This is a genomic window from Phyllobacterium sp. LjRoot231 (genome assembly GCF_964253365.1).
Taxonomy (GTDB): domain Bacteria; phylum Pseudomonadota; class Alphaproteobacteria; order Rhizobiales; family Rhizobiaceae; genus Phyllobacterium.
Map to the genome: position 1 here is coordinate 225364 of NZ_CAXUQT020000003.1, position 227229 is coordinate 452592.

At 57.1% G+C, this 227229-nt stretch carries 208 protein-coding genes and 39 pseudogenes (2 of these 247 cut by a window edge); 117 read left to right on the forward strand and 130 right to left on the reverse strand.

Annotated elements, in window-relative coordinates; genetic code table 11:
- Both ACSQ3H_RS27140 and ACSQ3H_RS27145 read left to right on the forward strand, forming a co-directional pair.
- Window positions 1–426, forward strand: partial view of a hypothetical protein gene (locus ACSQ3H_RS27140; protein WP_436120186.1) — the 3' portion only. It extends 114 nt beyond the left edge of the window; 426 of the gene's 540 nt are visible here — the last part of the coding sequence; the start codon falls outside the window, past its left edge; its stop codon occupies window positions 424–426.
- Between the two features lie 141 nt (window positions 427–567).
- Window positions 568–786: pseudogene (locus tag ACSQ3H_RS27145) on the forward strand (IS5/IS1182 family transposase); the annotation flags it as partial.
- Between the two features lie 17 nt (window positions 787–803).
- Here the strand turns inward: ACSQ3H_RS27145 and ACSQ3H_RS27150 are convergent.
- Entirely contained in the window at window positions 804–1517 is a 714-nt protein-coding gene (locus ACSQ3H_RS27150; protein WP_436120187.1) for an IS6 family transposase, read from the reverse strand.
- A gap of 50 nt (window positions 1518–1567) precedes the next feature.
- Here ACSQ3H_RS27150 and ACSQ3H_RS27155 point away from each other — a divergent pair.
- Window positions 1568–1750 (forward strand): annotated as a pseudogene (locus ACSQ3H_RS27155) (trimethylamine methyltransferase family protein); the annotation flags it as partial.
- Window positions 1751–1780: 30 nt separating this feature from the next.
- Here ACSQ3H_RS27155 and ACSQ3H_RS27160 read toward each other — a convergent pair.
- Window positions 1781–1897 (reverse strand): annotated as a pseudogene (locus ACSQ3H_RS27160) (helix-turn-helix domain-containing protein); the annotation flags it as partial.
- Between the two features lie 290 nt (window positions 1898–2187).
- Here ACSQ3H_RS27160 and ACSQ3H_RS27165 point away from each other — a divergent pair.
- The gene (locus ACSQ3H_RS27165; protein WP_436120188.1) at window positions 2188–2388 is read left to right on the forward strand and encodes a hypothetical protein; all 201 of its coding nucleotides are present in this window, start codon (window positions 2188–2190) and stop codon (window positions 2386–2388) included.
- 88 nt (window positions 2389–2476) lie between these two features.
- Here the strand turns inward: ACSQ3H_RS27165 and ACSQ3H_RS27170 are convergent, their stop codons facing one another.
- Together ACSQ3H_RS27170 and ACSQ3H_RS27175 are read right to left on the reverse strand one after the other, a co-directional pair.
- Window positions 2477–2737 (reverse strand): DUF982 domain-containing protein, encoded by a 261-nt coding sequence (locus ACSQ3H_RS27170; protein ID WP_436120189.1) that lies wholly within the window; start codon window positions 2735–2737, stop codon window positions 2477–2479.
- 62 nt (window positions 2738–2799) lie between these two features.
- Complete coding sequence (locus ACSQ3H_RS27175) at window positions 2800–3069, reverse strand: DUF982 domain-containing protein (protein ID WP_436120190.1); 270 nt, start codon at window positions 3067–3069, stop codon at window positions 2800–2802.
- A 413-nt stretch (window positions 3070–3482) separates the two neighbouring features.
- Here ACSQ3H_RS27175 and ACSQ3H_RS27180 point away from each other — a divergent pair, with 413 nt between their 5' ends.
- The 6 genes and pseudogenes from ACSQ3H_RS27180 to ACSQ3H_RS27205 form a co-directional block, all read left to right on the forward strand.
- Complete coding sequence (locus ACSQ3H_RS27180; protein WP_436120191.1) at window positions 3483–3875, forward strand: DUF190 domain-containing protein; 393 nt, start codon at window positions 3483–3485, stop codon at window positions 3873–3875.
- 41 nt (window positions 3876–3916) lie between these two features.
- A complete protein-coding gene (locus ACSQ3H_RS27185) occupies window positions 3917–4195 on the forward strand; it encodes a hypothetical protein (RefSeq protein WP_436120192.1) in 279 nt (92 codons plus the stop codon).
- A 28-nt stretch (window positions 4196–4223) separates the two neighbouring features.
- Entirely contained in the window at window positions 4224–4625 is a 402-nt protein-coding gene (gene crcB / locus ACSQ3H_RS27190) for a fluoride efflux transporter CrcB (protein WP_436120193.1), read from the forward strand.
- Entirely contained in the window at window positions 4601–5038 is a 438-nt protein-coding gene (gene crcB / locus ACSQ3H_RS27195; protein WP_436120194.1) for a fluoride efflux transporter CrcB, read from the forward strand. Before crcB (ACSQ3H_RS27190) ends, crcB (ACSQ3H_RS27195) begins: the two co-directional genes overlap by 25 nt.
- Before the next feature lie 12 nt (window positions 5039–5050).
- Window positions 5051–5389: a DUF190 domain-containing protein gene (locus ACSQ3H_RS27200; RefSeq protein ID WP_436120195.1), complete on the forward strand. Its 339-nt coding sequence runs from the start codon at window positions 5051–5053 to the stop codon at window positions 5387–5389.
- Window positions 5390–5473: 84 nt separating this feature from the next.
- Window positions 5474–5807: pseudogene (locus tag ACSQ3H_RS27205) on the forward strand (ISL3 family transposase); the annotation flags it as partial.
- Between the two features lie 119 nt (window positions 5808–5926).
- On the opposite strand, the gene ACSQ3H_RS27210 reads toward ACSQ3H_RS27205, so the two are convergent.
- A complete protein-coding gene (locus ACSQ3H_RS27210; protein ID WP_436120196.1) occupies window positions 5927–8134 on the reverse strand; it encodes a diguanylate cyclase in 2208 nt (735 codons plus the stop codon).
- A 703-nt stretch (window positions 8135–8837) separates the two neighbouring features.
- Between ACSQ3H_RS27210 and ACSQ3H_RS27215 the strand changes: the two genes are divergently transcribed.
- Window positions 8838–10057 (forward strand): IS3 family transposase gene (locus ACSQ3H_RS27215; protein ID WP_436115654.1). Its coding sequence is split into 2 segments (ribosomal slippage): window positions 8838–9177 and window positions 9177–10057, totalling 1221 coding nucleotides; the frame shifts between segments, so codons are not numbered across the junction.
- Between the two features lie 900 nt (window positions 10058–10957).
- Here ACSQ3H_RS27215 and ACSQ3H_RS27220 read toward each other — a convergent pair.
- The 6 genes from ACSQ3H_RS27220 to ACSQ3H_RS27245 form a co-directional block, all read right to left on the reverse strand.
- Window positions 10958–11197, reverse strand: coding sequence for a hypothetical protein (locus ACSQ3H_RS27220; protein ID WP_436120197.1), 240 nt, complete (start codon window positions 11195–11197; stop codon window positions 10958–10960).
- Between the two features lie 187 nt (window positions 11198–11384).
- Window positions 11385–11600 (reverse strand): hypothetical protein, encoded by a 216-nt coding sequence (locus tag ACSQ3H_RS27225; protein WP_436120198.1) that lies wholly within the window; start codon window positions 11598–11600, stop codon window positions 11385–11387.
- 350 nt (window positions 11601–11950) lie between these two features.
- Complete coding sequence (locus ACSQ3H_RS27230) at window positions 11951–12160, reverse strand: DUF982 domain-containing protein (protein ID WP_436120199.1); 210 nt, start codon at window positions 12158–12160, stop codon at window positions 11951–11953.
- 473 nt (window positions 12161–12633) lie between these two features.
- Entirely contained in the window at window positions 12634–12810 is a 177-nt protein-coding gene (locus tag ACSQ3H_RS27235) for a hypothetical protein (protein WP_436120200.1), read from the reverse strand.
- A 234-nt stretch (window positions 12811–13044) separates the two neighbouring features.
- A complete protein-coding gene (locus tag ACSQ3H_RS27240) occupies window positions 13045–13281 on the reverse strand; it encodes a hypothetical protein (RefSeq protein WP_436120201.1) in 237 nt (78 codons plus the stop codon).
- Window positions 13278–13640 carry a hypothetical protein gene (locus ACSQ3H_RS27245; RefSeq protein ID WP_436120202.1) on the reverse strand — a complete coding sequence of 121 codons (363 nt, stop codon included), beginning with the start codon at window positions 13638–13640 and terminating at the stop codon, window positions 13278–13280. The genes ACSQ3H_RS27240 and ACSQ3H_RS27245 overlap by 4 nt, the downstream gene beginning before the upstream one ends.
- A 663-nt stretch (window positions 13641–14303) precedes the next feature.
- On the opposite strand from ACSQ3H_RS27245, the gene ACSQ3H_RS27250 reads away from it, so the two are divergent.
- Window positions 14304–14498, forward strand: a complete 195-nt coding sequence (locus ACSQ3H_RS27250; protein ID WP_436120203.1) for a hypothetical protein — start codon at window positions 14304–14306, stop codon at window positions 14496–14498.
- Between the two features lie 249 nt (window positions 14499–14747).
- Here the strand turns inward: ACSQ3H_RS27250 and ACSQ3H_RS27255 are convergent, their stop codons facing one another.
- Window positions 14748–14939, reverse strand: coding sequence for a DUF3606 domain-containing protein (locus ACSQ3H_RS27255; protein WP_436120204.1), 192 nt, complete (start codon window positions 14937–14939; stop codon window positions 14748–14750).
- Between the two features lie 191 nt (window positions 14940–15130).
- On the opposite strand from ACSQ3H_RS27255, the gene ACSQ3H_RS27260 reads away from it, so the two are divergent.
- A complete protein-coding gene (locus tag ACSQ3H_RS27260; protein ID WP_436120205.1) occupies window positions 15131–15385 on the forward strand; it encodes a hypothetical protein in 255 nt (84 codons plus the stop codon).
- A gap of 1824 nt (window positions 15386–17209) precedes the next feature.
- On the opposite strand, the gene ACSQ3H_RS27265 is transcribed toward ACSQ3H_RS27260, so the two are convergent.
- The 3 genes and pseudogenes from ACSQ3H_RS27265 to ACSQ3H_RS27275 form a co-directional block, all read right to left on the reverse strand.
- Window positions 17210–18004, reverse strand: a complete 795-nt coding sequence (locus ACSQ3H_RS27265; RefSeq protein ID WP_436120206.1) for a DUF899 domain-containing protein — start codon at window positions 18002–18004, stop codon at window positions 17210–17212.
- Window positions 18005–18375: 371 nt separating this feature from the next.
- Window positions 18376–18459 (reverse strand): annotated as a pseudogene (locus tag ACSQ3H_RS27270) (hypothetical protein); the annotation flags it as partial.
- A 123-nt stretch (window positions 18460–18582) separates the two neighbouring features.
- Window positions 18583–18744: a hypothetical protein gene (locus tag ACSQ3H_RS27275; RefSeq protein ID WP_436120207.1), complete on the reverse strand. Its 162-nt coding sequence runs from the start codon at window positions 18742–18744 to the stop codon at window positions 18583–18585.
- 521 nt (window positions 18745–19265) lie between these two features.
- On the opposite strand from ACSQ3H_RS27275, the gene ACSQ3H_RS27280 reads away from it, so the two are divergent.
- Window positions 19266–19547 carry a hypothetical protein gene (locus ACSQ3H_RS27280; protein WP_436120208.1) on the forward strand — a complete coding sequence of 94 codons (282 nt, stop codon included), beginning with the start codon at window positions 19266–19268 and terminating at the stop codon, window positions 19545–19547.
- Window positions 19548–19562: 15 nt separating this feature from the next.
- Complete coding sequence (locus ACSQ3H_RS27285; RefSeq protein ID WP_436120209.1) at window positions 19563–21119, forward strand: S8 family serine peptidase; 1557 nt, start codon at window positions 19563–19565, stop codon at window positions 21117–21119.
- A 616-nt stretch (window positions 21120–21735) separates the two neighbouring features.
- On the opposite strand, the gene ACSQ3H_RS27290 is transcribed toward ACSQ3H_RS27285, so the two are convergent.
- The 4 genes from ACSQ3H_RS27290 to ACSQ3H_RS27305 all read right to left on the reverse strand — a co-directional run bounded on the left by ACSQ3H_RS27290 (window position 21736) and on the right by ACSQ3H_RS27305 (window position 24910).
- Window positions 21736–22077, reverse strand: coding sequence for a GNAT family N-acetyltransferase (locus ACSQ3H_RS27290; protein WP_436120210.1), 342 nt, complete (start codon window positions 22075–22077; stop codon window positions 21736–21738).
- Window positions 22078–22607: 530 nt separating this feature from the next.
- Window positions 22608–23597: an IS5 family transposase gene (locus ACSQ3H_RS27295; RefSeq protein WP_436120211.1), complete on the reverse strand. Its 990-nt coding sequence runs from the start codon at window positions 23595–23597 to the stop codon at window positions 22608–22610.
- Window positions 23598–23755: 158 nt separating this feature from the next.
- A complete protein-coding gene (locus tag ACSQ3H_RS27300) occupies window positions 23756–24133 on the reverse strand; it encodes a hypothetical protein (protein WP_436120212.1) in 378 nt (125 codons plus the stop codon).
- Between the two features lie 117 nt (window positions 24134–24250).
- The gene (locus tag ACSQ3H_RS27305) at window positions 24251–24910 is read right to left on the reverse strand and encodes a hypothetical protein (RefSeq protein ID WP_436120213.1); all 660 of its coding nucleotides are present in this window, start codon (window positions 24908–24910) and stop codon (window positions 24251–24253) included.
- 478 nt (window positions 24911–25388) lie between these two features.
- Between ACSQ3H_RS27305 and ACSQ3H_RS27310 the strand changes: the two genes are divergently transcribed.
- Entirely contained in the window at window positions 25389–26426 is a 1038-nt protein-coding gene (locus ACSQ3H_RS27310) for a methyltransferase (protein ID WP_436120214.1), read from the forward strand.
- A gap of 93 nt (window positions 26427–26519) precedes the next feature.
- Window positions 26520–26720: pseudogene (locus tag ACSQ3H_RS27315) on the forward strand (IS5/IS1182 family transposase); the annotation flags it as partial.
- Here the strand turns inward: ACSQ3H_RS27315 and ACSQ3H_RS27320 are convergent.
- The 7 genes and pseudogenes from ACSQ3H_RS27320 to ACSQ3H_RS27350 all read right to left on the reverse strand — a co-directional run.
- Window positions 26717–26980 (reverse strand): annotated as a pseudogene (locus tag ACSQ3H_RS27320) (multinuclear nonheme iron-dependent oxidase); the annotation flags it as partial. The pseudogenes ACSQ3H_RS27315 and ACSQ3H_RS27320 overlap by 4 nt on opposite strands.
- A 30-nt stretch (window positions 26981–27010) precedes the next feature.
- A pseudogene (locus tag ACSQ3H_RS27325) lies at window positions 27011–27334 on the reverse strand (BufA1 family periplasmic bufferin-type metallophore).
- A 143-nt stretch (window positions 27335–27477) separates the two neighbouring features.
- Window positions 27478–27681 carry a GDCCVxC domain-containing (seleno)protein gene (locus tag ACSQ3H_RS27330; RefSeq protein ID WP_436120215.1) on the reverse strand — a complete coding sequence of 68 codons (204 nt, stop codon included), beginning with the start codon at window positions 27679–27681 and terminating at the stop codon, window positions 27478–27480.
- Window positions 27682–27905: 224 nt separating this feature from the next.
- A complete protein-coding gene (locus ACSQ3H_RS27335; RefSeq protein ID WP_436120216.1) occupies window positions 27906–28337 on the reverse strand; it encodes a hypothetical protein in 432 nt (143 codons plus the stop codon).
- Window positions 28338–28630: 293 nt separating this feature from the next.
- A pseudogene (locus ACSQ3H_RS27340) lies at window positions 28631–28799 on the reverse strand (IS6 family transposase); the annotation flags it as partial.
- Window positions 28800–29022: 223 nt separating this feature from the next.
- Window positions 29023–29769 (reverse strand): annotated as a pseudogene (locus ACSQ3H_RS27345) (YoaK family protein); the annotation flags it as partial.
- A gap of 142 nt (window positions 29770–29911) precedes the next feature.
- Complete coding sequence (locus tag ACSQ3H_RS27350; protein ID WP_436120217.1) at window positions 29912–30175, reverse strand: helix-turn-helix domain-containing protein; 264 nt, start codon at window positions 30173–30175, stop codon at window positions 29912–29914.
- Window positions 30176–30248: 73 nt separating this feature from the next.
- Between ACSQ3H_RS27350 and ACSQ3H_RS27355 the strand changes: the two genes are divergently transcribed.
- Both ACSQ3H_RS27355 and ACSQ3H_RS27360 read left to right on the forward strand, forming a co-directional pair.
- The gene (locus tag ACSQ3H_RS27355) at window positions 30249–30500 is read left to right on the forward strand and encodes a hypothetical protein (RefSeq protein WP_436120218.1); all 252 of its coding nucleotides are present in this window, start codon (window positions 30249–30251) and stop codon (window positions 30498–30500) included.
- 68 nt (window positions 30501–30568) lie between these two features.
- Window positions 30569–30970 carry a hypothetical protein gene (locus ACSQ3H_RS27360; protein WP_436120219.1) on the forward strand — a complete coding sequence of 134 codons (402 nt, stop codon included), beginning with the start codon at window positions 30569–30571 and terminating at the stop codon, window positions 30968–30970.
- 420 nt (window positions 30971–31390) lie between these two features.
- Here the strand turns inward: ACSQ3H_RS27360 and ACSQ3H_RS27365 are convergent, their stop codons facing one another.
- The 11 genes and pseudogenes from ACSQ3H_RS27365 to ACSQ3H_RS27415 form a co-directional block, all read right to left on the reverse strand.
- Window positions 31391–31885: a hypothetical protein gene (locus ACSQ3H_RS27365; protein WP_436120220.1), complete on the reverse strand. Its 495-nt coding sequence runs from the start codon at window positions 31883–31885 to the stop codon at window positions 31391–31393.
- Window positions 31886–31896: 11 nt separating this feature from the next.
- The gene (locus ACSQ3H_RS27370) at window positions 31897–32430 is read right to left on the reverse strand and encodes an NADH-quinone oxidoreductase subunit B family protein (RefSeq protein ID WP_436120221.1); all 534 of its coding nucleotides are present in this window, start codon (window positions 32428–32430) and stop codon (window positions 31897–31899) included.
- A 12-nt stretch (window positions 32431–32442) separates the two neighbouring features.
- Entirely contained in the window at window positions 32443–33957 is a 1515-nt protein-coding gene (locus tag ACSQ3H_RS27375; RefSeq protein WP_436120222.1) for an NADH-quinone oxidoreductase subunit C, read from the reverse strand.
- A gap of 19 nt (window positions 33958–33976) precedes the next feature.
- Entirely contained in the window at window positions 33977–35428 is a 1452-nt protein-coding gene (locus ACSQ3H_RS27380; protein ID WP_436120223.1) for a hydrogenase 4 subunit F, read from the reverse strand.
- Entirely contained in the window at window positions 35425–36093 is a 669-nt protein-coding gene (locus tag ACSQ3H_RS27385; protein WP_436120224.1) for a hydrogenase-4 component E, read from the reverse strand. Before ACSQ3H_RS27385 ends, ACSQ3H_RS27380 begins: the two co-directional genes overlap by 4 nt.
- Window positions 36093–37049, reverse strand: a complete 957-nt coding sequence (locus ACSQ3H_RS27390; RefSeq protein WP_436120225.1) for a respiratory chain complex I subunit 1 family protein — start codon at window positions 37047–37049, stop codon at window positions 36093–36095. The genes ACSQ3H_RS27385 and ACSQ3H_RS27390 overlap by 1 nt, the downstream gene beginning before the upstream one ends.
- Window positions 37040–39058 carry a hydrogenase 4 subunit B gene (gene hyfB / locus ACSQ3H_RS27395; RefSeq protein WP_436120226.1) on the reverse strand — a complete coding sequence of 673 codons (2019 nt, stop codon included), beginning with the start codon at window positions 39056–39058 and terminating at the stop codon, window positions 37040–37042. The genes ACSQ3H_RS27390 and hyfB overlap by 10 nt, the downstream gene beginning before the upstream one ends.
- Window positions 39055–39375 (reverse strand): helix-turn-helix domain-containing protein, encoded by a 321-nt coding sequence (locus tag ACSQ3H_RS27400; RefSeq protein WP_436120227.1) that lies wholly within the window; start codon window positions 39373–39375, stop codon window positions 39055–39057. Before ACSQ3H_RS27400 ends, hyfB begins: the two co-directional genes overlap by 4 nt.
- Window positions 39376–39603: 228 nt before the next feature.
- Window positions 39604–39921: pseudogene (locus tag ACSQ3H_RS27405) on the reverse strand (Tn3 family transposase); the annotation flags it as partial.
- 54 nt (window positions 39922–39975) lie between these two features.
- On the reverse strand, window positions 39976–40680 hold the full coding sequence (locus tag ACSQ3H_RS27410; protein ID WP_436120228.1) for an IS6 family transposase: 705 nt from the start codon (window positions 40678–40680) through the stop codon (window positions 39976–39978).
- 170 nt (window positions 40681–40850) lie between these two features.
- Window positions 40851–41456, reverse strand: a pseudogene (locus ACSQ3H_RS27415) (IS6 family transposase); the annotation flags it as partial.
- A gap of 383 nt (window positions 41457–41839) precedes the next feature.
- On the opposite strand from ACSQ3H_RS27415, the gene ACSQ3H_RS27420 reads away from it, so the two are divergent.
- Complete coding sequence (locus ACSQ3H_RS27420) at window positions 41840–42232, forward strand: hypothetical protein (protein ID WP_436120229.1); 393 nt, start codon at window positions 41840–41842, stop codon at window positions 42230–42232.
- Window positions 42233–42518: 286 nt separating this feature from the next.
- Here ACSQ3H_RS27420 and ACSQ3H_RS27425 read toward each other — a convergent pair whose 3' ends face one another.
- The 3 genes from ACSQ3H_RS27425 to ACSQ3H_RS27435 form a co-directional block, all read right to left on the reverse strand.
- On the reverse strand, window positions 42519–43085 hold the full coding sequence (locus ACSQ3H_RS27425; RefSeq protein WP_436120230.1) for a hypothetical protein: 567 nt from the start codon (window positions 43083–43085) through the stop codon (window positions 42519–42521).
- Window positions 43086–43794: 709 nt separating this feature from the next.
- On the reverse strand, window positions 43795–46272 hold the full coding sequence (locus ACSQ3H_RS27430; RefSeq protein ID WP_436120231.1) for an SAM-dependent methyltransferase: 2478 nt from the start codon (window positions 46270–46272) through the stop codon (window positions 43795–43797).
- A complete protein-coding gene (locus ACSQ3H_RS27435; RefSeq protein ID WP_436120232.1) occupies window positions 46269–47021 on the reverse strand; it encodes a protein-L-isoaspartate(D-aspartate) O-methyltransferase in 753 nt (250 codons plus the stop codon). Before ACSQ3H_RS27435 ends, ACSQ3H_RS27430 begins: the two co-directional genes overlap by 4 nt.
- A gap of 333 nt (window positions 47022–47354) precedes the next feature.
- Between ACSQ3H_RS27435 and ACSQ3H_RS27440 the strand changes: the two genes are divergently transcribed.
- Window positions 47355–47825, forward strand: a complete 471-nt coding sequence (locus ACSQ3H_RS27440; RefSeq protein WP_436120233.1) for a cupin domain-containing protein — start codon at window positions 47355–47357, stop codon at window positions 47823–47825.
- Between the two features lie 276 nt (window positions 47826–48101).
- Here the strand turns inward: ACSQ3H_RS27440 and ACSQ3H_RS27445 are convergent, their stop codons facing one another.
- Window positions 48102–49622, reverse strand: a complete 1521-nt coding sequence (locus ACSQ3H_RS27445) for an FAD-dependent oxidoreductase (RefSeq protein WP_436120234.1) — start codon at window positions 49620–49622, stop codon at window positions 48102–48104.
- A 302-nt stretch (window positions 49623–49924) separates the two neighbouring features.
- Here ACSQ3H_RS27445 and ACSQ3H_RS27450 point away from each other — a divergent pair, with 302 nt between their 5' ends.
- The 3 genes from ACSQ3H_RS27450 (at window position 49925) to ACSQ3H_RS27460 (ending at window position 53393) form a co-directional block, all read left to right on the forward strand.
- A complete protein-coding gene (locus ACSQ3H_RS27450; RefSeq protein WP_436120235.1) occupies window positions 49925–50911 on the forward strand; it encodes a dienelactone hydrolase family protein in 987 nt (328 codons plus the stop codon).
- Between the two features lie 290 nt (window positions 50912–51201).
- Entirely contained in the window at window positions 51202–52068 is an 867-nt protein-coding gene (locus ACSQ3H_RS27455; RefSeq protein ID WP_436120236.1) for an SMP-30/gluconolactonase/LRE family protein, read from the forward strand.
- 146 nt (window positions 52069–52214) lie between these two features.
- Entirely contained in the window at window positions 52215–53393 is a 1179-nt protein-coding gene (locus tag ACSQ3H_RS27460; RefSeq protein ID WP_436120237.1) for an acyltransferase family protein, read from the forward strand.
- A gap of 73 nt (window positions 53394–53466) precedes the next feature.
- Here the strand turns inward: ACSQ3H_RS27460 and ACSQ3H_RS27465 are convergent, their stop codons facing one another.
- From ACSQ3H_RS27465 to ACSQ3H_RS27480, 4 genes are all read right to left on the reverse strand, one after another.
- Window positions 53467–54585: an LCP family protein gene (locus ACSQ3H_RS27465; protein WP_436120238.1), complete on the reverse strand. Its 1119-nt coding sequence runs from the start codon at window positions 54583–54585 to the stop codon at window positions 53467–53469.
- Between the two features lie 280 nt (window positions 54586–54865).
- Window positions 54866–55417, reverse strand: a complete 552-nt coding sequence (locus ACSQ3H_RS27470; RefSeq protein WP_436120239.1) for a cupin domain-containing protein — start codon at window positions 55415–55417, stop codon at window positions 54866–54868.
- A gap of 328 nt (window positions 55418–55745) precedes the next feature.
- On the reverse strand, window positions 55746–56033 hold the full coding sequence (locus ACSQ3H_RS27475) for an NAD-dependent epimerase/dehydratase family protein (RefSeq protein WP_436120240.1): 288 nt from the start codon (window positions 56031–56033) through the stop codon (window positions 55746–55748).
- A gap of 202 nt (window positions 56034–56235) precedes the next feature.
- Window positions 56236–56751 (reverse strand): hypothetical protein, encoded by a 516-nt coding sequence (locus ACSQ3H_RS27480; RefSeq protein ID WP_436120241.1) that lies wholly within the window; start codon window positions 56749–56751, stop codon window positions 56236–56238.
- Window positions 56752–57364: 613 nt separating this feature from the next.
- Between ACSQ3H_RS27480 and ACSQ3H_RS27485 the strand changes: the two genes are divergently transcribed.
- On the forward strand, window positions 57365–58330 hold the full coding sequence (locus tag ACSQ3H_RS27485; protein WP_436120242.1) for a phytanoyl-CoA dioxygenase family protein: 966 nt from the start codon (window positions 57365–57367) through the stop codon (window positions 58328–58330).
- Between the two features lie 85 nt (window positions 58331–58415).
- Here ACSQ3H_RS27485 and ACSQ3H_RS27490 read toward each other — a convergent pair whose 3' ends face one another.
- The 5 genes and pseudogenes from ACSQ3H_RS27490 to ACSQ3H_RS27510 all read right to left on the reverse strand — a co-directional run bounded on the left by ACSQ3H_RS27490 (window position 58416) and on the right by ACSQ3H_RS27510 (window position 64229).
- Entirely contained in the window at window positions 58416–59462 is a 1047-nt protein-coding gene (locus tag ACSQ3H_RS27490; protein WP_436120243.1) for an adenylate/guanylate cyclase domain-containing protein, read from the reverse strand.
- A complete protein-coding gene (locus tag ACSQ3H_RS27495; protein WP_436120244.1) occupies window positions 59459–59836 on the reverse strand; it encodes a response regulator in 378 nt (125 codons plus the stop codon). The genes ACSQ3H_RS27490 and ACSQ3H_RS27495 overlap by 4 nt, the downstream gene beginning before the upstream one ends.
- Window positions 59829–61037: a response regulator gene (locus tag ACSQ3H_RS27500; protein ID WP_436120421.1), complete on the reverse strand. Its 1209-nt coding sequence runs from the start codon at window positions 61035–61037 to the stop codon at window positions 59829–59831. The genes ACSQ3H_RS27495 and ACSQ3H_RS27500 overlap by 8 nt, the downstream gene beginning before the upstream one ends.
- A 141-nt stretch (window positions 61038–61178) precedes the next feature.
- Window positions 61179–63044: pseudogene (locus ACSQ3H_RS27505) on the reverse strand (PAS-domain containing protein); the annotation flags it as partial.
- An 87-nt stretch (window positions 63045–63131) separates the two neighbouring features.
- Window positions 63132–64229 carry a branched-chain amino acid ABC transporter substrate-binding protein gene (locus ACSQ3H_RS27510; protein WP_436120245.1) on the reverse strand — a complete coding sequence of 366 codons (1098 nt, stop codon included), beginning with the start codon at window positions 64227–64229 and terminating at the stop codon, window positions 63132–63134.
- Window positions 64230–65761: 1532 nt separating this feature from the next.
- Here ACSQ3H_RS27510 and ACSQ3H_RS27515 point away from each other — a divergent pair.
- The 4 genes from ACSQ3H_RS27515 to ACSQ3H_RS27530 all read left to right on the forward strand — a co-directional run bounded on the left by ACSQ3H_RS27515 (window position 65762) and on the right by ACSQ3H_RS27530 (window position 73174).
- On the forward strand, window positions 65762–69373 hold the full coding sequence (locus ACSQ3H_RS27515; protein ID WP_436120246.1) for a DUF5801 repeats-in-toxin domain-containing protein: 3612 nt from the start codon (window positions 65762–65764) through the stop codon (window positions 69371–69373).
- Between the two features lie 93 nt (window positions 69374–69466).
- The gene (locus ACSQ3H_RS27520; RefSeq protein ID WP_436120416.1) at window positions 69467–71197 is read left to right on the forward strand and encodes a type I secretion system permease/ATPase; all 1731 of its coding nucleotides are present in this window, start codon (window positions 69467–69469) and stop codon (window positions 71195–71197) included.
- The gene (locus ACSQ3H_RS27525; protein WP_436120247.1) at window positions 71194–72543 is read left to right on the forward strand and encodes an HlyD family type I secretion periplasmic adaptor subunit; all 1350 of its coding nucleotides are present in this window, start codon (window positions 71194–71196) and stop codon (window positions 72541–72543) included. The genes ACSQ3H_RS27520 and ACSQ3H_RS27525 overlap by 4 nt, the downstream gene beginning before the upstream one ends.
- A 64-nt stretch (window positions 72544–72607) precedes the next feature.
- Complete coding sequence (locus ACSQ3H_RS27530) at window positions 72608–73174, forward strand: hypothetical protein (RefSeq protein ID WP_436120248.1); 567 nt, start codon at window positions 72608–72610, stop codon at window positions 73172–73174.
- 234 nt (window positions 73175–73408) lie between these two features.
- Here ACSQ3H_RS27530 and ACSQ3H_RS27535 read toward each other — a convergent pair whose 3' ends face one another.
- The 4 genes and pseudogenes from ACSQ3H_RS27535 to ACSQ3H_RS27550 all read right to left on the reverse strand — a co-directional run bounded on the left by ACSQ3H_RS27535 (window position 73409) and on the right by ACSQ3H_RS27550 (window position 76734).
- Window positions 73409–73816 (reverse strand): hypothetical protein, encoded by a 408-nt coding sequence (locus ACSQ3H_RS27535; RefSeq protein WP_436120249.1) that lies wholly within the window; start codon window positions 73814–73816, stop codon window positions 73409–73411.
- A gap of 47 nt (window positions 73817–73863) precedes the next feature.
- A pseudogene (locus ACSQ3H_RS27540) lies at window positions 73864–74568 on the reverse strand (IS6 family transposase).
- Window positions 74569–74851: 283 nt separating this feature from the next.
- Entirely contained in the window at window positions 74852–76132 is a 1281-nt protein-coding gene (gene glnA, locus ACSQ3H_RS27545; protein WP_436120250.1) for a type I glutamate--ammonia ligase, read from the reverse strand.
- Between the two features lie 107 nt (window positions 76133–76239).
- Entirely contained in the window at window positions 76240–76734 is a 495-nt protein-coding gene (locus ACSQ3H_RS27550) for an aminoacyl-tRNA deacylase (protein WP_436120251.1), read from the reverse strand.
- Window positions 76735–77046: 312 nt separating this feature from the next.
- Here ACSQ3H_RS27550 and ACSQ3H_RS27555 point away from each other — a divergent pair.
- Window positions 77047–77487 (forward strand): annotated as a pseudogene (locus ACSQ3H_RS27555) (transposase); the annotation flags it as partial.
- Between the two features lie 315 nt (window positions 77488–77802).
- Here ACSQ3H_RS27555 and ACSQ3H_RS27560 read toward each other — a convergent pair.
- Window positions 77803–78870 (reverse strand): annotated as a pseudogene (locus tag ACSQ3H_RS27560) (IS110 family transposase); the annotation flags it as partial.
- 52 nt (window positions 78871–78922) lie between these two features.
- Window positions 78923–79627, reverse strand: coding sequence for an IS6 family transposase (locus ACSQ3H_RS27565; protein WP_436120252.1), 705 nt, complete (start codon window positions 79625–79627; stop codon window positions 78923–78925).
- A 271-nt stretch (window positions 79628–79898) separates the two neighbouring features.
- Between ACSQ3H_RS27565 and ACSQ3H_RS27570 the strand changes: the two genes are divergently transcribed.
- The 3 genes from ACSQ3H_RS27570 to ACSQ3H_RS27580 all read left to right on the forward strand — a co-directional run bounded on the left by ACSQ3H_RS27570 (window position 79899) and on the right by ACSQ3H_RS27580 (window position 81156).
- Window positions 79899–80252, forward strand: coding sequence for a type II toxin-antitoxin system prevent-host-death family antitoxin (locus tag ACSQ3H_RS27570; RefSeq protein WP_436120253.1), 354 nt, complete (start codon window positions 79899–79901; stop codon window positions 80250–80252).
- A complete protein-coding gene (locus ACSQ3H_RS27575) occupies window positions 80249–80875 on the forward strand; it encodes a hypothetical protein (RefSeq protein ID WP_436120254.1) in 627 nt (208 codons plus the stop codon). The genes ACSQ3H_RS27570 and ACSQ3H_RS27575 overlap by 4 nt, the downstream gene beginning before the upstream one ends.
- Before the next feature lie 71 nt (window positions 80876–80946).
- On the forward strand, window positions 80947–81156 hold the full coding sequence (locus ACSQ3H_RS27580) for a cold-shock protein (protein ID WP_436120255.1): 210 nt from the start codon (window positions 80947–80949) through the stop codon (window positions 81154–81156).
- A gap of 127 nt (window positions 81157–81283) precedes the next feature.
- Here the strand turns inward: ACSQ3H_RS27580 and ACSQ3H_RS27585 are convergent, their stop codons facing one another.
- Window positions 81284–82717, reverse strand: coding sequence for an ISNCY family transposase (locus ACSQ3H_RS27585; RefSeq protein ID WP_436120256.1), 1434 nt, complete (start codon window positions 82715–82717; stop codon window positions 81284–81286).
- A gap of 178 nt (window positions 82718–82895) precedes the next feature.
- Here ACSQ3H_RS27585 and ACSQ3H_RS27590 point away from each other — a divergent pair.
- Window positions 82896–83309 (forward strand): annotated as a pseudogene (locus ACSQ3H_RS27590) (RES family NAD+ phosphorylase); the annotation flags it as partial.
- Window positions 83310–83626: 317 nt separating this feature from the next.
- On the opposite strand, the gene ACSQ3H_RS27595 reads toward ACSQ3H_RS27590, so the two are convergent.
- The 8 genes from ACSQ3H_RS27595 to ACSQ3H_RS27630 all read right to left on the reverse strand — a co-directional run bounded on the left by ACSQ3H_RS27595 (window position 83627) and on the right by ACSQ3H_RS27630 (window position 91027).
- Window positions 83627–83953 (reverse strand): hypothetical protein, encoded by a 327-nt coding sequence (locus ACSQ3H_RS27595; RefSeq protein WP_436120257.1) that lies wholly within the window; start codon window positions 83951–83953, stop codon window positions 83627–83629.
- Between the two features lie 160 nt (window positions 83954–84113).
- Window positions 84114–84470 carry a hypothetical protein gene (locus ACSQ3H_RS27600; RefSeq protein ID WP_436120258.1) on the reverse strand — a complete coding sequence of 119 codons (357 nt, stop codon included), beginning with the start codon at window positions 84468–84470 and terminating at the stop codon, window positions 84114–84116.
- A 759-nt stretch (window positions 84471–85229) separates the two neighbouring features.
- Window positions 85230–86051 carry an ATP-dependent Zn protease gene (locus ACSQ3H_RS27605; RefSeq protein WP_436120259.1) on the reverse strand — a complete coding sequence of 274 codons (822 nt, stop codon included), beginning with the start codon at window positions 86049–86051 and terminating at the stop codon, window positions 85230–85232.
- 137 nt (window positions 86052–86188) lie between these two features.
- Window positions 86189–87700 (reverse strand): ATP-binding protein, encoded by a 1512-nt coding sequence (locus ACSQ3H_RS27610; protein ID WP_436120260.1) that lies wholly within the window; start codon window positions 87698–87700, stop codon window positions 86189–86191.
- A complete protein-coding gene (locus ACSQ3H_RS27615) occupies window positions 87700–88215 on the reverse strand; it encodes a hypothetical protein (RefSeq protein WP_436120261.1) in 516 nt (171 codons plus the stop codon). Before ACSQ3H_RS27615 ends, ACSQ3H_RS27610 begins: the two co-directional genes overlap by 1 nt.
- A gap of 115 nt (window positions 88216–88330) precedes the next feature.
- Window positions 88331–89236, reverse strand: a complete 906-nt coding sequence (locus tag ACSQ3H_RS27620) for a hypothetical protein (protein ID WP_436120262.1) — start codon at window positions 89234–89236, stop codon at window positions 88331–88333.
- 491 nt (window positions 89237–89727) lie between these two features.
- Window positions 89728–90228 carry a hypothetical protein gene (locus tag ACSQ3H_RS27625; protein WP_436120263.1) on the reverse strand — a complete coding sequence of 167 codons (501 nt, stop codon included), beginning with the start codon at window positions 90226–90228 and terminating at the stop codon, window positions 89728–89730.
- Between the two features lie 346 nt (window positions 90229–90574).
- Entirely contained in the window at window positions 90575–91027 is a 453-nt protein-coding gene (locus ACSQ3H_RS27630) for a hypothetical protein (RefSeq protein WP_436120264.1), read from the reverse strand.
- Between the two features lie 995 nt (window positions 91028–92022).
- On the opposite strand from ACSQ3H_RS27630, the gene ACSQ3H_RS27635 reads away from it, so the two are divergent.
- On the forward strand, window positions 92023–92334 hold the full coding sequence (locus tag ACSQ3H_RS27635) for a hypothetical protein (RefSeq protein WP_436120265.1): 312 nt from the start codon (window positions 92023–92025) through the stop codon (window positions 92332–92334).
- A 36-nt stretch (window positions 92335–92370) separates the two neighbouring features.
- Here ACSQ3H_RS27635 and ACSQ3H_RS27640 read toward each other — a convergent pair whose 3' ends face one another.
- The gene (locus tag ACSQ3H_RS27640; protein ID WP_436120266.1) at window positions 92371–92589 is read right to left on the reverse strand and encodes a hypothetical protein; all 219 of its coding nucleotides are present in this window, start codon (window positions 92587–92589) and stop codon (window positions 92371–92373) included.
- A gap of 514 nt (window positions 92590–93103) precedes the next feature.
- Between ACSQ3H_RS27640 and repA the strand changes: the two genes are divergently transcribed.
- From repA to repC, 3 genes are all read left to right on the forward strand, one after another.
- Window positions 93104–94303 carry a plasmid partitioning protein RepA gene (gene repA / locus ACSQ3H_RS27645; protein WP_436120267.1) on the forward strand — a complete coding sequence of 400 codons (1200 nt, stop codon included), beginning with the start codon at window positions 93104–93106 and terminating at the stop codon, window positions 94301–94303.
- 72 nt (window positions 94304–94375) lie between these two features.
- Window positions 94376–95380, forward strand: a complete 1005-nt coding sequence (repB, locus tag ACSQ3H_RS27650; RefSeq protein ID WP_436120268.1) for a plasmid partitioning protein RepB — start codon at window positions 94376–94378, stop codon at window positions 95378–95380.
- A gap of 158 nt (window positions 95381–95538) precedes the next feature.
- Window positions 95539–96750: a plasmid replication protein RepC gene (gene repC, locus ACSQ3H_RS27655; protein ID WP_436120269.1), complete on the forward strand. Its 1212-nt coding sequence runs from the start codon at window positions 95539–95541 to the stop codon at window positions 96748–96750.
- Window positions 96751–96802: 52 nt separating this feature from the next.
- Here the strand turns inward: repC and ACSQ3H_RS27660 are convergent.
- Window positions 96803–97701: pseudogene (locus ACSQ3H_RS27660) on the reverse strand (recombinase family protein).
- A 2277-nt stretch (window positions 97702–99978) separates the two neighbouring features.
- On the opposite strand from ACSQ3H_RS27660, the pseudogene ACSQ3H_RS27665 reads away from it, so the two are divergent.
- A pseudogene (locus tag ACSQ3H_RS27665) lies at window positions 99979–100434 on the forward strand (transposase); the annotation flags it as partial.
- A gap of 283 nt (window positions 100435–100717) precedes the next feature.
- Here ACSQ3H_RS27665 and ACSQ3H_RS27670 read toward each other — a convergent pair.
- Window positions 100718–101308 (reverse strand): annotated as a pseudogene (locus ACSQ3H_RS27670) (IS6 family transposase); the annotation flags it as partial.
- Window positions 101309–101376: 68 nt separating this feature from the next.
- Between ACSQ3H_RS27670 and ACSQ3H_RS27675 the strand changes: the two are divergent.
- From ACSQ3H_RS27675 to ACSQ3H_RS27705, 7 genes are all read left to right on the forward strand, one after another.
- Complete coding sequence (locus tag ACSQ3H_RS27675; protein WP_436120270.1) at window positions 101377–101628, forward strand: acyl-CoA thioesterase; 252 nt, start codon at window positions 101377–101379, stop codon at window positions 101626–101628.
- 119 nt (window positions 101629–101747) lie between these two features.
- Entirely contained in the window at window positions 101748–102227 is a 480-nt protein-coding gene (locus ACSQ3H_RS27680) for a GNAT family N-acetyltransferase (RefSeq protein WP_436120271.1), read from the forward strand.
- Window positions 102228–102309: 82 nt separating this feature from the next.
- On the forward strand, window positions 102310–103572 hold the full coding sequence (gene hemA, locus ACSQ3H_RS27685; RefSeq protein ID WP_436120272.1) for a 5-aminolevulinate synthase: 1263 nt from the start codon (window positions 102310–102312) through the stop codon (window positions 103570–103572).
- Between the two features lie 401 nt (window positions 103573–103973).
- Window positions 103974–104513, forward strand: a complete 540-nt coding sequence (tnpA, locus tag ACSQ3H_RS27690) for an IS66-like element accessory protein TnpA (protein WP_436117571.1) — start codon at window positions 103974–103976, stop codon at window positions 104511–104513.
- On the forward strand, window positions 104510–104863 hold the full coding sequence (gene tnpB, locus ACSQ3H_RS27695; RefSeq protein WP_436117572.1) for an IS66 family insertion sequence element accessory protein TnpB: 354 nt from the start codon (window positions 104510–104512) through the stop codon (window positions 104861–104863). The genes tnpA and tnpB overlap by 4 nt, the downstream gene beginning before the upstream one ends.
- A 74-nt stretch (window positions 104864–104937) precedes the next feature.
- Complete coding sequence (tnpC, locus tag ACSQ3H_RS27700) at window positions 104938–106539, forward strand: IS66 family transposase (RefSeq protein ID WP_436117573.1); 1602 nt, start codon at window positions 104938–104940, stop codon at window positions 106537–106539.
- A 148-nt stretch (window positions 106540–106687) separates the two neighbouring features.
- Window positions 106688–107497, forward strand: coding sequence for a class I SAM-dependent methyltransferase (locus ACSQ3H_RS27705; RefSeq protein ID WP_436117574.1), 810 nt, complete (start codon window positions 106688–106690; stop codon window positions 107495–107497).
- A 297-nt stretch (window positions 107498–107794) separates the two neighbouring features.
- Here ACSQ3H_RS27705 and ACSQ3H_RS27710 read toward each other — a convergent pair whose 3' ends face one another.
- The 3 genes from ACSQ3H_RS27710 to ACSQ3H_RS27720 all read right to left on the reverse strand — a co-directional run bounded on the left by ACSQ3H_RS27710 (window position 107795) and on the right by ACSQ3H_RS27720 (window position 109119).
- Entirely contained in the window at window positions 107795–108232 is a 438-nt protein-coding gene (locus ACSQ3H_RS27710; RefSeq protein WP_436120273.1) for a hypothetical protein, read from the reverse strand.
- A 120-nt stretch (window positions 108233–108352) separates the two neighbouring features.
- Complete coding sequence (locus ACSQ3H_RS27715) at window positions 108353–108652, reverse strand: type II toxin-antitoxin system RelE/ParE family toxin (RefSeq protein ID WP_436120274.1); 300 nt, start codon at window positions 108650–108652, stop codon at window positions 108353–108355.
- Window positions 108649–109119, reverse strand: a complete 471-nt coding sequence (locus ACSQ3H_RS27720; RefSeq protein ID WP_436120275.1) for a hypothetical protein — start codon at window positions 109117–109119, stop codon at window positions 108649–108651. The genes ACSQ3H_RS27715 and ACSQ3H_RS27720 overlap by 4 nt, the downstream gene beginning before the upstream one ends.
- A gap of 1078 nt (window positions 109120–110197) precedes the next feature.
- Between ACSQ3H_RS27720 and ACSQ3H_RS27725 the strand changes: the two genes are divergently transcribed.
- The 4 genes and pseudogenes from ACSQ3H_RS27725 (at window position 110198) to ACSQ3H_RS27740 (ending at window position 112632) form a co-directional block, all read left to right on the forward strand.
- Entirely contained in the window at window positions 110198–111187 is a 990-nt protein-coding gene (locus tag ACSQ3H_RS27725; protein ID WP_436120276.1) for an IS5 family transposase, read from the forward strand.
- Window positions 111188–111250: 63 nt separating this feature from the next.
- Window positions 111251–111628: pseudogene (locus tag ACSQ3H_RS27730) on the forward strand (transposase); the annotation flags it as partial.
- 304 nt (window positions 111629–111932) lie between these two features.
- Window positions 111933–112217, forward strand: a pseudogene (locus ACSQ3H_RS27735) (glycine betaine ABC transporter substrate-binding protein); the annotation flags it as partial.
- A 121-nt stretch (window positions 112218–112338) separates the two neighbouring features.
- Window positions 112339–112632 carry a GYD domain-containing protein gene (locus tag ACSQ3H_RS27740; protein WP_436120277.1) on the forward strand — a complete coding sequence of 98 codons (294 nt, stop codon included), beginning with the start codon at window positions 112339–112341 and terminating at the stop codon, window positions 112630–112632.
- Between the two features lie 308 nt (window positions 112633–112940).
- Here the strand turns inward: ACSQ3H_RS27740 and ACSQ3H_RS27745 are convergent, their stop codons facing one another.
- The 5 genes and pseudogenes from ACSQ3H_RS27745 to ACSQ3H_RS27765 form a co-directional block, all read right to left on the reverse strand.
- The gene (locus tag ACSQ3H_RS27745; protein ID WP_436120276.1) at window positions 112941–113930 is read right to left on the reverse strand and encodes an IS5 family transposase; all 990 of its coding nucleotides are present in this window, start codon (window positions 113928–113930) and stop codon (window positions 112941–112943) included.
- 76 nt (window positions 113931–114006) lie between these two features.
- Window positions 114007–114672, reverse strand: a pseudogene (locus ACSQ3H_RS27750) (IS110 family transposase); the annotation flags it as partial.
- A 340-nt stretch (window positions 114673–115012) separates the two neighbouring features.
- A complete protein-coding gene (locus ACSQ3H_RS27755; protein WP_436120278.1) occupies window positions 115013–116068 on the reverse strand; it encodes an IS110 family transposase in 1056 nt (351 codons plus the stop codon).
- Between the two features lie 172 nt (window positions 116069–116240).
- Window positions 116241–116928, reverse strand: a pseudogene (locus ACSQ3H_RS27760) (IS6 family transposase).
- A gap of 6 nt (window positions 116929–116934) precedes the next feature.
- Entirely contained in the window at window positions 116935–117609 is a 675-nt protein-coding gene (locus tag ACSQ3H_RS27765; RefSeq protein WP_436120279.1) for a protein-L-isoaspartate(D-aspartate) O-methyltransferase, read from the reverse strand.
- Between the two features lie 236 nt (window positions 117610–117845).
- Here ACSQ3H_RS27765 and ACSQ3H_RS27770 point away from each other — a divergent pair, with 236 nt between their 5' ends.
- Window positions 117846–118880 carry an IS110 family transposase gene (locus tag ACSQ3H_RS27770; protein WP_436120280.1) on the forward strand — a complete coding sequence of 345 codons (1035 nt, stop codon included), beginning with the start codon at window positions 117846–117848 and terminating at the stop codon, window positions 118878–118880.
- A gap of 430 nt (window positions 118881–119310) precedes the next feature.
- Here ACSQ3H_RS27770 and ACSQ3H_RS27775 read toward each other — a convergent pair.
- Window positions 119311–119586, reverse strand: a pseudogene (locus ACSQ3H_RS27775) (DNA polymerase IV); the annotation flags it as partial.
- A gap of 455 nt (window positions 119587–120041) precedes the next feature.
- Here ACSQ3H_RS27775 and ACSQ3H_RS27780 point away from each other — a divergent pair.
- A complete protein-coding gene (locus ACSQ3H_RS27780) occupies window positions 120042–120986 on the forward strand; it encodes a hypothetical protein (RefSeq protein WP_436120281.1) in 945 nt (314 codons plus the stop codon).
- A gap of 319 nt (window positions 120987–121305) precedes the next feature.
- Here the strand turns inward: ACSQ3H_RS27780 and ACSQ3H_RS27785 are convergent.
- The 4 genes and pseudogenes from ACSQ3H_RS27785 to ACSQ3H_RS27800 form a co-directional block, all read right to left on the reverse strand.
- Window positions 121306–122171: pseudogene (locus ACSQ3H_RS27785) on the reverse strand (transposase).
- 423 nt (window positions 122172–122594) lie between these two features.
- Complete coding sequence (locus ACSQ3H_RS27790) at window positions 122595–123530, reverse strand: RNA polymerase subunit sigma-70 (protein ID WP_436120282.1); 936 nt, start codon at window positions 123528–123530, stop codon at window positions 122595–122597.
- Between the two features lie 5 nt (window positions 123531–123535).
- The gene (locus tag ACSQ3H_RS27795; RefSeq protein WP_436120283.1) at window positions 123536–124279 is read right to left on the reverse strand and encodes an SDR family NAD(P)-dependent oxidoreductase; all 744 of its coding nucleotides are present in this window, start codon (window positions 124277–124279) and stop codon (window positions 123536–123538) included.
- Between the two features lie 890 nt (window positions 124280–125169).
- Window positions 125170–125463, reverse strand: a pseudogene (locus ACSQ3H_RS27800) (DDE-type integrase/transposase/recombinase); the annotation flags it as partial.
- 476 nt (window positions 125464–125939) lie between these two features.
- Between ACSQ3H_RS27800 and ACSQ3H_RS27805 the strand changes: the two are divergent.
- From ACSQ3H_RS27805 to ACSQ3H_RS27820, 4 genes are all read left to right on the forward strand, one after another.
- Window positions 125940–126149 (forward strand): hypothetical protein, encoded by a 210-nt coding sequence (locus ACSQ3H_RS27805; RefSeq protein ID WP_436120284.1) that lies wholly within the window; start codon window positions 125940–125942, stop codon window positions 126147–126149.
- Window positions 126150–126414: 265 nt separating this feature from the next.
- Window positions 126415–126600: a hypothetical protein gene (locus ACSQ3H_RS27810; RefSeq protein ID WP_436120285.1), complete on the forward strand. Its 186-nt coding sequence runs from the start codon at window positions 126415–126417 to the stop codon at window positions 126598–126600.
- A 364-nt stretch (window positions 126601–126964) separates the two neighbouring features.
- A complete protein-coding gene (locus ACSQ3H_RS27815; RefSeq protein ID WP_436120286.1) occupies window positions 126965–127612 on the forward strand; it encodes an SHOCT domain-containing protein in 648 nt (215 codons plus the stop codon).
- A gap of 526 nt (window positions 127613–128138) precedes the next feature.
- Window positions 128139–128717 carry a Holotricin-3 precursor gene (locus ACSQ3H_RS27820; RefSeq protein WP_436120287.1) on the forward strand — a complete coding sequence of 193 codons (579 nt, stop codon included), beginning with the start codon at window positions 128139–128141 and terminating at the stop codon, window positions 128715–128717.
- A 147-nt stretch (window positions 128718–128864) separates the two neighbouring features.
- Here ACSQ3H_RS27820 and ACSQ3H_RS27825 read toward each other — a convergent pair whose 3' ends face one another.
- From ACSQ3H_RS27825 to ACSQ3H_RS27875, 11 genes and pseudogenes are all read right to left on the reverse strand, one after another.
- Window positions 128865–129257 carry a hypothetical protein gene (locus tag ACSQ3H_RS27825; protein WP_436120288.1) on the reverse strand — a complete coding sequence of 131 codons (393 nt, stop codon included), beginning with the start codon at window positions 129255–129257 and terminating at the stop codon, window positions 128865–128867.
- 237 nt (window positions 129258–129494) lie between these two features.
- A complete protein-coding gene (locus ACSQ3H_RS27830) occupies window positions 129495–129641 on the reverse strand; it encodes a hypothetical protein (protein ID WP_436120289.1) in 147 nt (48 codons plus the stop codon).
- 77 nt (window positions 129642–129718) lie between these two features.
- Window positions 129719–130243 carry a class I SAM-dependent methyltransferase gene (locus tag ACSQ3H_RS27835; RefSeq protein ID WP_436120290.1) on the reverse strand — a complete coding sequence of 175 codons (525 nt, stop codon included), beginning with the start codon at window positions 130241–130243 and terminating at the stop codon, window positions 129719–129721.
- Between the two features lie 253 nt (window positions 130244–130496).
- Window positions 130497–130990, reverse strand: a pseudogene (locus tag ACSQ3H_RS27840) (non-homologous end-joining DNA ligase); the annotation flags it as partial.
- A gap of 189 nt (window positions 130991–131179) precedes the next feature.
- Complete coding sequence (locus ACSQ3H_RS27845) at window positions 131180–131533, reverse strand: cupin domain-containing protein (RefSeq protein ID WP_436120291.1); 354 nt, start codon at window positions 131531–131533, stop codon at window positions 131180–131182.
- Window positions 131526–132194, reverse strand: coding sequence for a cysteine hydrolase family protein (locus tag ACSQ3H_RS27850; protein ID WP_436120292.1), 669 nt, complete (start codon window positions 132192–132194; stop codon window positions 131526–131528). Before ACSQ3H_RS27850 ends, ACSQ3H_RS27845 begins: the two co-directional genes overlap by 8 nt.
- Window positions 132194–133744, reverse strand: coding sequence for an ABC transporter ATP-binding protein (locus ACSQ3H_RS27855; RefSeq protein ID WP_436120422.1), 1551 nt, complete (start codon window positions 133742–133744; stop codon window positions 132194–132196). Before ACSQ3H_RS27855 ends, ACSQ3H_RS27850 begins: the two co-directional genes overlap by 1 nt.
- Window positions 133744–134460, reverse strand: coding sequence for a biuret amidohydrolase (gene biuH / locus ACSQ3H_RS27860; protein WP_436120293.1), 717 nt, complete (start codon window positions 134458–134460; stop codon window positions 133744–133746). The genes ACSQ3H_RS27855 and biuH overlap by 1 nt, the downstream gene beginning before the upstream one ends.
- A 12-nt stretch (window positions 134461–134472) precedes the next feature.
- The gene (locus ACSQ3H_RS27865) at window positions 134473–135393 is read right to left on the reverse strand and encodes an ABC transporter permease (protein WP_436120294.1); all 921 of its coding nucleotides are present in this window, start codon (window positions 135391–135393) and stop codon (window positions 134473–134475) included.
- The gene (locus tag ACSQ3H_RS27870) at window positions 135393–136523 is read right to left on the reverse strand and encodes an ABC transporter permease (protein WP_436120295.1); all 1131 of its coding nucleotides are present in this window, start codon (window positions 136521–136523) and stop codon (window positions 135393–135395) included. Before ACSQ3H_RS27870 ends, ACSQ3H_RS27865 begins: the two co-directional genes overlap by 1 nt.
- A 19-nt stretch (window positions 136524–136542) precedes the next feature.
- A complete protein-coding gene (locus ACSQ3H_RS27875; protein ID WP_436120296.1) occupies window positions 136543–137673 on the reverse strand; it encodes a BMP family ABC transporter substrate-binding protein in 1131 nt (376 codons plus the stop codon).
- A gap of 307 nt (window positions 137674–137980) precedes the next feature.
- Here ACSQ3H_RS27875 and ACSQ3H_RS27880 point away from each other — a divergent pair, with 307 nt between their 5' ends.
- Entirely contained in the window at window positions 137981–138673 is a 693-nt protein-coding gene (locus tag ACSQ3H_RS27880) for a GntR family transcriptional regulator (RefSeq protein ID WP_436120297.1), read from the forward strand.
- Window positions 138674–138934: 261 nt separating this feature from the next.
- Here the strand turns inward: ACSQ3H_RS27880 and ACSQ3H_RS27885 are convergent, their stop codons facing one another.
- The 4 genes and pseudogenes from ACSQ3H_RS27885 to ACSQ3H_RS27900 all read right to left on the reverse strand — a co-directional run bounded on the left by ACSQ3H_RS27885 (window position 138935) and on the right by ACSQ3H_RS27900 (window position 142673).
- Window positions 138935–139843 carry a LysR family transcriptional regulator gene (locus ACSQ3H_RS27885; protein ID WP_436120298.1) on the reverse strand — a complete coding sequence of 303 codons (909 nt, stop codon included), beginning with the start codon at window positions 139841–139843 and terminating at the stop codon, window positions 138935–138937.
- Window positions 139844–140447: 604 nt separating this feature from the next.
- Window positions 140448–140899: pseudogene (locus tag ACSQ3H_RS27890) on the reverse strand (IS30 family transposase); the annotation flags it as partial.
- 687 nt (window positions 140900–141586) lie between these two features.
- Window positions 141587–142309 (reverse strand): annotated as a pseudogene (locus tag ACSQ3H_RS27895) (IS5 family transposase); the annotation flags it as partial.
- A 76-nt stretch (window positions 142310–142385) separates the two neighbouring features.
- Window positions 142386–142673 carry a WYL domain-containing protein gene (locus tag ACSQ3H_RS27900; protein WP_436120299.1) on the reverse strand — a complete coding sequence of 96 codons (288 nt, stop codon included), beginning with the start codon at window positions 142671–142673 and terminating at the stop codon, window positions 142386–142388.
- 88 nt (window positions 142674–142761) lie between these two features.
- On the opposite strand from ACSQ3H_RS27900, the gene ACSQ3H_RS27905 reads away from it, so the two are divergent.
- The gene (locus ACSQ3H_RS27905) at window positions 142762–143574 is read left to right on the forward strand and encodes a hypothetical protein (protein WP_436120300.1); all 813 of its coding nucleotides are present in this window, start codon (window positions 142762–142764) and stop codon (window positions 143572–143574) included.
- A 1108-nt stretch (window positions 143575–144682) separates the two neighbouring features.
- Here the strand turns inward: ACSQ3H_RS27905 and ACSQ3H_RS27910 are convergent.
- From ACSQ3H_RS27910 to ACSQ3H_RS27945, 8 genes and pseudogenes are all read right to left on the reverse strand, one after another.
- Window positions 144683–144827 (reverse strand): annotated as a pseudogene (locus ACSQ3H_RS27910) (IS6 family transposase); the annotation flags it as partial.
- 207 nt (window positions 144828–145034) lie between these two features.
- A complete protein-coding gene (locus ACSQ3H_RS27915; protein ID WP_436120301.1) occupies window positions 145035–146096 on the reverse strand; it encodes an RNA polymerase subunit sigma-70 in 1062 nt (353 codons plus the stop codon).
- 10 nt (window positions 146097–146106) lie between these two features.
- Window positions 146107–146565, reverse strand: coding sequence for a hypothetical protein (locus tag ACSQ3H_RS27920; protein WP_436120302.1), 459 nt, complete (start codon window positions 146563–146565; stop codon window positions 146107–146109).
- Window positions 146566–146657: 92 nt separating this feature from the next.
- Window positions 146658–146789 carry a hypothetical protein gene (locus ACSQ3H_RS27925; protein ID WP_436120303.1) on the reverse strand — a complete coding sequence of 44 codons (132 nt, stop codon included), beginning with the start codon at window positions 146787–146789 and terminating at the stop codon, window positions 146658–146660.
- A pseudogene (locus ACSQ3H_RS27930) lies at window positions 146790–146843 on the reverse strand (hypothetical protein); the annotation flags it as partial. It lies immediately after the preceding gene.
- Window positions 146840–147289, reverse strand: coding sequence for a glutathione S-transferase family protein (locus ACSQ3H_RS27935; protein ID WP_436120304.1), 450 nt, complete (start codon window positions 147287–147289; stop codon window positions 146840–146842). The gene ACSQ3H_RS27935 and the pseudogene ACSQ3H_RS27930, both read right to left, overlap by 4 nt.
- A 61-nt stretch (window positions 147290–147350) precedes the next feature.
- Window positions 147351–147791, reverse strand: coding sequence for a DUF3237 family protein (locus ACSQ3H_RS27940; RefSeq protein ID WP_436120305.1), 441 nt, complete (start codon window positions 147789–147791; stop codon window positions 147351–147353).
- Window positions 147792–147940: 149 nt separating this feature from the next.
- The gene (locus ACSQ3H_RS27945; protein ID WP_436120306.1) at window positions 147941–148735 is read right to left on the reverse strand and encodes an SDR family NAD(P)-dependent oxidoreductase; all 795 of its coding nucleotides are present in this window, start codon (window positions 148733–148735) and stop codon (window positions 147941–147943) included.
- 320 nt (window positions 148736–149055) lie between these two features.
- Here ACSQ3H_RS27945 and ACSQ3H_RS27950 point away from each other — a divergent pair.
- A protein-coding gene (locus ACSQ3H_RS27950; protein ID WP_436120307.1) for an IS6 family transposase occupies window positions 149056–149759 on the forward strand; the annotation gives its coding sequence in 2 pieces (ribosomal slippage) (window positions 149056–149614 and window positions 149614–149759; 705 coding nt in all).
- Window positions 149760–149817: 58 nt separating this feature from the next.
- Here ACSQ3H_RS27950 and ACSQ3H_RS27955 read toward each other — a convergent pair.
- Entirely contained in the window at window positions 149818–150138 is a 321-nt protein-coding gene (locus ACSQ3H_RS27955; RefSeq protein WP_436120308.1) for a hypothetical protein, read from the reverse strand.
- Window positions 150139–150141: 3 nt separating this feature from the next.
- On the opposite strand from ACSQ3H_RS27955, the gene ACSQ3H_RS27960 reads away from it, so the two are divergent.
- From ACSQ3H_RS27960 to ACSQ3H_RS27970, 3 genes are all read left to right on the forward strand, one after another.
- Window positions 150142–150315 carry a hypothetical protein gene (locus ACSQ3H_RS27960; RefSeq protein WP_436120309.1) on the forward strand — a complete coding sequence of 58 codons (174 nt, stop codon included), beginning with the start codon at window positions 150142–150144 and terminating at the stop codon, window positions 150313–150315.
- Window positions 150316–150942: 627 nt separating this feature from the next.
- A complete protein-coding gene (locus tag ACSQ3H_RS27965) occupies window positions 150943–151212 on the forward strand; it encodes a hypothetical protein (RefSeq protein ID WP_436120310.1) in 270 nt (89 codons plus the stop codon).
- A gap of 810 nt (window positions 151213–152022) precedes the next feature.
- Window positions 152023–152277 carry a hypothetical protein gene (locus ACSQ3H_RS27970; RefSeq protein ID WP_436120311.1) on the forward strand — a complete coding sequence of 85 codons (255 nt, stop codon included), beginning with the start codon at window positions 152023–152025 and terminating at the stop codon, window positions 152275–152277.
- 518 nt (window positions 152278–152795) lie between these two features.
- On the opposite strand, the gene ACSQ3H_RS27975 is transcribed toward ACSQ3H_RS27970, so the two are convergent.
- Window positions 152796–153818: an IS110 family transposase gene (locus ACSQ3H_RS27975; RefSeq protein ID WP_436120312.1), complete on the reverse strand. Its 1023-nt coding sequence runs from the start codon at window positions 153816–153818 to the stop codon at window positions 152796–152798.
- Between the two features lie 143 nt (window positions 153819–153961).
- On the opposite strand from ACSQ3H_RS27975, the pseudogene ACSQ3H_RS27980 reads away from it, so the two are divergent.
- Together ACSQ3H_RS27980 and ACSQ3H_RS27985 are read left to right on the forward strand one after the other, a co-directional pair.
- Window positions 153962–154456, forward strand: a pseudogene (locus ACSQ3H_RS27980) (transposase); the annotation flags it as partial.
- Window positions 154457–154713: 257 nt separating this feature from the next.
- Window positions 154714–155748, forward strand: a complete 1035-nt coding sequence (locus tag ACSQ3H_RS27985; RefSeq protein WP_436118896.1) for an IS110 family transposase — start codon at window positions 154714–154716, stop codon at window positions 155746–155748.
- Window positions 155749–156031: 283 nt separating this feature from the next.
- Here ACSQ3H_RS27985 and ACSQ3H_RS27990 read toward each other — a convergent pair.
- From ACSQ3H_RS27990 to ACSQ3H_RS28010, 5 genes and pseudogenes are all read right to left on the reverse strand, one after another.
- Window positions 156032–156622, reverse strand: a pseudogene (locus ACSQ3H_RS27990) (IS6 family transposase); the annotation flags it as partial.
- A gap of 352 nt (window positions 156623–156974) precedes the next feature.
- Window positions 156975–157640 (reverse strand): hypothetical protein, encoded by a 666-nt coding sequence (locus ACSQ3H_RS27995; protein WP_436120313.1) that lies wholly within the window; start codon window positions 157638–157640, stop codon window positions 156975–156977.
- Between the two features lie 70 nt (window positions 157641–157710).
- A complete protein-coding gene (locus tag ACSQ3H_RS28000) occupies window positions 157711–157935 on the reverse strand; it encodes an ester cyclase (protein ID WP_436120314.1) in 225 nt (74 codons plus the stop codon).
- Window positions 157932–158123, reverse strand: a complete 192-nt coding sequence (locus ACSQ3H_RS28005) for a hypothetical protein (RefSeq protein WP_436120315.1) — start codon at window positions 158121–158123, stop codon at window positions 157932–157934. Before ACSQ3H_RS28005 ends, ACSQ3H_RS28000 begins: the two co-directional genes overlap by 4 nt.
- Before the next feature lie 124 nt (window positions 158124–158247).
- Window positions 158248–160476, reverse strand: a complete 2229-nt coding sequence (locus tag ACSQ3H_RS28010; RefSeq protein WP_436120316.1) for a LuxR C-terminal-related transcriptional regulator — start codon at window positions 160474–160476, stop codon at window positions 158248–158250.
- A gap of 439 nt (window positions 160477–160915) precedes the next feature.
- Between ACSQ3H_RS28010 and ACSQ3H_RS28015 the strand changes: the two are divergent.
- The 3 genes and pseudogenes from ACSQ3H_RS28015 to ACSQ3H_RS28025 all read left to right on the forward strand — a co-directional run.
- Window positions 160916–161628 (forward strand): annotated as a pseudogene (locus ACSQ3H_RS28015) (IS6 family transposase).
- Between the two features lie 1621 nt (window positions 161629–163249).
- The gene (ybaL, locus tag ACSQ3H_RS28020; protein ID WP_436120317.1) at window positions 163250–164962 is read left to right on the forward strand and encodes a YbaL family putative K(+) efflux transporter; all 1713 of its coding nucleotides are present in this window, start codon (window positions 163250–163252) and stop codon (window positions 164960–164962) included.
- A 652-nt stretch (window positions 164963–165614) separates the two neighbouring features.
- Window positions 165615–165809, forward strand: a pseudogene (locus tag ACSQ3H_RS28025) (L,D-transpeptidase); the annotation flags it as partial.
- A gap of 524 nt (window positions 165810–166333) precedes the next feature.
- Here the strand turns inward: ACSQ3H_RS28025 and ACSQ3H_RS28030 are convergent.
- From ACSQ3H_RS28030 to istB, 4 genes are all read right to left on the reverse strand, one after another.
- On the reverse strand, window positions 166334–167413 hold the full coding sequence (locus ACSQ3H_RS28030; RefSeq protein WP_436120318.1) for a lipocalin-like domain-containing protein: 1080 nt from the start codon (window positions 167411–167413) through the stop codon (window positions 166334–166336).
- Complete coding sequence (locus ACSQ3H_RS28035) at window positions 167403–169814, reverse strand: ABC transporter permease (protein ID WP_436120319.1); 2412 nt, start codon at window positions 169812–169814, stop codon at window positions 167403–167405. The genes ACSQ3H_RS28030 and ACSQ3H_RS28035 overlap by 11 nt, the downstream gene beginning before the upstream one ends.
- Window positions 169814–170470, reverse strand: coding sequence for an ABC transporter ATP-binding protein (locus ACSQ3H_RS28040; RefSeq protein ID WP_436120320.1), 657 nt, complete (start codon window positions 170468–170470; stop codon window positions 169814–169816). The genes ACSQ3H_RS28035 and ACSQ3H_RS28040 overlap by 1 nt, the downstream gene beginning before the upstream one ends.
- Before the next feature lie 680 nt (window positions 170471–171150).
- A complete protein-coding gene (gene istB, locus ACSQ3H_RS28045) occupies window positions 171151–171939 on the reverse strand; it encodes an IS21-like element helper ATPase IstB (protein ID WP_436120321.1) in 789 nt (262 codons plus the stop codon).
- An 84-nt stretch (window positions 171940–172023) separates the two neighbouring features.
- On the opposite strand from istB, the gene ACSQ3H_RS28050 reads away from it, so the two are divergent.
- Window positions 172024–172149, forward strand: a complete 126-nt coding sequence (locus tag ACSQ3H_RS28050; protein WP_436120322.1) for a hypothetical protein — start codon at window positions 172024–172026, stop codon at window positions 172147–172149.
- A gap of 129 nt (window positions 172150–172278) precedes the next feature.
- Here ACSQ3H_RS28050 and ACSQ3H_RS28055 read toward each other — a convergent pair whose 3' ends face one another.
- The 3 genes and pseudogenes from ACSQ3H_RS28055 to ACSQ3H_RS28065 all read right to left on the reverse strand — a co-directional run.
- Window positions 172279–172542 (reverse strand): hypothetical protein, encoded by a 264-nt coding sequence (locus ACSQ3H_RS28055; protein ID WP_436120323.1) that lies wholly within the window; start codon window positions 172540–172542, stop codon window positions 172279–172281.
- A gap of 189 nt (window positions 172543–172731) precedes the next feature.
- Complete coding sequence (gene rho / locus ACSQ3H_RS28060) at window positions 172732–173997, reverse strand: transcription termination factor Rho (RefSeq protein ID WP_436120324.1); 1266 nt, start codon at window positions 173995–173997, stop codon at window positions 172732–172734.
- 250 nt (window positions 173998–174247) lie between these two features.
- A pseudogene (locus ACSQ3H_RS28065) lies at window positions 174248–174628 on the reverse strand (ISKra4 family transposase); the annotation flags it as partial.
- A gap of 659 nt (window positions 174629–175287) precedes the next feature.
- Between ACSQ3H_RS28065 and ACSQ3H_RS28070 the strand changes: the two are divergent.
- Window positions 175288–175509, forward strand: coding sequence for a helix-turn-helix transcriptional regulator (locus ACSQ3H_RS28070; RefSeq protein ID WP_436120325.1), 222 nt, complete (start codon window positions 175288–175290; stop codon window positions 175507–175509).
- Here ACSQ3H_RS28070 and ACSQ3H_RS28075 read toward each other — a convergent pair.
- Window positions 175506–175886: a hypothetical protein gene (locus ACSQ3H_RS28075; protein WP_436120326.1), complete on the reverse strand. Its 381-nt coding sequence runs from the start codon at window positions 175884–175886 to the stop codon at window positions 175506–175508. The two genes, ACSQ3H_RS28070 and ACSQ3H_RS28075, sit on opposite strands and share 4 nt — an antisense overlap.
- 40 nt (window positions 175887–175926) lie before the next feature.
- On the opposite strand from ACSQ3H_RS28075, the gene ACSQ3H_RS28080 reads away from it, so the two are divergent.
- The gene (locus tag ACSQ3H_RS28080; protein WP_436120327.1) at window positions 175927–176163 is read left to right on the forward strand and encodes a winged helix-turn-helix domain-containing protein; all 237 of its coding nucleotides are present in this window, start codon (window positions 175927–175929) and stop codon (window positions 176161–176163) included.
- 104 nt (window positions 176164–176267) lie between these two features.
- Here ACSQ3H_RS28080 and ACSQ3H_RS28085 read toward each other — a convergent pair whose 3' ends face one another.
- Window positions 176268–176597, reverse strand: a complete 330-nt coding sequence (locus tag ACSQ3H_RS28085) for a hypothetical protein (RefSeq protein WP_436120328.1) — start codon at window positions 176595–176597, stop codon at window positions 176268–176270.
- A 48-nt stretch (window positions 176598–176645) separates the two neighbouring features.
- Window positions 176646–177047 (reverse strand): HIRAN domain-containing protein, encoded by a 402-nt coding sequence (locus ACSQ3H_RS28090; protein ID WP_436120329.1) that lies wholly within the window; start codon window positions 177045–177047, stop codon window positions 176646–176648.
- A gap of 186 nt (window positions 177048–177233) precedes the next feature.
- On the opposite strand from ACSQ3H_RS28090, the gene ACSQ3H_RS28095 reads away from it, so the two are divergent.
- A complete protein-coding gene (locus tag ACSQ3H_RS28095) occupies window positions 177234–177614 on the forward strand; it encodes a hypothetical protein (RefSeq protein ID WP_436120330.1) in 381 nt (126 codons plus the stop codon).
- A gap of 524 nt (window positions 177615–178138) precedes the next feature.
- Here the strand turns inward: ACSQ3H_RS28095 and ACSQ3H_RS28100 are convergent.
- Window positions 178139–178465 (reverse strand): hypothetical protein, encoded by a 327-nt coding sequence (locus ACSQ3H_RS28100; protein WP_436120331.1) that lies wholly within the window; start codon window positions 178463–178465, stop codon window positions 178139–178141.
- 360 nt (window positions 178466–178825) lie between these two features.
- Window positions 178826–179539: an IS6 family transposase gene (locus ACSQ3H_RS28105; RefSeq protein WP_436120332.1), complete on the reverse strand. Its 714-nt coding sequence runs from the start codon at window positions 179537–179539 to the stop codon at window positions 178826–178828.
- A 50-nt stretch (window positions 179540–179589) separates the two neighbouring features.
- Between ACSQ3H_RS28105 and ACSQ3H_RS28110 the strand changes: the two are divergent.
- Window positions 179590–180306: pseudogene (locus ACSQ3H_RS28110) on the forward strand (IS110 family transposase); the annotation flags it as partial.
- A 752-nt stretch (window positions 180307–181058) separates the two neighbouring features.
- Here the strand turns inward: ACSQ3H_RS28110 and ACSQ3H_RS28115 are convergent.
- The gene (locus ACSQ3H_RS28115) at window positions 181059–181355 is read right to left on the reverse strand and encodes a type II toxin-antitoxin system RelE/ParE family toxin (protein WP_436120333.1); all 297 of its coding nucleotides are present in this window, start codon (window positions 181353–181355) and stop codon (window positions 181059–181061) included.
- Window positions 181345–181659: a type II toxin-antitoxin system RelB family antitoxin gene (relB, locus tag ACSQ3H_RS28120; protein WP_436120334.1), complete on the reverse strand. Its 315-nt coding sequence runs from the start codon at window positions 181657–181659 to the stop codon at window positions 181345–181347. The genes ACSQ3H_RS28115 and relB overlap by 11 nt, the downstream gene beginning before the upstream one ends.
- Before the next feature lie 488 nt (window positions 181660–182147).
- Between relB and ACSQ3H_RS28125 the strand changes: the two genes are divergently transcribed.
- The 16 genes from ACSQ3H_RS28125 to ACSQ3H_RS28200 all read left to right on the forward strand — a co-directional run bounded on the left by ACSQ3H_RS28125 (window position 182148) and on the right by ACSQ3H_RS28200 (window position 198852).
- Complete coding sequence (locus tag ACSQ3H_RS28125) at window positions 182148–182561, forward strand: EF-hand domain-containing protein (RefSeq protein WP_436120335.1); 414 nt, start codon at window positions 182148–182150, stop codon at window positions 182559–182561.
- 196 nt (window positions 182562–182757) lie between these two features.
- On the forward strand, window positions 182758–183195 hold the full coding sequence (locus ACSQ3H_RS28130) for a hypothetical protein (RefSeq protein WP_436120336.1): 438 nt from the start codon (window positions 182758–182760) through the stop codon (window positions 183193–183195).
- Between the two features lie 375 nt (window positions 183196–183570).
- Complete coding sequence (locus ACSQ3H_RS28135) at window positions 183571–184830, forward strand: ABC transporter substrate-binding protein (protein WP_436120423.1); 1260 nt, start codon at window positions 183571–183573, stop codon at window positions 184828–184830.
- Window positions 184831–184947: 117 nt separating this feature from the next.
- Entirely contained in the window at window positions 184948–185871 is a 924-nt protein-coding gene (locus tag ACSQ3H_RS28140) for a carbohydrate ABC transporter permease (protein ID WP_436120337.1), read from the forward strand.
- A 2-nt stretch (window positions 185872–185873) separates the two neighbouring features.
- On the forward strand, window positions 185874–186743 hold the full coding sequence (locus ACSQ3H_RS28145) for a carbohydrate ABC transporter permease (protein WP_436120338.1): 870 nt from the start codon (window positions 185874–185876) through the stop codon (window positions 186741–186743).
- 5 nt (window positions 186744–186748) lie between these two features.
- A complete protein-coding gene (locus tag ACSQ3H_RS28150; protein ID WP_436120339.1) occupies window positions 186749–187810 on the forward strand; it encodes an ABC transporter ATP-binding protein in 1062 nt (353 codons plus the stop codon).
- A gap of 16 nt (window positions 187811–187826) precedes the next feature.
- A complete protein-coding gene (locus ACSQ3H_RS28155) occupies window positions 187827–188567 on the forward strand; it encodes a formylglycine-generating enzyme family protein (RefSeq protein WP_436120340.1) in 741 nt (246 codons plus the stop codon).
- On the forward strand, window positions 188546–189559 hold the full coding sequence (locus tag ACSQ3H_RS28160; RefSeq protein ID WP_436120341.1) for a ScyD/ScyE family protein: 1014 nt from the start codon (window positions 188546–188548) through the stop codon (window positions 189557–189559). The genes ACSQ3H_RS28155 and ACSQ3H_RS28160 overlap by 22 nt, the downstream gene beginning before the upstream one ends.
- A 394-nt stretch (window positions 189560–189953) precedes the next feature.
- Complete coding sequence (locus ACSQ3H_RS28165) at window positions 189954–191048, forward strand: extracellular catalytic domain type 1 short-chain-length polyhydroxyalkanoate depolymerase (RefSeq protein WP_436120342.1); 1095 nt, start codon at window positions 189954–189956, stop codon at window positions 191046–191048.
- Between the two features lie 888 nt (window positions 191049–191936).
- Window positions 191937–192191 (forward strand): hypothetical protein, encoded by a 255-nt coding sequence (locus ACSQ3H_RS28170; protein WP_436120343.1) that lies wholly within the window; start codon window positions 191937–191939, stop codon window positions 192189–192191.
- A 337-nt stretch (window positions 192192–192528) separates the two neighbouring features.
- A complete protein-coding gene (locus ACSQ3H_RS28175; protein WP_436120344.1) occupies window positions 192529–192741 on the forward strand; it encodes a hypothetical protein in 213 nt (70 codons plus the stop codon).
- Between the two features lie 340 nt (window positions 192742–193081).
- Window positions 193082–194227 (forward strand): TRAP transporter substrate-binding protein, encoded by a 1146-nt coding sequence (locus ACSQ3H_RS28180; protein WP_436120345.1) that lies wholly within the window; start codon window positions 193082–193084, stop codon window positions 194225–194227.
- Between the two features lie 85 nt (window positions 194228–194312).
- Window positions 194313–194981, forward strand: a complete 669-nt coding sequence (locus ACSQ3H_RS28185; RefSeq protein WP_436119986.1) for a TRAP transporter small permease subunit — start codon at window positions 194313–194315, stop codon at window positions 194979–194981.
- Complete coding sequence (locus ACSQ3H_RS28190) at window positions 194978–196723, forward strand: TRAP transporter large permease (RefSeq protein ID WP_436119985.1); 1746 nt, start codon at window positions 194978–194980, stop codon at window positions 196721–196723. Before ACSQ3H_RS28185 ends, ACSQ3H_RS28190 begins: the two co-directional genes overlap by 4 nt.
- Window positions 196724–197205: 482 nt before the next feature.
- A complete protein-coding gene (locus ACSQ3H_RS28195) occupies window positions 197206–198456 on the forward strand; it encodes a PQQ-dependent sugar dehydrogenase (RefSeq protein WP_436120346.1) in 1251 nt (416 codons plus the stop codon).
- 81 nt (window positions 198457–198537) lie between these two features.
- Entirely contained in the window at window positions 198538–198852 is a 315-nt protein-coding gene (locus ACSQ3H_RS28200; protein ID WP_436120347.1) for a c-type cytochrome, read from the forward strand.
- A 533-nt stretch (window positions 198853–199385) separates the two neighbouring features.
- Here ACSQ3H_RS28200 and ACSQ3H_RS28205 read toward each other — a convergent pair.
- Window positions 199386–200372 carry an IS5 family transposase gene (locus tag ACSQ3H_RS28205; protein WP_436120348.1) on the reverse strand — a complete coding sequence of 329 codons (987 nt, stop codon included), beginning with the start codon at window positions 200370–200372 and terminating at the stop codon, window positions 199386–199388.
- A 417-nt stretch (window positions 200373–200789) separates the two neighbouring features.
- Here ACSQ3H_RS28205 and ACSQ3H_RS28210 point away from each other — a divergent pair, with 417 nt between their 5' ends.
- Complete coding sequence (locus ACSQ3H_RS28210; RefSeq protein WP_436120349.1) at window positions 200790–201245, forward strand: DUF2569 domain-containing protein; 456 nt, start codon at window positions 200790–200792, stop codon at window positions 201243–201245.
- A gap of 125 nt (window positions 201246–201370) precedes the next feature.
- Window positions 201371–202360, forward strand: a complete 990-nt coding sequence (locus ACSQ3H_RS28215) for an IS5 family transposase (protein ID WP_436120350.1) — start codon at window positions 201371–201373, stop codon at window positions 202358–202360.
- Here the strand turns inward: ACSQ3H_RS28215 and ACSQ3H_RS28220 are convergent.
- A complete protein-coding gene (locus tag ACSQ3H_RS28220) occupies window positions 202341–202811 on the reverse strand; it encodes a helix-turn-helix domain-containing protein (protein WP_436120351.1) in 471 nt (156 codons plus the stop codon). The genes ACSQ3H_RS28215 and ACSQ3H_RS28220 overlap by 20 nt on opposite strands.
- A complete protein-coding gene (locus tag ACSQ3H_RS28225) occupies window positions 202812–203858 on the reverse strand; it encodes a LacI family DNA-binding transcriptional regulator (protein ID WP_436120352.1) in 1047 nt (348 codons plus the stop codon).
- A gap of 262 nt (window positions 203859–204120) precedes the next feature.
- On the opposite strand from ACSQ3H_RS28225, the gene ACSQ3H_RS28230 reads away from it, so the two are divergent.
- The 14 genes from ACSQ3H_RS28230 to ACSQ3H_RS28295 all read left to right on the forward strand — a co-directional run bounded on the left by ACSQ3H_RS28230 (window position 204121) and on the right by ACSQ3H_RS28295 (window position 215648).
- Window positions 204121–205398, forward strand: a complete 1278-nt coding sequence (locus tag ACSQ3H_RS28230; protein WP_436120353.1) for an amino acid ABC transporter substrate-binding protein — start codon at window positions 204121–204123, stop codon at window positions 205396–205398.
- Window positions 205399–205480: 82 nt separating this feature from the next.
- Window positions 205481–206227 carry an ABC transporter ATP-binding protein gene (locus ACSQ3H_RS28235; RefSeq protein ID WP_436120354.1) on the forward strand — a complete coding sequence of 249 codons (747 nt, stop codon included), beginning with the start codon at window positions 205481–205483 and terminating at the stop codon, window positions 206225–206227.
- Window positions 206227–206955 carry an ABC transporter ATP-binding protein gene (locus ACSQ3H_RS28240; RefSeq protein WP_436120355.1) on the forward strand — a complete coding sequence of 243 codons (729 nt, stop codon included), beginning with the start codon at window positions 206227–206229 and terminating at the stop codon, window positions 206953–206955. The genes ACSQ3H_RS28235 and ACSQ3H_RS28240 overlap by 1 nt, the downstream gene beginning before the upstream one ends.
- A 14-nt stretch (window positions 206956–206969) precedes the next feature.
- Window positions 206970–207848, forward strand: coding sequence for a branched-chain amino acid ABC transporter permease (locus ACSQ3H_RS28245; RefSeq protein WP_436120356.1), 879 nt, complete (start codon window positions 206970–206972; stop codon window positions 207846–207848).
- A complete protein-coding gene (locus ACSQ3H_RS28250) occupies window positions 207845–208891 on the forward strand; it encodes a branched-chain amino acid ABC transporter permease (protein ID WP_436120357.1) in 1047 nt (348 codons plus the stop codon). Before ACSQ3H_RS28245 ends, ACSQ3H_RS28250 begins: the two co-directional genes overlap by 4 nt.
- 69 nt (window positions 208892–208960) lie before the next feature.
- Window positions 208961–209746: a glutathione S-transferase family protein gene (locus tag ACSQ3H_RS28255; protein ID WP_436120358.1), complete on the forward strand. Its 786-nt coding sequence runs from the start codon at window positions 208961–208963 to the stop codon at window positions 209744–209746.
- Window positions 209747–209771: 25 nt separating this feature from the next.
- The gene (locus ACSQ3H_RS28260; RefSeq protein ID WP_436120359.1) at window positions 209772–210698 is read left to right on the forward strand and encodes a dioxygenase; all 927 of its coding nucleotides are present in this window, start codon (window positions 209772–209774) and stop codon (window positions 210696–210698) included.
- A gap of 2 nt (window positions 210699–210700) precedes the next feature.
- Window positions 210701–211462, forward strand: a complete 762-nt coding sequence (locus ACSQ3H_RS28265; RefSeq protein ID WP_436120360.1) for an SDR family NAD(P)-dependent oxidoreductase — start codon at window positions 210701–210703, stop codon at window positions 211460–211462.
- A complete protein-coding gene (locus ACSQ3H_RS28270) occupies window positions 211462–212340 on the forward strand; it encodes a 3-keto-5-aminohexanoate cleavage protein (protein WP_436120361.1) in 879 nt (292 codons plus the stop codon). The genes ACSQ3H_RS28265 and ACSQ3H_RS28270 overlap by 1 nt, the downstream gene beginning before the upstream one ends.
- 40 nt (window positions 212341–212380) lie before the next feature.
- Window positions 212381–213385 carry a quinone oxidoreductase family protein gene (locus tag ACSQ3H_RS28275; RefSeq protein WP_436120362.1) on the forward strand — a complete coding sequence of 335 codons (1005 nt, stop codon included), beginning with the start codon at window positions 212381–212383 and terminating at the stop codon, window positions 213383–213385.
- A 10-nt stretch (window positions 213386–213395) separates the two neighbouring features.
- Window positions 213396–213767 (forward strand): cupin domain-containing protein, encoded by a 372-nt coding sequence (locus ACSQ3H_RS28280; protein ID WP_436120363.1) that lies wholly within the window; start codon window positions 213396–213398, stop codon window positions 213765–213767.
- Between the two features lie 59 nt (window positions 213768–213826).
- Window positions 213827–214015: an AraC family transcriptional regulator gene (locus ACSQ3H_RS28285; protein WP_436120364.1), complete on the forward strand. Its 189-nt coding sequence runs from the start codon at window positions 213827–213829 to the stop codon at window positions 214013–214015.
- Window positions 214016–214090: 75 nt separating this feature from the next.
- Window positions 214091–215023, forward strand: coding sequence for a VOC family protein (locus ACSQ3H_RS28290; RefSeq protein WP_436120365.1), 933 nt, complete (start codon window positions 214091–214093; stop codon window positions 215021–215023).
- A 16-nt stretch (window positions 215024–215039) separates the two neighbouring features.
- A complete protein-coding gene (locus tag ACSQ3H_RS28295) occupies window positions 215040–215648 on the forward strand; it encodes an alpha/beta hydrolase (protein ID WP_436120366.1) in 609 nt (202 codons plus the stop codon).
- 198 nt (window positions 215649–215846) lie between these two features.
- On the opposite strand, the pseudogene ACSQ3H_RS28300 reads toward ACSQ3H_RS28295, so the two are convergent.
- Window positions 215847–216306: pseudogene (locus tag ACSQ3H_RS28300) on the reverse strand (DUF4126 family protein).
- A 346-nt stretch (window positions 216307–216652) separates the two neighbouring features.
- Here ACSQ3H_RS28300 and ACSQ3H_RS28305 point away from each other — a divergent pair.
- From ACSQ3H_RS28305 to ACSQ3H_RS28325, 5 genes are all read left to right on the forward strand, one after another.
- On the forward strand, window positions 216653–216880 hold the full coding sequence (locus ACSQ3H_RS28305) for a hypothetical protein (protein WP_436120367.1): 228 nt from the start codon (window positions 216653–216655) through the stop codon (window positions 216878–216880).
- 146 nt (window positions 216881–217026) lie between these two features.
- Window positions 217027–217656: an ATP-dependent Clp protease proteolytic subunit gene (locus tag ACSQ3H_RS28310; protein WP_436120368.1), complete on the forward strand. Its 630-nt coding sequence runs from the start codon at window positions 217027–217029 to the stop codon at window positions 217654–217656.
- 88 nt (window positions 217657–217744) lie between these two features.
- Window positions 217745–217909 (forward strand): hypothetical protein, encoded by a 165-nt coding sequence (locus tag ACSQ3H_RS28315; RefSeq protein WP_436120369.1) that lies wholly within the window; start codon window positions 217745–217747, stop codon window positions 217907–217909.
- Between the two features lie 27 nt (window positions 217910–217936).
- The gene (locus tag ACSQ3H_RS28320) at window positions 217937–218083 is read left to right on the forward strand and encodes a BBE domain-containing protein (protein ID WP_436120424.1); all 147 of its coding nucleotides are present in this window, start codon (window positions 217937–217939) and stop codon (window positions 218081–218083) included.
- 206 nt (window positions 218084–218289) lie between these two features.
- The gene (locus ACSQ3H_RS28325; RefSeq protein ID WP_436120370.1) at window positions 218290–218505 is read left to right on the forward strand and encodes a DUF6904 family protein; all 216 of its coding nucleotides are present in this window, start codon (window positions 218290–218292) and stop codon (window positions 218503–218505) included.
- 214 nt (window positions 218506–218719) lie between these two features.
- Here the strand turns inward: ACSQ3H_RS28325 and ACSQ3H_RS28330 are convergent, their stop codons facing one another.
- Entirely contained in the window at window positions 218720–219670 is a 951-nt protein-coding gene (locus ACSQ3H_RS28330; protein ID WP_436120371.1) for a LysR family transcriptional regulator, read from the reverse strand.
- A gap of 95 nt (window positions 219671–219765) precedes the next feature.
- On the opposite strand from ACSQ3H_RS28330, the gene ACSQ3H_RS28335 reads away from it, so the two are divergent.
- The 8 genes in view from ACSQ3H_RS28335 to ACSQ3H_RS28370 are tightly spaced (at most 53 nt apart) and all read left to right on the forward strand, a layout consistent with a single transcriptional unit that may run on beyond the window.
- Window positions 219766–220638 (forward strand): dioxygenase, encoded by an 873-nt coding sequence (locus tag ACSQ3H_RS28335; RefSeq protein ID WP_436120372.1) that lies wholly within the window; start codon window positions 219766–219768, stop codon window positions 220636–220638.
- Window positions 220635–221693 (forward strand): maleylacetate reductase, encoded by a 1059-nt coding sequence (locus ACSQ3H_RS28340; protein ID WP_436120425.1) that lies wholly within the window; start codon window positions 220635–220637, stop codon window positions 221691–221693. Before ACSQ3H_RS28335 ends, ACSQ3H_RS28340 begins: the two co-directional genes overlap by 4 nt.
- Before the next feature lie 53 nt (window positions 221694–221746).
- Window positions 221747–223027 carry an ABC transporter substrate-binding protein gene (locus tag ACSQ3H_RS28345; protein ID WP_436120373.1) on the forward strand — a complete coding sequence of 427 codons (1281 nt, stop codon included), beginning with the start codon at window positions 221747–221749 and terminating at the stop codon, window positions 223025–223027.
- A 53-nt stretch (window positions 223028–223080) separates the two neighbouring features.
- Window positions 223081–223800, forward strand: coding sequence for an ABC transporter ATP-binding protein (locus tag ACSQ3H_RS28350; RefSeq protein ID WP_436120374.1), 720 nt, complete (start codon window positions 223081–223083; stop codon window positions 223798–223800).
- The gene (locus ACSQ3H_RS28355; RefSeq protein WP_436120375.1) at window positions 223800–224519 is read left to right on the forward strand and encodes an ABC transporter ATP-binding protein; all 720 of its coding nucleotides are present in this window, start codon (window positions 223800–223802) and stop codon (window positions 224517–224519) included. The genes ACSQ3H_RS28350 and ACSQ3H_RS28355 overlap by 1 nt, the downstream gene beginning before the upstream one ends.
- Window positions 224506–225369 carry a branched-chain amino acid ABC transporter permease gene (locus tag ACSQ3H_RS28360; protein ID WP_436120376.1) on the forward strand — a complete coding sequence of 288 codons (864 nt, stop codon included), beginning with the start codon at window positions 224506–224508 and terminating at the stop codon, window positions 225367–225369. Before ACSQ3H_RS28355 ends, ACSQ3H_RS28360 begins: the two co-directional genes overlap by 14 nt.
- Before the next feature lie 9 nt (window positions 225370–225378).
- A complete protein-coding gene (locus ACSQ3H_RS28365) occupies window positions 225379–226464 on the forward strand; it encodes a branched-chain amino acid ABC transporter permease (RefSeq protein WP_436120377.1) in 1086 nt (361 codons plus the stop codon).
- Window positions 226457–227229: the 5' end (the start) of an FAD-dependent monooxygenase gene (locus tag ACSQ3H_RS28370; protein ID WP_436120378.1), read on the forward strand. 982 nt of this gene lie beyond the right edge of the window; only the first 773 of its 1755 coding nucleotides appear in the window; its start codon is at window positions 226457–226459; its stop codon lies beyond the right edge, outside the window. Before ACSQ3H_RS28365 ends, ACSQ3H_RS28370 begins: the two co-directional genes overlap by 8 nt.

Here is a 227229-nt window from a genome sequence, read left to right on the forward strand (position 1 = left end):
TGGACCGATCGCGACTCCTCGGCGCCGCGCGACACACGCATCCCTGCGGATGCCTTCCCGAGAGTGGAGGGGTGGACCGACTTCGATCACCGCTACATCCCGATCGGCGGCATCCTGGCGCCGGTGCGCGCGGTGAAACGAGTCGTGATCCACACTTCGGTCGCTGACCGCCACGGTGCGTATGTCGTGTTCGGTAATCTCGTGCCGCCGCTGGCCGATGTGCCGCTTGCGATCGAGTTGACGCACGAGAGCGGCGCCGTGACACTCTTTCATACCCAAACCGACAGCCTCGGCAACTATTCAAAATCGATTGGCGTGTACGGCACAGTGAAACGCGGACGCTACAGCGTGCAGGCTCACACCGCGGGCGGCGGCAACGCGGCGGAAACCTCCGGTCCAATCGTCAGCCTGGACGTCATCAAGTAGCGAACGCCGACGACATCGTGTCGCTCATTCGCGTTGGCCCACATCGAGTCGATACAGTCCAACCCGGCATTGGTGCATCGATCCTTTGTCAACGGTTTGGCGATAGGCAAGCAAGATCGAAATCAGCTTGATCCGGGTGCCATGCCGTACAAACACAACGCAGATCGTCGTCATCACATCGGAAAGATGAAATTCAGGGTGACGAATTGGGCGGTTTATGATGCTGGTCTGCGCCGGCGTGGTAGCCTGACATTGTGGATCACGCCGGATGCATTGGCCGGGTGGCGCGCTCCTCGACGCAAGACCCGGGGAGGCCAAGCCCGGGGCACTGTCACGTTGCTGGGGTTGGCTGTGTCTCTCCCCGATTGGCGTAACCGTCATGCGGCTTCCCGGCTTCCGGCGACGTCCTGCCAGACGGTCATCGCTACGGTTCGAAGTTCCCGATAGTCGATTGCGGAGAGGCTGTGGCGGGGAAAGTGGAAGAGGTTGGCGATGGGGTCGTGAACCGAGACGAAGCGCTGGAGATGGCGGGCGGATTTGAACCGCTTCATGATGCGTTCTCGTCGTCTTATCGGTTGATGCGAATTTTCGGCCCGGTTGTTCAACCCCTTGTGCTGGCGATGCTCGAACGTCATGCCCATTTTCGTCCGTGCGGCACCATAGGAACGCAACTTGTCGGTGATCAGAACACGTGGCGCACGCGCCTGTTTACGGATGAGCTTGCGCAGCAGGCGCTCGGCGGCCCGCTTGTCGCGGCGGCTCTGTACCAGGGCGTCCAGTACAAAGCCGTCCTGGTCGACGGCACGCCACAGCCAGTGTTTTTTGCCATTTATGGAGACGACGACTTCATCCAGATGCCATTTGTCGCCAAGCTGCGGTGTGCGCCGCCGAAGGCTCTTGCCGAAATCCTGACCGAACTTCTCGGCCCAGCGTCGCACCGTTTCGTGGCTCACGACAATCCCGCGTGCCGCCAGAAGGTCCTCGACCATGCGCAGACTGAGCGGAAACCGGAAATACAACCAGACCGCATACGCGATCACCTCCGCCGGAAAGCGGTGGCCGCGATAACGGGAATGTCGAACCTTGCTCATGCCATCGAAACTGCACGAAATCCGGACCAGCCGTCAACGTGACAGTGCCCAACGAACCCTTCGAGAAGTGGAGCGAGGAAGGCGGGTCAACGGACATTGCGGCTCGCGCAAATCGCCAATGGAAGAAGATGCTGGAAGAATTTGAAGCGCCACCGCTCGACGTCGCCGTTGACGAAGCGTTTTGCGACTTCGTGGCAAGACGCAAGGCCTCCATGGCTGACGGCTGGTACTGAACAGGGCAGGATTGATTGGATGTCCCGTGCATGGCGATTTATGGCTGGCCGCGAAATGTTAAGTGCCTTAGCCGCCGCCGAGTAAGATCCGTGCTCGTCGATGGCGATAAGCGCGGAAATTTGAACGGAAGTGACGTTTCCTGGCATCGGGTCTCCGATACCTTTTGCCGTCCGACCTGTCTCGGCCACGGCCGCCAATGCACTTTCGATTCGCCGCAGCGCGCGCTCGACGCGAATGCGGAAGACCTCACCCTCGTGCGTAAGAAAGCTACCATTCCGGCGGCGCTGAAATAGCAAGACCTCCAACTGTTCTTCGAGATGAGCGATCGACTGACTGATGCCGCGTCGACAAGGTCCTGGCGTACCGCTTGTAGACTTGGCCGAGACATAAACATGCCACCAGAACAATTGAACAGGTCCGGCGGCTGGAGTAACAAATGTTCGTAATTGAGACACGGGTTCACGAGTCGATTGATGGCGAAACCTTCACACTGGAGTTCATCGGCGAGGACAACGAACTAATTGTGGCTACCCTCCGCAAGGGCATCATAGCCAATGTGTTTGGTGAAGAGACGGCTGTTGCGAAGGCTCAGGCAGTCTTGGGGCAGGTGGCCAATTTCGACCTGACAAAGGAATGACCGCCCATCTGCATCCCTGCTCCGGCGACGGGGCTGACAGTTCTGGTCGCTGTTAAGCACGGCTCCTAACGGGGGTCCTCCTCGAAACCTAGTGCTTGAGAATCTGCTGCCCGACATAAATATCCGCTTCCTTCGCAGCCTCGATAAATGCCGCTCGCGCTCGGGTACAAGTGATTTTGCCGTGCAGCGCATCAATACATGCCTGGCGGGCTGCCGAAAGCTTCTCGCCGTGTGCAAGCGGCCAGTGGTACAACAGAAATTCTGCGGCTTCGCCGATTGACAAAATGTTCCGCGTTTTTTTGGCATTGCCCGTAAGGACAGTCACGTAGGGGAATGGCAAATTACGCATGACCGAAAAAGCCGCGTCGAAGAGACCCGCTTTTGGAACACACTGGCGCTGAAATCCCCATGCTATGGATTGGCGGGTGTGGGCGTTCGTTCTCTGACGTAGATATCAGCCTCCTTTGCAGCCGCAACGAATGCCGACCTTGCATGCCTGGGTGTTACCCGACCATCCAGCGCCTCAACACAGATCTGACGGGCGGCTTTGTATTTTCGACCCTTCTCCTCTGGCCAATGTTGCATAAGGAATTCCGTCGCTTCTTCCACTGATGCAACATTCAGTATTTGACCGCCAGGTTGGGTCATGATTGTCACGTGGTGAAAGGGCAAAACACGCATACCCAGAAACGCGCGAAATCATTTGCAGTTCCAAATGACGAGCACACGTCGAGGAGTCTGGCTTTGTCTTTGGGAACGGACGTGGGACGAAACTGGACTGCAAACTCGAATCTAAAAACTGCCAAACTATCGATCTTACCCTCACCCGAGAAGTGACTCCGGCACGCCAATTCATTGCGGTTCATGCGGTGGATACATGGGGACATGGGTCGAACTGGATTTCATCGCACAAGGCGGCGAGGACGGTTTTTCGAAATGCACGACGATCAATTCATAACGGTATGCCAGCATTGCGACCGTAGCTTGGGGCGATCCGCCGGATGGGAAGAATCGCACCTAAAGCCAGCAAACATTTGTTTCTTCAGCGTACAACCAGGAGTAATATTGCAGCCCTATCTGCGAGGAAACCGAAGATGCAAATCCCGGTGAGGTCATCGCTTCTGCGTGTATTTATCGGTGAGGATGACCGGGCTAACGGCATCCCCCTTTACGAGGCCATTGTCTTGAAAGCGCGGGCTGCGCATTTGGCTGGAGCGACAGTCTTCCGTGGTCAGCTTGGTTTCGGGCGTTCAAGCAGGTTGCACACGGCGCACATGCTGCGGCTTTCGCAAGATTTGCCGTATGTCATCGAAATCATCGACACGGAAACGAAGATCGAAGCCTTTCTGCCAGCCCTTACCGCATTGACAAAGAGCTGCCTGATCACAGTGGAAAAGGTGAACGTTTTTCGCGACGATGACGAGGTTGGCATGCCTGCAGACAACGTGTCCAGCGACGGATGGCGGCAGCAGCGCAATGACGTGTAAATCGCCGTTGGACAATTGAACGCTAGAGGAAAGAATACACCATGGCCGCCGAAGACCCCTTCATCACTGCTCTCAAGATCCACAAGCGATGGGCCGACCGCTATTCGATTGTGTCGATCATACTGGTCGTTCTGTTGCTGAGCAGCGCGTCATTGCTCGCCGATATGACCGCGGCGGATGCTGCGACACGAACGGGTATGATGATTGTAATGGCATCGGTGATAATCGTGGTCTGCATCTGGCAGGCGGCCGGCATGATTGCAGCACGTGTTCATCAACTTCTGTTGCAGCAACCGGATAGAACGAATATCAGGTCCTGATCATTCCCCTGTTTCGGAAGCCGTCTCCATGAGTCTTGAAGCGTGTGTCCTTGTGCTGTTCGGCGGATTCTTCGGCGGGGTGGCCCGCTTCTTTCTTTCCGGCTTCGTCGGCAGACGCTTCGGCGAGACCTTTCCGTGGGGCACGTTCGTCATCAATGTCACCGGAGCTTTCGTCATCGGGCTTGTAGCTGGATTGGGCCGCTCGTCCGGCGGCCTGTTTACCGGGGCGATGTTTCGCGACTTTGTCGTTGTCGGTTTGCTGGGCGGCTATACGACGGTATCGTCCTTTTGCCTGCAAAGTCTCAATCTGGCCTTGGACGGTGAGCATCGCCAGGCCCTGTTCAATGTTGTCGCCTCGTCGGTCCTTTGCGTGATCGCGGTCGGTATGGGTTTCTGGATGGCCCAATGGATGGTGGAGCGGTGGTCGTGATCGGCAGCCGGCCCAGGGCCGAGGTGTGGCGACCGTATCTGGCGGTCGGATGCGGGGCCGCCATTGGATCGTTGCTGCGTTTTTTGTCAGGTTTCGTCATCGTCTCCGGGTTCGGCCAAAGCGCCCTTTGGGTAACTGCCTTCGTGAACGTGGTCGGGTCGTTTGTCATCATGTTGTTTGCGACTTTGACTGGTCCTGACGGACGCTGGCTGGTTGCTCCGGCGGGACGCCAGTTCATCATGGGTGGGATCTGCGGTGGCTTCACCACCTTTTCTGCGATGAGTCTCGATTCATTCATGCTGATGCTCCAGGGCGACATGTTTCGGGGTGCCCTTTATCTCGGAGCGGTCGTATCTTTCTCGCTCGCGGCTGCCTGGGCTGGGTACATGCTCGCTGTGCGCATCAACAGATAATTGGAGGATGATATGCAACTTCCCAAAGAATCGACGTTGCTTCGGATATTTTTCGGAGAGGAGGATACAACCGCTGATGGCACACCGCTCTACCAGGCGATCGTCGCCAAGGCACGGGAGATGCACATGGCCGGGGCAACCGTTTTGCGAGGGCCGCTCGGATTCGGGCGTTCGAGTGTTTTGCACACTGCAAAAATCCTGCGTCTGTCACAGGATCTTCCGATTGTGGTGGAGATCGTCGATTCCTCCGAGAAGGTCGAGAAGCTGATCCCCGAGATCATGGAGATGACGAAGAGCTGCCTCATTACGACCGAGAAAGTCCAGATCATACGCTACGGCGACGGTGACTAGGTATCAGTTTTCTCGCTAGTGTGGGGTCTTCCTCAAAGTGCGTGGTTGGGTTGATTGGCGGAAACGTTGTCACTATCCCCGCGCATGCAAACACAATCAACATGGTCGCCCGGTTCCCGGCGTGCGAGTCCTGGGTGCCGAACCCGTCAATGATGGCTGGATAGTTTCGGCTGTTGGACCAGCGTTTAGCGCCGGTCCTGATTGTGGGAAACGGTTCAGGCTTCGACATGGTTGGTACGACCGATGTCTTCAGGACCTGCCGGCCCAAGGGAAAGTCGTAACAGTCAGGCTCCGCCTGAGCCGCTGGCGCTGTCCGAACAAGAAGAAATGCGAGCGGCTAACATTCGCTGATCGACTGCCCGAAATTGCCTCCGCCTACGCGCGCCAGACGAAGTGGGTGGCCGAACTCGTTCGGCTTTTTTGCGGACCATATCATAGTCGGATATCGGAGCATGCGTTGTTAATGATATACAGTGACTGAACACGGGGGCTTTCTTGAGTGAATAAAAAGAAATGACCGTCCTCAGGGGCGCGAGTTCATATGGAGATCACTCCAGGGGAATTGCTCCGGCCAACGACCACACGGTCCCGGCCCTCGTTTTTGGCCTGGTAAAGGGCGCGATCCGCGGTATTGACGATGTCGGTCCATTCAACACCATTCTCAGGATATGCGGCCACACCGAATGATGCAGTGACGGTGCCCAGCGTGCGACCGCGATGCATGAGATGGATCTGCCTGATCGCCTGGCGCAGTGATTCGGCACGCTCTGCGCCGCTTGCCAAAGAAACCCCGGGCAAAATGAGAGCAAACTCCTCACCACCATAGCGTGATGCAACGTCGCTCTCACGCGCATGGTCAAGCAGCACGCCAGCGACATGCTTAAGGACAAGATCGCCGGCTTCATGGCCAAAAGTATCATTGAACTGCTTGAAATGGTCGACATCGAGCATGATCATCGCGAAAGGCTGCTCGGAGCGCTGCATGCGTCGCAACTCGCGGTTGCCAGTTTCCTCGATATAACGGCGATTAAAAAGCCCGGTATTTGGATCGCGGATCGATTGTTGCCGTAACGTTTCCCGCAGGCGCAGATTCGCAAGCGCGAGCGCCAACGTGTCAACGACCCCGCGCAGGATCTGATGCCGCTCAGCTAGCCACTGCGGCTTTATCGCCGCGTGTGGTTCGCACAGGTGCAAGATACCCAGCGTCTCACCCTGCGCAGCCAGAGGCATGCAGACATATCCGCAAGCTTCGCCATCGGCGATATGGCTGCAGCGTGGCGCGAGCAGGCCCGGGCCAGAGACATGCTCCTGGCCGCGCCTCAGCGCCCAGCAATCTTCCGGCGCAAATTGGGCTGCGCTTGAACGGATGTCGCCCCAATGTGCCATTTCTTCGACGAGATTGCGTGACGCGCTGGTCAGATGGACGGTTCCACTCAGATCGTTGAAGAAATCTGGCATGGCAGAGCCGACAACCGCAAACGCCTCTCGAAAAGTGACGCAGGCCTGGAGCAATTCGCCAAGCTTGACCAGGCGAGCAGTGGCCTCAGAGTTCTGCTGCAGTTCAAGGTTCAAAATTGCCAGTTCCTCGACGCGCTGGTTAACCGTGCGCTCCGCCCGTCGCAGTTCACTGACGTCACTGAAACTCAGCACCGTACCGCCGTCAGAGCGATTGAGTGGGCTGCAGCTCGCGATCACCAGCAGTTGCGAACCATCCGGCCTAACCAGGCGTATCTCGCTTTGGTGTCGACGGCCGGTGGCCAGAGTCATGTCGACAAGCGAAGTTCGCGGCGCGAACGTTTCTCCAGTCGTGCTTTGCATCTCGATGATCGATTGCCATTCTTGTCCTTCGATCCTGTCGTGTCGCCGCCCGAGGATTTCAGCTGCTGCGGGATTGACGGTTGCTATCTGTCCCTTGCCGTCGATGACTGTGATACCTTCAGCCACGGTCTGGACAATATCTTCGATGTAGGTTTTTTGATCGACAAGATGCGTGCGAGAAGATTCAAGCTCGACCGCCATGGTGTTGAATCCCTGTGCCAGTGGCCCGAACTCATCCTTGGAGGTGTGGTTTATGCGAGCCCCGACATCACCTCGCGCCAAGGATTGGATGCCTTGAGTGAGCCCGGCCAAGCCGGCGTTGAAGCCTCGTATCAGGAAGAAGGCGAAAGCTCCCGCGACCAGCACTGCAGCCGCGGTGCACAGGCCGATGAGCCACAGAATGTCGTTCGTGCGACGTTGCGCTTCGCGCAAGAGCGGCGTGTATTCGAGCAGTACGGCACCAATGATTTTATTCGGCGATTCCCCGACCGGCACCACAATGAGCTCAACCCCTTCGGGCGCATCATTACTAATTTCGGCAAACTCCCGCACAATGCCATCCTCGATCGTCCGGGTAACTTCGTTGCCGCGATCGTGATTGAAGAGTGTGCCAATGTTTTGCTCTTCGCCGCCGATGTCGGCCAAAATGACCTTGTGGCGATCAACCACGACGAAGTCGCGCCGCGAAAGACGATGTTGCGACGTCACGAATTCGCGCAGTGCATCGGGCCTTTCGAACAAAGAACGAGGCTCATCAGAGGCTTTGAAGACAATTGTTCCGGCCAATTGTCGCGCGACGTTTGTCGCCTCGGTCAGCGCGACAGATCGGGTCAATATTATCTGGGAATAAATCGCAATACCACCGACTAAACCGATCAAAACCGCGGCGAGTCCAACTGTAGTGATGATTTGGGTCTTGATATTCATTTGCTCAGCCTAGTGTGCCGGATGCGGTATTACGCGCTGAATTTATTCAATATGCTGAAAAAACCACAGTTATTTCTTACGACGTGCCGACAGGGGCGGCCGCTCATAGTATTCGACAACAGATTGGGGGAACTCCTCGCCTACAATGCCGAACGCTCCGCCCTGCGCCAAAATAAGCCGCGCGGTCTGGAACATAGACGGCATTTCGTAGATCGACGGAAAGCACCTTTGTGCGATCATTCAGAATGCTGATGACGGCATGTGTGGTCCCAGTCTTGGCCTAAGTGTCCATTCCTTGAACGTCGAAGTGTTGTCGACGCCAGCATTGGTCCTGGTATCGGGCGCGGTCTAGCGAATCCCGATTACCCTCTTTAATACCCCTATCGGGGATCCGCGTCTTCAGCGTCTACCGTTGGGTAGAGGCTGCTAATAGTGGTATCGCACAAGCTCTCACTTGCGATTTTGTATGCCAAGGGTTGGGGACATCCTGATCTCCGCGACGGTCAAGTCGTCGGTCAAGATGGCGGTCAAGGATGTCAACGTCGCCTGATTTTTGAGTGTCGTTGTCGCACTGCACTTAATCGTAAGAATGCCGCCGTTCACGCTTGACTGCTGCACTTAATTTGAGAATGACTGAAATAGCCCCCGAATTATCCGGACAGTCCCTCACACTTAATTAAGTGGTAGGAGTATTGTTAGGAATATGACCAGTCGCATGCCCCATATTGAGATTTTGAACGGACCGGAACGGCGCCGTCGTTGGACGACAGCCGAGAAGCTGGAAATGGTTCAGGAAACCTACGAGCCTGGCGCTACGGTCAGTCTCGTTGCCCGTCGCCGGGGTGTTGCGCCCAATCAGCTGTTTGGCTGGCGCAAGCTGGCAGCTCAGGGTGCCTTGATGGCAACGGGATCGGAAGAAGAAGTTGTGCCAGCTTCGCAATACCGCGCCCTTCAGAACCAGGTCCGTGAACTTCAGCGGCTTCTAGGCAAGAAAACCATGGAAACGGAAATCCTCAAGGATGCCCTTGAGGTCGCCACGGATTCAAAAAAACAGACATTGCGGTCCTTGTCGTGGCCGAAGGACGGCACCCGATGAACCCCATCTGCGATATCTTGAATGTTTCCCGCTCTAATATTGCCGAACGCTCATCCGGCAGACCGGCCATGCGGCGCGGCCGTCCGCCACAACCCGATGCTGATTTGGTCGAAGAGATCAAAGCCATTATTAGTGCCATGCCGACATACGGCTATCGCCGTGTTCATGCAGTTTTGCGCCGAAATGCCAAGGCGGAAAACCGTTCATGGCCCAATCACAAGCGGGTTCACCGGGTGATGAAGGTTCATGGCCTCTTGCTTCAGCGCCATACCGGCAATCACGAAAGCCGCAAGCATGACGGCCGTGTCAGCGTTGACCAATCCAATCTGCGGTGGTGTTCCGACGGCTTCGAGATCGGATGCGACAATGGCGAAAAAGTCCGTGTCGCCTTCGCTCTCGATTGCTGCGATCGGGAAGTGATCGGCCATGTCGCAACCACAGAAGGGATCAAGAGCGAAGACGTGCAGGACCTCGCCATCCTTGCTGTCGAAAGCCGCTTCGGCCAGGTCAATACATTGCCGCACTCCATTGAATGGCTGACGGACAATGGCTCCTGTTTCATTGCCAAAGACACCAAATCCCTGCTCAAGGACATTGGCATGGAAGCACGAACCACTCCGGTCAGAAGCCCGGAATCGAACGGCATGGCCGAAGCCCTCGTCAAAACCTTCAAGCGCGACTACGCCGACGTTAATCCAGCGCCAGACGCAAAAACCGTCATTAAATCCTTGCCTTTGTGGTTCGAGCACTACAATGCTCTTCACCCGCACAAAGCTCTCGGATATCGTTCACCCCGAGAGTTCATCGCTGACCAAATCAACCCGTGAAACTGTCCGATCTTTCGGGGGCATCTACAAATTTGAGAATGACGTCGCTTGGATTCTCAAATTAACTGCAATATTGAGACTTCAGACGCTGCGCGGTTCGTGAGGCTATCTACCTGAAATTGATGGAATATTTTGAAGAGTGAGACGCCTGAGCGCTCACACCTGTCAGCAACGAGCAAGAGCCAACGTTGTGAGGATCGTTTCTCAAATTAACTGCAGTGTTTAGCATCAAATTCTCAAATAAACTGCACGTTCTCAAATTAAGTACAAAGCCAATCCATTGAAATCATTGACTCGGCATTCTCATAATTAACTGCAGCGTGACACCGCTCTGAATATTCAGCGTGATAAGGTTGGCCGAAGATCCACAAGCCAGAAGGGTGAGGCCCGGCTGAGGAAAGGGGACGGGCCGAGCCTCCGTTGCAGTCGCTGCACATACAACGTGGGGAAGACTGTCGTTCGCGAGTGTCGCTGTCAAATCACATTGAGGCGAGAAAAGAGAGACGAAGTGAGGCCCAGGTTGGCCACCGTCGGTGCCGGGCCTCACTGTCAGGTAAGGTTATTCCGTCCCCTCCCGACAGCGGCACAGTGTCTTTCGATAAATCAGATGTCAACCGCTAAGCCCGGCACCCGCTATCTGCGTGGCGGGCTTTTGCATTTCCAGAGCCTGCTTCCCAGCCTCTGTGATTTGCCATTTCCAGCTTGTGGGGCCGCTCTGAATATACTCAGACCAACCTTGGCGCTCACAGGAAAGCTCGGTCTGGCCGTGTGGCCGATAGTGCCGATCAAACAGCGGATCGCTTTTGAGGCCTAAAATCCAGAAATGCTGAAGTTTCGTCAAAGTCATGGCTAGCTACCAAACCTTTCGAAGATTTGGCAATCATACATGTCATGCTGCAATCAATGATACGTGGCTTTGCGATCCAAGACGATTTCGCGATGGGCCGCAATGGACGCAATTATCTCAAAGTCGCGCACGCCCTCATCGAACAGTTTCATTATGGTGCGTGCCAAGCGATCCTCATTTTTGTAGGACACCGGCGGTTGGCCGAGAAGCTCACAAGCCTTAATGTGGGCGTCCTCCAAAATGCACCAATCTTCTTCGCTATAGGTGGGGTTTTCAAAATGATGCAGAGACATGATGGCCTCCTTCCACCAATTGGCGAGCTCTTTTGCGTCTCTCAATCGCTAGTGTGCCGTTGACAGACCCAGCGACCCGAATATTAAAAAACTCACTTGGACTGGCGTCAAGCCTATGTCTAATGGTGGACAATCACGCTAGGCACGCCGTCGCGGCTTGCTCTTGTTGTCGGCTTGCCTGTGGCTGTCAGGAACACGCTCGTTTTATTTCGAACAGCGCTTTGGCAATCGCAATGTCAGCCTCCGAGCCGGCGGTCTTAGCTGTTACATCAGCCAACCGATCACCCAGATTGGCCAAAGCAAGGGCGACTTCATATCTATCCCAACCAGCCTCCAACGCTGCTTCAGTCAGAGCTTGAAACTCAGTCTTCAAAGCAGCTTCGCATTCGTCGATGCGGTCCAAGTGCTCGACCGACCCTTGAGGCGATGGAACTCTCATGGGGGAAATTCTAGGCTTGGAACGACAATACACAACGCGACTTTTTGAGGTAACGCACCACTTCCGGAGTAGCCCCGGGGGCCTGAACCTTGTCGCGCTCTCTGTCGCTACTTTGTTTGACATTATTGCAGAAGGTGGCATCCTTCAAATTCGTAGGGGGGTACTGCCATGGAACATGTATCAGATAAGCTTGGAAACTTACTGGCACAGCTTTTGGAAGCTGACAGGAGATTTTCCGCATATCTGGCGAACCGATGGTCTGCGGTAAAGAGTGCTTTGGTAGCGGCCTACTGCGCGGTAGTTGACGCTTTATACTAGGGCCGACGCCACGCCTTAGCCGCCTTATGCCACTTCGGCTTGCTTCTAACGGGCTCATTCTCTGGCGGAGCAATATAAATTCTAGACTCGCGTGCCGCTTCTATGAACGCCACCCTTGCCACAGCAGCAGAGCATTCACCGGCAAGACACTTCGACAGGATAACCTTTGCGTTCGAGAGTTTGGGACCGCCTCTTTCTGGCGCCACCCCTCCATTATGAACTTCGCTGCGTCGTAAGCGGTGCCGATGCCGCGCATCTGGCCTGGCTGGCTCGTAAGGACTGTGACAGGCGCGAATGCTCTATAGTCTTCCATGCGGTCATTGCAGCACAATGACCTTGCCGATTCCACCCCATCGATTTCTTTAGGGAAAAAAGACGGCGAGGTTTCGCTCACCGTCTAGTTCATGAGCCCTGACAATTGGTAAGGGGGATGGTCAGGGACGCAGCCGAACTGGTCTCGGCAGGCAAACAACCCAACGAATGGAGCTTTGTTCCGCATTCGTCCGCCAGTGGACAATGAATCCATTGTTTTGTCTAAGTGATGCGATGCCGCCCGGGCTTGAACACCAACTTTCTCATTGCGCGGCTGATGCGTCTAAGGGGCCGCCCCAGACGCCGTCGGTGCTTCATTCTCAAATAATAGTGCAGCCTGCCACCATTCCTTGCCATATCGGCCCCGTCAGTTGTCAGCATCACCTTTGTGTTCGCCGCAATACCATTCCTGTCCATAGCGTTTTTCGAAGCCAAACGATCCCCAGGCATTGCAGCCTTCGTGCATGCAATCGTGTTCGAACAGCTTGGCTGGAGGCTTCTCCATATGGGAAGGATAGGCAGGCTTTTCAGGTGTTTCAGACATCGTTCACTAACCCTGTCCGCGACCTATTGCACTGGCGATTAGAGCGGTAGTGTTTGAACTGTGGCGGTTCAGAATTATACGGCACAACGTTCTTCCAGCAATCAGGACAAACAAAGATGTTCTTCGGTATCCGAAGAGCATCCTCGATCCGAATGCGATCCAGAGATTGATCAAACATTCGCCTAAAGGCGATGGTCATCGGCGGGGCGCTGCTTTTACTCGATGACTTGGCCATCAGGGCTTCTTCATCAATTTTCTCAGTTCTGTTTCAACTGACAACAGCACGTTTTGATGCATGGCCAGGTTTGTATTCTCGGCAACCTCGATCATTGCTGCCAGAACTTCTTCTTTTGTCCAACCGGCAACAAAGGCGTCGCCCAGGAGCTCGAGCATTCGATCCTCAACAGCCCTTTGACATTCGTTGAAGCGGTCGGGGTCGTTTCTAATGCGCGTCGGGCCGGGAATAGTCACTGCCTGAACTTCTCCAATGGGAATCTTTCCTTGTTGACCGGAGCGTGGCCAAAATTCTCGACACTATAAAGAGCAAGCACTTGCGGATCACCATCGTCGGGCATCCCAGAGAAAATGTACACCTCGCCCATCCCAGGATGCTGTCCATGAGTACCTACAAACGAGAATTCATCAGGATCGGCGGATTCGTGAAAAGTGATGTTTACGACCCGTTCGTCTTGCTCGTGGAAGATGATTTCTACGGAACCTGAAAGCTCGCGTTTGTCAGCCAACGCTTCACGGACTTCGTACTCAAACTCGGGATCAAAATACGGATCGAGCGCAAAGTCTTTGCCGCGAAACCTGACTTTCCATGTCATCGCTCAATCCTCCACAGCTTGAATAATAATTGACGTCCTATCGTTCACAAGCTCTAGTCTGCGGCATCTTTCATCTTGACGAAATGGGATTATGTTCTCTTTTTGTTCTCATGACAATAACAATCCGCAGATTGGGGCAGGCCGCAAAATATCGCATGTTTTTGCAGGTATGTTGCCGGAAATGCCGGAAGGAGACGACGTTTTTACGCGCCGGACCTTATCCACGTTTGCAATCCTGAATGTCCCTTGGAGCGCTTGCCTTTCCGCTGCGATCGATGCGGGGCTAGAGCGACTGACATTATGGCCTTCGAGGTCAACCGGGACAGGTCAAACAGGAAGCGGCTCGTCTGGCGCCCGGTGGAGATGTGACCGTGGAAGCTGATGGCGGCACAGTCGGTGACACGATCGACAGGGGGTATTCTCTTTGGGCGCATTGCTATGGGCGCGATTGTCATCACTCCAGCAAAATTGACTTAACCGAATTGGCCAGACGGCTGGGCCGCGATCACGGAACTATGCGCAATGACTTGGTGCCTAAACTTCGGTACTCCGCTTGTGGATCGAAGAACGTTGGTATCTCAGCGATGCCGTATTGAGGTGGTGTGACAGCGGAACCTTCCCTTGCGGTTAGCAGTTAAGAACCCATCACGAGGAGAAATTAATATGGGTGATCCGATACCTGGCCCAGAGCCAGAACCAGAGCCAGAACCGAACCCGCCGCTGCCGGGCGAACCGCCTATCCCCGACCCTAAGCCTGGACCAGTTCCGCCAGTAATGGAGCCACCGCCAATTCAATTGCCGGATGAGACGCCGTTGCCAAATCCCGACGAGGTGCGTGAACCGCCAAAACGTGTCTGAGTGGGCTAGGATCAATTTTACCTATTTCACGCGGGTTGCCTTTACGTTTGTTTGATTAATTGCGCTTGGAGGGCGCAATGTGGTCCAATGGTGAAAAGTATTCAGCCAAGGTTGTAGAGTTCAACGGTGTTGAACATCGACGGATGCTGCGTAGAAAACGCAAGGTCAGGCGCACCAGGCTCAACAAATGCCCATAAATGCGGGCTTTCGCCGAAACCTTCGATGCGCCCCCGGACCTGCTCTGCAACGTTAAGGTCGAGGTTTCCTCTTTGACACCTCCGCCTCTATTTTCTCCCGATTACCATTGTACTTCGCTATCAGCTGCTCGGCGTCGTCCCGGCCCAGTTTTAGCGACTGCATAAGATAATCGACTTCATACTTCTCGCCAGCGGCAACTGTCGCGCGGTCACGGGGACCCCGTTTTGATTTATCGTCAGCCATGACTTGCCTCCATGAAGAAACAGACCAATCGGTGTATGAGAACATCAACGCTAAGCTTTTGTTCCGTTGGTCGCCAAGGATTGATCATTGAAAATGACTCGATGCGTAGTGCCGGGTTGTCTCAATATTAATGTTCATTGACGGAGCACCGACCGCTCGTTACGAAGAAATTTGGAAGAGACCCGCGTCTGATGACAAAAGGCGATGATGCGAAGAAGGCTGACCGTAATGCCAATCCGCAGAGCCCTGACCAGAAGGCCAAGGCAGCAGAGAAGTCTCGGAAGTGGCGGCAAACGAACAAGCAGCGCTACGAGGCTTATCTGAAGGCGTGGCGCGAGGCTAATCGCGAACAATTCAACGCTCAGCAAAACACCTCCCAAAACGCGCGCCGACAAAAGGCCCGGGCCGCGAAAAAAGAGGAAAGCTCTTCAGGCGAGACGCGATAAGAGTCGTTCGTTGACGGTACTGCGAACGCCGCTCCCCGACCTCGGATCTGAGCATGACGTTTCTGTCCCTAAAATAGCGCACTTTGGGCCACATAATGCGCCACAAGAAAGGTGCGTTAAACGGAAACCTTCAATGTTAACAATGGTGCGGTGAAATGGATGGTGCGTCTCGACACGCACCGAACTTTTTAGTTCTCATCGCGCATGAAAAGTCGAATTCCGGTGGTCGTTATCTGTAGTGTATGGCTGACGTCCTCCCTGCGAGGTTACAAACCACACGAACACGCCAAGGCACAACGCAAGTCCTACCCATGATGCAGCTTGAATGATTTTGCTGAGCATGTCCGTCCCAGGGAAGTTGGGAAATGGAGAGAGGCGTTTATGTGCCGTCACTCGCCTCTCAATTAGGCTGACCGCTTACTTCGGAGATGTTGCGTCAAGGTTGGGGTCACCTTGCGGTCAGTATCAAGCAGAATATACCTGCTCCGGGTTGGGGTATGTGTGACAAAATAGACAAACCACCGAAGGGCTTTCCGAAAGAAGGCCGGAGACGAAGCACTCACGGGGGGAGGTTGTGGTGCGTTTTCGGCTGCTCCGGCCAAATTTCTGACCAGCAATCGGTTTGGAAAATTGCCCGTCAGCTAACCCACAATATACACCCGCTCCGGGCTGCGGTCTTTGCGGCAAAATGGTCAATCGCCTAAAGGCGTAGGATCGAAGTTCTGCGGCCCGATCTAGGGATCAGATACCCCCGTATGAGGCTACAAACCACAACAACAGCCCATAGCAGAGCACAATCCCGACACACGATGCGTCATCAATAATCTTGTAAAGCATTTAGCAAAACGCTCCTTACGTCGGGAGGGAGGATGCACGGGGGCAAGCAATCCTCCCTCCCATTAGGCCCGACTGCGACCAGACCGGGGTTGGCGGACATGATGTAGTCGGCGGGGCGCATCCTACATCTTGAGGACTAGATGTCTAATTATTTTGATGTACGTTGTTGGGCTCATTTTGGGCCTCCGCCCTCTTATGGGGCATTTGCTCAATCTTCTCAAATGGTTAGGCCTTATTTAATCTCCATTAGCTATCGCCGCGTAGCGGCCACGTACTTGGGTGGTTAGGATTGTTTGAGGCCAGATACATCCGGTGCTGGACGAAATGCGAGACCCGGCACCATAGATTGAAGAGATCGTTGACGTCGAGTCTCCGCTGGTCAGAAGGACTAACCAGCAAGCCAATAACCAGCCCGCGAGAATAACGTTCCATCGTAGGCTAGAGGCGAGGTCTGGCGCCGATCGGCGTGCTCTGATCGGCCAAGAACCGCTAAGCTTGATAAGCGAATACAGGGTGATTGGATTAATAGCTGCGTTGGATAAACAACGTTCCGGCACAGGACCACCGAAAAAGCCGAACACGCGGCGCCTTAATGTATCGGATGGTCTGGCTTCGCTGAAGTCTGCGGTTTCTCATCCTGAAATAGATGTCGAGCTTCTTGTCCTGCACGCGCATCGACCAGCCTTCCTGAGGGGCAGTGAGGCTCGGCCGTAAAAGTGTGCCATACACGCGACCGAGCACCACCTGCCGGATAAAAGTAACCCGAGGGCGGTCACGTTCGTTCGTGGCAGCGAGGTAGACGTCAATCGCCCGCCCGCCCCCATTCTAAATCTAATGGCAGTCGCGCCCGCGCTGCTAGTAGCTCATGTCGTGCTGGAGCGCCACACCCGACCTGCCAAAACGCAATACAAAGGCAGGCCGGGTTGCCGACGTGTTGGCAACTGTCAGCGGACCTTCGCGCTGCGGCCGATCGCGAACAGGCCTAGCTCATGGCGTCTTGCTCGCGTCTTGGTTCCGGAACGCCGCCTCTCCGGCGTCCGACACCTCGACCCACTTCTTGTCAGGCGCTGCGTCTGCGACGTAGCTGTCGTGCCAGTTCCACCACTTGTAGGTCGGGGTCTGAGGATAGCCCTCGGGCGAGTCTTCCCAGACCTCCTGCCGGCCCAGCGGCGTGATATCGAGGTAGTTCCACGTGCTCCCCATCTGCTCGTCGCCGCGGTTGTTGATGAAGTAGGTGCGGAACACGCGGTCGCCGTCGCGGTAGAACACGTTTGTGCCGTGCCAGTCGTCTACGCCGAAGTCGGCGTCGAAGCTGTCCGTGAGGGTGAACCACGGCATTTCCCAGCCCATTCGCGCCTTCAGCCGCGCGATGTCCGCCTGAGGCGCGCGCGAGACGAAGACGAGGGTGGTGTCACGGGCGTTCAGGTGGGTGACGTGGGCGACCTGGTCGGCCACCATGGAGCAGCCCCGGCAGGCGTGGTCGGGCCAGCCGAACACTCCCGGCTCGAAGAAGGCCCGGTAAACGATCAGCTGGCGCCGACCGTCGAACAGGTCGAGTAGGCTGGCCTTGCCCGCAGGCCCATCGAACGCATACGCCGTCTCCACGGCCATCCACGGCATTCGCCGGCGCTCGGCGGCCAGGGCGTCACGTACGCGGGTCTGGGCCTTTTCTTTCGCGAGCAGTTGCTCGCGGGCGGCCTCCCACGCCTGCGACGACACGACCGGTGGTGTGTGCATGGCAGGCTGTCCGCCTTTCCGTCCGTTCTCGGCTGATGTAGTCATGGCTTTTGAAACCTCCTGATTTGGGCAAATTCTCACGCCTCGTGGCTGAAGCGCGTTCCATTTGCTGCTCATCGCTCGTTGTTGGTCGTGAGATAGTTTGGCACCGGAAATCGTAAGGTGCGAGTAACAACTGTGGCGGTATTCCGATGGAGTCGCTGATTACAGCCGCGGCGCGTGCGCTCGAAGCGGGTGATCCCCTTGGGGCTCTTCACGGCGTTGAAGGGTCGATCATCCATCGAACCCGAACGGCAAACAAGCGGTCTCGGTTCCACAATCTGAGATAGCCAATATTTACTAGGCGGGACGGCGCGGAGCTTCTTGTGTGCAATGTAGATACCGGCCTCTTTGGCGGCTTCAATAAAGGCGTTCCGACAGGCGGTACATGTGACCTTTCCAGCCAGAGCATCGAGACATGTTTGTCGCTGCTCCTCATCGGCCAATGCGCAACGAGCCATATCGCCGCTTCGCCCACAGACCCGGTGTTTCTCGCCTGACCGAATTGATCGGTAACGGTCACATGAGGGAACGGAAGCTCGCGCATGTCAATCAACGCGCGGCCACTGGTCGCCGTTCCTTTGTCAACTGGTGGACAGAGCGTTTGCGCAGGCAACTTCCTCCACATCCAGCCCATTGGTGATCGTACTTGAGATGACGACTGGCAGGACGGTAAACACGTCGAACACCGTCCAGGTGCCGTCCTCTTCCTGCCTAAGGTCGTACCAGGTGCCCCTTTGCGGCACCTAGGGCACTGGAACCTTGGAAAAGCCGAATATGATGGTCGTAAAAGTATGCGTTCCATGCTCCCCCAATGCCGATAGCGTTTATCCTGCTATCGTATGGGCGGTTGCAACGCTACATTGTTTCAAGACTTGCCTTGCGGGCCAGAACATTCGTTCGTTGGGACTGGATGATTTCCAAAGATTTGGCACTAGCAATGGTTGAGTTCACACTCACCATCTTCAATAATCTTGCTCGGAAATTTGCCCCAGTTACCAGATCCGGCAAATCAGGTGTTTGGCGCGAGCGACGGTCAGGCTACTGGTTGACCACGGTGTGCTGACCCGCAGGTTGCCATAGCATTCCGACAACTGCGAGATATAGGGACAGCACGACTTGGTCAAATACTGATCAAATGGTCTGAAAATATCCGAATTACCTCGCCCACTGTTGCTTGCACCAGAGGCCAAGTGTAGTGTTGAAAATCCTAACGGAGGTCCAAAGGTGTCGGCTCAGTGGTTCTGCCGTACCTTCGGCAGAGGTTATGGCTGACGAAACCCACCCGATCCGGCGGTTGCAACTCATGCTGCGCGACACATGCTGCACGGACGACGCACGTGCAGAGGCCAAGCGCGCGGCGCAGGAGGCGGGGATGAAGGTCAGCGGCGAGGGTAATGCGTCCTTATCAGCGCGCATGTCGGACGCCGAGTTCAGGAAGCTTTTTCCCGCTCCTTCCGGCTCCGGTGACACTCTGGCGGTGCCGGAACGGCTCAAACCTTTTGTCGAGTCGATCAGCGAAGCACCGGAGCATTTGTCATTCGAATAGCCGGGGGGCGAAGAGATGAAGGCGTATGATCCCAACGACTTGAATACCAAGCCTGCCCGCCGTGATGCCGTAGGGGAGCAACTCCGAGTTGCGATCACATTCAATCGGCCGGGCAGTCAGAGCGGCCCCACGAAATTCGGCGCGCGGATGTCGACCGACACGGTTGCAGCGTTCATACCCGATCCGGCCCAGGCCGACCTCGCTCTTGCCGACCTCGCGCGGCGGGGCTTCAAGCTTACCGGCCGTGGGTCGCTCTCCGCTTCAATGCGTTGCACCCGCTCCGAATTCGAGGCACTGTTCCAAACAAAGCTCGAACGCATGAGCGCGCCGGGCGGATCAGCGGCGCAGTTCGGCTCGGTGCTCTATCCGCCCGATGGAGCGCCGTGGAATCCGGACCCTGCGCTGCAGGCGCTACTTGACGACGTCTACATCCAATGGCCGCACATCTACATGGCGAAGGCGAAAGGCTCCGCCAGAACGTCCGGCAAGCGCAAGGCAGGTCCGCGGAGGCCTGGACCACTTAGCGGCACTCTCCCATCGGCGGTGCCGCCCGCGCTCCCCTATTTCCATCTCGCAGCCCCCGCCGACATCGCCCGTCACCTCAATGCGACGCCGGCACATCTCCAGGGGATTATCGGCAAGGGTGTCCGGGTCGCTATGATCGACAGCGGCTTTGCCCATGGTCACCCCTATTTCAAGGCGAACGGCTATTCCTCCTCGATCATCCTCGCCCCGGGCGCCGTTGATCGCAGCGTCGATGGCAATGGCCACGGCACCGGCGAGTCGGCGAACATCTTCGCTGTTGCGCCGGGCGCGACCTTTATCGGCGTGAAACTTGACAATGAAGTTGATCCGAGTTCGGGCGCCTCGGTGCTCGAAGGTCTTCAGGAGGCGCTCAAGCATGATCCGCACGTGATCTCGGTGAGCCTGGGCTATGATCTGCGCGCGATGGGCAACGCGCCCTCGCCGAGCCTGCCGAATAGCCTGGTTGCGCTGGAGGCCGAGATCCAGGCTGCCGTCAAACGTGGCATTGTGATCATCTTCTCCGCTGGCAATGGCCATTATTCATTTCCAGGCCAGATGCCCGACGTCATCTCGGCTGGCGGGGTTTTCGTGGATCAGGCCGGTGCCATGCGTGCGTCCGACTATGCCAGCGCCTTCACAAGCCAGATATATTCGGGACGAAGCGTTCCCGATGTCTGTGGCCTGGTCGGTCTCCTGCCCCATGCCAACTATCTAGCTCTCCCCATTCCAGCGGGTTGCGAGATCGATCGCGATGGCGCCGCCTTTGACGGCACCCGGCCCGCCGATGGTTGGGGAGTGTTCAGCGGAACCTCGGCCGCCGCACCGCAACTGGCTGGCTTATGCGCGTTACTGCTCCAGGCCGACCCCAAGGTCTCTCCGCGCGACGTCAAAGCCATCCTGCGTCGCACTGCGCGCGACGTGACGACGGGCAACGCCAATCCCGCGAGCGACCCCAACGGGGCCGGGGTCGCGGCTGGCGTCGGGGAGGATGGTGCGACCGGTGCCGGCCTCGTCGATGCATTTGCGGCCGTGACGCAGCTTCTCTGATCATGGCGGACTGGGCGCACGGTCCCCCGACCGCCTGAACAACGTCCAACGTGGGGGCAAGCACATAACCAAACGGTTGAGGGGCCGGGGTATCCTCGGACGTCACCGTAGCGGGCCACGCCCCGGAGCTCGCTTATGTGAATCCGATCTGGGCCGGCTGTTGGCGCGAAGCAGACTTGGTTGCCTCAGCGCCGAAGGCATTGAATTCGCTCGCATCGAAACCCGTCGCAGCGATAAAAAGGCATTGCGGACATTTAGGCAAGAATCGAAAGCCGCTCTTATCGGCATTTTCAAACGAACAATTGTCCATACGTTATGGTTCTGTTGCAACCTTTTGGTTACCCGCAGCATGGCAATAAACCCGTCGATCATTTCGGAGAGTTTTGATGCTCAAGGGCCGCCAGTTCGACCAATCTGTCATCTTGTTATGCGTACGCTGGTACCCAAGGCGCGGTGAAGGGATGACTCACGCTTATCAAAAAGGATCTGTGATCAATCCCATCGGATTGATCTCCATGCAATATGCAAGGCCGTTTACCGCCGAGCCGTGATGATCAAGTCGGCCCTGTCTTGTTTTTCAATCGGTGCGACGGAAGGTCTTGGTTGTTGACCGACCTTAACTTTTATTTGTTTCCAATGGCATGGCTTCTCGCATCGATGCCATTATGCCTTGGGTCGGGAGAAGCAATGTCCCCTCCATTCCTTTTGCGTCAACAAAACCAAATTTTCGATAGAACGTTTCCGATTCTTTATCGAGCGCATGAACCATAACAGCTCTGAAAGCGACGGCTTGCGCGGCTGAGACAACACTCAGAAGTGCGTTCTTGAGGAGAGCTCCACCTAAGCCCTGCCCTTGGTAGTTTTCATCAACCGCAAGTCGAGCCAGAAGAGCTACAGGGATCTGGGCTGGCGCTTGCTTTCCCTTTATCTGGCGGGGGGTGTCATTGCGGCTTATCATTCCAGCACAAAGAGAGTGATAACCGCATCGACTATCTGCATTATTACCTTGGTACCAGGCACGAGCCGATGAATCGCGCTGGCGACGTCAACCCATCGACTCGCAGCACAGGCCGCGCCGTCGATAGCTTCTCCCAATTCACCGATATCAGACGCCAGTCTTCTGTCCCCAAAATGCATGACTATTCGCACCACCCCTGACGAATTATCGAGCCAGTTCACCGACTAATGATATCGTCGTGCTCTCCCGCCCCGTACGCTTCAGAAGAACCTGGTGTGCAAACCTATCCTATCGTCGACAGCAGCGAAATTAGCCGCGAGATATCTTTGTAGCTACTATATCTGGGCCCGATCTCCCTCAAACGGGGGAGGCTTGCTTCGAAACGCTGGGTCAAAACTTCAGTTGTAATTCGTTTCCCCCCGGAACGTTTGCCTTCGCTCTTCCTACACTCTTTACGTTGCATAACGGCGCTGGTGCATGAATGCAGCTGAAATTGTCAACGGACGCAATTGGTTCTTTGATGTCGGCGATTACGCGTGCTTTTCTTGGCAGCGGACAGAGTTCGAGCGTGCACATGCCAGCATGCGATTGAGCACGATGCAGCCAATGGCAACCTCGGTCTGCTGAGCCGGAAACGAACGTGCCCGCAGGCGTCGACCGATCAGCCCCTTGTATCGACCGATCGCGGTCTCGACCAATGAGCGTTTGCCATAGCCGGTGGTTGCCTGCCATTTCAGCCGACCGTCTTTTGCGATCGCCGCGATGTGCTTGTCTCTTTGATCAGCAGGCGGCCCCGTATCGCCATTGCTTTCCACCGCCGTCGAACGAGGTGGAATGACGATGTTGGCGGTATCGCTGTGTTCAAGAACGGCCCGGTAGGTGGGCTTGCCGTCATAGGCACCATCGGCTGTAACTTGGCCAATCGCACCATCGATCTGGTTGAGCAATGGCTCCACCTGCGCAGGATCATCGGTGTTCTGATCGGTCAACGTTTCTGCGACAATGTCCCCGTTATTGGCGTTCACCGCCAGGTGGAGTTTGCGCCAGTTGCGCCGCGATCTGGTGCCATGCCTGGCTTCCAGCCATTGGCCAGCGCCGTATATTTTCAACCCAGTGCTGTCGATCAGTACATGGATTGGCCCGTCCGGCATCGACTGCATGCTTCCGGCTGGTCGTTCCCACTTCTGTGCCCGGCGGCTCAATGTCGTATGATCAGGGACCGATAGCTGTAACCCGAGGAGATCGAGCACCGAGCGCAGGAATCCCTCAATCTGGCGCAGACGTAAATGGAAGATGCAGCCCAACGTCAGCGCCGTTTCGATGGCGAAATCGGAATATCGGCGCTGACCACCACGGGTGTCTCGTCGAGGCGCATGCCATTTGTCCAGAGCATCCGGTGTCATCCAGAACGTCAGGCTGCCGCGCTGGCGCAGTCCAGCCTCGTAGTCCCGCCAGTTCGTCACTTTGAACTTCATCTTCCTGATACGATGGCGGCGGGCGGCATTATGTTTGAAGGCCATGGCTCGGATCAGACTGATTGCGATCCAACATGCCTACCTCCAAACCATTGAAAAAGGATCGATGCACCAAAGCCGTCCAAGTCTATAAGCCGCACCCGTCCGCCTACCAGCTTGCCGTTGACAGGCTCGGCGTTGCTAAGGCGCGCATCTCCTTTCAGTCATCGAATTCCTGGGATGCCGTTGGCGCGTCGCATTTCGGATTCCAGGTCGCATGGTGCAATCGCTACGATCAGCGGTTTGGGCGCCTGCCCGCACACCCGGACGCTGTCATCAAGAGTTTGGCGGAACTGCCGCCCCTCATTGGCATAGTGTGAGCACAGATTTCTGCCGACGTTTGCGCACTTTCTTCCCTCTAGGAAGTGGAGGGTGAGCCGGTTGAGCGGGCCAATCTCCTCAACAGCCTGCCGCCGACAGTGGCTCGCGCAGACTATGAAGATCGAAGCGGCGATGCGGACCGCAGACAAGTCGAGATCGCCGGCATAATCAATCAGCAGCAGCCGTCCCAACGGCTTTACCGGCCGCGGGTTCTGGAGCATTCAAAGCTGAAACCGAATTGCTCTTTCAACGGGCAAGATGACTGAACCCAAGGCGACAGCCAATGCTCGTTGTCGCGTGTGTTTATCGCCGACGCGCGCCGAGATCGCGTCGGTGAGCTATTGGGGCATCATTGTCTTAATACAGCGTCCGAATGACCGGACTGCTTCATCTGATCTTTGACGCTGGCCGGACTCTGAAACGGATTTGACGTCGAGTTCTAAAGGAAGTTGGATGTCCTTATCTCCCCCATCGCGGTTAAATGCGATGGTAATTTTACCCCTCGCTAATCCATTCATGATGATTTCGAACGATGGAGAAAATTGAAACAGTGATACCAGCGCACCGGGTGTGTCAGAAGGCACAGTCGAAATGAGACTGGATAAATTTGTTTGAAGGTCCCGACCGACGAGATAAGCACGGGATGGCGCAGACGGTTTCAGCACAAAACGCGACTGTGATGAGTCTACGTCAAAGACGACGACCTTGAGGTCGATGCCGAAGTTGTTGTTTGCTCTCCTTACGCCAACATTGCCCGAGACCCCGATGTAGGCTCCTTGGCGATAGATCAAGTCCTGAACGACAGCAGTGAACATAAAATGACAACCCGTCAGACTACCGCTGCTCATCTCCGTTTCGGCATCAACACTCATAGTGCCAGCCATGGCTGAAAGTGATCGCCTTGCACGCTCGGAATTTTGGGCATTCGAACCAGTGATCGATAGCCAGAGCAGAATTGGTACTGCGGCCGCCGCGAGTTTCAAGTTCGACGACAACATATTTTCCTGATCCCCACGTTAGGCAGCCCGCCGACATCGTCAGCGGATTGGCAAATCACCATCAACCTGGTCCATTATTTTGCCCATTGAACCCGCCGCAAATTTACGACGATTTGAAGCATCGTGCAAAAAGAGCATTGTAGGTTACAAAGCTCGCGCGCCTGTCCCATTCCTCGGGGTTATTACTGCTAGTTAGACGGCTTGAATGATGCTGCTGGCAGAACGCTGCCTGGTTATAGAAAGGGCATTGCAGAGTTTTTGGGCAACAATCGAAAAACGCCATTATCGGAATTTTCAAACGAACATTTATTCATAACATCCGACATTGTACGCATCGAAAATTCCAAGAGGATGGAGAACGCTTTCTTATCCGATGCTGCAACGTGATTTGACACGTCACGACGAGGGGACCATGCTTAAACTGGTCCGTATGCACGCGTATTAAGCTCAATCCGTATACTCATACAGAAAGCTCAATATGACTGAACCTGAGCAGCATGCTTCGTCACAAAGTCTTCCGCCTCACGTCCAACTTATTCAGATGGGTACTGCCTACTGGGCATCCAGAGTGGTCTACGCTGCGGCCAAATTGGGGCTGGCAGATCAGATAGGGGCAGGAGCGAAAAGTGCTGAGGAGCTGGCAGGCTCCGTTGGCGCGCATGCGCCCTCCCTGCACAGGCTGATGCGCACACTCGCAAGCTTGGGCATCCTGACCGAGCGGACGGAGCGGCAGTTTGCCCTGACGGACTTGGGCGCGGCGCTGATGACCGGCGCGCCTGGCTCGGCACGGGCATCCCTGCTTACGGTAGGGAGCCATTGGTTTGTCGGCTCATTCGACAACATCATCCATTCCATTCAGACCGGTGAAACCGGCTTTGAGAAAGTTCAGGGGATGCCGGTCTTCGAGTACCTCGCGCAACATCCCGAGGACGCGTCCTTGTTCAGCGAGACGATGGTTGGCGTCCATGGTGAAGAGCCTCCGGCAGTTGCCGCAGCCTACGATTTTTCCACCTTCGAGACCGTTGTCGATGTCGGCGGCGCGACCGGCAATATGCTGGCAGCCATCCTCACCCGCCATGCCCGGCCACGCGGTGTCCTGTTCGACAGGCCGCACGTGGTGGGGGACGCGCCTGCGTTGCTCCAATCAAAGGGCGTGATTGACCGTGTAACGATAGAGACCGGTGATTTCTTCGAAACCGTGCCGGCCGGCGGCGATGCCTATGTCCTGTCGCACATCATCCATGACTGGGGTGAGGATCAGTGCCTTAGGATCCTCGGCCATGTCCGGCGAGCGATGAAGCCGGCCGGTCGTTTGCTGATCGTCGAGATGGTGTTGCCGGCCGGCGACGCGCCGCATCCAGGTAAGATGCTTGATATGGTGATGCTCGTGCTCCCTGGAGGCCAGGAGCGGACTGAAGCCGAATACCGCTCCCTTCTTAGTAAGGCCAACTTCCGCCTCACGCGTGTCGTGCCGACCAATTCCGCGGTGAGCGCGATAGAGGCGGTTCTGATTTAGACGGTTCTGTCGCAAACGGCTTTGGTGCATGAATAATTTCTGAACGGTTCGGCGATAGGCAAACAGGATCGCAATCAGCTTGATCCGAGTGCCATGCCGTACAAACACAACGCCGATCGTCGTCATCACATCGCAAAGACGAAATTTCGGATATCGAATTGGCCGGAGTACGAGGCAGGCCTGCGTCGGCGTGGCAGTCTTACACTGTGGATGGCGCCGGAAGCATTGGCCGGATGGCGTGCACCACGGCGAAAAACGCGAGGTGGTCAACCCCGGTATTCCGATCTTGCCGTCTGCGGCCCGCCAATCGACATGCACACGCCGTGAAGCGAGACAGGGTAGTCGCGCCGGATACGGGCAAGTGCATGATGCGGCGGACCGCCGGAGCCCATATAGTTTTCTGCGTGGACTTCGAAGAAGCCCGCATACAAATTGTCATTGAGGATCGCCGCCAAATGCTCATGCTTGAAGCTGGTGCCCACCCGCGCCGCAATGGCATGTTCCGGAAAGCGGACAGCTTGTGACAGATCCGGCCGTGCTGCCAATATGCCCATCTCCGCCTCCACTTTCCGGTGTTTTACCTGTTACGATGGAACGTCGCGGGTCAGCGCCTCGGGAGAACCCTTCCTGTCGCCGGGCAGTTGCATTGTGGTGCAGGTGCCGCCATCGACGAATTTCCAGGCATTGCCCTGATAGTCGATGGTGGAAGTGCCCTGGCAGGTCGTACCGGGGCCCGCGGCACAATCGTTCTGGCCCTTAAGAGCCACTCCGAAGCATTTCTCCTTGCCCGCATCCATCGCCGCCTTTACCTATTCGGGGGTCAGCGGTGCGGCCATTGCAAATGAGGAAAGCGCAAATGATACAGCGCTCGCCAATGCAGCTGCGCTAATGGTTGATCGCGTTGACATGGCTATCGTCCCTTGGGTTGCGTGCGCCGGTTCATCATGCGCACGCGAGGCAATTCGTCGGAAGAAGGTTACGCGTTGCAGGTTCACGACTTCGTGACCAAACAGGCCAAAAATGATTTTGCTGACTAGGTGCGAGGTTCTGCTTACCTTCCCGTGCGTGCCACTTGGAGCGGTGGGCACGGCACGTCGCCATAGGAGCAGAAGACGCAGCAATCGCCTTCCTTCGGTTTGAGCAGCGTTCCGCAACCCGTGCACTCATAGAAGTATTGGCAGGCATCGGTTGGCATTGCTTCGGCGGCTCGACGCCCGCAACCGGGGCACGTGAGGATCGAAATGAACTGTGTCATGCGGACTGCACCAGCCTGAGCAAGGAAGGTTCGAGGTAGTTCCGGCCTGTGCCCCGTCAGCGCGTATGAGACAAAAGCAGTTTAATCGACAAGATCAAAAAGCGCCCACTCTTGGCATGGACGAACCATCCATCCACGTTCCGTAGCAGAACCTCGTCCTCCACTGCGGCTCGCCAGCCCAAGCGAGCTGCTTCAACAACGATCCTGCGAACTGTCGCCCGGCGTTATCCGACCAACATACCGCGCAACCGAGTAAACATGCGCTGTCTCGCGATAAGTTTACGGAGGTGATGGGCAGCCGTCGCGGCGCTCATGGTCGCGCCGAAATGGCAATAACAGATGACCTTGTGCAACTGGTTATCGGTTAGTTCGAAGAACCGCCTTGCTTCGCCGTAACTGTCGTTTTCCAACCCGGCTGCGCGCAGGACAGGATCCTCGAAAGCAACCGAGATTGGCGAGCTATTGCTGCGCATGGCCGCGCGCTCCCTAATGGGTTGATACTCGGTCTGGTGCAGCGTCGCGAGCCGCCGGTCAGCATTCTGTTCGAGGAGTTCCGCCCAGCGTCGGAGACGTTCGCTGCGTGACATTGGCCGACATGGGTAGTCCTGATCGACCTCGGCGACGATCTGCAGTTGCTCGAGTGCATGGTGCTTCATTTTGGCCTCCTATTCGAACGATAGTTGGTCCGCCCATTTCCGACTTATACCTCAGGCAATCGTGACTCTAGCGGATCGTGAAGTCCAATCACGATGATGCCTGGCGGATCTCATTCACGAAAACGTGCAGGCTTCGCAAATGCGCGGCTGTTCTAAGACGTCGGTTTGGCGCGCGTGCCGGTCGAGATGACCGACGCGCAGAATCTGCGCTCCCGTGGGCCGGTTGCGTGCCTGCCCGGCAGCAGGATCAAGGGGGTGGCAGACGAGCATCGGAACTGCCGAAGGCCGGTTCCATGCGAGTTCTCCGCTCGGTTGTTTAGGTAGGGGCTCTAGTGTTCGATACTTCAAGCATGACATGGCGCCTGGCTGCGTAGGATCGCAGTTTGTCCGTGATCATGCGTTTGGGTGCGACACCTTGTTTCTTCAAAGTCGCATCAGCAAGAGCATCGCCGCTTGGCTGTTTGCGCTCCACCAGGCGTAGGCTCAACGGGAACCTGCGGTAAAGCCAAACTGCATGGGGCAGGCTTGTTCATACCAACATTGCAACCACGATGACGAGCGCCGCCGTGAACACAAGAAGCGTCGAATCATGCACGCGTGTGGTTCATTATGGATGGGCGGCGGGTCAGCCAATAGCCGCCTAACTACGAGAGTTGTTTGACAGTCCGAACCATTATCGCAAAGTTCGTCTCAGGCAGAGCCCTACATCGTCGAGAACTGGTACAATCGCCAGTGTCAAAAGGATGGCGGCAAGTACGAGTGATGCGGCGAAGCCGAAATGTTTGAAGCCGATGGCGCCCGCAACACCTCCGGAAAAGAACAAGGCAACAAGTGAAGCCAGCAATTTCAGTTTCCTGCGGTCGGCCCTGACGAAAAGCTTGCCAGGATCGTGGCGTGCCGCGTTCCAGTAGAAAAGCTTGCCAAGTTCGATGCCCATGTCGGTCACTAGGCCCGTGACATGGGTCGTGCGAATCCTTGCGCCAGAGAGTTTGGTGATGATGGCATTCTGCAAGCCCATGATAAAGCAGAGCAACATCACGGTTGCCGACACGAACAGCCATTCGTGCTCTCCGAGATTGCGGCCGAGCAAGCCGAAACAGATCAGCAGCACAGCCTCAAACACAAGCGGCAGGGCATACTCACTCTGCAGAATCAGGCGGCGACCCCAATTGACCAGCACCGCGGAACAGGCGGCCCCTGCGACGAAAGACAGGAAGGCACCAAGCCCGGCAAGCACCAGGTCGATATCGCCAAGCGTCAGATTGTCGGCCATGGAGGAGACGATGCCGGACATATGCGAGGTGTATTGATGAACCGCCAGAAAGCCTCCAGCATTGACCGCACCGGCGACAAAGGTCAGAAACCGCGCAAGATGCCGATCGGACTTCTCGAACCGTTCTTTTCCGGCAAGCCTGCGCAAGTATGGAATCATCGCTCAATCAGCATCGAATAGTGTCAACAGGTGTGGCGGGGAGAGCACGTGGGGGCAGGTTTTTATGTTAGTATTCCGAATTGAACACACAGTGTGCTGGCCGTTGTCACGAGACGCCGCCGGAACGGAATTTTTCGAGCATCTAGTTGAGTTTTTGCCGCAGATGGCGGAATCGTACCCCTCGACCGCCGCTATCACTGCGTGCATGCTCGCCGATCAATTCGATTCCCGCACGGTCGAGTGCATTGACGACCTTCATCAGACTGTCGACGATACCCCGGACATCGCCTTCGCTGGCTTCCATTCGTTGAATGGTAGGCACAGAAACGCCTGCCATTTCCGCCAAGGCTTTCTGGTCGACCCCGAGAAGCGCACGGGCCGCCCGAAGTTGGTTTGCTGTAATCATAATGGCATCCATGCTGACAGGTGAACAATTATACAAATCACCCTATCACTGATGTGTAGAACATCAACATGAAATGATGAAACTTGTATCCCCTCTTGGCAGAAAGCCAGGTGGGCGTTATCATATGTTGATGACTCAACGATACAAACCAAAGCAAGAGCCCAACGAAACCTGGACGGTTATCGACGCGCAAACCGAACGGGTGGCAGAGATGGGCAGTCGCACCATCATTGGCATGAATCAGCAGGATGCCGAGGAAATTGCCGAGCTCCTGAACATACTGGAAGCGCACAAACAAAGAACTGAATCCGATCCAGGTTGCTGAAGCAGCCGACCACCCGCCTCGATACACAACTTACCGCCCCCACAGCGCTAGTGAACAACGGGAACGTGATGAAGCCACAGAAACGGCCGTTTGCAGTCGAGATCAAGCACAGTCGCCGAAGCCAGAAATCGCCTGCGCGTTCGATCTGGAGCGATGTCGATTTGACCGCTTATCAGCTATCCGAGATCGATCGGGAGGCTTTGGCCGGAAAGCCGGAGATTCCCGCACAAGCCGTCAAAGAAGGGCTTGAAGCCATTACCAACGACGCAACGGCTGAAGGCACTGCATTGAACAGGAAGCCACCCGCACCATCGTCTGTCGGCATGGTCAAGGCGAATGGCCTGCATTATGTTCAGGTCCATGACAACGGTGCGAAGCATGAACTGATCGGGCCATTCAGAACACGTGAACAGGCTCAAACGGAAGCCGCCAAATGGATTGAGCGCTTCAAATCAGAGCCTCAGCAATAATTTCGCCTGCCGTGGGCGGCGGTTTCCAGCGTCTAAATCCACAGCAGAATAAAGAATACCAACACCGCTATTGGCGCCACGATACTCAATGTGAGAAGTGTGTCGTATCCGATATCTTTCCAGTCCCTGTGGTACTCATGTTTGTCAGGACATGCCATGGTGATGCCCTCCATTTTTGGGAGTGCATTCTACCACTATCGCGCATGGAAATCTTCGCGGACTATAGGCCCACATCCTAAAATTCCGATGATTGAGCACTCGCGAATACCTGAAACAAACGGATAGCCAAATGCACCGTATTCGGCCAATTCTCCCTCTCGTTGGTCTCAAGGGGAAGGCAGTGAGGCAAGACGATGGAGACATTATCTTTGATATCACCACGAATAGTTCAGCGGTCTCCAAACCTGATATTTGCCTGCACTAAAAGGCCTTCCGTGCGGCATGTGCATTTGCACCAAAGCACGCAAGCCCGATGCTCATCATGGCCGACCAGGCGATCGACGCGGCGCAGGCGGCTCCAAAATAGTGGCCCACATCGATCCAAACATGCGGCGGCCGCCGAAGCGTGAGGATTGCAAATCCGATCGTTGTTAGCCCAAGCTGGACGAGCAAGGCCTTCGTCGCGTGTTCCGGTTCGACCGGCCGCATCAGCCGGGAAGCACGGCGGATATGCGCAGCGGTGAAGTCGACAAAACGGCCACTGGTCAGGGCGATTCCAATCGCCGTCAGAAGGTAAATCCAGGTCAGCAGAGGCGAGACGGAAGATGGCGATGCTTCGAAGTTCGGACAAATCTCCGCGAAGGTTGGAGCGATCAATCCGGAGCGTGCGGCTAAAAAGACCATAAGTGTCGCCAGTGCAGCGGCGACGAGCTGTGCGCATGCCGCGACTAGCCCAGCCTGGAATAGGCGGATCATTGATCCCGCCTTCACGGAACACTGGTCCTCATGTTGATATGGTCCATTAGCGCGAGCAATCCTTTCAAAATTTCAATCGGCGGCGGCGGGCAACCTGGAATGTGGAGATCGACCGGCACCACTTCCGACACGCCGCCGACAACAGCATAGCCGCCCGCAAAGCAACCGCCGTCAAGGGCACAGCCGCCGACGGCGATGACCCATTTGGGATTGGGTGTTGCATTGTAGGTTCGCTCCAAGGCCTCGCGCATGTTTTTGGTTACCGGCCCGGTCACGAGCAGCACATCGGCATGCCGGGGTGAGGCGACAAACCGGATGCCAAGGCGTTCGATGTCGTAGAAAGCGTTGCTGAGGGCGTGCAACTCCAGTTCGCAGCCATTGCAGGATCCGGCATCGACCGCGCGGATCGACAGGCTGTGGCCGAGGCGCTGGCGGGCAGCGTCGTCGATGGCTGTCGCAAGCGCGATAAGGGATGCGTCATCCGGTTGTGGCAGCTGTTCTGTCAGTGGCGGCCGGATCAGGCTTTCGAAGAAGAGTTTACGCATGACGGCTTGCCTTTATAGATCGTGACCCGAATAGGAACAGTTGAACGATTTGTTGCAAAGCGGGAAATCCGCGACGATATTGCCCTCGATCACCGCTTCGAGGAGCGGCCACTGGAACCAGGACGGATCGCGCAAATGGCAGCGGTCAATCCTGCCGTCACCGGTGAGACACAGCCAGACCAGTATGTCACCGCGGAAACCTTCGACCAGGGCCACGCCCTCTCGCGCGTGCCGAGCGTCCGGAATTCCGGTGCGTACCAGGCCGTCCGGCAGTTGCTCCAGGATCTGCTCGACGAGCGACAGGCTTTGCTCGACCTCGCGAATGCGAATCCAGATGCGGGCGTTGACATCGCCCTCGTTGAGGACGGGCACCTCAAAGCTCAGGCGGTCATAGGGCGGATAGCAAAGAACACGGCGGACATCGAAACTGCGTCCCGAGGCTCGCCCGACATAACCGCCCGCGCCGTATTGACGGGCAAGCGCAGGCTTGAGCACACCTGTCCCGACGGTCCGATCCTGCAGCGACGCGGTATTGTCATAGAGTTCGACCAGGGGCGGGAACCGCTGCCTGATTTCGGCAATGAGTGTGCGAAGGGCAAGAGCTCCCTCATCGTTCAAATCAGTTGCAGTACCGCCTGGCACAATGCAGTCGCGCATCATGCGATGGCCAAATGCGGTATTGGCGGCGCGCAACACCCGTTCACGCAACACGGCGCAATGGGCATGCATCAGCGCGAAGGCGGCATCATTGCAGATGGCACCAATATCGCCGAGATGGTTGGCCAGCCGCTCCAGCTCGGCCATCAGCGCCCGCAACCAGATGGCCCGTGGCGGTACCTCAAGCTCCAAGGCAGATTCCGCGGCTCGCGAGAAAGCAAAGGCATAGGCGACCGTGCTGTCACCCGATGTTCGGTCGGCGATTTGCACCGCCCGATTGAGGGTCGCCCCCGCCATGAGTGCCTCGATCCCCTTGTGCGCATACCCCAGACGCTTTTCGAGACGGACCACGGTCTCGCCACTTGCGGTGAAACGGAAATGTCCAGGTTCGATAATTCCCGCATGCACCGGGCCAACCGGGATTTGGTGCAAGCCTTGTCCCTCCGTTGGCAGGAATTCATAGGGGCGTGCGTTGGGTTGTGCTTCGTTGCGTTGCCCCAAAGGAGACCGCAAACCCCAACGCCCGTGGTCGAGCCACGGCCGTGGATCAGGTATGTCCTGCGGCTCGAGCCCGACCAGATCACGAATTGCGCGTTCCAGGCGAAGCGCGGGCGGATGATACTGTGCGATCGAGGGATAGCTGTTCTCAAGGTCTTGCAGGCGGACGATGCCCACCGTGGCCGTGGACTCTTCGAGGAGCGCCATGTGTACAGCGTTCGCTTCTCCCCAAAGGCCGAGCAGGGTCCAGTGACCATCCGCCAGCGCACCCGCGGCAGCTACCCAACCGGTTTGATCGACGATGGCACACGGCCAGGGACGATGCCGTTCAACCGGGTTGCCCTGCAGGATGAGATCGATGAGTGGTGGCATGTCGACTAGCTCCTCCGCTTCATCCTAGAAGGTTAGCGATATGCTGGAACCAGGCGACCAGCGGCGGCGGTAGATAGATGCCACCGCCGAGCACCAGGGCAAGGTGGGAATACATCGGCATGTAGGACCCCTCGACCGGCGCGGTGCTGCCCCGCGGCTGGCCAAAGGCGACACCGGTCAACCGCAACAGCAATGCGCCAAAGGCGATCAGAAGCCCGAACACAAGCGGGATCGCGAGCAATGGCTGCCTGGCGAATGTGGAGCTTACCACCAGGAATTCGCTCATGAAGATTCCCAGCGGCGGCAGGCCGGCGATGGCGACGACGCCGATCACCAGGCCCCAGCCGAGACCGGGATGGCTCTCGGTGAGGCCGCGAATGCTGGAGAGCCTCTGTGTGCCCTTGATCTGGGCGATGTGGCCGACCGCATAAAAGATTGCTGATTTGGTCAGGCTGTGCATCACCATGTGCAGAAGTCCGGCGAAATTGGCGAGCGGGCCGCCCATGCCAAAAGCAAAAACGATAATACCCATGTGCTCGATTGAGGAATAGGCGAACATGCGTTTGATGTCGCGGCGGCGATAGAGCATGAAGGCCGCGAAAACGAGCGACGTCAGCCCCATTGTCACCATCAACGGTCCTGGCGCGATCGCTTCCGGACTTGCCGCGATCAAAATCTTGAAACGGAGGACCGCATAGAGCGCGACATTCAACAGCAGGCCCGACAGCACTGCCGAGATCGGTGTCGGTCCTTCGGCGTGGGCATCGGGCAGCCAGGCATGCAAGGGGGCGAGGCCAACCTTGGTGCCGTAGCCGAGCAGCAGGAACACGAAAGCGACATTCAAAAGTGCTGGGTCGAATGCGGCGGCGTGTTGGATCAGCAGTGTCCATGCCATGGCGTCGTAGCCTTCTCCGACCACGGGCTGCGCCGCCATATAGACGAGGATGGTACCAAAGAGCGCGAAGGCGATGCCCACACTGCCGAGGATAAAATACTTCCACGCGGCCTCCAGTGCTTCATGCGTGCGGTAAATGCCGACCATCAAGACCGTGGTGAGTGTGGCAAGCTCCACGGCAACCCACATCAGGCCAATATTGTTCGATACGAATGCGAGGTTCATGCCGAACATCATGATCTGGTACATGGCATGATAGAAACGAAGGTTCGCCGGTGTCAGCCGGCCGGTTTCCAGTTCATGCGCGATATAGCTGGCGCTGAAGACGCTGGTCGTGAAGCCGACAAAGGTGTTGAGTACGATAAAGACGATGTTGAGATCGTCGATAAGCAGATATCGGCCCGGCTGCGGCCGCTCGGTGACGAAAAGGAATAGCGCCGCAACGAAGGTCAACAGGCTTGCAAACACGTTCAGTCGGGCTGACATCCTGTAGCTGGGGAGCAGCGCCAGGAGTATTGCAGCGCTGATTGGTATCACAAGGACGGCGGTCACCGGATCGAACGCGAGCGCATTCATCTGCGTCTCTTCCCCTTGAAATCGTCGAGCGCCTGAACGTCCACGGTGTCGAACCGCTCGCGGATGCGAAACAGGAACACGCCGATGACGATGAAGGCGATCAGAATCGAGAAGGCCACACTGATCTCGACGACGAGCGGCATGCCCTTGGCACCGGTGGCGGCGAGCACCAGCCCGTTCTCCAGCGACATGAAGCCAACGATCTGGCTGACCGCGTTGCGGCGCGTTACCATCACCAGCAGGCCAAGCAGCAAAACCGCCAATGCGAAGGCGAGATCTTCACGTGCCAGAGGATCGGCAGCTTGCGTCACCCGCAACATCACCACCATGGAAAGTGCGACCAGCCCCATACCCGCAAACATGGTGGGACCAATGCCAACGACCGTCTCGATCTCGCGGTGAATACCCAATCTTCGGATCATGCGGTGCAGCGCAACCGGAATGATGATGGCCTTGAAGCCGAGGGCGATTGCTGCTGTCACGTAGAGATGCGGTGCATGCTGGACGTAAGCCTGCCAGGCCACAGACAGCGTCAGCACCAGGGAATGCAGCGCGAACATGTTGAGCAGCGAGTAAAGACGGTCCTGATAGAGCATCATGAAGCTGACCAGGACGAGGCCACCGGCGAGCAAATGGGCGATATCGAAGGTGAGGCCGCCGCTCATTACAGGCTCCTTGAGACGAACAGCAGGAGGGTGGCGAGCATGCCGAGCATGAGAGCCGCGCCGAGGAATTCAGGCACGCGGAAAACCCTCATCTTGGCGGTCGCGGTCTCGAACAGGGCAAGAAGAACGGCACCAATTGCGAGCTTGGCAAGATATGCAATCATGCCAACAATGTAGGCCGTGGCTCCGGTGCCGGGGACTGCCAGTTGCCAGGGCAGGAATATGCAGGCGATCAACGAGATATAGAGCAGCAGCTTGAGGAACGCCGCAAATTCGATCATCGCCAGATGGCGGCCGGAATATTCAAGCACCATCGCCTCGTGCACCATGGTCAGTTCCAGATGTGTTGCCGGATTGTCCACGGGAATACGGGCGTTCTCGGCGATCGCCACCATGATGAGGGCGATGAGCGCCATTCCGAGCGAGACACGCAAGCCAACATGCGAAGAGATCATGACGTCCGCAATCGTTGAAAGCTGCGTTGAGCCGGCGACCAGGGCGAGCGTAAAGATAGTAAGGAGCATGGCGGGCTCCGCGAGCGTTGCGATCATCACCTCGCGGCTTGATCCGATGCCGCCGAAACTCGTACCGACGTCCATGCCGGCGAGGGCGAGGAAGAAGCGCGCGCTTCCAAGCAAGGCCACAATTGCGATCAGGTCCGCGGTCCAGCTGAACATGAGCCCCGTGGCAAAGGTGGGGATGATCGAGGCGGCGACCCATGTGACGGCGAAAATCAGGTAAGGGGTCACGCGAAACAGCCAGGAGGCATTGTCCGCCAGCACGACTTCCTTGCGCAGAAGCCGCAGAAGGTCGCGATAGGGCTGGATGACGGACGGGCCTTGCCGCCGCAACAATCTCGCCTTGATTTTGCGCACGACGCCAGTGAGCAGCGGCGCGAGCAACAGCACTATGGCCATCTGCACGCCTTGAGCGAGGAGATCGAAGATCACGACCATAGCGCGAGCACCAGAAGCAGGATGACAAGGGCGAGGAAGACCAGACTGAGATATCGCCGGATGGTCAGGAACTGCAGGTGGTTGAGCCGTTCGGCAGTATACCAGACAGCGCCGGCGATCGGCTCATAAAGTCCGCCCCAGATCAGATCGCGCAGTTCGAGCGTGAAGCGTGCTGGTTTAGGATCACCGGGTGCGGGCATCTCGACCGTTTCCTTCGCCTGGAAGAGGAGCGTGCCGAACACCCGCCGAACGGGTTGTGCGAAACTGCCGGAAGTATACTGGGTTTGCGGGCTCAATTCGGGAAAGCCACAGTCCCAGGCGGGTGCGCGGCGCAGTGCCCGCGAGGCAAGACGATGGACAAAATACGCGGCGAGCACTGCGGAGAACGCGGTAAACAGCAACACGAGCAGTCCGTTATAGGAACTGCGGCCTTCAGCGATCGGGACGATTGAAAGCCATGGCACACTCGTCTGCACCGGCATCCGGCCGCCGACGAGCGCGAGCGTCACGGGTGCAAGGGCGTCGATGACAATTCCGGGCAGGATGCCTGCGAGCAGGCACAGGGCCGCAAGCACAAACATCGCCGCAAGCGAAAAGCGGTCGACTTCGTGGGCCAGCTGGGCGGCAAGGGTCCGGGGGCGGCCAAGAAAAGTGACGCCGAACGCTTTGACAAAACAGGCGGCGGCAAGTGCTACCGACAGCGCCAGCAGACCGCCAACGGCCGGCACCATGATCTTCAGCCCCCATTGTGGCAAATCAGGGCTTTGCAGGATCGCCTGGAAGGCCAGCCACTCCGAGACGAATCCGTTGAACGGGGGGAGGGCGGAGATCGCGACGGAGCCGACCAAAAAAGCAAAACTGGTGAACGGCATCCGGTGGATGAGGCCGCCGAGCTTGTCCATATCCCGCTCGCCTGTCGCGGCAAGGACGGCCCCGGCACCGAAAAAGAGCAGGCTCTTGAAAAAGGAATGGTTGAGGATGTGGAACAGTGCAGCGGCCATCGCCAGGGCTGCTGCCCGTTCCATGGCGTTTGCCTCAAAGGCGAGCGCGAGGCCGAGGCTCACGAATATGACGCCGATGTTTTCGATGGTGCTGTAAGCGAGAAGGCGTTTGAGATCCTGCTCCATCAGCGCGTGCAGAATACCCAGCACGGCCGTGATACCCCCGAGCAACAGCACGACCATGCCCGACCACCGTGCTGGCTCGCCGAGCAGATCAAAAACGACCCGGATAAAGCCATAGACCGCGACCTTGGTCATGACGCCGCTCATGAGGGCCGAGACATGGCTTGGAGCAGCCGGGTGTGCAAGTGGCAGCCAGACATGTAACGGGACAAGACCAGCCTTCGAACCAGCGCCGATCAGCATGAGGATGAGAACGAAGGCTGCCGCAACGGGCGTATGTCCCGCCGTACGCATCGTGGCAAAATCATAACTCCCGCTTGCTCCGGCGAGAAGGCCGAAGGCAAGCAACAGGGCCAGCGTGCCGAAGCTTGCCATGACGAGATAGATGTACGCTGCCCTTCTGTTGTCGCGTTCGCGATGATGCGTCATCACCAGCGCCCATGAGGCAAGCGACATGAATTCCCATGCGAGCAGGAAGGTGAAGGCGTCGGCAGCCAGGATCACCAGGTTCATGCCGGTGAGGAAGGCCGGAAAGAACGGTAACAGCCTGTGCGGCGCGGTCTCATGACGGCCGTAGCCAAGACCGTAGAAGCTGGCCGCCGCACCGCCAAGATTGATGACAACAAGGAAGAAGGCGGCCAGTGCATCCAGCCGGAAATGCGCGCCCAGCCAGGGCAAGCCAAGAGGCAGGACGAGGGTTGGCAGCGGGGCTGCGGCTGTTGTGGTTAGCTGAAGCAGGGCGGTTACCAACACGGCCGCCGAGGCACTCAAGCTCACCCCATAAATAACCGGCGTCGCTCGGGGCGATCGTGAGATCGTCACCGCAAGGACCGATATTGCCAGAAGAGCAGCAATGCACCACAGAACGAGTGCGACGGGGGTCATTTTGGCGCGACTATGCCGCGCATAGCCCCGGGGCGTTTTGAACTCTTGCGGCGGAAGGGTGCGATGTGGGTCTGTGTTTTAAGGCGCACTCCGCGCCCGCCATCTTCGCTGACGGCACCTTCGTTGATGACCTCGACCCCAGCGGCCTCAAGCGCGGCAAGCAAGCGCATCAGTGTGTCCACATTACCGCGGATCACATGGCCGCTTGCCTCCATGCGTTGGATCGTCGGAACGGACACGCCTGCCAGCTCGGCCAGTTGACGCTGGTCGATGCCGAGAAGGGCCCTGGCGGCCCGTAGCTGATGGGCAGTAATCACGATTGAACCATCGCTTATCTTGCACTAGCTATGATATTAACCTTGTACGACTTGTTTATTGATGTTTCAAACCATTATTTTGATGCTTCGGTGGTTGCAAAAGTGCGTCGATATCCGACGGGAGCGCGTCGAGGTTCTTGCGATCGCTGGCATGATGGGGCCATGACAAGAACACCGCGAAATCGTACGGGACTTTGGACGAGCCGTGAACAGGGTACGAACGTCGGCTCATGCTGCTCGATGAAGTAACGTGTCGGTTTCACGCAATGGCCGCAAATCGCCGGGTTCCGGGGTATCGCCTGTCCATGAATAGATGCCTGTCAGATTAATATGCTCCCAAGTCAACGGCGAAACATGGCGAAGAAGGTTGTCTGGTATGTCGCGGCCCTGAGCCTTGAGATGAACGGCGGCTTTGGCAAGGTAGATTGTATTCCAATGAATAATGGCGCTGACGACGAGATTGAGACCGGAAGCACGAAATGATTGGCTGTCGAGTGAACGATCGCGAATCTCACCACGCTCATGAAAGTAGACGGCGCGTTTAAGCGGTGTTGTCACCTTGTTTGAATGACAAGTGCGTTAAGTCCCGTGCCGACGGTCTCAGACGATCTGGCCGCTGGCGGCTTTCCACTGAGCCATGGCCTGCAGGCGGTGATTGCGAATTTGGTTGGCAGAAGGTTTCGTGTGACCTGGAACGAAGAGGTTGCGGACGGCGGAGAACAGCGAAACGAAATGCTGTAAACTTCCGATTGATCGAAAGCCCTGGCGCATTCGTTCCCGTTTTCGAAACGGCAGATGCGAATTCTCCGCCCTGTTGTTCAAGCCCTTATGCGAGCGATGCTCGACACCCGGCATGACCTGACGCTTTGCCGCCCCATAGGAGCGGAGCTTGTCGGTGATCATCCGCCTGGGCACGATGCCCTGCTTCTTTAGCAGACGCATCAGCAAACGTCTGGCAGCCTTGGTATTGCGGCGAACCTGCGCGATTTCGTCAAGCACATAACCATCCTGGTCAACCGCCCGCCACAACCAGCACTTCCTGCCGTTGATGCGCACCGCAACTTCATCGAGGTGCCAGATATCACTGCTGGAAGGTGGTTTTCGGCGAATGCGCCGAACATAGTCCGGGCCATGTTTTCTGCCCCATCGGCGGATAGTCTCGTAGGATACAGCGATCCCGCGTTCAAGCAGCATTTCCTCAACGTGGCGCAGACTGAGCGGAAAGCGATAATAGAGCCAGACAGCGCGGGCTATAATCTCTGGCGGGAAACGATGGTTCTTGTAATTGGCGATGGGCTGGCTCATGCCAATGATCAATATCGACAATTCATTAAGCCAAAAACAAGGTGACAACTCCGTCTGGAAAGGTGATGGCCTTCATTCCTCCGATCATATTGGCTCATGCCGTGGACGCTAAGAATAAGACCTTGCCACAACAGCTTGGTGAAAATACCCGTTTGGATCGAGTACGTTCGGATGCCTGCCAAGATAATGGCTGCGGTTGCCTCAGACTTGAAACCGAGCATTGATCGCACACGGCGCTTGATGCGCCGATGATCCTGCTCGATCCGGTTGTTGAGGTATTTACTCGACCTGATCCTGATACGCTTGGTCCCGCTGCCGGCCTTTGCCTTCAATCGGTTAGTCGTATCACAGGAACGGATCGCTTTGCGATTTGTCTGGCTGCCGTCGATAACAACGCGATCCGGCCGGCCATGCCGCTCCAATGCTCGTTTGAAGAAGCGCTTGGCCGCAGGCAGATCACGGCTTTTGCTGAAGAAGAACTCAACGGTGTCCCCGACGCTGTCAATGGCGCGATACAAATACATCCATTGACCGCGAACCTTGATATACGTCTCATCGACGTGCCATTTGCCGGTAACGGCGCGTTTGCCCCGATTGAAGCGCTCAAGCAGCTTTGGCGAGAAGTGGATAATCCAGCGATGCACAGTGGAATGGTCAACGCTCAAACCGCGTTCAGCCATCATTTCTTCGAGATCGCGCAGGCTGAGATTGTAAGCCAGATACCAGCGTACACACAGCAGGATCACGGACTGGTCGAAATGGCGACTCTTGAACATACCGCACCTCCGAAAATCATCGAAAGCACATAAGCCAATCTAAGTTATGAAACGGTTTGCGACAGAGCCCGGCAATGAGCACCAGAATTACACCCGCGATCCCCTCGAGCGTCCGCGAGATGCCGTCACTGAGACGCGGCCGGGTTTCTAACAGGCGGACCAGCTGCGAGCTGAAGAAGACCGACTGCTGCTAATCTGACTAGATAAGGCACGGTGGCCCGAGCGTCTCGGCTTTCTTCGCATCGACGAGTTTGGAGCGCGAAAAAGTGTTCCTCGCGCGGAGGAGTCACGGTCGCGTCCGCCTTGCTATGGTATGTCTGGGCGAAATGAGCGGCTTCATTGGGGGACAGCGTAACTCTCGAAGACAAAAGGAGTTCGACGATATGACGTTTGACGAGTTACTCACCGAGCTGCACGACAGATATCCGGACGGTGCCACATGGCGTGAGCGTCTTAGTCTCACCAATCTCGATATTCTGAAATGGGCTGCCTCTGCGGGTATGCCCAGGCAAGACCTCTACGATCGATTGGCAATTGAACTGGCACGTGGTTTTAACGCCTCGGAGCTATCGTTTGAATTTTGCGACGCCGTCGTCAACGACATTTATTCAGTAATGATTTTTAACGACGAGCAACGCCCCCATATCTTCTGGGAAATCTATCTCGCCTTTGATTCCGGGGAATATTATCACGACGGCAATCGTGACCGGCATCCGGTCGAGGTGTACACACGGCCCCAAATCGGACGAATTCTTGATGCTGTCGCTGCGCGATGAGGCAAAAACTCGCGACCGCAAAAACGATTATTGCAGAGGCCGGAATGGGGTAAAAAACACCATCGCCGGAAAAGGCCGGATGGAACTGCGACGCAAACGTTTATCGATACGCGTGCGAGCTTATCGACAAGCAATGGCCGAAGCTCATTGCTGCACCATCGTGAGTCCGAGATCGTCATGGTGCCGGCGGATGCAATCGGTAGAAAAAGAAAGCCGGACTGTTGCTTGGGCTCTCATTCAACGTTGTCGGGTTTGGCACCCGGCTTTGGGGATACTGAGGCTCCTATCATTTGATCTCCCAGGTCGTGTTATGCGGGATGTCCATCGCAGTGTAGCCGCCGGGACCAGCCAGTGCCGGCATTGCTATGCAAGCAAATGGCTCACTCCCGGTAATTCCCACGTACTTGCCTGTGCCGCCGGTGATGATATGGGTGCCACAACCCATCTCTGGCTGCGACTTGTCGAGGTCGCGCGTATCAAAGGTCGAGAAAATCTTGTCACCGTCGTTGTCGGCCAGCACGCAGGCGCCGTCGATATATTTCTTGTCGCCCGACGCTACGCTCAGCGCTGTGCAATGTGCTGACATCTTGTCGAACATTTTCTCTCCCTTCATGTTTTCCGTGGTGCCGATCGCCTCCAGCGAAGTGGCAGTGCCGAGATCGGCAATGTCAATGTTCATCAAAGGTCGAAAAATGAAATGCGTCACATAGGGCGTGGTCCCCTTCTTTTCGATCGGTTGTCCGAGGACGATCCCGGGGGCAAAGGCCATGAGCACTCCGGAGAGAAGTGCCGCTTTGACCAGTGTCCGCGCTACGGCGGGGGCGGCGATCATGCTCGGGTTTACGGGTTTCATTGGTTCCTCCCTTATCTGCGGATGCGGCCCGATTGATTGAGTACTGCGGCGGCACCCCTCGGCGAATTTGCAATACAATCAGCCTCCGGTCGCGCTTCAATTTTCGCGAAAACTCTTGGTCAGTGAGGCTGACAAAGGCGCGATCATGTAGCGAAGGAATGTCTGGCCAATCGATGGCATGGTGGGGGTTGGTCGCCATCTCGATTAGCAAGGGACAGAATACTCCTGTTCCGTGTTGCGGTATCTGTGACAACTTGGCTGCCCATCTAAAGATGTATTTTTTCGGGCCTTGCTGTAGTCCGTTCCGCTTCGAAATCAGCTAGCCGCCCTTGCCCAACAAAATCGCGCGATGTTCGAAAAGTTTTCGATGCCTTCCTGGAATCGCCCGATGGGCATGTAGATGTGCAAGAAATGAAAGATACGGGTAAGCTCCGCCACAAAACGATAAGCGGCTGGCTCCCCCGGAATGGGCAATCGGCGTAGATGACACGGGAGCGCGGCGAGGTGAAGGATCCCTATCCTCGTGCTGTACCGTCGATCAAAGCGGCAAGTATTTTCGAAGCGAATGCCCTCAGCGCACAATCCGCTCTCGAGTTGACGCCGGCATGCCAGGACGCGGATGAGTTGACCATCGCGCAGACTGAAGGACTCTATTACAAGCCCAACTCACCACTCAAACAGGATTTTGCCGCCGACCCGCCTGACGGGATCAGGAACGGTTCCGATCTGGAACAAAGCCTTGCGACGTCTGCTGATCGTATCGATCCCACGACCCGGCGAGTAGGGCCGGGGCGACAAGATAGAGGATGGTGGCGATCGTCACGACGCCAGTGAACCCGACATGCATTGCAAGCAGTGCGGCGAGGATCGCGCTCAGCACCGACGCACAGCCATTGATCCCCCACGCCCAGGGAATAAACGCCTCCGAGCGTGCGGCGACGTAGCCGAGGCCGAGGGGGAACGGCATGCCCATGAAGACGGCGAGCGGCGCTATGAGGAGGAGTGCGATCGCGATCTTCGCGGCATCCGGGAGTGCCAGCAGCCGTTCGAATATTAAGGGCAGCGCGAGCAGGTAGGTGGCAGCCAGGAATGCGATCACCACGACGGCGAGTGCAATGCCACGCACCGCCGATCCGCGTCCGACCGCCGCCATCCAGCGTGCGGCTACGGCGCTACCAAGACCGGCGAAGGCAAGGAAACCCGCAAGCACGACAGCGACAGCGTAGAGCGGATGGCCGAGAAACAGCACGAAGCGCTGGATGAAGGCGATCTCGATGAAGAGGAAGGCCAGGCCCAAGGCAAGGAAATAGAGCCCGAAGCGCAGCCGGTGTACGGTTCTCCCGAGTGCGCGCCGGCGAAGCCAGAGCGGCAGCAGGATCAGGACGGCGCTGAGGATCGCGGCCTGGACGAGCGTCGTCACCAGGATCAGGTAACCCCAGTCGAGCATCGCTGCTCCACCTTGGGTGCGCAGCGTCAGAAGTTCGGGCAGGGCGCGCCAGCGGAAAAAGTCGAAGAAATAGGGCTGATTGTCAGTGGCTGGTGCAATATTGAACTTGTAGCGCTCGGTGAAGTCGGCTCGCTCAGGGCCGAGGAGAGCGACGGCTCCCTCGTAGAGATATTCTTGGTCGAGCTGGTTGTAGCGGTTCACGTCGCTCGCGGAGATGCCCGGCGTCCAGGAGATGTCAAAGAAATTCTCGGCCGCGAAGCCGCGGATGGCAGCGACGTCTTCGCCCGTGAACGGCGACTTGGCGACGAGCAGGGTTGAAGTGTTCCAGCTCCGGATCAGCGCCAGGTGCCGGCCTGGCTCGGCCACGCCATCCGCTTCAAGCGCTGCGGTAGCAGTGGCGAACAGCTTGAGGATGTCGCGCGGCGGCGCCCGCAGCCATCGCGTGATGGCGATGACTCCATCCGGTCTCAGCACCGCTAGGTAATCCCGCAGTGCCTCCACGGTATAGGTGTAGTTCTCATGCATGCTCTGCACGCCGGCCGCCGCCGCGCTGAAGGAGTCAAGGAGCGGCATCTGGATCAGGTCGTAACGCTCGCCAGTAGTCGCAGCGAAGGCGCGCGCCTCGGCTAGATGCAGATGCACGTTCGGTCGGCTGAAGATGCCGCCGGCGAAGTCGGCGAAGCGATTCCGAACCAGGTCGATCATCTGCGGGTTGACCTCTACAGCATCCACGGTATCGGCTCCGGCGCGCAGCGCCAGCAGCACCTGCTCGCCGCCGCCTGCACCGAGGATTAGCATTCGCGGCCGCTCAAGGATGCGGTACGGGAGCGCCGCCGTTGTCCGGTCGAGATAAGCGCCCGTCGCCGGATCGCCGCCATAGGCGGTGATCGCCGTAATACTGTCGCCATCGGTGAAGACGGCGAGTTGCGCGGGCGGCTCTTGGGTGTTGGCGAGGCTGAGGCCCGGCGCGTACCGGAAAGGGACGGCCGGGCTCTCGACGACCGTCAGCAGTCCGAGCGGGCTCGACCGCTCCTCGACCACACGCGCGTTCGGCACTTCGAGAGCCATGCGGAGGCCCTTGTACTGCGACATGTACGGGCCGGGGGCCGTCCAGGATGGTGGTAGCCACACCGCGATGACCGCGGCTGCCAGCCCGCTGCCCGCGGCGAGCCACCGATGGCGAGCCATGCCCGTCGCGGCGAGGGCAGCCGCCGCGAATCCTAGCGCTGCGACGAAGCGCAGCGCAGCAGAGGGAAAGACCAGGAACAAGAGTCCGACGGTGCCCAGCGCACCGATCCCTGCGCCGACCAGGTCGAAGGCATAGACGCGTCCAATCTCGCGAGGATGGCGGCTGAAGGCAAGGCCGATGCAGGTTGCACCGAAAAAGAACGGCAGGATCAGAAGAGCATAGCTGGCCGCGAGCCAACCGAGCTGCCCCGGATTCCAGACGATCTCGAGCGCGTTGAACGGCAGGCGTTCGGCACCGGCGAAGCTGGCAACTGCAGTAATGCCGAACAGCGCTGCCGACGCTGCGAAAGCGGCCGGGTACCGCTCCACCAGGGGGCGGCGGGCGAACGCAACGAATGTACCGCTCGCGCCGAAGCCCAGAAGCGCGATGCTTATGATCATATAGGCAAAATGATGCCACTGAATGATCGAGAAGAGCCGCATCAGCAGCACTTCGTGGGCAAGGGTCGCCGCCGATATGAGACTGACCGGCAGCAGGTGCCCCGCTCTCATCGGGCCCTACCGCCCCTCAGCGGCACAAAGCTCACCGGCAGCAGCTGCCGGGTCGTGATGCTTCCGTCCCGTCGCTTCTCGACCAGCATGAGAAACTGGGTCGCGAAGGGACCTCCCACGGGGACGACCATACGGCCCCCCTTGGCGAGCTGTTCGACCAGCGGCGGCGGGATGTGGCTGGCAGCGGCGGTCACCACGATGCCGTCGAAAGGCGCGTGCGCAGGCCAACCATAGTAACCGTCGCCTACCTTCACCTCGACATTGTCGAAGCGGAGCTCCGCGAGTCGGGCTGCCGCCCTTTCGCCCAGTTCCGGTATGATCTCAATCGAGTAAACCTCCGCTGCGAGCGGTGACAAGACGGCTGCCTGATAGCCCGAGCCAGTGCCGATCTCGAGGACAACGTCACCAGGCCCGACGTTGATCAAGTCGGTCATCAGCGCGACGATGAAGGGCTGCGAGATCGTCTGACCGTATCCGATCGGCAGTGGCCGGTCTCGATAGGCCGCGCCGCGCTGCTCCTCGGGTACGAAAAAGTGGCGCGGCACCTTCCCCATCGTCTTCAGCACCTCCGGATCGATACCCTGGCCCTCGACCGCTGACGGCGCTGAGCGGGCGTGCAATTTGATCGTTTCGATCATCGCCGCACGCTCGGCGAGGTGATCCTGAGCGGGTGCGGATGTCGAAACCACGGCGGCAGCGCTCGCGAGAACCGCGGCCAGTAACGCTTGGCACTGGGCTAGGGGACGCATGAACTCTCTCCCGTCTACAATGCCGAGTATAGTGGCGGCGGAGGCAATTTTGAACAAACTTCGCTCGGCTCTCAGCCGCTCTCCAGCTTGAGACCTCACAACAAAGCGATGGCGCTGACGGAATGTGGCGCGCTACCTCACTCTCGATGATTTGCAGAACCTTCCCCCCTGAAATCAAGAAGTTGAACGCGACGGATCGACACTTGCCGAAGTTCGATCGGTGACCGAGGAGCGCTTGCTTAGACGTGTCCGCGGACTTATTCTGGACGTTTCGCGAGCCTGCCCCGGCGCGCAGCCGGGGGTGGAAGGCCCGGCGACACAGGGAGGTTTGTCATGAAAATCGCATCGATATTTGCAATCGGCTGGATCGGATTCTGCGGAATCGCCTCCTTTGCCTCGGCAGAGGATGCGCAGACAATGGTCGCTCCCAATGATGTCAAGTGGGTCCCGGCCCCCAAAGTGCTTCCTGCCGGAGCAGAAGCGGCGGTCTTGTTCGGCGATCCCACCAAGGAAGGTTTGTTTGCCCTTCGGCTCAAAGTGCCGTCTGGGTATGCGATCCCACCACACACGCATCCTGCGGATGAGGTGGTCACGGTCATATCAGGGGCTGCGAATCTTGGAATGGGCGAAACCGCCGATCGGAGCGCCGCCAAGGCACTGCCTGCGGGCAGTTTCTTCGCGCTGCCGCCCAGCATGGCGCATTTCGTTTACTTCGACGAGGAGACTGTCGTCCAAATCACCACCAATGGCCCGTGGGGCCTCAAGTATGTCAACCCGGCGGACGATCCTCAGAAGTCGCAATAGCCAGCCGCGGGCTTGAATGCCAACTGCCCCGCCGCCGAGCGCGGCGGGTGCAGTGCAAACTGTGGAATTCGAAGCCGGGCAATTGTGTCCAGCGGCTTAATTTCCAAATCTGCGAGTACGTTGCAGGATTGTGTCCGCTTTGCGTCGACGACGCTATCCACATTGCAGAACAGATCGAACTGTGGGCTGAGACCGGTGGGGGAACCAGCGGGCGCTTTGCGCCAAAACCCGCCATCATCGCATAAGCAAAAGGATGACGGGTCACTGAGTGGCACTTTAAGCGATTTCGCGCTCCATCCGGACTTCGGCCTCTAGACTTTCGAAATCCCGGTAAATGGTGACTGTGGCAAGAACCCGTCCGCCGCTTTTGTATTGCAGCGTGCAGTCCTTCGCTTTGATATCGCCGTCGATGACAATCTCATCCCATGTTCCTGCATGACCAACGTAGTTGATCGGGATGTCATAGTGCTGGCTCCAGAAGAAAGGCACGGCCTCGAACTTTTCCTGCCGTCCAAGCATGTTGAGTGCAGCGATCTGCCCTTGGCGTTGCGCGACCACCCAATGCTCGACACGAATGCTTTGACCGGAATGCGGATCAGGCCAGCGCGCAATATCGCCTGCCGCATAAATTCCCGGCACGCTTGTTTCTAGATAGGCGTTGACCACGACACCGTCGTCGATAGCAAGGCCAGCCTGCTCGGCCAGTGCAAGGCGCGGCCGTACCCCGATGCCGGCAACAACGAAATCGGCTTCATGCACGGCTCCGCTCCGGAGCCGAACATTTGAGCCTTCAATTGCCACTACCGTGTCTTCGAGATGAAAAATGACGCCATGCTCTTCATGAAGTGCTCGGATGAAATCCCCCATCTCCGGCCCGAGAACTCGCTCCATCGGCCGTTTGTTCGGAGCGACGACGTGAACTTCGATATCGCGTGCGCGCAGGGCAGCGGCGACCTCGAGTCCGATAAAGCTGGCCCCTATCACGACGGTACGTCGAGCGCTCTTAGCGGCAGTGACGATGGCGCGGCTGTCATCGAGTGTGCGCAGCGTATGGACATTCGGCTGATCCGCGCCGGGTATGGTCAAGCGCACTGGTTCTGCGCCTGTTGCCAAGAGCAGTCGATCATAGGGAATCTTGTCTCCGCTGGCAGTCACGACATCTTGTGACAAAGTGTCGATGGAGGTGACCTCCGCCCGAAGGCGAAGGTCGATTTTCGCCTTGCTATAATACTTGTCCGACCGCAGCGGCACCCATTCTTCGGGCGCGCTGCCCGCTAGATAATCCTTCGAAAGGTTCGGTCGATCGACGGGAGCGGCAGAGTCCGCGCTCAGCATAACAATGCTGCCTTGGAAATCCCGCCGGCGAAGCATTTCTGCCGCGGCAAAACCCGCTGCACCACCACCGATGATGACGATGCTTTCCGGCGCGGCCGATTGCGATGGCTGTGCCTGTTTTTGGTCATCGCGTTTGTGCTGAATGAAGATGTTCCCGTCTTGCTTGTCGACGCGCCAGCACGACAATGAGCTTAGAGCTGGCGCGCGGATAGCTTCGCCGCTGCTCAGATCGAAACATGCGTGGTGCCAGGGACAGCGCACCGTGCTTTCCACCACCAGCCCGTCGATGAGGGGTCCGTGATAGTGGCTGCAGTAAGCATCGATCGCGAATATCTCGTCCGCCACGCGCAAAAGGAGAACATCCTGTTGCCCGACATGACCGAGGAGCTTCCCTCCGTCGAGGGCAGTAACAGGAACGCCCTGTGTCAGGTCGGGGCCGCTTGGGGACTGGTTTTCAACCATGGGTGTCTCCTCGATAGCGAACAGGTGGCAGCCTTGAAGCCCATGCAGATGGCTGTCAGTTAGGCCTTAGCATATTACGACCTGTTATGCTGGGATAAAAGCGCCCCTACAATCGATCAACCGTGCCTCCTTTTTTCCAAAAGCAGACATATAGCGGCTACGCCCTTCTGCTGGCAGTTTCGACCATAAAACGGGTCGGTTCGCCAGGACCCGTCCACTGTTCACCGTTTGGGCGGCTGTCCTTTTTTGTTTGCAACCGAAACGTGCTAGACTGGGCGCTGCGAGCCCGGAGGTGCTTTGCCATGGGAGGCTTTCCAACGGTCACTTGTCTGTTCATCCTGGCGCTGCTCGCTTCGCACGGACATGCAGAGGAGGCCCGGCATAAATTCCCGCCCGACGAAACACTGAAGGTGCCGTCGCTCACTCTGACGGACGAGCAGTTCCTGCATGGTGAAAAGATGAACGGCGTGGTCGTGATGCTCACCGGCCAGCTCCGGCTTCCCAATTGGAACGCGCGCCTGCCGGCAGTTGTGCTGTTGCACGGCTCCGACGGACACAAGACTGGTTCGACGCTGGGGTGGCGCGAATTTCTCAACCAAATGGGAGTCGCTACGTTCCGCCTCAACAGTTTTGGCGGGCGCGGCATATACCGGGCAACTAAAAACGAGTCGCAGTTGAGTCTGTTCGCGCAGATCTACGACACCTATCGCGCCGTCGATGTGCTGGCGGCACACCCGCGCATCGACCCGTCACGCATTGCGGTGATGGGCTTTTCGCGTGGAGGCTTCGCAGCGCTTTCCTCAAGCATGCGGCGCCTCCAGGTTCTTTACTGGCCGACCGGAGCGCGCATCGCCGCACACCTTCCAGTCTACCCGGCATGCAACATTGAGCTTGACGGTGAACTCGATATTGCAGACGCACCAATCCGCGAACTTCACGGCGCGGCTGATGACTGGACCCTGATCGCTCCCTGCCGCGCCTACATCGAGCGGCTTCGCGCGGCCGGCAAGGATGCCACTATGACAGAATATCCAGGTGCGCTGCATTCCTTCGATGACCCGATCAATCCGTTGGGCTATATAGTTCAGAACGCGCAAACGGCGCGCAAATGCCAGCACCGCGAAGACGACGGGAAGATAATCAACATCGAGACTGGCAAGCCCCTCACTTACAACGACGCTTGCGTGGAACTCGGTACGACTGCGGGCTTCGACGAAGCGGCGACCGAGGCGGGCACAGGGGGCGGTGAAGGCGTTCCTGACCGAAGTATTTCGCCTCAACTGATCTAATAAATGCTCTTCCGGCAAGAAGACGCGGCAACGAAGCCTTACGGTTACCGTTTCACTGGCATGACCGGCGTCATTTGGTCCGCAATACGACTTCAAGACCTTGCACTTGGAGTAGGGAGTTATCGCCGAAGTTGTAAGGCCGCAAGGCTAAGTTAGCCGATATCACGTGGCGTGTGGCCGATCGCTCATTGGAACAGTCGAAAGACCAATTCCACGTCTTGCGAAAAGTGCCACGCAATATGCGGTTGTTCTCTCTTAAAAACCGCCAAACAAAAAACAGGGAGGTTATTATGATCAGGTTCCAGTCATGGCTATTTTCTATTCTTCTATTGGGAATGGCGGGTTCGTCTGCAACTGCTGAGGAGGTCTGGTCGCTCGACGGGTTCAAGACCCCTGAGAGCGTGCTCTTCGATGCCAAGCGCAACGTCTTATATGTCACCAACATTGTTGGCGAGCCCACGGGAAAGGATGGCATCGGATACCTTTCGAAGGTTTCGCCGGACGGTAAGTTAAAGACTGCCGAGTGGGTGAAGGGCTTCGACGCGCCCAAGGGATTGGTGATGAAAGGAGATACGCTTTTCGTCACTGACATCGATCGCCTTAGGTCCGTCGATGTAGAGAGCGGTCAGGTAACAGGAACGTGGGCGGCAGAAGGCGCTCAGTTCCTCAATGATACCGCTGTCGACGAGGCCGGTCGTGTCTTTGTCTCCGACATGCTGACGAACAGGATTTATGTCCTGGACAATGATGCTCTCTCCGTCTGGGTCGAGAGTGAAGACCTTCTGCACCCAAACGGCTTGCGCGTCGAAGATGGTCGCCTTCTCGTCGCCGGCTGGGGCCGCGATATCCAACCGGATTTTTCGTCAAAGACACCCGGCCATCTGATCACGATCGACCTGAACACGAAGGCGATCTCAGATGTTGGGCCTGGCGAGCCAGTTGGAAATCTTGATGGTCTCGAGCCCGACGGGGCCGGAAATTGGCTCGTCACCGATTGGGTCGCGGGGACGCTCTTTCGCATTCATCCGGATGGAAAGGTCGACCAACTGATGGACCTCAATCAAGGCAGCGCCGATCTGGAATTCATGGAAGGTGAGAAACTGGCAATCATCCCGATGATGATGGACGGCAAACTCGTCGCGACTCGAGTGGATTGAACGAGACGCGGGCAAGAGGCTTGCGCAGAAAGGCCAAGCGGCAATTGGGAAATAAACCTAGCGTTAGCTATTGACGCCCATGTGACCCTATGCTGCACTGCAAACGTTCGATCAACTACGCCTTCGCACTGCAGCAAGGATCCGCCATGTCGACCTCAGCATCCTTGAATGCCAAACATCTACCATACCTTGATGCGGTCCGAGGTTTGGCTGCGTTTTGGGTTCTTGCCTCGCACGCGGCGGTGCTGAATGCGGTTCATTGGCCTATCATCTCCGAAGGCGGTTTTGCGGTCGATCTCTTTATGATGATGTCAGGCTTCCTTATGAGCCACCATTATGTCCAGCGCTCAGTTGTTGAGCCTTGGGGAGCGCCGAGCACGTGGCGAGCGTTTTGGTTGAGACGCTTTTTCAGGATCGCTCCTGTGTTCTACCTTCTTCTGCTCGTTTCGTTTATCATCGGCAACTCAGTCGGCGACTGGCGTGAGCAGATTGCTACAGTTTGGCCTTCAACGGCAACCGCGATGCTTCGATACACTGACCAGTCACCGTTGAACGCACTTGTTCACGGATCATTCTTGTTTGGTCTGCTTCCTGAATACAGTTTTCGCACACCTTTGCCCGATTGGAGCATTGGTCTGGAAATGCAGTTCTATGTAGCCTTCCCGATCATAATGCTTCTTTGGGCGAGGGTTGGGGCAGCCACAGCTGCACTGGCGATCCTTGCCGTTGCTTTTGCCCTTCAGATGATTGCACCGGCCTATTTTGACGCCTATCCGATGCCAGCGAATTTGGCTTTGAAAATCGATGTCTTCCTGACCGGCATGCTCTTGGCAGCAGCGGCGTCTTACGCTGATAGGCGATCTGCCTTCCTTGGCTCGTTGGCGATGTTGGTGCTTGTGCCGGGTATAATCCTCGGGGCGAAGTCGGCGACGTATGCCGCTACACAGGGTGCTATCGCACTTGGGTTTGGGTTCCTGGTACTTCACAAGCGGATTGCCACACGTTTCGGCCAACCGTGGATCGAAGACTTCGTCGGCAAGCTTGACTGGCGACCACTTCGTTTCCTTGGCGACACATCGTACAGTGTCTACCTGGTTCATCTGCTTTTGATGATTCCGATTGTAGGAATTCTTTCTACGCTCCCCGCCTATGTCGGGATGACGGAAAAATATCGCGTGCTGCTAGCGGTCGTACTTACAGCTCCACCCGTCTATATCATCAGCTGGGGGCTGCACAGAACAATCGAGACGTACGGTATCAGATTGGGAAAGACACTCCTCAAGCGCTTTCGCCCTTCGCTCAAGCCAAGCCATCGAGCCGCGTAAGCGAGGGATCCTTTGGCTTATGCGACAGGCGTGTCGGGCGGACAAGTGGGCTCGTGAACGGGCGGTCGCTGGCCTAGCTCGCCGGGTCCGGTGTGCAGGGCGCGGTCGTCGTTGGCGGTTCGGGGAAGTAGGGCACGGTGTCCGTCTTGGTGCGTAGCGGCACGGTGGGCTGGGTGTCCCTGACCTTGGAGCTGGTGAGGGGCTGGTCAGCGGCGATCGACCGGAACAGCTTCTTGGCCGGTCCTTCGAGCCACTCGACACGGCCGGGGTAGGCGGTGGAATAGCGCCAGGGCGTGGTGATGAAGGGGATTTCGTCGGATGACAGGCTGAGCGCGAGGTCTCTCATTATGCCGGGGGTGAGGTCGGGGTCGGTGGAAACGGACTTGGTGGCCGCGTCCAGGAAGCCAAACAGCCGGGCCGGGTCGGTCAGGGTCTCGCCGCTCATCGCCTTCTTCGCCATGGCGGCGACGAAGTCCTGCTGACGCTGAATGCGCCCGATGTCGGACCCGTCACCGAGGCTGTGGCGGGCCCGGACGTACCCCAGCGCCTGTTCACCCAGTAGCGTCTGCCACCCTGCGGGCAGGTTGAGTTGGACATACTTGTCGCGGATCGGCTCGGGGATGCAGAGGTCCACCCCGCCGATCGCGTCCACCATGCCCTTGAAGCCGGTGAAGTCAACCTTGACGAAATGGTCGATGTGGATGCCGGTGAGCGTTTCGATGGTCTTCCAAGTGCAGCCGATGCCGCCGAAGTTGAAAGACGAGTTGATCATGCCGCGGTGCCTCTGCTGGCCCGGCAGCCCCTCTCGGGAGCGGCAGGCGGGAAGCTGGACCAGCGAGTCGCGCGGGAAGCTGATCACGGCCGCGTGGTTCCGCTTGGGGGACAGGTGCGCGAGCATGATGATATCCGTACGCTCCCCGGCGTAGTTCTTGCCGCCTCGCTGGTCCGACCCAAGCATCAGAATGTTCAGCGCAGCGGTCGGCGCCTTGGCCGGGCGGGCGTCGCCCAGATCCTCGCGGGTGACCTCGATGTGCCTGACGTTGCCGGTCAGCTTCGCGTACACCCCGCACACCGTGGCGGCCACGGCCAGCATGATGACGGTGACGATGGCGAGCAACCTGAGCAGCCGGCGGCGGCGGGACGGGGACTTGTCCTCGGGTGCCGGCGGCTCGTCGATCAACCCACTGCTCACGAGACTCTCCAGCAAGAGGGCCGATAACTGCATCTGGCAGGGGCTTGCCCGAACCCAACATATCCTGCCAAATAGGATTCTAGTCATACGCATCTAAAACGCAAGGGACAACGCAGTCGCAGCGGCGCCGTCGCAGGAGCAGCTTTCTCCGGGGCTGCTCGACAGCAAGCGGGCGACGACCCACTTATTCCGCGTCGGTTCGTGGAAGGTTGCTCGAACCGGGGGAGAATCTCGCGCAAGACTCATAGAGCGGATATACCAACGGACCGGTATCGACCGATCATGTCGAATGGTGGAACTCGATATCAATGGCCCGCGCGGAAAGCGATTGGTGCTGTACCCAGTGCCGATAGGTGATGGCTTCGTTGTCATAGCATAGAAGAAGGTCGGTTTTTGGCCAAAAGCCCACACTCCAGTGGGAGCATAGTGAAGATAGGATGGCCGGATTATCGTGTTGATAGAGCTTTCCAAGAGCGACCCCGCCCTCGATCGTGCATCCGTAACGAGCCAGTATAGATTCTGCCTCGCTTAGTGACGCTACCGCGAGAGCCCTAAAAGCCTCTTTGAAGCCGCCCGGCGCAAAACGTAAGCAACATGCGGCTGGCATTCCCGACCTTACGGCCCGAGCGTGCTTTACCCCTCTGGGAATCGTCACAGTTTCCCCAGCAGAGGCATCGAATAATTCAGCGCCGCGAGCAAAACGGACGGTTCCTTCGAGAACGATAAAATGTTCGTCTTCGTTGTGATGAATGTGTAGAGGCGGACCGGACCCTTGCGCGACGATCTCCACACTTGTGTAACGTTCATTCACGTCACTCGATAAGATGCGCACAGCAAAGCGTTCTTGTCGCCCTGCACTTTATTGTAAGAATGTGGCCGTTCACGCTGAACTGCTGCACTTAACGTGAGAATGAAGTCGCAAGGATTCTCAAATTAACTGCAATACTGAGAATTCAGACACTGCGCGGCTGGTGAAGGCTATCTATTGGAAATTTATAAGAGTTTCGGAAGAGAGCAACGCCTGAGCGCCGGCATTCATCGGCAACAAACGAGAGCCAACGTTGTTGAGATCCTTTCTCAAATTAACTGCAGAGTTTAGCATCTAAAATCTCAAATAAACTGCACGTTCTCAAATTTAGCACAAAGCTAACTCATTGAAATCACTCACCCGGCATTCTCATCATTAACTGCAGCGCGACATGGCTTCGAAGGCGCTCAAGGGCTCGTCCGGAGAAGGCAGGCGAACGTACTGTGAAGCCACCGACAGGGTGTCGCGACGTACTGATTACTTGGTTGCCTGCCGTCACCAGTTGTTTGACCAGTTCGGCGCCGATAAATCCCGATGCCCCGGTTACGAGAACCAGTTCCAGATGTTGCTCTCTGTAGTCATGTTCGGTCTGGTTACCAGCCAGATTTTCCAAGACGAGAGACTTGTTATCTTCAACCATTCCAGCCTTTGAGTTCCTTAACCGCTGCAATCAGTTCAGCAGTGTCCGCGGCCACCCCTTAACCCTAGGGCTCGTGAACTCGACGGTGAGATGGCCACTCACCGTCGTTTTGTATCTGGACGGACCTCTGCGCGTGACGCGGTGTTACTTCTATGAAAACAGCGACCCGAAGCCCGCTGTTGGAAAGGTCTCTCAGCAGATCTTATTGACGAGCATCCAGCAATGCGTCGATGCGATCGACCTGCGCTGCGGTCAACGTGCGGCCAAAGGCGCTTTCGAGCTGCGCAACGGCATCATCAAGCGCTTGCTCGCGGAGTGCAGGATCGGTCAGCGCCAAGGCCTCTTCCCGGCTGCGCTCGTAGGTCGCAATCTTGCCAACCGCCGAGTTTGGTGCGGCCCGTTCCCTCGCCCGCGCAGATGCATGCGCGGCATTCAAAGGACCCAAGCTATTGTTATCGTCGTCGGCGTCCAGAGAGGCCTTGTCGACCTTGGATTTATCGTGGGCATTGATAGAATTACCGCGGTCGGACGACTTGCCATGGTCTCCGCCATTGTTGCCGTTTCCACCACCCTTACCATTGCCACCACCATTGCCACCACCGTTTTTGGCGAAGGCCGGACCAATGGCATTGAAATGATCGGTGGTTGAAAAAGCTGCGCCGATGACAAACAAGCCAAGACAGGCTGCTGCGATAAGACGACCCTTAAATCGAACCATGGTCCACCTCCTCAATAAACGCCTGGAAATTGGCACGCCGACACGGACGTGCCGACGCTCCACTAAATACTGTTTGATTAGGGAATGAGAAATCGGACTAAAGTCCTACCAGTAAAAATCAAAAGACCTATGCAAAGTCCGATGCCGGACAACGTGAGGCCAGACGCGGTGTGAAGGGGTCAAGGCTGGCGTCAGGCCCCTACCGAAGAGTCCACGGCTCCCCGGCGCTCTATGAACTATGATTGTTTGAAAAAGTTCCTCAGGGTGAGGGTCGGCCTGCAGCACCGCTGAGCCCTGTCGCCCAGTGGGTGTCAATGCCGTCCGGGCAACATCGATCCAACGCGTGCTGACGACTTTAGTCCCGTTAACCCGTAAATTTCAAACATCAAGGAGTGCGAGTGGCGATGGCGGAAAGATGCAGCTACTCTCGAGCGCGAACTCTGGAGATTGCTAGTCTAGAGCCTCTTATAATTAACTGCAGCGCGACACTGACGGTAATTCCATAGAGGGGCGGATCGTTCAACTGTTAATTTTGATGCATTGCAGCATCCGTTTTGACCCGTTAACGTTCATGCGGGCTCGGGGGGGTGCGGCATATAGGAAAGGAAATTGGATGCTTGGCTCGCTGGACTCCAAACCGAAGGACCTTGAAACCATCGCCCGTAGCGGCGGAGCGCTGCGCCGCATGGCAGCGCGCGTACCGACCTATCTGACGGACCTGCGCGAGAATCCTGCCTGGCTGCCGATGTTCCTACTGGCCCGCACGATACCGTTCCGCAAAGTGCATTGGTTGACTGCCAAACGCGTGCGCTCGAGCGTAAGCGCTGCGCGCTCTATGTTCGATGACCTCAAGGGGGAGGCGATCGCAGTGGAACTGAGAAGAACCGGTATCTTTACCGGTCTGACGCTGCCGCAGGCGATCCAAGAGGAAATCGCCCGCTTCGGACACGAAACGCCTTGTTTCGGCAATTTCGATCGTAAGCTCGAATTTCTGGCGGGTGAGCACGAGGAAGCCGAGCGGCGCTTCGGCCGCACGATACTGAGCGGCCATCACTTCGAGAGGATTCTGCAATGCGAAGCCGCCGTGGCGGTGCAGGAAGACCCTTTGCTTCTCGATGTGGCAAGGCACTATCTCGGCGGCGAAGCCAAATTGATCACCACGCGGACGTGGTGGAGCTTCCCGACAAAAACCGCCTCGGAAGCCGACCTCAGCCGCGCTTCCTTCAAGTTCCACTTCGATCTCGATGATTGGCGGATGTTGAAGTTTTTCTTTTATTTGTCCGATGTCGACGCCGATGCCGGTCCGCATGTCTACGTGCGCGGCAGCCACAACCGCCGACGCATGAAGCATCAACTGACGCTGCTCGTCGGGCATCCGGCAGATGAGGTGCTGGAATATTACGGCGAAGAAAACGCCCTCACTTTGACCGGCAAGGCGGGCTCAGGCTTTGTCGAGGACCCTTTCGGCTTCCATATGGGAACGTTGGCAAAACAGACCCCGCGCCTGATGATGGAAGTCGGATTTGGCGTCTCGAAGCCATCAAAGCGCCGCTACCATGGTGAGCCGGTCATTCGGTAACTTGGTTGCTGTCAGCGCTGGCCGAGAACGGTCTAGCCTGACAGCCCGACGGGGATGGCAGGTGGCGAAGATTGTTCCGGTTCCTTCAACGAAGTCCCTGGCATTCGATGAGTTCGATCTGACCCTTCCCCTTGATTTCTACGAAGCCCAGGGAGCGCCCGCAACCCCGCTCGCGAATGCGATGCCAGGTGGCCCCGCTGGTCGCTACAGTCCCGGGGCTAGCATGGGCTGCGATCCGGGAGGCCATATTCACGGTGTCGCCCCACAGGTCGAATACATATTGCCGCTGCCCGATGATTCCCGCCACCACTGGACCGAATTGGACGCCGACTCGAACCTCCCATTTGGGCTCGATGCGGCGTGATGCCGCCACCATATCGAGTCCGCATTGCAAGCTGACAAAAACCGGATCTGGCACGCGATTAAACAGGCCGGCCGTGGCCATGAAGGCGTCGCCGATGGTCTTGATCTTCTCCATTTCATGGTGATGCACGATCCGTTCGTATTCGCCGATCAGCGCCTGAAGTTCCTCCACCACTTTCTCCGGCGGGTTCTCGTCGCAGTAGGTCGTGAAGCCAACGATATCGCAGAATAGTACCGCGACTTCGTTGTAGCGACGGGGGCGGACCTCCTTGGTCGCCTTGAGCTCGCGCACCGCGCCGGGGGGCAGCATGGCGAACAGAAGCTCGTCCGCTCGGCGCTTTTCGTTTTCGATCTGCTGCGTGTACACCGCCTCTTGGTCGCGCAGCTTCTTCTTTTCCAGGGAGGCGGCCACGCGGGCACGCAGCAGAATCGCGTTGAACGGTTTGGCCAGATAATCCTCAGCGCCGAGGCCGATACAGCGCACCACACTGTCGATCTCATCGACCGCCGAGATCATGACAACCGGAATGTTACGTAGCGTGGTGTCGGCCTTGATGTGCTCGAGCACTTGGTAGCCGTCCATTTCCGGCATCGTAATGTCGAGCAGAACGAGATCGAATGACCTCGTCGCGAGCTGTTGGAGCGCCTCTCGTCCATTGCTGGCGCATGCCACGTTCCCGTAGCCTTCTCGCTTCAATCGCTCGGTCAACGTAAAGCGATTGTCCTCGTTATCGTCGACGACGAGCAGGGTGGGTCCAACCTCGCTCATCGCATCGACCCCTTTGGGAGTAGGGCCTTGATCTTTCCGAGCAGGCGCGTGAACTCGACAGGTTTGGTATCGAAGTCGTCGCACCCGGCGGCCAGCGCTGCTTCGCGGTCGCCAGCCATCGCGTGCGATGAGAGCGCGATCACGGGAATATCGCGCGTCTCAGGCATTGTCTTGAGGCGTCTTGTTGCCTCCCAGCCATCAACGACGGGAAGGCTTAAGTCCATCAGGATTAGCGCCGGGGCGTCCGATCGCGCACGCGCCACACCCTGATCGCCATCGGTGGCGACGATTACCTCGTAACCTTTGCGTGTTAGTCGCGCGGACAGCATGTAGATGTTGTCCTCGTTGTCCTCAACGTACAGGATCCTAACCATCACGGTGATCCTTGTCAGGCGACCTTCGTTTGAGAACGTATCGTGCAACCATCTTGCGCAACTCGTCAAGAAGCTCGTTGCGGCTAAAGGCGGTTTTGGCGAGCACGCGCTCGACGCCACCGTTCAGGCGCTGATGGTCTTCCTCGCTGAGGGTCGCCGCCGTCACGACCACGACCGGCACTGCCTTGAAGGCGGGCTGCTTGCGCAGTTCGATAAGGAAGTCGAAGCCGTCCATTTCCGGCATGATGAGGTCTAGAATAATGAGGTCAGGAAGTGCGGGGATGAGATGTTCCAGCGCGGCCCGACCATTCTCGGCCTCGTGCACGTCGCAGCCCTCAGTGCGCAATATGCGACGCCATTGCTGGCGCGTGTTCGCATCATCCTCGACGATCAGAACACGAAGCGCGGGGCCAGGCGCGCCGGACCAGAATTTCGTGATCAATTTCCGGAGCGCTTCGCGCTCGATCGGCTTAACAATGTAGTCAGCGGCCCCGAGCGCGTAACCCCGGTTCCTCTCATCGGCGATGGTGAGCATCACGACGGGGATATTCGCGAGCTCACGATCCGCCTTCAGTTCCTGCAGGACGCTCCAGCCGTCGCAGCCCGGCATCAGCACGTCGAGGGTGATGAATGCAGGCTTCACCTGCCGGGCCAGTTTAAGGGCTTCCGTACCGTCCTTGGCCGTCACTACATCGCAACCCTCGCGGACGAGAAACCGGCGCATCTGGTCCCGCACTGTCTCATCGTCATCAACGACGAGGACCACGTTCGAGATGAGGCGAACACGATCATCCGCCGCGCCCTCGAAAACAGGGGTCGGCGGCTCTACCAGCGTTGGGGGCGTGTCGATTGCCGACGGCAGCCACACGGTAAATTTGGTGCCGGCGTCAGGAGTGCTGTCCACGGTGATGTGACCACCCATCGTGCGGCACAGGCGTTGGCTGATGGCAAGCCCCAGTCCGGTGCCGCCGTACTTGCGGCTGGTGGAACTGTCGGCCTGGCTAAACTCCTGAAACAGATTTGTCATCTGCTGCGGCGTAATGCCGATGCCGGTATCGGCGACGGTAAATACCACGCCATCGCGTCCATCAAGCTTCACACAGGTCGCCCCAATCGTCACTTGGCCCCTCTCGGTGAACTTGCAGGCATTACTCAATAAGTTGAGGAGGATCTGGCGCACCCGAAGCTGATCGGCGCGCATGCTGCCAATGTCATTCGGGCAGCGGATGACGATCCGGTTGCGGTTTTTCTGTGCAATTGGCTGCGCGGTTGTCGCGGCATCTTGAACTATACCTGCGATATCGAACTCCTCGATGTGCAATTCCAGGCGGCCGGCCTCGATCTTGGAGAGATCGAGGACCTCATTGATGAGCTTGAGCAGATGCTTCCCGGCACGCACGACCCGCCCAAGCGGTTCGACTAGCTCGTCTTGGCCGGCTTCATTGGCATCTTCCTGCAGCATTTCGGTAATGCCCAGAATGGCGTTGAGAGGCGTGCGCAACTCGTGGCTCATGCTGGCAAGGAACTTGCTCTTGGCCTGGGTTGCGGCCATGGCCGCGTCGCGCGCGATCTCGAGCTCCGTTTCGTGGCGTTTGAGCGCGGTAATGTCGGTGTAGACCGCGACCGTGCCGCCACCGGCAATGCGCCGCTCATTCACCTGAATCCAGCGGTCCTGGCTGCGATGTTGAACCAGCGTCAGATTCGGATTGCGATGTGCGGCGAGCCGCTCGGCAATCCATCCCTCCTCTCGGCCTTTCGCATCCTCGACGAGGCCCTGTTTCACAGCATTGCGAAGAATCGTCTCAAATTGTGCACCCGGCACCACTGCATCGGCTATGCCGGGATAAAGGATTTCCCTATAACGGCTGTTGCACAGGACGAGCCGGTCCTCAGCATCGTAAAGGGCGAAGCCTTCGGAGATGCTCTCGATCGCATCGACAAGTCGCTGGCGGGCTTCGGCCACCTCGCGCAGGTTCTTCTCCTCGACCTCGATCGCAGTGTCGCGGAACTGCCGAAGCGCTTCGGCCATACGTCCGATTTCGTCGCGACCCGCACCAGGTAGTGGCGCGCGGAGATTGCCGCCTGCGATCGCAAGCATGCTTTGGCTCAGCCCCGCCAAGCGGGCAAGAAGGTTGCGGTCGACATAGAGCCAAACAATCAGAACTGAACTCAGGAGGCTCAGAAGGGCGGAGCCAAGGACAACTCCGGTACCGTAGCGCTGGACGGTCGCAGCTTCGCGGCCGGCCTCGGTGATGTCACGGTCGGCCGCAGCCACGAGACGGTCCACGGCAGCTGTGAGTTTGCGCGATAACTGATCGTTCTCGGCCAAAAGCTTCCCGCCCTCTGCAAGTACCGCGAGCTCATCCGCGCGCGCCTTTAGGATGCTCTTTTGACCGTCGATCAGCCCCTCGAACTCGTCAACGCGCTGGCGGAACCGCGTCCGCAGCTTCTCATCGATCTCGGGTATCACCGCCGCTAGGGAGTCGACCGAACGACGCAGTGCAAAGGACATCAGCGCCAAGTCGCCGGATGTCGGCGCAACCGCCGTCTTGAGCAGCGCGTCGTTGATCGCCGATATCTCCAGCTGTGCCTTCTGTTGCGGGATGTAGGAGGCGATTGCCTGCGCAAGGTCTGTCGTTGCCGCCGTGCGTGCGTCGGGTGGTGCGGCAGCATCCGCTGCGGCTGCGCGCCACTGGGGAACCTTGGAGTTCATCACGAGGATACCGGGCGCCACAAGACGCTGGCTTGCATTTGTCGTAGCCGACAAGCGGCGCAAGAGCTCCTCTTTGCGCGCAACCGCAGTGAGCCGAGCGGCGACAAGATCGTCGAGAGCGTTGAGGTTGCGCCGCAGACCAATCACTGCGGCTTCGATCTCAGCCACCGCCGCGCTAGCCGCGGTGCCTTTGAGCGCGGCAAGCAACGCTTCGAGGTGTGTCATCTCCCCCCCGATTGCAGCCGAGACCTCGTTGTGCTGAGCAGTACTGGTCGTAGCAAGTATGGCGGGCGCAGTAGCGGCGACCCGCTCAGCTTGGCGAGAGAGTTCGAGCGATGCTAGCGCGGATGGAACCCGGCGCTCCGTGATTCGCTCGACGACCTCGCCCACCTGAAGGAAGGCATACACAGCCGCGGCGGTCGCGAGCACCGCGAAGGCGCTGATCCCGAAGCAAGCGAAAAGTAGGCGGCCACGTATGCCGAGACGTTCAAACATCGCGGCAACCCGTCGATCCGGCTGATGTGGTCAACATGGCCTGCACAGATTTTGTCTCAAACGCGATCCACAGAGATCAACGTTGCATTATTCTAACGGCACGTATTCGCCACCCTTCCAAACATACCATACCCAGTTCTGAACAGTGAGGTCGCCCTTATCGTCAAAGTCGATACGGCCCGACACAGTGTCAAATTGATGGCTGCGCAGCGACGCAATCACGGCTTGGAGCTCTAGTGAGCCTGCCTTCTCGACCGCCTGCTGCCAAGCTTGGACGGCGCTGTAGCTCAGCAGCGTGTAGCCTGCAGGCTCGAAATTTTCTGCACGGAACCGCTCCACGACTGGGGCCGCTTCGGGGTTTCGCCGTGGGTCTGCAGGGAATGTGAAGTGAGTCCCCTCGGCGGCGGAACCGGCGATCAGGGCAAATTCCTCGGTCGCCAAGGCATCGCCTGAAATGAGTTGAACCGTGTAGCCGCGGTCTCGCGCGGCGCGAACAATCAGCGCGGCCTCGGTATGATACCCACCGACATACAATACGGCGATGTTAGCTGCCTGTAACACAGCGACCTCGGCGGCGTAGTCGTTTTTCGCAGGAGTGTACGCTTCGTAGATCGCCTCGGTTACGCCGCGTTTGTTCAACTGCTTTCTGGTCTCATCGGCAAGCCCCCTACCATAGGTGGTGCCGTCGTGAAGGATCGCAATCTTCTTGTCACCCCAATGATCGGCCAGGTAGTTGCCGGCAACGACGCCCTGCGCGTCGTCGCGACCAATGACGCGGAACACGTTGGCACGGCCTTGTTCGGTCAACAGAGGATTGGTCGATCCTGGTGAAATCTGCAGAATTCCCGCCGCGTCGTACACTTCCGATGCCGGGATCGAGGCTCCAGAGCAGTAGTGCCCGATCACGAGCACTACACCGTCAGCCACCAGTTTTTGGGCGGCGGCCACCGCTTGCCCGGGATCACAGAAGTCGTCGACCGTGATAAGCCGCACCTGCTGGCCGAGTACGCCGCCCGCCGCATTGATGTCGGCCACGGCCATCTCCGCGCCGCGCTGCCCCTGCTCGCCGATCCAGGCGAGCTTTCCGGTCATCGCGCCTGAAACCCCGATCAGGACCTCCGCCCGCGCGGAGCAAATACACGCGGCCGCAAGCGCGACAATAGCGACGGCAATGATGCGGTGCATTGACAAGCCCCTCCGCCTTGATACCGGAATTGGGTCCCACGAGGACAGTCCCCGCAAACCGCGCATCCGGGCCTTAGTCACGTGGCAATAGCGACCCGCCGCGATTAGCAAACGGCTGCTCCAGCGGCATGTAATTGCCACCCGCAAAATATACCATGGGGCTCTGACCAGTGATATGGCCCTTGGTGTCGAATCGATGTGGGCCAATACGATGCCGAACTGGTCGGTGAGCAGGGGCTAGGCGCAGCATTTTTGTATCGCGCCTTTGCACCAGAGGGCAGAACAATTCTTGTCGTCGCCCTTGCTCGCTCAGGCCAGGAAGGTCGCAAGCAAGAGGTTTTGTTCCAGACGCTCCTAGGCAGATTTCTCGAACCGAGACAGAATCTTCTGATCATGTCGCCTCCCGATGCCGAACTCTTGACGAACCCAGCTGAGTTCGTAGTGGAACGCAATTGCAGCAGGGTTGGGAGAAATACATCTTTAGATGTGGAGCCAAGTTGTCACAGATACCGCAATACGGAACGGGAGTATTCTGTCCCTTGCTAATCGAGATGGCGACTTACCCCCACCATGCCAGCGATTGGCCAGACTGGGAGGAGATAGAGACCCCGAACGCAAGGCCCCGCCTACGTTTGTCTCGCTCCTCTCCCTTTTGTAAAGGCCCTCTATGGTCCAGCACGCTAGGGAAAATACTAATTATCAAAGAATTCGGCTGATGTACTTTGTCAACTGGCCGCCCTAAGTCCTTGCAATGTGGAGACATCCACACGTGCCAGACCAAAGTCGTACATCGAACTGGCTACCTGCCCACAAGTTCCGCTACCAGCGAATTCGTAGTATGGTGAAGCGTTGAGGAGAAATTCGCGTGTTGACGCGGGGGGTGGCCGTGATTTTATAGATTGCCATCGCATTGTCCAGGCAATCTCCGGCACTGTCGGAGGAAATCTCCGACCTTGTCATCAGGGTGACTTCCGAACAGAACATGGATACCACGGCAGCAGTGCTGTCCGCATGTTTGCGTACATCTAGTACATCTTAGTACGTTGAAGCTGATCATCTGTAACTAGTCTTACGGAGCGGCGAACGTACGTCTAGATGCGGCGTAAAATACAATCGATTAGAGCAAAATTTTGGCTTCTTGCTTACGTGCGCTGCTTGCGCGCGGAGGCTACGTGCGAGCTCGCGACAGCGGAGCTGGGTCACGGTATTATGAAAGGGCGCTACGATGTCAATCATTCTTAACAGCGAATCCATCACTTTGGATGAAACAACGGGATTGCAAAACGTCGAATTTTACCAGTTCTCTCTTGCACGGTCTGAGAAATTTATCGTCGACGTTGTTAGTAGAGCAACCTCTAGGTACGGCCATTCACCTTAATACTATCGAACTGAGATCGGACGCTCGCTCTCGATAGGCGCAACAATAGTGGTCAATTGAGAGCCGTAAATTCAATTCGCAAGGGGGTAGACCCTGGCGGGTGCACTTCGGCATCTGGGGCTGGATCCCTTTTCTTAATTCGAGGAGAATCTCCATGGCACTCGACATCACAACTCAAGACATCATCATCGACGAGACCACCGGCCTTCAGGACGATGATGTTAACCCATCCGTTTTGCCCCACAGCACCAACGCCACGCTGCAATATCTGCTAAGTCGCGACGGCGCGGGCGGGCTGACCTCACCGGAGGTCGCCTTCCAGACCAACTTCGTGCAGGCCACGGCGAGCGCAGGGGAAACCATAACCTCGGTCGTTCTCACGCAGAACGCCTCCGGGACCCCGTTTTCCACCACCGTCGGCGTGAACAGCGGCCTTCAGACGGTCGATGGCAATTATGTCTGGCTGTTCCAGGACCCAACTCATCCAAACGTCGTGATCGGCGTCATTGGTACCTCCGACCCGTTCGCCGAGCCCGCTGAGACCGGGCCGCTCGCCTTCTCGTTTGCGCTGATCAGTACCAGCACCACCAATGCGGACCTGTATACGGTCCAATACGTGCCGTTGCACCATCCCGATGCGACCAACCCGGACGACCAAATCGATCTGACTGATAAGGTGTTCGCCTCGGTCACGGGGACCTCCACGGTCAGTTTCACCGGTGAGAATGCCCATCCCGGCAGCAATGAATTCAACCTGCTCAGTTCGCCCGATGACGCTTCCAAGCAGTTGGTGGTGACGGGGCTTGTGCGGTCCTCCCAACTCGACCCCAACAGCGCGCTGGTCAACAGCGAGTGCAACGTGAGCCAGCAAGGCTTTGGCGTCGATAACCAGAGCATCCAACCGGACACCGATGGGCAGAATCAACCTCTAGGACGTGAAGTGCTGCAGATCGATTTTGTGACCGGCGGTACGCCCAGCGCAGGTGATGGCGCGGACATCGCGTACGGCAGCCATCTCGAAAACATCACGCAGGCTGGCTTCATAATCAACCAACTCACGCCTTCGCAAGGGGCGGGGCGGGCGGACATCAGCATCAGCGCCTTCAACGTTCAGGGCAACGAGCAAGGCTCGGACTTCTTCAACGGCAGTCCGACCAACCCCGTGGACATCACCAGCCTCACGTTGACGGGTGCGTCAGCGTTGTCCACCATCACCGCCGATGGCACCTATGCCACGCCAAGCGGCAACGTCACCGTCACCGGGCTCAGCGGGACCGGGAACAAAGTCACCATCACCGGGCTCGATAACACCACCACCGTCGATATCACCACCAGCGGCTTTATGGATCGACTGCATATTGAGTCGGTCGATTCGAATGAAGGGATCGACATCACCGAGGTCCATTTCTCGGCGCAAACCACCAACGCCCACAACGAAGAGGTCGGCTCCTTCATCAACTTTGACGACGACGGGCCGACGATGACGGCAATCGGTGTCCCACCGGAGCTCACGGTGGACGAGACCAACTTGTTGGGCGACGACAGCGCGAATTTCTCGACTTTCTTCTCCTCGAATGCCGGTGCAGATGGCGACGCCATCAGCTATGCGCTCGGCATCAGTCCGGTCACGAACGATAGCGGCCTTACCGACACCGCAACCGGCCAGTCCGTCCTGCTTTTCCTGGAAGGTGGCAACGTGGTCGGTCGCGCCGGTTCAGCCGCTGGCGCGGTCGTGTTCACGGTCAGCGTCAGCGCCGCTGGCGTCGTGACTCTCGACCAGGCTCGGGCGATTGTTCACGCGGACGCCACTAACCCGGACGACAGCAGGACGTTGGCTGCTGCCGACCTCGTTACCCTGACGGCGACCATCACCGACGGTGACGGGGATCAGGCCTCGGCCACGCACGACATCGGTCAGAACCTTAACTTCGAGGACGACGGGCCGAGCATTTCGACGACCGGCACGGAGCCGACGCTGACCGTCGACGAGACCGTTGCGACCAACGCCACGCAGAGCTTTGCGGCCAACTTCAGCTCGGCCTTCGGCGCCGACGGGGCCGGCACGGTGACCTACGCGCTTGGCGTGACGGCAGGCGCAACCGGCCTCGTCGACACATTGACCGGTGAGGTGGTCGTCCTCTCGGTCAATGGTGGCGTCGTTGAAGGCCGCACCGCCGGCACCAACGACCTCGTGTTCACGGTCTCCGTCAACGCCGCGGGCAGTGTCACCCTCGATCAGATCCGGGCGGTGGTCCATCCGAACGCCAACGACCCCGACGACAGCACGACCCTGGCTGCGGACAACCTGGTCCAGCTCACCGCGACCATCACCGACAAGGACGGTGACCACCAATCGGCCACCCTCGACATCGGCCGGAACCTCGTCTTCGAGGACGACGGGCCGACGATCACGGTGCCGTTCGACGGTGACCAGAACGCCGGCAACGGTAACGGGACCCACGAGACTCTGGCTAACGCGCTCAACGCGTCGGCCACCGGAGCCTTCGGGTACGACATCGGCGCGGATGCTCACACGGCCGCGTTCTACACGGGCGGCGGTTCTGACTTTGTCGACCAGAATGGCGCGCTTGCTGGCGTCCAGATCGGACTCAGCGGCACGATCACCGGCGGCGGCGGAGGTAATGTCCTCACCCCGAACGTGACGCTCGCGTCGGAGAGTCTCACCTCCGCGACGTTCAACTTCACCTTCACCTACGACAAGGACCCAGCGGCTGGCGTCCAGACGGGCACGGCGGGCGGCACCCTCGTCTTCGACAAGGCTGCCGACACTTATACCGTCAACCTGACCGACCCGCTCGAAGGCTTCAGCTTCGACGTTATCCACACCAGTGAGCTCTTGTCCAAGGAGCCCACGGGCAACACGGGCCACCCGCAGATCGTGGTGGAACGGTTGCAGGCGGATGACCCGAACACGCCGGATGACGAAGACTTCTACGTGCAGTTCACGGGCAACGCGATCAACAACGCCAACCCGTTCCGCTTGACGAACAATGGCGAGGGGTCATCCGCTGACGCCGCGTTCACCGTCGGTGGTCACGAGATGGTGAGTAACAACAATGAAACGTGGGTGTCTGCGACGCAGAGCACCAACGGTGTCGCCGGTGACACGATCCAGAAAGACGAACTGCTCACGTTGCGGTTCTTCAACAGCAACGTCGGTATTCAGACCGAGGCTACCACCCCGACGGCGACCGCCGGCGCCATGGCCATCAAGTTCGACGGCATCGGCAACAGCGAGGACTTGATGCTGATCCTCGACCTGATTGACAAGAACGGTGCCGACAACATCGCCGGCACCGCGGACGACAACTCCACGATCACGCGGGCTGTGTACGTGTCGAACGCCGACATCTTCAAGACGGGTCAGGTCCCGGCCCCGTACAGCAGCGAGTTCACGCTCGACAACAACGACGGCCTCGTGATCATCGAGCAGAACGACTACAACGCAGCCGGCGAAGACTATGTGATGCAGGGTGCCCAGATCATGCAGTCGGGCAACGGGATCACCGGCAACAACGCGGCGATCGACCTGAACAGGACGACCGGCGCTGGCGGCGGCAGCAATGCGACCACCAATCTGGTGAACTTCGACGCCACCGATAACGACGTGCTGAAGATCACGGACATCGCCTTCACCTCGACCGTGACCCAGACGCCGGATGCCAACCTCGACTTCGCCTTCCAAGTGGCGGACGCGGACGCGGACCAGACAGCGATGCAGCACATACTTGTTGACGTCGCATAACACTTGACCAACGGGGGCAGCTAATGCTGCCCCCGTACTACCACCCGCGATCTGTTGCACGAGATGTCATCCCGCACACCAGAGACATAAATGATGAAAACCAACCAACAGCCCGCTGCCCTGCAGGTGGTGATGAAAGAGGCCAGACGCGCCATCCGGCCGCTTATCTGGTTCAGCGGTGGCATCAACGTGCTGATGCTGACCGGGGCGCTTTATATGCTCCAAGTCTACCACCGCGTGTTGTCCAGCCACAGCTTGGAGACGTTGGTGATGCTGTCGCTGATGGCGGCAGCGGCACTCGCGACAATGGCGGGGCTGGAGGTGGTGCGCGGGCGTCTTCTGGCTACCGTCGGATCGTGGATGAACGCGCGGTTGGCGCCAGTCCTCCTGACCGCATCGGTAGAATATGCCGCCTCAGCGCCCGGTCAGGCCAACGCCCGTCCACTGCGCGACCTAGATCAAGTACGGAATTTCTTCACCAGCCCGAGCATCTTCCCGATCCTTGACGCGCCTTGGGCACCGCTATTTTTCGCCGCCATATTCCTCATGCACCCTTGGCTGGGTTGGTTGGCGCTGGGCGGCGGGATCGTACTATTTGCGTTGGCGTTGCTCAACGAATACCTCACACGCAAGCCGTTGACCGAGGCCGCAAGCGCACAGTCGCGGGCATACGTGCAGGCTGAGGCGGCGATCCGCAACGCCGAGGTCGTACAGGCGATGGGCATGTTACAGCCACTGCTGGAGGGCTGGAAGGCGCAGCAGGACGAGGCAAACAAAGGACAAGTTCTTGCTGCCAACCGTGGCGGCGTCATCGCGGCCATCGCGCGTTGTCACCGGCTGGCCCTGCAAATGGCCATACTGGGCCTTGGTGCTTATCTAGTACTTCGGAACGAGGCTTCACCCGGTATCATGATCTCTGCCTCAATCCTGATGGGCCGCGCGTTGTCCCCGGTCGAGCAAGCGATCGGCACATGGAAGGCGACGGTCGGAGCGCGTGCCGCTTACCGGCGTCTCACCGCAGTCGCCGGACAGCACCCGGAGGCCACACCGGTTCTGCCACTGCCACGACCGAAAGGTAAGTTTGAGGCCGACAACCTTGTGCTTGCCCGACAGGGTGGCGAGCATATCCTGAAAGGGATTAACTTCCAGCTCAATCCGGGTGAAGCAATGGCGTTGATCGGCCCGAGCGCGGCCGGTAAGACGAGTCTGGCGCGAATACTGGCCGGTGCTTGGCGTCCATCCGGGGGGCGTGCGTTACTGGACGGCATGGACGTTGCCCAATGGGCGGCGGAGGACCGTGGTCATTATGTCGGTTACTTGCCGCAGGACATCGAGCTCTTCGCCGGTACCGTCTCCCAAAACATCTGCCGCTTCGCGAAGGTCTACCCAGCGGTCTTCAACAATGTGGTCAAGGCCGCGCAGTTGGCGGGAGTTCACGAACTGATCAAAGGACTGCCGAAGGGTTACGCCACCGAGATCGGCGAATCCGGCGCGGTGCTGTCAGGCGGGCAGCGCCAACGCATCGGGTTGGCGCGGGCACTCTACGGCGACCCGGCACTCATTATCTTGGATGAGCCCAATTCTAACCTCGACCGCGAGGGTGAGGACGCATTGATCGCAGCCCTCAGCACGGTCAAGGCGGCGGGCACGACCGTTGTCCTGATCGCGCACCGACCGAACATCATGGAGAAGGTTGACAAGATATTGGTCCTCAACCGGGGCCAACAGGACCTCTTCGGTCCACGTGACTATGTCTTCAATGAACTAGCCGCGCGCATCCGCGAGGTGAGGCAGATGCCAACTATAGTGGCGAACCAAGCATGAAAACGAAAACAGATATGAACGTCGTGCCGTTACCCGTTCCGCCACCCTCCGCACTGGAACCGGTACCCCTGCGTCTCACAGGCGTGACGCTCACCGGGTTCGCGATCATGTTCCTGTTCTTCGGCGTGGCCGGGGGTTGGGCGACGCTGGCACCGTTGGACAGCGCCGCAGTGGCACCGGGCGTTATCAAGGTCGCCGGCGACCGCAAGCTCATCCAGCATCTCGAGGGCGGCATCATCGCGGAGTTGAACGCCGCCAACGGTGATATCGTCAAGGCGGGCAAGGTCCTCATCCGACTCGACAACACACAGGCAAAGGCGCAGCTTGACCTGATCCAGAACCGGATAGCAACGCGTGAGGCGCTGGCCGCGCGTCTCAGGGCTGAGCGTGACGGCAAGGCCGAGATCGAGTTTGATCCGGCGTTGCTCGCAAACGCCGCCACCGCCGCAAAGGACGCGGTGGCCTCACAGCGTGACGTGTTCGCGGCGAAGCACCACAACTTGAAGGACGAGCGGGAAATTCTCAGCCAGCGCCGTCACCAGACCGAGGAAGAGATAACCGGACTGGAGGAGCTTATCGTCACCGAGGACAAGCAGATCGAGGCGATCGAGGGTGAAACCAAAGACCTTGAGAGTCTGCTCAAGAGGGGGCTGACCACCCGCGAGCGGAACCTGTTGCTCAGACGACAACAGCGGGAGATCGAGGGGGAGCGCGCTACCAACGTCGCGGCAATCGCTCGTGCCAGAAGCGCCATGGCCGAGATTGACATGCAAATCTTGAACCTCAACACAGTGCGGCTGAACGAGGCCGTCGAGGAGTTGAGCAAGGTCGAGGCGGAGTTGTTTGACCTCAGACAGCAGGAGCGTTCCGCCAAGGACGTGCTTACCCGTACCAATGTCGTCGCACCAGTTGAGGGCATCGTCATGGACCTGAAGGTCCACACGGCAGGCGGTGTCGTAAAACCCGGTGAGACATTGATGACAGTCGTGCCGCTCGGACAGCAACTCGTGGTCGAGGCTATGGTCAAACCAGAGGATGTCGAGACGATCGCCCCCGGACAGCCCGCGCGCGTCAGTTTCCCGGCCTTCGCCCGCTACAACCTGCCACCACTCGACGGCGTCGTGGAGATCGTGTCGGCTGACCGCATGGTGGAGGAGCGCAGCGGGGCACCGTATTTCGCCGCGACCGTGTTGATCGACAAGAGCGAACTCGCCAAGCTGGAGGGCCGTAAGCTGCTGCCCGGCATGTCGAGCGAGGCGATGATCCGGACGGGTGCTCGCACCGTGCTTTCTTATCTGGCTGAGCCGATCACGCAGAACTTCCGCCGAGCGATGCGGGAAAAATAGCCGTAGGCCGCCCCAACGACTTCTTTATCTGACTGGGACTTGATGACACCTAAGGGAGGAACCAATGAAACCCGTAAACCTGAGCATGATCGCTGCCCCCGCCGCGGCGCGGACACTGGTCGAAGCGGCACTTCTCTCCGGAGTTCTCATGGCCGTTGCCCCCGGGATCGTCCTCGGACAACCGATCGAAAAGAAGGGGACCACGCCCTATGTGACGCACTTCATCTTTCGACCTTTGATGAACATTGACATCGCCGATCTCGGCACCGCCACTTCGCTGGAGGCGATCGGCACCACCGAAAACATGAAGGGAGAGAAAATGTTCGACAAGATGTCAGCACATTGCACAGCGCTGAGTGTAGCGTCGGGCGACAAGAAATATATCGACGGCGCCTGCGTGCTGGCCGACAACGACGGTGACAAGATTTTCTCGACCTTTGATACGCGCGACCTCGACAAGTCGCAGCCAGAGATGGGTTGTGGCACCCATATCATCACCGGCGGCACAGGCAAGTACGTCGGAATTACTGGGAGTGAGCCATTTGCTTGCATAGCAATGCCGGCACTGGCTGGTCCCGGCGGCTACACTGCGATGGACATCCCGCATAACACGACCTGGGAGATCAAATGATAGGAGCCTCAGTATCCCCAAAGCCGGGTGCCTACTGATTGCATCCGCCGGCACCGTGACGATCTCGGACTCACGATGGTGCAGCAATGAGCTTCGGCCATTGCTTGTCGATAAGCTCGCACGCGTATCGATAAACGTTTGCGTCGCAGTTCCATCCGGCCTTTTCCGGCGATGGTGTTTTTTACCCCATTCCGGCCTCTGCAATAATCGTTTTTGCGGTCGCGAGTTTTTGCCTCATCGCGCAGCGACAGCATCAAGAATTCGTCCGATTTGGGGCCGTGTGTACACCTCGACCGGATGCCGGTCACGATTGCCGTCGTGATAATATTCCCCGGAATCAAAGGCGAGATAGATTTCCCAGAAGATATGGGGGCGTTGCTCGTCGTTAAAAATCATTACTGAATAAATGTCGTTGACGACGGCGTCGCAAAATTCAAACGATAGCTCCGAGGCGTTAAAACCACGTGCCAGTTCAATTGCCAATCGATCGTAGAGGTCTTGCCTGGGCATACCCGCAGAGGCAGCCCATTTCAGAATATCGAGATTGGTGAGACTAAGACGCTCACGCCATGTGGCACCGTCCGGATATCTGTCGCGCAGCTCGGTGAGTAACTCGTCAAACGTCATATCGTCGAACGGCACTGTCACATTGTTTGGAGGCTAGTCGTGCGAAAGGCGTGTGCCTCTTTTCAGGCAATCTGGGCGCTGATTGCTTTCCACTCACCCATGGCATGCAGGCGGTAATTTCGGATCTGAAATGCTGAGCAATTTAAACGGGACGGAACAAAGAGATTGCGAACAGCAGAGAAGACGGAAACAAAATGCTGCAAGCTGCCGATCGATCGAAAGCCTTGGCGCATTCGCTCGCGTTTTCGAAACGGAACGTGCGAATTCTCTGCTCGATTGTTCAAGCCTTTGTGAGAACGATGCTCGACGTCTGGAATGACCTGACGCCTTGCTGCGCCATAGGAGCGCAACTTGTCGGTGATCATCCGCTTCGGCACCATGCCCTGCTTCTTCATCAGACGTATCAGCAATCGCCTGGCCGCCTTGGTATTGCGGCGGTTCTGGACAATCTCATCGAGCACAAAGCCGTCTTGGTCAACCGCCCGCTACAGCCAGCATCGCTTGTCGTTGATGCGCACCGCGACTTCATCAAGGTGCCAGACATCATTGCTGGAAGGCGGCTTTCGGCAAATACGCCGGGCATATTCAGGGCCATGTTTTCTGCCCCACCGACGGATAGTCTCATAAGACACGACGATCCCTCGTTCCAGCAGCATTTCTTCAACATTGCGCAGGCTGAGCGGAAACCGATAATAGAGCCAGATGGCACGGGCGATAATCTCTGGCGGGAACCGGTGGTTCTTGTAATGGGCGATGGGCTGATTCATGGCGCATCATCTATCGACAATCTCTTAACCCGAAATCAACGTGACATTCCCCAAGCAATATGTCTTCGACAGGTTTTTATGGCAACTGGGACTACACCATCGAGCCCAACCTCGCGGTGTAGTTATTGTCGGATGACGCCTTAGCGTTGCCTCCATCGCAAGCACTCATCCTTCCGGCTTGGGCGGGGCTCGGCTAGGATGTTGAAAAACGCAAGAGAGGGGGCTGCTCTGTTCCCGTGTCCGGCCGGGGCAAAGTCAAACAGTCAAATCCTCTGTGCAAGGCCTAAACGTCATAATAGAGAACAAACTCGTATGGATGCGGGCGCATGCGTATCTCCGTGATCTCGTGCGAGCGCTTGTAGTGCACATAGGTCTCGACGACGTCCGTCGTGAACACGTCTCCCGCAAGCAGGAACTTGCAGTCCGCCTGCAGCGCATCGAGAGCCTCGCCGAGCGAGGCCGGTGTCGACGGGATTGCGGCGCGTTCTATCGGCGGCAGATCGTAGAGGTTCTTGTCGATCGGATCTCCCGGATCGATGCGGCTGCGGATGCCGTCGAGGCCGGCCATGAGCATGGCGGCGAAGGCCAGATACGGATTGCAGGAGGGATCCGGGCAGCGGAACTCCACCCGCTTGCTCCTGGGGTTGAGCGAGTACATCGGGATCCGGCACGCCGCGGAGCGGTTGCGCCGCGAATAGCCGAGATTGACCGGCGCTTCGAAACCCGGCACGAGCCGCCGGTAGGAATTGACGGTCGGAGCGCAGATGGCGAGCAGTGCCGGCGCGTGCTTGAGCAGTCCGCCGATATAGTAGCGCATCACTTCGCTGGAGCCGGCATAGCCGTCGCCGGCAAAGATCGGGCGATCTTCCTGCCAAATGCTCTGATGGACGTGCATGCCCGAGCCGTTGTCTCCAAACAGGGGTTTCGGCATGAAGGTTGCGGTCATGCCGCGGCTGCGCGCGACATTCTTCACGACGTATTTATAGATCATCACGCTGTCGGCCATGCGCGTCAGCGTCGCAAAGCGCATATCGATCTCGCCCTGGCCGCCGGTCGCGACCTCGTGGTGGTGTGCCTCGACCTCAATGCCAATTCGCTCGAGGAGCGTCACCATTCGGGTGCGGGCGTCCTGAAGGGTGTCGGCAGGCGGGACGGGGAAGTAGCCCTCTTTCGGGCGCAGCTTGTGCCCGAGGCCAGTTCCGCTCCTCGCATTCCAGTTCGCCTCGACGGCGTCGATCTCGTAGTAGCCGTAGTTGGTGCCCTGATCATAATGGACCTCGTTGAAGACGAAGTGCTCGAGTTCCGGGCCGAAATAGGCCGTATCGCCGATACCGGTCGCCTTGAGATAGGTTTCGGCCTTCTGTGCGATAAAGCGCGGGTCCCGGCTATAGGATTGGGCGCTGACTGGGTCGAGAATATTGCAGATCAGGACGAGCGTCGGCGCCTCCGTGAACGGGTCCAGGAAAGCGGTGGTTGGATCCGGCACGACAAGCATGTCGCTTTCCTGTATTTCCTGGAAGCCCCGGAATCGTCCGGAGAACGTCATCCGGGCTGGTATAGCCATTGTAAGACATCGCCGCCTCCCTTCCTCATATCGATCCGTCGAACCGAGGCCGGACCTCGACTGCGCCGCCGGCCCTTCTTCCGCCGATCGGCTGCGGTATCACTCGATCAGTTGCCCTTGGGCGTGGGGCCTCGGTTGCGAGCGCTGAAATTCCCATGAAGCGCCTCCCGTGTGAGCCGCGCGAACTGTGCCTGGCTCATATGGACGAGGGTGGCGTGATCGCCACCCTCGAAGTAAACCTCCGGTTGGTCGAAGACGCTGTCCTCGATGACGACGTCCAGCCCGTAGCACTCGCCGATCGGGGGAACAGCGCCGTGTGCGCAATCCCGGATCAGCTGATCGAGCTCATGCTCCGTAGCGAGCGTCAGTTCCTCCCCGAGTGCCGCTTTGAGTTTCCTGAGCCGCACATGGCGAGAGGCCGGTAGAATGGCCAGAAGATAGCCGTCGCGTCTGCGCAGCACGACGGCTTTGGCCAGGCAGCGGGCCGCGATGTGGCAGGCGCGCGCGGTAGACATCGATGATCTAGTCGGCCTGTGCTCGACCAGATCGTACTCGACGCCCTTGCGATCGAGATATACCTGGAGTGTCAAGGCAATGGTCACAATCCCACGCTCCGGGCGAGACCTTCCATTGTGAGGCCCCATGCTTGCGCCTCACAATGCTCAGCCGTCTTATATAACACGTCTCGGGCTCTCGCGCTCCAACTGTTCAATTTGCGGCGAAGGTTCGTGGCGCAGCGCAGATCCTGCCCACAGGCGGACCTCGCGGACTCCCGCTGGCCGATCCGGTTCAACAATCATCGGACGATGCCTAAGCGTGAAGCGCGCCATGGTAGTAGGCAGCGTTGGTGCGTGGATACTTTGTCAACGGTTTGGCGCTAGGCAGACGGGATCGCAATCAGCTTGATCCGTGCCATGCCCTACAAATACAATGCTGCCCAGCGTCATCACATTGAGAAGATGAAGTTCAAGGTGACGAATTGGGCGGATTATGAGGCAGGTCTGCGCCGGCGTGGTAGCCTGACACTATGGGTAACGCCGGAGGCACTGGTCGGCTGGCGCGCTCCCCGACGCAAGACCCGGGGAGGCCAAGCCCGGTATTCCGATCTTGCCATCGAAACGGCCCTGACGCTGGGTTGCGTCTTCGGAATGCGGCTGCGCCAGACCGAGGGATTGCTACACTCGCTGTTGGATCTCATGGGGCTGAAAGTCCCTGTTCCGGATCATACGACGCTGAGCCGTCGGGCGCAGAACTGGGAGCCATCAACCCGTCGAAACCGGCCTCTGCCGGACGGCCAGCTGCATGTGCTGGTCGACAGCACGGGATTGAAAGTCTACGGCGCCGGGCAATGGCTTATATGAGGAGAAGTCAAGTCGGAACGGGGGTGTCAGGGCAACATTTTCACTTCCTCGCTTTGGTTGTTGCGCAATCCATGAGCCCCTGATTGCGTGACGCGGCTCGTTTATCCGAGCCAGATCCAACTTATATACGGTCGCTGCTCAAAACAGCGGCACCAACATCCCGCTTGCGGCGGACACGGGCTCAGGCGGACGGGACCATTCTGGAGGAGGGGCATTTCAAGCCAAGCCATTGCTCGGTTCGTCCACCTGGATCGATCCGCCAGGACGGATCAGGTCCTGGAAGGATTGCACATTCAGATCAGCGAAGCATCAGATGGCGGTCTTCATGATCGCCCCCTCGATGACGACGCCGGCGTTGACGTATTTCCACAGCGCGACGAGCAGCTTGCGGGCAAGCGCCACAATCATCGTCTTCTTGAAGCGCCCGCCGTTCTGCTTCACCCGGTCCTTGAACCACAAGGAGAGCGCCGATTGCGGTTGATGGCGCACCCACAGCCAGGCGAGCTGGATCAGCGTCGTTCGCAGCCTTGGATTGCCGGATTTCGAAACCCCCTGGTCGTGAGAAACCGAGCCGCTTTGCCAGGGTGTCGGCGCGAGGCCCGCATAGGCGGCGACCTGGCGCCGGTTGTCGTAGTGCCGCGACAGGCCTTCCGACCACAGCACAGCGGCAAACTCCGGCCCGATGCCTCTCAGGCCGAGCAGCGTGGCCGGTGCTGGCGAGGCAAGCTGCTCGGCTGCGAGCATGGCGTCGCGCTCGGCCTCGACCGCCTTGATCTGTTCGATCAGTAGCTCAAGCCTATCGAGTTCGCGGCTAATCTGCAGCCTCAGATGGATAGGCAGAGGACGCCCATCGCCGGTCTTCAGCTCCTCGAGGCAAGTGCGCCGATCGCGCCGCAGCGGTTCGTAGCCGGACACGCCCTGACCGAACAGCAGCCCCTTGATGCGGTTGACGTGGCTGACGCGCTCGTTCGTCAATGTCTTGCGCTCGCGCGAGATGCGGCGGCGATCCTCCTCCTCGGGCGTCGGCACCCGCACCATCGCGCATACCCGTGGCTCGCCCCGCTTGTAAGCCAGCAACGCCCGGAGCAGCGCCTCGCCGTCGATCTTGTCGGTCTTTGCCCGGCGCCGCCGGCGTGAGGTTGCAATCGACGCCGGATCGACGACATGGCTTTCAATCCCCTCAGCCTGCAGCACGCGATGGATCCAGAAGCCGTCGAGGCCGGCCTCCTGGATCATGATGATCGGAAAGCTTTTCCCGGTCCGGGCCTGCGCCTTCCTGTTGAGCTCGGCAAGCCGCTCCAGCATGCCCGCAACATCGCCGGCCACCACTGAATGTTTCGACATCTTCTCGCCACCACCCGGCGACAGCGAGGTGATCGGTGCTGTCACATTGTTTGAATTAAGACGCGGAAGACCCCCGCTCCGGTTCTCAGGCGAGTTGATGAGCCACAGCATTCCATTCGGCCATGGCCTTGCGGCGATGGATGAGGATTTGTGAAGCGGATCGGTTTACGCGGGATGGAACGAAGAGGTTGCGGACGGATGAGAAGATTGACAGGAATTGCTGTAAGGACCCGATGGATCGAAACCCTTGCCGTGTCCGCTCCCGTTTTCGAAACGGCAGATGAGAATTCTCTTCACGGTTGTTAAGCCCCTTATGAGACCGGTGCTCGACATGTGGCATGACCTGGCGCTTTGCCGCTCCATATGAGCGCAGCTTGTCAGTGATCATGCGCTTGGGCGCCATGCCTTGCTTCTTCAGCAGACGGATTAACAGGCGTCTGGCAGCCTTAGTGTTCCGGCGCGTTTGCACGATTTCATCCAGAACGTATCCGTCATGGTCGACCGCACGCCAGAGCCAGCATTTCCTGCCGTTGACCCGCACGACAAGCTCATCGAGATGCCAGACATCCTCATGCGAAGGCGGCTTGCGGTGTAAACGGCATGTATAATTAGCGCTGTGTTTGCGACACCATCGACGGATGGTCTCGTAAGAAACGACAACGCCGCGCTCCAGCATCATCTCTTCGACTTCGCGCAGGCTAACGTTGAAACGAAAGTAGAGCCAGATTGCGCGGGCGACAATCTCGATGGGAAAACGATGGTTTTTATAAGTAGGCGCTGTCTGGCTCATCCGAAACAATTACCGCACAGCGGTTGATGGAAAATCAATGTGACAGCACCGGTCGAGTAAATACCTCAACAACCGGAACGAGCAGGATCATCGGCGCACTAAGCGCTGTAGCGGGAGCCAGACTGCCGGATTTCGCACCATACAGATGGCTCCAGGCGTTGCGTCGGTTCGGGTGTCGGTAGCGAATTTGAGGCTTAAACACCGGGTGGCAATTGATCGTTTACAAGCTCGCAAAAATACATATAATATATATTTTCAAAAGGAGGCGACTATGCTCACATTCTCCTCGATAGAGCTTCAAAAGCAAATTGGCGATGTCCAACGGGCAGCTGGGAGAGACGCTGTCGTTATCACATCCCACGGAAAGCCACGGAATATACTGCTGTCCGTGGAGGAATTTCGTCGCCTCAAGGAGGCGGCCGGCGAAAAGATTCCGAACGATTTAAATATTAAACGCGCTGTGACCGTTCGTCATTTAGCAGATCCTCTTGGCTATGACGTGTCTGATTTTAAAGCGGCCGCCCGAAAGATGGCTGAAGACGCTTTGTCTGGGAAAACCAAGGAGGCCGTAAATCACGAGCTAGCAGCTGTGCGGGCACGCTTTCCTAAGTTGAGAGCGAAATGATCGATAAGCCGGATCCTGAAGATACTAGGTCCCCAAAATTCCTGATTATGGACAACACACCGCTGTCGCTTCTTGGAGCTATCGAGGCTCTCGACTGGTTTTTTGAGCCAGGCTGCGATGTATGGATTACCGATCTGGTTTTGGAAGAGGCCACGCGTGAGCCTGGCGGAGGTCGCGATCAGAGACGCGCGACAAGAAATTATATTGCGAGCTGGATGGAATCTAATCGCTATCGCCTGACCGTTCTTGCGACCGCAGAGGGCGAACGATATCGCCAAGAAATGGAACTTTGGGAACTCGCTGGGAGCCCAGAGAGACTTCGCCCAACCTGGAAAGACAGAGGCGAAGCAAGTCTTCTGCAAGGCGTGCAGACCATCAAGGCAGCTCTTCAAAGTGGTGAAGCAATCGTGGTGCTTGTTGACGACAGGGATGCCCGGGATGCCATTCGAGCTGTCCGCGCTGACATTAATATGATGGGTACTCAGACCTTCATCGAGTGGCTGCTGGAAGATTTCGGGATTGCTCAAGCTGAGACGGCGTGGACATCTATCTTGATGGCGACTGGAAATACGGCTGATCCTGGCGAGAACGAAGACCCGGTATACATTCGCAACAGCCCGTGAAAGCTGGTTAGATCATCGCTTGATACCGATCGCTCTGAAAGATAACTGATTCCAACTGGGGAGGGCAGACAATGGCCACAGGCACAGTAAAATGGTTCAACGCAACCAAGGGTTTTGGTTTCATCCAGCCTGACGATGGAGGCGCCGATGTTTTCGTTCACATCTCAGCCGTTGAACGCGCAGGCATGCGAAGCCTAAATGACGGTCAGAAGATCAAGTACGAACTCGTACAAGACAAAAGATCTGGCAAATCGTCAGCTGATCAATTGAGTGCTGTCTGACGGGTACAGGCGCCACCGAAACCCACGCATCTCCAGGGAACAAAGTAGGTATAGCGGGACCCCACTTTTCGACAGGCCCGATGTTGCAACCAAGTAGAAATGTCGCATGTTCTGCAAAGTAGAAATGTCATCCTGACAGGCGCCGAGGCGCGTTGCCGGGCAGGGCGGAGACCTCACTATCGCAGCCCGGACCGGCGACAATAGAGGGAGCACTTGCCACCTGTTCACAGGCTCGGCGCTCAATCATCTGATCAACCCGGCCCTTTTGTCCGGGTGGTTTGCGGCCGCGTTTTTGATAAGCAATGCCCTCGCTGTTGGTCTTCACCTTCGGTGCCGGCAATGGATCCTGCTGAGCCTTGATAAACGACAGCACATCGCCCAGCCGTTTGTTCTCGGTCACCGCTGCATGGGTGACACGCTGATCCTTGTCGAACATCCTGTAGGGCAGGGTTATGCCTTTCCAGCGCATCTCGAGACGGCCGTCGGCAAAGGCGTAAGTGTCGATATATTTGCCGACCAGACCCCGACTGATCTCGTTCTCCTCCAGCATGATGCGCTTGCGCTCATAGGAAAACGCCAGCTGCTCCCCGACGTAACGCTGTTCCCGCTTGCACAGAATGTCGCGCATTCTGTCCGGAACGACATTGAGCGGCCGGTGCAGATTGTTCGGCTTGATCGGAGAAACCGCAAATCGCGCATTGAACCGCTCCGTGAAGCCGTGCAGAAACGCGTTGCCGGCAGTCATATCGCCGATGCCTGCCAGCCGCAGTTCCTTGACCAGACGGTCCTGCAAGGTGCGATTGACCCGTTCGACCCGGCCTTTCGCCTGGCTCGAATTGGCGCAAAGTATCTCAATGCTGAGTTCCGAGAGCGCCCGGCCGAACTGGGTCATGCCCTGGCCGCCCTTGGCGTCCTGCTTGGTAACCCGGAACACCGAGTGCTTGTCGGAGTAGAATGCAACCGGACGGCCATGGGTCTTCAGGTAAAGCTCCAGCGCCGCAAAATAGCTGAAGGCGCTCTCCGAGCGGACAAACAAAAGCTGCATCAGCTTCCCGGTTGCATCGTCGATGAACACAAGCAGCGTGCACGCATCGCCGCGATCCTCAAACCAGCGATGATCGCTGCCGTCAATCTGGATCAGCTCACCGTAATATTCGCGCCGTAGCCGCGGCTGGCGAAACGTCCGGCGCTGCTTGCGCGACAGCCATAAGCCATCATCCGCCATCCACTGGCGCAGCGTCTCGCGCGAAACCGAAAATCCATGCTCACCAAGCTTCTCGGCGGCCAGCGTCGGACCAAAGTCCGCATAGCGCTCCCGGACCAGCTGCAGCGCGAGCTCACGCACGCCGTCGTTGATACGGTTGTTCGACCGCCGGCCGCGGCTGCGGTGCCGAAGTGCCGTCGCACCTTCAAGACAAAATGTCCGCATGATCCGTTGCACCTGACGTACACTCAGCGACAGCACAATTGCCGCTGACGCAATCGTCCGACGCCGCTCAATAACCTCTGACAAAACCTCGATACGATGCAGTTCGCGTTCGCTCATTAAAATCAATCCCAAAATCCGCACCCCAAATCTCGTTGCAACAAGCGAGAAGGTGACACAGCGACGTTTCTACTTTGCAGAAACAGGACATTTTAACTTTGCGGCTACACACAATGATCACATAAGAGTTGTTATGGAACTCATAGACGCTTTGGGCACATCGAGCTTGATTTGGCAGGCGCCAGCAGCGGCAGCCTACGGGATCTATTACGCAGGCGACAGCGAAGACGTCGCGGTCGCCGAGACCATTTATCACCATGAGAAATTCATGCGCGCCACGAACGAGCACCCCGGCTGGACGGCGGACTTCCGCGTTGTGATCGGCAGCGTCGATCGGGATCTCGATGATGTCAGCGCGGTGCCCGACGTGCTGCACCCAGACGGTTACACCGCCTCGCGGGCCGAAGGAAGCGGCCTGCGAGCGGCCGGAAGCGATGGTCTCGTGTGGGACAGCGTCCGCATGGATGAAGGGCGCTGCATCGGCATCTTCTGGCCAGACGCGAGCACAATCCCGATCAAGGGGCGGCACTACAGCTACCATTGGAATGGGATCCGTGTGGATTTCGTGCGCCAGCATGACACCGGACGGGTTCTGGCGGTTACCTGATGGCGTTGTCGTGACCGGCATTTGCCAGGCACTGTGCCATCTTGAATGTCCTTAATTCAGCTTTGCTGTTGTGTACAGATAGATATTTCAGCGAACATCCATGATGTCGCTAATAGCCGGGCACCGCAAATCCAGTCACCATCAGGGGACGATTTGAGTTCAACCCATATTGGCGGCGTGGACACGTGGCAACATTCGATTGCTCAAGAATACTGATTCAAACGCAAACGGCGTTTTGCGGAGTAACGGGGGGAGAAAGCTAATCCTGACTTAAGCTGCCGCTTCGCGCGACCTTCTGGAAGGTCGCTTTCGATCGTCTAGCCGTCAGATGTGCACATCCCGGAACCGAACAGATGTGGCTTTCGCCGGAATTGCCATTTCCCTTTTGAATATTTGGTAACGATGCTGTCGAGCACCTCATAACAGGGCTCCTCCGCAAACCCCTGACGGACTAGCTTCTTGACAATACCATCGATCGCATCTTGAGCGACTTCTTTATCTTCCGCAAACTTAAGAAAATAAGTGTGCAGCAACGCGCGAGCGCAGTCATCGCGAGAAGGCTTGCGCTCGCGCTTAAGCCGTTCACGGTAGCTTCGCTGCCGCAACTTCTGTTCAATATTCTTCTGACGTAGGGATTTTCTCATCGTTCAGATATCCTCTTTGATAGAAGGATGATCCGGGAAGCTCGCCGGCGCAAACGCCGACGAAACCTGACATGAGGCAAACCGAATGCTGATCGTGACCACGATCCGTCGATAGCCTGCGGATAGGGGCTATCCAGTCTTGCGTTCGGCCATCTCTCTTTTAAAGCGCCGCAGCCGCTGCAACTTCCTCGGCCTGTTCGTAACGGTCCAGCCAAGCTCGTTCGAGTTTCCCGTGCCGGTTCAAGACTTGCTCTGCCAAGGATAATACGAGCAGATTTGGAGCGGCGTTGGGAGCCAGACGAAGCATTCCATTGACTGCGTCGACTTCCCTCCCCTCGCCCAAGCGGTCCGCGAGGACGGCGAGCGTGATTGCGGGTGACCGACAGCGGCCAGCATGGCAATGCACCAACAGGCTGTGATCACGAAACATGCGCGCGAAAAAGATCGCCTGCTGTACTTGGTCAGCCGTCGCAGTCTTGCCGCTGCCGTCATCGAAATCGTAGTCGCTGAAAGCCATGGTCCACAGGGTCGCCCACCTTGGCAAAACGTGGACCACTGAATTGGCGGTCCCCGGACTGCTTCCACAAACGGCGTTTGGTTTTGAATCAAGTCTCGATAAAACTGAAATGGTTTTCCAGAGTTGCGAATCGGGGTTTCGGAAAACGGCGTTACTTTTCCGACTAACGATGCATCGGGTTTAACAACTGTCTGGAAATGAATGTTTAGTGGAGTATCTGAATCGCAGATATAGAGATTTGAATCGGGCACCAGTGTTTGTGAATCGGAATTCCAAAGTTCTGAATCGAAACAGCGTAAATTATTTTGAGTTGCCGGTAAGGTGAAAAAACGGGAGTTGATTGCCTTGTGATGTGTGGGTAATTCGGCGGCCACTGCGTAGAGTTTAAAACCATGTCTTGGCAAGGTTTTACAGACGAAATTACATTGGAAAGAATTATTTATGATGTTTCCCGTTCGGGCCCAACGGTGTTCGCCTTGGAAAGGACCGCGTCAGATGATGGAGCTAGCTGGTCGGATCAGATGATATTGCTGGGTTCGGGAGCCTGTTGCAGCCGTATTTCATACGGATCGCAAAGAACTGCTGTGATGGACACAGTTAACGGGAAGAACAACCATGAATCGATTGAATCGCAATCCATGAAATTGGAATCGACGGTCAGGATTTTTGAATCGATGATCTGGTACACTGAATCAACTATTTCACCCTGAGTGTACCACGAACTCGATGCGATGCCGAGTGCGGCAGGGCAACAAACCATCATGTTGCACCCAGAATTGCGTTGATCTCCGGGCCCTCCAACGAGCCGCTTTGTAAGAGGGCATCGGCGAGCCGGTCAAGGCCAGGACGGTGTTCAAGCAACGTGTCGGAAGCAATCCGGAATGCGGCTTCAAGACGTGCGTTTACATGCTCGGCCAGTTCCTTTTGCCACAGCAATGCTTGCCCAGGATCTTGCGATTGTCGGTAAAGCAACGGCATATCCCTGGCAAAGCCGAATGAAGTCTCCGCTTCGGTCGCAATCGTTGTCGCCAGTGCCAGGTCGCTTGACAAGCTGCCGCCAGACCCTGCCGAGCACGCTCCAAACACAAGCTGTTCGGCCGCGCGCCCCGCCAGCAGCAAAGCCAGTGATTTCATCAGCCATTCTTCTGTCTCGACTGAGCTGTGATCGATTGATAGCGAGGCGTATCCGCCACTCTCGCCCTCTATTGTCAGGCTAAGGATTTGGCCTACCCCTAAGGCTTGCTGTACAACTGCGTGTCCGGCCTCGTGCACTGCAATATTGAATTTCAGAGCTGCAGATTTTTTCGGGCGACCTGCATTGATTGCCGATTCAAGATCATCAAGCGAAATGTTTCGGTGGGCGCGGCGCGCCTTTTGTCTGGCTTCGCGGACAATGCGCTCGACGTCCGCACCAGTCATGCCTTGGGCACGCAGCGCCAACCGCCGTAAAATAGGGTGATGCGTAAAAGGCGTGTCTGTCTGCTCATGGCGGTTGGAACCAAAGATCGTGGGCCGATCAGGAGTGCCGAATTCTGCTGTCGACGACAATAGCGAAGGAAAACTCAAAACATTGATCCTCATCGTAAAGTGACCTGCCAGTTTTTGGCATTGCGATGGACGGATTGACTCATTTTGCCGATAGCCAGCATTTCGGTTTGTTCGGAAGATAAATATGAGAATGCCGGACTGATTTAATCGCTGCTCGTGAATGGGGCTCGTCATGTCCCCTGCCCTGCCGGTGTAGGTACGTGTGTCAGATCTTGACTCGATAGAATGGTTTGAAGGTCGCTCGACAGATGATGAGCGAAGATGCCCGCCAGTGCATCGATGTCGGGCTTTTCCAGCGCGATGTGTTTTTCCAAGCGCCCTGCTCGCGTCAGTGCCTCATCGAGGACCTCCGGTCGATTTGTTGCACCGACGATCACAACGCCATCGCTACGAATTGCGCCGTCGAGCAGTTCGAGCGCTTTGTTCACCAGCGAATTCCAATAATCTGAATAGTGTTTGTCGGAATTGCTGCGCTTGCCGATCCCATCGATCTCATCGATGAACAAGATGCAGGGCTTTAGCTCCTGCGCTTCGTCGAACACTTTTTGCATTCGCACCAGAACATCGCCGAGATTGCTCGGCTCGAGCCAGGTTGCGACACTGGTCACCAGAACGGGCAACTGCATTGTATTGCAAAGCGCACGCGCGAACGTTGTCTTGCCCGTGCCTGGCGGGCCGGACAAAAGTAGTTTTGTGCTCATATCGCGCCAGCCGATCCTGTCGTCCCGCCAATCCTCGAGGTCGGCTTTCAAGTCAAGCGCCCACTGCTGCGCTGCGCCATAACCGACGAGATGTTCAACCTGAAGTGGCCGCCGCGCAGCAATTGCGTCTCGGGGAGCCGCAAAAAAGGCCGTGCTTTCCGGATAGAGAATTTGAGAGCCTGAACTTTGAAGTTTTTGCTTGCGCTGACCGATAAAGCCTCGGTTTGAATCCGCATCCTTGCCATCGCCCCTTGCGGGCGGCTTTTCTAGCTGTGCCTTGTGCCGGGATACACAAATGTTTTTCAAGATCTCGATGCAGTGTGTAACCGTCCGACCGGGCCGTATAGCGAGCGCCAGATCGACAAGCGTGATCATTCCCGGATCGAAAGGATTGTGACGAAGCGCGGCGATCATTTCCGATTGAACGGACCCGTGTGTCACTTCGAGAAGGTCACAAAGGAACCTTTCATCGACGGGTCCGGACTTCAAGTTAAGATCGCTTGAGAAAATCAGGCCGGGCGATAACTCAACCGGGCCGTCGCCATCGCAAAGGATGAGAACCGGGAATTCTGCTTCGAGCAAATTTGTAACACGCTTTTCGAGAGATTTGTCTGAGAACCGTGAAATCATGTAGCTGTGTATCGCGACGAAACGGCGAGCTGGGCTGGCCTCTTGTGAAAACTCCAGCTCACCGTGAAATACACTGGCTGTGTCCGCCGCGAACCACTCGCCGGGCAAGACAAGACCGGATTCAATCATCGTGACCAATCTTTCTTCGTAGTCAACAAACGGAAGATCGATGAAGATAATTGGTGGCTTGTACCGGATAGCATCAAGGAGTTCATCCCGTGCTAACCCGGCGTTGGAGATAGCGTGGCCGAGCATCAGCACAATAGCCGTGTCTGTGATAGAAAGCGCACGGTCGTTATTACTTCGCTGCAGCTGAAGGCGTTGGAGCAAGTGTCGTGAGATAAGATCCATCAGTGCTGCTCCGGGATAACCGAGGACGCGTTGCGGGTTTCCACCCAGTTCAGAACAATCCGGCAGCTGAGGTTGCCCTGCCCTGCGAGTTCCTGCAGTTGTTCTAATGATTGACGAAAGCGATCCGGATCGACGTGTCGCCTATTTCGGACGCTTGAAATAACCTGACCGATCACCACTGCCGGATCCACAAGCCGCTTTGCAACGGCAGTGCCAAGAATCGCACAATCAAGTGTGCCAGTTTCGAGTGCTTCCTCCCCTCTTTGGGTGAACGGCTTGTCGACCGGACCCCGTTCGCTGTTCAGGCTTAGGAAGGTATGATGCGACCCGAATTGGAACGATCGCAGCAACGTTCGGTTTGGATTGTCGGTGGCTGCAATTGTACGCAAGCGCCACTGGGGTGGCGCAGTGTGCATGCAGCTGCGCAAGCCCCCTTCCGCCATCTTGCGGGAAAATAGTGCGCAAACAGCCGGCAATCCGCGGGATTGCAATCTCAAGAACGGTTGAAAATTCATGATGACCTCCCCTGCCCCGGCAACCACGATAGTTGGCAAGGTGCTGTGATCAATGCACTGGAAAATTTGGTTCGGGGTCAGCGGTAGACACTTGGATCGGTACCGCTGACCAAACTTACTTGGCGGTCCGCGGCTGGGCGAATCCAATGCTGACACGGGTCGGCAGAGCGACGACATTTCCGGCAGGATCGGAAGCGTCCTGACTGGAGCCGGCGTCCTGCATTTTTTTCGGGCGGCCAACAGGGCGCTTGGCAGCACCGACGTCCAGCAGTTTATATGCCTCGACTGTTGCATCCCTTAACGCTGCCTGCGCGCGTTTCGCGAAACGGCGGCGCAGTTCAGCCATCGCGGCCGACGCGCCATTGATCTCAAGCAAGCCGTCAATGTCATTGAGAGCCCAGATGCCCTGCCCTTCATCGCTCTTGCGGCTTGCGCCATCGATGATGGCGACGCCGACCTGCTCGACCACCAACCGTTTGTGCATCTTGTACAACCAGTCGGGAAGCACGAGCGCACTTGCAAGCATTTTGGATTTCAGATCCAGTAGCCGGTTGGTATCTCCATAGGATGCCAGTGAGCGTTTCAGATCGAGGACAACGGCCGAGCGGCTCGCTTTGTTGATTACAATCAAGTCGGGTGTGTAGGTCGTCTTCGTCCGTGCATCACAGTCAAAAACCAGACCCTCCAAGTCCGTCCAATTGTTGCCCGCGAGTGCCTCAAGCGCAGAAGGTACAATGGGCAAACGAATTGATTTGGACAGGATCTGCAAATCCGGATTTGCTTGCGCAATCCGGATAACCGCCTCTTCGAGGAGTTTACCCTCGTGAAATGAAATCGAACGAACTAGCGATGCCACATTGACGTAGCCACCGAGAATCTCGTCCGGCACCGGATCGATTGCTGTGATTGCGAGCATCGTTTTTTCGATGAGCGCGTCGAAGTCATCGCGCACGTCATTGTACAAAACGGAATGAGCGTAGGCCGGCAGTACGGGAGAATAGAGGGAGGATGATGTTTGCAAGGTAAGTCTCCAAAAAAACGAGGGTTGGGTCGGCAACAGCCATCGTCGATCCCTGCCCGGTCGGCTTCGAAATGACGTAGAAAACTACGTTCGGAAGCCCTGAACCTGATGGCGGGGTCTAGCGACAATGGTTTTGGTAGCTAATGCGAGGGTTTGTCAGACAGGAATGGTCGAGCATAGTCGCGGTGCGGCGCTTCGACGCCGCACATTTGCAGCTTCCGTGCACTCAAATCGTGTTGGAGGACTTTCCCCGAGGGGAAGAAAACAATAGACGTCGTCATAGCCCAGATCCTTTCTCTAGAAGGTGACGGGTCAGGCTCTTGTCAGTGTTCCAGCACTGGCAGGGGCCGCTTGCCGCAGACTATCCTGCGGCGACAATCCTTATAAAGCAGGATCCTTTCGGGATCTCAAGAGAGAAAACAAAAAAGAACACACCCGGAACAAAATAATTTTATCGAGCCATCGTCTTGGATCGTATCCGGTGAAACAATCTACCAAACGCTATTCCTACGGCGTCCTGCAGGAACTGCTTCGCCCGATGGTAGTAGAACGAGTTTTTCACGCAGCAGAACAAGTGATCCACGGCATGCAGCTCTGTCTTCGAGGTCTGGAGTGTATATTTTGGAATAATCGCCGACAGGAAGCTTCAAAACTGTATACGATTGAGTTGTTTTCCAGCGCTTTGCTACTATCGGTATGAAATAGTCGATAGCTTCCCTCATTGGCAGGTCGCCCTCTTCATCGAGTTGGCCGATATGATCTGAACTGAAATGGTTGTACGCAACGAAGCTAGCCCGTTCTGCACAAAGCAATTTAATTGCCGCGCAATAAGCTGGCCACCTGTGTTTGCTCAAGCAAGCTTTCCCGAAATGTCTCAAAACATCCTGTCGTGACGTGCGGACTGATAAGGATCCTTTTTGCATATCTGTGTGATAGTCCCGAACCAGTTTTTCGAAATCTGAATTGTCCGTTTTGTTTCTCGGCTCTGCCATGATTTTCTCCTGTTGGAATTGAGGACGATGACGTAAAAAAGCGCATCAACAGAATGATGGCTCAATTTCCTATCGGCGCAAACATTCGAATTCCTGGTATCGGCGCTTCAGAATTTCCTGCCAGGCAAGTTCTGCGGAGCCTTCAACGGTCAACATTTTTGCGTTAAATATGTTTCTAAAGTGGGTGGCCGGCGAGTTTTCGCCGGCAGGTGCCATATAGGACTACAGCAAATGTCGAGGTGCGCTGCATCACCAGGCGTGCAGTGGCAAAGACCCCTGTGAACTTATCAAAGGCAACGCAAGCCCGGCGCGATACCGGGCTTTCAGTGTAAATCCGCTGGTGCCATTAGCTGAATTTGACATGCTGTTGTGTTTTGGCTGGATATGTCCACAGGTACTCACCGTGTTTCATGAAATAATCTTGGGACTTGTCCGAATAATCCCCGGACGGCAAACGATACATCGCTAGTCGAAAATTTTCGCCGCTTTCCAAGCGTTCGCGACTTGCCGACAAGAAGTGATTGTATGCAGCATCAGGCTCGATTTCACCGGAGATATCATTATGAGCAATGATAAACTCGCCGGATATTTCATCGCATATCACGAGGCAGCCATTTTCAAAGGCAAAGTCGCGACGGGCTTCACGATAGGCTCTCCAGTTATCCCCGCCCAAAGGATATCTGTTTTGTATCTCCTCATGTGTTGCTGCGACCGATATGTTGCCATTTTTCAGATCGTTTAGAATCCGCGCAATGGAGTTGTCTAATAATATGTATGATCGTTGGTGGTTTATAGTCATAGAGGACCCTTTCTAGCGGCCAATTAATGTAAGTACAAAGATTTTTGTACATCACAATAATACAGCCAAATTGTAAATTAGTCTAGATGGTATGAATGTCGGAAAAAACTGGAACGACATTTTGGACGCGATGTTGTTGTAAAAACCGTGTTCTAGGAGAAATAAATACTGTAAAACCAATTTTTGATATAAAATCTACTTTAAAAATACCTTGAAAAATATTTTCCTCGCCAACTAACGGTTGCTCTCGGTGTAGATGGCGAACGGATACTTGGCAGTGGTTGGTGAGCCGCTGTGAAGCATCCTGCGGATGCTCGTATGGCAATCGCTATTACCCTCATGTTTTATTCATTTTGCAAACGGAAACATTTGCATCCTTGATGTACGTAAACCAGCAACGCGTTTATGAACCCCCTGAGTTCAGGTCCCGCCAGAGTTGACCGTGACCAGCTAGTCAGAGCCGGCACCGCTTTTCTGCGCTCGCATTTCGGCGTACACCACTAGGCCGATGCCGTCGAGAATCGCGACCAAACCATCTCACCGCCACGTTCTCGCGGCCCTGTGCTATTCTCTCGGCAAGTGCCTCGATCCCAACATCCGTGATTTCACGGAGTGGCAAATGCACTTCGCCGAAAAACCCGAGAGCGCGGTATCCCACTTGCGCAGCAAAGCGTAACGATCGTACCGAACCACTGCCAATCAAACATTGGGGTGGGGAGATGTTCATAGAGTGGGGTCGCCTCCCCGGGATCCTTTGTTGAAAAGTTCATTTTGAGGATCCGGGACCGGCCGACCGCCCCCCCGAATTTGACGCAGCGATGACACGCTTCGAGACACCGCAAAAATCCAGCCGCGTGATTGATATGCTCGATTGTGTGAGTAAGGATCGTTCAGTGTCCAGCACAGCCCGGAATTGAGCAAAGATCCGCTCATTAGGCTTACACACGAGTACGACCGCCTCTAAACAGCCATCGGCGCCGGTCGGGATCCCGCACTTGAAAGAGGTGAAGTACACATGCTCGGGACAACGCCAATCTCGCAATCCCCAGGCCGACATTGCCAAGGAGCGCCTCGCCAAGGCCGTCATCAATGTCGCGGCGAATATTCTGCATCCGATCGAGAAGGGAGCAGTCAACCTGGTCGAAGGTCATCACCCTACTCATCGACCTGCAGCTTGCCTCACGTACCGATGGCAGGATCAAAGCGTGACGGTCAGCCGGTGCGATGAGCGCAAGGAGCGTCGGCGGCAAGGATCGCGCCGACGACCGCGAAGCGCCACGGAAAACATCGATGCGCAAGGCAGTTGATATCGCCCGCACGCAACAGGCTGTGCAGGCGAGAGATCATGCCAGCAGAGACGAGGAACGGGATACGAGCCCACTCTCCGAACGGCGGAACAGGAGCGCCAGCGTGCCAACGACAAGACCGAGAAGACAAGAGAAACTGTTCGAACCATCAAAGTGCGGACGCCCCAATCCAAAGATCGGGATCGGGGACGGTATGATGTGGGAGGGCGGCATGACCAATGACTGGCCGAGCGAGCCAGAAATAAACGCCGCCATTTATCGACCAGATACGAGCCGGTCTTCAAGAACGGCCTTCGGTTTTCCGCGTAGTGGTGTCCCGGGACGAGGTTGTGGTTACATGCCTAGTTGCGCTGCCAATTGCAACGCGCCCGCAAGTCTAGGCGGTTCTTGAGCACGTTAGTGTTCAGAAGGTTATCGTGCCCGGCCCTGCGGTGCCCGAATCCAGCAGATTGGTTTGCTTTCATGTTTAGCGTAGCACATCTTCTGACGTTACGAGCGACGAAAGTGCTGACACGTGGACTTCCCCGAAAATAGACTGCAGTCTAAACTATAAAAACATCTCGTAATATCAACGAGTAACGACGCCTGTCACCATCTGTAGTGTTGTCATGTTTTGCGGCGCGATCGAGAAATCCACAGCAATGACCTACACCGCATACCGTTAACCTTTTGTTAACTTTAAAGTTCTTGTCGAATGGAACGAATCGGACATAATGACGGTATTCGGACGGTTTTCGAGGAAATGCCGTCACTTGGGGTTTCAGGAACAATGAACATCGCAGCGCCAACCAAAAAAGCTTCTTTTGATGACACGATTCTCGCCCAAGGTCGCGAGATATCCCGGAAACTGAATATGCTTCGCATGGAAACTTTTCCGCCGAACGCGCGTAAGACTCTTCGCCAATTTTCGCTGGCGGAAGCTGCCCATTTCCTCGGAGTTTCAACCAGCAACCTTAAGAAGTTGCACTTGGAGGGGAAGGCAGTGGAGCCGACGATCCATTCTGGTGGACGCAGGACTTACTCGGCCGAGCAGATCATGCAGTTGCGTCAATGGCTCGATCGTAACGGTCGCGCCGACGTCAAGAAATACGTTCCGCACCGGCGAAGTGGCGAGAAGCTTCAGATCGTTGCCGTGGTCAATTTTAAAGGGGGCTCAGGCAAAACCACCACGGCTGCACATCTCGCTCAGCACTTGGCTCTCACTGGTCACCGTGTGCTCGCCCTCGACCTCGATCCTCAGGCATCCCTCTCCGCATTGTACGGTATTCAGCCTGAGCTGGATCAGAATCCGTCGATATATGAAGCCATCCGATACGATGACGAGCGGAAGCCTATTTCTGAAGTCATACTTCCGACCAACATCCCGGGGCTCGATGTAATCCCTGCTTCACTTGAGTTGCAGGAGTACGAATACGACACTCCACTGGCGATGCAGAGCAAGAACCCCATCGAGGGGAAGACATTCTGGAACCGCATCGAGAAGGCGCTGAAGGAAGTTGATGATCGCTATGACATTGTCATCATCGATTGCCCACCTCAACTCGGTTACCTGACGCTAACGGCGCTTGCAGCTGCAACAGCGGTGCTCATTACGGTTCATCCGCAGATGCTAGATTTGATGTCGATGTCGCAATTTTTGTTGATGCTCGGCGACATCTTGAAGACCGTCAATGCTGCTGGCGGCGATGTCGATCTCGACTGGTTCAGGTATCTGATCACGCGCTACGAGCCAACTGACATACCGCAGGCGCAAATGATGGGCTTCATGCAGTCGATGCTGGCACCTCAGATGTTAAAAAATCAGATGCTCAAATCGACTGCGATATCCGATGCAGGTCTTACGAAACAGACCCTGTATGAGGTAGAGAAATCGGGCATGAATCGGCACACCTATGAACGTGCAATGGAGTCCATGGAGGCCGTCAATTCGGAAGTCCGGGATCTCATTCATGACGCATGGGGACGATGAAATAGACTGCAGACTAAATACGAAATTCACTCAATGAAATCAGATCATTGAACCGATTTCGAGGAACGCAAAATGGCACGGAAAAATATTTTTGAAAGCATTATGAAGGACGAATCCATCATTGAGGACGAATCCGAGCCTAGTTCTGGATTTCGCAAGTTTGGAGCAGCGAAATCCATGTCATCGTCAATCGATGAGTTGGCCAAACAGGCTTTGAAGTTGGTTGACGGCGAGACTGTCGTTGAACTCGATCCGGACGTTTTGGATGGTTCTTTCGTTGTTGATCGTATGCCGGATAACGACGATGAAGAATATCGCGAATTGTTTGAAGCAGTAAAGGAAAGAGGGCAGGACACCCCGATTTTGGTTCGACCACATCCAAAAGACAGCCGTCGTTTTATGATCGTGTTTGGCCATAGGCGTGTAAGAGTCGCGAAGGAACTGGGGCGAACGGTTCGCGCTGTCGTGAAAAACCTCGCGGACCTGGATCACGTTATCAGCCAAGGGCAGGAGAATTCAGCCCGAGCGGATCTCAGTTTCATTGAGCGTGTGCAGTTTGCCAATCGACTGGAGAGCCTTGGTTATACGCGGGAAACCATTCAGGCAGCGTTGTCTATAGACTACCAAACACTGTCGAAAATGCTCACCATTCCTAAGGCAATTCCGGAAGGTATCATAGAAGCCATTGGACCAGCGAAAGGTATCGGCCGCGACAGGTGGCTTGACCTCCGCAAGCTTATTGAAAATCCGCGTCACACTGCGGTTGCTGAAAGCTATGTTGCTAGTCGGGACTTTGCTTCGACATCGTCAGTGGAACGCTTTGATCTTCTCTACAATTTTCTTACGGGGTCGAAGTCGAAGAAGCCAATTAGAAAGGGTGCCGGAGCTAGTTCCGAGAGAGCTTGGGCTACTGCCGACAAATCAATAAGCGCGATTGCCAAAGTTTCAGGCAAGACGTTCTCGATCGCATTGAAAGAGAAGGACGCGCAGGAATTCGGTGCATTCATTACCGATAGCCTTGATCAGCTCTATCTAGCGTTCAAGGAATCGAAAAAGATGACTGGAACAGGAGATTAAAACCGCAAAAGAAAAAAGCCCCCGTACGTTGCCGTCGCGGAAGCCTTTCTCGTAAGTCTCGCAGCTTCAGAATCGCATTTCCGAGAATCACTGTCAAGAGTCATTGGCGTCGTTTTGGCGGGTACGTTTCTTTTGCCTTCTTGAAAAGGTAAATGGAGATGCTTGGAAATTTGATCACGACGCCCTTTGGGCGGCGGTCGATGTCGCTTACGCATTTGAAAACGCAAGCGCAGGAGATCGAAGAAGGCAAGACGGCCGACAAGTGGCAGGTCTATCGCTGGCTGTGTGAAGGTAAGGAAATCATCGGTGTGGGTGACCGCTCCCTAGCGGTACTCAACGCTTTGCTGTCATTTCTGCCCGATAACGAACTGTCGGTGGAAAACGGGCTGGTGGTATTTCCCTCGAATGTCCAGCTCTCCATGCGTGCCCACGGCATGGCCAACGCCACGTTGCGCCGGCATTTGGCAGCACTCGTCGAATGCGGCCTGATCACCCGCAAAGACAGCCCCAACGGCAAACGCTATTCAAGGAAGGGCAGGGGAGGGGAGATCACCGACGCGTTCGGCCTCTCCCTGGCGCCGCTGCTGGCACGCGCAGAAGAGCTGCAGCAGGCCGCCGAGAGCGTGCGCGCTGCGTCGATGGCCCTCAAGCTCGTCCGGGAGCGCATTACGCTGCACAGGCGCGATATCGCCAAGCTCATTGAGGTTGCCGTCGCGGAAGCCGTTCCCGGCGACTGGGGAACGCTCTGGAAGCGGTTCCGGGCGATTGTAGAGGCAATCCCGCGCCAGACAGTGCTTGCCGCCCTGGAACCAGTCCTAAGCGATCTGGCGGCGTTGCACGACGAAGTGGCTATGCTGTTGGAAAAACATATAAATACTGAGAATCCGAGCGCCAATGAGTCTCAGAATGAACCGCAGCAACAGAATTCAAAACCCGACTCTAATTCTGATCTTGAACCTCGCTTTGGAAAAAACCAAGGGTCGAAACTCGAGCTGATAAAACCCAAGGCCGAGGTTGCCACAAAGGCCTATCCGCTTGGACTGGTGATGAAGGCCTGTCCGGAAATCGCTGACTATGCGGCAAGCGGGATCAGCAACTGGCGCGATCTGATGACCACGGCGGCACAGGTGAGGGGCTATCTCGGCATTTCCCGCTCGGCGTATGAGGATGCGCTCGATGTCTTTGGCCAGGAGAACACTGCCATCGTCATTGCCTGCATCCTACAGCGGGCTCAATACATCGATTCTGCCGGAGGTTACCTGCGGGCTTTGACCGAAAAGGCGAGGGCAGGGGAGTTTTCCGTTGGGCCAATGCTGATGGCGGGGCTGAAGGCAAATGGGGTCCATCCGCAACTGGTGACGGCGACATGACTGGGATTGCGCCGCCGCCCTGCAATTTATCGGATGGTAAGGGCTGCAACGGCTATTGTGATACCAAGCCGAGCTTCTTGGCTCTGTCGAGCAGGTGCTTGACTGAGGAGGCCGCCCAAGTCGACGATCCGCGCGGCGTGCGTTCATGCATCGCTTCGAGCTGGTTGGCAATGTCGCGCAAGGTCAGGTCCGGATTGGCGTTGGCAATGCCGCTGATAAGGGACATTAATCGGTCTTGCGGTGCGCGACGAGGCGAGGGCCGTATCAGTCTAGGATCGGCCAATCCTTCTCGTACCAGCCTTCTGACCGAACGGCGCAAGCGATCAACCGACCATTTCTGTCCGCTCTCACGGTTGAGACTGCGTGCCACATCCTCCCAGGGATGATCCGGCCGCATGCGCTGCACCACCGGCAACCAGGACGTCATGGTCGTGCTCAGATCTGCGAGGTGGCTGCGTTCACGCGCCCGCGATGCCTTGGCGAGAGCCTCGGGCCGTTGCTCCCGGAAGCCGGGATTGCCGGGTAGTTTACTCGGGCTCTCGCGGCTGTGAGACCGGCTTTGGTGCGTTCGGAAATCAACGCCCACTCCAGCTGGGCCACAGCGCCGAGGACCTGCAGCGAAAACATGCCCTGTGGTGTGGACGTATCGATCGGATCATGCAGGGAGCGGAAGTGTGCGCCTTTTTCTTCCAATTGCTCTATGACGGTAAGCAGATGGCTGACTGAGCGTGCCAGACGGTCGAGCCGCACCACTACCAGCACATCGCCGGCATGGATCTCGTGCAGGAGCTTTGCAAGTACGGGGCGGGCGCGTGACGCGCCCGATCCGTGTTCCTCCAAGATCTTGTGACAGCCCGCGGCTTTTAGTTCTATGAGCTGGGCATCGTGGACCTGATCTTCAGTGGAGACGCGAGCATAACCGATTAGACGGGGCTTTTGGAGAGATTTCATTCGAGGATTCTAGCAACAAAACATATTTGTACAATGTCGCAAGTTATGGATAAACGGTCGTTTGAAAATGCCGATAATAGGTAAAGCGCGCATCTCCATACGCGACAAATGCCCGAAATATAAGGAAAACGCGCATTTGGAGGACTTGGGAACCGTCCTGGACTTCGGGTGAGTTGGTCCGGCAGTTCCTCGCGTAGCGTTGCCCGCTGAATCTGAAATGCAGTCCAATAAGCCGAAGCTAAGCGCCGATTAGATACCGTATAGCAAAAAATATTAACGTAAACAGTAAGTTAAAGTGTTGAACGCACGATCGACAAACTTCGACTTTGAGGTAACCGGACCAAATTCCCGGTGTGGCTTCTGGCTAACGATTTCAATTTGAAGCGGTAAGCCAGAAATCGGTGCTGAATTTCTGCTTTCGCATTTCAATTCTGAGAGTGCAACGGTCGCGTAAACTTATATAAAACAGTGGATTAAGGGCAAATGACTGCAGAACGTTGCTCAATTTTGGTATTCCGCCGCAATCTCCGAAGAACTGCCAATTCGAGGCCATGCGCCTGAGCGACTTTATAGCGTTATCAAAGGTTTGTTGAATTGAAACGCCTAATCAGAAAATTGAAATTCTTAGCCCGAAATCAACTCTAGAATACCAGCCAAATCCAACAAACATATGACGTTTCCGGAATTGAAATCGTTAGTCAGAAGCCACATTCGGTGGCGGCTGACGTTAGCGACAGCTTTGCAGGTTTCTGAGTTTGTGATTCAACGAGCTCATGAAGCTACCCTCTGTTGATTCTGTTGAGACGTTGTCACTCGGCGCGATGCGCCGACTTGTCGCTGGCCTTGTTGGCAAAATGGACGCGATGGAAGCGGAGATCGCGGCCCTGTGTGGCTTCTGACTAACGATTTCAATTTGAAACGCTTAGCCAGAAATCGGGTGCTGATTTCTGGTTAAGGATTTCAATTCTCAGCGTGCAGGCGGTGCGTAAACCTATGTAGAACAATGAATTGCCTGCATATGAGCCAGTAACAATGGTCAATCTCGATTTTTCTGCAGCTCTATCCGATGTCCTACCAATTCGCTGCCCTTCGCCTGAGCTACTTTCTAATGATCTCAATGGCTTGTCGAATTGAAATGCCTAGCCAGAAAATTGAAATCCTTAGCCCGAAATCAGCCACAGAATACCCGAAAAACTCAACAACCGTATGACGTTTTGCGGATTGAAATGCTTAGTCAGAAGCGACACCGGGCAGATAGATTTTCAAGCGCAGCGAATTCTGATTCAAGGTGGCATGAAGCTGCCATCTGTTGATTCTGTTGAAACGTTGTCGCTCGGTGCCATGCGACGGCTGGTTGCGGGTTTGGTCGGCAAGATGCACGAGCTCGAAACGGACGTCGGAGCGCTGCGCGCCGAGAACCAGAGCCTACGTGACGACAATGAACGACTGAGGCTTGAAAACGATGGTCTGCGCCTCGATAACCAGTTGCTTCGAGACGAAATCGCCCGGCTGAAGAATTTGCCGCCGCGACCGCCATTCCGGCCATCGGGGATGGAGAAGGCAAGTAGGCCTGCGGCCGGGAAGAATAGCAGCAAGGGTGGCCGCGGTGTCAAGCGCGATCGTGTCACGCGCGAGGTGATCGTCAAGGCGGATGCGCCGGAAGGGTCACGTTTCAAGGGATACGAAACAATCCTGGTGCGCGAGCTGGTTGTTGCTGCGGAAGTCGTGCGTTACCGGCGCGAGCGCTGGGTCACCGTGGACGGCAAGACAATTCTTGCGCCCTTGCCGGATGGCATTGTCGGCGGCATCGGTCCTGGCCTGCGGCAGTTTTGTCTGACCATGCATGCGCAAGGTCAGGTGACAACGGAACGGCTGACATCGATCCTGAATGGTATCGGGGTCGAGATATCGAAGAGCCAGGTCGTTCGCATCCTGACCACGGATCTCGACAGGTTTGCATGTGAAGACCTCTCGGTCTTGCGGGCAGGCTTGATCACAGCGCCGTTCATCACAGTCGACGATACCGGTGCGCGTCATGCGCGGCGCGAGGGCATAACAACCCATATTGGCGGCGAGCGTTTTACCGTCTTCAGAACAGGTCGTTCAAAATCTCGATTGAGCTTCCTGTCGCTGCTGCGGGCAGGCCATGAAGACTACGTGATCAATGCGGCTGCACTTGACTACATGCGTCGGCGTCAGGTTGATCCGTCGTTGATCGAGAAGCTCTCCGTCCACCCGGAGAAGATATTCGCATCGCAGAGCGCATGGCAAAAAATCAAAACGGTCGATGAGAAACTCATGGCGCTGCATCGTGCTGACGAGTGTAGCAAACGTTTGGCCCAGATCCCAGGCGTCGGCCCGATTGGCGCATCGCTTTTAATGATGAAGACCCCGGACCCGAGAATGTTTAAATCGGGCCGTGACTTTGCAGCCTGGATCGGGCTGACACCGAAAGATCATTCGACCGCGGGCAAGGCCAGGCTTGGTATGATCACGCGTGCTGGCGATGAGATGTTGCGAAGCATATTGGTGGTTGGTGCTACTGCTCTTCTTCAGCATGTCAGAACAGGCCGAAGTCAACATGCGTCTCGATGGCTTCTCGAACTCCTTCAGCGGAAGAGACCAAAACTGGTTGCAGTGGCACTGGCTAACAAGATCGCCCGTGTTGCCTGGAAGCTTATGGTGAGCGGCGAGACGTACCGGCGGCCAGAAGGACAAACACAGGCAGTATAAGAGATTGGCCATCACGGTGAGCGGGAACCAAGTGCCACCGTGTTGAGCTGATGCTGTGAACTTGCAAGAGAAAAGCAGACGGTGCGATCGATCGATCCAAGATGCGGGAAACTCCGTTCCATCCATTGGCCTTCAAAGGTCGAGATCGTGTTTGGAACTCGCGTCGCGGAAACCATCTTGGCCAGTGGTCATGTGCAGCCACACACAAAGGCCGCACATATGGAAGCAAGCGATCTAATCAAAATATCTGTAGAAAACGCTTGCAAGCGGGAGCCGTCCACATATGGATGGAGACAAATCGCTGAAGCTGCCTTGATGATTTGAAGCGCTTCATGATCCTTTCTCGTCGCCGTGTCGGCTGATGCGAATTTTCTGCGCGGTTGTTCAGTCCCTTGTGCTGGCGATGCTCGACCCCTGGTATGATTTCGCGCTTGGCTGCACCGTATGAGCGGAGTTTGTCGGTGATCATAACACGTGGTGTACAGCCTTGCTGCTTCAGCAGCTTGCGTATCAACCGTCTGGCAGCCTTGGCATTCCTGCGGCTTTGCACCAAAACGTCGAGGACGAAACCATCCTGATCGACGGCCCGCCACAGCCAGTGCTTCTTGTCGTTGATCGTGATGACAACCTCGTCAAGGTACCACTTGTCGCCAAGACGTGGTGTCCGCCGACGGACCTTGTTGGCATAGTCCCGCCCGAACTTTTCTGCCCATAGCCTGATCGTCTTGTGGGTGACGATCATCCCTTTGTAAGCCAGCATGTCTTCAACCATGCGAAAGCTCAGAGGAAAGCGGAAGTACAGCCATACCGCTTCGGCGATGATTTCGGCTGGAAAACGATGACGGTGATAGAGATGGTCGCGAACCTTGGTCATTACGCATTGTCGGCCATCGGTATGACTTGCAAGTTAAGGTTACAGCGCCCGCCTGGATCATCCGGAGGTTGAAAATCGAATTCCGTCGGCCCTCACGCGTGGACGATCTTCTGACCATCGAAACAAAAACGGGCGAGATTTCCGGCGCCCGTGCACATCTGGCGCAAACGATCTGGCGCGGCGGCGACATTCTGGTCGAAGCAAGGGTTGAATGCGCCCTCATCGATGGTGATGGCCGTCAGCGGCGCTTCACAAAGGGTGGAAAATGCTATTTCGTCCGCAAAACGCTTGAGCCGGAAAAACGCAGCAACGCTGTCTGATTTTCACGATGCATCTCGTCGGCGAGATGATATCTAGCTTCCGCAGCGCTATCTGATCCTGGCAAAAGCGGATAGCGATGCAGGTGTGACGGCTGACATCGAATAAGAGGACACGGTTGATGATTGTATTAAGGCCCATGCACGGCAGCGAGTTTCCAGAATATCTGGACTATTTTATTCCAGACTACGCGGCAGAGATTTCGACGAATTATGGTCTGTCCAACACCGTAGCTCTCGCGCAGGCAAAACGAGAAGTCGCTGATGACCTGCCCAACGGCCCCGACACAGAAGGCCAAGTATTGCTTTGCATCACCGACGATGAGCGTGGAAATGACGATGTTATCGGTTATCTTTGGTACCGCCCGGATAAGGATTCGCGTTCGGCGTTCATCTGCGATTTCCATATTCTTCGCGCGTATCAGGGGAATGGCTATGGCAAGAGGGCGCTGAGCGCTCTGGAGGCTACTCTTTCCGATAAAGGTTTTGAACAAATTCGGCTGCGCGTTGCCGCCGACAACGAACGCGCGCACCACATCTACCGGACCGGTGGATTTCGAACCACTGGAATTAACATGAGCAAACGGATCAGCAAGGCGTGACTTCCGTGGCAAAATGCCCATGTTCGCGACATGTATTTGCCGAGCACGAAACGCTAGTAAGTTCATGATACAGGAGCAATTCATGGACTATCGTCGGTTTTTCGAAGACGCGATTGATCAGTTGCACGCTGAAAAGCGCTACCGGGTCTTTGCTAATCTGGAACGGATCGTCGGTAAGTTCCCGCGTGCGATTTGGCGTGACGCGGAGACAACACGCGAAATCACTGTCTGGTGCTCGAACGATTATCTCGGCATGGGTCAGCATCCGGATGTCATTGCCGCCATGCATGACGCATCGAGTCGCATGGGCTCGGGCGCCGGCGGCACACGCAATATCTCCGGCAACAATCATCCGCTTGTTGAGCTCGAGATTGAATTGGCTGATCTTCACCAGAAGGAAGCCGCATTGGTCTTTACGTCAGGCTTTGTCTCCAACGAGGCGTCAATCTCGACGATCGCCAGACTGCTGCCGAACTGCCTCATTCTTTCCGACGAGCTGAACCATGCCTCGATGATCGAGGGCGTTCGCCGTTCCGGCGCGGAGAAGAAGATTTTCCGCCACAACGATCTTGCCCATCTCGAAGAGCTTTTGAAGGCGGCCGGCAAGGAGCGTGCGAAACTCATTGTGTTCGAATCGATCTATTCGATGGATGGCGATATCGCTCCGGTCGCAGCCATTGCCGATCTTGCGGACAAATACAATGCCATGACCTATATCGACGAGGTTCATGCCGTTGGCATGTACGGCAATCGTGGCGGCGGCGTTACCGATCGCGAAAGCTTGTCGGACCGGATCGATATTATCGAAGGCACGCTCGCCAAGGCTTTTGGCACCCTCGGCGGTTATATCGCGGGGCCGAAGAGCGTGATCGATGCTGTGCGCTCCTATGCGCCAGGCTTCATATTCACGACGGCGCTTCCTCCTGTCATTGCTGCAGCGGCGACACAGTCGATCCGGCATCTCAAGGTATCACAAGAAGAGCGCCGGATGCATCAATGTCAGGCACAGCTTACCAAAGATGTGCTGGCGCAGGCGAACCTTCCGGTGATGAAATCGGAGACCCATATTGTGCCGATCCATGTGGGTGATCCCGAACTGTGCAAGAAGGCCAGCGACCGTCTTCTTGAGCGTCATGGCATCTACATTCAGCCGATCAACTACCCGACCGTACCACGCGGCACCGAGCGCCTGCGCATCACGCCGACGCCGTTCCACTCGAACGACCTCGTTGTTGAGCTGAAGGACGCTTTGGTTGAAGTCTGGACCGCGCTCGGCATTCCCTTCTCGAAGGACAGCGCTCCGGCAATTGAGACAAGCGAACGGGTAGTAACGCTCGCCGAATAAGAGGCTGATGGATCGGACACCTATTGTTTTCAGAAATTCCGGACGCGCCCATCTGTCAGAGTTTTCAGGCACAAACCGCAAAGATCTCCATGCGCGAAAGTGGTAGAATGTACGCCCAATAAGGGGCGACGACAAGATTTGTTCCAAATCATACGCTAACCAGATTCATTAACCTTTCCAGATAGTTGCCCTGATGAAGATCAAGGAGAATCCCGACGGCTCCCAGGGTTTTAGCCAAAGGATAGGCCCTTTGTGCTTCTTTTGTTCTGAAATCGCCCCGTTATCGTATGATTTGGAACAAATCTTGTCGCCGCCCCAGGTAAGTAAGCGTGGCGTATCAACCGCCTACCGACGCTTGTGTGGGCAAGATAGTGTCCACTTAAAATAAGCGGACACTTAGCATGACGTTGATGACATTGGATGAAGCTGAAGAGTACTCGCGCCGGCGCCGGTCTTGGACGAATGAAGAGAAATGGCAGATCGTCCGGGAGACGGAACTTCCTGGTGTTGCGGTAGCGGAAGTTGCCCGCCGTCATTGCGTGAATAACAATCAGCTGTTTGGCTGGATACGTGCGGCCGAGGCAGGCAAGCTTGGCCCACGGCCGATTGATCTTGAACCTCTGCCGATCGTCGAGGGCCAAAACGAGTTCATCCCCATCGGCGTGTTTGCTCGCTGTGATGACGAAGGAGCTGCTCTGGTTGCGCCGTTGCCGGCAGTGCGGCCATCCGATCAATCAAACTCGGAGGCGTCTCATCAAGCTGTCTCTGAGATTCCACAACAATCCAGATGGTCTGGCCTTCCAGCCAAAGGTCCTGCACTGGATGAGCGGGCTGGTGTGATCGAGGTTGATCTGCCGAACGGTGTGCGGATCCGCGTTGATGCCTTTGTGAGCAAGCAGGCTCTGAAAAGAGTTTTGTCGGCTCTGGATGAAACGCCGTGATCCAGATTGCACCGGGAACCCGGGTTTATCTGGCTTGCCGACCAGTGGATATGCGCCGTGGCTTTGATGGACTGTCGGCCGACGTGGTCAATAAGCTGCATGCGGATCCTTACTCCGGCCATATGTTCTTGTTCCGGGGAAAAAGCGGCGGCTATCTGAAGGTGCTCTATTGGGATGGAACGGGCATGTGCCTGTTCTCCAAACGATTGGAGCAAGGCAAGTTCGTGTGGCCATCGATTGTCGATGGTGCATTGCAACTGACACCGGCGCAGATGGCGCTTCTGATCGAGGGCATTGACTGGCGTAGGACGGTTGCGCCTAATCTGCCAAAGCGCCCGGAAATGGCTTGATATCCGGCAGAAAAGTCTTCTGGTTTTACCGATGGAATCTGGCTTTGAACGCCTGTCCATGCTAGACAATCGCCATGTCTCTGGCTGTTGCTTCTCTCCCTTCCGATCCGGATGAATTGCGCGCTTTTGCTGCACGATTGCAGGCTGAGATTGCCGCTCGCGATGCCGAAATTTACACCAAGACGCTGCATATCGAAAAGCTGAAGGCGCAGCTTGCCATTCTGCGCCGTGCCCGGTTCGGTCGTTCGTCGGAAAAGCTTGATCGGACAATCGAACAGCTGGAATTGCTGATCGGCGATCTTGAGGAAAGCCAGGCAGAGACTGAGATTCAAGGGGATGCCACTTCGACAGATGCCGAACAACCCGCATCCACACCGCGTCCCCGTGGCCCGCTTGGACGCAAACCATTACCGGAACATTTGCCCCGGGAAGTGCTTGTGCATGAGGCGGCCTGTTCCTGCCCCAACTGCGGCGGCACAAACTTTAGCAAGATTGGCGAAGATGAGCGCGAGGTGCTGGAGTATGTGCCATCTCACTTCAAATGTGTGGTGCATGTACGCCCCAAGTTGAGCTGCCGTACATGTGAGACGATTGTCCAAGCTCCTATGCCGTCATTGCCGATTGAGCGCGGCCGCCCGGGACCTGCCTTGCTGGCACATGTACTTGTGTCAAAATACTGCGATCACCTGCCGCTGTATCGCCAGAGTGAAATCTATGCGCGTTCTGGTGTGGAGCTTGATCGTTCCACCTTGGCCGGATGGATTGGAGCCATGGCGGCTCTTCTAGCTCCGCTCGTGGAAGCAATCGGCAACCATGTTCGCTCTGGGGCAACACTGCATGCGGACGACACACCTGTCCCGGTACTTGATCCCGGGCGTGGGCAGACCAAGACTGGACGGGTGTGGACCCTGGTTCGTGATGAGCGGCCATGGGGATCGACAGAACCACCAGCTGCTTTCTACCGCTACTCGCCTGATCGAAAGGGCGAACAGGCAGAAGCCCTTCTCAAAGGATGCCGTGGCTTCCTGCATGCTGACGCCTATAGCGGGTTCAACAGTCTCTACGCGCCAGATACCGTTACTGGACAACCGCGTCTGAGTGAGGTGGCGTGCTGGGCGCATGCAAGGCGGTATCTTTACGAAGATTACGAGCGCACGGGCTCGCCGGCAGCCAATCATGCCTTGCGCTTGATCTCCGAACTATTTGCCATCGAGGCAGATATCCGAGGGAAATCACCGGCAGAGCGACTTGCCGTTCGTCAGGATCATTCAATCCCGCCGCTTGAGAACTTAAAGACCTTCCTGGATGGAACCCTTGCCCGCATCAGCGGTAAGACCGATCTGGCAAGGGCAATTCGTTACACCACGCTGCGTTGGGATCAGCTCACCCGCTACACGACTGATGGCCGACTCGAAATGAGTAACAATGCAGCTGAACGCTCAATCCGGCCACTGGCTCTGGGTCGCAAGAATTATCTCTTCGCAGGTTCCGATGCCGGAGGAAAACGCGCTGCAGCTATCTACACACTCATTGAGACAGCCAGGATGAATGATCTCGATCCAGAAACCTGGCTGACCGATGTCATCAATCACATTGCAGAACATCCGATCAACCGGATCAACGAGCTGCTGCCGTGGAATTGGCAAACGCCAAAGAAACATGCAAAAGCGGCATAGCAAGTAGCAGGAGAGCTCGTGAACAGTCACGCTTTGGCATTGAGAGCCAATGGCGGACAACAGCAGATTGAACTTGCGCGGACGTGTGCTGAATCTCCCATTCGTGCTAGGTGTGGACGGGCCCCTAAGCCCCTGCTATGGACCTCCAATGTCCAGCCAAGGTTCAACCAACATTTTGTCTTCGGCTCAGCTCCACGCAAAAGCGTGGGCAGAAGGATATGAACTGATTGACCTTCAGCTTTCTTCCTTGGGACTGAGGGCCGTGGAAGCGCTAGGGCTGAGTTCGGGAGAGACTGTTCTCGATATAGGATGCGGCACTGGACAGACCCTTCTCCAACTCGCCGAACGGGTTGGAACCGAGGGTCAAGTGATCGGGGTAGATGTCGCGCCGTTACTCGTGGAAATTGCCAAGCAGAGAACGGAGCCGCTCAATCAGGTGAGATTGATCGAAGCGGATGCTCAGTCCTTGGATTTGCCGTCTGAGAGCATGGATGCTGCGTTCTCTCGATTTGGTGTGATGAGTTTTGCTGATCCGGTAACCGCTTTCGCCAACTTCCGTCGCATTCTAAGACCGGCTGGTCGGCTGGCGTTTAGCTGCTGGCGCTCACTTCAAGATAACGAGTTGGATTACTTTCCGGTCTCTGCAGTGAGAGTTCAGTCGGCCGTCGATGAGACTCCTTTCAGCTTCGCTAATCCCGAATACGTTCGCTACATCCTTACGGCGGCAGGATTCAAAGAGATCGATATCCAGTCGCACGATGAAAAGGTATCGAGCGGAAATCTTGACGCGATGACCTCGGTGCTTCTGAAAGTAGGACCGCTCGGAAAGATCGTTCGCGAGAACCCCACCCTTCGTAGAGCTGCGGAGCCTCTATTGCGTGAGGCGTTGGCCGCCTTGGGTGATCCCTCCAAGGTACAGTTGCTGGCTTCCGTATGGATAGTGACGGCGCGCGCTTGAAATCACGTCCGTCGTGGGCGGTCCACAAGCCACGGTTACCCAGGTAACGGATTGCATCCGCTTTCGTTCGGGATTTCGGCGGCGCCTAAACGCTAACCTTGCTGGCACGCACGTTGCCCGGTTTTGAACTGATCAGCAAAATCGTGTGGCGGTACCAGCATCCATTGCGTCGGCATGGCATCAGCGAGCGACGAGGTCCGGAACGGGTCTGGCTTATTTGCAGCAAAACTCCGTCACCGCGGCTCGACGAACCCGGACGAGCCGCTTCAACACTGACCCCGCGAAACGTTGCCGACGTTATCCGGCGAACATCTCGTGTAACCGGGCAAACACACCTCGTTGTTTCCCGGTAAGCGCCTTACGGATGTGATAGGCGGCCGTCGCGGCGTTCACCGTTTCTCCGAAATGGCAATAGCAGATGACCCGGTGCAATTGATGATCGGTCAGTTCGAAGAACCGCTGCGCTTCGCAGTAACTGTCGTTTTCCAGCCCGGCTGCGCGGAAGACTGGGTCCTCGAAAGCGACCGAGATCGGCGAGCCGTCGTTGCGCATGGCCGCGCGCTCCCTGATCGGCTGATACTCAGTCTGGTGCAGCGTCGAGAGGCGCCGGCCAGGATCCCGGTCGAGGAGCTCCGCCCAGCGTTCAAGACGTTCATTGCGCGACATGATCTGGCGCGGGTAGTCCTGACTGACCTCGGCGACGATCTGCAACTGCTCGAGTGCATGGTGTTTCATTTTGGCCTCCTGCAGATGATGCGACATCAACCAACTGTGATGGAAAATGTTCCAGCTTCATCCAGTGGCCGATAGAAAAAACTGGGCAAGCACAATGGGCATCACCGCAGTCAAGGCATCTTACAATTTGAGGGGCTTGGGTGGCCATTGCTGCGCACCGTGCAGGACACGCAGAATCTCGACTCGTTGCGTGCTCCGGCGCACCCGGTAGACGATTACGAACGGTGTTCGGGAGATCACCAGCTCACGGGTACCGCGCTTTCGTCCCACCCTTCCCATCACCGGGTGATCGGCCAACAAGTTGACCTGGTGCTGGATCCTGTCGCCTTGCTCGATGGCGGCGTTCACATTGTCGGCCGCGATATAGTCAAGTTGCGCGTCCCGATCTGCGAGTGCTCGCGGGAGCCAAGCAACAATCAAGCCTTATCTCCGGCGGCAATCCGTGCGGCAAGCGCTGCCCGCTTCTTCGCCCACCCCTTGTTGGCGTCGTCATTGCTAACCCAAACGGTGCTCGGGTCATCTGCCTCACGTATGGCTTCCCCGACCTGTTGGCGGAACCACTTGTCATGGGCGGCGGCTTCGTGTGCACGGCGCAGCGCCTCGGCCCGATCCGGCCGGGAATGATCCTTGCCCCCTTCCGGCGTGTAATCCGCCGCATCCACGTCGAAGTGGGAGATTCCCACAGCCTTGAGATAGGACACAAGCGTTTCCATGCGCTTGAACAGGCGGACTTGTCGGCTCCGCTGCGCCGCGAGTGACCGCTCTGCCATGCCGTATTTTACGGTGACGGCCCATCCGCCCGCCTGGCCGACGACATGCGCCCCGCGCACGGCGCCAGCCTCCACGAGCCGGGATAGTGTGGTGTGGTCGATTGTTTCGGCAGTCATGAGGGTCGCACCTCCTTGCGGATCAAATTATTATTAATAGGATATGCGAATAATTATAGATTGCAAGACTATCAGCATTGTAGGGGCGGTTGCATTCCTGCCCCTGGGCGCGCGATCAAGGGACAGGTCCGTCCATAAGTGAGCGCAAGCCATCTCAGAAACGGTCCAGCTTGTGCGTAGATAGCCGAACCAGCGCAACAGCCATCAGGGATCCCTTCGACCTTCAGAGAGTGAGCGGCTGCCCCCAAGTGAGAATGACGACCGCTCTCACTGCGGTGGCACTGGTGTCGGCGTCCCGCCAAACCAACCAGCCGCATAGGCAATCACGATCAATACCACGATCACGGCTACGCCGTACCAGAGGCGCCTGTCCTTGAGATCCATCGTTACCTCCTGTTATCCCGCTATGTGTTGGCCAGGTGAGTTCTTTTGGGTCTTTGGCCGTCATTTCCCGGATCATCGACTCCATTTGCCCACTGGTCGGCACAGAGTAGGCTGGATCAAGGTCTTTGAGAAGCGCGCAGACATTGCCGGGCGGAAGCGACACGCATGACCGAGCCGCTTCCGCCTCAGGCAGGCGTCTTCCCACAAAGGACTGCAATTCGAAAAATTCACCGGAAGCCGCTCTCCTGGGTAGGAGTTGTGACAGTGACTTGTGTGAATAAGCACGCAAGATGACCTACCGGAAAAATCTATAAAACATTGAAATTGCAATCGTTATTAACGATGCAAGCCCGCGCAGTGCAGTACCTATCCACTCGCATGGCCAAGGTTCTCCATGGAGCACTCTTCGCTGGGTTCTTCTTTCACCGTTGCTTGTTTCTTATATTGAAATCCTTTCGAAAAGTTAGCCTTCCGGAACATTGGCCAGATAGTCAGGTCGACGGTTCGACTCCCATCAAGAGCTTTACTGGGGCCTCATTCGAGACTTAATTCGACCGAGCAATTGGGTCGATGGAAGGGTTAGGCCTCGGGTTCGTGGCAAGCCACTTCGATGTTGTGCGGCGTTGGTGCATGAATAATTCTTGAACGGTTTGGGCATAGGCCTGTTGGATCGCAATCAATCTGATCCGAGCCCATGCCGTTCAAACATAATGCCGCCCGCCGCCATCGTATTGGCAAAATGAAGTTCAAAGTGACAAACTGGCGGGAATACGAGGCAGGTCTTCGCCGGCGTGGTAGCCTGACATTATGGGTAACGCCGGAAGCATTGGCCGGATGGCATGCGCCCCGGCGGAGAATCTGTGGCGGCCAGCGCCGGTATTCCGATCTTGCCATTGAGACAGCCCTGACACTGGCTTGCGTATTCAGCCTGCCCCTTCGCCAGACCGAGGGATTCATCGGGTCGATACTTGATCTTTTGGGACTGCAACTGCCTGTCCCTGATCATACGACCTTGAGCCGCCGGGCACAGAAATGGGAACGACCAGCCGGAAGACTGCCGTCGATGCCGGACGGGCCAATCCATGTCCTGATCGACAGCACTGGGTTGAAAATATACGGCGCTGGCCAAAGGCTGGAAGCCAGGCATGGCACCAGATCGCGGCGCAACTGGCGCAAACTCCACCTGGCGGTGAACGCCAATAACGGGGACATTGTCGCAGAAACGTTGACCGATCAGAACACCGATGATCCTGCGCAGGTGGAGCCATTGCTCAACCAGATCGATGGTGCGATTGGCCAAGTTACAGCCGATGGTGCCTATGACGGCAAGCCCACCTACCGGGCCGTTCTTGAACACAGCGATACCGCCAACATCGTCATTCCACCTCGTTCGACGGCGGTGGAAAGCAATGGCGATACGGGGCCGCCTGCTGATCAAAGAGACAAGCACATCGCGGCGATCGCAAAAGACGGTCGGCTGAAATGGCAGGCAACCACCGGCTATGGCAAACGCTCATTGGTCGAGACCGCGATCGGTCGATACAAGGGGCTGATCGGTCGACGCCTGCGGGCACGTTCGTTTCCGGCTCAGCAGACCGAGGTTGCCATTGGCTGCATCGTGCTCAATCGCATGCTGGCATGTGCACGACCAAACTCTGCCCGCTGCCAAGAAAAGCAGGCGTAATCGCCAACATCGAAGAACCAATTGCGTCCGTTGACAACTTCAGCTGCATTCATGCACCAGCGCCTTGGCCCTGTGACCGCAACGGCATTGATTGCGGCCGTGGGGAACAGAACATGCTTCAAGAATGGCCGTCAGTTTGCAGCATGGTTGGGGCTCGTCCCCAAGCAGCGATCGAGTGGCGGACGAGCTCGCCTGTTTGGCATCAGCAAACGCGGTGACCGCTACTTACGCACCCTGCTCATCCATGGCGCTCGATCCGCCTTGGGTCGAGTGGGCGGCAAGCAGGATCCGCGCAGCCTCTGGCTCGGCCACTTGAGGCAACGACGACATCCGAACATCGCGGCCGTCGCGCTCGCCAACAAGAACGCGCGGATCGTGTGGGCCATGCTCTCCGGCGATACGTTCTACAAGCCCGCCCTATCGGTGACGGCGGCGGCCTGAGAATACTGGTAGAGAAAACAAGCAAAGGAGGTCTCACCCTGGCAATTGCAACATAAGGCAGGAGATGGTGAAACGGTCACTCCCGTCGCTTTCCGAACCTGATGTCTGGATCGGCATGGCTTTTGCCAATGTCTCGGCGCCATTGAGGTGAAAGCGTGCGAAAATCCATCGAGGCTCGCGGCGAAGAATATCAAGCCGCATCAGGAAGCCGGATATACATCAGCAGTTGTGACCATCAACCCTCATCCAGCCAACCTGTTGCAATCGGGCGGGGTCCATATACATCCAGACATGACAGCGCCACACGGTGCCTTCGATAACGTCGATGGCGGAAAAAGGCCAGCCCGACATTGCGCCGGAAGGTTGGATCGATACTGTTCCCGATATCGTCAAACATGGAGTTGAAGAGGGAAAGCTGCAAATTGTATCCGAACCGCTCTCTGACGGCGGGATTCAAGGACTTTGGATACCGAAATATGTCGCCGAGGCTCACCCCGAGATCAAGACAATTCAGGACGCGCTGAAGCATCCGGAACTTTTTCCCGCGCCGGAGGACGCTGGCAAGGGCGCTATTTTCACAAGCCCGCAGTTCACGAAGGCTGTGTGAAAACTCCGATGCACCGCCGTACGGTCTATGATAGGGTGAATGCGGGAGAAACGGCGGTTCCGCCTGATGCGCCCGCACGCCTCCTTAGTCGAGGGAGGTAGACATGGCATATTACGTATTGCTCGTAAATTTCACGGATCAAGGCGTTCGGGCGGTAAGGGATACGCCGGAGCGTGCCGAAGCGTTCAAAGCGATGGCCGAGAAGAGCGGGGCCAAGGTCCACACGCTCTTATGGACACTCGGCCAACACGATGTCGTCAGCATTGTCGAGGCCGCCGATGACTTGGCCGCAACTGCCCTTAGTTTGTCGGTTTCAGAACTCGGCAATGTCAAAACCCAAACGCTGCGAGCGTTCGACGCTGCCGATATGCAGCAGATCATAGGTAAGATGGCTTGAAGTCAGTGTCTTGGTGAATGGCAGAAGCCTAGCTCTTGCACCAACAGACCTCTGGGCTGTTCCCTCGTGCTGCGCCGCAAGTCCTCGTGATGGGGCAACCAGAGCGCCGCCAGAGGCATGGCATGCGGCGACCGCACGCGCCGTAGCGCGGGATCACCGCCGGCGTTGCGTGAACGGTCCGGGCGTCTGGATCATGGGCTTGACGGTATTGTCCATGCAGGCCCGTCGACTTCGGCTTCATCCAGGCGCTGGTGCATGAATGCAGCTGAAGTTGTCAACGGACGCAATTGGTTCTTCGATGTTGGCGATTACGCCTGCTTTTCTTGGCAGCGGGCAGAGTTTGGTCGTGCACATGCCAGCATGCGATTGAGCACGATGCAGCCAATGGCAACCTCGGTCTGCTGAGCCGGAAACGAACGTGCCCGCAGGCGTCGACCGATCAGCCCCTTGTATCGACCGATCGCGGTCTCGACCAATGAGCGTTTGCCATAGCCGGTGGTTGCCTGCCATTTCAGCCGACCGTCTTTTGCGATCGCCGCGATGTGCTTGTCTCTTTGATCAGCAGGCGGCCCCGTATCGCCATTGCTTTCCACCGCCGTCGAACGAGGTGGAATGACGATGTTGGCGGTATCGCTGTGTTCAAGAACGGCCCGGTAGGTGGGCTTGCCGTCATAGGCACCATCGGCTGTAACTTGGCCAATCGCACCATCGATCTGGTTGAGCAATGGCTCCACCTGCGCAGGATCATCGGTGTTCTGATCGGTCAACGTTTCTGCGACAATGTCCCCGTTATTGGCGTTCACCGCCAGGTGGAGTTTGCGCCAGTTGCGCCGCGATCTGGTGCCGTGCCTGGCTTCCAGCCTTTGGCCAGCGCCGTATATTTTCAACCCAGTGCTGTCGATCAGGACATGGATTGGCCCGTCCGGCATCGACGGCAGTCTTCCGGCTGGTCGTTCCCATTTCTGTGCCCGGCGGCTCAAGGTCGTATGATCAGGGACAGGCAGTTGCAGTCCCAAAAGATCAAGTATCGACCCGATGAATCCCTCGGTCTGGCGAAGGGGCAGGCTGAATACGCAAGCCAGTGTCAGGGCTGTCTCAATGGCAAGATCGGAATACCGGCGCTGGCCGCCACAGATTCTCCGCCGGGGCGCATGCCATCCGGCCAATGCTTCCGGCGTTACCCATAATGTCAGGCTACCACGCCGGCGAAGACCTGCCTCGTATTCCCGCCAGTTTGTCACTTTGAACTTCATTTTGCCAATACGATGGCGGCGGGCGGCATTATGTTTGAACGGCATGGGCTCGGATCAGATTGATTGCGATCCAACAGGCCTATGCCCAAACCGTTCAAGAATTATTCATGCACCAACGCCCAGGGCCAATGCCTTCAATCTTCCCGAGCCGCTGGCACTGCTCGCTATTGCGGAAGATCTCGCGTATCCGCTGGTCAAAGGACTTTATTCGGACATCGAGTTCGGCCATTTCCGCCTGCAGATCCCTCATGGGTGACCGGACAAGATCGCTGAGGCCGTCATCGATGTTCCCGACAATGTCGGCAAGGCTGCGTCGCAGTTGCGTGATATCACGGGCAATGACAATCCCATGTTCAGAAAGAAGCCCGCGAATCTGATTGACGAGCCTGACCCGGTCTGCAACCAGACGCCGGCGAATGCGATGAACGGCTTGCACCGCCAGTTGATCCACTGATTTCGGCGGCACGAAGCGCATTGAGGGCCGGCTGACAGCTTCGCAGATGGCTTCCGCATCATTCCGGTCGTTCTTGTTCGACTTCACATACGGCGTTACGAACTGAGGGCTGATCAGCCGGACTTCGTGACCGAGATCGGTGAGCACTCTTGCCCAATAGTGTGCGCCGTTCGAGGCTTCCATCCCGACCAGACACGGCGGCAGATTGGCGAAGAACGCAGTCACCGCGGCACGACGCAGTGTTTTGCGCAAGACAACCTTGCCGTGGTCGTCTACGCCGTGAACCTCAAAGACATATTTCGCTAGATCAAGACCTATCCGAACAGCTTGCATGACACTCCTCCTTCATCGCAATTGATGTTCGAGATTCCACCTCACCGCGAGGGCGGGGTCCATACCATTGACGCCCATTTGGCAAGGTGATTTTGAGCAATGTTTAAGCTTGGCGGGTCGGGTGCAGTCATGTCTCCGGCCTTTGCGTGCGGTACGTCATGACCGCTGGCCCTGATGTTTTCCGCTTGATCTGGTCCCTCTCACATTGACGCGCTTTATTGCGCAAGACAGCGCCACGGGTTTTCCGGTTCGTGCGGTCCATTCCGCTTTTGCTTTCACATCACACCATGGTCACTCCGCCAACTGTTTCGCCTGGAAGGGCGAATGCTTTTGAAGCTCCTCAGGCTATTATCTGCACAACCTTGTGACCGTTGGACCCAGGCTCATAATCAATATCTTTTGCCATGACTGCCCATGCGATGCGCGCCATCTTGTTGGCAAGGGCGACCGCCACCAGTTTGAAGGGCTTCTTTGATAACAGCGTTCGTGCCCAATCAGCCAATAGTGTTCGAGTCTTGCCGGATTTCATCCTGTAGAGCGCGGCATGGTCTCCTACGACGAGCAGTGTTCGTAAACGCCGGTTACCCATCTTCGAAATGGAGCCAAGTCTTGGTTTACCGCCCGTTGAGAATTGCCTGGGCACGAGACCCATCCAGGCAGCAAACTCCCGCCCACACTTAAATACGCTCGCATCCGGAACGCTGGCCGAAAGACATGATGCAGTGACAGTTCCGATGCCGGGAATGGTGGCAAGCCTTTTGCTGACATTGTCATTGCGATGAGTAGCTAGGATATCCTTGTCGAGTTTGCCAATCTGCGTCTCGATATCAACCAACATCGCTGCAATGGGTTGGAGAGCATGACGTGCACTCGCAGGCAGAACTGTATTACCTTCATCATTGACGATGGCGGTCAGTTGCCGGGCATTGCGCGCGCCTTGAGCAACCACAATACCCAGTTCAGCAAAATGTCCCCGCAACGCGTTGATCAGCGCTGTCCGCTGCGAAATCAGAAGATCGCGTGTGCTGTGCAACATTAATGTGGCTTGCTGCTCTTCATTCTTCACTGGTACGAACCGCATCGATGGCCGGGTGACCGCTTCACAGATTGCGGCAGCGTCAGCGGCGTCGTTCTTCTGCCGGCGCAGGTAAGGCTTGATATAGGCCGGAGGGATCAGGCGAACGTCGTGGCCAGATGTCATCAGGGTCCGTGCCCAGTGGTGGGCTGTAGCGCAAGCTTCCATTCCGATCAAGCAAGGAGGCAGTTTCTCGAAGAACTGCTGCATCTGTCCGCGGCGCAGCGACTTGCGCAGTTCAATCTGTCCATGCGCATCGACGCCATGCAGCTGGAAAACATTCTTTGCGATATCAAGCCCAATCGTTGTAATCTCGTCCATGGTGGATGGCTCCTCTCAAAGGTTTTGCAACGAACCTATTCTGGCACACTTGATGCCGCAGGAGGGCGCCATCCACTACATCACATTGTTTGAAGGACGGGCGCGTTAATGCTGTGCTGACAGTTCAGACGAGCTGGCCAATGATGGCTTTCCACTGAGCCATGGCTTTCAGTCAGTGATTGCGAATTTGGTTGGCAGAAGGTTTTGTGTGATCTGGAACGAAAAGATTTCTGAGAGGCGAGAAGATCGAGACGAAACGTTGCAAGCCGCCCGGGGATCGAAAGCCCTGCATCGTGCGCTCCCGTTTTCGCAACGGAACATGCGAGTTCTCCGCGCGGTTGTTGAGGCCCTTATGAGAGCGATGACCTGACGCTTCGCCGCTCCATATGATCGCAACTTGTCGGTGATGATGCGCTTGGGGGCGAGCCCTTGCTTCTTCAGAAGCCGGTACAGCAACCGTTTGGCCGCCTTCGTATTTCGGCGGGTCTGGACGATCTCATCGAGAACGTGGCCATCCTGATCGACGGCGCGCCAAAGCCAGTGTTTTCTGCCACCGATGGAGATCACGACCTCATCCAGATGCCAGATATCATGGCGCGAAGGCTTCTTGCGGCGCAGTTGCCGGGCATAGGCGGGACCGAACTTCCCGCCCCATCGACGGATGGTCTCATAGGAAACGACGATGCCCCGCTCCAAAAGCATTTCCTCGACCAGACGCAAACTCAGCGGAAACCGATAATACAGCCAGACCGCACGAGCGATGATCTGCGGCGGGAAACGATGGTTCTTGTAACTGATAGCGGGCATGGTCATGCCCAAAGAATTATCCTCGAACGGTTAAGCCGAAAACAACGTGACAACGCCCATTAGACGGTTTCGAGCCGGCTGAACCGAACCGGGATGAGTTTCCGAGTCTTGAGTTGCCCTGCCGCATCCTTGTCGATGATAGTCAGAAACTGTACTTCTTCAGACACCAAAGGCAGAACCAGACGTCCCGCTGGCTTGAGCTGCTTAAGCAAAGCCGGCGGCGTCCGCTCAGCTGCCACGCTAACCAGGATCTTGTCGAATGGGGCGTGGTCGGGCCAGCCGCGAGACCCGTCTCCGACACGAATGGCGCTATTGGAAAAGCCGAGGCCCTGCAGCAGAGCCTCGGCACGGCTCGCGAATTCCTCGATGATTTCGACGCTCCAAACTTGCCCGGCGAGTTCCGCGAGGATTGCGGTTTGGTAGCCCAGGCCGGTTCCGATCTCGAGCACCGCCTCGTGCGGTTGGGGAGCAAGGAGATCGGTCATCAGAGCGACAATGAAGGGCTGCGAGACGGTCTTGTCGAAACCGATCGGCAGCGGCATGTCCTGGTAGGCATAAGGCGCGACCGGGGCTGGCACGAAGAGATGCCGCGGTACCCGCCGCATCGCTTCCATCACCCGCTCATCGAGCGTTGCCTTGCCGAGTTCTTCGCTTGCAAGGTCGGCATGGATCGCAATCATCTCGACCATGTGCCTGCGTAGAACCGCAAGGTGCTCTTCGTTCATCGGTTTCATGACGGTGGGGCTTTCCTCAACCAGTCTGCTGCCAGATAACTTTATATCCTGTTTGTTACAGTAACGCCCGCCATCATTTCCAGTGAGGGGCCCGCGGCAAGCGCGGGAGATTTGGGGCCGCCGCTATATTGGCAGGCTATCGGCCGCGATCCTGGAGATTTGGCGCCAATGGTATGGACCCCGCCCTCGCGGTGAGGTGGAATCTCGAACATCAATTGCGATGAAGGAGGAGTGTCATGCAAGCTGTTCGGATAGGTCTTGATCTAGCGAAATATGTCTTTGAGGTTCACGGCGTTGATGCGCATGGGAAGGTCATCGTGCGAAAGACGCTGCGTCGTGCTGCGGTGTCTGCGTTCTTCGCCAATCTCCCACCGTGTCTGGTCGGAATGGAAGCCTCGAACGGCGCGCATTATTGGTCAAGAGTGCTAAAGGATTTCGGTCACGAGGTGCGTCTGATAAGCCCTCAGTTCGTGACGCCATATGTGAAGTCCAACAAGAACGACCGGAATGATGCGGAAGCCATCTGCGAAGCAGTTGGGCGGCCGTCAATGCGCTTCGTGCCGCCGAAATCCACGGATCAATTGGCGGTGCAGGCGGTCCATCGCATTCGCCGGCGCCTGGTTGCCGACCGGGTCAGGCTCGTCAATCAGATCCGCGGGCTTCTTTCTGAACATGGGATTGTCATTGCCCGTGATATCACGCAACTGCGACGCAGCCTTGCCGACATTGTCGGGAACATCGATGACGGCCTCAGCGATCTTGTCCGGTCACCCATGAGGGATCTGCAGGCGGAAATGGCCGAACTCGATGTCCGAATAAAGTCCTTTGACCAGCGGATACGCGAGATCTTCCGCAATAGCGAGCAGTGCCAGCGGCTCGGGAAGATTGAAGGCATTGGCCCTGTGACCGCAACGGCATTGATTGCGGCCGTGGGGAACAGAACATGCTTCAAGAATGGCCGTCAGTTTGCAGCATGGTTGGGGCTCGTCCCCAAGCAGCGATCGAGTGGCGGACGAGCTCGCCTGTTTGGCATCAGCAAACGCGGTGACCGCTACTTACGCACCCTGCTCATCCATGGCGCTCGATCCGCCTTGGGTCGAGTGGGCGGCAAGCAGGATCCGCGCAGCCTCTGGCTCGGCCACTTGAGGCAACGACGACATCCGAACATCGCGGCCGTCGCGCTCGCCAACAAGAACGCGCGGATCGTGTGGGCCATGCTCTCCGGCGATACGTTCTACAAGCCCGCCCTATCGGTGACGGCGGCGGCCTGAGAATACTGGTAGAGAAAACAAGCAAAGGAGGTCTCACCCTGGCAATTGCAACATAAGGCAGGAGATGGTGAAACGGTCACTCCCGTCGCTTTCCGAACCTGATGTCTGGATCGGCATGGCTTTTGCCAATGTCTCGGCGCCATTGAGGTGAAAGCGTGCGAAAATCCATCGAGGCTCGCGGCGAAGAATATCAAGCCGCATCAGGAAGCCGGATATACATCAGCAGTTGTGACCATCAACCCTCATCCAGCCAACCTGTTGCAATCGGGCGGGGTCCATATACATCCAGACATGACATCACCAGCGTCGCCTCTGTCACGTCGACAAAAGTTCGGCCTCAGACGTGGCGCCATAGGACAGCAGGTCGCCTTGCCAATTGCTGCGTTTCACAAATTGCTCCCAAGTCAACGCATGCGGATCGATTTTCCGACTTGTGATTTTCGGTCACATCAAGGTAGGCTCTCGTCGAGCGACAGCGGCTCGATGAGCGATGTGTACTCCGCAAAAATCTCCCGGATCTGGTTTGATATCTGCCGGTAGACATCAAAGCGCGGTTTCACGAAGATGAGGTCTGGACATTTGCGCATCGCCGTTACGGACGGCGCGCCGCCCCGTGACCAACCGCGACCGGCTTGCCACGTAGATCGGCGTTGTCCCGCTGCTCGACCGATGCGTAGAATGCGTCCATGTCGATATTTTCACACATTCTATCAATTCAAGAATATGTCTCCCGATAGAACCTTCAGTCCAAGCGGCTTCTAATAAAAGGGTTTGGCTCCTTGGACCCGACCGCATGGTCGGGCTCGTAGTGTGTCAGAATGAGATATCCGGGGCATCTACACGAATGTGCTGTTGGCTCGTGGATCGACCTTAGAAGTCATCGTCCATACCTCCGGTGCCTGTCCTGGCGCGCTGCCTCGATGCCGAAGCTTCAAGCGCGTTACCCACCCTGTCGTTCAGCGGATTGGCGATCGATACTAGGTCCGGCAGCAGCATAGCTATTAAAGATTAGAGAACAGTGCGTTGGTGTTCCATGGCAGAGGTGGTACACTCGGCGGGTTAATACAATTGATTATGTCGAACGTATCCACCGCAAAGCGGCTTGAAGGTACGCCCAGTGATTCATCAGCATTCTAACGCTCTTTAGAGGGGACTGAAGCTATGCAGAATCCAGATCATAACGCACCCGCCAAAATCATGCGAAATCCAAACCATCCCGTACCTACTGAAGTCGTGGACTTCTTTACGCAGATGCAGGATGAAAATATTCGAGCTTTGGACAATCAGGCTAAATTAGACACACTTGCTCGGCCGAATTCAGATGAACGTAGAAACCGACAGAAGTGGTTGGTAAAAGATGGCTTGGCGTCTTTGGAGACCTTGGCCCACTTGGAGGAACTCCGGAAACATAAGTTTGATCGATTTTCAGATGGAGTTCTCGCCACGGCCAAATTTAAAAAGTGGTCCGACTACATGCATGAACAGGAGCAAGCTCCTGTTGCACCTATTGACCACACCTTCTGGTGGGCCGAAACCGACCCCTTCATTCCGGGTCACATGGCGGCAAATTGGGGGGATGACGGGCTTCATTTCACGGGTGGCCCCACTCACCACGACGGAGATCTGTTCAATACCAACTTTGGGGCGACTGCCTTCTTTGAAATTCAGCGCGAGCGGCTTCCCACCTCAAGTTCGGGTCGTTTTATATCGACACCCCACATCGAACTATTTGGAGGATTGTTAGGTTACACTGGTGATGACGACATCACCACGGGCGACCTGTGGTCCAAATGCTGGCTTCATCTTCGGCAAACTGTGCTCCAGTTCGGTTTAGGTCCCACAGGGCCAAGCCCGATCGTGCTGGGCAACGCCGAAACGCATGATGTTCTTATATTCGAGGAGAACGCAGATAGAAGCGTTCATGTAAATATGCCTGGCCTCAAGCTAATGCCCGCAGTCGCTTTCGGTGGCGTTAATCCAGCAAGCCCACTGTTTGCACATCTTGAAGTCCGGTTCGACATCCAGCTGGAAGGAGCAGGAACCTTAATCTGGTGCGACCCAGAGGTCCTCCTCCGGACGTTCCAGTGGCCACTCCAACCTATTTAAGATTGACGTATTTAGTACGATGATCCGACTCTTTCGACCCAGGTGGCGACAACTTTGTCACCTGAGTCGATCGCCGCTTCGGTTGCCCTGAGCTATGGCCGCCGACCTGAGCCGCAAAGGAGTATCGATTTCGACACTGCCGGCTATCCCATGGCCATCCCCTCCGGTCCTCGTGGCAATCCGGTAGGTGAGGCACAAGCGTGCAGGATTGGTTAGGGGATACTGCTTACCGATCGGAGAAACGCATTTTTCTTAGTGCCGCAATTGGCTCTGGTGCATGGATCGAAATGAAGACGCAGCTCGGTCTTGGATGTCTGTTCTATGCCGTAACGCCTTTGACGCGGACGGATTTCGGGCGTGCACATGAAAGCATGCGGTTGAGAATTTCGCATGCGCGGGTAACCTCTGCTTTCTGGTTGGCAAATCTACGTGCCCGAAGCCGATTGCCGATGATGGACTTGTATCGGCTCATCGTCGTTTCGACCAATGAACGTCTGCCATATCCGGTACTCGCCTGCCATGACATGCGGCCTCTTTCGGCGATGGTAGCGACATGGCCCTCCCGCTGTGTCGGTGGTCCGAGTATCTCTTTTGGAATTAAGTGCGGACGCGGTGGGATGATGATCCTGACACCTGCGCTATGCCACTGAATCGTGTCATATGCTGATTTACCGTCATAAGCGCCATCTGCCATGAAGCAGCCCATCGCCGCCGGGATTTTACGCCGTGCTTGTCTTCAAGCCATTGACCTGCGCCGTATGTTTTCAAGCCCGTACTATCGATAATGACATGCAGCGGTTTGCCGGATCCGCCATTTCTTTCTGGTTTACTCTTATGAGTATTCAGACGACCAGCCCGTCGGCTCAATGTCGTATGATCCGGGATTGGCAGTTCAACGCTCATCAAGCTAAACAACGACGAGACAAATCCTTCGATCTGCCGCAACGGCAGATCGAAGACCAACCCGAGTTGTAACGAGGTCTCAACCGCCAGATCTGAATAGCGTGGCTGGCCACCGGGCGTCTTGCGCCTGGGCGCGTGCCATACTGCAAGCGCTTCATCACTCAGCCAAAATGTGATGCTGCCGCGTTTGCGCAGACCCGCCTCATATTCCGCCCAGTTTGTCACCTTGAATGGCTGTTTCGGGATCCGGTGGCGGCGGGCGGAATTATGTTTGAAAGGCATGGCGAGCATCCAACTTGGAAGATGCTCCCTGTTTAGGCTGAAATCCTCAACCAACTATCCACGGTAACCGCGCCTCCATGCACCAAGACCCACACGGGACGGAGAACAAGTGAGTTCGTTTTCTTCTCAGTTCTGCTGCCAACACGGCAGTAAGAACGCCCCGAAGATTGTTCCACTTGTTTCATCTGAACCCATCATGGAAGGGCCAAAGTGCCGATTCCGGAGAGAAGAGCGAACCCGTCGGGATATCTAAAGTTGTTGGAAACGGTTGCCAGAAGAGGCTCTTGACCTTTGCCAGCCGAATAGAGAAGAAGCAAGGATCCGCGAAAGACATCAATCACCGACAGAACGGAAAGCTCAAAAGCGCTTGACCTCAACACGCCGAATAGAGAAGAACCCAACATTATGGCGCTGCGCTATGCATCAGCCCGTCGGCGGCAGGCCGAAGGCCGCAAACAGGCTCGCGCCCAGCGGCGGGGCATAGAGGACGACTTCGCCGACCTGTCCGCTACCTGCCAGGACATGCAGGGAATGCGGCAAATATGGCGCGGCATCGCGGCGGGTGTAGACGGCCACCGCCGGCTGCCCGTTGGCGACGACGGCCACGGCACGGAAGCCGTGATAGCGCGGCCAGACGCCGGTCATGAAGCGCGCCACCTCGTCGCGGCCGATGAATGTGCGGTGCCACGGCGGCATGGTTAGGACGATATCCCTGCGCAACAGGCCGATCAGCGCACCGACGTCGCCCGCGTTCCAAGCGTCGACATAGGCCTCTACCGGGGCGTCGTCCGCCGCCACGACATCCCGCGGCGGCAGGGCGGCCCGCGCCCGTTGCAGGGCGCTGCGCGCCGCCGCCACGCTGATGCCGAGCGCGGCCGCCGCCTCCGCCGCCGTCATGCCGACGCCGTCGTGCAGCAGCAGCACGGCGCGGGCTCGCGGCGACAGCCCGTGCAGCAGCGAGATGAAGGCCAACCGGATGTCCTGCGCGCGTTCAGGGCCGGATGACGGAATCCCTCCCGGCCACGGTTCGACCCACGGCCCCGTCCCCGGCTCGACCTCATCGAGGCTGGAGCCGAACAGGGTTTGCCGCCGCCGGCGCGTGCGCAGGGCATCGAGGCAGACGCGGGTGGCGATGCTGTAAAGCCACGGCCGCCCCGCCGTCCCATCGCGCAAGCTGGCGAATTCGCGCCAGCCGCGCAGCAGGGTCTCCTGGACGCAGTCCTCGGCATCCTGCACGCCGCCCATCATGCGATAGCAATGGCGCGTCAGCTCGAAGCGCATGGCGCCGGCCAGGGCGGAAAAGGCGCCTGACGCATCGGGCGCGCCTGAAGCATCGGGATCTGCGATCGAAGTCTCCATTCGCATTAGCTTAGCGCCGCTACCCCATCGGGGGAAACGATAAAATTGCCGCCCGGCGGCGCCTCCCCGATCAGGTCGAGCAGCGCGTCGGCGACTTGCTGCGGCGTCTGCCCCGGCCCCATTGCCTCGAGGAAGGCGGCTTCGCTAGTGCCGTTATAGGCGGCATAGCCCTTGACCCCCGCCGCGCCGATGTCCGTCTGCGGCATAAGGCGGGCCGGGGCCAGCGACAGGAACCGCAGGTCGAGGCCGGCGCGGTCGGCCGCCTTCTGGGCATAGCCGGTCATGAAGATCTGCATCTGTTTGGCGCCGGCATAGCCGCCGGAAATCGGCGAGCCCTGGCGCACGGCGCCGCTTGTGATCGTGACGACGGTAGCGCCCGGCGGCAGGGGCCGCTTCAGCGCCGCCTGCAGGAAATGGAAGCTCATGCGCACATCGTTGTTCCAGTTGCCGCTGAACTCCTCCCAGTCGACCTCGGGGAAGGGGCGGCATGGCGGCATGGCGCCGCCGCACAGGATCAGGATGCGCGGCGCCTGGACGGCGAACACGCGGTCCGGCGCATCGGCCGCCGACGCGTCGCACGCCAGCACCGCCACGCCCGGCAGGTCGCGCGCCACGGCGTCGAGGCCGGCCGGCCCCCGTGCCACAACCAGCACCTGCGCGCCGAGACGATAAAAGGTTTCGGTCAGGACGCGGCCGAGACCGCGGCTGGCACCGATGAGGGTGACGGGGGTACGGGACAAATCGTTCATTGCGGGGGCTCCTCCATGATAGTGACGTGGAGTAGGACGTCCCGGCGCCCGGTGATGCATCGCGCCGGTCGAAATTATTTTCACCGCTTGCGCTTATCTTCACAGTTCGTAACCGCTCGAAGAGCGTGGGCCCACAAAGCATTGTTTGGAACCATTGTTGCAGAAATGAGTTTTACCAACGTCGGGAAAGCGTTGAGCGAGTTCAACAGTCATCCCGATAAGGGGCTCAGTATCGTCCATGGAAAAAAACCGTGGGCAATCTGGGCCCCACTAGCTATGGCCTCCGTTCTTAGCCCATCAAATCCATAGCACTCAGAGATTTGGTCAGTTTCTCAATGCGCCAAACCTCTTCATCTGTGAGGTAAGCGGGCTATGACAGATGATTTTGACGAAGACGAAGACGAAGCGTGGGCGGTGTACAATTCCCTCGGGCCGTATGCGGGAATATTTCTCACTGGCGTAGCATTGGCAGCGCTGCTCAGTTATTTGGCGGCTTCTGTATAACCAATTATTGCAACCCGCGATTGATTGATGCTCGTAGGGAACTGCTGCAAAATACAGATGCTGGTACCGGCACGAGCTCGATGTTGCGCATTCCTGCTTTGTGCGTGCGTCGGGCACAAAAGGTTCTTGTGCCATATACCCTAAGTGGCACGGGCTCGGCGTCGAGGTACACGACGACCACCAGATATGCTCCGCCGAGCCTCTTTTTTTAGCCACGCCGCCCCATGCAAATACCCATTTTTATCGGGTCGATCATAGCACGCTAGTTTTGTAGTCCGTGCAATGGAGCTATACTGAAGGCGCTGTAGTCCTCCCCGGGTGCAGCAGAGGCTTGGCTGAAGGGTATTCTTCCAAGACGCAATGAGGCCAAGCCTCACTTACGGGAACTATTTTCGAAGATCGTTGTTTTTACATCGCCGAGCAAGCGTTCCAGTCACAGATTTCCACTCCGTCATGGCGCGGAGGCGGTGCAGGTGGACAGCGAATGCTGACCGTTTGGCGCGCGGCGGAACGAAGAGATTTCTGAGGGCCGAAAAGATCACGACGAAGCGTTGTAGTGATCCTGGCGATCGAAAGCCCTGCATCATTCGTTCTCGCTTTTGCAATGGCACATGCGAATTCTCCGCCCGGTTGTTAAGACCCTTGTGGGAGCGATGTTCGACGTCCGGCATGACCTGACGCTAGGCGACGACAAGAATTGCTCATTGGCGCTCTGTCGTTTAACACGCCGGAGACAAGTTAATCCGAATTGATGTATTGATTTCCTGCTCTTTTAGGAGAAAATATAGATATTAATTATTTAAACCGCCGAGAAATTTTGTGATTTTTATTGTTTGCGTAAAGAAATCAGAGAATTAAGAGCTGACGAGCACCGGTGTTGTCGGAGCTAACTGAACCGCGTCACGTATCAAGAGCCTCTGCCCGCAGGCTTGCATTGCAAGGCCATCCATGAGTTCGCCGATCCCGAGGAGGGATGGGTGATGCATGTGTTTGCAACGCCCGGCTCTTCACGACGGCTTGGCAACCACGCCGCCTGAACAGGAGGAACACTATGTTACGCAAGAGCCCACTCAGTATTTTGGCAGCCGCAGGGACGATCACCGCGCGCCTGTGCACCTGGGTTCCGACCGCTTCACGCAAAACGATGTGGTGAGCCATGAAAACAACTCGAAACTATTATGATGACGAAGGCAGACACACCCGGTCATTCTTGGTGAAGGTGTGCGATTACGGCGTTGCGGTCCTTTTCGTGGCCGGCGTTCTCTATTCAACCTACCAGGACGTTGGGGAGCGGTTCAAGCCGAGTAATGCCGAGCTATTGGCTGCAAAGCACGCCAGGATCGCCGCCGAAACGGCAGTCGAATAAGCCAACGCGGCCTACCGCTCAACGCGGCTGCGAAGCCAAAGCCGTGCAGAAGCCCAAAGATGAACGCCGCGACCCACGGCGTTCACACCATAGGTCGATGAAGAACTCGTATTCGATCAGTCTGAGAATTTTGGGGCTCTGCATAAAGACGGCGGGTGGATAATGATCAAAGGATGCAGTTGTCACCGAACGGTCATATTGAGGACATCGCACCGTCATCTGGGGCGTTCTCCTGGCTGTCATGAACATCAAAAAGGAGCCTCCGATGGTAGAGTATCGTGAACCGACATTGGACGAACTGCTGACCGAGCCCATGATCCGCCAAGTAATGGCGAGCGACGGAGTGGACAGCGCCGAAATCAGGGCATTGATGTCTGGGATGCGTTCGCGTCAGTCTTGGATAAAGCAACCACGATTGTCCCTGGGCGATCTGATGGTGGCGAAACATTGATCGTGGTGTACTGGAATCGTCGACGCTAGGCGGTAAATCTTCCTCGGCTCCCGAACGTATTCAAACGGATCGTGATTGAAGGCGACCTTTGACGCTCCTGTCTTAGTGGATTTAGGGGGCTGTCACATGGGGATGTCATGTTAATGGGGAATACTGCCTTCTACTCGTCAAGCAGAAAATCTCATGACAATGAAATCAGGTATTTAGCGGATTGCGAAACGGCGTGGAGAACCGGCAAAAGCACTATACTGAATTAACGTGACATCCCCGCGGCGCGTGCTAAATCACTTGCAACGGATGCGCCGGCGTGGTGCGGCGTGCCCGCAATCTTATCAGGCAAGGGCGATCACGATGAGACAACTCAGTGAAGAGGGCCGACGAACCCTGGGAGGGATTGCAGAGCGGTCTTGCGGCCTTGGTGCGCGGCATGGATTTTCTGGGCCTGCAGACGTCGCACCAGTCCCAAAATCAAGGTCAGGGCGGCGGCGTCAGCCTGTTCGTGCCTGGCGCGTTGTCGGCTGGGAACTGGTGGCCCGAGGAGTTTGGGCATCCTGCCTCGACCGGGGCGCAGAATGACCTGCGCTATGCCTTTTTCCCGACAACCGGACGGCTGGCGATCGATATCGGCGGCCGGGTTACGGTCTATGACACGAAGGACCATCGCATTGGCGGGTTCTCGCAACAGCAAAGCGGCGACCAGTCGCTGAGCTTTACCTCTCAGTATGGGCTGGTGAAAATTTCGGAACTGGATGTGGTACGGCAGGGCGGCAAGGAACCGGCGGACGCGCCGGCTACCGGAACATCCGCCGCCACGGCTGCGCCCTCGATATTCGCATCGTCCGCGCCGGAATCCGCCGAGCCACAACAAGCGGCACGTCCAGCACCGGAGGCGCTTCGGTCGGATGAGGACATCTTCGACAAGATCGAACTCCTCGCGGCACTTCATGCGAAAGGCATTCTCACGGATCAGGAATTCGAGGCCAAGGAGTCGGAGTTGCTCAGCCGACTATAGCATCCGATGAACGGGGCTTGCCACACGGAGGTGAATGGAAGGCTTTCCATCGAGCCGCGCCGGGCGATGACGACCGCAATGGGTCGGGACGCGAGCTTCGCGCCATCAATAGCAACGGTCCGGAAGTGGCGCGAAGCGGACACTGCCTTATGCGGCAGCGGTGAGCTGACTCAACTGGCGTCAGGCGTCCGAAAAGTTCGACACGGGCTATGACCCTTCCCGATTTGGTGACCTCCTGAACAACGCCGCCAAGCCTAGCAAACGGGTTCATGCTGTCCGTCACCAAGATGCCCTTACCTTTCGGGAACTGCATTTCCGTTGTCGCCTTCGACCTGAGCGCGATGAGATGACCAATTCTCCCACTCCGCGTGGAACGAAAATGACTGAGCACAGTTAGTTGCAGGTTAAGCGGTGAAGCTCTTCCCGGGTGCACGAGGTCTTGTCTCACACGTGATCAACCGTTAGTTCTAGCGCACTCGGGCCGAGTACCAGCTCAGTTTGCAGAGCGCTTATCAGGAGGTGGAGTATGAAACAGCTCAAGTTTGGTCTCGTTGTGGCCGCGTGCCTTGGTCTGGTGGTGGCAGGGACAGCCGCAAACCAATTCAGCCTTGTTGGGCCGGCCCTTGCCGACAAAGGCGGCAATGGCAATGGGGGCAATGGCAACGGCGGCGGTCATGGAAATGGCGGCGGCAGCGGCAAGGGCAACAGCGGTAATCACGGCAAATTGTCCGGTCACGGCAAGTCGGCCAGCGCCCACGACAAAACGAAGGTCCAACACGATAAGTCGAAAGCGCAAAAGGCGCTAAAGCCTTCAGTTGATGTTGAAGACGATGTCGTCGTTGACGAAATTGATGACAACACGCTTGGCCCATTGAACGCGGCGCATGCTTCGGCGCGAGCAAGGGAGCGCGCAGCGTCCAACTCGTCGGTGGGCAAAATTGCCACCTATGAGCGTAGCCGCGAAGCGGCGCTAGCGCTGACGGATCCCGTACTGCGCGAGCAGGCGCTGGATGACTCGGTGGCGCAACTCGAATCGGATTTCGGCCGTACCCTGACCGACGATCAAATTGACCAAGTCAACGCACTGCTCGATGCAAGGCAGTAGACATTCAGCGCCAGTCCGCGTGAAATGATCTTTGGACAGCGGCCCCAGGGCCGCTGTTTTCATAGATCGCTTCGACGATCGCGGCATGAGCGCTCCATCCTCCCGTCGGTCGAAAGTCGGTATTGGCCCAAAGCTGTCGCTGACGCCTCACGCGCGCCGCATGTAGCCCTTGAAGCTCAGGAAGGCGCCCAGTGCACCAGTTATCAGCGCCACCACGATGGTAGAGGTGCGGCCACTATATATGGTCGAACCTACTCCAATTGCGATCTGCGGCAAGACGATGCGGAAGATGCCGCCGATTGTCATCAGCCAGCCCAGCACAGTGATGATCGCACGCCAGTCCATCTGCCATCTATTGTGCAGGTTGACGATTGCGAGGCCAGCAAGCAACGACAGTAAACCGGATAGATAGAACAGGATGCCGAGGTGCAGCGCCTCCGCGATCATACGCTCATACATGCCGAGATTGATCAGCATGCCGAGCGCGATCGCGACGAATGTCGGCCCCAGGAGTCTGGCGAGAAATAACGATCGATCCAAGTGGCACCTCCGCACCGCCGACCAATTAGTATATAGGCGTAGGAGTCAGGGCGTCAAATGTGGTGAGTTGCGGCGTGAACGGGCTTTTCTCCCGTGGACCCTACGACCGGTGTGGGCCCGTTGCAGTCGTCCCGGCTCACTCGCGCTCCGACGCAAGTTGACCCGATGCGGACCTTCCCGACTGCTGGAAGACGTCTGGAAAGGGGATGAAGAGCGGTCATCGCGAGACGTGTGCGTTTACTCCGGCTTGGTGGTCCAGGCACCGATCTCCGATCGCCCCATCAACGTGCCGCCGGTACCGACCTCCGAAAGAATACGGTCAGCGAGCGTAGGGGGCTCGACTTGGGAAGCTGCTACGATCCCGAGCCTCTCCATGGTCGGCAATTGTGTCTCCACGAGATCGGTCACAAGGTGCACAATGTCAATTGCCCGTGGTCCTGACGCGATGACCGCCTCCAATCTCAGGGTCGGCGAGGGCAAACCAGCATGTTCAAATAGAGAGGTAAGTCGCGCACCAAGGCGCACCTGCGCGCCCGCTCCCTCGATTGTACGGCTGAGCCACCCGCACACCTGATCGTATGTTGGCGAGGGGGCGACGAACGAGCACCATCCCAATCAAGTTCGTGGAATACAACGACCCCACCGGGCCGCAAATGGCGGACGATTCGTCGGAGCGACTGTGCTGGATCGGGTATGAATTGGAGAACGTAGCGACCGACTATCGCATCGAATGGTTCGTCAAAATTCAGTTCGGCCGGATCGCCGTGTCTGAAAGAGATTCTACCCGACTCGGCCCTCTTGGCGCGTAGTTCCGCCCGTTCAACAGCTGCAAGAGCAAGGTCGGTACCCACAATCTCTCCAGTCGGTCCAACGAGTTCGCCACAGAGAAATGCAACATCACCGGCCCCGCTGCCGATATCGAGGACGCGCATACCTTTTGCGATCCCTGCTGCTTCCAGAAAGCGACGCGTGATCGGATCGATCAACCGAGCCTGGGTAGTGAGGCGGCGCAGTTCCGCCTCCGCATGTCACAGCACGTAGTCGGCATCATTCATCGAGACCCCCAAGTTGCCTGATCTTAGCACGGATCGCGACATTCGCTACGTCCAGCGCCAATGTCTCGACTTGGCACATTTTCCCCGTTCAAGGGACGAATGGGAACTTCGTCTCTCCACCCTTCTGCGACCTTCGGCTTGTCGCAAAAGTTGTGGCAGAAGCGGATATTGGCGAAACTTCCCATCAGGTTATTTTATAGACCGCGGCGTTATCTTGAACTTCGCGCAAACCCTTATATGAAGCATTGCGGAGCTCGCCGTCCTGCGTCCAGGCCCGAAATTCAATTTCCGCAATCAAGGTTGGTAAAACGAATACGGCCCCTTTTCGCTTGATCGGTACTGCCGGTTTCAACGTCTCGAGCTTTTCAAGCTGTCTGCGCAGCGCCGTCGCTGTGCGCTCATTGAAGCCGGTTCCCACGCCTCCGACGTAGACCAAATCGTGGCCTTTGTAGGCGGCCAGAAGCAGGCGGCCGATGCCACCAAAAGCTACTCGTGAAGGTTCCCAGCCGACGATGAAAAAGCTTTCACTTTGGACGCACTTGATCTTGAGCCAGTCGCCGGTTCGACCGGAATGATAGGACCGCCGTTTATGCTTTGCGATGATACCTTCGAGCCCGTGCGCACAAGCGGCTCTCAGCATGCCGCTCCATCAGCTTCGATTTCTTCAGATAGGCGGATGAGGAGAGCATAAAGTTTTGTGGGGCGGTCTAATACGGAGGTCTTTGGAAGAGGCCGATGGAACATAGAAGATGACCCCGCTTGGGGGATCATAACGTGATTGCCCCACAATTCTTTATGCTCTCCAAATTGGCCAGCCGGCGGCGTAGGCCGCATGCAGTGATTTGATATCGAAAGCGTGTTCGCCAGTCACTCCTCTTCCTCTTGCAATATTTTCACCGGACGGTCCCAGTGGATCAAGACCACACAACCGCCCTCGCTCCAGACTGAATGTTCGGTACCTGCCTTGTTTATAACCACGCTACCGGGGCCATAGTCGCCAGCCTCGTCGGATTGGGTGCCGTCGAGCACGATGATGGTTTCGAGGCCCATATGCCGGTGGCGCGGAACGCCGGCGCCGGCATCGTATCTGAGCAGTGCGACGCCGGGTTGATCACCCTCGAAGGGCTGAACCCAGTGGATCATCACACCCGTCCGAAACGTATCGAACCCCAATGTCCGCCAACCCCCGGCTGCGAGCCCTGCGAGCATGGTTTCAGGCATTTGAAATTCCTTGAATGACATCGTCGACAGAAGCAATCCAGCCGACGATGGCGCCCTGCGCCTGTATCATGGCAATGGCCGCTGCTTTGAACTCTGGAAAATAGCTCTCGGTCGCATCCCTGGCGAGCAGACATTCATATCCGCGGTCATTGGCCTCGCGCATGGTGGTTTGCACGCAGACCTCGGTGGTCACACCGGCAAAGACGAGTTGCGCGATGCCACGTTCCTTAAGAATGTCGTCGAGCGGGGTTGCATAAAAAGCGCCTTTGCCGGGCTTCTCTATGACGGTCTCGCCATCGATTGGCGCCAGTTCCGCCATGATGGCGGTACCGGGCTCGCCCGCAATCAGGATCCGTCCCATGGGCCCCCTGTCACCGATCTTCAGTGGCGGGTTGCCGCGGTTGCGCTTGGCGGGAGGCAGGTCGGAAAGGTTGGGTCGGTGACATTCCATTGTGTGAATCACCGGCAGCTCCGCATCGCGGAATCCCTGGATCAGGCGTTTGACGTCCGGAACGATGGATTGAACGCGGGTGACGTCGTTGCCAAGGCTGGCGCCAAAGCCACCCACTTCGGCAAAATCGCGCTGCATATCGATGACGATGAGCGCGATGGCATTGCGCTTGAGCGGAAATGCGAACGGCTCTGCATTGATCCCGGTCATCAATGATGCCCCGCCATATGAGCGCCGATCACCGAGATATCGGCCGAAAAGGCCGGTGTTTCATAGACAAGCTTGCCTTCGGACATGACCATGATGCGATCGGACATTTCCAGCAGCTCATCGAGATCCTCCGATAAAAGAAGCACGGCGGTGCCGGCGTTGCGGGCCCTGACAATGCGCGCGCGGATTTCGGCTACGGCGGAGAAGTCGAGGCCAAAACAGGGATTGGAAACGATCAGCAGGTCAACCGCGCCGGTCAGTTCGCGGGCGAGTACTGCACGCTGGACGTTGCCGCCGGAAAGCGATGCGATCGGCGAGGAATTGGAAGATGCCTTGATCTTGAAATCCTGGACCAACGAAGCGGCACGCTTGCGCATCGACTTCATGTCGAGCCAGACAGCTTCGCCGCCTTGCTTCTTGACGTCGAACGTGCGGAAAGCAAGGTTTTCCGTGACTGTCATCTTGGGCGCGCAGGCATTATTCAGCGGCTCTTCGGGAATGAACCGTACATTGTTCACCCGCGTTTCCTGCCGGGTAGCGCCGTAGGGGGAACCCTTTACCGTAATGCTGCCCGCATCCGGCGGCCGCTGGCCGGCAAGAATTTCTGCAAGCTCCTTCTGGCCGTTTCCGGAAATACCGGCAATGCCAACGATTTCGCCGGCAAGCACAGTCAAATTGCCGATATCGATGGTCTTCAAGCCCGTGCGGTCGGGTGCCCTGAGGTTGCTGACAACCAGGATCGGCTTGGCTTCTGGCGCAACTGGCATGCGGGTATCGGACTCGGCAAGTTTCACATCGCCGATCATCATGTCGGCCATTTGCTTAGGCGAAAGGTCCTTCACCAGACCGCCGCCCGCCATTTTACCGCGCCTGAGGATCGTGACTGCGTCGGCAAATTTGGTCACTTCGTGGAACTTGTGTGAGATCATCAATACTGTCAATTCGCCTCGCACCGTCATGTCTCGTACGAGGCTCAACATTTCGTCGGCTTCCGCCGGCGTCAGCACCGAAGTGGGCTCATCGAGAATGAGAAAGCTACGCCCCAGATAAAGCTGCTTGACGATTTCAAGCTTTTGCTTCTCACCAGCCGCCAACTCGCTCACCGGCCGGTCGAGCGGGATCTTGAACGGCATCCGTTCCATGAAGGCATTGAGGTCCTTGCGTTCCTTGGACCAGTTGATGATGGCAGGGACGTTCGTTCGGTTTATTACCAGGTTTTCCGCACCGGTCAGCGAGGGTACCAGTGTGAACTGCTGGTAGACCATGCCAAGCCCATAGGTCGCTGCGTCCTTTGGCGAGTCAATTTCCACCTCGCGGCCGTCGACCGACAGCGAGCCCGAGGTCTGGTGGTAGAAACCCATGACGCATTTGACGAGCGTGGATTTTCCGGCACCGTTCTCGCCAAGCAAGGCATGAAACGTCCCCGCCGGAATTCCTATTGATACGTTGTCGAGTGCGGTGAAGCTGCCGAAACGCATGGTGATGCCGAACGTCTCGATGCCGACGGCCTTGCTGACTTGCGGAAGAGGAGTGTCGCGGATTTGCGCAATCATGGCAATTGGCTCACAAGCGTCGGAGAATTTGAAACCGAGCCGAACACACCGCCTTGCATTTTCACCATATTGATTGCTGCCAGATGATTACCATAGTCGGTAGCGCCGCAGCAGTCTTCGAGCAGCAGGCATTCGAAGCCTCGGTCGTTGGCCTCGCGCATGGTGGTATGAACGCAGACATCGGTGGTGATGCCCGTAAGGATGATGTTTTCGATGCGTTTTTGCTTTAGGATCAATTCGAGGTCAGTAGCGCAGAAGGAGCCCTTGCCAGGCTTGTCGATAATCGCTTCGCCGTCGATTGGATAGAGCTCCTCAATAATTTCCCAACCAGGTTCGCCCCGTATCAGAATGCGACCGCAGGGACCGGCATCACCGATGCCTGCGTTGATGCGCTGCGAGCGCCAGCGTTTGTTGGCGGGCAGGTCGGCAAGGTCTGGTCGGTGCCCCTCTCGCGTGTGGATGATATGGTAGCCTCCAGTCCGCATGACAGCGAGCACGGCCTTAATCGGCTCGATGGGCGCGCGGACGAGGGAAAGGTCATAGCCCATGTGATCCACATAACCGCCGGGACCGCAGAAATCCGTTTGCATATCGACGATGATCAACGCGGTGTTGTCGGGTCGTAAAGCCCCGTTATAGGGCCAAGGATAAGGATTGGCGTCGATAAAGCTGAGTTTTTCACCGCTCGGAATTGTGTTTGTGAGATTGTTCATGGTGAGGGGCTCCTACTTGGTGATGGAGAGGGCCGCCGGAGCGCCCGCCAACGATCTGCTAGGCGATGATGTGGCGACGAGAATGGCAAGGGTCAGCACATAGGGTGCTGCATAGAAAAGATAGTAACCTTGCGTGACGCCAACCGATTGCAGTGCTGGACCGAGCGCGCCCGCCCCACCAAAGAGCAAGGAGGCAAAGAAACAGCCGATTGGGTTCCATCGGGCGAAGATGACCAGCGCCACAGCCATCAAGCCCTGGCCAGAAGAAATCCCTTCGTTCCAGGAACCGGGATAAAACAAAGAAAGGTAGGCACCACCGACGGCCGCCAGCGATCCGCCGACGGCCGTTGCCAGCAGCCGCACTGCATCAGGATTGAGGCCCATGGCTCGAGCAGCGTCGGAACTATCGCCAACGACCCTCAGAATGAGACCGATGCGGGTGTTCCTGAATGCCCACCAGAGGACACCCGACAGAAGGGCGCCGATGAGGAAAAGCACATTGATGTTCAGCGCCGACTGGATTTGCGGCACGCTCGACCATCCACCCAGCGCGATGGAGGGAAGGTGGGGGGCGACAGGCTGGATGAATGGCTTTCCGAGGAAGAATGCGAGCCCGAGACCGAACTGCATCATGGCGATGCCGATGGCTATATCGTTGACCTTGGGAAATTTGCAGATGTAGCCGTGAATGAGACCTAAGACTGCCCCGGTCCCCATGGCCGCAAGCACCCCCAACCACGGCGAATTGCTCAACACGGCGATGGCGTAGGCCGTCATCGCGCCGAAGACGAGGGTTCCTTCGAGGCCAAGGTTGATGCGCCCGGATCGTTCGGTGATCGATTCACCTAGGCTTACGAAGATGAAGGGAGTAGAGACGCGGATCGCCCCCGCAAAAATGGCGAGCGGAACGCCCCAGATGCCTATGCCATCCATTATCGGGCCCTCTTCCAAAGATCGGGGTTGAAGAGTTTGAACCGTCCGTAAAACGTCTCGCAGAACAGGATGACGACAAACAGCGTACCTTGCAGCACCAGCACTGTTGCATCAGGCAACCCCATGCGGCGCTGGATCAAGCCGCCGGAAGCATCGATACCCCCCAGAAGAATCGCAACGGGAATGATCGCCAGCGGATTGTGCCGCGCGAGGAAAGCAACGAGAATACCGGTGTACCCATAGCCTGCGGCAAGCGAGCCATTGGCGCTACCCTGAACGGCTGCGACCTCGATCATACCAGCAAGGCCGCCAAAACTTCCCGCAAGCGCCGTGAAGCCGACGATCAGCCGGCCAACGGGCAAACCCTGTATCTGTGCGGCGCGCACATTTCCACCGGCGATGCGTGCTGCAAATCCAAAACTCGTTGCCTCGATAAGCACCCATGAACCGATGCAGGCCACGAGCCCGATTGCGAGGCCCCAATTGACATCCATTCCTGGCATATTGCCGAGCATGTACTGCGCAGGCAGGGGCGTGGTGGAGGGCTTGTTAAGGCTGGCAGGATCGCGAAGCGGACCCTCGATGAACTGGTTCATGAGCGCGATGGCAATATAGGCCATCAGCAATGAGGCAATCGTCTCGTTGACGCCGCGATAATAGCGCAGCACACCGGTAAACCCGATCCAGACGCCGCCCATGACCATACCGGCCAACGCCATCAGAGGGAGAACAATGATTGGCGGCAAAACGTCGGTCAGGGGCAGCGCCGCCGCTGCAGCGGCCACACCGCCAAGAACGACCGCGCCTTCGCCGCCAATGATCACGAGGCCCAGCCGCGCAGGGAGGGCAACACACAACGCCGTCAGGAGGAGTGGCGCCGCCCGACTGAGGCTGTTCTGAACCGAAAACCAGCTGCCAAAACCGCCAAAATACATGAGTTTGAAGAGGTCTGCCGGCGATTTGCCGACGGCCATAATGAAGATCGAAAAGAGCGCCAAGCCCACAAGGACGGCGCCCAGTGAGATTACGACCGGCTCTGCCCTGCGCGCCAGCCACTCGAGGATGGAACGAACGGATCCTGCGTGACCGGAAAATGGAGTGAGTGATGGAACGTTCGCTTCGATTGCCATGACGCTCTGCCCACTTGCTTCAAGAAGTCGAACCAAGGACACCCTCGACGAGATACGCCATGCTTTCCAGTTCGATCGCGTCTTCGGTGAAAGCCTTTCCGGCAGCAACAGCTTCGCCGCCTTTGTTGTCCCGAATTGGTCCTCTGAACACCGAGAAATTACCGGTCATCATGTCTGCATGGGTCGCGTCGAATTTCTTGCGGGCTTCGTCGGAAACGCCGGGTCCAAGCGAGCTCATTTTTACGAAGCCGTCCTTCAGGCCACCACGGACGAAATTGCCGAGCTTTTCGCCAGCCTGTGCCTTCTTGACGAAATCGGAATAGACATTGCCCCACGCCCATTCGGCGCCGGTGAGATATTTTTCCGGAGCAAGCGGGCTTTGATTCGCATGATAACCGCAGACGAACGCACCGCGCCCGGCTGCTGTTTCGACAACCACCTTCGGGCTATCAACATGGCAAGTGATGACATCGGCCCCTTGGTCAATCAACGCATTGGTGGCTTCGGCTTCCTTCACAGCCAATGACCATTCCCCAGTGAAGATCACCTGGCACGTGATCGACGGATCAACCGATCGTGCGCCAATCAGGAATGAATTGATATTCTGCAAGACTTGGGGAATCGGCTTGGCGGCAACGAAGCCGAGCTTCTTGGTCTTGGATGCGTAACCGGCGGTGATGCCATTGAGATATTGGCCCTGGCCGATGTACCCGAAATAGGAACCAGTATTTATCGGATTTTTTTCTTCCTGCCAGAGGCCACCGCAATGGCGGAATTGTACATCCGGATATTTCTTTGCCATTTCCAACATGTGGGGGTCGAAGTAGCCGAACGAAGTCGGGAAAACGAGACTTGCTCCGTCGAGATTGATCATCGACTCCATCGTCTTCTGAACATCGACGGTTTCCGGAACGTTCTCTTCCTCGACAACCGTGACACCCGACAACGCCTTGATAACTTTGGCACCTTCAGCGTGCGCTTGGTTATAACCAAAATCATCCTTTGGACCCACATAGATGAAGCCGACGGTGAGAGGGTTCTCGGCCCGGGCAACGTCTACAAGAAAGGAGCGTACGAGGCCTATGGCGGCGGCACCTCCGGCTGTCGATTTGAGGAAATGGCGGCGATTCATGGGCAAGCGTTTGGTCATTGCAAGCTCCTCGCGGCGGATGCCGATTTAAATTAGATCACAAGAAACTGTATGCAAGCTTCATGCCAACACTTAGCAAATGTTTTTAAAAGAGATTTTTGGATGAAGTTCTATTGATTGAGCAAACTGCATGCACTATTGGTAAATTATGACTGTTTTTTAGGCTATGTAAGAAAACAGTCGCAATGTCCGCACATTTACGAGGCGAATACGGCGCTAATTCCTTTGTTAAGTAAATTTATTGCCTGTTTGCAAAGATTTTCGCATCATTGACATCAGCGAGCCAGCCATTACATCTGTATGCACTATGGAGATTCGAAGCGCGAAGCTGGCCAGAAAAAAAGAGATTATTCGTTCCGGAACCACTGTCGAGCAGATGGTCCGTTCCATTGCCGATCTGATAATTACCGGTGTCATGCAGCCTGGGGAACGGCTCGACGAAATTTCTCTGGCCAATCGCTTCAAGGTTTCCAGAACCCCGGTGCGCGAGGCCCTAAGTCAACTCTGTGCCAGCGGCCTTGTCTGTCGGCGGCCCAACAAAAGCGCCATCGTCACCAATGTGACGCAGAAGCATCTTGCATCCATGTTCGAGGCCATGGCCGAGTTGGAGGCAGTCTGCGCACGCCTTTCGGCTGAGCGGATGACGGTTGATGAACGTCGCATGCTTGAAGCCGAACACACGCGATCGGCGCGACTGGTTTACCGCCGCGCCGAGAACGAATATGAAGCGCACAATATCGAATTTCACACCCGCCTTTATCGGGGTGCGCACAACGATCACCTGGCGGAACTCGCTAATCAGACCCGAGCGCGGCTAGCACCGTTCCGTCGCGCGCAGTTTCGCATCGCAGGGCGGTTGGCGCGGTCGTATCAAGAACACGACACCATTGTTATGGCGATACTTCGGGCCGACGGTCCTGCCGCGGGCCTTGCCGCTTATAACCATGTTTCCATTGTCAGTACCGCCAGCACGGTTTTTGCTGACCTAGGCACCGATTAAGTCATCGCGCCCGGCCTCTCGGAACATCGGCTATGGTCCAAGCGGTGCGATTGTCGACATTGGCGCCACTAACCATCGGGCGCTTTTCACATCGCTGCGGGTTTTTGACGACCCCTACTGCAGTCCGAGGGAGGAAGCCGGTCGCGTGCCGGACCAATCCATTTCCTCATCTCGGACCCCGGGCGTCGTCCCGTCACGTCGCGGTCCGATATCAATGCAGATGTTCGGCGAATTTTCGCTCGACGAGCCTCCAGACAGGCATCACGACACGTCATACTGCTGCGCCAGCGAGGCGGAAAGCTGGTCGGCGAAACGAGCGGCGGCCACCGGCAGGGTGCGGCCTTTGAGTTGGCCGACATAGAGCATGCCTGCGGGCACGTCGCGCGGGTCGAGTGGCCGGGAGATCATGGCGCCCGTCATCGTCTGGTGGGACAGGCCAATTGGGAAATGGAAGGTGATAATATCTTCGGAGATTGCGTGGTTGCGCAGGAATTCGAAGCTGTCGGACTGAATCACCGGCTCCAGCTGCAGCGATGACGATTGCGCCCCGATGTCGAGCAGGTAGCGCACACCGTAAGCTGATGTGGGAAGCGCGATTGGATAGTCGAGGCAAGCGCGCAACCGCACCGTTGCGTGAGAAGACAGCGGATGGTCCGGACGCATGACCGCATGTACCGGCTGGTGCACCCGCATTAGCGTCCTGAAACCAGCCATCCGCGCCGGCTCGTAGACGATGGCGATGTCGGCTGTGTGATCGGTCAACGCACGCTCGGCCTCCTCCCGGTCGCGCAGGTGCACGCCGAAGGTCACATTCGGATGTTCCTTCCGATAGAGTGAGATCTGGATCGGCAAATGGTAGGGCAATAGCGCTTGGCTGCAGGCGATTGCCACATGGCCAATCCGGGCGCCAGCAAGGTCGGCAATCTGCGATTTCACGTGCTCCATATCAGATAACTGGTTGCGCATGTGATGCACCAGAAGCTCGCCAGCGCCGGACAATCGCACGCCGTGCGGCAGTCGCTCAAAAATCGCAACGCCGAGTTCGGCCTCCATCGCCAATATACGGCGGTTGAGCGCCGTCGAGGTTATGGCGAGCAACTCCGCGGCGGCGCGGATCGAACCGGTCTTAGCAACCACAGTGATATAGTGAGCGGAGTTCAGGTAACGCATAGGCAGCCTCCGCATCACCGCTGCAATTTTTGCAGCAGGTTGAAGAAAACATAGCACAAGACAGCATCACCATCATCGGTATAATTCGTCCTGCCACTATAAACGGCGAAGGCGGCAATACCTCTAGCCGACATTGATTGTCTGAAGACAAGGAAAGATAAATTCGGTCTTTCTCATAGTCCTTCCATTTTAATTCAACACGTCAAGGAGCAAACCATGCATTGTCCGTCAATTGGAAACTTGGCTTCACTCGCTTTTCTTGTGATTGTTAATGTCTCGGCCATTGCGGCCGAACAACGCAGCGATACGTCCGCGTTATCGGACCTGTCGGGTTATGCGCATCAACGTAGCGTGACTTCCCAGACTAACATTGATGACAGTGTTCTAGCAGACGCCAGCGAGCGTAAAACCTGCGAGTCACATTGCGCACAGGTCTCCAGTATGTGCAATACCAGCAGGGCCAGAGACTGTGGCAAAGAATACAACACCTGTTCCTGGACATGCGGCTTTGTGCGGCAATAACGATTGTGAGTTCTCGCTTAAGCGCGACTTTGTAGCATCGGCAAGCTAACGTAATCATCGCGTCCTTGCCATGATCTTTTGCCAGAAGAGTGTCGCTGACAGCGAGCGGATCAACCTCGCTCGAAAGCCATCTTCGTGCCCGGCGATTGGTGTTCTCGACGGTGCCTTTCTGCCAGGGGGACTGCGGATCGCAAAACCATGTCTGTGCGCCAAGTCCGGCTTGCAGATAGGGCCAGTCGGTGAACTCGGTACCGCGATCGAAGGTGATCGAGCGGCGGGTTGTAGCGGGGAGGGATTCCAGCGTTCGGATCAGGCGCTCCATAATCGGTCGCGATTTGCGCAGAAACACGGTAAAACGGCTGACCCGTTCGACCAGCGAGGTGACATTCGCTTCGCCGAACTTCTGCCTGAACTGCATCAGATCGCACTCCCAGTGACCAAACTGCTGGCGTTCGCGCACAATGTCCGGCCGATGCAAGATGCTTAGCTGCGGGCATGCCGCGGACGGCGGCGCGTTTGCCGCTTCGGCAGGTGATGGGGCGACGACAAGATTTGTTCCAAATCATACGATAACGGGGCATTTTTAGAACAAAAGAAGCACAGAAGGCTCATTCTTTAGCTAAAACCCTAGGAGCGGTCGGGATTCTCCTCCATCTTCGTCTGGGGTAACTATTTGTAACGGCTCATGAATCTGGTTAGCGTATGATTTGGAACAAATCTTGTCGTCGCCCCAAAATCGCATAATGTCTTGTGTGGTTGCCGCCCGGGATGCAAGAAGTTTTTGAACCTTTTTGAACAGTGATCGAGTGCGGTCTTGTGTCAGGCCTCATGGAAGCGGCCTGTCTGGCGCCGCGGGCCGGTATGGTGATCTGCGCGGATCAGGTCCAAATCTCAACTGCGAGCACAAAGGCTCAGAGGCATTAGCTGGTTTTCCCGATCCAGATCTGTTCGATCATTTGCCCATTCAGGTCATTGCCTTCTCACACTGTTTTACCGGTGATGATGTTGGCTCGTTATGGCCGCTTCGCGGCCCTTTGCGGACATCATGATCGCCGTTTCGGGGGCGCTCACGGAAGGCTCAACGTAAAAGTCCCGGCCTTGGGCCGGGACCAACCTTGGCGCTGTCGACTACAGTAGATCACGAACCTCGGTCATCACTCAAATTCACAAAGAAACATGGCCAACTGGTTAAGTTTACGGTGCCCACGTGGCACCTGGCCCGGCGGAACCGCTTTCCACCGCCGTCGAACGCGGTGGAATGACGACGCTCGCGGTTGCGCTGTGCTGCAGGACAGACCGATAGGTTGGCTTGCCATCATAGGCTCCGTCGGCTGTGAACTGGCCAATCTCGCCGTCGATCTGGCTGAGCAATGGTTTCACTTGTGAAGGATCATCCGTGCCCTGATCCGTCAGGCTATGGGCAATGATCTCGCCACTATTGGCATCCACTGCCAGATGGAATTTGCGCCAGTTGCGGCGTGATCTGGCGCCATGTTGCTCCTGCAGCCACTGCCCGGCGCCGTACACCTTTAACCCCCGTGCTGTCGACCAGCACGCGCAGCGGGCCGTCCGGCAGAGGCGGGTTTCGTCGGGCGGATGGCTTCCATTTCTGTGCCCGACGGCTCAGCGTCGTATGATCGGGGACGGGTATATCAAGTCCCATAAGATCGAACACCGAATTCATGAGCCCTTCGTTCTGGCGCAGCCGCATTCCGAACACACAGCCCAGGGTCAGGGCCGTCTCGATGGCAAGATCGGAGTAGCGGGTTGACCACCTCGCGTTTTTCGCCGTGGTGCACGCCATCCGGCCAATGCTTCCGGCGTCATCCAGAGTGTCAGGCTGCCACGCCGACGCAGGCCTGCCTCGTACTGCGGCCAATTCGTCACCCTGAATTTCATCTTTGCGATGTGATGACGACGATCGGCGTTGTGTTTGTACGGCATGGCACTCGGATCAAGCTGATTGCGATCCTGTTTGCCTATCGCCGAACCGTTCAGAAATTATTTACGCACCAAAGCCTCATAGATGGCAAATCACCTGAGGAATGCGCGGATCACGTGGGTTATAGCCTTGTCTCGTCCCTTCGAAACTATGCCCAGTTATGGTCAGCGCGGTTATCTTGGAAATATGAAACGCGCGCCAGCCTTCGCCGTTTCCTCCTGACAATTGCCAGGCACTCAAGGTTAAATCCCTATTGCTGTCGTAACCGGCAAGATGCGGCTCAACAGTCCTCACGTGATCGTCGTATGTGAACCTAATCAGCTTGCGTTGCCGGATAGCTTCGCAAATCGATATATGTCCAGTCATGGTGGCCTCCCACAGCTGACATGATGCCTCCCAAAAATCAAAGAGTCGATAGCCGTCCATTGGGCGGCTTTTTCTATGGAGCATACCCATGCCAAGAAGCCCGACAGGCAATTCCAGCATTCCGATCACGTTTGTTCCGAATACGCCTGCGAAGGCGACGGAGGTAAATGCTGATTTCACGGATGTCGCCGCGCAGCTGACTGACTCCCTGTCCCGCTCCGGCAAGGGTGGCATGCAGGCAGCCCTCGATATGGGCGGGTACAAGGTCCAGAACACGGGTGCACCGGCAGCAAGCGGTGACGTTGTCACCAAAGGCTTTGCCGACGCCACCTATGCAACGTCTACCACATTGGCAGACTATGTCCTCAAGGCCACGCCTGCCATGACGGGCAATCCGACGATCACCAATGCACAGCCGGGTATCCAGCTTGTCGAAACCGATCAGTCGAACAAGAACTGGTATATCCTTGGCACCGCAGCCTCGTTCGTTATTACTGAGACCGACACGGCTACAGTCCGGCTTTCCATCGCTCCCGGTGGCGTCGTCAATATTCCCGGCTCCCTCACCCTCGGCACGAAGCTGGCTGTCGCTCAAGGCGGTTCAGGCGCTTCCGACGCTGCAGGAGCTCGTACCAACTTCGGCCTTGGCACCATGGCAACGCAGGATGCCAGCAACGTCAGCATCAGCGGTGGTAATATCTCAGGTGGCACTATTTCGGGTGTGTCGAGCATTGCATCAACCGGGAACATTGCTGCCGGGGGCATTCTGACTTCAGGTCAGGTCCACAACTCGACCGGTTCCACGGTCATCCTTGCAACCGGTACTGCTGGTACTGTCTCTCTTCGTCCTAATGGGTTTGCTAGTGGTACTGGTGAAGCTGTACTAAACAGTGCTGGTTGACTTGCTGTTGCTACACTAGCCAGTGCTGGTGCTATTACTGCTGGAGCTGCATCTTACGGAACAAACGCTGATATCAGTGCTTCATCCGGTTCAATTTTGGCACCTTGGGGTGCCAATAATGCTTTCAGTGCTATCGAGTTTCGCATTGAAGCGCGTGGTACAGCTTTTATGAACGCTGCCATTGCAAATATACTGCCCACGGTAGCCGGAAACGCTATCAATGGAGTAGGCAGCACCATCATGGCGTCGTTTACCGGAAGCGGGGAGGCGGTCCCAGGCGCTGTCACCGCAGGCAACAATCTGAACTATGCCAACGCGAATGGGATGTCGCACTGTACTTAACTGTAAGAATGCGGCCGTTCACGCTTAACTGCTGCACTTAACTTGAGAACGAAGCCGGCAGGATTCTCAAATTAACTGCAATACTGGGAATTCAGTCGCTACGCGTATCGTCAGGTTATCTAGCTGAAATTGATATGATTTTCTGAAGAGGCCACGCCTGATCGTCTGCATCCTTCAGCAACGGACAACGGTCAATGGTGTCGGTATCGCTTCTCAAATTAACTGCAGTGTTCTGCACAGAATTCTCAAATAAACTGCACGCTCTCAAATTAAGTGCAAAGCTAACTCATTGAAATCACTAACTCGGCATTCTCATGATTAACTGCAGCGCGACAGCGTTGATGGCCCGGGGAGGCATTTACCGAGCTTCGGGAGCAACCGCGTAACGATTTGTCCCCGAGGGAACTGCCGGGAAATGTAGGAAGATCGAAACAGGATTATGGGACAACGGTTGATCAAACGGGATCAGAAGAACCAGTCAATGGATGAGCGCCTTGAGCGCGCAGATACACATTGGATCTGATCCGCGAACTTCCATAAGGGCCCGCGGCGTTTGGAAAGCCGCTCATGTGAGGCCGGACACACATCAGCATCCGACCATAGAACCCATAGACCCTACGACCGATTTCCCTTGCATTTCACGGGGCGTCCACACACATCCATTGTCCTCGGACCTTGAGATATGTTTCGTCAACGTTCCATTTGCCTGTCACAGCTCGTTTGCGCTGATTAAAAAGTTCCAGCAGTTTTGGCGAAAAGTGAAGAATCCAGCGATGCACCGTGGAGTGATCGATGCTTAGCCCGCGCTCTGCCATCATTTCCTCAAGGTTTCGCAAACTGAGATTGTAGGCAAGATACCACCGCACACAAAGCAGGATGACTGACTGATCGAAATGACGCCCTTTGAACATTTCATACTCCCAAAATCACCAGCAAAGAGTATCCCATACTATCATTACAATTTTTTGCGACAGATCCAGACTATGTTCTGATGGCAAATGCATTTCATGGCGCTCCGGACCAATCTGGACTGATGGAAGCAGTCAGAACAATGCTCAAACCGCGCGGTTTGTTTGGGATCACGGATCTCCATGTCCAACCCATCTCACGCAGAACGATCAGGCTTCCTTGATGGTTGGTAGCTGGAATGCCATGAAAAGCCTCTGGGCGAGCGGCTGCATGAACGCCGTGAAGGTCGCGATCCCGTCCTTGTCCAGCGACAGGAGTTGGATCGAGTGCGCATTCCAGCGCCCCTCGGCGCCGAGGGTGTAGAGGGCGAAGGCTGGCTGCAGATTTGCGCCGACCGGCACAAGCCGAAAACCCCGGTACGCTGGCCAGACGGCCCCAAAGAAGTCGCCGATAGAGCCGCGACCGCGATACCATTCCCGCCAGGGAGGCATCGCATAAATGGCATCTTCCTTCAGAAGCGCCACGAATTGTTCCAGATCCCTACTCTCCCAGGCCAGTACGTAGCGCTCGAGCAAGCTCCGCTGGTGTTCATCTGTCATCGGGGCCTGTCGAACGTCGCGGTCGAATGTGGCCAGCTTGCCCCGCGCGCGCTGCAGGGCGCTGTTCACCGACGCCACCGAAGCATCGAGCATGGAGGCGACGTCGATCGCGGACCAGCCCATGACGTCGGCCATCAACAGCACGGCCCGCTGACGCGGGGGCAGTTGCTGGATCGCCGCGACGAACGCGAGCCGGACAGACTCACGTAGCTCGTAGCGGGCGTCCGGCCCTGCGGCGGGATCGGGGAGGGCTTCCAGCTCGGCGTCGGGATAAGGCTCGATCCAAAGGGTCCCGGCATCCGGGTGCCCTTGTGGTCTCTGGGTCGCCGGCCCATCCAACTGATCGGGCATCAACCGGCCGTGCCTCGAACGGCTCGCAATCATGTTCAGGGACACGTTGGTCGCAATCCGATACAGCCAGTTCTTGATCGACGCGCGCGCCTCGAAGTCGTCGAAACCCCGCCAGGCCCGTAGCAGGGTTTCCTGGATCGCATCCTCAGCTTCGTGCGGAGACCCAAGCATGCGATAGCAGTGCAGCTTGAGCGCGCGGCGGTGCATCTCGGCCGCCCTAGCGAAGTCGTCGCGACTGGGCGGAGTGTCGCCCACATAGCTCGCGGGTGTTTTGTCTTTCATGGCAACACCCCCGACTTTCCGGCTGCGCAGCTCGTCCATCTTGGCATCTTTAGCCCGCAGCCGCAACGCCGAGGTATCGGGCGTAGCCGTTCACCGCGGCCTGCCCGAGGTCCGTCTCCGGCATCACGCGGGACGGCACAAGCGCGACGAAACGGATGCCGAGCTCGAGGCGGTCGGATTCGGCCTGGCAGAACTTGGCGATGAACATCTGCATGCGCTTGTCGCCGGCGTAGCCGCTCGAAATGATCACCACGACCAAGCCCGGCCCGAGCGGCGCCCGCAATGCCTCGCGGCAGAACAGGAAGGTCATTTTGGCATCGATCTCCCAGTTGACGCCGAATTCGACCCAGGTGAGTTCGGACAGCGGACAGACTGGCGGGATCGTGCCGCCGCAGATCAACAAGAGGTCGGGCCGCGCCTTTTGGAAGGCCTTCCGCGGCCGACGCCGCGGCTGGGCACCCAGCACGACCACGCGCCTACCCACCAGCAACTCGTTCTCCGACGACATGGTCCAGGACTCCTCCGATCGATGCCGCTGATGTTGTGAAGACCGCAGACCTGCGGAAACTCATCGGTCAGCGAAGACTTTTTGCTGTCAGTCTAGTTCGGCGCGGTCTCGACGAAGCTCAAGCGTTTGGCATGCAAGTCGAAGTAGCGCAGGAGTTCGGCGGACTCGGCGATAAGCGCTGCGACCTCGGTGAAGCGCCGCGCCGGACTCAGGATGGCGAGCAAGAGTGCGTCAGCAAAGGTGAAGCGATTTGAAGCGAGGAAATCTCGACCCGTCAGCCGTCGTTAAGCATTGAGACGACGTCGCGAAGCTCTGGAAGCACTGCCTCGATGGCGGCGCGATCCTGCGAGCCGTCGGCGGTTTTTGGAAAGACATACGGGACGACGTAGTGGCGGATGATGATGCGATCGACGGAAGTGGCGATGATCGACATCCATTGGGCGATCTCGGCGGCTTCTGCCGGCGAGCCCGCGGGTCCCATGGGAGAATCGGTCTTCAGCCGGTCAAGGTAGGCGACGATCGCTTGGGATTCGCCCAAACGGACCTCGCCGTGCCGGAGGCCTGGCACCAGGCCAAGGGGATGGATGGCCAAGGCGTCGGCCGTGAGAGGGCGGACCGGGTGGTGGACGTAGGCAATGCCCTTCTCGTGGGCAACCATGCGCACCGCGCGGACGAAGTTGCTCCGGGGGATACCGAAGATCTCAATCGGAGTGGTCTGGCTCATGGAGAATTCTCCTTAATATGCGGACGAAGTCGCGGCTGCGTTCGTCCAGCTTTGCCGCGCCTCAGTGCAGATAGACCTCGACGTGGATCTTGTTCGTGGCCAGGTTCGCGTGCCCTGAACCCCAGGCCGGTTTCGCGTTGACCCACGAATAGGCGGCCGCGGCCGTCAGTAGATCGATCTTCACGACAAGGTCGACAATCGGCTCACCATCACGAGGAGACCCGACACCCTCCGCCGTGAACGCGATCCGGCTCCCGTCATCGGTTTCGATGGCGCCACGGAGCTCGAGTTCGCGGCGTCCGTCCGGACGCACACGCAGGTAGTCAACGCCGCGCATGGCGCCTGTCACGCGGCCCTTGACGGATCCCGCAAGCGTGACGTCGAACTGAGCGCCCTGCGGCGGCACGCTCTCCCGCCCAGTGAACAAGGCCTCCATGTCGGCGCCGTAATCCGTCACGCCGGTGATATCGAGATCGTATTCGAAGATCTTTTCGTAGCTCATGGCTTCTCTTTCCTAAGTTTCGGCACAACCATTGCCGCCGTGGATGTTGTGGAGACCGGGGGACTGCGAGGAATTCATCGGTCAATCGCAATTTCTCGGCTCGGGATGCGGCGCGCCCGATGCCTGAAGCGCCTCGCACGGCCTGCCTGTTAGTCGACGATCAGCCCGCCAGTCAGGTTGGCCACGGTCCCGGTCATGCCGCTGCCGCGGTCGGAGGCGAGGAAGGCAGCCATCTCCGCCACTTCTGAGACGGTGGTCGAGCGCCGGCGGTGCGTCATGCCTTCGACGAAGCCCTGGAATTGCTCCCGGGTGATCCCCATGGCGTCCGCGTGCAGCCCGAACACCACGTCGATCGTCTCCGTCTCCGGCATGCCGGTCGAGCGGATGCAGATCGCGCGGACGCCGCGGGTGCCGAACTCGGCGGAAAGGTTGCGGTTGAAGGCCTCCATGGCCGCCCAGGCCGGCCCCATCCCGCCGACATGGGCCAATCCGAGGCGCGCCGGCTCCGGCGTGTTCATGAGCAGCACGCCCGAACCCTGCTCGGCCATCCGCCGCGCCGCCGCCCGCGCCGTCAGGAAGTGCGACCGCATGTAGAGGGTGATCGGCGCGATGAAAGCGTCCACAGACAGCTTAGCGATGGGAATGCCCTGGGTACCCAGTTGCGGGACCGCCGTGATGCCATTGAAGGTCACGTCCACTCGCCCGCTCGCCTTGACCACGGCGGCGACATGGCTTTCGACTGCCTCCTCGTCCAAGGCGTCGACCTGGAAGGCCTCCGCCGTTCCGCCCACCGCGACGATCTCAGCTGCCGCGCGTTGGACCTTGCTGAGCGTGCGGCCGGAGAGGAAAACCTTCGCGCCTTCGCGGGCGAAGGACCGTGCCACGGCCCCGCCGATGGCCCCGCCGGCGCCGTAGATGATCGCTGTCTTGTTCTCGAGAAGCATAGCCAATCCTTTCCATCTTGCGTTGACGCGCAGGTGGCGGCTGGTCTTGCCCGCCACCTGCGTGTTCGTGCTGTGAAGACCGTTGGTACTCGCAAAATTCATCGGCGCCGCCGCAAGACGAGCGCTTAGGCTGGCAGTTCTGAGTTCCGTGCCCGTACAAGCGGCCGAATAGCCGTGCCGAATCCCGATGGCTCCAGCCGGCCATCGGCATGGCAGAGGTCAGGTATTCAAGGACCCAAAGAACAAGGGTTCCGTTGCAAACTTTCCGTCAATGATATCTGTGCGATTGAAAAGGTTCAGCGTCGAACCGGGAAATCGCGATGTTCAAGGGCCGCCATTTTGATCAATCTGTAATCCTGCTCTGTGTGCGATGGTATCTGGCCTACAATCTAAGCCTTCGAAACCTGAAGGAGATGATGGCTGAACGTGGCATCGAGCTCGATCATTCGACGATCCATCGCTGGGCCATTTATTTCAGCCCTCGACTGCTTGAGCGCTTCAATCGCAGAAAGCGCACCGCTACCCGTAAATGGAATTTAGACGAGACCTATATACGGGTAAAGGGAGAATGGATGTACCTCTACCGCGCCATTGACGGCAACGGGGATACCGTCGAGTTCTACTTCAGCAAAGATCGCGATCTGAAGGCGGCGAAATGCTTTATTTGCAAGGCTTTGGCGCGTCATGGACGACCGGAGTGTATCACGATTGATGGCAGCCAGACCAATCGGATGGCGATCGTTCAATGTGATACTGAGAGCCAATTGAAGGACCAGGGAATAGAGCGCGGCAGACGCATTACCATCCGCTCGAGCAAATACCTGAACAACAGCATTGAACAGGATCACCGCCGTATCAAAAGACGCATCCGTTCCATGCTGGGTTCAAGTCCCAAATGACAGCTAGCATCACGCTGGCAGGGATTGAACTGGTTCACATGATGCACAAGCAGCAAGGTCTGTTTGCCTACAGCCGTAGCCGTCTACTTACTCTCAAAGAGCAGTTCGAGGCAATCGCCGCCTGAAATGTATCTTGAGGTAGGGTATTCTCTAGCCAGTTTCAAAATTTGCAACACAACCTTTTTAGGGGTTCATCTCGCCGCTGATGCGTGCGCATGTTTCGGATTTCTGGAGCGCGTATTCGTCGGGGCTGTTAACCTTGAGCTTAGAAATATCGTCGACGGCATTTTGCTGATTATTCCAGCCGAGGATCCAGTCTCCTTCAAAGTTTTTGTCCGCGGCAAAGGCATGTCGCGCGCGCTCTTTGTAGACATCAATTTCTTTCGGGTCGAGTTGGCAAATATCGGTGGCGATGCGTGCCGTGCCGCCCGCCACCTGCGCCCCTAGTACGGCCGTCTGCTTTGACTGATCGGATTGTGTGGAGCCGATATCGTCGAGATGCAAAGCATGCCAAGAGTGAGAAGCCTGGCGAATGTCATACTGCCGTTCCCTTCAAGTCATCGTGACATAGCGCATGTCGGAGGCCTTGTCGATTTAGGCGGCGCTATCGTCGCGATTACCCAAGGCGAACAGCGTTTCGCGCTGTCGCTCGGTCAGAATGGTGCGCCGTGGCATGCATGATTGTCCCTATTGAGTATCGCCTGTTCTGGGCAACACTCGCACCATGAGCCGAACATCCTTGATCGTCAGTACATACGAAGCCGCGTGCATGGGCAAAAAAGACGATGCCACCTGCTGGTAGGAAGGTATTGTAGACCTTCGGGCACCAATCAAAATTGGTCAAAATCCCCTATTATCGGCATTTTCAAACGAACGTTTATCGATCACCTCCGCTTTTGTACGAGGAGGGCAGGGCGTTCCCAGTTCACCCGACAGGCAATGCCAGGCAGAGGTCGCAGTGCGCGGAAAACTGTAGTCCAGTTTTGTTGCTGACGCTTATTCCAAAACAGCGAGCACGGTAAGATGATCCCACCAAGCATTTTCGCTGACCTTTTGCCAAATTATGCGAAAACCAGCACGGCGCACCTTTCGCGGCTCCTCTAAAGATCGTCCCCCAGAGCAAACAGGGTTGCACTTATTCCAGCGCCCAAAGGGACGCCAATTGCGATGCCCTGTATAATGTCATGGAGTGCGAACACACCTAATGCAACCCCAACAGCAATGCCGACTGCGATTGACATGTAGGGATCTTTCACTCTGGGCGCTCCCTGTCCAGTCTGGTACGGTTTTGCTTGCATTTTCCAGCATATGATCGAAAAAATTGCCTATCAATCTGCATTGTTTACCAATGCGACAAAGGCGGGTCTGCTCGATAAGGAAACGGCCGTTGGTACGCCGGCAACGCAGATGTCTGTCCTGATGCTCGATGTGACTGTCGCTACCCTGACCGACACTGATCTCAATAGCATGCGGGAACGCTTTATCGGCATGGGATTGCTCGTCGTCCTTGTGGCTGGATCGGTCGGCGCTCTGGTCCACGCAATTTGGATAAAAGCTTCCGCGCTCATCATGAAATAATCCAGCCCATCCGCCGCTGCTGCAAGATATTTGTGTGCATAAATGGCGATGAAATAGAACTACACCCCCCATGGCTGCTAATATCGCCCGATCCTGGCTAGATGCCGTTGGCGGTGCTTACGTTGCGAAGACAACAGATATAGCCCTAGGCGATCTTGTCGCGGAAGCCCAGTAATTGAATATGGATTACTGACATGACTGATTCCGTCATAGACGACACCAAACTCCGAATCATACGCCGGTTGCGTTGGGAGGCGCATTTATTCTCAGTCTGGGAAGCCCCACGCTTATCCAAAGACGCGGAAGCACTCAATGCCTGTGCTAATCAATTGGAGCAGAACGCAAAGAATATCCCGGACTGAGCCGATCCATCCCGCCAAGGGATAAACCGGAACCGCCCCCGTGTCCCTAGTGGACGCTGGGGCTTTTTTGTCGTTCACCTGCAAGCACATATTATATTATAGAGAGCTGCGGTCGCGCAGGTTGGTGCACGCTATCTGTCTCATTTCACAAATTCGGGCAGATTGATTCGATAATTGATCACCTTGCAGTGATCGTTTACTGCGCCACATTCGTTGTTCATCCACAGTTCATGGCATATGACTTAAGTCTAATGCCCCTAGGAACGCAAACGCGTTGAAGGCCGTCACATACGGTCTTTCACTGGAGGAACGATGCGAAAGTTGATTGCAACTATATGTGCCGCCCTGATGTCGGTTGGTGCTGTCGGGTCGACGGGAACGGCCAGTGCCGCCCCAGTCACCATCGAGAGACCGGTTGACGTCACGCGAGCGGCCGCTCCGAATACAGATGTACAAACTGTGCGTGATCGATGGGACCGTCGGCATCATCATTGGGACCGCGGATGGCATCGCGGGTGGGATCGTCGGCATTACCGCCGCTGGGATCGCCCGTATTACCGCCGGTGGGACCGCCCGTATAACCGCCGCTACTACCGCAGCGATGGCCCGTATTACCGGAGCTGGGATGACCCCTATTATCCGCGTCGCCACTACCGAAGGGGTGTGTATTTCGTATTCTAATGACATGATGAGCCTCGGCTGAAATGCCGGGGCTGTTCGTTGTCGAGAGGACCTGTGGTGGTATTTGCCCGAGCACCGCCGCAAGCGCCGCCCGAGGAAGTCTCGCGCGAGCCGAAAACCCAAAATCGAGCCGGAAATCGGGATTCAGTTCGTACCTACAGGCAACAATAGACCGAGCAGTCGCTAATGGGTCTAGGTCTGGGTTCGAGCTGGCCGTGAAGGACGAGGTCCAGATACTTATGGAGAGGGGACGGGCCTCGTTGTTGCGGATCTCGGCGTTGGTGCATCTGTGGACGCCCCTTAGAATGCAAGACAAATTTTGACTTTATGGAGTGTAGTTGAGCACTGTCATCTGTCCGGCCTCTTTGTTGGCAATTTAGATGCCAGGGCCAATATGGGAGTTCGTGGACCAGATCCAAATCACGGATGCGTGCTTGAGCACGATGCACCAAACTGGTTCTTCTGATCCCGTCTCATCAACCGTTACGCCATATTATCCTTTGTCTGTCCTACACCCACGACGGTTCTGACGGTGAACGACTACTGCGTCACCGCCGGAGCTTTGTAAATTTCACCCGTTGCCATCAGTGCCCAGACAATTCTGGCCATCTTGTTGGCGAGGGCTACGACAACCAGCATACGTGGTTTGCACGCAATCATGCGCGCCAGCCACGATCCTTTTGGAGCGCCCTTGCGCGCCGCATGCATCACCACGGTACTCGCTCCGATAATGAGCAAGCGCCGCAAGGTTCGCTCCCCCATCTTCGACGTGCCCCCCAGCTTCTGTTTGCCACCGGTCGATTTTTGTAATGGCGTCAACCCAACCCAGGCGGCAAAATCACGTCCCTTGGTGAAGGTGGCAGGATCGGGAGCAAGAGCCATCAGCGCGATCGCTGTAATTGGGCCAATGCCGGGAACGCTCATAAGCCGACGTGCCGCTTCATCCTCTTTGGCACGACGTGCAATTTCAGCATCGAGTTGCCGGACACGTTCATCAAGCGCTCTCAATGTCTCGACCAGGATCGCGAACACGGCACGCGCGGCTTGCGGCAGCCCGCTTGTTGGATCATCGACGACCGCGACAAGCCTGGCGACGTGCGAGGGCCCCTGAGCAACGATCCATCCATATTCGGCAAGCTGGCCCCGCAGCGCATTGATGAGCTGGGTGCGTTGGCGGACCAGTAAATCCCGGGCACGAAACACGGCTGCGCTGGCTTGCTGTTCCTCACTCTTTACCGCAACGAAGCGCATCGTCGGACGCTGTGCCGCTTCGCAGATAGCTTCCGCGTCTGCAGCATCATTCTTTTGCCGTTTGACAAAGGGCTTCACGTATTGCGGCGCAATCAGGCGGACTTTGTGGCCCAAGTTGCCGATCTCACGCGCCCAATAATGCGCACCGCCACACGCTTCCATTGCGACAATACAAGGCGATTGCCTGGCGAAAAACTCAAGGAGCCTGTTCCGGCGAAGCTGTTTGCGCAAAACAACCGCGCCAGATGCATCAGCCCCGTGCGCCTGAAAAACTGTCTTCGCCAGATCAAGACCAATTGTGTTAACTTCCATTGCGGACGCCTCCTCTTCTCGTGGCGGTTCAAATCACCCCCACAATGGCACATGGATGCCGCCGAGGGGGCGTCCACCCCATCACGGATCATCAACGGTTGGAGAGTAAGCAGTTGAGACCGCAATCACTGTGATTCCACACCATGCCGCATAAACATAACGCCGCCCGCCGTCATCGCATCGGCAAGATGAAATTCAAGGTGACGAACTGGCCGGAATACGAGGCGGGTCTTCGCCGCCGTGGCAGTCCGACCCTGTGGATGACGCCGGAAGCGCTGATCGGATGGCAGGCTCTGCGGCGCAAGACACGAGGTGGCCAGCCGCGCTATGCCGATCTGGCAATTGAGACTGCTCTGACGCTGGGCCTGGTGTTCGGACTGCGGCTGCGCCAGACCGAGGGCTTGCTGGGTTCGGTGCTCCAACTGATGGGATTGAACCTGCCCGTTCCCGATCACACGACGCTAAGCCGCAGGGCGCGGACCTGGAAGCCGTCAGCCAGATTAAATGACGGAGCGGAAGTGCCGGGTGGTCCATTGCATGTGCTGGTCGACAGCACCGGCCTGCAGATCTACGGTGCCGGCCAGTGGCCGGAAGAAAAGCATGGTGCCAAATCCCGCCGCAAGTGGTGCAATCGGCACTGTAACCTTAACTTTCCGCTGGTTCTGATCAGGTACAATGGTGTCTTTGATAGCGCAGTTATGCTGCTGTCACGCATGCGATCTCACGCCACGCTGTTATTGCAGCATGACGAAGTTCACGATGGTCAGTTGACGAGAATTTGTTGCGGGGAAAGTGGTGAAGATTGGCAATGGGATCATGTTGGGTTGGACGGCTCCCAACGGCATCGACTGTGCCAGAATGAGTTCGTTGAAATCTCAATCGAAGGAGACCGTCCGTGAAACAGATTATCCGCATTGGTATAGATACGTCAAAGAGCGTTTTCCAATTGCATGGCGTGAATGCAAACGAGCAGCCGGTTCTTCGTAAGAAGCTGTCTCGCAGGGAGATGGTGAAGTTCTTCGAAAAGACGCCGCTGACCACCGTTGCGCTTGAGGCGTGCGGCGGTTCGCATCATTGGGCGAGGTTATTAAGCTCGCTCGGCCACGAGGTGAAGCTGATCGCGCCGCAGTTGGCAAAGCCGTATGTCAAACGGGGCAAGAACGATGCTGCAGATGCGGAGGCTTTGTGTGAGGCAATGAGCCGCCCGACTATACGCTTCGTGCCAGTGAAGACAGCGGACCAACAGGCAGCTTTGATGCTGATCGGCGTGCGAGAGAGGTTGATCCGCAGTCGCACACAGCTTGCCAATGCCATTCGCGGCTTTGCCATGGAGTTCGGCATCGTCGCCGCCAAAGGCATGTGCAAAATTGGGCCGTTGTTAGAGCGCATTGCCGCCGATCAATCGCTACCGGAACTAGCACGTGAACTCTTCGCCATGCAGGGCATTGAGTATCGAGAAATGCTTGCAAAAATCAAAACGGTCGATGAGAAACTCATGGTGCTGCATCGTGCTGACGAGTGTAGCAAACGTTTGACCGAGATCCCAGGCGTCGGCCCGATTGGCGCATCGCTTTTAATGATGAAGACCCCGGACCCGAGAATGTTTAAATCGGGCCGTGACTTTGCAGCCTGGATCGGGCTGACGCCGAAAGATCATTCGACCGCGGGCAAGGTCAGGCTTGGTATGATCACGCGTGCTGGCGATGAGATGTTGCGAAGCATATTGGTGGTTGGTGCTACTGCTCTTCTTCAGCATGTCAGAACAGGCCGAAGTCAACATGCGTCTCGATGGCTTCTCGAACTCCTTCAGCGGAAGAGACCAAAACTGGTTGCAGTGGCACTGGCTAACAAGATCGCCCGTGTTGCCTGGAAGCTTATGGTGAGCGGCGAGACGTACCGGCGGCCAGAAGGACAAACACAGGCAGTATAAGAGATTGGCCATCACGGTGAGCGGGAACCAAGTGCCACCGTGTTGAGCTGATGCTGTGAACTTGCAAGAGAAAAGCAGACGGTGCGATCGATCGATCCAAGATGCGGGAAACTCCGTTCCATCCATTGGCCTTCAAAGGTCGAGATCGTGTTTGGAACTCGCGTCGCGGAAACCATCTTGGCCAGTGGTCATGTGCAGCCACACACAAAGGCCGCACATATGGAAGCAAGCGATCTAATCAAAATATCTGTAGAAAACGCTTGCAAGCGGGAGCCGTCCACATATGGATGGAGACAAATCGCTGAAGCTGCCTTGATGATTTGAAGCGCTTCATGATCCTTTCTCGTCGCCGTGTCGGCTGATGCGAATTTTCTGCGCGGTTGTTCAGTCCCTTGTGCTGGCGATGCTCGACCCCTGGTATGATTTCGCGCTTGGCTGCACCGTATGAGCGGAGTTTGTCGGTGATCATAACACGTGGTGTACAGCCTTGCTGCTTCAGCAGCTTGCGTATCAACCGTCTGGCAGCCTTGGCATTCCTGCGGCTTTGCACCAAAACGTCGAGGACGAAACCATCCTGATCGACGGCCCGCCACAGCCAGTGCTTCTTGTCGTTGATCGTGATGACAACCTCGTCAAGGTACCACTTGTCGCCAAGACGTGGTGTCCGCCGACGGACCTTGTTGGCATAGTCCCGCCCGAACTTTTCTGCCCATAGCCTGATCGTCTTGTGGGTGACGATCATCCCTTTGTAAGCCAGCATGTCTTCAACCATGCGAAAGCTCAGAGGAAAGCGGAAGTACAGCCATACCGCTTCGGCGATGATTTCGGCTGGAAAACGATGACGGTGATAGAGATGGTCGCGAACCTTGGTCATTACGCATTGTCGGCCATCGATATGACTGGCAAGTTAAGGTTACAGTGCCGAGCTGGAGTATCTTGCTCACTTCAGAGGTGAGGTGATTTCCGCGGAAATGTCGATTGCGGCCAACACCCCAACGGCAGGGTTCGACCCTTTTCTGCCCTTCCCCGATGAAGTTCTACGACGAGCCCTGACCCGAAGCAGCCCTTTGCGACGCAGCTGACCAAGGGCGGCACAGGGGTGGCATCACGACGTTCGTAACGGTAACCCAAATGACACGGGGAGTGGGCGTAAGGCTGTTCCCCGACGTATCGGGAGTTTGGTTTGCCCTCCCGCCGATCAAGCTCACACGGTCACGGTGCGCACATCAGCCAGCCTCGGTTCGCGCTTGCTCAGCAGGCCGCTTTGCCGATCGTCGCCACATCTCGTAGGCCAGCGGCCACAGTGCCAGGATCGTGGCTCCGCCCCCGACATAAAATAGGACCAGCCCGAGCGGCACGAAGCGCACAAGGGCCATGACGACCAGCGCCCCGAAGACGACAGTGCTCTGGCGGGGGCTCAGAATGCCGCTGCGGGCGATCCCCAGCGCGAAGCCGAGGATTCCGAGCGCGAAGATGGCCGAGCCCGTTAGCAGGACGGGAAGAAACCACGGATCGACCGCCGCCTGCGCCGCCGCGACTTCGGCCCTGGTCTCGACCGCAGCCAGCACTGTGAACTCCATCCCGGGCGGGATCGCGAAAAGCGTCGAGCCCATGACGACGAATGGCAGCGCCGCAGCACTCCAACGCTCTTCCCCTGCGTCTCGGAGCCGACTGCGGATGGCAAGGAAGGCAAGGGCTATGAATCCGGAGCCTACCCCGACCATCAGATGCGAAAGCCCCCACCGAAACGTGTCTTGAGTTGCGGCCGCCGCGACCGCCGCGGTATCGGTGAGGTTCGGGATGAATGGATGATAGAGGAACCCGGCGGCCAGCATCACAGGTGCGATCGCGATAATGGCAGCCCGGTATCGGGTTCTTGTTGCCTCGGTCATGACTTCCTCCTTTGCTCCGCACAAGAGAACGCAAGAGCGGAGCTGTCATCGCTATGAGCCTAGCCCCGGCTCAGGTGACTGGGACCACGCCGAGCTGCTGCATCATGCCCAGCTCGTCCACATGGCTCCAGCATTCCACGACCTTGCTGTCGGCGATGCGGTCAATGTTTGTTCCCGCCACCCGAACTTCTTTGCCGGTGGGGGGAATACCCTGGAACTCGCCAGTGTGCGTCCCGCGAGCGGTCCAGCGGGTCACCACCCGGTCCCCTTCGGCGATCTGGTCTTCAATTGTCATGTGAAGGTCGGGGAACGCGGCTCGCAGCGCCGCGACGTACTGCTTGGCCCCTCGCGCCCGCGGATCTGCTGCGATGTCTGATGTATGACCAGGTCGCTGGCGGACAGTTCGTCGGCCACTGCAAGATTTCCCTGGTTGTAGACCTCCTCAACGACACGCCGCACCAGCGTTTTGTTTTGCTCTGACATTGGATTCCTCCTTCGAACCTATACGCATGAGGCTACGACGGCGGAGGGCTATCGCGCTTCGGGGGAAATGCCCAATTTGCGCGGGCAGTGGCATGAGTGATTCCACCCATGCGAAACCTGCTGGTCAGATGAGTTTGTGCTCATAGGCCCAGGCGGTGGCCGCCGCCCGGGACGACAGGTCGAGCTTGGTGAAGATGTTGCTGACGTGCCGCTCGATCGTCCGCTCGCTCAGGAACAGTTCGGCGGCGATGGCCCCGTTGGACTTGCCCGCGGAGACCAGCCGCAGCACCTGCAGTTCGCGCGGGGTTAAGCCATGGCGCTTACCCAACTGGCCGCTGAGTGTGAGCGCGTCGATTCGGGCGAGGTCCGGCGCGGCGCCGAGTTGCTCGAACGTGGCTCTTGCGGCGGCCATCTCCAGTTCGGCACCATCCTCGTCTCCGAGGACACGGCAGGCAAGGCCGACCAGGACGCGGACGCATGCGGTCTCGTAGGGCGCCTCGATCTCCTGCCAGACCTCGAAGGCGCGGCGCAGCGCAACCAGCGCGGCCTCGGCGCCGCCTCCGGCCAGCGCGACAGCGCCGCGGGCCTGCGCCGCCATTGCGTTCAACACGCCTGTGTCGAAGACTGCTGCGATCTCCTCCAGTTCACGGCAGGCACAGTCTGCTTCCTCGATTTCGCCCACGGCCAGCACGATTTCGATATGAGCGGGCATGAGTCGCGCTCGTCGCAGCGGATCTGTGATTGCGCTCATCACGCGGCGGATCGCAGCGGCCGCAGCTTCCTTGCGGCCTTGGGCCAGCCGCAACAAGGCGAGGCCCGGCTGCGGCTCGCGCCCGAATTGGCTGGCGCGCCGATAATCCTCCTCGGCTGCGGCAGGCTCGCCTCTGAGGCGGTGCATCTCCGCCCTCTGATAGAATGCCGGGGCGGGAGGCTGCGGATCGATCCCCTTGAGAAAGCGCTCGCAGGCCCGGCCGGCCTCCACCATCGCATCCCGCCAGGCGCCGCGGAGCTGCATGACCTCGGCACGATGCACCAGGCAGGAGCCGGTGAAAGCCACGATCTGAGGCTGCGCATCGCACCACTGGGCGAGAGCGGATGTCCACTCCCGTGCACGGCTCAATGCATAGACCTCTTGGCAAGCCGCGATGACACTGCAATAGATCAGCCCTGTCATGAGCGGCGAGAGTTCGCCCGCAGTGACTGCGACCATGGCTTCGTCGAGATGAGCGAGTCCTGACTCGATCTGGCCTTTCCTGATGAGCGCGCGCCCCTGCAGATGCAGGGCGGCGGCAACCAGATCCGCCTCTTGGAAACGTTCACCGATCTCTACGGCCGCGGTCGCCGTCCTGAAGGCTGCGTCGCGATCGCCGGCCGCGAGTTGCTGCTCGACGGCCGGCAGCAGGAGGTAGCCTCGCTCGACGCAGTCGGCGGCCTCGTTTTCCAGCAGCCGCTGCGCGCGGGCGAACCATCCGGTCGCAGGCCCCATCTCCCCCCGCCCTGCGAGGCGGAAGCCCAGCCAGAACGCGGCACGCACGGCGCGCATGCACTCTCCAGCATCGAGGTAGGCGTGATGCGACCGATCAAGAGCTCGCAAGCAATCGTTGTCCCGGTTCGTCAGAAAGGCCGACATCGCCAGGCGCTCGAGGTCTTCAGCCTCGAGCCGCATCTCTTGATCGACGCGAGAGAGAGCGGCAAATGCGTCTGCCCAGGCACGCCGGCGATAGCAGTCACGGCCTTGCTCAAGCTCGGCGCGCATGGTGTCGCTCAATGCGTTCGGGTGCCGCTCATCAACGCCTGCGCCGATCGCCGCCATTGTCGTCGACGGTCCGAGCGTCACGCGATAGACCCGCACCGGCCGTTCGATGTTCTTCAGAACTTGTTCCCCGGTGTCCTCGAACGCGATGTCCAGCCGATTTCCGATATGCTCGCGGACTGACGCCGAAACCGAGATGCCACCGGGCATGGCGATGCTTTCGAGCCGCGCCGCGACATTGACGCCGTCGCCGTAGATGTCGTTCTCATCCCCGATGATGTCGCCGAGATTGATGCCGATGCGGAATTCGATCCGCCGCTCCTCGGGCACGTCCGCATTGCGCTCGCGCATCTTGCGCTGGATCTCGGCAGCGCAGGCGACGGCGTTCACGACGCTCGCGAACTCCACCAGCATGCCGTCGCCGATGAGCTTGACGATGCGCCCCTGATGCTCGGCGATCTTGGCGTCGACCAATTCCTTGCGATGCGCCTTGAGTGCAACAAGCGTAGCGGCCTCGTCAGCACCCATGAGCCGACTGTAGCCCACCACATCGGCAGCCATTATGGCAGCCAGTCGACGTTGGATGCGTTCCTCAGCCATGACTTCCTCGTAATATACAGCACGCGAGATTTTATTAGGTGGCGGGCGGGGAGTCTATCGCGCCGGATTGCCGAAGGCGATCGATTCCGGGAGTTCGGCTCTCACTTCTAGATGACCGCAGCGAGACACGACCTTCCCGGTCGCGCAAATGGAGGTCCGGATATGGCGCTCCTTGCTCGTTCCGATCGGCGAGACGGAAGGCAGAAAACCACCCCCTTCTCGGACCTTCCCCGCGCGATCTTTGGTGGGTGTTTCAATCCGGTCGATTTCTGAGCGCTCCACTTTCTGCATTTCACAGCAGAGGCTCAGATGCTCAAGATACAGCCCGAAACGGCGAGCGGACAAAAATGACAGGAATATCAATCCAGTCGACCAAACAGGACAGTTGACGGCACCGTAAACTTAACCAGTTGGCGATGTTTCTTTGTGAATTTGAGTGATGACCGAGGTTCGTGATCTACTCTATCGCCGTCACCGTTTTCCAGCTGAGGTTATCGCCGAGGCGGTGTGGCTGTACTTCCGCTTCCCGCTCAGTCTTCGCATGGTCGAAGACATGCTTGCCTACAAGGGCATAATCGTCACACACCAGACGATCCGCACATGGGCGGAAAAGTTCGGGCGGGGCTACGCCAATAAGATCCGCAGACGTACGCCACGCCTTGGCGACAAGTGGCACCTTGATGAAGCTGTCGTTTCGATCAGGGGCAGGAAACACTGGCTCTGGCGCGCCGTCGATCAGGATGGTTTTGTATTGGACGTCTTGTACAAAGCCACAGGAATACCAAGGCCGCCAAACGCTTGATCCGCAAGCTGCTTAAGAAACAAGGTTGTGTGCCGCGTGTCATGGTGACGGACAAACTCAGATCCTATGCGGCTGGCAACAGGCAGATTGGTCTGACCGTTTGCGATCACCGCCAGCATAAGGGGCTCAACAACCGGGCGGAGAATTCGCACCAGCCAATTCGACGACGAGAAAAGATCATGAAGCGATTCAAATCAACTCGGCAGCTTCAACGCTTCGTTTCCATTCATGATCCCATTGGCAATCTCCACCATTTTCCACGCAACAAGTTAACTTCATCCGACCATCGCGCTTGTCGCAACGCTGCCATGGATGCGTGGCGCGAAATCGCATGCCTACAAGCGGCATGAGATCAGCCACAAAGTCACAAAAGCGCCCAAACGCAAAATATATCAGGTTAAGTTTACGGTGCCGGTTCGGGGCATGTTCGAACGGATTGGGGCGTTCCATTTTATATCGCATTGCGGAACAACAGCGCAAAAATCGTATCAGTTAACTTCACGGAAGTTTCAGAAGGAATGGAGACCTTTAGGTCATACGCGGGGCGCGATGGCCAAGAATCGCATCAAAGCGATGCTTATATCTTCTTCACACCGAAATCCGATTTAACAAATCCCTGCAAAGCAATTGGAACGAGAACTAAGAAATAGAAGGCGTTGACAACGGCAACTGATCGGCGTCGTCGATCAGTTGTCGAATGGTTTCAGGATTTAAGCCAGTAAGCGATTCACGGGCGGTTGTTTTGAGAGGAACGTCTTTTCTGCCCCATTGAATAATGACATTACGGCGATCCGCTTCTGAGAAATTGGGAAGACCCCCATGTAGGACGAGCGGATGTATTCCTACGAGAGATCCAGGCATGCAATGAGCTTCGAATGTTTTGTCCTCGACGTTTGCAATATCTTTGGGGGCAAGGTCCAAGGTGTTGTGTGAATCTGCCAAAAATGGAGAGCATAAAGATCTGTGGGGCAGTCACGCTGTGGCCCCGCAAGCAGGCCTAACTTGCCGCGCGATCCCGATCTGTTCGGAGGACCTTCGAAATTAATTGCCCCACAATTCTTTATGCTCTCCTACCGTACGCACACGGTCGAATGCAGGAACACGTGGGCAAGGCGTTCGTTTCTGCGACGGTCAAATTTGGGTCAGTTTGGGTCAGAAATGATGCATTCACACCAGATAGGCGAACAGCGCGACAAGAACGATGAACGCAACAAAAATCCCCAAATACCACGTGTACAAATCGTGGACGGTCCAAGCATCGTCTTCGTCTAAGTCATCCATGATTTGACAGTTTCTCACGACGGCGAAAAATATTGAAGCCCTGCGCTCTGGCTAACATTGGCGGGCATTTGAAGATCTAAATCGAGGTGCCACAGTCGGCCTTCCAGAGTGAGAGGTCGTCGTCAATTCGCAAATTCGATACAAAGCTAACTCATTGAAATCATGGACGCGACATTCTCATAGTTAAATATGGTGCGACGCAGGAACCTAACGATCCGACGTTCGTTCAGCCATTATGAAAACCGTTCGACTACAGGGAAAGCGTTCATGCGTGAATACGCGTGGTTCTTGGTCGTGCTAGCAGCCCCAGTGATATTAGGCGTCGTTATCGCTGTACGTCAGTGGCTGACCGCTCGCTCAATCAAACAAAATCAGAAGCGTGCCGCAGCGCGTGCTAACGGAGAAAAAAGCCATTGAATACGGGTAACCTTGTAGAACCCTACTTTGCCTACGGCCATTTATTTTGAATCCGAAATTTTCTCAACTCACTGCTGATAGTCATGCGTCGGGTAATTAGTATCCAAAGAAGAGCATTTCGCGCTCACGAACCATTCCTTCCGATGTTTATCCGCTTTCAATCTTGGGTCGCACCGTTATCATGCATTTGATCGGCATGGTGGCTGGCGACGGTGCGCTGTTTCTTCATCGAATTAGACGACGCGTCGATCGTCGAAGGCGCATAAGGTCAGGATGATTCACCAAACACCGCTCATTGCTACTTTAGTCGCAGCCTTAGGGCTTGCATTCGTTTTTGGAACGATTGCGAACAGGCTTCGGCTGCCTTCCATCGTCGGCTACCTCATCGCCGGCGTGGTGATCGGGCCTTTCACGCCCGGTTTCGTTGCAGACCAGATGCTTGCGCAACAACTCGCTGAGGTCGGCGTTCTGCTCCTGATGTTCGGGGTCGGGCTCCATCTTTCAATGGAGGAACTGCTCTCGGTGCGGGCGATTGCAGTGCCCGCCGCGCTTGGTCAAATCGGGATCGTCTCGCTGCTCGGCGGCGGATTAGCCTATGCAATGGGCTGGACCACCGGAGCGGCTATCGTGTTTGGTCTCTCGCTATCGGTTGCGAGTACTGTTGTTGTTCTGAGGACCTTAGAAGAGCGCAGATTGTTGGAAACTGAGCGGGGGCGTATCGCGATTGGGTGGCTGATCGTCGAGGACATAGGAATGATCCTCGCGCTTGTATTGCTGCCCCTTTTCGCCGAGGCTCTTGGAGGACTGGGTCAAGGCGCGACGCACACCACTGGACTATTCGGCTGGTTCGAGACGCAGACAGTTTGGAGTGCGCTCAGCATCACCGTCGTCAAGATCGCGGCCTTTGTGCTGCTTATGGTGGTGGTTGGAAAGCGGGTAATCCCATGGGTTCTCCATTACGCAGCCCACACCGGTTCTCGAGAACTCTTTCGGCTGGCAGTGTTGGCCGTCGCTCTTGGGGTCGCCTATGGCGCTGCGGAATTATTCGGCGTTTCCCTTGCACTCGGAGCGTTCTTTGCCGGCGTGATTCTTGCTGAGTCGCGCCTGAGTCAGCGGGCGGCGCAAGAAACCCTGCCGTTGCGTGACGCGTTTGCCGTGTTGTTTTTTGTTTCTGTCGGGATGCTGTTTGATCCGACGATTCTCGTGCGCGAGACGGTCCCGGTCGTTGCGACCTTCCTGGTCATTGTCGTCGGCAATGCTATCGTTGCGTTCGTCCTCACACTTGCTCTGCGCTATCCGCTTCGCACCGCGCTGACGATGGGCGCGAGCATGTCGCAGATCGGCGAATTTTCTTTCATCCTCTCCGGGCTTGGCGTGGCTCTCAAGCTGCTGCCAGACGAGGGGCGTGATCTCATTCTGGCTGGTGCGATTCTTTCAATTCTTGTCAATCCGCTACTTTTTGCTGCTCTGAACCGTGCAATGCCGTGGCTCACCGAACGCGAGCAACAGAATACGCCTGATAAGCCTGCGTCCCCTTCAACTGGAGGTGAAGAGACTATTACAGAGCTCACCGGTCATGCTGTCTTGGTTGGTCATGGACGCGTTGGAAGCCGTGTAGCCGAAGCTATACTTGCTGACCATCTGCCTTTGCTCGTTATTGAAGAGCGCCAGGAAGTTGTTGAGCAGCTGCGTGCCCGCGGCGTAGAGGCGTTTTCCGGAAATGCCTTGCAACCTGATATCCTGAACGCCGCGAACCTCTCGCAGGCGCGCTGGTTTATTAGTGCTATTCCCAATCCCTTCGAAGGTGGCAATCTTATCCAGCAGGCCCGGGCTGCAAATCCGAATCTGGAGATCATCGCACGTGCTCACTCTGACGCTGAGGTTGAACACCTTGGCAAGTTTGGAGCGAACCTCATCATCATGGGAGAGCGGGAAATTGCGCGCGGCATTGTCGAACACATTCGGCGGAGCCGTACAACGCCGTGAAAGCCGCAAGCCTGCAGACCGCGGAATTGATTCGAGGCTTCCGCATGGCTTTTGTCTTGAGGTTATGCAGTCGACTGGCCTGCTGCCGGGTATTCGGATTCGAGGTTAAGCAGCAAGATCATGGTAGACAATTAGGCACAAATCAAAATGCGCCCTTATCGGCATTTTCAAAGGAACATTTGCTGCCTCTGTTGAAACTCTAGAACGATGGTTGGACTTTGCAGCGAGGAAGGAACGAGCGGGAACGTTGCACCATTCTGCGTGAACCACGGCGGGTCTGGAACAAGGTCGACGCAGCGGCGTTCTCGGCAAATGGACAATACTCAATCCCTGGCGGTGAGGGGCCAACAGGCGCAGCTTCGGCACGTCATCTTGACAACGATGGCGGCTATCTTTGTGCTGCTCGTTGCTTCTGCGACTATGGCGCCTGTTCGTTGCGTGCAGGCCGCCGAAATTGGCGGCACTGGAGGCCAAGAAGCAGAGCACGATGGGTTAGATCCCATTCCGAATGGGGCGACGCCGACCGGGCGAGGGGCGAAGTCAAATATTGCTTGACCGGCTCGGCGTTTCTCCGGGTGTGATCGACGGACGCCGTGGCAGCAATATGGCAATGGCGATAGCGAGTGTTGAGAAAAGGACCGGACAGACGTCCGATCCGCTTAATGAGAGGGCGGTCAATACCGCTCTTGAACAGACCGGTGGTGCGGCATTCATGTCCTATACGATTACAGCGGAGGATGTCGGCTATCGCTTTGTCGCTTCGATCCCAGAGGACTTCCCCCAACAGGCGCAACTCAGGCGCGTGGCGTTCACTTCCGTGCCAGAGTTGCTCGGTGAGCGCTTTCACAGAACATGTCGCCGGATTGTATCATGATCTTTCCGGAACCCGTCGGAATGCTCGTTGGCGCGGCCATCTTGGACTCCATCGAAACAGCGCCTCGGTGGGACGACGTTGAAATGTCAGAGAGAGTTTTCTCTTCGACCGGGGCTGTGACGGTTCTGGCATATAAAGCATTCGCCCTCCGGCGCGGTGCGCCAAACCATTTTGCACTGCGCAGTTCGGTTTACAGCATTAGCGCAAATCAGTGGAAATTGGTGCAAAACCATCAAACGAACATAGAAATCTAGCAGATGGCAGAGTCTTGAAGGCCAAAGAGGCTCACCGCATTAAGGATCATGCCAGACAATCCGAGATTTGGCGCTGGGTTGAGACTCGCGTCCAGAAGAGCGGTCCCCTCACCTCATCTGCGCCGTCCGTCAGATCCACGGCAGGAATCAGGGTGCAGTTGCATCCGCCATGGAGGAAACGGTTGGATGACGCCCGGTCTTTCGAACAATATCTTACGGCAAGGTCGTTGCGGCTGAATACAATCAGTAACCGGTCATTTCGAGGTATCCCCGCCCTGTATGGGAGCCTTTGAAGCTTATTGGACCTTCCCAATAGGGCGTCCGCGTCGCCATCCACGCCTCGCGGTTGAGCGCGGTGGCGGTAACATTGAGATTGCGAGATGGCAATTCGATGCGCCATGCAACCGGGATATCGCGACCGGCCACACGCGCGGTGTCGAGCGGCGTCAGCTTCAGTGTCCCTGGAGGCAACGGCGTCGGCTTTCCTTCTGCGGAAATCCATGTTGTCGATGTAAATCCGCTACCGCCATCCCGCAGGCGAAAGCCCATCAGCTTTTCACCGCTGTCGAGATGCAAAGAGAACCAGTCCCATCCGATCTGATCTGCTGCCAACGGCTGTGACGACCATTCCCGGTCTAGCCACGCTTGCCCTGTGACGGCAACCTCGCCTTCCGGCAGCTCAAGCTTGCCCTCGACGGTGTAAAAAGGCTGCGAGTAATAATAGCTTGCCTGCCCTTTTGCGGATTTCACGGAGTAGCCGTTCTGGCCCTGCAAAACGAGAGGACCGGTTGCGTGAAGCCGTAGATCGTAGCGAAACTTCGCACCAGCAGCCTTGAGGTCAATATCCGACAGCCCGTCTTGTTGGCTGCCGCCAACCAAGCTTTGCATCTGCCAATCGTCGATCCAGGCCGCAAAGGGCGAGGCGGTCACGCCGGCCTGGCCGATTCCACCACGGGCAAGGCGCTCGGCGACATACTGCTGCCTTTGCGTCGTCAACGCCGCGTGGCCCATCCAGACCTGCGGGCTCGACCAGCCGGTCTTCTCGCCCGGTGCAAGTGCTGAGCGAAAGAGCGTCCATTGTACGCCATACTCCGTGCCGTCGGCGGATTTCAGGTTTGCCGTCAGATACCACCACTCGATCCGATAATTCGGATGCGACCCATGATCGACCGAAAAGTTCAACGCGATCCCCGGCTGAGGAACCGCAAATCCCTCCGCGGTTGTACCAAGGCCGACAAAGCCCTGGGCACTAGCCGTGCCGCCGAACGCGTTGCAGAGCATAATTACGGCAGAGAGTGTCGACAGCAAAGATCTAGCGTTCATTGGCGAAGACCTTCAGAAGATCGGTGGGCGTGACCCGCGCGAGACGCCTCAGGGGGATCAGCGCCGACAGCAGCGCGGCGGCAAGCGCGATCGCCCCAAGCCGCAGCCAGTCGGCCGGGAACAGATGCATCGGCAGCCGCCATCCGAATGCCTCGACATTGACGATCGCGAGCAGTACCCAGGCAAGCCCGATGCCCACCGGTAGCGCAGCAAGCAGGGTAATGACGACGAGCACCATGGCTCGTGCCAATTCAAGCAGGACCAATTGCCGCCGCGTCAATCCCATCGCCCAGGCTGGTGCCAACTGCGGCAGCCGCATCCCCGACAGGGTCATCAGGCTTGCAAACATCGCCAGGCCCGCAACCGCAAGGGTCAACACATTCAGCGCCGCCGTCACAGCAAAGGTCTGTTCGAAAATTTGAATCGAGCGGCGTTTGAGACTCGCCTGATCAACCACGTTCTGCTCAGGAAGATCGAACTGCTTGCGCAGCTCGCTGCCCACTCCGGCGACCTTTGCGTGGGCCAAGCGCAGACCGTAGCGAAGCCGGGAGACGTCCGGATAGTGCGATGTCAAGGCAACTATGCCGACGATGACCTGTCCCGTCGGATTGCCATAGTCCGAATAAACTCCCGCGATCACCGTCGTCCAGCCGCCGGGAAGGATGAGAGGATCGCCGATGTTCAGATGATCGCGGCGCGACAGCTGCTCATTGACCAAAGCGGCCTTGCCGCGGGCCACACGATCCCAAACGTCGGATGTCGCCTGCAACAGGGGCCAGTTGTCGCGATAGGTCGCATCATCTGCTACGCCGAAGATCTGCACTGGCTGTCCTTGGACGTCACCTTCGACATTCCAGACCGGGAGGATGGCGTCTACCCGAGGTGTGAGCCATTCGCGAAGGGCGGTAGCCTCAGTCTCGGTTCGTGCCGTGACGTAGAGTTCGGCAGCTAGTCGCTGATCGAGCCAGCCGGTAAACGTCAAGCGGAAGCTTGACACCATCGTTCCCACGCCGACATTTGCGGACAATGCCAGCAAGAGTGCCATCAGCGCCAGCGAAAGGCCGGGCAATTGTTGGCGTGTGTCCGCCCAGAACCACGCCGTCACGGGTCTCGCCGACCACCATCGCTGCATGACGAGCAGGAACAGCGCGAGGAGGACCGGCAACATTAGCGCCGCTCCCAGAAGCAGGCCGCCGAGGATGGAAAACCCGGCGATCAGCCCCGTACCCCAACGAGCGAGCGCAAGGGTCAAAGCAAAAAGCGCAATCGCGGCTATCGCCTGGATGCGAAACGCACCTTCCGACGCCCGCGCCCATGCACGCGGTTGGGCCGGTGCCAGCAGAGGCATGCGCCAAATGCGCCAGAGACTTTGCGCGGCCGACAAAAGTGTTCCGAAAACCGCAATGCCCAGTCCCGTCGCCCACCATGTCGGGCGCAACGTCAGCGCCCCCGGAATACTGGCGCCATAGAGACCTTGCAAGGTTGCGGCGACTCCCGGCAGAAGAAGCGATGCGACGAGATAGCCGAGCGCCACCCCGGCGACGCCTGCCACCAGCGCCAGCATGATCAGTTCGGTCAGCAAGAGACCCGTCAGCGATCGCGCCGACAGACCGAGCGAACGCAGCGTCCGGAAGGTTGAGCGGCGCTGTTCGAAGGCTAGCCCGATTGCGGAATAGACGATGAACAACCCGACCGCGAAGGCCAGAAAGCCGAACGCGGTCAGGTTCAAGTGGAAGCTGTCGGTCAGTCTCGCCAAATCGCCCTGGGGGTCCGGTTTCTTCAGCGTCAGTTGCGGCGCAGTCGTCGCAAGCGTGGCACGATCGACGGGCTGATCCGGCGAGACGATCAGGCGGCTGATCCGGCCGGGCTTTCCGAGCAGGGACTGGGCTATCCCGATATCGGTGATTGCAATGCCCGGCAGCAGGTCTTTTGCGATCCGCAATGGCGGCGTTTGCTGGCCTGCCAGCTGTTCTACCGTGGCTGGCGAAACGTAGAGCAGCCCCGGTGGGGTGATGAACGGCAGAAGACTATCGCCTCCTGCCAGATCCACCTGCTGCGCTTCGCGCGGCAAACTCACAGGATCGATGCCGAGGACGTGCAGCCGCGCGGCGCCGAGACGCAGCTGACCCTCCAGGACTGGAGACACCAGCCAGCCAGCCCGGCTGAGATCGACAAAGACCTGCTGCGGGATTGTTTCCCCGTCCGCCGATACCAACTGTTCGAGGCGATCCTGTCCCAGCATCGACGCTGCACGATGGTAGCTGGCGCGCGCCTCAGCATTGATCGCCTGAACACCCGACCAGAGGGCGGTCGCCAGTGAGAGACCCATGAGCAGCATCGCCAGTTGCATCGGCCGCCGGCGCCAATGGGAAAGCAAGGCGGACATGCTCGCATAAAACATCAGGCGATCCGCCCGGCCTGAAGGTGCGCCCGTGCATCGAGCCGTTCGGCAAGCCGCGTCGAATGCGTCACCATTAATAGAGCTGCCCCGGTCTGCACCACCAGTTCCAGCATCAGCGCCAACACCGCATCACCGGTCGCCTCGTCCAGATTGCCCGTCGGCTCGTCGGCGAGCACCAGCTTCGGACGCGCAGCCAGCGTCCGCCCGATCGCCACCCTTTGCTGCTGGCCGACGGAGAGCTGTTCGGGGTAGCGCTTCAACAGGGCTTCAAGCCCAAGCTTCTCGACCAATTCCGATTGCCAAGCCGAATCGTAGCTTCCGGCAAGGCGCGCGTGGAAGGACAGATTGGCTGCTACATCAAGCGAAGGGATCAGGTTGAATTGTTGAAACACCAGTCCGACCACGCCACGCCGCAATGCGGCGCGGCCGACGTCGTTCAGCTGCGAGATATCCTGACCGGCGATTTCGATGTGGCCGGAGTCCGGATGGTCCAGCCCTGCCGCCAGGTGCAAAAGTGTGCTTTTGCCGCTGCCTGACTCTCCGGTCAAAGCAAGGCTTCGGCCGACATCCAGCCCGAGGTCAACCTCGCGCAGGACCTCCAACGGCCCTTCTGCTGTTCGATAGGATTTACTCACTTTTTGAAGCGCGACGAGCATTGGCTCCTTCGTGGTCAGGTCACCACGCAGATTTCTTAACGACTGATCTAATCGTCCCTACAACGAATAAAAGGCGATACCGGAAATTTGGCGCATGTTCGGGTGACCTGCATCGGTTGATTACGTCGCATATGATAGCCGGGAACTGTAAGAGCGAATAGAACCGTTTACAGTACAAAATATCGTGGAGGCTAAGCGAGACAACGGCGAAGATCCTACCAATCATCTGGTCGGACTCATGGATGACATGTTGAACCGCCCCGGGATCTCCATGGTCATTTTTTCTTTCGCTCTTTTTTCTAGGGGGCGAAAAACCGAAAAAAAGCGTCGGGCTCAGGGGAAGAGCTAGAGAGCGACCGCATACCTTCGGAGAGCGGAGAATGAGAGATGCGAGGACTTTCATTCGCTGTACCAAAGGCGTAGTTTCCGGGTAGAATTCTCTACCGACGGGGGTGTTCCATGGAACTTTTTTTGCACTTATTCTGGGGCTGGGCATCTCCCTACTGAGGAACTACAAGTCACGCGGTTACCAGACTGCGCTTGCTCAAGGGCGCTATGTCGATTTCACTGTGGGATTGGTGGTTGAGGCTCTTCCTTATGTGGTAATTGCGTGGCTGATATTAACGATTGTTGATTTCCAGTGAGAACTGACCCAGCATTTCCGCCGAGAGGACCCGCCTTTATGTATGTTTCGGGTCTGGGGTGTTGGTCAAGTTCCTGTTTTTCTCCTTCGTGTTTTTCGTTTCGTGTACTGAACTGTTCTTGAATCGGAAGCTGTCGTTTCCAGTTTCGAGGATATGGCAGTGATGGGTTAGCCTGTCGAGCAGCGCGGTAGTCATCTTGGCATCGCCAAAGACGCTGGCCCATTCACTGAAGCTGAGATTGGTCGTGATGATGACGCTTGTTCTCTCATAGAGCTTGCTCAGCAAATGGAAGAGCAATGCACCGCCTGATGCACTGAACGGCAGGTAGCCGAGCTCATCGAGGACCACGAGATCGGAGTGCACAAGTCGATTAGCAATCTGGCCTGACCGGCCCTGTGTCTTCTCCTGTTCAAGCGCATTGACCAACTCGACGGTCGAGAAGAAGCGGACACGCTTGTGATGATGCTCAATAGCTTGAACGCCCAAGGCGGTAGCAATGTGGGTTTTGCCTGTGCCAGGGCCGCCGACGAGCACGATGTTGTGCGCCTCATCGATGAACTCGCAGCGATGAAGTTGGCGCACGTGGGCCTCGTTGATCTCGCTGCTGATGAAGTCAAAGCCGCCCAGATCGCGATAGGCAGGAAAGCGTGCCGTCTTGAGCTGATAGGCGACCGACCTGACCTCCCGCTCTGCCGTCTCGGCCTTGAGGAGTTGCGACAGGATCGGAATGGCGGTCTCGAACGCCGGCGACCCCTGTTCTGTGAGTTCGCCGACAGCCTGTGCCATGCCGTGCATCTTTCCAGATGATCCTGCTGCGGAGCTCATAGTGTTTCAATTTGATCCGGATACGATGGATTTCAACACTGTCCCCGGCGCCAAACTTCTGTCCGAGAGATAATGGAATGCCGCGTGGAGCAATTGGAATTTGATGCTTTGCCTCTGTTTCAAGGCGTGCTGCAAGCGGCGGTTCAGATCGTAGAATTGAGTGCGTTTCTTCTTAATCAACAAACCTTTGCTATTTATAACGGCCCCTGAACATTGAAAGGGCCATTAACGCCTGAGCAGACCCTTCATCCGCTCGCCGTTCACGCCATACTCGGCTTCAGCGATCGCACAGACTTGCTGATCATCCATCGAGGAATACCGCGCTGCCTTGCGCTCTTCTCAGCCGCCTAGCGGCAGGGTGAACCCCACCCGCCGCCACAAGAGCACCTTATGGGCCTCCGTTGCTGGGTAGAGGTAAAGTCTCTGGTACGGGCTCCAGTACCGCGCGTTGGTCAGGGTGTCGGCCAGCAGGACGCCACCTCTAGCGGTAATCGCCAACACGACGCAGAGCGGCCCCATGTCCTGATCCGAGCCATGCGCCTTGCCAGCTTTCTGATATACGATATCGCCTAGCTTCAATGTCCTCATCTGCATGTAGTTCATTCCGAGAACTCCCATTTATTGGGTGTCCTCTCTCCTGCTTCACTTCCCGGCCTATCGCTGTCCCACTTTCCTAATCCCTATAAATAGGGATTTTGGGGCACTTGTGGAGATTTACTGCGGGTTAGGCATTGTTTTGGGACAAGTGGTGTCCAGGTGGTCCGTTGCAAACCTTTGCACGACCGTAAGCGCTTATGTGTTCATCGAGTCGAAGAACTCGCCATTTGTCTTGGTCTGCTTGAGCTTTTCGATGAGGAATTCGATCGCGTCGGTTGTGCCCATAGGAGCGAGGATGCGGCGCAGAACGAAAATCTTCTGCAGATCCTGACGCGGCACAAGCAAATCTTCCTTGCGCGTGCCGGACTTGAGGATATCCATCGCCGGGAAGATACGCTTATCGGCAACCTTGCGGTCGAGCACGATTTCCGAGTTGCCGGTACCCTTGAACTCTTCGAAAATGACTTCATCCATGCGGCTGCCGGTATCGATCAGCGCCGTTGCGATAATTGTCAGCGAACCGCCTTCCTCGATGTTACGCGCCGCACCAAAGAAGCGCTTCGGGCGCTGCAAGGCATTGGCGTCGACACCACCGGTCAGAACCTTGCCGGATGACGGCACGACGGTGTTATAAGCGCGGCCAAGACGGGTGATGGAATCAAGCAGAATGATCACGTCGCGGCCATGCTCGACAAGGCGCTTGGCCTTTTCGATGACCATCTCCGCCACCTGAACGTGGCGGGAGGCCGGTTCGTCAAAGGTCGATGATACAACTTCGCCCTTTACCGAGCGCTGCATGTCGGTCACTTCTTCCGGACGCTCATCGATCAGAAGCACGATGAGATAGCATTCGGGATGATTGGCCGTGATCGAGTGTGCGATATTCTGCAGGAGAACGGTCTTACCTGTCCGCGGCGGAGCAACAATCAGACCGCGCTGACCCTTACCGAGCGGCGCCACCAGATCGATCACGCGAGCGGAAAGATCCTTTGTGGTCGGATTTTCCAGTTCCATCTTGAAGCGCTCATTGGGATAGAGCGGCGTCAGATTGTCGAAATGGATCTTGTGGCGGATTTTTTCCGGATCTTCGAAATTGATCGTGTTGACTTTCAGAAGGGCGAAATAGCGCTCACCTTCTTTGGGTCCCCGGATCGGGCCCTCCACCGTATCGCCGGTCTTCAGCGAGAAACGCCGGATTTGCGATGGTGAAATGTAGATATCATCGGGACCCGGGAGATAATTGGCATTGGCGGAGCGCATGAAGCCGAAGCCGTCCTGCAAAATCTCAACCACACCTTCGCCGATGATTTCGACTTCCTGGGAAGCCAGCTTCTTCAAAATGGCAAACATCAATTCCTGTTTGCGCATGATGCTCGCGTTTTCGACTTCAAGCGACTCTGCAAAGGCAAGGAGGTCGACCGCTGTCTTGTTCTTGAGTTCTTGTAATTTCATTTCCTGCATGTGTGCGGAACTCTTAATTGAATAGGTTTGAAATGGGGAAGGGAAATGACGATGCCTGAATGCAGTGCCACTGAAAATGGCTGAGGATTGCTGTGGCGGTATTTCCGGAGAGGAGGCCTCTATCTAGCCAATCATGGCTGCAAGGGCAAGACGTTTCATGAGTGGAGTTGATATCAGACTGCAATTTTTATGATCGATCAAGCTGGTGCTTTTGATGACTATTTGGAGAGCATAAAGTTCTGTGGGGCAGTCACGCTGCGATGTTGCGGTGATGGTTTTTAAAATTGTCATTCGCCAGCCCTGGATACCATTCCTCGAATGTTGAACGGAGGGTTCCGTCAAGGGTTCTGCTGCGCGTTTGCAAGAGCAGGTGCGCACCGCGTTTGCTCCATTGCATTTGCTGCTTCTTGGCGAAACGTTTGCTGATGACGGCATTCACGGTCGCCTCTACAAATGCCGAGGAAATGCGTTCACCGGACCGGTAGCGCTCACCATAATTGATCAGGCTGGCCTTGTTGCTGGCGATGTAGAACCGGAACTCCCGGATTGTAGCGATGAATTTCCGCATGTTCTGATAATCGGTCTCCAGTTCTTGTGCATCGAGATGCAGGCCATCGATTTCTTCGAGAGCGCTGTCGCATGGCACTTAAACGTAAGAATGCGGCAGTTTGTGCAAACTTTGGCATTTAATTAGGGTCTTCCTCAATCTTTGTGGTGCTTGGCCTGGTCAACTGCCCGAAATCATTTCTCCCTATGCAAGCCGGACATGTCGGGGTTGCTGAATTCGTTGAGCTTTTTGCTCACCGCAGCGGAAGAACGCTTGATGAAGCGTCCTAACATTCCAGTCAACGACCACACGATTCCGCATAGCTGAAGCGCCGTATCACCACGCTCGGCACCAGGAAGACTACTCGGGTTGGGGGGCATAGATGACTGGACTGGCCCAAGGGCTCTAGCTTAGCTAAGGGCAATCGTAGCGGATTTGGAACGGCCCAAGGTTGTTAATGTGCTGCCAGATCCCAGCTGAGCCAGCTGGTTCACAAACACCACACAGATTGAGGAAGACCCGAATTAAATGCCTCGCGACATCGGATCTCCGACTATATCTTCAGAAAGTTCACAGAATTTTCCAGAAGAACACTCCCGATCGCCGACAGTTTGGATCTATCCGATGGGGTTTGACATGGCGCGAAGAGAATTGGGTCCAGGAGAAACGCAAGGCTTTCGCCGGCATCATCGAGAGCCTCTTCCGAAAACTCGATCGCGACAAGTCCTGATCGGAACGATGCAATGGTTGATCAGGAAAAATACCTGCCTGTCGCTGCCATGCGCAGGCGCTATGACGTGAGCACGCGTTCAATCTACCGGTGGCTTGAAGATGAGGTCATGCGCTTTCCCAAGCCGATTACAATCAAGAACCGCCTGTATTTCAAGGAAGCGGATCTTATGGCCTGGGAGGATTCGTTGCGCTTCGGCTTCCCCGGCGCGACCGACAAGGCGCCGGGGAATTAGTTTCCTCGGGTTTTTGCCTCGTCGTACGATTCCTGAAGTTCGCGTTCGATCTGCTCTTTGCGTGCGTCCGACAGGTTGTTGAACGCCTTGACCGCCCGGTCTGTGATGATGTCCACCTCAGCGGCAATCAGCTCGTATGGTTCTTCCAAGCCGCGAAGCATGTACTCGGCGGAAATATCATCGGAACGTTGACGGGTCTTGGCATTCCCTTCATGAGCGAATGCACAGTAGGCCTGCACAAACTCCTCCTTCATCTCAGGTTCCGTCAGCGCCGCTAGCGATCGGCCGCGCTCGACGTAGGATTGTGTGCGGCCTAGATTGGTCTGCGCAAGCGCGTGATGCGCGACGCTGGAGGCGCTATCTTCGTCGTCAGACATTTGTCCGATCCTCACAGAAATTCACTCAGGGAGATACCATATGGCAAACCACCTCTTCATGACAGACGCAGAGGTTGCAAGAGCGCTCGGCGTAACCACCCAGGGCTTCAAAGAACAGCTTGAGGTGCTCGAGAGAAAAGAGTTTCCGCATGAGGACGAGTTTTTCAAGAACCGGCGATACTGGCCGGCCGTGAAAGCTTACTTCGACCGCGAGTATGGTTTGGTATCGACGCCGGCACAAACACCGTACGGTCCGGACGGCGTAGAGAACTGGTGATGGATGCCGCAGCCTTCGCAATTCTTTGGCGGAAGATTAAGCCCGGCAATTTCCAGAACTACCGCACCCGTCACAAGCGCATGTCCTGGCGCGGACGTTTGGTTTTAATCCTCATTGTTGGGGTCGTCGGCCATCTTAATCGGCTCCAAGCCCTGCAACGTCCTAAGCTTGTTCGCAGCAGTGACCGATAGGTTGGTCCACGTATCAGCGATCGTTTCGGCAGCATCGGTAAGGTCGACGTCGTCGACGTCGTGCTGTTCCATTTCTTCGATAATGCGATCAAAGGTCTGGGCGCCTTGCGCGACGACACGATATAGCCGGGATGCCTGAGCCTGGCTTAAATCAGGAATCTCAAGCGTCTGCGCAACGTCGTCCGCAATCTGCTTCGCGAACTCCGCTTGCTCCTGAAGCGTTGATACCCAATCGATGGCCATGATTTCCCCCCAACAGCAAACTCGCAGAGCCGTGGAATGGCGTCAATCTCAACCCGCCTTATATGCCGGAGCATGTTCTGAAGGGCCGATTATCTGAAATTGAATCTCCACAAAGCCGTCGCGGCCTACATATGTCTTAAGTAGCCTTGGTTGGATCATTGAGGAAACGCCCAAGCGCGCCATCTTTGCAGCCTCTTCCTTGTCGACGAAACCCAGCAACTTACGTCTTTTCCCGATCCAGCTGTTCCAACAGCCCCATACTTTAATAGCATTGCGATCATGCGGATTATCTGGGTCAAGGTCGAACTCGAGCCATTGTTTCCCGGTGCCCTCGCAAAAGGCGGCGCTGTCTTCACGCCGCATGGCAGTGCCCATGACTTGGCAGCGGTCCTGATAGATTTGATAACCTTCAGGAATTTCCTGCTCTTGTAGATGATACTTCTTATGCATGGTGCCCCCGCTCGCCAAAGTTGCAGAGCCGGCCGTGGGCGTCAATCCTTCCCAACAGAAGCCGTTCGCCTGTGCAAACGGGCTCAGTCATCCGCATATAAGCCAAAGGAGCGTGCCTCGAAGCCAGCCAAAGCCAAGCCCGCCGCAGCCAATGACGACAAGCCTCTACCGGCCGAGGATTCGGACGTGAGCCCATTCGCGCCATTCGGAACGTTCGACGCGAAAATAATCGACAGTGAAGTTGACTGGCCGGATCTAAAAACCCAGCAGGTCACTTTGACTATAGTGGCTGGGGGGCACACCTTCGAACACAAGTTCCTAATAGAGTCTTCAGACCAAGCGAAGCAGGAACGTGGACGGCAGTTTCTGGCAACGCTCGCCAAGCTAACTGTCGAAGGGGCGACCTTTAATGACACCGACAAAGAGGTTGAAGTCATCGGGGTAACCCTTGCCGGAGATGACCTTGAATTCATCGTCATCCGCGAAGTAGAGGGAGGGCTCCTTATCCCAAGCTTGAACTGTGAGGTCTATAGGACGAAGTTCAATTCTTCCAAAACGGAAGAATAGCAACACCGCGGCCGGTGGGTCCGATTCCAACCCATCTAGGTTACAGGATAACAGGGGTGCGGGAAGCGAGTTGTTGAGCTCCTGCCGCGTTCGGACGATGAACAGTAGGCCGCATAAAAAAAGACCCGGCGCGGGAGGAGGTGCGCTGGGCCCTTTGATTGTGAACGTACCGCGGGAGGAGGTGAGTCCGTTCGGGCATCGGGATATCTGGGAGGAGTAGAGCCCGACATCCGTAAGTTAGCACGGCTCAAATTAGAGGCAATTAGCAACTCTGCATAATAGCTATGCAAATTGTCGCATTGCGCTCTTCCTAGGAATCATGACGCCCCCAAGCAACTTATTGCGAGCAAGATCGTCGTCACACTCATGCTACCGTCTTAACGTTGCTTTTGGCCCCACCAAGGCGACACGCCCGGCCCGCGACCATTCCCAAATGCCAACGGGTCGGGCAACTGGGGCACATTGAAATGACGCCCCACGCTGAGGCAGAGCGTCAGTAGGTTGATCCCTGTTCTCGACTTGACCTATCGGGTTGGACCCGTTGCCGGCGCGGGATTGGATAACAAACCAGTCAATCCTCCTGTCGGGGCCGTGGGCCGCGATAGAGCCGCGATGATGCGCTGAGTATTTATATGGTGGATAAATGCCTGTTTTTGTTCCTCGCCGCTGTAAATGACAAAGCTATTATGCCCAGACGCAGCCTTCATCACTTCCACGCATTCAAAGAGCGGCTTGTTCTTGAACCAGTTGTGATAGAACGCGACGAATGCCACTAACGCATCGTGCCAAGGAACGTTGCTAAAACTCCCTACGGTAGCAAAGAATGGCTTCTCTTCCGGCTTGATCACCATTGACATCCTGATTGATGCCGCTCCACCGCATGTCGAGAACGTGACCATCAAGCCCTCGGGAAGTACGTCATTTATCGGGGAAAGAACCTCGCACAATTCTGACCACGTGATCATGGTGTAATCGGTAAGTTGAATACCCTCGTCGCTGCCGTGCATGCTCAAATGGACAATAGGTGCGCCACCTCCATGGCGATCCAATTCCCGTTTGAATATGCTATCATTCTCAACGCTAAACGCACCCGCGTCCCCCACATGCGCAACTTTTTTCCGTTTGTTTGAACATTTATAAGGATGACTGGCACCGTAAACTTAACCTGATATATTTCGCGTTTGGGCGCTTTTGTGACTTTGTAGCTGATCTCATGCCGCTTGTAGGCATGCGATTTCGCGCCACGCATCCATGGCAGCGTTGCGACAAGCGCGATGGTCGGATGAAGTTAACTTGTTGCGTGGAAAGTGGTGGAGATTGGCGATGGGATCATGAATGGAAACGAAGCGTTGAAGCTGCCGAGTTGATTTGAATCGCTTCATGATCTTTTCTCGTCGTCGAATTGGCTGGTGCGAATTCTCCGCCCGGTTGTTGAGCCCCTTATGCTGGCGGTGATCGCAAACGGTCAGACCAATCTGCCTGTTGCCAGCCGCATAGGATCTGAGTTTGTCCGTCACCATGACACGCGGCACACAACCTTGTTTCTTAAGCAGCTTGCGGATCAAGCGTTTGGCGGCCTTGGTATTCCTGTGGCTTTGTACCAAGACGTCCAATACAAAACCATCCTGATCGACGGCGCGCCAGAGCCAGTGTTTCCTGCCCCTGATCGAAACGACAGCTTCATCAAGGTGCCACTTGTCGCCAAGGCGTGGCGTACGTCTGCGGATCTTATTGGCGTAGCCCCGCCCGAACTTTTCCGCCCATGTGCGGATCGTCTGGTGTGTGACGATTATGCCCTTGTAGGCAAGCATGTCTTCGACCATGCGAAGACTGAGCGGGAAGCGGAAGTACAGCCACACCGCCTCGGCGATAACCTCAGCTGGAAAACGGTGACGGCGATAGAGTAGATCACGAACCTCGGTCATCACTCAAATTCACAAAGAAACATCGCCAACTGGTTAAGTTTACAATGCCTCCGACGATGCGCTTCGTTGCGGTAAAGAGTGAGGAACAGCAAACCAGCGCAGCCGTGTTTCGTGCCCGGGATTTACTGGTCCGCCAACGCACCCAGCTCATCAATGCGCTGCGGGGCCAGCTTGCCGAATATGGATGGATCGTTGCTCAGGGGCCCTCGCACGTCGCCAGGCTTGTCGCGGTCGTCGATGATCCAACAAGCGGGCTGCCGCAAGCCGCGCGTGCCGTGTTCGCGATCCTGGTCGAGACATTGAGAGCGCTTGATGAACGTGTCCGGCAACTCGATGCTGAAATTGCACGTCGTGCCAAAGAGGATGAAGCGGCACGCCGGCTTATGAGCGTTCCCGGCATTGGACCAATTACAGCGATCGCGCTGATGGCTCTTGCTCCCGACCCTGCCACCTTCACCAAGGGGCGTGATTTTGCCGCCTGGGTTGGGCTGACGCCATTACAAAAATCGACCGGCGGCAAACAGAAGCTGGGAGCCACGTCGAAGATGGGGGAGCGAACCTTGCGGCGCTTGCTCATTATCGGAGCGAGTACCGTAGTGATGCATGCGGCGCGCAAGGGCGCTCCAAAAGGATCGTGGCTGGCGCGCATGATTGCGTGCAAACCACGTATGCTGGTTGTCGTAGCCCTCGCCAACAAGATGGCCCGGATTGTCTGGGCACTGATGTCAACGGGTGAAATTTGCAAAGCTCCGACGGTGACGCAGTAGTCGTTCACCGTCAGAGCCGTCGTGGGTGTAGGACAGACAAAGGATAATATGGCGTAACGGTTGATGAGACGGGATCAGAAGAACCAGTTTGGTGCATCGTGCTCAAGTACGCATCCGTGATTTGGATCTGGTCCACGAACTCCCATATTGGCCCTGGCATCGAAACTGCCAACAAAGAGGCCGGACAGATGACAGTGCTCAACTACACTCCATAAAGTCAAAATTTGTCTTGCATTCTAAGGGGCGTCCACAGATGCACCAACGCCCCCCACATGTCCACATTGCGACTGCCGGATCATCGGACATGGCGTCGAACAGGACGAGATCATTTATTGCTGTGCACATTGCGCCGCGGAGGAAGGGCTGACCGGACTGACCGATCGCGTGCCCTGACGTGACGCGTTACCTTCCTGAATCTGAACGCTCAGATGGGGGACGATGATGGCGGCCAAAAACCGCTGTCAGCGGCATTTTCAACTGATCGCTTATTGGCAACCGACTATTTTGTACAAGGCCAAGAACGGGAGAAGGGCGTCACGTGTCACAGCCATGGCGGGCCAAAGTCGGTTTCAGCGAGGTTTCTGGCTAACTTGCCTTTCTGAGTCTCTGCTATTGGTGGTGATGGAAACAGAGCACAAAGGCTATTGCCGGCTCCCGTTCCTTTAAATAATGCCATGCCAGACGCTGTTGTCCCTGTATTCTCGATTTTCGGGACAATCAGAAGATTACCCAACGAGGATCTTTTGATCAAATCAGCCTGCGCCGACCATGTCATCGGGCCATTGCTGTGCGCTATGCAACAAGCGCAGGATTCTCACCGTGTTGCCACTGATGCGGTAGGCCGCGATATAGGGTGTCTGGTGGATGACCAGTTCACGCGTGCCATCAATACGGCCGCGGCGGCCGCTCTCCGGAAACTGCGTCAGTCGTCTGATCTGAGAGCTGATCCGATCATCCACAATCACGGCCATGTGTGGGCTGTCTTGCTCGATGTAGTCAAATATTTCGTCACGATCCGCCAAAGCAAAAGCTGACCACTCAAGTTTCACGCGTCACCTTCGCCGATTTGCGACCAGCTGCCGCACGACGCTTGGCGAAATGGGCTTCCACCTCGTCATGAGGAATCGCTGGGCGTGAATCGTTCAGTGCTTCCTGCACCTTGGCTCGGAACCACGCGTCATGTGCGGCGGGGTCTGTTGCCAAGCCAATCGGCAACCCACCTTCATTGGCAACCCGCGTCAGAAGGATGCGCACTGCATCTGATACGGTTAGCCCCATTTTATCTAACACAGCCGCCGCTCGTTCTTTCAATGCGGGGTCAATACGAGTCTGTACCACTGCACTTGCTACCATAACCATGCTCCTTCTCAATTCAGAGGTCCCCAACAATGTAGTGCAATTGAATGACAAATACCACCGCACGCTTACCTGGTCGATGATAATCCTGTGACTCATCGTCGACCGGCGCGGAGTCATCAGCGCTATGTGGCGCCGATGACGGATGGCCGGCGATAAGATGCGTGCCGCGGCTCGCGTGGCCGGCGCCACTCTCATCCGTTCGTCATCGATCGCTATCATGACGTATGGCCGAAAGACTATTGACCGCCATTGCCTTGCGCGGTCGTGATGGTTTCAGAAGATTTCGACTGCAAGGCAAGGGAAGCTGCTTCGCGGACTGTGGCTTCGAACATTGTTCTGGCGCAAATACGTGTCATGGTTTTTCGCTATGATGGAATTGAAAGACAGTGGCGTGCTGCCGGGAGGCAGGAACGTTTCTGCAGCCAGCCACAGCTGTCAGCAACTTTGAGCGGGCTCTAAGCGCTCGGAGCAAGGAGTCTCCCATGACGTTAACAGCATTGCCACGCGCGGCCATCCTCGCCGCCATCGTTGCCGTCGGTGCGACGGGTGCTGCCCTCGCACAAACGGCTGATCCACATCCCGATGCGACGTCCTCACAGCCGACGCCTTCGCCAGAGTCCGGCGATATGCCCGGGCAAGACCAAGGTACGCAACCCGCCCAACCCGGCATGAAGGGCCGCGACATGATGCACTCGGGCATGATGGGTAGAATGCCGATGATGGGCATGCGCGGGCACATGATGAAGATCATGTTTGCCATCGCCGATGTCGATGGCGACGGTGCGCTGTCCTTCGAAGAAGTGACAACGGTCCATAAGCGAATCTTCGACAAGATAGACGCAAACAAAGATGGCAAGGTGACGCCCGAGGAGGTACAGGCGTTCATGCGGCCGTGAGGCAATTGAACGGGTTGCGCGGGATCGGCAATCCGACCGTGTGGAACAGCCGCGCATTGGCGAAGCCTGCACGTTTTCGTGAATGAAATCCTGCAGGCCTCATCGTGATTGGACTTCGCGACCCGTTGGAGTCACGTTTGCCTTGGGTATAAGTCGGAAATGGGCGGGCCAACTATCGTTCGAATAGGAGGTCAAAATGAAGCACCATGCACTCGAGCAACTGCAGATCGTCGCCGAGGTCGATCAGGACTACCCGCGCCGGGCCATGTCGCGCAATGAACGTCTCCGACGCTGGGCGGAACTCCTCGAACAGAATGCTGACCGGCGGCTCGCGACGCTGCACCAGACCGAGTATCAGCCAGCCACGGAGCGCGCGGCCATGCGCAGCAATAGCTCGCCAATCTCGGTCGCTTTCGAGGACCCAGTCCTCCGCGCAGCCGGGTTGGAAAATGACAGTTACGGCGAAGCGAAGCGGTTCTTCGAACTGACCGACCATCAATTGCACAGGGTCATCTGCTATTGCCATTTCGGTGCGACCGTCAGCGCCGCGGAGGCCGCCCATCAAATCCGTAAGACGCTTAGCGAGAGACAGCGAGGCATGTTTATTCGGTTGCGTGTTATGTTCGACAGATAAAGTCGGCGACAGTTCGCAGGATCAAGTGGCTTGCCTCGCTCGTCGAGCTGCCGTGGTATGCGCTAAGGCGGTGGCGGAAGTTCTGTTGCGGGAGAAGCGTCCGTCGGAGCCTATCCCATTGATATTATTGCGAGTTAATGCCATTGCCACGTAATGAAACTCATTTAAAACGGATCGATGGTGGCCAAGTCCTGAGCCCGGAGCTTCTGCTTGACAAGCGCGAAAATGGAGAGCGTAATCAAGAGTCCAAGAGGAAAAAGCTAGCTAATACTCGTCTCGTCCAGAAGGGATGAAGAGGTCCGGAGGCGGGCCTTCATCGAGGCCAGAGTCCCCCGGGAGGAGCGCTTAATCAGCAATCCAGCAAGGGAGGAAATGATGGTTCGCAAACTTCTTCTCACCTTGGCTTTTGCGGCGTCCACACTTGCGATCACCGGAGCCGCATGGGCCGACATCACGATCCTCGTACCGTCGGGCAGCGAGGGCGACGGCCTGCGGGCAGCCGCCGCCGATTACTCGAAGATGAAGGGCAGCAAGGTCGAGATCGTTCAGGCGCCTTATGCCAACGTTTTTGAACAAGGCGCCAATGCTGGAGCCACCAAGTCCGGCGTCTTCGATATCATCCTGATGGACGACCCGTGGATTCCGTTTTTCGCCGAGAACGGGCATCTGGTCGATCTGACGGCTTTCTTCAAGAAGGCGGGAACGGAAGGACCGGATAACGATTTCCTCTCGAAGTCGCTGGCGATCTGCCGCAACCCCTACAATACGGGACCCTATGTGTGCCTACCGTATGTTGGCAATGCGCAGATGTTCTTCTACGACGCCGCCAAGTTCAAGGAAGCCGGCGTCGACGCCCCGAAGACTTGGGACGACGTGCTGAAGGCGGGCAAGACGCTGACAGAAAGCGGCGGCGGTCGCTATTTCGGCTACGTTTTCCGCGGCGGTCAGGGAAACCCGGTGGTTGCCGATTTCATGCCGATCTTCTGGTCCTATGGCGCAGATATGTTCAATACCGACCGGACAAAGGTGACAATTGACACGCCCGAAGGAGCCGCCGCCATGAAGACGTTCATGGCGCTCCGCGATATCTCGCCGAAGGGGGTCGAGAGCTACAATGCCAACGAGGTTGGCACAGCGCTTGCTGCCGGAACGGCTGCCTCGTCGATCAACTGGCCGAACTGGGTCGCGACCTTTGAAGACCCGAGCCAGTCGAAGATGGTCGGCAAGATCTCCTACAGCCCTATTCCGGAGGGTACCAAGCCGGGCAGCTCCGAAATCGGACACTGGACCATGGGTATCACGTCGGCTTCGAAGAACAAGCAGGAAGCCTTCGACTTCATGCTCTGGGCGACAACGCCCGAACAGATCAAGATTTCCGCCACGCGCGGTAATCCACCTGTCCGGACCTCGGTTTTCACCGATCCCGAGCTGACCTCGCAGGAGAAGTTCCGGCACTATCCGGTGTTGATGGCGGCGATCCAGGCCTCGACGCCGCGTCCGCGTCACCCGAAGTGGCCGGAGATCGAGAATGCCTTCGGCATAGAGCTCTCCAAGGCCGTCGCGGGCACGATCACACCAGAAGAGGCTTTGAAGAGCGCGCAGGCGGCGGTCGAACAGATCACCGGCCTCAAATAGGCGAGGGACTTATGCGGAGCGGGTTTTTCGAACCTGCTTCCGCCGTCGGCAATGGCCTTTGGTAACCCTGAAACCTGATAACTCGGGCGCCGGGGCAGGGCTCTACGGGAGCGACCCATGTTGAAGTCCGCAAATGCCACGTTGACTGGGCAGGTTGGGCTGGGTGGCGAACTGGAGCGGTGGGCGGAGCGCCATTTGCGCATCCTCATGCTTGCGCCGACGGTGCTCATCCTGCTCGGACTGACGATCTTTCCCAGCGTCTACATGTTCTATGCGGCGGTTCACAAGATCAGCCCGAACCCCGACGTGCCATGGGACTTTATCGGTCCCGGCAACTTCGTGCGGCTTCTCTCCGACCCACAATTCCACGTCGCACTCTGGAACACGGCCGTGTTCACCGTCTTGGCGGTGTCGGCCGAATTCCTTCTCGGTCTCGGCTTGGCGTTACTGCTCGACAAGTATATCCGCCGCTTGACCTTTCTGAAGACAATCCTGATGATCCCGATGATGCTGCCGCCGATCGCGGTCGCAATCACATGGAAGCTCATCTACGAGCCTCAATTCGGCGTCCTGAACGAAATCATGTTCCGTCTTGGCCTTCCGTTGCAGGCATGGGCGGGCGACGCGAGTCTTGCAATGTTCTCGATCATCGTTGCCGATGTCTGGCAATGGACGCCCTTCATATTCCTGCTGATGCTGGCGGGGCTGGCCAGCCTGCCAGTCGAGCCTTACGAGGCCGCCGCGCTCGACGGTGCCTCGTCCTGGCGGCAGTTCTGGGATCTGACGCTGCCTTTTCTCAAGCCGGTCATTGGCATTGCGCTGCTCTTGCGCGTCATGGATGCGCTGCGCCTCTTTGATCTGGTGTTCATCCTGACGGGCGGGGGCCCGGCTGACCGAACCAAGGTTTTGAGCCTCTATATCTATCAGGTCGCCTACCGCTTCGCCGATCCGGGCTATGCGGCGGCGATGTCGCTGTTTGTTCTGTTCGTGACGATCGTTCTGAGCACCTGGTTTATGCAGCGCATGCGGCTGGCGGATTGACCATGACGATTGCCACAAAAATGCAAGCACGCAGCCGCACCAGGGATGTGCTCATCCGACTGTTGGCCTATCTGACGATTTTCGTCGCGCTGGTCGTAACACTTTTTCCCATCTATTGGATAGCGGCGAACTCGTTCAAGTTCGATATCGACATTTTCGCCGTGCCGCCGGAGTGGGTGCCCCGAAGCCCTACGCTGAAGCACTACAACGAAGCGTTCATCCAGCGTCCGTTCCTGCGCTATGCGCTGAACAGCTTCCTGGTTGCTGTGGGAACGACCACCGTTTCCCTGGTTTTCGGCACCATGGCCGGCTATGCCTTGGCGCGCTTCAATTATCCGTGGCAATGGCGAAAGCAGATCTCGTTCTGGATCCTGTCAACACGCATGATGCCGCCCATCGTCAGCATCATTCCGCTCTACCTGTTCTTCAATTATTTTGACATGCTCAACACGAAGTCGGCTCTCATTGTCGCCTACACCGCCTTCAATCTGCCCTTTGCGACCTGGATGATGAAGAGCTATTTTCAGGATCTTCCGGTCGAGCTCGAGGAAGCAGCGATTGTAGACGGCGACACACGGTGGGGGGCGTTCCTGCACGTGGCTTTGCCGCTGGCCCGGCCGGGCCTTGCGGCAACCGCCATCTTCTGCCTGATCATCTCGTGGAACGAGTTCCTGCTTTCGCTCATCATCACGCTGACCGAGCAGTCGCAAACCCTGCCGATTGGCATTGCTGGGCGGGTGACGCAATACAACACCTATTGGGGCGAAATCAGCGCCGCGGGTTTCATGGCCTGTGTGCCAATCGTCATCTTTGCCTTCATCGTCCAGAAGCATCTTGTCCGGGGACTTTCACTGGGTGCAGTCAAAGGTTGAAATCCATGGCGTCCGTCAGATTCAACAATGTCAGCAAGAAGTTCGGCGAATTTGTCGCTGTGGCCAACTTCAACCTGGAGATCATGGACAAGGAGTTTCTCGTTCTGCTCGGACCCTCCGGCTGCGGCAAGACAACAACCATGCGCATGGTCGCCGGCCTGGAGGAGGCCACGTCGGGCGACATCTACATCGACGCGGACCGCATCAACGGTGTTCTGCCCAAATATCGCGATGTCGCGATGGTCTTCCAGTCATATGCGCTATATCCCCACCTCACCGTCGAGGACAATATCGGCTACCCGCTGAAGATCCGCAAAGTTCCGCCCGCCGAACGCAAGCGGCAAATAGCCGAGGTCGCGCGGCGCGTGGAGCTCGACTCGATGCTGTCGCGTCTTCCGAAGGAACTCTCCGGTGGCCAGCGCCAGCGCGTAGCGCTCGCCCGCGCTATCGTCCGCACGCCGCGTGTCTTTCTCATGGATGAGCCGCTGTCCAATCTCGACGCCAAGCTTCGCACCCAGATGCGCGCGGAGTTGAAGCACCTTCAGCACGACCTTCAGGTCACCACGATCTACGTCACCCACGATCAGATCGAGGCGATGACGCTCGCCCACCGCGTGGCCGTGATGAACAAGGGTGTGATCGAGCAGCTTGGAACGCCGAGGGAAATCTACAACAATCCTCGTACCCTGTTCGTCGCCGGATTTATCGGCTCGCCACCGATGAACCTGATTCCGGGAGAGGTAAAAAACGGCGTTTTCGCCAGCGACGGCTTCAGGGTGGGGGGTCTCGGCCGGGCGAACGTCTCGCGCGCCGTCCTCGGTGTCCGTCCGGAGGACGTCTATGTGGCGGGAGTCGACGGCGCCGGCGTCAATCTGGTCGCGCCGATCTATTCAGTGGAGCTCACCGGAGAGAGCACGTTCGTCAGCCTGCGGCTGAGCGGTCAGCTCATGACCCTGCGCGCCGACAAGAATTTCGCCGGTCAGATCGATCAGCAGATCGGTGTCAAGGTCGCGACGGATCGCGTGTTTCTGTTCGATGGGGAGACTCAATATCGCGTCGACTTCTGACATATGGGCGGCAGCCATGGTGATCACCGTGACATATGGCGCGGCGGCGGTCGATGGTCGCCCCATCGCCGGCAATCCCCTGATCGAAATTACCGCTGGCGCGTTTGTCTTTGGCCGCGACGACGGCCCTGAAAACGAACGCCCGCGTCGCGTGCTGGAGGGCGGAGCGTTTGCGATCAATCGCACCGAGATCACGAACCTGCAATATCGACGCTTCGTCCGTGCGACCGGCCACCGAGCGGCCTTCTACGCAAACCACCCGATGCTGGGATTGGACGAACGGCCGGTCGTCGGGGTAAGCTGGGCCGATGCCGATGCCTTTTGCCGTTACCATGGACTGGCTCTGCCGTCGGAGCAGCAATATGAGCGGGCAGCGCGGGGAACGGACGGTGCCGCGTTTCCATGGGGCGTGGCCCCGCCCGACGCGACCCGTGCAAATTCCGGCGCCGATGCCTGCTGTTCGGGTGACGCGCGCGACGGCTATCTCATGACCGCGCCGGCGGAGTCCTTTGCCAATGGCGCGAGCAGCGAGGGCGTCCTTGATCTCGTCGGCAACGTTTGGGAGTGGACACGCGATATCTACGCGCCCTATGAAGGCGGGCACGGCGCGACAAGTGACGGACGATACCGCGTATTGCGCGGCGGCTCCTGGAACAGCGATCCCGCCCACCTCACGACGACCTATCGCCTCGCATATGATTCAGAATTCCGCTTTTCAGCCAATGGAGGCTTCCGATGCGTCCGTTCCGCGTCCTGATGATCGTCGCCGGTCTTCTTTTCCTGGCGGCTGACGCCGGTGCAGAGCCGACGGTTGCGTCCGGCTACAGGCTTGAGACGATTAACGTGCCGGGTGCCGCATTCTCCGGCCTGTCGCGCGACGGCGAGGTGCTGCTCGTCACCGATCTCGCCAGCGGTCGGCTCTATCGGCGCGGCTCGGACGGCAAGTTTGCCGCGTTCGGCCCGGCCTTTCCCCATGGCCTCGACGTGATGGGCGACCCGACGGGTCCCTACCGCGTCGTTCACACCGGCGACATCCATGTTATCGCGCAGGGATGGACGCCGGTCGACACCGACGCCGGTCCGCTTGACCATGCGCTCGTCGCGCTCGACGGCGCTGGTGAGGTCCGTGTCATCAACAGCGATTTCTGGAATCCGTTCGCCTTCATCGCGGCGGGCGGAACCTACTACGTGATCGATGCCGCACGAAACAGCGTTGAACGCGTACAAGCGGACGGCCGGAAAGACACAATCATCAGCTTCCGCCGGGAGACAGCCACAGCAATGCGGAGCCTTTCGCCTACCGAGTTCGCGGAAGGAAACAGCTACCAAGTCGACGCGGTGCCGACAGGCATCGCGCTTTGCGACGGACGCCTTCATGTCGCGCTGTTCGGCGGCTTTCCCTTCCTGGCGGGCGCTGGAAAGGTCATATCCATCCCTGAAGCCGGTGGCGCAACAACACCGCGGCTTGAAGTCGAAGGCCTGAATGCGCCCGTCGGCATCGCCTTCGACAACGATGGCGGGATGCTGGTTCTTGAACATGGCACCTTCGATCAGAAGCAAGGATTCCAGAAAGGCAGCGGTCGTTTGCTCCGGCTCGACAAGACGACAGGTCACCGGGAGATCATTCTCGACGGTTTGACGCGGCCCGTGTCCGTCCTCTTCTGGGACGAGCGACAGCTCGTTGTTTCCGAGCTGGGTGGCAATCTCCATTTTGTGACCCGAGAACCAAGGCCGTCTAATGCAAACTGACCGTCAGGCTTCCGGTAGAGGGTGGACGGCGCAGCTAACCCGCAGTTCCAGGAAAAAGTTGCTCCCGTCCTGGGGAGGGATGGCGGGAGCAACAGGTTGCCGTGGGAGGGGAATCCACGGCTGGGGTCAAAAAAAAGAACTCCAAGATTTCCGGGAATGCGTTTTGCTGTCCTAGAGCCCTTGGAAGCATTTTTGCACGTTTCCAGCGCCTTCAAATTGGACCAAGGACGCGCAATTTGAATAATAGCGCTATCTAATGGCGTTGTGCAGGTCATCAACGCTTGCACCTTTTCATTAAAAGTTTAATTTGTGCAGTGCAGCAACTATTTCGCAGTTGCAGCATTAGGGGCATGTGGGAGGGCACTATTGTGGACGTTGACTGAAAGGTGACACCATGCGGAACATTGCCGACACGATAAAAAGACTAAACGCCAGAAATACATTTGCCGACCGCCCCTTGAGCAGGGCAACCAATTCTTCCCTGAAGCCACTTCCGGATTTTGGCTCCAATCCCGGCAACCTGCGTGCTTGGCACTACGTTCCCGTCGGCTTGGTGATCGATGCGCCATTGGTGGTCGTGCTGCACGGCTGCACGCAAACGGCAGCAGAATACGACATAGGCTCGGGGTGGTCGCAACTCGCAGATAAACATGGATTCGCCCTGCTCTTTCCCGAACAGCAGCGATCAAACAACCCGAACCTTTGTTTCAACTGGTTTGCCACGGCAGACACCACGCGCGGGCATGGAGAAGCCCTGTCCATTAGCCAGATGGCGTCAACCATGATCAGAAGGCATTCTCTGGACCGATCGAGAACCTTCATAACGGGTCTGTCGGCTGGTGGTGCCATGGCTGGGGCGATGCTGGCCACTTACCCCGATCTCTTTGCAGGCGGTGCGACCATAGCGGGTCTGCCCTACGCAACGGCTTCAAGCATTCCCGAGGCGTTTGATAGAATGCGGGGACACGGCCTGCAGGAAAGCGCCATGCTTGCCGACCGCGTTCGCGGTGCATCGGACTACAACGGACCTTGGCCGTCCGTTTCCATATGGCATGGTACGGACGACATGACAGTGGACCCGGTGAACATGGAGGCCATCGTCGCGCAGTGGTACTCTCTGCATGAGATCGAAAGACCGCCGACGACGGGCACTGTCGATGGTCATACCGTACGTAGATGGCGCAATGCAGAAGGCATCGCTGTCATAAAGGCCTACTCAATAAAGGGCATGGGACACGGTACGCCTATCCAGACCACTGGTTCGCAAAGCGCCGGGAGTGCACGCCCGTTCATGCTGGATGTCGGCATCTCCTCGACATGGCACATCGCCAAATCTTGGAACCTTATCCAAGGAGAGGCTGTGACCCAGACCCAGAATGTCATCCCGTACGCGCCGGTTCCGGATAAGCGGCTTGTTCGGGAAAACGGAACACAGTCAGTCAGTCTGGTGATCGAGAAAGCCATGCGCGCGGCAGGTCTTATTAAATAGTATCAAGTGGACGATCTAGCAGAGGATCAACTCATTGGTGAGGTCAATGGCCTGCAGCCGACTAATCATGCGCTGCCTTTATGAATCCCATTAAGGAACAAGTTTCGCCAATGCTGCGAAGACTGCCGAGAGGATCAACATCCCAAGTGCAATCGGAATGAATGATACGATTGACCCGAGTGACGGGTTTGTACGACGTTCGCTGTTTGCCTTCGATAAGTTTTGACGAAGTCTTGTGGGACCCAAGGATGACGAAACTCGGCGCGATATTCGGAAACCCCTCATCGAATTGCACCCAACCCAGATTCAGCACTTTTTTGGGCAAGGTCCATTTCACCATGCGTGATCAGCCAGCTGGAGAAAAGAATGACCGCTACTCCAACCAGAATGACGAGCCACAGGCGCAGAAAAACGCCGAGTTCTTCGCGGTAAGAACTGACTTCGGGTCCGCTTCCTGCACGGTATTTGATGTAATTTCTCACTAGTTGAGAGTAAAATACCTTGTTGGCATCCCCCGGCCAGCAGGGGCTTGGTCGAAGGTATTCTTCCCCCGAACACAATGAGGCCAAGCCTCACTTTCTGGGAACCAACATTCACGAAACGCGTTTTACAGTCGCCGAGATAGCAATGGACAAGTTCCAAAAATGCCTCTCGACAGGGGCTCAGCATTGATCACGACCGAAACCGTGGCAATCTGGGATTGCGCGTATGAGCCAGGAAAGTAATGGAAAAGCTCAGCCCCACTCGGGGCCGGGCTGAATTCTTGAAAGGATTCGCAATCTATCGGAATAGGCGTAAACTCATCTTGTCGCCGGACATTGCATAGTTTGGCCACTGGCGCTCGAGAGATCAGCTGTGCTCCCGCCTTAACCAAATGGGGAGACCATCATGCTTCATTTGACCGGCCGATATTTTTATTCAAACAATGATTGGGAGATTATGCAGCGGGCCCATGCAAAGGCGTCCGAACTGCTTGGGCGTTGCCCACACACGCACGAACACGCGAACCGACTGGCTCGAATAGTCATGAAGCTATTCGATCGGGGGTTGCGCGATGCGGAAGTTCTGGCTTGGGTTGCCGCTAATCAGGAAACAGTCATCTCCAATATCGCTAGCGAGCGTGAAGGCCGCACAGCTTTATAAGCCGAACTATGGCACCGAAGCTAAGTCACAAGCTGGTGCAGCGCCTTCTACTCGGACATTTCAAAGATGTAACAGAAGACATAGTGGTTCATTGCAGCGCTTGCCAAGCCCTCGGCGGGTGGAGCGAGCTTGCGCCGGGACTTTGCAACCCAAGGCGCCGAGGCAGAGAGTAAATGCAAAAGACCCCCGCATTTTCTCTGGCTTGCCTTCAAAGCTTTTCGCTCGGCAGCATCCCCGATTCCCACAATAGGCCCATCTACAGCGGCATGAGAAACCTTCGCGCCTTCTTTCTTCGTGGCCTTACCGTCCAAATGACCAATCCGAAGGCTGATTTGACATGGACCGCGATCATGTCGCGCCCGCAACGACCGCCCTCATCATCATCGTCGGCACGACAATCCTATCGGTGGTCGGGCATATCGCCTACGCGGAAGCCTTTTCAACCAAGCGCGTTGTTGCCGCCTACGGTCGAACGCGTCTTGGTATCGACGCCGTCTTGGGCGTGTTCTTTACCGTCGTGGCTTTGAAGTTGCCTACAAGCCGCACCTGAACCTCTCGCGAATATCCATAACACAAACGTTCTTCAAGCGGCTTGATGCACCCCTGTGACATCGAACGGGATTGAACTTAGGACGCGCAATCCCAGTCTGCCAGAACCTGCATTCACTAGCCGATACCATTGGCGCTTTCGCGCCATTACTGTCGCTGCTCGACACATCACGCGGCGCACTGGGTCTATTTGCAAGTTCAGCAATACAGAATTGTAGTATTTGATCGCCATCCTCTTGCAATATTTGCTTTGGCCGTCATCGAGCAGTCCTTTGCTTGTCCGGTCATTGAGTAGTATTGTTTGACACGGGCGCATAAGCCCGTGCTTTCGGGAGGAGCAAATGACCAAATCAAGGACCCAAACATGGGATAAGACTTCGCGCCGCAAGTTCCTAAGCGGGGCGGCGGTGGCAGGGGCAGCGATCGTTGCTGCACCAAGCGTCGTCAAGGCACAAGGGCCTGTCAGCATGCGCTGGCAAAGCACATGGCCCTCCAAGGATATCTTTCACGAGTTCGCGCTCGATTTCGCCAAGAAGATCAACGACATGACAGGTGGCGACCTCAAGATCGAGGTGCTGCCGGCAGGCGCCGTGGTGCCTGCATTTGGCCTGCTTGATGCGGTGTCGCAAGGCACGCTTGACGGCGGCCACGGCGTACTTGTCTACCATTACGGGAAGCAAACAGCGCTGGCGCTGTGGGGATCCGGACCAGGCTTCGCCATGGATGCCAACATGCTGCTCGCGTGGCACAAATACGGCGGCGGGAAGGAGCTTCTCGCAAAGCTGTATGACTCCATAGGCGCCAATGTCGTTTCATTCCCCTATGGACCGATGCCGACACAGCCGCTCGGCTGGTTCAAAAAACCCATTGGCAAGGTCGAGGATCTCAATGGCTTGAAGTTCCGTACCGTTGGCATCTCCATTGATGTCTTCACTGGTCTAGGCGCAGCGGTCAACGCGTTGCCGGGCGGCGAAATCGTCTCGGCATTGGACCGCGGATTGCTTGACGCGGCCGAATTCAACAATGCCTCATCTGACCGGACGCTTGGTTTTCCGGACGTATCCAAGATCTGCATGTTGCAGAGCTATCACCAGAATGCAGAGCAGTTCGAGATCTTGTTCAACAAGACGAAATACGACGCTCTGCCCGAACAAATGAAGGCCATCATCCGCAATGCGGTCGAAGCGGCTTCGCAGGACATGCACTGGAAGGCGATTGACCGCTATTCAAAAGACTATGTGGAGATGCAGACGACCGACAAAGTCAAATTCTACAAGACGCCTGACGCGATCCTCAAGAGACAATTGGAGGTTTACGACGAGGTCGTGAAGAAAAAGGCGGCGGAAAACCCGCTTTTCAAGGAGATCCTCGAATCGCAGATCACCTTTGCCGAGCGGGCGACGCGATGGGAACAGGACACCGTTGTCGGCCGACGGATGGCGTTCGATCACTATTTCGGACAGAACGCGGCGGCGAAGAAGATCTGACGCGTAATTCGGGCAAAGCATCATTGGGATCATGACCTGGGGTGCTTTGTCCGCCTAAAATATCCTCTCGCCATCGGGGGCTTGCGTGAACGTTCAGCATTTTCTGCATACGGTCGATGCCATCAGCGTGTGGGTCGGAAAGGCCGCAGCGTGGCTCATCGTCGGACTGATGACGCTCGTCTGCATCGAGGTCTTCAAGCGCTATATCATGAACATGCCAACGGCGTGGATATTCGACGCCAGCAGCATGTTTTACGGCACGTTATTCATGCTCGCGGGAGCGTACACGCTGGCGCAAAACGCCCATGTGCGAGGCGATTTTCTCTACAGCTCGATGCGGCCCCGGACGCAAGCGGCGCTTGATCTGGTATTGTACATCGTCTTCTTCCTGCCGGGGATCGCCGCCCTCGTTTACGCAGGCTACGACTACGCAGCGCTCTCATGGCGGATCGGGGAGCACTCAACTGTGACGGCAGAAGGCCCGCCGATTTACTACTTCAAGTCGGTCATTCCGTTGGCTGGTGCCTTTGTGATGCTTCAGGGCGTAGCCGAAATCACGCGCTGTATCGTCTGTCTCAAGACCGGGGAATGGCCCAGCCGGCTCAAGGATGTCGCGGAGATCGACGTCGTCGAGGAGCAGCTCGCGCACAGCGAGCATGTGGATGAGGAAACGCGCAAAGTTGCGATCGAGCGCGCGCAGCAAATTGATGAGACCGCGCGCAAACGTGGTTCGGGGGGAGACCTGCAAACATGAGCGATCCTGTCCTCGGACTAACGATGCTTATGCTCATCGTGGTCGTTATCATGATGGGTTTCCCGACGGCCTTCACGCTGATGGGCCTTGGCATGTTTTTCGGCTTCTACGCGTTCTACAACCCAGCGGAGCACTGGATAGATAATCGCATCTTCGATCTGATGGTCCAACGCACCTATGGGGCCATGACCAACGACGTTCTGATCTCCATCCCGCTGTTCGTGCTCATGGGGTATGTGATGGAACGCGGAGCCTTGGTCGACAAGATGTTCTACAGCATCCAGCTTTCGTTCCGGCGCGTGCCGGCGTCACTCGCCGTTGCGACACTCATCGTCTGCACGTTCTGGGGCATCGCCAGCGGCCTCGTCGGCGCAGTGGTGGTCTTGATGGGGGTGATTGCCTTCAACCCGATGCTGCGTGCCGGATACGATGTGAAGCTCGCTTCCGGTGTAATCACTGCGGGTGGCACGCTGGGTATTCTGATCCCGCCGTCTGTCATGATCATCGTCTATGCGGCGGTCGCGGGGCAGTCCGTCGTGAAGCTCTACGCCGCTGCGATGTTCCCCGGCTTTTTCCTCGCCTTCCTTTATCTCGTCTACATTCTTGCCTGGGCGACCATCAATCCGAAGATTGCTCCACCCTTGCCGGAGGAACAGACAAAAGTCCCGGTGCCTACATGGATGCGAAGCTTTCAGGCAGTCTATTCACGCAACATGCTTGTCGGGCTTTTTTCAGCGTTGTTCGCACCATCCAGGGCTATGGCGCTGATGGCTGAGGATGGACCTCTTACGTATTGGAAGCTGCTCAGGAATTTCTGTGCCGCGCTGGTACCGTTCGCCTTGACAGCACTCACCCTTTTGCTGGTGTGGTGGTATGTCGTCATCCATCCGCAAGCCTCAGCCGACACCGAAGCAGCTGCTGGATTGGAGCAGCTTGGCTCACCGGTGGTGGAAGCTGGGCCGGCAACGCCTGTTGGGCCAGCGACCGGTTTCTATGTTTCGTTCGGGATCATTGCCGCGCTCGCCGCAATAGTGCTCGTTCGTTACTACCGGAATATGAATGCCGAGCGGCTAGAGGTCGTGAAGCTTCTGACCTCATCCGTGATGCCACTGGGTATTCTCACCGCCGTCGTGCTCGCCGTCATCCTGTTTGGAATAACGACGGCCACCGAGTCCGCGGCAGTCGGTGCCGCCGGTGCCTTTCTGCTGGCATTCCACGCCCGAACACTCAACTGGAAGCGCACCAAGGAAGCAGTGTTCCTCACCGCAAAGACCACGGCGATGGTGTGCTGGCTCTTTGTCGGCTCGGCGCTGTTCTCCGCCGTTTTCGCAATCCTCGGCGGTCAGGCGCTGCTCGAGCAATGGGTGCTGTCGCTTGACCTGACGCCAGTACAGTTCATGATCCTGTCGCAAGCGATCATCTTCATTCTCGGCTGGCCGCTCGAATGGACCGAGATCATCATCATTTTCGTGCCGATCTTTCTACCGATGTTGAAGCACTTCAACATAGACCCGGTTCTTTGGGGAGTACTCGTCTTCGTGAACTTGCAAGCGGCGTTCTTGTCACCCCCGGTCGCGATGTCGGCGTTCTATCTCAAAGGCGTCTCTCCGCCGCATGTCACACTCAACCAGATCTTCGCAGGCATGATGCCTTACATGCTGATCGTCATCGTTTGCATGATCATCATGTACATCTGGCCCGGCATAACGCTCTGGCTTCCGAACTATCTTTACGGCGGCTGAGAAAGACTACCGTTCTCGAGACGCCGTCCGCGACCACGCGTTTTTTCGCCGCCCCGATTCACGGAATGTCCCTTGGAGGGCCCGCGCAGGATCTCTAGCTCGGAGATAGTTGTGGTTGGAAGATCTGCTGTACTTGTGCGAACTAAGCAGCTCCGGCGAGGTTGAGATTGCTTACCCACACTTTGATGCCTACTAGCATGATGAGGAGTGCCGCTGGCCTTGTCTAATCTATGCGAGTGAGGGGCTCTACCGGCGGCGGCGATAATATCGATACTCGGTGAGTCAACAAGTTATGCTGCTACTGCAAACCAGCTGTAAACCCAGTTGATTGTCAGGCAAATTGATTTGTGCAATACTTCCTAGTCTTGAGTCAGACTTGCAGAGTCTACGCTTGGTGCCGGAAATCTCAAACAAAAGCGACCGCCCGCGACGTAGTATCTGGCTATTTCAGATGCCGCAAGCTGGCCACTTGGGAGGATACCGTGATCAAGAAACTCGCTTTCGTTTTATCATGCGCAGCCGTCTTTTATTTAACGTCCGCCTTTGCGCAGGACGCCAATCTCGAGAAACTTGGCGGCTTCAAGACTACCGGCACACCGATGATGGAGCCAATCCCGCAGACTGGGGAAAACGCTGAAGCCCTCAAAGCAATCGCGGCGAAAATCAAAGTTCCCGATGGCTTCAAGGTCAGTCTCTATGCCATCGTTCCCGACGCCCGTCATATGGCCGTGGGACCACAAGGTGTGGTGACTTTCGTTGGTACCCGCAAGGAATTGGTCTACTCGATGACCGACCGCGACAAGAACCGCGTCGCCGACGATGTGAAGGTGTTCGCGCCTTCGATCAAGATGGCGGTGCCGAACGGCGTTTGTTTCTCCAAGGATGGCCACCTTTATCTCGCGGAACAGAACCGCGTGCTGTGGTTTCCGGCGGCCGAGTTTTTCTATGAAGGCCCGGATGTCGCGGCCTTCGCCATCGTCAAGCAAGGTGAACTGATCCCCGCGTCTAATGAGAGCTACAATCACACCGCGCGCACCTGCCGCGTCGGGCCCGATGGCCGACTGTATATTACGATCGGCCAGCCCTTCAATGTGCCAGCGCCCGAAGTACTCCCGGAGTTTCAGAGACTGGGCATCGGCGGTATCATAAGCATGAAACAGGACGGTTCCGACCGCAAGATCTACTCGCGCGGTATGCGCAATCCCCTCGGCATCGACTTCAATCCAAAGGACAAGACAATTTGGGTGAATGACAATCAGGTCGACGGCATGGGTGACACCATCCCCCCGGGTGAAATGAACCATGTTACCGGGCCAGACCAGAATTTTGGCTTCCCATGGTATGGCGGCGGCAAGACCCGCACCAATGAGTACAAGGACACCACAGTGCCCGAAGGCGTGATCTTCCCGGCGGTCGAGCAAGATGCTCACGCGGCCGACCTCGGCCTGTCGTTCTACACTGGCAAGCAGTTCCCCGAGAAATACCGGGGCGGTATCTTCTCGGCCCAGCACGGTTCCTGGAACCGCGTAAACCCCGTGGGTGCTCGGGTGCTGTTCACCTCGCTTAAGGCAGACGGCTCGGCGGACAAGACGGAAGTGTTCGCTGAAGGCTGGCTGAACGGGAATGGCGAGTATCTCGGTCGTCCGGTCGATGTTCAGGTGCTTAACGACGGTTCACTGCTGGTGTCCGACGATTTGGCCGGAGCAGTCTGGCGGATTTCCTACGGCACTTAAGTAAACTTCGCCATGCGGCGGGCTCTGCCTGCCGCATGACTCATTCCCCCTATATAGAAATAGGAGGTTGATATTCGCGGTTTGATAGTAAGTCTGGCTGCTCTTGTTGCCTGTTCGACTGTTGCGGAGGCTGCAGGTGATGCGGCTTCGGGCAAAAAGGTCATGCTGAAGTGCCAAGTTTGCCATGGCAAGGATGGCCTTGCCAAGCTGCCTGAGGCGCCGAATATAGCTGGCCAGAAGGAGGCTTATCTCGTGAGGGCGTTGACGGCCTTCAAGGCCGGCGAGCGCAAGAACGAGCAGATGACAGTCGTGCTCAAGGGCTTGAGCGATGAGGATATAGCGAATGTCGCCGCATACTATTCATCGATCAAGATCACCGTTCAAAATCCGCCATGACGAAGGAAACGTCTGTCGAGACTGGTAATTTTAATGGGGTAGTGTCTACATTGGTAGCAAGGTCGGATCCAACACCGTCGCTTTTGTCACGCGACAATCAACGGATTACCTCGCCTGGAACAGTGAAGATATTTCATCGAAACAGGCTTTGTTTCTGGCCGTCGACAAAACAACGTTCGTGATCGTGCGGGATTGCTTCCGATCCGGATCGCCGTGTGATGCCCCATTCCCGATTGCGAGCAGGCAAATCCGTACCATCTCATCAATCAGACGTTCTCCCTCGGGCCGCGGTCCAAACAGCCGAGACGAGCGTCAAAGCGACAGCTGTTATCGGTAGCCATGCCTCCGACGATCCCATCGTCCATAGTGTTATTGCGGTTATGAGACACCAGAGCCCTGGAACTGGGAAAAGAATTGGCAGAAACCTGCCACGCGCGATCAGCAACAATCCCAGAGTTCCGATCGCCGTGGCGCTGGTGCATGAATGCAGCTGGAGTTGTCAACGGACGCAATTGGTTCTTTGATGTTGGCGATTACGCCTGCTTTTCTTGGCAGCGGACAGAGTTCGGGCGTGCACATGCCAGCATGCGATTGAGCACGATGCAGCCAATGGCAACCTCGGTCTGCTGAGCCGGAAACGAACGGGCCCGCAAGCGTCGACCGATCAGGTTCTTGTATGGACCGATCGCGGTCTTGACCAATGAGCGCTTGCCATAGCCGGTGGTTACCTGCCATTTCAGCCGACCGTCTTTTGCGATCGCTGCGATGTGCTTGTCTCTTTGATCGGGCGGCCCCGTATCGCCATTGCTTTCCACCGCCGTCGACCGAGGTGGAATGACGATGTTGGCGGTGTCGCTGTGCTTAAGAACGGCGCGGTAGGTGGGACTGCCGTCATAGGCACCATCGGCTGTGAATTGACCAATCTCACCGTCGATCTGATTGAGCAATGGCTCCACCTGCGCAGGATCATCGATGGTCTGATCGGTCAATGTTTCTGCGACTATGTCACCGTTACCGGCGTTCACTGCCAGGTGGAGTTTGCGCCAGTTGCGCCGCGATCTGGTGCCGTGCCTGGCTTCCAGCCTTTGGCCAGCGCCGTATATTTTCAACCCAGTGCTGTCGATCAGGACATGGATTGGCCCGTCCGGCATCGACGGCAGTCTTCCGGCTGGTCGTTCCCATTTCTGTGCCCGGCGGCTCAAGGTCGTATGATCAGGGACAGGCAGTTGCAGTCCCAAAAGATCAAGTATCGACCCGATGAATCCCTCGGTCTGGCGAAGGGGCAGGCTGAATACGCAAGCCAGTGTCAGGGCTGTCTCAATGGCAAGATCGGAATACCGGCGCTGGCCGCCACAGATTCTCCGCCGGGGCGCATGCCATCCGGCCAATGCTTCCGGCGTTACCCATAATGTCAGGCTACCACGCCGGCGAAGACCTGCCTCGTATTCCCGCCAGTTTGTCACTTTGAACTTCATCTTGCCAATGCGATGGCGGCGGGCGGCATTATGTTTGAACGGCATGGCTCGGATCAGACTGATTGCGATCCAACAGGCCTACTTCCAAACCATTGAAAAAAGATCGATGCACCAAAGCCATCGGCAACTCGTTAAACCAAAATAAAGTGACAGCACCCCGAAGATTTGTACTCCATGACAAGTTTCTGGACGCTGGGCTAACGACAAGATTCGTCGAAAGACGTAGAGAAGATGCCAGCAGATTGCTTTCCAAGTCGCGGGTTTTTCCGGATCGCAAACCGCTGCAGCAGCTTCTGAGGGGCGGTTCAGCCTGCTGTACAAAAAAGCGTTTGTCCGAGCCAGAAGCAATTTCTCCAGCACAACTATCGCGTGGTCTACAGCTATTTGACGCCAAACGGGCAAACCTACAGTTTCGATTTGATCTGCTCATAAAACCAACAAAGGGGGATACAGGAAATGGCAATGACAGAAACAACGATGGAGCCCGAACTCACCGGAATTCGCGGCTGGCTCGCTCTTATGGCGCTCGGCATGGTCTTTGGACCGCTGCGTACACTCGTGCAAACGATCGATCGCAACTACACAGGCGCAGAGTGGGATTCCTTCGCGCGTCACTCCTATAGCGCCCTGCTCGTCGCCTATGGCGAAACGCTGATCGGTTGGCTTATCGTTCTTTTGGTCTTCGCCGTTACGGGCCTGTTCTTTATGAAGAGCCGCCATTTTCCGAAGGCCTATATCGTCGTTGTGCTGTTCTCGCTTGTTTATACGATTGTCGATCTTGTCGTGGTCAGTATCGTTTTCGACGTCGAAATCGATACGCTTATCTCGACGGAAATATTCGCCCCCTTTGCCTTTTCGGCATCATGGATTGCGTATCTGACCAATTCGCGCCGCGTCGCGAATACCTTCGTCAAATGAACCTGGCACTAGAAACCATAACGGTGGCGCTGATAAGGGCGTTGGTGCGTGGATCGGTATTACCGCACGGATTGTTGATGAATTGGCGATAATAAGACGGTGCTCTGTTCCAGAGGATGCCCACCATGCCCTTCAAACACAATGCCAAGCGCCGTCACCATATAGGCAAACAGAAATTCAAGGTCACGAACTGGGCAGAGTATGAGGCGGGCTTGCGTCAACGCGGCAGCATCACCTTCTGGTTTAGTGACGAGGCACTTGCAGTCTGGCATGCACCAAAGAGAAAGACACGTGGTGGTCAGCCACGCTATTCCGATCTGGCAATTGAAACATCCCTAACGCTTGGTCTGGTCTTTGCACTTCCTCTGCGACAGGTCGAAGGGTTTGTTTCCTCAGTGCTTGCGCTCATGGGGCTGAACCTGCTCGTTCCCGATCACACAACAATGAGCCGTCGCTCCGGTCAGACCGGAAGACAGAAGAGCAAGACTGAAAGAGGTAAGGTTGGTAACAAACCACTGCATGTGATTGTGGATAGCACCGGCCTGAAAATCTATGGTGCTGGCCAATGGTTTGAGGAAAAGCACGGCGTAAAAGCCCGCAGACAATGGCGCAAGCTCCACATTGCCATTAATGCTGAGACCGGTGAGATCATTGCGGAAGTTTTAACCGATCAGGATACAAGTGATGTCAGCCAGCTGGAAACATTGCTCGATCAGATCGATGATCGGATTGATCGCTTCACGGCCGATGGGGCTTATGATGGTCAGCCCACATATGCCGCAATCCTGCAGCATAGCCCATCAGCACGGATCATTATCCCGCCTCGCTCAACTTGCGTTCCCAAAGACATTTATGGTCCGTCGATACAGCGAGAGGCGCATATCACAAGCCTTGCTGAAGATGGTCGAATGTTATGGCAGGTGCGAAACGATTATGGAAAGCGTTCACGGGTTGAAACAACCATGAGCCGTCATAAAAGGGGGAACAGCAATCGTTTGAAGGCGCGGACATTCATCAACCAACAGGCAGAGGCGTCACGCCGTTGCAACATTCTGAACCGGATGCTGTCATCCGCACGTCCAAATTCCGTCTGCGTCAAAGCCACCACCGCTTAAACCACACATCAAAGATCCAAGTGTGTCCAATAGCTGAACCATGCAACAACGCCCAAGTGCGCGTCTTGTCTAATTCGGCCGCCGTTTTGAAGATTTCCACGGTCCATCCGACAACGGCGAAGAAACGCCTGCGGCCGGTCAACGTGTTCAGACTTTTATAAACCCAGGTGCGGAGACGTCGCCAAAAACCGGGCGGCACACCCTCGATGCCTTTGAAAGTTCCTGTCATGTGACTTTGAGCAGTAAAGCAGCAGGCGGCAGTGATTTCAGCGATCGACATCGGCCTGAGAAGCAGTTTCTTTGCTCGCTCGACACGGTATTCCAGTAACCAACGATGGGGTGTCCGCCCGATGACGATTTGATCGTGGCTATCTGGTCTGCGTGCGAGGAAACCTGCCTCACTAGGACATAGTTCATAAGTTGTCCTGCAGTATGAGCAACCGGTCGCCAATCACGCGAAGGATGAAACGGTTGCAATTGGAGCGGTGCTCTCGCGGATCACAATTTCGACTGGCAGAATAGTTTCGAGCGGTATTGTCGACGGCTCCTCACCGCACATCAATTGCACCAGGAGCTTCGCGGCCGTGCAGCCGGCACCATATTGCTGTATCCTGACAGTGGTGAGTTTTGGCCGGATCAGATCAAGAAATGGCATGTCGTTAAATCCGGTGACGGACATGCCACGTGGACAATCGATGCCGCGCTCCCGCAAGCTCTCGATGGCACCCAATGCAAGACGGTCGTTCGCGCACAGGATAGCGGTGAATGTTTCGCCAGAATCCAGCAAGTCTTGTGTGCACCGTGCTCCTTCCCCTTCATCGAACCGGTTCGCCGTCACGACAAGGCCTGACTCGATCGAAATGGAAAGCTGCCTGGCGGCCTTATAAAAGGCTTCCAGCCGCAACTGCCCGGTAGACAGATCCTGGGGACCTGCAATATGGGCGATCCTCCGGTGTCCGAGATCATGAAGGTGCCGAAGCATCTCGTAAATACCGTACTCCTCATCATTGATGACGTACGGAATATTCGACATCTCAACCTTGCGGTTCAACGTTACCACCGGTAATCCGTCGGCAGCTGCTTGTGCTATGGACGGATCACTCCGCAAGGCGGCGGCATGGATGATGCCATCAACACCCCGGTCGCGCAGAACGTCCACCAATCGGCTCTCACGTTCACGTTCACTGTCGGTGTTCACGATTATCGATGCATAGCCCAACGGTTCCAGAACGCTTTCAATTCCACGCAATATTGGCGGGAAGATAACGTTGGTGATGTCGGGGATCATCACTCCCACTGTCATCGTCCGGTTGGTGCGCAGTCCTGCTGCAATACGGTTAGGCCGATAACCCAGCTTGTCGGCTGCAGCCTGAATGCGCGATACCACCTCGCCAGTAATTGTATTTCTCTCTGCCGGATCAAGGGCTCTGGATACGGTCGAGACGTGCACGCCCGTTTCTCTCGCGATATCTTTGAGTGTAATCCGTCGCTTTTGCATGATTTGCCTTCGTTTTTGTCTGTCCAATCAAAGGATTACATGTTTCTGCAATCGATTGCAAGAAATCCGTTGACCATTTATCTGTCCCGTGTTAACTATTCGCGCAATCGATTGCATGGCATAACCCAAATGAGCGGGGTCATCGATCGATGGGGGAGGAGCCCCAACGTTATATGTCTTTGTTACCGGGCAAGCATGTTGCCCGGCGTGACAAGGATTTATCAACGCCGGAACGTGCAATCGATTGCGGGAGGAAAGTCGCATGAAACTTACGAAATTCTTGATCAGCGTTGCTGCGTCGGCGCTCATTGCGGGAACCGCAATTGCCGACGATCTCAAGATAGGCGCATCGCTACCAATTACGGGTGGTCTGTCGGTCAGCGGCGAGAAACACAAGCAGGGATATGAACTCTGCATCAAGCTCATCAACGAAGCGGGCGGCATTCTCGGACGCCAGGTTCAGTTGATCGTCAGCGATAACCGCTCGGATCCGGCCACCGCGATCAACCAGTATGAACGGTTCATCAATGTCGACAAGGTCGATGCCGTCTATGGCACGTTCTCGAGTCGGCTGACATTCCCGATCGCAAACATCCTTGCCAAAAATAACATGGTCCACGCTGTCCCATCCGGTGGTGCACTGCGTATCTACGAGCAGGGTCACAAGAACCTTTTCTATTTTCAGCCAAATGCCGCCGAGTACACAGGCGCATCCATCGCCGGGCTGATCAAGGATCTCATACCCGCCGGGGAGGCACCGAAAACCGCTGCCGTTGTCTATGCGGATGACTTCTTCGCCAATGCCATAGGTGCAGGATTGCTCGGGCAAAAAGTAACGGATCCTGCAAATAACAAGGTGATCGCGGATCTTGCGCCCGGCTATCTCGCGGATTCCGGTATCAAGGTGGTGATGGAGGAGAAATGGCCGGAGGAAGGGTTCAACGATTGGCTCAATCTTGCAAACTCGATCAAACAATCGGGCGCTGAACTCGTCATCGGAATGACCGCTTCGGCCGAGGAGGCCGTGCAACTGACCCGCGGCCTGAAAACCGTAGGTGCCAAGCCGAAGCTGGTCTATCTCAGCCAGGGCGCGCAGGCCGAGTACCTTGAAGGTGTCGGTGAGAAAGCCGCAAACGGTGTGCTGATCCATACAAGCTGGCACAAGGATGCTTCCTTTGACAGCACGATCGCGGGCAAACCCTTGAGCAATGCCGACTTTGTAAAAGACTTTCAGACCGAATACGGCGTTGCGCCGGACGAGGACAGCGCCATACCGTTCGCGGTTTGCCAGGGAATCGAACAGGCGATCATCGGGGCTGGATCGACCGACAATGCAAAGATGGGTGATTGGCTGAACGCGCGCACCAAGGACAATCCGGTCAAAACCATCCTTGGCAGTTTTACGTGGGACGAAAAGGGACTGCCCAAGGACAAGCCGTTTCTGCTGACGCAATGGCAGGATGGAGCGCTCAAGATAGTCTATCCGAAGGGCGAACTCGAAGGCTTGGACCACCTTAGCTATCCCAAATCCGGATTTTGACGGAGCGGGTTCGGGGCGTCGGGGTACGGCGTCCCGCCCTAGCAGGTACACTGCAGCCAAATTGGTGATGGAGGCCAGTCGAATGCTCGAAGTGAAGAATCTTTGCAAATACTACGGAGGCATCAAGGCAGTCGACGGCGCGACTTTCGAAGTCGAAAAGGGATCGATCACTGCCCTCATCGGCCCGAACGGTGCCGGGAAGACAACCGCCTTCAATTGTATCAGCCGCACGGTAACGCCCACTTCAGGCGAAGTGTGGCTTGATGGAGAGCGCATCGACCATCTGCGTCCGCACAAGATCACGGGCAAGGGGTTGACCCGGACATTCCAGATATCGCGCAGTCTGGCCGACATGACCGTGGTCGAGAACGTCATTGTGCAATCCAAAGTAAACGGAATCCGCGGCCTTTTCAGTCCGGCCATCACCGCCGAAGAGAAGGACAAGGCGATGGCGATCCTGGACTTCCTCGGTATCACCCGCATCGCTTACGAGGACGGATACAATCTTTCCTATGGCCAGAAGAAGCTGATGGATTTCGCCGCACTTCTGATGTCGGACCCCAAAATCATTCTGCTCGACGAGCCGGCAGGAGGCGTCAATCCGTCCCTGATGGAGGAGATCGTCGGCCATATCCAGGCGCTGAACGAGAAGGGGATGACCGTGCTGATCGTAGAACACAACATGGATCTGATTATGCGCCTTTCGCACAAGATCGTGGTCATGGGGCAGGGGAAGGTCATTTGCGCGGGGACCCCGGAAATCGTGCGGAACGATCCTGCAGTGCTCGACGCCTATCTTGGCGGTGTCCTCGAAGCGGAGGCAGCGTGATGACGGAGCTGTTGCAGGTGACCAACATCACCGCGGGTTACGGAGACGGGCCAGCGATCCTGGACGGCGCGCATCTGACGGTCGAGCCGGGCAAGGTGCATTGCATCATCGGCCCGAACGGTGCCGGAAAATCGACGTTGCTCAAGTCGATCTGCGGCATGCTCAACATCCGTGGCGGCGACGTTGTCTTCAAGGGCGAGAGGCTCAACGGCCTGCGTCCGGACCAGATCCTGCGAAAGGGCATCTGCTTTGTCCCGCAGGAAAGGGCGCTTTTTCCCAAAATGACGGTTCTCGAAAACCTGCGCATGGGCGGATTTATTCTCAACGATGCGCGGGAGCGCGAGCGGCGTATCGGAGAAATCCTGGAGCGGTTTCCGCTGCTGAAGGAACGCGCTGACCAGCATGCAGGCACTATGTCAGGTGGCCAGCAGCAAACGCTTGCCATGGCCCGCACGCTGATCATCAAGCCCGACATTGTCATGCTTGACGAACCGTCGCTCGGACTTGCGCCGAAGGTGGTCCAGGAGATGTTCAACATCATGAAGATGATGTCCGAAGAGGGCGTGACAGTCCTGCTGGTCGAGCAGAATGCTCTGATGGGGCTGAAGAATTCGGATTGGGGCGTCGTGCTCGATCTTGGCCGGACGCTGTTCGAAGGCACCGCTGCCGATGTCCTCGCCGACCCGCGAATCCAGGAATTGTACCTCGGCGGCAAGAAAGCCGCCTGACGGGAGAAGAGATAATGGCTCAGATTGTACAGGTACTGGTGTTGGGCATGGCCCTGGGCGGTGTGATCGCCCTCATGGGATCAGGGCTCTCCCTCGTCTTCGGCGTCATGCGCATCGTCAACCTTGCGCACCCGGCGCTGATCATCGCCGGAGCGTACATCACCTATTGGGGCTTCAAGTCATGGGGCATTGACCCTCTGCTGATGTTGCCGATCGCTTCGATTATAATGGCAGCGATCGGCGTCCTCCTCTATCGGCTCATTTTCGAGAAAGAGGCAAAAAGCGCCAAATATTCCGAGATGACCGTGCTGCTGACGTTCGCCCTTGCAATGATGGTCGAAGGTCTTCTGGGAGGACTGTTCACCAATACGCAGCGTGTTACCTCGCCCGACTACGCCACCGATGCGTTTTACTTCGCGGATATCTTCATTCCAAAGGGACAACTTTATGCGGGCATCGTGTCGCTCGCGATCATCGGCGCACTGACGCTCTTCCTTAAATATTCACGCTTGGGCTACGCCATCCGGGCCACCACGCAGAACCGTGAAGCCGCCGAGCTCTTGGGCGTCAACGTCAACTTCATCAGTATTCTCGCTTTCGCCCTGGGCATCGGGCTTGCCGGAGCTGCGGGATCGCTTGTGAGCTTCGTTTTCAGCTTCTTCCCGGCCAAGCAATGGGAGTGGATTGCGATGCTGATGTCCGTGGTCGTTCTGGGTGGCATGGGCAGCATCCTTGGTACTGTCGTTGCGGCTTTCGGCCTGTCCATCATTGCCGCCTTTGTCGGCACGTGGGTCGGGTCGACCTGGTCGACGATGACATTCTTCCTCGCACTTTTCGTCATTTTGCTGATCCGTCCGCAAGGATTGTTCGGCGACAAACCGGAGTTGGCATGATGTCCGTTAGTTTGCAAAACTACAGCGCAAGTTCGGTTATCGAAGCGCGTCGACTGCACAACGAAAAACTGGCCCTGGGGGCCGACAAGACCCGTTCTGTCTGGTTCCCTATTGCGGTCATGGCAGTCCTCCTGGCTTTGCCGCTGCTGCAATTTGCCGGAAACTATAATTACGTCCTGCATCTTGTTCTGTTCACTGCTTCCTATGTTGCCATGGCCGCAGGGTGGAACATTCTGGGTGGCTTCGCAGGCTATGTCTCGCTCGGTCATAGCGTCTTTTTCGCGATCGGCGGTTATTTCGCTGGCATGATTTTCGCGCGTTACGGCATCTCAACGATTGTGCTCGCACCTCTCGCCGGGCTGGTCGCAGGCGTCGTCGGTTACATGGTGGCGTTCGTCACCCTCAAAGTGCGGGGACCGAGCTTCATCATCTCGTCGATAGCCTTGCTGATGATCGCACGCATCCTGTTCGACAACTGGTCATTCATCGGCGGTGCCAATGGCGTCGCGCTGCCTGCCAATGACCTGCCCGTGTTATGGGCCAAGTTGCCCTACTACTACGCCCTGGTGCTGATCGCCGCATTTACCGTGTGGTCCACTTACAAGATCAAGCATTCGAAATTCGGGCTGGGTCTGAGGGCAATTTCCAAAGACGAGGTCAAGGCCGAAAGCGCAGGCATCGATACGCGATTTTACAAGATGCTGGCGTTCGCCTTGTCCGCCTTTTTCGTAGGCATGGCCGGTGCGGTTTGGGGAGAATACCTGACCTATCTAAGGCCGAACATTTTCCTGGTCATACTGGTATCGGCCAATCTTGTTCTGATGTGCATCCTCGGCGGAAAGGGCACGATCGCCGGACCGGTCATCGGCGCGATTCTCATCGTCGCATTTAACGAGGCTTCGGTCGCACTGATGGGAGCATCCGAATTCAACATCCTTGGAACTGGTTTGGTCATGATGGTGGGACTGATGTTCTTCCCACTTGGCCTGGTAGGCACCTTGGCCAGGAAGGGCAAGTTGCCGCGTGTCTTGAACTGGGATTGACCTGCAATTCACCAGTACGAGCCGCAAGGCAAAGCAACCCTTGCCCCGTAAATGCCGAAGGAGGACAACATGCCGGAGTTCGTCTTGTACAACGCGCCGCAATCAACCTGCAGCCAACGTGTGCGCTATGCACTTCACGCCAAGGGCGAGGATTTCGAGGAACACAGGCTCGACCTCTTCAAGGGCGACCAGTTGCGCCCGGAATATCTGGCGATCAACGCCAACGGCGTGGTTCCGACGCTGGTACACAATGGCTCACCCGTCACCGACTCTGCAGTGATCCTGGAGTATCTGGAGGACATCCTTCCCGGCACTGAACTTTTTCGGCCCGTCGAGCCGCTTCAAGCAGCAGAGATGCGGGCGATGATGCGCTTCATTGACGAAGTGCCGACACCGGCGGTCCGGGTGCCCTCGTACAATCTGGCTTTCCTTCCGCATTTCCAGGCGATGCAAGAGGACGAGTTTCAGGCTCTTTGCGACAGCAAGCCGCTGCGGCGCGAATTCCTGATGAAGATGGGACGCACCGGATTTCCCCAGGCGGAAATGGACGAGGCGCTCGGCCGTCTGCAGCGTGGTATCGACCGGATGCGTGACTGGTTGCACAAGAGCGGAGGTCCGTGGCTCATGGGTGCGAACCAGACTCTCGCCGATATCGCCATAATGCCCGTGATCGTGCGGATGGACGATATCAACCTCGGACGGATGTGGGATGAGGTTCCCAAGATCGGGGCGTGGCTGGAACGCATCAAAGCCACGATTCCGTTCCGCAAGACCTATTACCACGGCTCGCTGCTGACCGAGAAATACCCGCACCTCCAGGGTCTCAAGAACCAAACTGGATACGCCGCTGCGTGAGCCAGAACGGCAAGGAGTTTGCCCCATGAACCAGATGAAAATTTTGCCGAAACTCATTTCTCGTGAAAGCGATGTGACACCTGCGGTGCTCGCAGCGATGGGTAACACAGCCAGCCCGCGTCTGACGCAGATGATGACGTCGCTGGTGACCCATCTCCATCAGTTCATCCTGGAGACGCGTCCGACCGAAGAGGAATACGAGTTCGGCCTTCAGTGGATTGCCGAGTTGGGAAAACACACAAACGAGAGCCATAACGAGGTGGTCCTCGCAGCGGATGCTCTTGGCGCATCCACTCTCATTGATCTCATCAACAATAACGGGATGCAGGGCGAGACGATGTCAGCGCTATTGGGACCGTTCTATCGCGGCCAAGCTCCGCACTGCCAACTGGGCGATTGCATTGCCCGGTCGGCAACGCCCGGGCCAAAACTCTTTTTCAGCGGCAGGGTCACCGATGTCGAAGGAAACCCGATACAAGGGGTGACACTCGACGTCTGGCAGGCGTCTCCGGTCGGTCTCTATGAGAACCAGGATGCGGGACAGGACGATTTCAACCTGCGGGGGAGGTTCACCACCGACGAGGACGGCAGATATCATTTCGTCTCGGTGAAGCCGGCAGGTTATCCCGTTCCGACGAACGGCCCGGTCGGTGTACTCCTGCGTGCGCAGGAACGTGCGCCCATGCGGCCGGCCCATGTGCATTTCATCGTCTCCGCCCCGGGATACAAAACCCTTGTCACACAGATCTTCTCCGACAGTCCCGAGGCGTTGGCCGCGGACGTCGTCTTTGGCGCGAAGACGCAGATTGTCGGTCACTTTGTAGAACGCAATGAACCGGACCCCGACTATCCCGATGCGACGACGCCATTCTACACCTGTGAATACGATTTCAAGTTGGTAGCCGGGATCTCGACCCAGCCGGTGCCACCGATTTCGGGAAAGGTTGCGTAAAAATGAGTTCGTTGAATTCAAGCCAGCCTCTTGATGGAAGGGTGGCCGTGGTCGTCGGCGGATCGGGCGGCATAGGCCGGGAAACCTGTACGCTGCTTGCGGCGGCCGGTGCCACGGTTGTCGTCGGCTATCGCTCCGGAAGGGACCGCGCAGAAGAAACGATTGCTGGCATGCCGGGTACCGGACACATTGCCTTGCCGGTCTCGATCGAAGACACCGCGACGATCACCGCCTTCCAGAGAGCTGTCTTGGAACGGTTTTCGCAGGTCGATATCCTGGTCAATACGGCTGGCATCACCAAGCCCGTGCCCCACAACGATCTTGCGGCGCTCACAGACGATCTGATCGATCAGATATTCGTCAACAACTGGCGCGGTGTTTTTGCAACGATCCGCGCTTTCGCGCCAGCCCTCAAAGCTTCCGGCGATGGGCTGATTGTGAGTGTCTCGTCGATTGCGGCGTTCACAGGACTTGGATCGAACATAGCCTACTGCGGAGCCAAGGCTGGCCTTGATATCATGACCAATTCGCTTGCCCGGGCCCTGGCACCGGAAGTCCGGGTCATGGCAATCTCTCCTGGCGTCGTCGACACGCAATTCGTGCCGGGACGGGGAAAGGAGTTCACCGACAAGGCGGCCGCGACCACGCCCCTGAAGCGGGTAACCACAACGGCCGACGTAGCCGAAGCAATCCTTTCCTGCGCCACACATTTGAAGTTCTCCACGGGGAGCCGGATCATCGTGGACGGCGGGAGGCACCTTTGATGCAGCCAAAAATCATCATCACCTGCGCCGTCACTGGCAACCTCACGACACCTCAGCAATACCCGGCACTCCCTGTCACCCCCGAGGAAATCGCCGATGCCTGTCTCGAGGCTGCGGATGCCGGCGCTGCTATAGCGCATATCCACGTCCGCAACCCTGAAAACGGTGAGCCCTCGATGAAGCTCGACTACTATCGGGAGGTCGTTGAGCGCATTCGTGCCAAGAACAATGCGCTGATCCTGAACCTGACGACGGGACCCGGAGGTCGATACCAGCCGAGCGAACATGATCCGGCCATTGCCGGACCGCGTACGACGCTCATGCGACCGGAAAAGCGTGTGGAACATATCGTCGCCTTGAAGCCTGACATCAGCACGCTGGACCTCAACACAATGACGTTCGGGCGCGAGGTTGTAATCAACACTCCCGGTAATGTCACAATCATGGCAGACATCATTCACAGCGCCGGCGTAAAACCTGAAATCGAGGTCTTTGACACGGGTGACATCCAACTGGCTCAGGATCTGCTCAAAAGCGGGGTCCTCAAGTCCCCGCCGATGTTCTCGATCGTTACCGGCATAAAATACGGACTGCCATCGACGCCCGATGCGATGTCCGTCGCCGCGCGGATGCTGCCCCGCGATGCGGTCTGGACGGGCTTCGGCGTCGGCCGCATGTCTTTTCCAATGGCTGTTCAATCTTATCTGCTCGGCGGACATGTGCGGGTGGGCCTCGAAGACAATATTTACATCGCAAAGGGAGTCCCCACCAAGGGCAATGGCGAATTGGTCGAGCGCGCTCGCGATCTGATCGAGAAACTCGGTGCCCAGATCGCAGAGCCCTCAGAAGCAAGAGAAATGCTGAATCTTGCAGCTTGACGACAAGCAATCCCTTTATGAATCAAGGAGTACGGAACCGATGAATATCCAGACAAAAACCAAGGCAGGCCAGGCGCTGCGTGTGATGCAAAAATCGCCGGATCTCGATAATCTGCTGATCGACGTTGCCGACGTCAGCATACCCCAGCGAGGTCCCGGGCAGGTGCTCGTGGAGATCGTCGCGGCAGGTGTAAACCCGAGCGATGTCAAGGCGTCGCTGGGACACATGCCTCACGCGATATGGCCGCGTACTCCGGGCCGTGACTTTGCCGGGATTGTGCGGGAAGGGCCCTCGGAGATGATTGGCCTCGAAATCTGGGGTGGCGGCGGCGAGTTAGGGATCACCCAGGACGGTAGCCACGCGAAATGGATGGTGCTCGATCAGAAGGCCGTACGTGCGAAACCCGCCAACCTCACCATGGAAGAGGCTGCTTCGATCGGCGTGCCATTCATCACTGCTTACGAAGGATTGAGGGAAGCCGGAACCGTGCAGCCAACGGATACGGTCCTGGTATGCGGCGGCAACGGTAAGGTGGGGCAGGCTGCAATCCAGCTTGCCACCATGGCCGGTGCAAGAGTATTCGCCGTGGAATACAACGAGCAGCCGTTGATGGGGCATACGAACGGAGCTGTCGAGATGCTCAACAGCAGTACGCAGGATATTGCGGCAATCATCCGTGAAAGGACAGACGGACACGGCGCGGATATTGTCTTCAACACTGTGGGGAGCCCTTATTTCGAGATCGCAAACAAGGCCATGGCCAAACAGGCCCGGCAGATATTCATTTCAACCTTCGATCGCGCAGTGCCGTTCGACATCTTCAACTTCTTCCGTGGTCGTCACAAGTATCTCGGGATTGATACCCTCGCATTGTCCTCCATCGACGGCGCAAGGATTTTCGACAAACTGAAGCCGAAGTTCGAGCAGGGGATACTCAAGCCGTTCCCGTTCAATCCCGACGCGTGTTATCCGCTGGACCTCGCCGCCAAGGCTTATGCCTCGGTCCTGCGCGGTTCATCTGACCGCGTCTTGCTGAAGCCGTAGGAACAAGGCGATGCAAGTCACGCGCTATGCGGAGGCGAAATCCTACGAGGCACCGGAACATTACGACATGCGGTGCCTCCGCCTTCAGGGTAAGGAAGCGACCCAAACCGACACGATCTGGATCGGCTTGTCTCACATTCTCCCCGGCGGGCGCACGTCCCTAAAGGATGCGGCGATCGAGAAAATCTACATTGTCGTAGCCGGATTGGTCACTGTCGAGACAGCGACCGAGACGGTTACACTTGGCGTACTCGACAGCTGTCGCTTGGCCCCGGGTGAGGCGAGGGCACTCATCAATCGCACCAACATGACCGCATCGGTATTGCTTGCTATGCCCACCGCAATTCAGGCTGATGGGCCCAACTGCAATTCTCCGCTATGAATTTGCAAAGGAAGGCGTGATATCGCCTTCCAAAGACCTCATGATGGGGGTTTCGCGCTATGCGAAATACCCTGGACTGCGGCCTTGCAGATCAGGCTCATCTCTCCAGGGTATTTCGACGTTTGACCGGGACGACACCGAGCGCATCGAGGCGATTCGTCACACAGCAAGTCGGCAACACAACAGTACATGCTGTTGAACATCGGAATCTCGCTGTTCACTCAATGGATACAATGCGTGTTCAATAGCGAGGCTTTTGCGACGCGAACCGTCGGGCCATCTACCTCTCATCGAAACATAGGAAAGCAGAATAGGAGCTTCCGGTGCTTAATCAGATACAAGGCCTGCATCACGTAACGTCAATGGCAGCCGATGCTCGCACGAACAACCGCTTCTTTACCGATGCGTTGGCGCTGCGTCGCGTCAAGAAAACGGTGAACTTCGATTCTCCCGACACCTATCATCTCTATTACGGTGACGAGACCGGTGCGCCCGGATCGATAATGACGTATTTTCCCTTTCCACATATCGGCCAACGGCGACCCGGCACAGGCGAGGTCGGCACAACGGTCTTTTCCGTTCCGGAGGGCGCTCTTGGGTTTTGGCGCAACCGCCTGGGCGATCTTAAGGTCGACGGGCTCAAGGCCGATGAAACATTCGGCGAGAAACGCCTTAGCTTTTCTGGACCGGATGGCGACGGATTCGCGCTGGTTGAGGTAAAGGACGATGTGCGGCCTGCTTGGACGCACGGAGGCATAAGCGAGGACCACGCCATTCGCGGGTTTCATTCGGTTGTGATGCGTCTTCGCGATGATGGCTCCACATCCGAGCTTCTGAAATTCATGGGTTACGAAGTCCAGGAAGAAAAAAACGGACTGAAACGCTTAACGAAGCCGAACGGAAACGGGGCTCATTTAATCGACCTCGCACCGGCACCACACATCTCCAGCGCGCTTCCAGGTGCGGGTTCTGTTCATCACGTCGCCTTCGCGGTTGCAGATCGTGCAACGCAACTTGAGGTCCGGAAGGCGTTGATGGACACTGGATATCAGGTCACCCCCATCATCGATCGTGACTACTTCTGGGCGATCTATTTCCGCACGCCCGGCGGCATTCTCTTCGAAATCGCGACAAATGAACCAGGCTTCAATCAGGACGAGGATACGGCGCATTTGGGAGAAGCCCTGAAGCTGCCCCGCCAGCACGAACACCTCAGGGCTGCTATCGAGGCACATCTCGAACCGCTCGAAGCATAGATACGGAGTAATATTAATGACCGGGAATCAATACGTGCATCGGATGCATTCCGGGGCGCTCGGAAAGCCTGTATTCTTTGTACTTCACGGGACAGGTGGCGACGAAAACCAGTTCTTCGAATTCGGCAGGCAAGTCTTGCCGGACGCCACGATTGTCGCGCCGCGCGGCGATGTTTCGGAGCACGGTGCTGCACGTTTCTTCAAAAGAACGGCCGAAGGAGTCTACGACATGGGGGACCTCCAACGCGCGACGACCAAGATGGTTGCGTTCGTGAATGACATCGCATCGACGCATCAGGCATCCGCCATTATTGGGCTGGGATTCTCCAACGGCGCAAACATTCTCGCCAACGTGCTCATCAAAGACGGCGTGTTCGACGCGGCGGTTCTTATGCATCCGCTCATTCCGTTCCAGCCGGCTCCGAACCCCGGGCTGGCGGGTCGGCGGATACTGATTACTGCTGGCAAACGGGATCCGATCAGCCCTGTGGTTTCGACGCTAGCCCTAGAGACCTATCTCTCAAGACAGAATACCGCGGTCACGACTGAGTGGCATTCAGGGGGCCATGAAATTCAGGCCAATGAAATCGATGCCGTGAAAGCATTCCTTATACCATACAAGTAGGAGCGAGCCCCGGATGGAATGGAGTGAACTGATGACGCAAAAGCTATGAATCGAATGACTGCCAGCGCAACTAAAATTCGCAGCCCGAGTTGCCGCCATCCATCGAGCGGGCCTCGCCTCCGGCCGGGTCAGCATGGTTACCGCCGACGAACTTGCGCTCGATGGGGGCCGCGGTCTTGCCCGTGGCGTCGAAGTTTCTCAAAACAAGCTCGCGACAATCAGGAACGCGCCCACGACAGCGACTGCGTCTTCTATTAGTGCCGCTGGCAAGTCTCTGCCAAACGTCGCTGCAAGCCTGCCGCGCGCTGCCGCCCCGCCGAACGTTCCGGCCACAGCACCAATGATCCCGGCTATCAGGCTGCAACGAGAGAACCGCCGGCTGCACCGAGCGTTGCCCCGCCAGCGCGCCCATCACGATGCGAGCGCCGAACTGCAACGGCACCTTGCGGGACGGCGTGGATGGAAGCTGATCTGACACGAGTTCGGCGATGGCAAACACCGTGAAGATCCACGGCGTCCAGCGATAGCCCATGAATGCGAGCGGCGTCTGTGATACGTCAAACCAGCCGAGCGCGGCAGCCCAGGCAACGGCAGCAGGTGCCGTCATCGCGCGCAGGCCAGCGACGATACCGATCAGAAATGCGAGCATAATAATCATGGTACTTTCCTTTGGTTCGTTGAAATCAGCTTGAGCCAATATCGCGCAGTTTCCGGCGCTTTACCCCGAAGTCGGCCTCGTTTTCTTCCTGCAGGTAATAGTCGAGGTAGTTCTTGGCATTCGCATTGGCGGACATTTGTGTCTCTGGTCATCAGCCTTTGATCGGATCCGGTGGAAGTGCTTCCGCATCCCGATCGATCGTCAGCGGTTTGAACCCGCCGTGCATTGGTGCCACTTCATCTGATAGCCATACTCGTGCTTTTTACCGTAGCACCACCCAATCGAGTACAGACGTATTCCGGCAAAAGGTGAGGGCGAGGCGATTCGCGACCTCTTCGCATCGCCAATGAAGCGACTGTCCGAATACACGGTTACCGACGTCGTCACCCGCGCTTATACCTTCACGTCCGATGAGCGGTTCTTCGCCACCGAATTGGACAAATGTCTCGTTGTTTCAGCCTGTTCCGGTCACGGCTACAAGTTTGGCGCGGCAGTCGGGCGGCGCGTGGCCAGGTCGATTGACGACGGCGATGTGCCTTCACTTCAGCGCTGGCTGAGGGCAGAGGCAGCTTGAGCATCGGTCGAGCGCATTGCCTTGAGGCGAGGATCGCGCCTTCAACATCTTGCGGAACCGGGTAGCAACGCCCTATGTATCGAAAGTGTAATCCACGAATCTGGGGTATTTGAGCTCCTCATTCTCCAAAACGCTGAGGCCCACCAATGAGAGATCCAATCGAAACAGCTATGAACCTCGTGCCAATGGTCGTCGAACAGACCAATCGGGGCGAGCGGGCCTATGATATTTTCTCGCGCCTGCTGAAAGAACGCATTATCTTCATTACCGGACCGATCGAGGATGGCATGGCGACGCTCATTTGCGCGCAGCTGCTTTTTCTTGAATCGGAAAATCCGAAAAAAGTAATCAACATTTACATCAACTCGCCGGGTGGTGTCGTGACTTCCGGGATGGCGATTTATGACACGATGCAGTTCATCCGTCCGGCAGTAGCGACGCTTTGCTTCGGACAGGCTGCGTCGATGGGATCACTGCTTCTGACTGCCGGTGCAAAGGACATGCGCTTCGTTTTGCCGAACGCCCGCATGATGTTGCACCAGCCCTCGGGCGGTTTCCAAGGACAGGCGTCCGATATCGAACGTCACGCCCAGGACATCATCAAGTTGAAGCGCCGCCTGAACGAGATCTACGTCAAGCACACGGGTCGGGACTACGATACAATCGAGCGGACACTGGACCGCGATCACTTTATGACCGCACAGGAATCACTTGAGTTTGGGCTTATCGACAAGGTGCTTGAATCGCGTGAAATCCTCGAAGGCGATGGAAAGTAACCGGCTAAATCCCTCGTCCGGGTCGAAAATAAACATTTTTCGACCCGGCTGCGGACTTTCTGCCACATATCCGGCTTGCATAGAGCTGATGACCTATGCTTCGATATGGAAATTCGGTGGTGCCGTGCAGCGTGTTGCGGCCGAAGCCACCGCGTTTGGTGATCGCTCCATGCCCTTCATGCTCAGCCTCGATGCGATCTGGTCCAACGCCGGCGACGATACCAACATCCGTTGGGTTCGCGATGTCTGGTAAGATATGCAGCGCCATTCCACTGGCCGGATGTACCTCAACTTCCCCGGACTTGGAGAGGGCGACAATCTCGTGCGAAATGCATTTGGTACGGAAACCTATGCACGGCTTCAGGAGATCAAAAGGACTTACGATCCTGATAACCTGTTCCGGATGAACCAGAATATTTTGCCTTAACAGGGACTGTCGAAGTCACCGGAATCCGACTGCGCCCTGTCGGGGATGTTTCTGCCAAATTCATCGAACGTCACGCGGATGTGTTCCGTCGTGCAAGTGGAATTCGTCAGATTTAGGAAGAATTGAGCATTTACTGCTTCTCGACCGCCTTCGGTTATGCATTTCTACGGATACAGCACAATTTCATGATTCTTGAGGGGGCGGAAATGCTGCAGTACTCACTTTCCAAGGAATGTGCCGGGTTGACGCTCTGGGGCGACGAAGCAAGCCTGCGAAACCTTCGCTCCGTCATCATCGACATCAATGATCATTCCCCGGCGATTGAGAACAAGGACAGTCTCGTAGTCGCTCTCGCATACGATTTACGTAAGGCGTTCGAAGTCGGGAGGCGGGTGAATAAAGTGACAGATAGGAGAGCATAACGTTTTGTGAGGGCAGTACCGTAAACGTGTTCGAGACTTGTCAGATATTCGGTAGAGAAGAAGAGCAAGCCGTAGGCTGCGTTATACTCTGCCCCACAAAACGTTATGCTCCCCAATATGTCGGGTCATGCCGGCTGTCGAACTTCGCTCGCTATCTAAGGTTGAAAGAGGCCGCGTGTCTGTGGGAACCGTTCTTGTTTCTATCAGGTACCAGCTAACTAACCCAGACGACCGACTCCTCATGGCGCTTGATCAGGTGTTTCAGGTTGTCGAAGCCGGTGCGGACGTGGCGGGCGAAGTGGTCGACGGCGGGGGAGCGGGGGGCGTCGGAGCGTTTCAAAAGGCCGAGTGCGCGTTCGGGATGCGGGATAGAGACAGGGAGTGCAGTGATCGACTTTTCGTTGCGCAGCGCAAAGACGACACTGTGCGGCATGATGGTCAGCGCATCGGCCGCCTTCATGTAGTTGATCACGCTCATCAATGAGCCGCCTGAGTAGCGGATCTTGATTTCGGTGGCACCGAAGGAGATGAGCATGCTGCGCAGATCGGCGAGTAACGGGCTGCCCGGCGGCGGCGCGACCCAGGGAAAATCAAGCAGATGCGCCGGCTGCGGCCGCCTTTTCAGAAGCAGCGGATGCGTGACGCGGCAGGCGATGACGTTACGGCCGGGCAGGATCTGATGGAATTCGAGCCCAGAGCCCTCGTCGAGAATATCGATCGGACAGATGGCGAGATCGATCTGGTCGGCATTGAGCGCGGCACGCAGGTCCTGGAAATAACCATAGGTCTGGTCAATGCGCACATCGGGATGCAGGTTCTGGAACTCGGCGATAATCCCGGCGATCAATGCGTCCATGAAGAAGGGCGTGCCTCCGACGCGCACGACGCCGCTCTTGCCGACCCTGAAACTCTCGACGACATCGGATGCCTTGCGCGATGCAGACAGCATGGTCTGGCCGTGATCCGCCAGCGCCCGGCCAAGCGGCGTCGGCTGCAGCGGCCGGCGTCCCCTAATGAAGAGCGGCTCGCCGATGCGGGCTTCGAGCATGGAGAGCGTGCGCGAGACTGCCGGCTGCGACAGGCCAAGCAGCGCCGCACCCTCGGTGACGCCGCCGGTCTTCACGACCGCGGCAAGCTGGACAAGATGGCGTTCATCTATCTTCATAACGATATGATATATTAAATCGGAATAAAATCATCATCGGCATCGTGATCTTGGGCTAATTTAGTTTGAACCAGCCAATGCCCTAAAGGAGACGGATGATGCCGGGTCCGATGGCGCTGAATTTCAGCGAGGCCACCTCGTCTGACATATTCGCGCAACGACTTCCACAATCGAAAGACGATGCGCTGCCGCACATCCTGGCGGCGGTGGTGATGCATCTCCATGCGGTCATCCGCGAGTTGCGGCCGACCCAGACCGATTGGCGCAAGGTCATCGAGTTCCTGACGGATGTCGGCCATGCCAGCGACGAGCGGCGCCAGGAATGGGTGCTGCTGTCGGATCTGCTCGGCGCCTCGGCGCTGGTCGAGGAAATCAATTCGCGCCGCCCGAAAACGGCGACTCCCAATACCGTGCGCGGCCCCTTCTTCCGCGCCGACGTTCCGCAACTGGCCTTGGGTAGCAATATCTCCCTCGATGCTATCGGCGAAAAGCTGGAAGTCCTTGGACGCCTACAGGATCTAGATGGTGATCCAGTTGCGGATGCTGAGATCATCACCTGGCAGGCCAATGCGCAGGGGTTCTATGAGAACCAGCAGCCGGACCTTCAGCCCGAATTCAATCTGCGCGGTCGTTTCCGCACCGATGCGGAAGGCCGTTTCCACTATTGCACGATCAGGCCCTGCGGCTACGGCGTGCCGAATGACGGTCCGGTCGGCAAGCTGCTCGGCCAGGCTGGTTATCCGCTGCGGCGGCCGGCGCATTTGCACTTCATGATCAAGGCGCCGGGCTTCGAGACGATCACCACGCAAATCTATGACGGCAGTGACCCGCATCTCGCCGAGGACGCGATCTTCGGCGTCAAGCCGGAACTCGTGCGCACCTTCGAGCGACAGGGCAAAAGCCCACCGTCATGGCGGCTGGGCCTCACCTTCGTCATGGTGCGGGCAAGACAGGGAGCCGCGGCATGAACCGCGATTTTATCTATAGCGGCAGCCCCGCTCATATCGTTTTCGGGCAAGATAAGAGCGGCGCCGCCGGCGAATGGGTCGAGAAGCTTTACTGCAGCCGTGCCCTAGTGCTCGCTACACCGCAGCAGAAGGCGGATGCGGAGGCGCTGGCAGAGCGGCTGGGCCCGCTCGCCGTCGGTGTCTTTGCCGGTGCCGTCATGCATACGCCTGTTGATGTCACCGAAGCGGCGATGAAGGTCATGGGCGAGACCAAGGCCGACTGTGTGGTTTCGCTCGGCGGTGGCTCAACAACCGGGCTCGGCAAGGCGATCGCCTATCGCACGGACCTGCCGCAGATTGTCATTCCGACGACCTATGCCGGGTCTGAAGTGACACCGATCCTCGGCCAGACGGAGCGAGGGCGGAAGACCACGGTGCGCCATGCCAGCATCCTGCCGGAAGTGGTGATCTACGATCCGGCGCTGACCACGGGCCTGCCCGTCGGCATGAGTGTCACGTCGGGGCTGAATGCCATGGCCCATGCGGTCGAGGCGCTCTATGCGCAGGACCGCAACCCGATCTCGTCGCTGATGGCGGTCGAGGGGCTGCGCGCCTTCAAGGCCAGTCTGCCGGATATCATCAAGACACCGCAGGCGCTCGATGTCCGTGCCGAGGCGCTCTACGGCGCCTGGCTCTGCGGCACGGTGCTCGGCACCGTCGGCATGGCACTGCATCACAAGATCTGCCACACGCTTGGCGGCACCTTCGACACGCCGCATGCCGATACACACGCGATCATGCTGCCGCATACGGCCGCCTATAACGCAGTCGCCGTGCCCGAACTGCTGGCACCCGTCGCGGAGATATTCGGCGGCTCGGTCGGTGGCGGCCTCTGGGATTTTGCCATGGAGATCGGCGCGCCGCTCGCGCTCAGGGATCTGGGGCTCACCGAAGCCGACCTCGATCGCACGGCGGAGATCGCCATCGAAAACCCCTACTGGAACCCGCGGCCGATCGACCGGCAGTCTATCCGCGGCCTGCTGCAGCATGCCTGGGAGGGCAGGCGGCCGGCATAGACCAATGCCGACATCACACTCTCTGGGAGGAGAGAACAATGGGAGGAGGAAACATGTTTACCAGACGCGAGTTTCTAAAGACGACGGCTGCTACCGGTGCGCTCGCCGCGACATCCGGCCTTGCAACGCCGGCGATCGCTCAAAATGCGGCGATCAAGCTCGGCTATGTCAGCCCGCGGACCGGGCCGCTCGCCGCCTTCGGCGAGGCCGACAAGTTCGTCATCGACAGTTTCCTTTCAAAGACAAAGTCGATGGGTCTCAATTACGAGGTCGTCGTCAAGGACAGCCAGTCTAACCCGAACCGGGCGGCGGAAGTCGCCAAGGAACTGATCGTCGATGATGAGGTGAACCTCATTCTGGTCGCCTCCACGCCGGAGACGACCAATCCGGTGGCAACGACCTGCGAGGCGGAGGAAATGCCGTGCATTTCCACGGTCGCGCCGTGGCAGCCCTGGTTCATCGGCCAGCAGGGCAATCCCGGCGACCCGGCCTCGTGGAAGCCATTCAATTATGCCTTTCACTTCTTCTGGGGCCTCGAAGACGTCATCGCCGTCTTTACCAATATGTGGTCCCAGATCGAGACCAATAAGAAGGTCGGCGGCCTCTTCCCCAATGACGGCGACGGCAATGCCTGGGGCGACAAGGTTGTCGGCTTCCCACCGGTGCTCGAAAAGATGGGCTATGCGCTCACCGATCCTGGGCGCTACCAGAACATGACCGACGATTTCTCGGCGCAGATCAACGCCTTCAAGTCCGGCCAGTGCGAAATCATCACCGGCGTCGTCATCCCGCCGGATTTCACTACCTTCTGGAACCAGGCCAAACAGCAGGGTTTCGCCCCGAAGATCGCCTCGATCGGCAAGGCGCTGCTCTTTCCGCAGACGGTGGAAGCGCTGGGTAACGCCGGTCACAACCTGTCCTCGGAAGTCTGGTGGACGCCGAGTCATCCATTCAAGTCGTCGCTGACCGCCGAGACGTCGGCGCAGGTAGCCGAGGCCTTCACCAAGGTGACGAGCCGGCCCTGGACGCAGCCGATCGGTTTCGCCCATGCGCTATTCGAACTGGCAGTCGATGTGATGAAACGCGCCGGCGATCCGACCGACAGCGATGTCGTCGCCGAGGCGATCGCCGCCACCAAGCTTGATACGCTGGTCGGGCCGATCGCCTGGGACGGCAAGAACCTGCCGCCTTTCGCCGCAAAGAACATTGCCAAAACGCCGCTCGTCGGCGGCCAGTGGCGGCTGAAGGACGGCGGCGGCTACGATCTCGTCATCACTGACAACAAGACAGCGCCGAACATTCCGGTCGGCGGCAAGATGGAAGCAATCGCCTGATTTTTGGCGCGGGGAGCCTTGTGGAGGTCCCGCCTTTCCTAGGAGGAATGGGCATGGCTATTCTAGAACTCGATGGGGTCTCGAAAAAATTCGGTGTGCTGACGGTCGCCGAGCAGATTTCCTTTGCCGTCGGCGACGGCGAGGCGCTCGGCATCATCGGCCCGAACGGTGCCGGCAAGTCGACACTCTTCAATCTCATCACCGGCAATATCGCCACCGACAGCGGTAATATCCGCTTCCGCGGCAGCGATGTGACACGCGTGTCGCCGATGGCACGCTGCCTGTCGGGCATGGGGCGAACCTTCCAGATCCCGCAACCCTTCGAGAAGCTGACGGTGTTCGAAAACCTCTTGGTCGCCGGAGCCTTCGGTTCGCGGCGACGGGAGGCGGAGGTGTCGGATCGCTGTGCCGAAATCCTCGTCGAGACCGGGCTGATCGACAAGGCCAATGCGCCGGCCGGCAGCCTGTCGCTGCTGCAACGCAAGCGGCTGGAGCTCGCCCGGGCGCTGGCGACCGAGCCGAAGCTGCTGTTGCTCGACGAGATCGCCGGCGGGCTGACGGAAGGCGAGTGTCGGTCGCTGGTCGCCACAATCCGCAACATCCATTCGAGCGGCATCGCCGTCATCTGGATCGAGCATGTGCTGCATGCGCTGAACTCAGTGGTGGAGCGGCTGCTGGTCCTACATTTCGGCAAGGTCATCGGCATCGGCAAGCCCGATGAGATCATGGCCTCGCGTGAAGTTCGCGAAATCTATCTGGGGATCGAAGTCTGATGACGCTTCTCGAAACCAAGGGACTGACTGCCTCCTATGGCGATTTCCAGGCGCTGTTCGGTGTCGATATCACCGTCGGCGCCGGCGAAACCATCGCCATTATCGGGGCCAACGGTGCCGGCAAGACGACACTGATGCGCTCGATCGCAGGCGTGTTGGCCAGTTCGGCGGCATCGATCCTTTATCGGAACGAGCCGATCGGCGCACTGCCCGCACCGGATATTCTGGCGCGTGGGATCGCCATGGTGCCGGAAGGGCGAAAACTCTTTCCGTCGCTGACGGTCGAGGAAAACCTGCTGATCGGCAATTATGGCCGCAAGGTCGACGGCCCGTGGACGCTCGAGAGCATCTTCGCGCTTTTCCCGATCCTGAAGGAGCGACGCAACAATCCCGCAACCGCGCTTTCCGGCGGCCAGCAACAGATGGTGGCAATCGGCCGGGCACTGATGTCGAACCCAGAGGTGCTCCTCTGCGACGAGATCAGCCTTGGCCTGGCACCGGTCGTGGTGCGCGGCATCTATGCGGCCTTCCCGCGCATCCGCGAAACCGGCGCCTCGATCGTCATCGTCGAGCAGGACATTGCGCAGGCGCTGAAGGTCGCCGACCGCGTCTACTGCATGATGGAGGGGCGGGTGACGCTCACCGGCCGGTCTTCGGATTTGAGCCGCGATGATATCCACAAGGCCTATTTCGGGACGGAACACCATGAACTGGCTTGATACCATTCTCCAGGGCGTTTTGCTCGGCGGCCTCTATGCGCTGTTTGCGGCGGGCTTGAGCCTCGTCTTCGGCATCATGCGGCTGGTCAATCTCGCCCATGGCGATTTGATCGTGCTCGCGGCCTTCCTGATCCTCGTGCTGGTGACGACACTTGGTCTCAACCCGTTTGTCGCCGCCGTGATCGCGGCGCCGCTGATGTTCGCCATCGGCTGGGCGCTGCAATATCTCCTGCTCAACCGCACACTCGGCAAGGATATCCTGCCGCCGCTGCTCGTGACCTTCGGCCTGTCGATCGTCATCCAGAACGGTCTGCTTGAAAGTTTTTCCGCCGATAGCCGCCGCGTCTTTGCCGGCAGCCTGGAAAGCGCCTCGATCAATCTCGGCCCGGTCAATGCCGGCATCATGCCGCTGATGACCTTCTTCTCGGCCGTCGCCGTCATCGTGTGCCTCAACCAGTTGATCTACCGCACCTCCGTCGGCCGCGCCTTCCGGGCGACCTCGGATGATCCGGTGACCGCCGGCCTGATGGGCATACGGCCGCAGCGCATTTTTGCGCTGGCAACGGGTTTGGCCATGGTCGTAGTGACGATCGCCGCGCTCTATCTCGGCACGCGCGCCAATTTCGATCCGACATCGGGGCCGGCGCGGCTGATCTATGCCTTCGAAGCGGTCATCATCGGTGGGCTCGGCTCGCTGTGGGGTACGCTTGCCGGCGGCATCATTCTCGGTGTTGCGCAGACAGTCGGCGCTGCGATCAATCCGGAATGGCAGATCCTTGCCGGCCATCTCGCCTTTTTGGGCGTCCTCCTGTTCAAGCCGCGCGGCCTCTTCCCGCGCGCCGTCGATTGAGGTGCAGCGATGACCATGGCCATTCCATCCTTCACGGTCGAGACGCGCACAAGGGCGTCGACAGTGTCGGCAGCGGCGGTCATCGCTCTGCTGCTTCTCGCCTTTGCCGCTCCCTTCGTCGTTTCGCGCGGTGTCATCCAGGAGCTGTTCTTCATCCTCACCATGCTGGTGCTGGCGCAGAACTGGAACCTACTTGCCGGTTATGCCGGGCTGATCTCGGTCGGCCAACAGGCTTTCGTGGGGTTTGGCGCCTATACGATGTTCGGCGCGGTCATCCTCTTCGGCGTCGATCCGGTCGTTGCGATCCTGATTGCCGGGCTGTTCTCGGTTGCCCTTGCATTTCCGACCGCCTTCTTCACCTTCCGGCTCTACGGTCCCTATTTCGCCATCGGCACCTGGGTGGTGGCCGAAGTCGTGCGGCTGTTGCTTGCCCAGTGGAAGGCGCTTGGCGGCGGCACCGGCACCTCGCTGCCGCGCGATGCGACCCGCGACATGGTGGGCGTAGACATGATGCGCGATGTCTTCGGCATGAAGGCCTCGCAGGCAAGCGATGCGCTAACCTATTGGCTGGCGCTGATCCTCGTCGTCGCGACGATCGGTTTCATCTATGGTCTTCTGCGCAGCAAGCAGGGTCTTGGCCTCGCCGCCGTCCGTGACAACGAGCAGGCCGCCCGCGCCGTCGGCGTCGATGCGCGGCGGATGAAGACGCTGGTCTACCTCGCCACCGCCTTCATCACCGGCATCTGCGGCGCGCTTATCTACGTCCAGAAGGCGCGCATCTCGCCGGATGCCGCCTTCTCGGTCACCGACTGGACGGCCTACGTCATCTTCATCGTCGTGATCGGCGGCATCGGTACGATTGAAGGCCCGATCCTCGGCGTCATCATCTTCTTCTTGCTGCAGAACCTGCTGGCCGACTACGGCTCCTGGTACCTGCTGATGCTGGGCCTTCTCGGCATCGCCATCATGCTTTTTGCGCCGCGCGGCCTCTGGGGATTGTTCTCCGACCGCACCGGCATCCAGCTTTTTCCGGTCCGCCGCGTTCTGAAGGGCGGGCCGCTCAATCTCACGCATAAGGGAGGGCCTCATGGCTGACATTACCACCGACGTACTCATCATCGGCACCGGCCCGGCAGGCTCGGCCACCGCAGCCCTGCTTTCGTCCTACGGGGTCGAGAACATGGTGATCAACCGCTACCGCTGGCTCGCCAGCACGCCGCGCGCGCACATTACCAACCAGCGCACCATGGAGGTGCTGCGCGATCTTGGCCGCGACGTGGAGGACGAGGCCTATATGTTCGCCGCCGAGCAGGATCTGATGGGCGAGAACGTTTTCTGCACCTCGCTTACCGGCGAGGAGATCGGCCGGATGAAGAGCTGGGGCAAACATCCGCTTTCCCGCGCCGAGCATCAGCTTTCTTCGCCAACCCAGATGAACGACCTGCCGCAGACCTTGATGGAGCCGCTCTTGTTCAAGACCGCCTGTTCGCGCGGTACTCAGTCGCGCATGTCGACGGAATATCTGAGCCACGTCCAGGATGGCGATGGCGTCACGACGACCTGTCTCGATCGGCTGACAGGCAAGGAATTCACGGTCCGCTCCAAATATCTGGTCGGGGCGGATGGTGGCAATTCCAAGGTCGCGGAACATGCCGGCCTCGCCTTCGAGGGCAAGATGGGTGTCGCCGGCTCTATGAACATCCTGTTCCAGGCCGATCTCTCCCGTCTGGTCGCGCATCGTCCCTCGGTGCTTTACTGGGTGCTGCAGCCGGGCGCGGATGTCGGCGGCATCGGCATGGGGCTGGTGCGCATGGTGAGGCCGTGGAACGAATGGCTGATCGTCTGGGGTTACGACATCAA

Excerpts from the sequence above, each read along its gene's own strand:
- ACSQ3H_RS27150 (WP_436120187.1), bottom strand. The coding sequence starts at position 1,517 with ATGAGCAAGGTTCGACATTCCCGTTATCGCGGCCACCGCTTTCCGGCG.
- ACSQ3H_RS27165 (WP_436120188.1), top strand. The coding sequence starts at position 2,188 with ATGTTCGTAATTGAGACACGGGTTCACGAGTCGATTGATGGCGAAACC.
- ACSQ3H_RS27170 (WP_436120189.1), bottom strand. The coding sequence starts at position 2,737 with ATGCGTAATTTGCCATTCCCCTACGTGACTGTCCTTACGGGCAATGCC.
- ACSQ3H_RS27175 (WP_436120190.1), bottom strand. The coding sequence starts at position 3,069 with ATGCGTGTTTTGCCCTTTCACCACGTGACAATCATGACCCAACCTGGC.
- ACSQ3H_RS27180 (WP_436120191.1), top strand. The coding sequence starts at position 3,483 with ATGCAAATCCCGGTGAGGTCATCGCTTCTGCGTGTATTTATCGGTGAG.
- ACSQ3H_RS27185 (WP_436120192.1), top strand. The coding sequence starts at position 3,917 with ATGGCCGCCGAAGACCCCTTCATCACTGCTCTCAAGATCCACAAGCGA.
- crcB (WP_436120193.1), top strand. The coding sequence starts at position 4,224 with ATGAGTCTTGAAGCGTGTGTCCTTGTGCTGTTCGGCGGATTCTTCGGC.
- crcB (WP_436120194.1), top strand. The coding sequence starts at position 4,601 with ATGGATGGTGGAGCGGTGGTCGTGATCGGCAGCCGGCCCAGGGCCGAG.
- ACSQ3H_RS27200 (WP_436120195.1), top strand. The coding sequence starts at position 5,051 with ATGCAACTTCCCAAAGAATCGACGTTGCTTCGGATATTTTTCGGAGAG.
- ACSQ3H_RS27210 (WP_436120196.1), bottom strand. The coding sequence starts at position 8,134 with ATGAATATCAAGACCCAAATCATCACTACAGTTGGACTCGCCGCGGTT.
- ACSQ3H_RS27220 (WP_436120197.1), bottom strand. The coding sequence starts at position 11,197 with ATGTCTCTGCATCATTTTGAAAACCCCACCTATAGCGAAGAAGATTGG.
- ACSQ3H_RS27235 (WP_436120200.1), bottom strand. The coding sequence starts at position 12,810 with ATGTCTGAAACACCTGAAAAGCCTGCCTATCCTTCCCATATGGAGAAG.
- ACSQ3H_RS27245 (WP_436120202.1), bottom strand. The coding sequence starts at position 13,640 with ATGACATGGAAAGTCAGGTTTCGCGGCAAAGACTTTGCGCTCGATCCG.
- ACSQ3H_RS27250 (WP_436120203.1), top strand. The coding sequence starts at position 14,304 with ATGGGTGATCCGATACCTGGCCCAGAGCCAGAACCAGAGCCAGAACCG.
- ACSQ3H_RS27255 (WP_436120204.1), bottom strand. The coding sequence starts at position 14,939 with ATGGCTGACGATAAATCAAAACGGGGTCCCCGTGACCGCGCGACAGTT.
- ACSQ3H_RS27260 (WP_436120205.1), top strand. The coding sequence starts at position 15,131 with ATGACAAAAGGCGATGATGCGAAGAAGGCTGACCGTAATGCCAATCCG.
- ACSQ3H_RS27265 (WP_436120206.1), bottom strand. The coding sequence starts at position 18,004 with ATGACTACATCAGCCGAGAACGGACGGAAAGGCGGACAGCCTGCCATG.
- ACSQ3H_RS27280 (WP_436120208.1), top strand. The coding sequence starts at position 19,266 with ATGGCTGACGAAACCCACCCGATCCGGCGGTTGCAACTCATGCTGCGC.
- ACSQ3H_RS27285 (WP_436120209.1), top strand. The coding sequence starts at position 19,563 with ATGAAGGCGTATGATCCCAACGACTTGAATACCAAGCCTGCCCGCCGT.
- ACSQ3H_RS27290 (WP_436120210.1), bottom strand. The coding sequence starts at position 22,077 with ATGATAAGCCGCAATGACACCCCCCGCCAGATAAAGGGAAAGCAAGCG.
- ACSQ3H_RS27295 (WP_436120211.1), bottom strand. The coding sequence starts at position 23,597 with ATGGCCTTCAAACATAATGCCGCCCGCCGCCATCGTATCAGGAAGATG.
- ACSQ3H_RS27300 (WP_436120212.1), bottom strand. The coding sequence starts at position 24,133 with ATGCTCCAGAACCCGCGGCCGGTAAAGCCGTTGGGACGGCTGCTGCTG.
- ACSQ3H_RS27305 (WP_436120213.1), bottom strand. The coding sequence starts at position 24,910 with ATGTTGTCGTCGAACTTGAAACTCGCGGCGGCCGCAGTACCAATTCTG.
- ACSQ3H_RS27310 (WP_436120214.1), top strand. The coding sequence starts at position 25,389 with ATGACTGAACCTGAGCAGCATGCTTCGTCACAAAGTCTTCCGCCTCAC.
- ACSQ3H_RS27330 (WP_436120215.1), bottom strand. The coding sequence starts at position 27,681 with ATGACACAGTTCATTTCGATCCTCACGTGCCCCGGTTGCGGGCGTCGA.
- ACSQ3H_RS27335 (WP_436120216.1), bottom strand. The coding sequence starts at position 28,337 with ATGAAGCACCATGCACTCGAGCAACTGCAGATCGTCGCCGAGGTCGAT.
- ACSQ3H_RS27350 (WP_436120217.1), bottom strand. The coding sequence starts at position 30,175 with ATGATTACAGCAAACCAACTTCGGGCGGCCCGTGCGCTTCTCGGGGTC.
- ACSQ3H_RS27355 (WP_436120218.1), top strand. The coding sequence starts at position 30,249 with ATGATGAAACTTGTATCCCCTCTTGGCAGAAAGCCAGGTGGGCGTTAT.
- ACSQ3H_RS27360 (WP_436120219.1), top strand. The coding sequence starts at position 30,569 with ATGAAGCCACAGAAACGGCCGTTTGCAGTCGAGATCAAGCACAGTCGC.
- ACSQ3H_RS27365 (WP_436120220.1), bottom strand. The coding sequence starts at position 31,885 with ATGATCCGCCTATTCCAGGCTGGGCTAGTCGCGGCATGCGCACAGCTC.
- ACSQ3H_RS27370 (WP_436120221.1), bottom strand. The coding sequence starts at position 32,430 with ATGCGTAAACTCTTCTTCGAAAGCCTGATCCGGCCGCCACTGACAGAA.
- ACSQ3H_RS27375 (WP_436120222.1), bottom strand. The coding sequence starts at position 33,957 with ATGCCACCACTCATCGATCTCATCCTGCAGGGCAACCCGGTTGAACGG.
- ACSQ3H_RS27380 (WP_436120223.1), bottom strand. The coding sequence starts at position 35,428 with ATGAATGCGCTCGCGTTCGATCCGGTGACCGCCGTCCTTGTGATACCA.
- ACSQ3H_RS27385 (WP_436120224.1), bottom strand. The coding sequence starts at position 36,093 with ATGAGCGGCGGCCTCACCTTCGATATCGCCCATTTGCTCGCCGGTGGC.
- ACSQ3H_RS27390 (WP_436120225.1), bottom strand. The coding sequence starts at position 37,049 with ATGGTCGTGATCTTCGATCTCCTCGCTCAAGGCGTGCAGATGGCCATA.
- hyfB (WP_436120226.1), bottom strand. The coding sequence starts at position 39,058 with ATGACCCCCGTCGCACTCGTTCTGTGGTGCATTGCTGCTCTTCTGGCA.
- ACSQ3H_RS27410 (WP_436120228.1), bottom strand. The coding sequence starts at position 40,680 with ATGAGCCAGCCCATCGCCAATTACAAGAACCATCGTTTCCCGCCAGAG.
- ACSQ3H_RS27420 (WP_436120229.1), top strand. The coding sequence starts at position 41,840 with ATGACGTTTGACGAGTTACTCACCGAGCTGCACGACAGATATCCGGAC.
- ACSQ3H_RS27425 (WP_436120230.1), bottom strand. The coding sequence starts at position 43,085 with ATGAAACCCGTAAACCCGAGCATGATCGCCGCCCCCGCCGTAGCGCGG.
- ACSQ3H_RS27430 (WP_436120231.1), bottom strand. The coding sequence starts at position 46,272 with ATGAGAGCGGGGCACCTGCTGCCGGTCAGTCTCATATCGGCGGCGACC.
- ACSQ3H_RS27435 (WP_436120232.1), bottom strand. The coding sequence starts at position 47,021 with ATGCGTCCCCTAGCCCAGTGCCAAGCGTTACTGGCCGCGGTTCTCGCG.
- ACSQ3H_RS27440 (WP_436120233.1), top strand. The coding sequence starts at position 47,355 with ATGAAAATCGCATCGATATTTGCAATCGGCTGGATCGGATTCTGCGGA.
- ACSQ3H_RS27445 (WP_436120234.1), bottom strand. The coding sequence starts at position 49,622 with ATGGTTGAAAACCAGTCCCCAAGCGGCCCCGACCTGACACAGGGCGTT.
- ACSQ3H_RS27450 (WP_436120235.1), top strand. The coding sequence starts at position 49,925 with ATGGGAGGCTTTCCAACGGTCACTTGTCTGTTCATCCTGGCGCTGCTC.
- ACSQ3H_RS27455 (WP_436120236.1), top strand. The coding sequence starts at position 51,202 with ATGATCAGGTTCCAGTCATGGCTATTTTCTATTCTTCTATTGGGAATG.
- ACSQ3H_RS27460 (WP_436120237.1), top strand. The coding sequence starts at position 52,215 with ATGTCGACCTCAGCATCCTTGAATGCCAAACATCTACCATACCTTGAT.
- ACSQ3H_RS27475 (WP_436120240.1), bottom strand. The coding sequence starts at position 56,033 with ATGGTTGAAGATAACAAGTCTCTCGTCTTGGAAAATCTGGCTGGTAAC.
- ACSQ3H_RS27480 (WP_436120241.1), bottom strand. The coding sequence starts at position 56,751 with ATGGTTCGATTTAAGGGTCGTCTTATCGCAGCAGCCTGTCTTGGCTTG.
- ACSQ3H_RS27485 (WP_436120242.1), top strand. The coding sequence starts at position 57,365 with ATGCTTGGCTCGCTGGACTCCAAACCGAAGGACCTTGAAACCATCGCC.
- ACSQ3H_RS27490 (WP_436120243.1), bottom strand. The coding sequence starts at position 59,462 with ATGAGCGAGGTTGGACCCACCCTGCTCGTCGTCGACGATAACGAGGAC.
- ACSQ3H_RS27495 (WP_436120244.1), bottom strand. The coding sequence starts at position 59,836 with ATGGTTAGGATCCTGTACGTTGAGGACAACGAGGACAACATCTACATG.
- ACSQ3H_RS27500 (WP_436120421.1), bottom strand. The coding sequence starts at position 61,037 with ATGCGCGCCGATCAGCTTCGGGTGCGCCAGATCCTCCTCAACTTATTG.
- ACSQ3H_RS27510 (WP_436120245.1), bottom strand. The coding sequence starts at position 64,229 with ATGCACCGCATCATTGCCGTCGCTATTGTCGCGCTTGCGGCCGCGTGT.
- ACSQ3H_RS27515 (WP_436120246.1), top strand. The coding sequence starts at position 65,762 with ATGGCACTCGACATCACAACTCAAGACATCATCATCGACGAGACCACC.
- ACSQ3H_RS27520 (WP_436120416.1), top strand. The coding sequence starts at position 69,467 with ATGAAAACCAACCAACAGCCCGCTGCCCTGCAGGTGGTGATGAAAGAG.
- ACSQ3H_RS27525 (WP_436120247.1), top strand. The coding sequence starts at position 71,194 with ATGAAAACGAAAACAGATATGAACGTCGTGCCGTTACCCGTTCCGCCA.
- ACSQ3H_RS27530 (WP_436120248.1), top strand. The coding sequence starts at position 72,608 with ATGAAACCCGTAAACCTGAGCATGATCGCTGCCCCCGCCGCGGCGCGG.
- glnA (WP_436120250.1), bottom strand. The coding sequence starts at position 76,132 with ATGGCTATACCAGCCCGGATGACGTTCTCCGGACGATTCCGGGGCTTC.
- ACSQ3H_RS27565 (WP_436120252.1), bottom strand. The coding sequence starts at position 79,627 with ATGAGCCAGACAGCGCCTACTTATAAAAACCATCGTTTTCCCATCGAG.
- ACSQ3H_RS27570 (WP_436120253.1), top strand. The coding sequence starts at position 79,899 with ATGCTCACATTCTCCTCGATAGAGCTTCAAAAGCAAATTGGCGATGTC.
- ACSQ3H_RS27575 (WP_436120254.1), top strand. The coding sequence starts at position 80,249 with ATGATCGATAAGCCGGATCCTGAAGATACTAGGTCCCCAAAATTCCTG.
- ACSQ3H_RS27580 (WP_436120255.1), top strand. The coding sequence starts at position 80,947 with ATGGCCACAGGCACAGTAAAATGGTTCAACGCAACCAAGGGTTTTGGT.
- ACSQ3H_RS27595 (WP_436120257.1), bottom strand. The coding sequence starts at position 83,953 with ATGAGAAAATCCCTACGTCAGAAGAATATTGAACAGAAGTTGCGGCAG.
- ACSQ3H_RS27600 (WP_436120258.1), bottom strand. The coding sequence starts at position 84,470 with ATGGCTTTCAGCGACTACGATTTCGATGACGGCAGCGGCAAGACTGCG.
- ACSQ3H_RS27605 (WP_436120259.1), bottom strand. The coding sequence starts at position 86,051 with ATGAGGATCAATGTTTTGAGTTTTCCTTCGCTATTGTCGTCGACAGCA.
- ACSQ3H_RS27610 (WP_436120260.1), bottom strand. The coding sequence starts at position 87,700 with ATGGATCTTATCTCACGACACTTGCTCCAACGCCTTCAGCTGCAGCGA.
- ACSQ3H_RS27615 (WP_436120261.1), bottom strand. The coding sequence starts at position 88,215 with ATGAATTTTCAACCGTTCTTGAGATTGCAATCCCGCGGATTGCCGGCT.
- ACSQ3H_RS27625 (WP_436120263.1), bottom strand. The coding sequence starts at position 90,228 with ATGGCAGAGCCGAGAAACAAAACGGACAATTCAGATTTCGAAAAACTG.
- ACSQ3H_RS27630 (WP_436120264.1), bottom strand. The coding sequence starts at position 91,027 with ATGACTATAAACCACCAACGATCATACATATTATTAGACAACTCCATT.
- ACSQ3H_RS27640 (WP_436120266.1), bottom strand. The coding sequence starts at position 92,589 with ATGGCGGCGTTTATTTCTGGCTCGCTCGGCCAGTCATTGGTCATGCCG.
- repA (WP_436120267.1), top strand. The coding sequence starts at position 93,104 with ATGAACATCGCAGCGCCAACCAAAAAAGCTTCTTTTGATGACACGATT.
- repB (WP_436120268.1), top strand. The coding sequence starts at position 94,376 with ATGGCACGGAAAAATATTTTTGAAAGCATTATGAAGGACGAATCCATC.
- repC (WP_436120269.1), top strand. The coding sequence starts at position 95,539 with ATGCTTGGAAATTTGATCACGACGCCCTTTGGGCGGCGGTCGATGTCG.
- ACSQ3H_RS27680 (WP_436120271.1), top strand. The coding sequence starts at position 101,748 with ATGATTGTATTAAGGCCCATGCACGGCAGCGAGTTTCCAGAATATCTG.
- hemA (WP_436120272.1), top strand. The coding sequence starts at position 102,310 with ATGGACTATCGTCGGTTTTTCGAAGACGCGATTGATCAGTTGCACGCT.
- tnpA (WP_436117571.1), top strand. The coding sequence starts at position 103,974 with ATGACGTTGATGACATTGGATGAAGCTGAAGAGTACTCGCGCCGGCGC.
- tnpC (WP_436117573.1), top strand. The coding sequence starts at position 104,938 with ATGTCTCTGGCTGTTGCTTCTCTCCCTTCCGATCCGGATGAATTGCGC.
- ACSQ3H_RS27705 (WP_436117574.1), top strand. The coding sequence starts at position 106,688 with ATGTCCAGCCAAGGTTCAACCAACATTTTGTCTTCGGCTCAGCTCCAC.
- ACSQ3H_RS27710 (WP_436120273.1), bottom strand. The coding sequence starts at position 108,232 with ATGAAACACCATGCACTCGAGCAGTTGCAGATCGTCGCCGAGGTCAGT.
- ACSQ3H_RS27720 (WP_436120275.1), bottom strand. The coding sequence starts at position 109,119 with ATGACTGCCGAAACAATCGACCACACCACACTATCCCGGCTCGTGGAG.
- ACSQ3H_RS27725 (WP_436120276.1), top strand. The coding sequence starts at position 110,198 with ATGCCGTTCAAACATAATGCCGCCCGCCGCCATCGTATTGGCAAAATG.
- ACSQ3H_RS27740 (WP_436120277.1), top strand. The coding sequence starts at position 112,339 with ATGGCATATTACGTATTGCTCGTAAATTTCACGGATCAAGGCGTTCGG.
- ACSQ3H_RS27745 (WP_436120276.1), bottom strand. The coding sequence starts at position 113,930 with ATGCCGTTCAAACATAATGCCGCCCGCCGCCATCGTATTGGCAAAATG.
- ACSQ3H_RS27755 (WP_436120278.1), bottom strand. The coding sequence starts at position 116,068 with ATGGACGAGATTACAACGATTGGGCTTGATATCGCAAAGAATGTTTTC.
- ACSQ3H_RS27765 (WP_436120279.1), bottom strand. The coding sequence starts at position 117,609 with ATGAAACCGATGAACGAAGAGCACCTTGCGGTTCTACGCAGGCACATG.
- ACSQ3H_RS27770 (WP_436120280.1), top strand. The coding sequence starts at position 117,846 with ATGCAAGCTGTTCGGATAGGTCTTGATCTAGCGAAATATGTCTTTGAG.
- ACSQ3H_RS27780 (WP_436120281.1), top strand. The coding sequence starts at position 120,042 with ATGCAGAATCCAGATCATAACGCACCCGCCAAAATCATGCGAAATCCA.
- ACSQ3H_RS27790 (WP_436120282.1), bottom strand. The coding sequence starts at position 123,530 with ATGGAGACTTCGATCGCAGATCCCGATGCTTCAGGCGCGCCCGATGCG.
- ACSQ3H_RS27795 (WP_436120283.1), bottom strand. The coding sequence starts at position 124,279 with ATGAACGATTTGTCCCGTACCCCCGTCACCCTCATCGGTGCCAGCCGC.
- ACSQ3H_RS27805 (WP_436120284.1), top strand. The coding sequence starts at position 125,940 with ATGAAAACAACTCGAAACTATTATGATGACGAAGGCAGACACACCCGG.
- ACSQ3H_RS27810 (WP_436120285.1), top strand. The coding sequence starts at position 126,415 with ATGGTAGAGTATCGTGAACCGACATTGGACGAACTGCTGACCGAGCCC.
- ACSQ3H_RS27820 (WP_436120287.1), top strand. The coding sequence starts at position 128,139 with ATGAAACAGCTCAAGTTTGGTCTCGTTGTGGCCGCGTGCCTTGGTCTG.
- ACSQ3H_RS27845 (WP_436120291.1), bottom strand. The coding sequence starts at position 131,533 with ATGCCTGAAACCATGCTCGCAGGGCTCGCAGCCGGGGGTTGGCGGACA.
- ACSQ3H_RS27850 (WP_436120292.1), bottom strand. The coding sequence starts at position 132,194 with ATGACCGGGATCAATGCAGAGCCGTTCGCATTTCCGCTCAAGCGCAAT.
- biuH (WP_436120293.1), bottom strand. The coding sequence starts at position 134,460 with ATGAACAATCTCACAAACACAATTCCGAGCGGTGAAAAACTCAGCTTT.
- ACSQ3H_RS27865 (WP_436120294.1), bottom strand. The coding sequence starts at position 135,393 with ATGGATGGCATAGGCATCTGGGGCGTTCCGCTCGCCATTTTTGCGGGG.
- ACSQ3H_RS27870 (WP_436120295.1), bottom strand. The coding sequence starts at position 136,523 with ATGGCAATCGAAGCGAACGTTCCATCACTCACTCCATTTTCCGGTCAC.
- ACSQ3H_RS27875 (WP_436120296.1), bottom strand. The coding sequence starts at position 137,673 with ATGACCAAACGCTTGCCCATGAATCGCCGCCATTTCCTCAAATCGACA.
- ACSQ3H_RS27880 (WP_436120297.1), top strand. The coding sequence starts at position 137,981 with ATGGAGATTCGAAGCGCGAAGCTGGCCAGAAAAAAAGAGATTATTCGT.
- ACSQ3H_RS27885 (WP_436120298.1), bottom strand. The coding sequence starts at position 139,843 with ATGCGTTACCTGAACTCCGCTCACTATATCACTGTGGTTGCTAAGACC.
- ACSQ3H_RS27900 (WP_436120299.1), bottom strand. The coding sequence starts at position 142,673 with ATGACTGGACATATATCGATTTGCGAAGCTATCCGGCAACGCAAGCTG.
- ACSQ3H_RS27905 (WP_436120300.1), top strand. The coding sequence starts at position 142,762 with ATGCCAAGAAGCCCGACAGGCAATTCCAGCATTCCGATCACGTTTGTT.
- ACSQ3H_RS27915 (WP_436120301.1), bottom strand. The coding sequence starts at position 146,096 with ATGGACGAGCTGCGCAGCCGGAAAGTCGGGGGTGTTGCCATGAAAGAC.
- ACSQ3H_RS27920 (WP_436120302.1), bottom strand. The coding sequence starts at position 146,565 with ATGTCGTCGGAGAACGAGTTGCTGGTGGGTAGGCGCGTGGTCGTGCTG.
- ACSQ3H_RS27935 (WP_436120304.1), bottom strand. The coding sequence starts at position 147,289 with ATGAGCCAGACCACTCCGATTGAGATCTTCGGTATCCCCCGGAGCAAC.
- ACSQ3H_RS27940 (WP_436120305.1), bottom strand. The coding sequence starts at position 147,791 with ATGAGCTACGAAAAGATCTTCGAATACGATCTCGATATCACCGGCGTG.
- ACSQ3H_RS27945 (WP_436120306.1), bottom strand. The coding sequence starts at position 148,735 with ATGCTTCTCGAGAACAAGACAGCGATCATCTACGGCGCCGGCGGGGCC.
- ACSQ3H_RS27960 (WP_436120309.1), top strand. The coding sequence starts at position 150,142 with ATGCCAAGAGTGAGAAGCCTGGCGAATGTCATACTGCCGTTCCCTTCA.
- ACSQ3H_RS27965 (WP_436120310.1), top strand. The coding sequence starts at position 150,943 with ATGATCGAAAAAATTGCCTATCAATCTGCATTGTTTACCAATGCGACA.
- ACSQ3H_RS27970 (WP_436120311.1), top strand. The coding sequence starts at position 152,023 with ATGTACAAACTGTGCGTGATCGATGGGACCGTCGGCATCATCATTGGG.
- ACSQ3H_RS27975 (WP_436120312.1), bottom strand. The coding sequence starts at position 153,818 with ATGGAAGTTAACACAATTGGTCTTGATCTGGCGAAGACAGTTTTTCAG.
- ACSQ3H_RS27995 (WP_436120313.1), bottom strand. The coding sequence starts at position 157,640 with ATGACCGAGGCAACAAGAACCCGATACCGGGCTGCCATTATCGCGATC.
- ACSQ3H_RS28000 (WP_436120314.1), bottom strand. The coding sequence starts at position 157,935 with ATGACAATTGAAGACCAGATCGCCGAAGGGGACCGGGTGGTGACCCGC.
- ACSQ3H_RS28005 (WP_436120315.1), bottom strand. The coding sequence starts at position 158,123 with ATGTCAGAGCAAAACAAAACGCTGGTGCGGCGTGTCGTTGAGGAGGTC.
- ACSQ3H_RS28010 (WP_436120316.1), bottom strand. The coding sequence starts at position 160,476 with ATGGCTGAGGAACGCATCCAACGTCGACTGGCTGCCATAATGGCTGCC.
- ybaL (WP_436120317.1), top strand. The coding sequence starts at position 163,250 with ATGATTCACCAAACACCGCTCATTGCTACTTTAGTCGCAGCCTTAGGG.
- ACSQ3H_RS28030 (WP_436120318.1), bottom strand. The coding sequence starts at position 167,413 with ATGAACGCTAGATCTTTGCTGTCGACACTCTCTGCCGTAATTATGCTC.
- ACSQ3H_RS28035 (WP_436120319.1), bottom strand. The coding sequence starts at position 169,814 with ATGTTTTATGCGAGCATGTCCGCCTTGCTTTCCCATTGGCGCCGGCGG.
- ACSQ3H_RS28040 (WP_436120320.1), bottom strand. The coding sequence starts at position 170,470 with ATGCTCGTCGCGCTTCAAAAAGTGAGTAAATCCTATCGAACAGCAGAA.
- istB (WP_436120321.1), bottom strand. The coding sequence starts at position 171,939 with ATGAGCTCCGCAGCAGGATCATCTGGAAAGATGCACGGCATGGCACAG.
- ACSQ3H_RS28055 (WP_436120323.1), bottom strand. The coding sequence starts at position 172,542 with ATGAACTACATGCAGATGAGGACATTGAAGCTAGGCGATATCGTATAT.
- rho (WP_436120324.1), bottom strand. The coding sequence starts at position 173,997 with ATGCAGGAAATGAAATTACAAGAACTCAAGAACAAGACAGCGGTCGAC.
- ACSQ3H_RS28070 (WP_436120325.1), top strand. The coding sequence starts at position 175,288 with ATGGTTGATCAGGAAAAATACCTGCCTGTCGCTGCCATGCGCAGGCGC.
- ACSQ3H_RS28075 (WP_436120326.1), bottom strand. The coding sequence starts at position 175,886 with ATGTCTGACGACGAAGATAGCGCCTCCAGCGTCGCGCATCACGCGCTT.
- ACSQ3H_RS28080 (WP_436120327.1), top strand. The coding sequence starts at position 175,927 with ATGGCAAACCACCTCTTCATGACAGACGCAGAGGTTGCAAGAGCGCTC.
- ACSQ3H_RS28085 (WP_436120328.1), bottom strand. The coding sequence starts at position 176,597 with ATGGCCATCGATTGGGTATCAACGCTTCAGGAGCAAGCGGAGTTCGCG.
- ACSQ3H_RS28090 (WP_436120329.1), bottom strand. The coding sequence starts at position 177,047 with ATGCATAAGAAGTATCATCTACAAGAGCAGGAAATTCCTGAAGGTTAT.
- ACSQ3H_RS28100 (WP_436120331.1), bottom strand. The coding sequence starts at position 178,465 with ATGGTGATCAAGCCGGAAGAGAAGCCATTCTTTGCTACCGTAGGGAGT.
- ACSQ3H_RS28105 (WP_436120332.1), bottom strand. The coding sequence starts at position 179,539 with ATGACCGAGGTTCGTGATCTACTCTATCGCCGTCACCGTTTTCCAGCT.
- relB (WP_436120334.1), bottom strand. The coding sequence starts at position 181,659 with ATGGTAGCAAGTGCAGTGGTACAGACTCGTATTGACCCCGCATTGAAA.
- ACSQ3H_RS28125 (WP_436120335.1), top strand. The coding sequence starts at position 182,148 with ATGACGTTAACAGCATTGCCACGCGCGGCCATCCTCGCCGCCATCGTT.
- ACSQ3H_RS28130 (WP_436120336.1), top strand. The coding sequence starts at position 182,758 with ATGAAGCACCATGCACTCGAGCAACTGCAGATCGTCGCCGAGGTCGAT.
- ACSQ3H_RS28135 (WP_436120423.1), top strand. The coding sequence starts at position 183,571 with ATGGTTCGCAAACTTCTTCTCACCTTGGCTTTTGCGGCGTCCACACTT.
- ACSQ3H_RS28140 (WP_436120337.1), top strand. The coding sequence starts at position 184,948 with ATGTTGAAGTCCGCAAATGCCACGTTGACTGGGCAGGTTGGGCTGGGT.
- ACSQ3H_RS28145 (WP_436120338.1), top strand. The coding sequence starts at position 185,874 with ATGACGATTGCCACAAAAATGCAAGCACGCAGCCGCACCAGGGATGTG.
- ACSQ3H_RS28150 (WP_436120339.1), top strand. The coding sequence starts at position 186,749 with ATGGCGTCCGTCAGATTCAACAATGTCAGCAAGAAGTTCGGCGAATTT.
- ACSQ3H_RS28155 (WP_436120340.1), top strand. The coding sequence starts at position 187,827 with ATGGTGATCACCGTGACATATGGCGCGGCGGCGGTCGATGGTCGCCCC.
- ACSQ3H_RS28160 (WP_436120341.1), top strand. The coding sequence starts at position 188,546 with ATGCGTCCGTTCCGCGTCCTGATGATCGTCGCCGGTCTTCTTTTCCTG.
- ACSQ3H_RS28165 (WP_436120342.1), top strand. The coding sequence starts at position 189,954 with ATGCGGAACATTGCCGACACGATAAAAAGACTAAACGCCAGAAATACA.
- ACSQ3H_RS28170 (WP_436120343.1), top strand. The coding sequence starts at position 191,937 with ATGCTTCATTTGACCGGCCGATATTTTTATTCAAACAATGATTGGGAG.
- ACSQ3H_RS28175 (WP_436120344.1), top strand. The coding sequence starts at position 192,529 with ATGGACCGCGATCATGTCGCGCCCGCAACGACCGCCCTCATCATCATC.
- ACSQ3H_RS28180 (WP_436120345.1), top strand. The coding sequence starts at position 193,082 with ATGACCAAATCAAGGACCCAAACATGGGATAAGACTTCGCGCCGCAAG.
- ACSQ3H_RS28190 (WP_436119985.1), top strand. The coding sequence starts at position 194,978 with ATGAGCGATCCTGTCCTCGGACTAACGATGCTTATGCTCATCGTGGTC.
- ACSQ3H_RS28205 (WP_436120348.1), bottom strand. The coding sequence starts at position 200,372 with ATGCCGTTCAAACATAATGCCGCCCGCCGCCATCGCATTGGCAAGATG.
- ACSQ3H_RS28210 (WP_436120349.1), top strand. The coding sequence starts at position 200,790 with ATGACAGAAACAACGATGGAGCCCGAACTCACCGGAATTCGCGGCTGG.
- ACSQ3H_RS28215 (WP_436120350.1), top strand. The coding sequence starts at position 201,371 with ATGCCCTTCAAACACAATGCCAAGCGCCGTCACCATATAGGCAAACAG.
- ACSQ3H_RS28225 (WP_436120352.1), bottom strand. The coding sequence starts at position 203,858 with ATGCAAAAGCGACGGATTACACTCAAAGATATCGCGAGAGAAACGGGC.
- ACSQ3H_RS28230 (WP_436120353.1), top strand. The coding sequence starts at position 204,121 with ATGAAACTTACGAAATTCTTGATCAGCGTTGCTGCGTCGGCGCTCATT.
- ACSQ3H_RS28235 (WP_436120354.1), top strand. The coding sequence starts at position 205,481 with ATGCTCGAAGTGAAGAATCTTTGCAAATACTACGGAGGCATCAAGGCA.
- ACSQ3H_RS28240 (WP_436120355.1), top strand. The coding sequence starts at position 206,227 with ATGACGGAGCTGTTGCAGGTGACCAACATCACCGCGGGTTACGGAGAC.
- ACSQ3H_RS28245 (WP_436120356.1), top strand. The coding sequence starts at position 206,970 with ATGGCTCAGATTGTACAGGTACTGGTGTTGGGCATGGCCCTGGGCGGT.
- ACSQ3H_RS28250 (WP_436120357.1), top strand. The coding sequence starts at position 207,845 with ATGATGTCCGTTAGTTTGCAAAACTACAGCGCAAGTTCGGTTATCGAA.
- ACSQ3H_RS28255 (WP_436120358.1), top strand. The coding sequence starts at position 208,961 with ATGCCGGAGTTCGTCTTGTACAACGCGCCGCAATCAACCTGCAGCCAA.
- ACSQ3H_RS28260 (WP_436120359.1), top strand. The coding sequence starts at position 209,772 with ATGAACCAGATGAAAATTTTGCCGAAACTCATTTCTCGTGAAAGCGAT.
- ACSQ3H_RS28265 (WP_436120360.1), top strand. The coding sequence starts at position 210,701 with ATGAGTTCGTTGAATTCAAGCCAGCCTCTTGATGGAAGGGTGGCCGTG.
- ACSQ3H_RS28270 (WP_436120361.1), top strand. The coding sequence starts at position 211,462 with ATGCAGCCAAAAATCATCATCACCTGCGCCGTCACTGGCAACCTCACG.
- ACSQ3H_RS28275 (WP_436120362.1), top strand. The coding sequence starts at position 212,381 with ATGAATATCCAGACAAAAACCAAGGCAGGCCAGGCGCTGCGTGTGATG.
- ACSQ3H_RS28280 (WP_436120363.1), top strand. The coding sequence starts at position 213,396 with ATGCAAGTCACGCGCTATGCGGAGGCGAAATCCTACGAGGCACCGGAA.
- ACSQ3H_RS28285 (WP_436120364.1), top strand. The coding sequence starts at position 213,827 with ATGCGAAATACCCTGGACTGCGGCCTTGCAGATCAGGCTCATCTCTCC.
- ACSQ3H_RS28295 (WP_436120366.1), top strand. The coding sequence starts at position 215,040 with ATGACCGGGAATCAATACGTGCATCGGATGCATTCCGGGGCGCTCGGA.
- ACSQ3H_RS28305 (WP_436120367.1), top strand. The coding sequence starts at position 216,653 with ATGAAGCGACTGTCCGAATACACGGTTACCGACGTCGTCACCCGCGCT.
- ACSQ3H_RS28310 (WP_436120368.1), top strand. The coding sequence starts at position 217,027 with ATGAGAGATCCAATCGAAACAGCTATGAACCTCGTGCCAATGGTCGTC.
- ACSQ3H_RS28315 (WP_436120369.1), top strand. The coding sequence starts at position 217,745 with ATGACCTATGCTTCGATATGGAAATTCGGTGGTGCCGTGCAGCGTGTT.
- ACSQ3H_RS28320 (WP_436120424.1), top strand. The coding sequence starts at position 217,937 with ATGTACCTCAACTTCCCCGGACTTGGAGAGGGCGACAATCTCGTGCGA.
- ACSQ3H_RS28325 (WP_436120370.1), top strand. The coding sequence starts at position 218,290 with ATGCTGCAGTACTCACTTTCCAAGGAATGTGCCGGGTTGACGCTCTGG.
- ACSQ3H_RS28330 (WP_436120371.1), bottom strand. The coding sequence starts at position 219,670 with ATGAAGATAGATGAACGCCATCTTGTCCAGCTTGCCGCGGTCGTGAAG.
- ACSQ3H_RS28335 (WP_436120372.1), top strand. The coding sequence starts at position 219,766 with ATGATGCCGGGTCCGATGGCGCTGAATTTCAGCGAGGCCACCTCGTCT.
- ACSQ3H_RS28340 (WP_436120425.1), top strand. The coding sequence starts at position 220,635 with ATGAACCGCGATTTTATCTATAGCGGCAGCCCCGCTCATATCGTTTTC.
- ACSQ3H_RS28345 (WP_436120373.1), top strand. The coding sequence starts at position 221,747 with ATGTTTACCAGACGCGAGTTTCTAAAGACGACGGCTGCTACCGGTGCG.
- ACSQ3H_RS28350 (WP_436120374.1), top strand. The coding sequence starts at position 223,081 with ATGGCTATTCTAGAACTCGATGGGGTCTCGAAAAAATTCGGTGTGCTG.
- ACSQ3H_RS28355 (WP_436120375.1), top strand. The coding sequence starts at position 223,800 with ATGACGCTTCTCGAAACCAAGGGACTGACTGCCTCCTATGGCGATTTC.
- ACSQ3H_RS28360 (WP_436120376.1), top strand. The coding sequence starts at position 224,506 with ATGAACTGGCTTGATACCATTCTCCAGGGCGTTTTGCTCGGCGGCCTC.
- ACSQ3H_RS28365 (WP_436120377.1), top strand. The coding sequence starts at position 225,379 with ATGACCATGGCCATTCCATCCTTCACGGTCGAGACGCGCACAAGGGCG.